Genomic DNA, 226,952 nt, shown 5'->3' with positions numbered 1-226,952 from the left:
GATGGTGGAGAGCGCCGAGCGGGACGGAATCCTGACAGCGGATTCCGTTCTCGTGGAGTCCTCCTCCGGAAACCTCGGCGTCGCGCTCAGCATGATCGCCGCAAGCAAGGGCTACCGGTTTCTGTGTGTGACGGACTCCCGGTGCAACCTGTCGACCAGACTCCTCATGGAGGCACTCGGCAGCGAGGTGCACATCGTGGCCGACCAGGACTCCAACGGTGGGTTCCTGGGCAAGCGGATCGACTACGTCCGCTCGCTGTGCGCCTCCGACGACCGATACGTCTGGCTCAGCCAGTACACCAACGCCGGCAACTGGCTGGCGCACTACCGTACGACGGCCCCGGAGATCGCCCGCCGGTTCCCGGAGCTGGATGTGCTGTTCGTCGGGGCCGGTACCACCGGAACCCTGATGGGCTGTGCGCGCTACTTCCGCGAGTTGCCCCGGCCGGTGCGGATCGTCGCCGTGGACGCGGCCGGCTCGGTGGCGTTCGGCGGTGAGCCGGGCCGCCGGATGATCCCGGGCCTCGGCATGAGCATGCGGCCGCCGCTGCTCGACGAGTCCCTCGTCGACGAGGTGATCCGGGTGGACGAGCCGGACACCATCCGGATGTGTCACCGCATGGCCAGAAACGGCTTCCTGTTCGGCGGGTCCACCGGCACCGTGGTGAGCGGCGCGACGGACTGGCTGTCCCGGCACGACGCCCGTGACCTCACCACGGTGGCCATCGCACCGGACCTGGGCGAGCGCTACCTCGACACCATCTACCAGACCAACTGGCTGCAGGACCTGTACGGCGATGCGGTGCTCGACACCGACGTCATCGACGTCACCGAAGCCGCTGACGTCACAGAAGTCACAGACGTCACCGATGACGCCGTACAGACGAACGCCCCACCCCGGGAACCCAAGCCCGCGTCACGTGCTCCGGCCCGCCGCCGCAGCACCTGACGCCGGGCACCCGGCAGGGCAGTCCCTCGGACGCCACCGCACCGGCAGCGTCCGAGGGCCCGCCGAGGCTCACGTCAGCAGCAGGCCGACGCCGATCAGCAGAGTCGCGCACGCCAGCGCGGCAACCAGCAGAATCGTGCGCCGGTTCGCGCCGCGTGCGGCGGTCCGTTGATGGACAGCCGACTCACCGCGCGGGGGAGTACGCGCGTGCCCGCAGGCGCTGACGGCGATCTGCGTCGACGACCGACCGGGCACCCGGCGGGGCGCGGCCGAACTCGCCATATCCCTAGGGCAGTCGGCGTATGAAGGGTCCACCCTCTGACCGGGCCCGGAGCCCAGGCGATACTTGTCCCGTGGAGTGGTTCGAGCAGGCCCGGGCAGCGGAGCAGGTCTGTGATTGGGAGACGGCCATCGCGCTGGTGAGCGTCCGCGCCGGGTGTCACTCCGCCGATCCGTCCGCTCACGACAACCATCTGTGGCATCTGGACCTGCTCGCCCGCGCGGAACGGCTCACCGAGCTCACGGAACTCGCCCGCACCGATGTCCACGCACGCCGGAGGCTCAACAGGTCGCTTCGCGAGCGAGGGATGGAGGCGGCGCTGCGTGACCGTGCCGAAGACGGCGACCGCGACGCCCTGTACGTCATGGTTCAGCTGCTGTGCGAGACGGGCCGGGTCCGAGAAGCCGATCGCGCTGTCAAGGACCTCGGCCCGGACGATCACCACGCGCAGCAGATCGTGGCCCGCTGCGCACCGCCACCGAGCGCTGCAAGGTGACTCCCCGGGAGGCTGTCGAGCCTCATCGGGCCTTTCGGTCTGCCGCGCGGCCGGCGATGCGGCGCGCGGCCGGGGGAGGTGGACCGCTTCTCCGCTGTCCCTCGGTGTGACGAGTCCTCCCCGCGACGGGAAGAAGTCGGGGCGCACGTGCCGACCTGTCGTCGAGGCTTCGTGTCAGGGGCGGGCGAGGACGCAGAACTCGTGGCCCTCCGGGTCGGCGAGGACCGTCCAGGGCACGTCGCCCTGGCCCACGTCGGCGGGCGTCGCGCCGGGCGCCCGCAGGCGTGCGACCAACTCCGCCTGATGGGCAGCACTTTTTCGCCCGCTCAGAGCCGCCCGGTCCGGGCGAGGGCGAGCAGGTCGTTCGCGGCTTCCTGGGAGCGGATGCGCAGGGCGGCCGGGTCGGGGACCGGTCCGCCGAGCAGAGCGGTGTCCACGATCTCCGCCTGGAGGAGGGCGGAGAAGACGTGCGCGGCCCGTGTCGGGTCGCTGACCTTGGTACGCAGTTCCTCCGGCCAGTGGGACAGATGCCGGGTGAACAGGGCTACGCGGTCTCCGAGAATCTCCTGCTGGTAGCGGCGGCCGAGTTCCGGGAATCGCTGCGCATCCCGGGCGACCACTCTGAACAGCGCCAACTGCTGCTCGGACAGGATGTGTTGGAGGAGTTCGCAGCCTGCTTCCGTCAGGCCTTCCAGCGGCGGCAGGTCCAGCCATTTCGGGTTCGCGGTCTGTGCGGAGGTGTCGCAGGCCTCCTGGATGACGGCGACGAAGAGATCGTCCTTGCTCTCGAAGTGCCGGTACAGGGTGGTGATGGACACGCCCGCGCTCGCGGCGATGCGGTTGACCGAGCTTCCGCCGTACCCCTCGTCGAGGAAGGCCGCGAGAGCCGCGTTGATGATCGCCTCGCGCTTGCGTGCCATCAGGCGCGCTTTGGGGTCGTTCGCTGCCCAGGTACGCACGGTCTTCCTCCGGTCTCGCGTCGACTTGACACAGCATACGACAGCAACCACTATCGAGTCTCACGAAAGTGATTGCTTTCGTATGAGTCAAGGGAGAGGCAGATGCAGCAGACGGACACCCCCCGGGTGCTGGTTCTCGGGGCCACCGGCCGTACCGGAGCGGCGGTCGTGAAGGCGTTGGAAGCGACGCCGGGCCAGGCGGTCCCGGTGCGCGCTTCACGCAGCAAGTCGACCGTCGAGCAGTGGATCAAGGAGGGGAAGGACGCGGTCCGTATCGATCTCGACGACCCCGACACCTTCTCCGACGCGCTGGCGGGCATCGACCGGGTCTTCCTGATGACCGGCTACACCTCGGCGATGAACCACCAGACCAAGACCCTGGTGGACGCCGCCGAGGACGCAGGCGTCAGTTTCCTGGTGCACCTGGGCGTGTTCAGCGACAAGCGCTCCACCGATGCGCACTTCGCCTGGCACGAGCTGGTGGAGCGCTACATCGCCGGCTCCGAGCTGGCCTGGGCGAATGTGCATCCGCACGTGTTCATGGAGAACCTGCTGGGCATCAACCGGCTGCGCGACGGCCGGCTGGTGTGGCCGATGGGCGACAAGCAGGTCGGCTGGATCGCCAACGACGACATCGCGGCGGTTGTGGCCAAGGTCCTCGCCGAAGGTCCTGACACGCATGCGGGCAAGGACTACTACCTGTCCACCGACGTCCTCAACGGCGCCGAGGTGGCCGAGGTCCTCTCCGCCGCTCTCGGGCAGGAGATCCCCGCGGTGGTCATCACCCCGGACGATCTGACGCGCATGATCGAGGGCGGGCTGGACACCGCACCCGACACCATGGACGACGCGTACGCGGCCAGCACGCTGGTGTGGGTGCGGCAGACCTACGAGGGCCGGCTGGACTACTCCCAGGTCACCACCGGCACGGTCCAGGACCTGCTCGGCCGCGAGCCCATCCACTTCGCCGCGTGGGCCACCGCACACCGTCAGGAACTGCTTGCCCAGCTCCCCTGACAGCTGCGGCCCGGGCCTCGTGCCGGTGCTCGCGGGCCGGTGGGCCACGCCCGAGGACCTCGCGCAGGCCATCGGGTACCTCGTCTCACCCCTGTCGGGTCAAATCACCGCCGCAGGGTGGGACGTCGGGGGACGTCGTGGGACGTCGACGGTGGTGCGCCGCGCCAGGTCTGATCCCACCACCGACGAGGAGCCGGCGGCCGGATCGCGCGCCACCGGCGCGGTCTCGGTGCGCGGGCTCAGGTGAGGGCGGCGGCCAGCAGGGCGAAGGCGGCGATGATGACGGCGACGCGGACGTAGTGGAAGCGGTCCCAGCGGTTCATCTGCTCTTTCCAGTCCTCGGGCCGGTTCTCGGGGGTCCACGTCTTGCCCCGGTTGTTGATCGGGACGAGCAGCAGGAGCGACATGATCACGCTCAGGATCAGCAGCGCGGCGGCGATGACGACGAGGACGGCGCCGTGGTGATGCCATCCGGCGATGGCCCAGACCGCGCTCAGGACGAGCGAGCCGATGTACCAGAACGGCATCAGGGCGCCGAGCATCCGGCCGCCGTGGGCACGGCCGAGTTGGCCGCTGTCCTCGGGGAGGGCGTCGAGGATCGGGTTGATGACGAAGGCGACCGAGAATTCCACCCCCACCATCAGGCCGACGACCACGGTGGTGAAGACCTCGAGTGCGTTGAGCATGGCGACCTTCCCGGAATCTAGTGTTGCTAGCCGATGAGGCAACGCTAGCCCTGCTGCCGCTTGCTTGTCTAGCAGTGCTAGGATCGAATCGTGTCGGTACAGGAACGCAAGCAGCGCGAACGGGCGGACCGCGAGCGCCTCATCGTGGCGACGGCCCGCGAACTCGCCGAGCAGCAGGGCTGGGACGCGGTCACCACCCGTCGGCTCGCCGAGCGCATCGAATACAGCCAGCCCGTCCTCTACAGCCATTTCCGAGGCAAGCGCGAGATCATCGGCGCCGTCGCTCTCGAGGGTGCCGCCGAGATGGCCGCGGCGCTGCGGGCCGCGACCCCCGCCGCGGACGGCCCTCGCAGCCGGGTCACCGCCCTCGCCCGCGCCTACCTCGACTTCGCCGAGCGCAACCCGGCGGTCTACGACGCCATGTTCCAGCTCGACGGCGGCCTGGTGTTCGCGAACGAGGACACCCCGGAGCCGCTGAAGGACGCCTTCGCCGCCCTGCTGGAGAGCCTCGGCGAGGTTGCCGGGGACGGCGTCCACCCGGGCCTGTTCACCGAGGTGTTCTGGGCGGCCCTGCACGGGCTGGCCACCCTGACCCGGGCGGGACGGCTGCCACCGGGGGACGCCGAGCGGAGGGTGGAGCTGCTGGTGGACCGACTCGCCATGATCTGACACGCCGTCCCGGCGGGCACGCGGCCGAGGCTGGGGCAGGGTGTGGATGAGGGCGCCGGTCCAGGGGCGTCGGGCGGGCAGGCGGAGCTTCCTGGGTTCCCGGCGGCGGGTGCCGCAGGGCAGGGCGAGGGAGACGATCTCCGGCCAGAACTGGTTCTGCGCGGTGTCATGCGGGGGCGGGTTGCGCGGGCCGGTGCCGCGGGTGTTTCGGATGCGGTCCTCGCAGCGCGCCCGTCGACGGTGACACAGTTCCAGGTCGGCGAGCCGGTCGCCTTTCGTGGCGCCGCGAAGCAGGTCCCTCGGTCTGCCGACTGCCGGTTGGCCGTGTGAGTCCGCGACCACCGCGTGTCTCGCCCCGTTCCGCTCGGCGGACCGGCGCATCGTCGGCCGGGTACGGGACCGGCTCCCTCCGCGCGTATCGGTGACGTGCTCGTGACGGACGGTTCGCCACGCTGCGCGGATGTCGCCCCCCTCGCAGACGAGGACGCACCGACTCGGGCGGTGGCCATGAGACCTGATCGTTCCCACGAGCCTGCGGCCACGACCCGGCCGTCACGCCGCAGAACCACCGGAGTCGGTACCGGCCCGGGCCCGGAGCCCAGGGCGAGGGCGGCTCCTGGCGGGTCCTCGTGAGGGACCGCGCGTCCACGGATGCCCCGAGCCGGACCGAAGGCGGGGGAGCCGTCACGATGTGGGACTCCCGCCACAGCGGCCGGTCCGTCGAGCCGGGCCGGCGCAGGCTGACGGCGTCTCCAGGGATGCACAACGCCGATGCACAACCCCCGCAAAACGACTGCCAGTTGACGGTGACGCGCTCGTGACGGCGCGGTCACGGGGGGCCTGCCATGGTCCGTGGGACGACAGAACGGAGGGACAACGCGGTGGCGAACTACCAGTCGATCGGATCGGTGGCCGAGGCCGTTGCCCGGCTGTTTCGGCAGGCGTGGCAGCCGGCGCTGCTCGGCGGGATCGAGCCGCAGTTCGACGTGTACCAGGGCAAGGACTTCTCCACCCCGATGGCCCAGGGCGTCTCGGTCTTCGTCTACCAGGTGACCGTCGACCAGGTACAGCGCACCCTGCCACCGGCGGCGTCCGACCACCGTCGCCCGCTGCCGGTGCGGATCTCGTTCCTCCTCACGGCCTGGGGGCAGGACGCGTCCACCGAGCACGACCTGCTCGGCTGGGCGATGCGCACGATCGCCGACAGCCCGGTGCTGTCCTCCGGCTTCCTCAACGCCGCCGTACCGGGGGTGTTCCGGCCCGAGGAGACCGTCGAGCTGGTGCCCATGGAAATGAGCGACAACGACGTCTTCCAGCTGTGGCAGGTACTCCCGGGCAGCCTCCAGCTGTCGGTGCCGTACATCGCCCGCGTCGTACGCGTCGAGTCCGACCTCACCGTGCCGCAGGGCGCGCCCGTCCAGGTGCGCGAACTGGCCGTGGGAACGGCGGCCGGCTGATGGGCGTCCCCGAAGAGCGCGAGCGGATCGGGTACCGGGCGCCACTGGCGGTGCGCTGCTTCGACGCGGCCGGTGCCGCGTTCGCCCGGGACGGCCTGAGCGCCGTCGCCTGGCCCGAGAAGGATCCGGCGACGACGGTCCGCGCGACCCCCTCACCGTTCTCGGACCTGCTGGGCTTCGGCAGCCTGCCGGGCCGACACGCCTACCAGCGGGCCCGTTCCACCGGCGGCGAGCCGCTGAACTGGCCGGTCCCGGCGGCTCCCGAGCCGTTCGTGGTCCGGGTGACCGACCGCGCTCGCCGGTATCTGCCGACGACGCTCCTGGCCGAGGTGCCGGTCAGTACGCCTGTCGCCGTACCGCTGTACCCGGCCCCCGGGCGGCAGGCGCCGTCCGGCTGGGCGGTCGTCCGGGGAGAGCTCCACGGCGCCCCGGACGGGAGACCCCTCGGGTGGGGGGTGGTCGAGGTGTCGACCGACGCCGGCCGCTACACCACCGTGAGCGACGCCGACGGCCGCTTCCTGCTCTGTCTTCCCTACCCCGAGGCCCTGCCGGAGCTGCCCGGCGTATCGGAGGCAGGCCCCGCACCCGGATTCGGGGGCCTCGCCTCCCTCACCTGGCCGGTCACCGTCGCGGTCCGCTGCGAGCCCGGTGCTCTGCGCCGACCGGTGGACTCGGCCGCGCAGGACCCGCCGTACCTGGACTCGATCCTCGGGCAGGCGCCCGCGCCGATCGACCTCGGCGGCGGACCCCGGCCGGCCGTCACCGAGACGCTCACCTTCGGTACCGCCCTGGTACTGCCGCTCACGGTGGTGCCCTCGTGAACCCCGGCTCACTTCCCGAGCCCCGGCCCAACCCAACGAAGCCCAGCCCCAGCCCAGTCGAACGAGCCGCGGAGGCGACCCGACGATGCCCCAATACCTAGCACCCGGTGTCTATGTCGAAGAGGTCGCTGGCCCCCGAACGATCCAGGGAGTCAGCACCAGCACGGCGGCCTTCATCGGGCCCACCCGTTCCGGCCCCACCAGCGGCCGACCCGAACTGCTCACCTCCTACGCCGACTTCACCCGTCTCTACGGCGATGCGGTCGATCTCGAATTCGACGACGCCGGCCGCTTCCCCAACTACCTCGCGCTCGGCGTCAAGGGCTTCTTCGACGAGGGCGGCAGCAGCCTGTACGTGATGCGCACGTTCGCCCGCACCGACGCGGACGCCCCCGAGGACGACCACGGTCTCGGTTCCGTGCCCCGCGACACCGACGCGGCCCGGCTGAGCCTGCGGGCACGCTTCCCCGGACAGGCCGGGAACCTGCGCGTCACCCTCACGCTCCGCGCGGGCACCAACGCGCTCACCGCCGCCGGGGACCTGACCCGGGTACGGGAGTTCGACACCGTCTGGGCGACCAGGACCGCCTCCGACGACAAGGGGGTGTTCACCGTGCGCCGGGACACCACCACCGGGGCCTGGACCCTCACCGGGGGCGCGTTCGGCCTGGCGCTGGACGAGGCCAGTGGCGTCTACCCCATCACCGCCCTGGTCGAGGTGCAGCACCCGACCGTCGACGCCCAGGGCCTGCCCGCCTTCGGCCCGCCCCAGGCGGTCGGCGAGTTCGGGTTCGACCCCCGGGCGGTCGGCACCGGCATCACCACCGTCCTCACCGCGAACCCGCCCACCCGCCGTGCCGCGCTCAGTGTTCCGATCGCGGTGGAGGGCGTGGACGGGCTGGGCCAGGCGTCGCCCGACGACCTGCCGCGGATGATCGCCGCCGCGCTCTTCGACGCCACCATCCTGGGGACCAGCCCCGTGGCGACAACCCCGTTGCAGCAGCGGCAGCGCGTCATCACCCTCAGCGGCGGCTCGGACGGCAACGCCCCGGACGTCACCGAGTACGAGGGCGACCCGACCGGCTTCGCCGACTACCAGAACAACCCCACCGCGCTGCCGTTCAACGGGCTGCCCGCCTTCGAGTCGGTCGACGACATCTCGATCGTCGCCGCGCCCGGCTCCTCCACCGGCTGGGACCGTACGACCGCCGCCCAGGGCAAGGCGCGGGCGATCGCCAACGCGGTGATCAACCACAGCGAGCGGATGGTCTACCGGGTGGCCGCGCTGGACACGCCGCCGGGCTTCCTGCCCGACGAGGCGCTGGACTACCGCAACCAGCGGTCCTCGACACACGCCGCGCTGTACTACCCGTGGATCACCGTCAGCAGCCCCCTCGACGGGACCCGGGTCGACGTCCCCCCCGCCGCCTACATGGCCGGGATCTGGGCGCGCAGCGACACCGCCCGCGGCGTGATCAAGGCACCGGCCAACGAGGTGGTCCGCTCCGCGCTCGACTTCGAGACCCGGCTGAACAAGTCCCAGCAGGAACTGCTCAACCCGCAGGGCGTCAACTGCCTGCGCTTCTTCCCCGGTCCCGGGTTCCTCGTGTGGGGCGCCCGCACGATCTCCGACGACCCGGAGTGGAAGTACCTCAGCATCCGCCGGTACTTCAACTTCCTGGAGAAGTCGATCGACCAGGGCACCCAGTGGGTCGTCTTCGAGGTCAACGGGCCCGCCCTGTGGGACGCCGTACGGCACACGGTCGAGGGGTTCCTGTTCAACCAGTGGAAGAGCGGTGCCCTGCTGGGCGCCAAGCCCGAGCAGGCGTACTTCGTGCGCTGCGACGCCTCCACGATGAACGCCGACGACCTCGACAACGGCCGGCTGATCTGCGTCGTCGGCGTCGCGGCGGCCAAGCCCGCCGAGTTCGTCGTCTTCCGGATCAGCCAGTGGACGGCCACGCAGACGGCCTGAGAGACGGCGACACCTACGGCTGACAGCGGCCAACCGATGAGGAGCGGCAATGGCAACCCAACGTGACAACCCCTACGGCGGTTTCAACTTCCTGGTCGACTTCGCGACCGGCGACGCGAGCACGGTGCGCGGCGGTTTCCAGGAGGTCAGCGGCATGAACATCGAGGTGACCTCGGCGGACTACCGCGCCGGGAACTCGCCGGTCAACCATCCGATCAAGGTGAACGGCGTCTACAAGATCGGCGACGTGACCTTCAAACGCGGCCTGATCGGCGCGCTGGACCTGTTCCAGTGGGTGGACGCGATCCGCACCGGCGACCAGTCCGCGCTGCGCACCGTGCACGTGTCGTTGCAGGACGAGGCGCACAACGGCCCCGTGATGACCTGGACCCTGCTGAACGCACGGCCGCTGCGCTACACCGCGCCGTCGCTCAACGCCAAGGCGGGATCCGAGGTCGCGATCGAGGAACTCGTCCTGTCCGTCGAAGACATGAGCGTGGAGTAGCCCCCATGACCGCCTCGACCCTCACGTTCTCGGGACGCCTGCCGGGCGTCGACGTCGCCGCCGCACCGCCCGCGGCCGACCCGCCGCTACGGCTGGACGTCGCGGCCTTCGTGGGATTCGCCCCGCTCGGCCCGCTCGACCTGCCGGTCGCGGTCGAGGACGTCAACCAGTTCGCCGCCGTCTTCGGGGGCGAACTGGTGCTGGCCACCGACGCCGGCGTGCCGGTGTACGCGCGCCTGGCCGGGGCGGTCAGGGCGTTCTTCGACAACGGCGGGCGGCGCTGCCACGTGGTGCGGGTGGCCGGTCCCGGCGCCCGCCCGGCCCGGTGGACGGTGCCGGGGCTGCGGATCTGGCAGCCGGACGGCACCGTGACCGGGGCCGTCGTCGAGGCGGCCTGGCCGGGTGCCTGGTCCACGGGCATCCAGCTCGCCACCCAGCTGCTGTCCCGGCCGCTGGCGCTCGCGGGCAGCTACCGGCGGTCCACGGCGACGGCTCCGGGACAGTTCCTGCCCGCGCGGGGCGCCCCGGTCCCGGTCCAGCCGGGCGACCTGCTGCGGTTCACCTTCGGACCGGACCGCCCCGCCCTGTACACCCGGGTGCGGGGCCTCCTGCCGGGCACCGCCGCCGTCGCCATGGACACCGAGATGCCGTACACCGCCGCGTCGGACACGGCGGCCGAGGACCGCCCCGACCCGGGCGCGCTCTCCGGTCTCCCCGCCGAACTCCCGGTGATCTCAGTTGAGTTGCTGCGGATGGATCTGGTGGTCCGGCAACTCGGGCCCGATGGTTCGCGGTTGCTCGACCGGCAGACGGACCTCGCCTTCAACGCCGCCGTGTCCCCGGCCGGTCCGGCGACGGCCCGGCCGGTCCCGACGGTCCGGCCGGTCTGGACGGAGGTCCTGCAACCCGCCGACGACCAGGTGCCCGACGGCGGCCGGTCGATGGTGCTGCGCGCGGACCCCGACTCCCTGTCGGCCGCGACGACCGGCCTAGTGGTGCCGGTCGGCATGAGCCCGCCCGGCGCCGTCACCGACGCCGCCGACCCCGACGTCACCGGCTCCGACGACCTCGACACCTTCCCCGTACGGTCCTTCACCGACCCGGCGCTGGCCACGGCGACCGTGTACACCCTGACCGAGGACGCGGCCCAACTGACCGGGCCGGCCCGGCTCACCGGGATCCACGCCCTGCTGGACGTCGACGAGGTCGCCCTGGTGGCCGTACCCGACGCCACTCACCTCGGCTGGTCCCCGGCGCCCGCGGCCCCGGACACGGCTCCCGGCCCGCCCGCCCTCGACGACCCGGCCGGCTACGACGAGGCCGCACTGATCGACGTGCAGAGCGCGCTGGTGACGATGTGCGCGGCCCGCGGCGACCTGGTGGCGCTGCTCGGCGTCCCGGCGCACTACAACACCGACCTGGTACTCGGCTGGCAGCAACGGCTCACCACCCGCGGGCCGTTGTCCGACGCCGGCACCTCCGGCACGTCGCCGCTGAGCTACGCCGCCTACTGGCACCCCTGGCTGCGCGTCCTGGAGAACGACCCCCGCTCCACGGCGCCGCTGCGCACCGTACCGCCCGACGGCATGGTGGCCGGCACGATCGCCGCCCGCGAACGGGCCCGCGGGGCCTGGATCGCCCCGGCGAACCTGCCGCTGCGCGGCCCCGTACAACTGGCCCCGGCACTGACCGACAGCGAGACCGCCAAGCTGTTCGACGCGCACGCCAACCTGCTGCGCCAACGGCCCGGCGCCATCACCGCACTCAGCGCACACACCCTGTCGGCCGATCCGGCGCTGCTGCAGCTCTCCGTACGGCGACTGCTGATCCTGCTGCGCAGGACCGCGTCGGCACAGGGCGCCCGCTACACCTTCGAGACCGACAACGACCGGTTCCGGCAGCTGGTGCGGGCACGGTTCGAGCGGGTCCTCGCCGCGCTGGCCGCCCAGGGCGCGTTCGCGGACTACCGGGTGACCACCGCCGAGGGGGACGACGGCACCGTGATCATCACGCTCCAGATCGCCCCGACCGGTCCGGTCGAGTTCATCACCATCAGCCTGGTCCGCTCCGGCGAGGGCCTGCTCGACGTACGGGAGGGCTGACGATGACGGCAAACGATCCACCCTTCACCGCTTTCCGGTTCGACGTGACCCTCGACCTGGACATCGCCACCCCCGGTTTCACCGGCCCGCTGTGCGACGCGGCCTTCGCCGAGTGCGAGGGCCTGGAGATGACGATGCAGCCCAGGACGGTCGAGGTCGGCGGCCTCAACGACGGCCAGGTCCACCTCGTCGGACCCGTCAGCCACGGACAGCTCACCCTGCGGCGCGGCATGACCGGCAACCTCCAGCTCTGGCAGTGGTTCACCCGGGGGACCCGGCCCGGCAGTGTCCGTACGGCGCACGGCACGATCACCCTGCGGGCGGCCGACGGCCCCCCCACGCTGCGGTTCACCCTGACCCGCTGTCTGCCGGTACGGATGCGCGCGCCGGCCCTCCACGCCCGCGACGGACTGATCGCCGTCGAGGAACTCGGGCTCGTCTACGAACACCTCGACATCGCCCTGCCCGACGACACCACGCCCTCCGCCGCACCCGGCGCCCCGGCCACGGCCTCACTGGGCGGAGGGTCCCGCTGATGGGCACGGCGACCATCACCGAATGGGACCTGGTCAAGCACGTCCCGGTCGACCCGGGCGTCCACCTCGTCGTCGACTTCGACCCGAAGAGCCTGCGGCTCGCCTACAGCCCTACGGGCGTCACCGGCGCCGACGCGGCCACCAAGTCGGGTGCCCTGAGCAAGTTCGCGTCCCAGCAGACCGGCCAGTCGACCACGCTGAGCATCGAACTGCTCTTCGACACCACGGCCGAGAACACCACCGTCCAGGCGAAGACCGAGAAGATCGTCCGGTTCACCGAGCCGGACACCTCCAACCCCAGCGCCCCGGCACGGCGCGGGATGCGGTTCGCCTGGGGCTCGTTCCTGTTCGACGGAGTGGTGCAGAGCCTCGGCCAGACAATCGACTTCTTCTCCGACACCGGGATCCCGCTGCGGGCCACCGTGGAGATGACACTCACCGGCGTGCAGCCGCCCGACCAGAGCGCGGCCCCGCCGCCGGCCGCCCCGCCCGTGAGCTTCGGCGCGGGAACCGGAGCGGTCACCGGCCCCGCCGCCCCGGTCGGGACCACACCGCTGACACTCAGCCAGTCCGGGGACACCGTGCAGTCGATCGCGGCACGGTCCGGCGCCGGGGTCTCGTGGAAGACCATCGCCGCCGCGAACGGCATCGACAACCCGAGGCTGCTGCCACCGGGCACCGTCCTCGACCCCAGTGCCCGTATCTCGTGACCCGGAAGGACTGAACCACCCGTGCGCATCGACATCAACGAGCTGGAGATCCTCGAACCGGACACCCCGGCGGGACCGGACGCGGACACCGCCGCGGACGGGAGCCGGCCGCGCCGGCCGGCCACGGACCTGGGCGAGCAACTGCGCCGCTGGGAGCGCGAGACCCGCGCCCGCGAACAGCGGCTGCTGGCGGACTGAGCCATGAGTCCCCTGCTCGCGGCCTACCTGTCCACCCCGGCCATCGCCCTGAACGGGACGGTCGACCGCGGCGCGGCCGGCGACCTGATGGCGCTGACGGTCGAGGAGACGACCGTCGGCCTGTCCTGGTGCGAGGCCACCTTCAGCAACTGGGGAGCCCGCGACGCGGTCCCCGGCTACCGCTACCTCAGCGGCGACCCGATCGACCTCGGCACCCGGCTGAGCGTGTCCTTCGCGCCCGACGGCACGGACAGGCCGGTCTTCGACGGAAAGATCAGCGCCCTCCAGGCCGACTACCCCGCCGACCGTCCGGCGCGGGCGCTGGTGTTCGCCGAGGACCGGCTCCAGGACCTCCGGCTCACCCGGCGGACCCGCACCTTCGACGACGCCACCACCGCCGACATCGCCGACCGGCTCGCCCGGGACCACGGCCTGACCGCGGACGTGAGCCTCGACGGCCCGGCCCGCAAGGTCACCGCCCAGCTCAACCAGAGCGACCTCGCCTTCCTGCGCGGCCTCGCCCGCGGCGACGACGGCGAGGTCCAGCTCGACGGCGACACCCTGCGCGTCCGGCGCCGCCCCGACCGGGACGGGGACACGCTGAGCCTGGACTACGGCGGCGACCTGCTGTCGTTCTCCGTCCGCGCGGACCTGGCGCACCAGGTCACGGAGCTCGCGGTGACCGGCTGGTCGGTCGCGGACAAGGCGGCCGTCCTGGAGACCGCGGACGCCGCCGACCTGGCCGCCGAGCTGGCACCCGGTCAGCGCGGCGGATCGTCGGTCCTGGCGGCCGCGTTCGCCGACCGCCGGGAACGGATCGTCCGGTCCACCCCGCTCTCCGGCGACGACGCGCGGGCCCTGGCCAGGGCCGCCTACCTGGAGCGGGCCCGCCGCTTCGTGTCCGGGACGGGCGTCACGGCGGGCAACCCCGCCCTGCGCGTCGGCATCCGGGTGCGCCTCACCGGCCTCGGCACCGTCTTCGACGGCGCGTACTACGTCTGCCGGGTCCGGCACAGCTACGACCTCGCACAGGGCTACCGCACCGAGTTCGACGTCGAGCGGCCCGGACTGGAGAGTGCCCGATGACCACGCCGCGCGCACAGTACTTCGGGATGTATCCCGCGGTGGTCTGCGACAACCAGGACCCCGAACGACAGGGCCGGGTCAAGGTACGGCTGCCCTGGTCGCCCGACTCCGGCGGCGACGAGTACGCCGTATGGGCCCGCCTGGCGACCACGATGGCCGGCGGCGGCCGGGGCACCTGGTTCGTGCCGGAGACCGGTGACGAGGTGCTGGTCGGCTTCGGCGGCGGAGACCCCAACTGGCCCTATGTGATCGGCGCGTTGTGGAACGGGCAGGACGAGCCGCCGGAGTCGATGGACGACGGCAACAACCTCAGGTCGATCGTCTCCCGGACCGGGATCCGCATCACCCTCGACGACACCGACGGCGCCGTCACGCTGTCGCTGCGCACCCCGGGCGGCCAGCAGCTGACCCTGGAGGACGGCGGCAGCACGATCCGGCTCGCCGACTCCGGCGGCAACTCGCTGGAGATGGCACCGGCCGGCATCACCCTCACCGCCGCGAGCACCCTCTCCATCAAGGCCCAGGCCCTCCAGATCGACGCGGGTTCGGCCAAGTCGAGCCCGGCGATGTGGGCCCACGACGGAGCGCTCCAGTGCGACACGCTCATCGCCAACAACGTGGTGGGCAAGATCTACACCGGCGGCCCCGGGAACCTCCAGTGAGCGCCGGACCCGAGCGGCTCCGGTGGACCGCCCCCGCACCGCTGTGGACCGCGGACACCGTCGGCACCGCGAGCCCGGCGTTCCTGCGCCCGCTGATCGCCGAACTGGACACCGACGCCTTCCTCGACGTGTTCCTGGCGATGGTCGGCGGCACCGGCGGCCGGGCGCCCACGGACCTCGCCGGCCTCCCGCCGGACCAGACCCCCGACGGCACATACCCGTTGTACTGGCCGACGGCCCACCGGTACTACCTCGTCGCGGCGAGCCTCGTCTGCCGCCGGCCGGGGATCCCCGACCACGCCGTACAACCAGCGCTCGGCGAACGGCCGTTCTTCGTCATCCGCCCGGCCGCGGCGGCCGGACCCGACGACGCGCTGCTGCCCGGCGAACGGCAACTGCCGCTGCACGCCACCCCGGTCGCCGCCTTCGCACCGCCCGGATCCACGGCCGCCACGCTCGGCATGGCGGCGGACAGCCGGTCGACCCGCACCCTCTTCTACGGGTTCGTCCCGGTGTCCGACGGCGACCCCGACGTCCGCGACCCCACCGCCCACGTCATCCGCACCGTCCTCGCCCGCGACCCCTGCCCGCCGGTGCTCGGCGCACCGAGCCACCCCTTCACCTTCGCCGGTCCGCTCCCGCCCCCCATCGGCCTGCGCACCGGCCTCCTCCCAACGGGCTCCCCGAAAGGACCGACACCATGACAACGCCGGCAGCGCTCTACGGGCAGGGCATCTCGTTCCCGCCCCGCGTCGGCCCCGACGGCGGCATCGTCCGGTCCGCGGGCGAGACCAACGTCCGCGAGTCCGTCGTCACGATCCTGCGCACCCGCCCCGGGGAACGGGTCGAACGCCCGGCCTTCGGCTGCGGCCTCGACCGGTACCTGTTCGAACCGAACACCGTGGCCACGCTCCGGCTGATCGTCGAGGACGTACAGCGCGCGGTGACCCGGTGGGAGCCGCGCATCAGGCTGGACGACGTCACCGCCGACGTCAACGCCACCGACCCGCGCGACGTGGACCTCACCCTCGTCTACACCCTGATCGCCACCGGGATCCGCGAACGACTGCGGATGACCCTCGGCGCGGAAGGCCAGGACCAGCCGTGACCCTGCCCATTCCGGTCCTCGACGACCGCTCCTTCGACCAGCTCGTCCAGGAGGCGCTGGCCCGCGTCCCGGTGCACACACCGGAGTGGTCCAACCTCAACGAGTCCGACCCCGGTGTCACCCTCCTCGAACTGTTCGCGTTCCTCACCGACAACCTGCTCTACCGCGGCAACCGGATCCCCGAGGCCAACCGGCTCAAGTTCCTCAGCATGCTGGGCATCGCCCTCCAGCCGCCGAGCCCCGGCACCGGCCTGGTCACGGTCGGCAACGACAAGGGGCCGCTCGCCCCACCGCTGCCACTTCCGGCCGGCACCGAACTGCGGGCCGGGCAGGTCCCGTTCACCACGAGCACCCCGCTGGCCGTACTGCCCGTGACGTCGGCGCTGTACTACAAGCAGCCGCAGACCGCCCTGGACGCCGCCACCCGCAGCCGCTACCAGCTCATCTACCAGACGTTCCTGGAGACCGACTCCGACGTCCTCACCTTCTACAAGCCGGTGGCACTCGACCCGCCGGCCACCGGCAAGCCGGATCCGGTCGTCGACCTCGGCGACCCGGTGAACGGCACCGTCGACCGCTCGCTCTGGGTCGCGCTGCTCGCGCCGAAGAACGCCGACCTCGACGCGGTACGGCGGGCGATCGCCGGCCAGAGCCTGTCGATCGGCGTCTACCCGGCGACCCGGGTCGCCGGCCAGGTGCTGCCGCCGCGGCAGACCGGCACTCAAGCCGTCGACCCAGGGCTGGTGTTCGAGATCGCCGCACCGGAACCCGACCCGTCCGGCCGGTCCGGCCCCGGCTTCGGGGTCGGCCCGGCCCGCTACACCCGGCTGCCGGTGACCTACGCCGAGCCGGTCCTCGACCGACCCGGCCTGGTCCAGGTCACCCTGCCGCCCTACGAAAACCTGCTGCTGTGGGACTTCGACCCCGAGGAGGAGGGCACCGGCGACTTCCCGCCCCGCGTCGATGACGCGGCGGTCACCGCCCGCCTGGTGACCTGGATCCGACTGCGGTACGAGCCCACGGCGGCCGGCACGGCCACCGGCACCGGCACGGGTACCGGCTCGGACTGCGGTTGCGGTTGCGGGAGTTCGGCCACCGGCTCCTCCACCACGACCTCTGCCACCACGACCTCTGCCACCACGACCTCAGCCACTACGACCTCGTCCACTACCACTTTGGCGGCACTGTCGGCCGCGACCGGCGGGCCCACCGGCCGGATCACCTGGGCCGGAGTCAACGCCACCCGCGCGGTGCAGTCCGTGACCGTCCCGGCCGAGCGCGTCGGAACCGGCACCGGCACCCCCTTCCAGGCCTTCACCCTGGCCCGCACCCCGGTCCTGGGCGACGATGCGCCGGGCGGCCTCACTGTCGAGGTCCAGGACACCGACGACACCTGGCACGCCTGGTCCGAGATCGACGACATCTACGCCGCGGGCCCCGACGACACCGTCTTCACCCTCGAACGCGCCACCGGCAAGCTCCTGTTCGGCAACGGCCTGTCCGGGCGCCGCCCCCCGCGCGGGGCCGCGATCCGCGCCTCGTACTCCTCCGGCGGCGGACTCCAGGGACAGGTCGCGATCGGCGGGATCAACCGCAGCGCCGCCCTGCCCGGCGGCTTCAGCCTCACCAACCCGGTGCCGACATGGGGCGCGGGCGACGGGGAGTCCACCGCCGACGGCGAGAGCGCCGTGACCCGCTGGCTGCGCCACCGCGACCGGCTCGTCACCGCCGACGACTTCCGCGACCTCACCCGGCGCACCCCGGGCGTCGACCTGGGCCGGGTCGAGGTGCTGCCCCTGTTCAACCCCGACCGGCCCGGCGAACCGCAGGACTGGGCCGGGATGGTGACCGTCCTGGTCGTTCCCCGCTCCGACCCGCTGCGCCCCACGGCCCCGCTGCCGGACCGGCAGTTCCTGGGCGCGGTCTGCGGCTGGCTGGACCCACGCCGGCTGATCACCACCGAACTGCACGTGCGCGGACCGGAGTACCAGCCGATCCGGGTCTCCGTCGGGATCGTCGCGCTGCCCGGCCAGGTGCCGTCGATCGTCGAACAGGCCGTCACCCGGGCCGTGGAGACGTACCTCTCCCCGCTGACCGGCGGACTCCCCGCCACCGCGGCCGACGACGACGGCCTGATCGGCGCCGCGGCCACCGGTACCGGCTGGCCCCTGGGCGTCGACGTCCGGCCCCAGGACATCGAGGCGATCGCCACCCGCGTCCCGGGGGTGCGCTACGTCGACTCCGTCCTGATCGCCATGACCGACGCCGACGGCAGCGTGGTCTCACCGGTGGACGCGGTACCGATCAGCGGCCTGCGCCTGCCGGCAGCGACCGTGACCGTCGTCTCCGGGCCCGCGCCCGACCCGGCCGCCCTGACCGGCGGCAGCCGGCCCGCACCGCCGACCCAGGTGCCGGTCCCGGTCGTACCCGACACCTGCTGACCGGCGACCGCCGCACCGGGGATCACCACGCCAAGGAGCTGTGAACGATGGATGTACAGGGTTCCCAGTACCACGTCGTCAACGGGATGGACGACTGGGGCCGTTGCACCGACGCGGCCTCGGGACGCGCCCTCTCCGACGCGTGGTCCGACACCGCACCCACGACCGACGGCACCGCCTGGGAGTACGACCCGGACCTCGGCCTGCTCCGGCTGCGCCGGGACACTCCGCTGTTCCGCCGGGCGGCCCGCACCCCGCCCCTCGCCCCGGACATCCGCCGCGGCTCCGGCCGCGACACCTACGGCAACTGGTACTGGATCGACGCCGACCGGCGCACCCTTCGCGGCCGTACCGGGTCCGCCCGGGCGGCGTCCACCTGGTGGTCCGTCGACGACCTGACGGACACCTGCGCCTGCCGGAGCGCCGAACCGGGCACGTTCACGCACACCGGGGCCTGTCCGCCGGTGGACATCCTGCTCCAGGGGCTCGCGGTCACCACCCACCAGTACCTGCTCGTCGGCTACCGCGGCCGGCAGACGCCGTGCGAGGCCGGGCTGCTCGTGTTCGACCTGCGTGGCGGCGGCGCGCCCCTGCGGCTGCCGTGGCCGGACGGCGACGCGTTCGACCCGTGGGACCTCGCCGACACCGCCGACGGCGGCGTTCTCGTCCTCGACGCCACGCACTCCGCGTACTGGCGGCTCGACGAGCACTTCCGGCTCCGCGGCCGACAGGCTCAACAGGCCGCTCGAGCCGCGCAGTTCGGGCCCGTCGACGGAACCCCGGCGCCGACGCCGACCGGTCCCGCCGTGCCCGAGCCCTGGCCGCTGGCCGACGCGGACGGCAACCCCCTGCACGCCGTCGCCATCGAACCGGGGCCCGACGGCAGCGTGCTGGTCCTGGACGCCGACCCCGGCCGCGGCCACTCCACGCTCTACCGCTTCGACGGGGGACAACTGCGCTGGACGACACCACTCCGGAACGTCGTCGAGGTCGTCGACCCCCGTGACCCGACGAACACCCCGACCCTGTACTCGCTGCTCGGCCACGACTTCTGCTACCTGGCGGGGCCGCCCGCGACGGGCCCGCTGGCACCACCGGTGTTGTACGTGGCCGACGCCGAGGGCGCCCAGGTGATCGCCTTCGACCTGGACCCCGACACCGGCGCGGTGCGGGCGCACGACGACTTCCTGCCGATGCGCCGGTGGGCCGGGCGGGCGCTGGTCCGCTCCGGAGCGGGCGTCTGGTACGACTTCGGGGAACGCTGGATCTCCCTTGAGGTGTTCAACGAGTGCCGGTTCGCCACCACGGCGACTCTCGTCACCGCCGTCGACACCGCCGGGACGGTCCCGGGCGACACCTTCGACAGCAGGCTGCCGGGATGCGTCTGGCACCGGCTCTTCCTGGACGCCCAGGTGCCGACCGGCACCGGCGTGACCGTCCGGGCGCGCGCCGACGACGACCCCGCCCTGCTGTCGCTGCGGCCATGGCTCGACCAGCCGGTCCCGTACCTGCGCTCCGGCGGCCCCGAACTGCCGTGGACCGACGTCTGGGCCGACCGCCGGCAGCCCGACGGCACCCTTCCCGACGCCACCGGCACCTGGGAGCTGCTGTTCCAGGGGGTCACCGGCCGCTACGTCCAACTGGAGATCACCCTCACCGGCACCGGCCGCTCCTCGCCGCTGCTGCGCTCGCTGCGCGCCTGGTACCCGCGGTTCTCCTACCCCGAGCACTACCTGCCCGAGGTCTACACGGGCACCCAGGGCCCCGACCGCTTCCTGGAGCGGTTCCTCGCCAACCCCGAGGGCCTCTACACCGCGATCGAGGAACGCATCGAGCACACGCACCTGCTGCTCGACGCCCGTACCGCGCCGACCGCCGATCTGCCGTGGCTGGCGGCCTGGTTCGGGCTCGCCCTCGACCCGCTGTGGGACACCGAACGGCGGCGCTTCCTGATCCGGCACGTCGACACGTTCTACCGCCGCAGGGGCACGGTCCCCGGTCTCGTCGCGACACTGCGGGTGTTCCTCGACCCGGTCGTGGACGAACGGATCTTCGACCCGGTGGGGGAGTGCGGCGGGGCGGCGGCCACGACGGGGATCCGGGTCGTGGAGCGGTTCCTGACCAGGGACGCCGCCGCCCCGGCGCCGGGCACCGCCGACGACGACCCGCGGACCCGGGTCCGCCGCTTCGCCCACCGGTTCGACGTGCTGGTCCCGGGTGACCTGTCGGCGGACGCCGCCGCCATGGTGACCCGCATCGTGGCCGCGGCGAAACCGGGCCACACCGCGTTCGAGGTCAGCCGCTTCCAGGACCTGTTCGTGATCGGCCGGGCCCGGCTCGGCATCGACACCCAGGTCGTGGCCGGCCCGTCGTTCACTCCGATCGTGACCGGCGGCGTGCTCGCCGCCGGCTATCTCGGCTACGCCCACCCCTTCGACATCACCGACCGCGTCGTGAGCGACCGCGACCGGCTCGGCGCCCTGCACGCCCTGTAGACCCCGCACGATGCCTTCTTGAGATCAGGAGAAGTCCGCGATGACCACCACGGAGCCCACCACCGGGCCCTGCGTCTCCCTGTCCACGGGAACGCTGAGCCCCGACCTGCGGGTCAACTATTCGTACGGGATGGTGCTCGGCCTCGACGAGTTCGTCCAGGAACAGCTGTACCACCAGGAGAAGACCTACCGGCACCGGCGCCTGCTGCACGGGTACGGCACCAGTTACGGCCTGCGGGTGTCCGTCGACCCGGCCCCCGACAGCAGCGGGGACTACGTCGTCGCCGTCGGCCGCGGATCGGGTATCGACCAGTGGGGGCGGGAGTTCACCGTCCCCGAGTCCCAGTGCCTCCGGCTCCAGGACTGGCTGACGGCCCAGGAACAGGCACATCCGGGCATCGTCGAGGAGCACACCGAGGGCTCCGGGGCCGCGACGATCTATGTCGTCGCGAGCTATGCCGAGTGCCTGGACGGCCTGGTGCCGCTGCCCGGCCGGCCGTGCGGCACCGGCGACCAGACCCAGGTGGCGTCCCGCGTCCGCGACTCCTGGACCGTCGAACTGCGCTGGGACCCACCGGAGATGCCGCGCTGGGACAGCGACCGACGGCTGGGACGGCTCCTCGCCTCGGTCGCGGTCGTCGAGCAGCCGCAGGGGACTTTCCCGGACGAGGACGCGCTGCTCGCCGCGGTCCGTGCCCTGGCCGACATCGCGCCGAACGGCCCCGGTGACATAGACGAGTTCGGCACGCCGCTCGTGGCCTACGAGATCGCCAGATGGCAGGCGGCACGCATCCGGGACGAGATCTTCGCCATCTGGGTCAGCGAGGTCAGGCCCCGGCTCGAACCGGACCTGATCACCCCGTCGCAGACCTCGGACCCCGCGATCCTCCTCGGGGCCCTCCAGATGTACGGGCTCAGCACAGACGTCAACAGCATCTACAACATGCATGTCGAAGTCGCCGGCCGGCCCAGCCTCCTGAACACCCAGCTGATCCAGGAACTGCCCCCGCCGGAGCGGATCGACAGAGAACCAGTCGAGCTGGTGACGCTGGTCCCCTCCCCGCCCACGGCCGGTGCCTTCACCATCGACGCCTGGTTTCATCTGGTGGACTACGCGGTCACCCTGCACGGTCCGATCCAGGTCACCACGGAGTCCGGCGCCACCTACGCGTTCACGGCGGCCGGCAAGCCGTCGGGCGGGTCGGAATCCCCGACCTACGCGAACGTATGGACGCTGACCCCACCGTCCGGGTTCAAGCCCACCGCCGGTCAGCAACTGAGCGCGCGGTTCGAGCCCGACGCGGTGGTCGTCGGGGGCGGCTGGACGCTGAACCAATGGCGCGACCAGCGGGGCGTCCGCTTCCTCAACACGGCCGCGAGCGGGGGAGCCGTCCTGGCCTACACGACGGCGAACGGGACCACGAGCACCCTGCTGCCCGAAGACGCGCAGAACGAGCAGACCGCGCAGGACCCGCCGACCGTCGCGGCCGAGGTCGCCCCGCCGGCCGCCGCCAACCCCACCCCCACTCCCTTCGTGACGATCACCGACACCGGTGCGACGGCGGAACAGCTGGACTTCGAGCTGTGGTTCCACCCCGAACCCCGGGGCACCCGGCACGACATGGTCGTCCAGACCCCGCAGGTCCGGGCGTACGACGAGACCACCGGCGATCCGCTGACGGTCACCGGCCCGACCCAGGACCCGCGGCACGGCAACGTCTGGCACGTCACGACGAACGCGCCTGCCGGCAAGAGCCCGTTCCCGGCCTACGTGCGCTTCGTCTTCCCCGCCGAGGACTTCACCCTCACCGGTGCCGACTCCGGCAGCACCGCGCTGGCGAGCTGGATCGACAGCGGTGCCGTCGCGTTCACCGGCTGGGACCGGCGCGAGGCGAGCATCGTGGTCTTCCACCGGGTCCCGGCGCCCGAGGCGGAGAAGCCGGATCCCGCCCCGGCCGGCCGCGGGACCAGCCGGGCCAGGACCGCCGCGCCGAAGACGACCGGCGGGCGGGGACAGAAGCGATGAGCAGCCAGACGATCGGGTCGGACTTCACCGGCGGCGCGCTGCTGCCGAACTACGTCAACGGGCGGCTGCTCGCCGCCGAGGACCTGGCGACCGGCCAGGCGAGCCTGCTCGCCCGGGACACCCGCATCGGCCGGGCGGCCGGTACCGGAGTCGTCCAGGGACTCTGGGTCACCTCGGGCGCCACCACCCTCACGGTGGCCGCGGGCACCGGCATCACCCCGTCCGGGCAGCCGGTCGTCGCCGCGCGGACGATCACGCTGCCGCTGGCCCTCTCGACCACCACCGCCGTCAACACCGCGGTCTTCTCGCGTTGCTCGGGCGGCGGCACCGGCTCCGGCGTCGCCGCGGGCGCGTACCTGCTCACGGCCCGCCCCGTCCAGCAACGACAGGGACAGGTGCCGCTGGCCACGTCGCCGGACAGCACCCTGTCACCGGGGTGCGCGGCCCGCTGGACCGCGGAAGGGGTGGAGATCCGGGCGATCGCCCTGCCCGCCCTCACCACGGTCTTCGGAGTCGGCACCACCACGGACAACCTGCGCAATCTGACGGCCCATTGGTGCTTCGGAGCCGAACAGCTGGTGAACCTGCCCGTCTACCCCTTCACCTTCGATCCGGCGTACTCGGGATTCGACCGGCTGGCCCCGGCGGACCTCACCGACCTGGACCTGCCCCTGGCGGTCTTCCGCTGGGACGGCCAGCGCGTGGTCGACCTCGACAACTGGTCGGCCCGGCGCCGGATCACCACCCCCGATCCGGTCCCCTCGGCCTGGTCGGCAACGGTGGCCGACCGGCGCGACGCCGACGGCCAGGCGCGGTTCCTGCAGTTCCAGGAGCAGATCGACCTGATCGCCGCCGGCGGGAACGCCCGCTACATGGAGGCCACGCAGCACTTCGGGCTGCTGCCCCCGGTGGGGTTCCTGCCCGCCGCCTTCCAGAACGGGACCATCGCCGCGAGCAAGGACGGCGCCTCGGCCGCGTCGGCGGGCCGGAAGCCGTCGGCCGCTTTCACGGGGTCCTTGTTCGACCCGTGGACCTTCTTCGGCGGTGCGGCGAACTTCGGCGGTGTCGTCGACTGGTCGGTGGCCGACTTCGCGCTGCGCCAGTCCTGGCAACTGCCGCCGGAACTCACCTCGTTCAACTCCGACGAGCGGGGAATCCGGCTGACGTTCTACTGGGTCCGGGAGAACCTCGACGCCCCCGAAACCATCCCGACCTACGTGGTGTTCATGACCGACCTGCCCTGGCAGCAGAGCTACGGCGGGACGGTCACCAAGGCCCCCGAGGCCGCGGACACGCCCAAGGACACCGCCGCGTGAGCGACACCGTACGCATCGCCAGGATGCGCCTGCACCGGCCCCGGCACGGCACGCCCGACGCGTACGCCGCCGTCCGCGCGCTCGGCCTCGCCCCGTCGGTGCCGGACCGGTCCGTGCTGGTGATCCGGCGGCTGAGCGTGCCCGCCGCACAGCCCCGCACGGTACGGGACCGGGTCGCCGCCCTGCGCGGGAGCGCGGCCCGGCCCGCGCTGGGCCCGACGGCGCCCGACTGCACGGCGGTGGTGTTCAGCGACGAGGTCGAGGCCATGACCTGCCTGACGGCCGATCTGGGCGCGGGCCGTGCCGCGGACCGCTGGTACTGGCCGGCGGAGATCCGCAGGGGGGTCCGCTCGGCGGGCACCGGCACCACACTGGCCCGGATCTGGCTGGACCGGCCGGCCTGGGTACCCGCGACGCTGGCCCAACTGGTGCGGTCCTCCCCGGGTTTCCCGGGAGGCGCCGAACGCGCGATAAGCCTGCTGTCGGACGCCCAGGCGCGGGCCGTGATCGACGCGGTCCTGACGGCATTTCACGCGCCGGAGACGCGAACCGGGGCTACAGGGGCGCGCATCGGAGCCACGGCGGAGTCGGCCGGCATCGAGGTCGGGGCGGGGCCGGTGTCGACCGGGGCGGGGGCGGTCTCGGCCGGAACTGTGAATGCGGCGGAGCGGCTGCTCGCCCCTGCACCGGAGCGGCTGTCCGCTCTCGCGCCGTACCGACCGCAGCCTGACGCCGCGCTCCGGCCCGCCGGACGGGCGCTGCTGGCCCTCGGACTGACCCTCGCGGACACGCCGTGGGCCGCCCGCGACGGCCGCCTCGCCAGGGAGGTCGACGACCTGCTGCGGCTTACGGACCCGGCGGCCCCGGACCCCGCCGGACCGTACGTGCACGCCGCGCCGGACCGGACCGGAGCCCCTGCGACGAGCCCCATCGCCCGTCAACGGGCGGACGCGCCGCCCGACTTCGGGCCCGCCGCGTCCGACCGGCCGCCGAGCGCCCGGTCGGCGGCCCGTGCCGTACCTCGTCCGGACCCGGCCGGACCGCGTCCCACAGCCGGCACGACCGGCAGCGCGCGGCGACCGGCGGAGGTGCCCGCCGATGACCGGCCGGACTCTTGTCCGGCCGGGACTCCCCGCCCACCCGATGCGATCGGAACGCCGACCCCCGCCCGGCGACGCGCTCAAGCCCGCACCAGCGGCGAGAGCCCGGCCGTCGGGAAGGCCGCCCGAGGGGGCACCGTCGTCGAGAGCCGCTTCGCCACCCTCTTCTACGCGGTCAACCTCATGACCTGGCTGGACCTGCCACGCGCCGATGCCCACGGGCCGGACTTCGGGCCCGCGTCCGGCTGGGCGACCCTCGAAGCGCTCGGCGCCTGGCTGCTGCCCGACGCGTTCGCCACCGGACCCCAGACCCGAGACAGAGAAGACCGGGACCCGATCTGGCGGATCCTTGCCGAACTCGACGGCCGGGACCCGCCCGCCCCCACACCGCTGCGGCTCGACGGGATCACCGGCCGGCTGCGGGACCTCCTGGACCGGCACCGGCTCACCCCGGAGGCGTTCGCGCGGCCCGGAACCCTCGTGATCGGCCGGACCCATGTCGACGTGGTCCTCGGCCTGCACCAGATCGACCTCGCCGCCCGGTCCAGCGGCCTGGACCAGGACCCGGGCTGGGTCCCGGCCCTCGGCCGGATCATCGCCTTCCACTACGAAGGTTTCGACCAGGCCTGTTTCGACCAGGCCTGTTTCGACCAGGCCTGTTTCGACCACGACGGCTTCGACCACGACGGCTTCGACGGCGGGAACTGAGATGCCGACCATCACTGCGACGACCGACCTTTCCGGCCGTGATCTGCTCGACCGGATCCTGCGCAGGCTGGCCGAGGCGCCGCACACGGCGTCCGACCCCCTGGCGAACCCGCCGTGGCTCGACGAGTACCGCGCCGCGGCACACTCCGACGCCTTCACGACGGCGCACGTACAGCCGCCGTCGCCGCACCGGCTCGACGCCCCCGACAGGCTGCTCCTCATGGCGGCCGGGCTGATCGAGGAAGACGTCCGGTTCGGCGCGCTCTTCGCTCATCTCCAGGCTCCCCTCCCGTCGCGCCGGCCCTGCGTCGGCCTGCTCGGCTGGCTGCTCGCCGACGCCTCCCTCACCGCGTACGGCCTCACCGGCCGGGTGCAGAGCCTCGTACGCCGCGGGTTGCTGGAGGTCGACAATCCGGCCGACCCGCGCTCGGAGTGGGTGGTGCGTGTGCCCGTGCCGGTGTGGGATCTGCTGCGGACCGGCCGGATCGGCCCCGACGCGCTGCCGGCCGGGCTGACCCACCGGCCGCGGGCGGAGTTTCCGCCGCCGGAAGCGGTCGTGCTCTGCGCCGACGCGGCCGCGGTGGTCCCGAGGCTGCCCGCGCTGCTGCGGGACGGGTCCGTCGCCGCCCTGGTCGTCCGCGGGATGGCAGGCTCCGGCCGCACCACCCTGCTCGGCTCGCTGGCCGCCGCGCTGGACCGGGATCTGCTGGTGTACGAGGGGCAGCCCGGCGACGACGCCTGGCGGCTGTTCGGCGCCCTCGCCTCGATCGGCGACGTGTTCCCCGTCGTCCGGTGCGCACTCGGGCCGGGCGAGACCCTGGCGCTGCCCCGCCCGCCCGGCGTCGACCAGCCGCTCGGCGTCGTGATCGGCCGCACCGGCGGGGTGACCGGCGAGGCCGTGGACCCGGCGCTGACCGTGACCCTCGGCGCGTGCGGCCCGGCGGACCGCCGCGGACTCTGGACCGCCCTCGGTGTGACGGGTGACGCGGCCGACCTCGACACCATCGTGAACCGGTTCCTGCTGACCCCCGGCAGCATCCACCGGGCGGCTCCGCTGGCCGTCGCGGGAGCACGTACGGCGGGTCGCACGGCGGTCACGCCGGCCGATGTCGCCGCCGCGACCCGGACGCTCGACCGGCAGAGCCTGGAGGTGCTGGCCCGCCCCCTGGACCCCTTGCCGGTCGGTGACCCGCCGGTGCTCACCCCCGCAGCCGCGGCGGAACTGCGCACCCTGGCCATGCGGTGCCGCCACCGGGAGCGCCTGACGACGGCCACCGGGGGCGGACGCGGTGGCCTCAACCGCGGCGTACGCGCCCTGTTCGGCGGGCCGAGCGGCACCGGCAAGACCCTGGCGGCGCGGCACCTCGCCGCGATGCTCGGTCTTGACGTGTTCCGGGTGGACCTCGCCGCGGTCGTCAACAAGTACATCGGGGAGACCGAACGCAACCTCGACCAACTCCTGAGCCGTGCTGAGGAGTTGGACGTCATGCTGCTGCTCGACGAGGGGGACGCGCTGATGACCCGGCGCACCGACGTCGCGAACGCCAACGACCGGTACGCGAACCTGGAGACCAACTTCCTGCTGCAACGGCTGGAGACCTTCGAGGGCATCGTCGTGGTCACCACGAACGCGGGCAACCGCATCGATCCCGCCTTCCTGCGCCGGATGGACGTGACCGTCGACTTCGTGCCGCCCGACGCCGGTCTGCGCCGCCGGCTGTGGTCCGCCCACCTCCCCGACGACCACCGGGTCAGCCCCGAGGTGCTGGCCGACACCGCCCGCCGGTGCGACCTGACCGGCGGCCAGATCCGTAACGCCGCGCTGCACGCGGTCCTCCGCGGCCTGGAGAGCGGAACACCCGTCGGCGACGAGGACCTCATCGCGGCGGTACGGCGGGAGTACCGCCGCACCGGGGCCTCCTGCCCGCTCCCGGACCGTACATGAGCACGCTCCCGAGCGTGCACACGCTTCCGCTCGTGACCTGCGTCATGCCGACGCGTGACCGGCGACGGTTCGTACCGCGTGCGATCGCCTACTTCCAGCGCCAGGACTATCCCCGCAAGGAACTGGTGATCGTCGACGACGGAACGGACCCCGTCGAGGACCTGGTGCCGGAGCTGCCCACCGTCCGCTACCACCGGCTCACCCGGCGCGTCACGGTGGGCGCCGCGCGCAATCTCGCCTGCGAGGCGGCCACGGGCAGCGTCATCGCGCACTGGGACGACGACGACTGGCAGGCCCCCGACCGGCTGAGCCGGCAGGTGCGGCAGCTGACATCGGGAGGGGCCGACCTGTGCGGCATGACAAGCCTGCTCTACTACGACCCCGCCGCCGACGCGGCCTGGCGCTTCACCTGGCCGTCCCGGCTGCCCCGCTGGCTCGCGGGCCAGAGCCTCTGCTTCCGCCGCGACCTCTGGGTCCGCTCCCCCTTCCCGGACCAGGCCGTGGCGGAGGACGCGGTGTTCGTCCGCCGCCTGATCAACCGGACCCCCACCCGGACCACACCCGGCGACGCCCTCGTGGCCCTGGTACACCCTGCCAACACGGTCGCGAAGTCGAGCCGCAACGTTTATGCCTCGCCCGCGACGATGACCGAGGTCCGGGCACTGCTCGGTCCGGACCTCGACTTCTACCGCGCCCCGCGGACCTGAGCGGCCGGGCCGTCCGTCCGGCACCCCGGACGGACGGCCCGGCCGTCACCGCTGTCCCGCTCCCCGCTTGGTGTACTTGGCGGTCAGCTCCTCGATCCTCCGGAGGATGTCGGCATACGTCTGCGCCTCGCGTGCCCGTATGGCGTCGACGTCGGCCACGCTGTACCCGAACTTCGCCGCCTTCGCGTACGGGATGTCCGCCCAGCTCTTGTTGGATTTGAGGCTGCTGCCGTTGGCGTCCGCCCGCATGCGTACGAGGTTGTCCGGCAGGTCGCCGAGAGCGGCCAGCTCGTTCCTGAGCAGCTCCTGCACCTCTGCGGGCGCCTGCGCGTAGAACGCCAGCAGTCGGCGGAGTTCCCGCAGTTCGGTGATGCGGTCCAGCGACACGAGGTGATCCGTGGCGAGCTTCGGCTTGGTGACCTGGGCGTTCCACGCGGCGAGGGACATCACCTGGTCGACCTGGATCCTGCCGGCGGCCTTGTAGTTCGGGCCGTTGCTCCGCATGAGCTCGTTCAGGCTCTTGCGCGCCTGGTTCAGGGCCTTCTGCGCCGCGTCCCGCTCCTGGGTCACGGCGGGCAACTGAACGTCCGTGACCGTCTTGGCCGCGCCTCCGGAGTCCTGGAAATCGTGCATCAGGGCGTAGTTGCGGCTCAGCCAGTCCAGGTACGCCTTCTCCGCGGCCGTCAGCCCGGCCTCCAGGCGCAGTTTCCGGACCGCCTCGACCTTGTCGTCGTAGGTCGGCAGCCCGTTGATCGGACCGAGGCGGGCCTTCAGCGAGGCGGGCTTCACCGGGCGCTCTCCCGCCTGCTTGAGCAGTCCGCCCTGGGCGCTCCGCTGGTCCGCCTCGTGCGACGGAACCGACACGTCGGCGGCGGCGACCGCCTGCTCCTTGCCCGCCAACTTCTCGGCGGCCCGCTGCCGGCCCGCGGCGTCGAAACCGGCTGCGGGCGCCTTCGGGGCCGTCGCCGACGTGGCCGGGGAGGCTTTGGCGGGGGCCTTGGGTGGCGGGGCGGTGCGCGTGGTCGTCTCGGGGGCGGGTCTCGTATCGGCAGTGGACGGTGCGACGGTGCTCTGCTGCGGTCGTACGGTCGCGGTCGGCCTTTCGGTGACCGCCGCCCGTCCGCCCGCCGGCGACGGGCTTTGCGCCACTGGCCGCGGCGGTTCGGTGACGGCGGCCCGCGGGGGACCCCCGGCCGCCGGTCCCTGGGTCACGGGCTCCGCCTCGGACAAGCCGATCATCCCGGCGGCCGTGACCTTCCGGAGGGCCCCGCGGAAACCCGTTCCGCCGGCAGGACGGGCCGGCGGAGGCGCCTCGACGGGCGCCCCGGGGATGTGGGGGGCCGATCCGCCTCGCAGGCGGGGTCCTTCCGCGAGGAAGAGCATGAAGAGGGGTAATACGAACATCTCGGACCAGTGTCGGCTGCGTGCCTCTGCCAGAGCCCGGGCATCCACCTCGTCCAAGGTCACGGTCGCCCGCTGCGTCTCCTTGCCCTCGAGCCAGTTGAGGATGTTCTCCGTCTCGGCCGTGATCGCTTGGCAGAACGCCAACTCGTCGGCGGCTGCCTCGTATTCGGGACCGAGCGCGGAGCGGAGGCCCTGCTCGAACTTGTTCGTGTCATCCGCGTACCCGACGGGGTCCTCGCGCCAGATCCGCTTCCTGACGGCACGCTCCCGATCGAGGGCTCTGCCGAGCCGCCGCTGCCAGTAACCCTTCCAGAGCTCGTACATCTCGCGGTCGGTGAGCGTGTTGTCCGGATTGTGTGGATCACGCGGATCCCCGTGCGTCGCACGGTTCTCCGCCCCGGCGACCTGCCGGTGGACGACGCCGGCCTCTCCCGTCGCCACGAGCGCGGCCCCGGGCGCGGCCCCCGCCGCGACGGCGTCGGCGGCCCGTTCGGCGGCGTCACCGGGGGAGCTGAGCCTGGTCGGCACCGTCGGTGTCCGCCCGCCCTGCTGGACGACATGGCTCACCTCGTGCCGGAGCAGCCGCAATCCCGTTTCGGTGTCCGGCGCGTACTGGCCCGGGGCGAAGGCCATGTGGTTCCCCACCGTCCACGCGTTCGCGTCGACGGACCGGGCGGACTGTGCCGCCTCGGCGCCCGTATGCACGCGTACGTCACCCAGATCCCGGTCGAAGACCGCCTCCAGCCGCGCCCGGACCACAGGGGCGAGCGGCTGCCCCGGCTGCCGGGCGACGACGTCCGCGACGGCCTGGACCGGGGCCGTACGAGTGCCCCGCGCCTCGCCGGTATCGCCCGCGCCGTCAGGCACGGCCCACAGTGGGATCGTCCGTCCCGTCCCGCCCGCCGGAGGTGCGGTGCGAAGCCCGCTCCCGGCGTCGCCGGCCCGGCCCCGGGCCTTCTCCGACCCAGGCTCAGGGGAATGCTCACTGCCCACGTCCGCCTCCGTCGAGTCGCGTCAAGCCGGTTCGCCCCAGGTGTCGTCGGTCCGGCTCAGCTTGCCCGACGGTCCGTCACCCCTCCGTCACGGAGAAAGCCGGGGGAAAGGGCGACGGTTGCGCATCCGAGGGTACCGATCAGGGCGAGCGTGCCGGCCGCGAGGATCTGGTGGACCGTGTCACGGTAGGCGAGGACGTATCCGTCGTCTCCGGTGGCGTAGCCGTGGCTCGGTGGGCAGGTCCGGCATGGGTAGCGGGGCATGGCGCCCGCGCTGCGGCGCGGTGAACCCGAGAGCGGCTACGCCGTCCTCGACGATGAAGCCGAGGCTGCCCCGACTCGGGCGTGGCGGACGACCGGCTGCCGCCGTGCGCAGGAACCGTCAGGACCGAAACCCCTACCTGATGAGGGAGGCCGGTTGGCCGGATGGGGCGGCGGACGGCAGGTGATAGGCGTCGTACCAGTCTCCGCCGATCACGTTGCCGTTCTCGGACGGTTGGTACAGGGCGCTGATCTCGACATGGTGGGCCCGAGCTGACCGGGAGCGAGCCCGGATCGTCCGCAGGGTGTCTACATCGGGTCCATGGTTCCGCTGCCCCTGCCGTTTTCCTGTTCGCTCTTTTCCCGAATATGTATGGCCTTGTTCGTCAGTCGCTGGCGTTCGGCGGGATCGGCGGCGTGCTGAGCCGCCTGCTCCAGCTCTTCGGCCTTGGCACGCATCTCCTGGGCCCGCTTGCTCGGCTGGTTCTCGATACTCATGATCAACCTCCGGTCGGGGAGTCCGGCGTCTTTCCAAGCCAATCAGCAGCAGGGTGCACGCGCCACCGAACGGAGCGCGGCCCCCGGCGGCCGCCGCCTCGCACCCCCAGCCGGCCTGGGTGAGATGCGAGGGCATTCGGGTGGGTCGATTCTTACCGAAGACGCACCTCGTCAGCGGATTCACGGCGCCTCGCGCAGGCCGTGAGGCGCACCGGCGCCGGACCAGCCGCCAAGCACTTCTCTTTCTGTTTGGTGCGACAGGTTCGTCGCGCGCCCCCTCTTCGGAGCGGTGCGCTTCCAGCCGCCCTCGGTCGGTTGGCGGACCGGGCGTCGTCCCAGGCCGCGGTCCGGGAACTGAATCGGTGCTGTGGTCGTGACTGCGCTGCCGTTGGCGGTGTCGGTGGGGGGCGCTGCCCGTCGGGGCGGCTTCAGGTGCGCAGCCGTGCTTCCACCCGGCCGTCGGTTACGCGGGTGTCGAAGGCGGGCTGGGGCGCGGTGGCCGGGCCGGTGACGTTCCAGCCGTCGGTCAGTCGGAAGGTGCTGCCGTGCCAGGGGCAGCGCAGGCAGCCGTCCTCCAGAGTGCCTTCCGACAGGGGGCCCGCCAGGTGGCTGCAGTGTTCGGCCAGCACGTGCACCCTGTCGTCCGGCCGGCGGACGGCGACCACGGCCACGCCGTCGAGGTCACGGCGCGTCGGCCGGCCTTGCGGAAGGTCGGACAGGTCGGCGACGTAGTGCCAGCCTGGCTCCACCAGCTGCGCGACGGCTTCGGCGTGGTTGGCGCCCGCTGCCAGACGGTAGGCGAGGTGGCCGCCGAGCGCGCCACCGATACCGACGACACCGAGCCCCGCCCAGCCGTACATCCTGCCGGAGATTTCGTGCCCGCGCAGACGAGCGGTCAGGGATGTGACATACAGGGCGACACCGGTGATGTTCGCTGCGGCATGGACGATGCCGACGCGCATCTGCCGACGGTTCAGTTCCGCCCAGTCCACCCAGCCTGACGCCGCGGCCGGGGCTGCGGCGAGCAGGCCGGTGGCGATCAAGAAGCGCGCCGCGCGGCGCTGGCCGGGCACTGCGTCGAGCACTGCAGCCGACAGCCAGCTGCCGAGGGGTATCTGGACCAGCAGCGGATGTACCGGGTGACCCAGCCACCGCCCGTGCAGACCGTCTCTGGCCCGGCCGAGTGGCACGGCCCGCACCATCCGCTGCATGAGCTCGAGCAACTTGTCGGCGCCGGAGAAGCGTTCCAAGCGGTCGGCCGCTTTCAGGACATGGCCAGGGCCTCCTGCATCGGGCAGGAGCCGTCTGGCCGTCGGGGGAAGGCGGTGGGGGAGGGTGCTGAGTCTCATGTGCTCCGAGTAGCCGCTTCACGGTGCCGCAATCAGCCGGCCTCTGCCGAGTCGAGAACGCGTCGTGATCTGGCCTTCGACGCGATGATCGAGCGGCTGGAGGAGGTCATCGCCGACCGTAGGAGGGGCCGGCCGGCCGCGCCGGGCAGGCACCCTGCCGTTTGGCCGCATGCGTGCGGGAAACGTGGGAGTAACCCAGCTGACTGCGAAAACGCCGACCACGAAAACCGAGACCGACGGGCCGCAGCCGATCGAGAATCGAGAGGAGCCCGTGCGATGACGACTTCTGAGCCGGGCCGAGCCCCGGGCCTCGCACCAGGCGGCGGGACGTCACCTGGTGAAACTCCGCCCGCCGAGGGGAGCATTTCCGGCATCTCGCATCCGGATCCGCCCGAGTCGCGGAAGGGATGGGCGGCCATACCGCTCGTTCTGATCATGGGGGTGGTGCTGCTGGTGGCGATCGGTCTCATCGCGATGGTGGTGGCTCTGATCGGATAGCCACCCTGAGTGACGAGAGCGCCGACGGGAGTGCCTGTGCGAGGAAGCGGGAACGCCGTGAGGGAGCGGCGCACGGAAGCCTGTCACCGGACGCACCCGGCGGGTGGCTCCGTGCGAGGATGCGCCTCACGGGAGAGCCTCGCAGGGCACACCCGGCCCATGCGTCACTGCTCCGAGCGCCCGGCGACACGGACCGCAGCCGCACACCGACAGGGCGCTGATCCCGACACATGGTCGAGCCGGGCGGGGATACCCCAATGGCATGCCACGGACACCAGGACCAGGACAGCACGGCGAGCCTCGCACGCCGGACAAGCCCAGCAAACTGCCGAAACGGGCCTGGTGGGCGGTGCTGAAGGGCACGGTCAGAGAATTCCAGAACGACGAACTCGCCGACCGGGCCGCGGCGTTGACGTACTACGGGGTCCTGTCGCTCTTCCCGGCGCTGCTGGTCCTGGTCTCGCTGCTCGGTATCGCCGGCAGGTCGGCGACACAACACGTCCTGGACAACGTCGAGAAGCTGGCGCCGAGTTCGGCCCGGGACATCATCAGCGACGCGGTAAGGCAGCTTCAGGCGTCCGGCGGAATCGGCTCGATCGTCGCCGTGGTCGGCATCGTGCTGGCGGTATGGTCGGCGTCCGGCTACATCGCGGCGTTCATACGCAGTGCCAACGTCGTGTACGACATGCCCGAGGGCCGCCCCGTGTGGAAGGTGCTGCCGATCCGGGTGGGCGTCACGGTGGTGCTGCTGGTCCTCACGCTGATCAGCGCCCTGATCGTGGTGTTCACCGGCGGCCTGGCCCGTGTGGTCGGTTCGGCACTCGGAATCGGGGACGCCGCGCTGAAGGCGTGGTCGATCGCGAAGTGGCCGGCCCTCGTCATCCTGGTCACAGTCATGGTCGCGATCCTGTATTGGGCGGCGCCGAACGTGAAGGGCCGCGGCTTTCGTTGGGTCACTCCGGGCACTGTGCTGGCCTTGCTGGTCTGGATGACCGCCTCGGCGGCCTTCGCGTTCTACGCGGCGCACTTCGCGTCGTACAACAAGACGTACGGCACGCTCGCCGGGGTGATCGTCTTCCTGATGTGGCTGTGGATCAGCAACATCGCGATCCTGCTCGGCCTGGAATTCGACGCGGAACTGGCCCGCCAGCGTGCCGTCGTCGGCGGACTGCCGAAGGGCGAAGAGCCGTATCTCCCGCCCCGTGACACCCGCGCCTGGAGCACGGAGGATCACCGCCGCATGGACTGACGCGATGGGCGACGGAGGAGCCGGCCCAGTACACGGGGAGACCGCGCCCAGTACACGTGGAGACCGCGCACGGCACACGTGGAGACCTCGCACGTTCAGCGGCTTCTCACACGAAACCCGTGGTCACCCCGAATGCGAATCCCACCGCCGACGCCTCTGGTCCTCGTTGCGCTTACCACTCGACCCGCCTCCGGACAGTTGGTGTGGGGTGAGCCGCTCGCGCTCGTCCTTCGCCTGCGGCATCTCCTCGGGCTCGCGCATCTCCTGAACCTCACGAGTCGGCCCGGTTTCCGGCAGCCGGGGCTGCTCTTCCGGGCGCGGCGACGCAGACTCCCGACGTCGGACCCTGATACCGAGCCGTACGGCCCAGATCAACGCGACGACAAGGACCAAGCCGGCGGCCAGTGGCAGGATCCCCAGTGCCGGCCCGCTCGACGCGGTCATTTCTGTACTCGGTGCAGTCATCCGCCCCGAGTGCCCCGGAGACGCAGGGGCAACCTCTACCGCCGCGGCATGCCCGCACCAGCTCAGACCAGCCCTCGACGGTGTTTCGGCGCCGCGCGTGCAGCCTACGGCGCGGCCGCAGGAGACGCACCGAGGCGTCACGGCTGGCAGGGCCCCCGGACGCCGGGACCGACCAGGCGCATGGCCCCGAAACCAAGCCTGTGGACGGTCTCTCCGGCGATCTCGATCGTCCCGGACGCATGGTTGAGGCGATGCCCCAGGGTCTGATCCTCGGCCATGTGCACTCCCCCCGAACTTGGAAGGGGTCGGGGACAGCCTCTGCACGCGGGCTCGCCGTGGCGTGATCGACTTGCCGCGCAACAACCTCACTCAACGGCTGACGGGACGCGTTGTCGGCGCAGGAGCAGCCCTGCGGGCCGCCACAGAGCGAAGGCCAGGCCGAGGCCGAGCGGGATCTGCAGGAACTGCTGGATCACCGGGGGCCCGGGCTTGTCCCCCCGCCTGAGCGGGGCCCGGCCCTGCGGATCGACGGTCACCGTGTAAGTGCCGCCTACCACCCACTTCCAGCCCATGAGCCCGTTCTCCTCGATCGGAGCCAGCGGTGGGCCGTCGAGGACGGTGACCGTGTAGAGGTGGGCGCTGTCACCCATGCCGTCGCCGGCGGACCACTGAATCTGTCGGACCCTGACGTGTTCGGTACGCCCGTGCTGGTGCAGTACCTGCTGATCCAGCTCCTTGTTCTGCAGGAACAGCAACCCGAAAAGGCATACCGCACCCAGCAGCCACCTGATGTCCAACCACCAGCACGTGCCCAGGAACACGCAGGCGAGGAGGATCACCAGCGCGCACAGCACGTCGATCCACCGGGCGTGCGCGAAGACGGCTGTGTGCACGATCGCCCACAGCGCCAACGCTGTGCCGGTGCTTGCGGCGCCCACCAGCACCCGCCAAGCCACGCCTGTCCGCCCTGTGCCTGCTTCCTCCGCGCTCACCCTCACCCCTGCTCTCGACGAAACCGCCGGCCTGATGGTGCACGCGTTCAACGTATGGATTGTTCAACGATCCTTCAATAGGATGGTTCAACATTGAGTCGTCTGCTTCGCGGACGCGGAACGGCAACCAACCGGAGGGCTGAAGGAAATGAGCCGGCATCAGTTCGAACAGGTCGACGACCTCGGGCGGATCCTGTTCTGCGACGACCCCGCGCTGCAGCTCGAGTGCGTGCTGGGAGGCCTGGAGACCGTGGAAGGCACAATCACCATCGATCCCGCACAGACACCCCGCATGCCCACTGCCCTCTTCGAGTTCAGGCATGCCGTGGGCGTGGGCCACTTCGGGTACGTCGTGCCGAAGGGAGCCTCGCTCGACGAGATACCCGAGGAACCGCAGCTCGAAGGCGCCATCCTGTTCGGCATGAGGCGCCTACCGCCCGACGTCTACTGCGACCTGCCCTGGATCCTCGGATGGGAGCTGCACGAGATACCCGATGAACAGCCAAAGCTGGCGCAGAGCTACGGATACACCTCCTCCCGGCTGGAACTGCGGACGCCCGACGGTGAGATCTACTCCCGGACCTGGGTCCCGCACGACCCCGAGTGGGCGGCCGCCGCCCGGCGTCACGGCTACGTCGTGTGCCTGTGCGGCGTGGAACTGGGGATCCGCGGGGTGTACGCGATGACCGACGCGCAGCACACCCCGGGCATGCGCCACGAGTCCTTCCGCCGCGGATGCGCGCTGGGCCTGAACATCGGCGGGCTCGTCTCCTACGTCGACCACCGCTGACTCGAAACACCGAGCCGGCACGCTTCGAGTACGAACTGGGCCGCGACGCGGCGTGCTAGCGGGCCCGGCGGACGATGTGAGGTCGACGTACCGAAATCCCGGCTGTGAGGCTGTGCGGGCTCGACTGCTACGAGTGCGTTCTGACGCATCGAGCAGGCCATCTCCTCAAGCACATCGCCTGCCCTCACTCCCGGCAAAGTGCGGTGCGCAGCACCCCCTTCGGTCAGCATCAACGAAAACTGACACGCCGTCATTCCCGGAGATCCACAAGCCGCCTTTTGTCAGGAGTCGTTAGTGATCGAGCGATGATCGGTCGTGGCGACGGGCCCGCGGGGGCGGTTTGCCGTCGGGGGGCTGAGTAGTGCCCCACGCTCTCGGCCGAGAATTGACAGTCAGTTACTCGCTACCACTGGGTTCTCCGGTACGTCTGGCCGAAACGGTCGAAACCTGCCAGGGCACACATGCCCCACGCCTCCGAATTCCGGACCGAGACGTATTTGCGTTAGAACGCACTCCAACTCCTACGTTCGGAGGCATGCGATACATCAAGCTCGGAACGACCGGACTGGAAGTCTCCGCCATCACCCTCGGCTGCATGAGCTTCGGCGAGCCGGACCGAGGCGGCGAGCCCTGGTCGCTGGGCGCGGACGCCAGCCGGGACATCATCAAGCAGGCCCTCGAGGGCGGCGTCAACTTCCTCGACACGGCCAATGGGTACAGCGCCGGAAGCAGCGAGGAGATCGTCGGCCAGGCGGTCAAGGACTTCACCCGGCGCGAGGAGGTCGTTCTCTCCACCAAGGTCTGGATGCGGATGCGCCCCGGCCCGAACGGCGCCGGGCTGTCCCGCAAGGCGATCTTCGCCGAGCTCGACGCCTCCCTGAAGCGACTGGGGACCGACTACATCGACCTGTACCAGATCCACCGCTGGGACTACGACACCCCGATCGAGGAAACCCTCGAGGCGCTGCACGACGCGGTCAGGTCCGGGAAGGTCCGCTACATCGGAGCCTCTTCCATGTACGCCTGGCAGTTCGCCAAGGCCCTGTACCTGGCTGACCTGAACGGCTGGACCCGGTTCGTGTCGATGCAGGACCACTACAACCTCATCCACCGGGAAGCAGAGCGGGAGATGATCCCGCTCTGCGCCGACCAGGGCATCGGCGTGATCCCGTGGAGCCCGCTGGCGCGGGGCAGGCTGACGCGGGCCAGGGACACCGCCACGGCGCGTGCCGAGACCGACGCGGGCGGCAAGATCCTCTACCGCGACGAGGACCAGGCAGTGGCCGAGCGCGTCCACGAGATCGCGGGCAAGCGGGGTCTGTCCCCGGCCCAGGTCGCCCTGGCCTGGGTCATGCGCAACCCGGCGGTGACCTCGCCCATCGTCGGGGTCACCAAGCCGGCCCAGCTGGCCGACGCGGTCGCCGCGGTGGACGTCGAACTCGACGAGGACGAGGCCGCCTACTTGGAGGAGCCCTACCAGCCGCACGAGGCCGCCTACCTGGAGGAGTCCTTCTACAAGCGGCAGCCTGTGGCGGGCTCCCGGTAGTCCGGGCTACCGCCGGGCCTTCGATGAGTCCTTGGCCTCGGCCTTCGCAACCCTGTGGTGGGCCCGGCGGTGCTTGCGGGCGGTCGCGCGCAACTGCGTGATCTGCGCGCTGCCCGCCAGTGCGGTGAGCAGGATGCCCGCCACCGCGGCCCGGCCGACAGCACCGTCGACGGGCAGATCACCAAAGCGCCCTGCGGTGGCGAGGTCGCCGGGAAATCACCGATTGACCGGGGAAAGCTCGGGATCAAGTGGTCGCGGATGACCGACGGGCGAACCGGCACGACTCCCCGTTCCTGCGCTCGACGCTGGGAGAAGCTCGGGCGTTTCGAGCTCGCGTTGCCTGAGCAGATCACGGCGCACCTTGACGCGGGCTACGATTCCACGGTCACCCGCAAACTGCTGACCGAGCTCGGCGGCGAGTGGCGGATCCAGCCCACGGCCGTCGTGACCCCGATCAACCACACTCGCCGCTGGGTCGTCGAGCGCACCAACTCCTGGTACAGCCGCGGCTTCAACTTCACCCTGTCCTGCACGGAACGTCGAGCGGTCGTCATCAACGCACTGTTCGCGTTGATGACCGCGATCATCGTGAGGCCGACGCCTCATCCGCGAAGCCTGGACCAGCCAACGCTGGGACACACGGCCAGCCCGGCGGCCATGACGCCTTGTCCTCTACCCGCGGAATCTCCAAGGCGTCTGCGGCTACGCGTCGAAAGGCGTGAGAACGAAGATGGGCATCTTCCTGGTGGTCTTTTTCTGATACTCGGCGTAGTCCGGCCAGGCCGCCACAGCCCGCTCGAACCATACGTCGTACTCCTCGCCGTCGACCTCCCTGGCCCGGTAGTCCTTCTTGACCGGGCCGTCCTGGAGCTCCACGTGCGGGTTCGTGGTCAGGTTGTAGTACCAGACGGGGTGCTTGGGCGCTCCGCCCAGCGACGCGACGACGGCGTACTCGCCGTCGTGCTCGACACGCATCAGCGGCGTCTTGCGCAATTTCCCGCTTTTCGCCCCCACCATCGTCAGCACGATGACCGGCTTGCCCCCCTGGTTGTCCGTGCCCTCGGTACCACCGGAGCGCTCGTACAGGTCGACTTGATCACGGGCGAAGTCGAACGCGCTCGGCTCGTATTCCCCGGTGAGCGGCATGTCTGCCCCATTCCAATCGACGATGGGCCGACGGCGGCAGCCAGTTGCCGCCGTCGGCCACGGATCATAAACGGACTATACCCCGGTTAGGTCGTTGGTAGGGTGAAGTCGTGACCGGATCCGTTGCCTGGGGGCCGCCGTCCGGCGAGCGCGCCGACGCGGTCCGCAACCGGCGCCACCTTCTGACTACGGCCCGCAGAATGCTCGCCGAGCAGGGCACGGACCGCCTCACTATGGACTCACTGGCGGAGCAGGCAGGTCTGGGCAAGGGCACTGTCTTCCGCCGGTTCGGCACCCGGGCCGGCATCTTCCAGTCCCTGCTGGACGACGACGAGCACGCCTTCCAGGTGCAGGTGCTCTCCGGCCCGCCTCCCCTGGGTCCCGGTGCTGCGCCGCTGGACCGACTGATCGCCTATGGACGCGCCCGAGCCGAATTTCTGGTCGCGCATCGCGACATTGCCCGTGCCGCCCTGGACGGCAGCAAACCCATACCGATCGGCTCACGGACGCCGATGTCCCGGGTTCATATCCGCATGCTGCTCGGACAGCTCGAACTCGACGGTGCCGACCTCGACATGCTCGCTGTCCAACTCACCGGCGCCCTGGACGGACCCATTCTGCTGTACCTCTCATCCGACGAACTCTCCGACGCCGTCGACGAGGTCGGGGCACGCATCGGACTCGCCTGGCAGAACCTCGTGGAACGCGTCTGCCGCCCATGACCTCCTACGGAACTCTCACGAATACCCGCATCCGGCCTGAACGGGCCGGATCCTTGGCACTCCAACCTGACGTCCTGAATTTCTCCTGGTCAATGGCTTGGAAGTGGGGCGTGTAGGGCGGTTTGCGCATGCACAGGACGGTCTTGGACAGGCCGTCCCGCCAACGGGTGCCCACGCCGCAGGCAATGACAGCGCCGAGCACGGGCCTGGAACCGGCGCCGCCACCGGGACCAGGTCACCGCATGGCCGCGGCGTGCTGGAGCGCGGCGAGGTTGAACCGTCAGCAGACGACGGATCTCGGCTGGTGTGAGGTCCACGAGGCCGGGCATGTCGGCCCGGTCACCCTTTTTTCGCCTTGCGTGCGGCTCGGCGCGGAGTCTGCGGACGGCTCCGGCGCCGTGCAGGCCCCGGCGGGCGCCGGTGATGTCGAGGCGGTCGGCGATCAGATGGCGTGCGGCGCCCTCGACGGTGCCGCCGGCGATCGGCCGGCCGACAGCGAGGGCTGTGTCGCCACATGGCCTACGTCCAGCTCGGCGACCGCCCGTCGGGCTCTCCGTATGAGACTGGCCGACCGGTGAAGGCGTCGAGGAGGATGCGGTCCCCGAGCGGTTTCCGCAGCTCTACTTTGACGTTCTGTTCGATCAGGTCGGCGCTGCAGGGACCGGTCTGTGCTCCCTTGACGGAGGCGTACAGCACGACGTTCTCGTCCGTTTCCAGTGCCTTGACGACGGGGCCGTCGTCGCACGCTCCGTGAGCGGCCTTCACCGTGACGGATCGCCCGTCCGTCGCTGTACCGGCAAGCCCGGGGACACTCCTGAGGCCGCCGGCAGACCCTTGCCGGGCTTGTGAGATCGGTTGCTGCGGAAGCTTTGACGGGGTGACGGCCACACGCTTGAGCGGGGTGTCGTAGCCCTCCAGTGTGAACAGCCACGCGGGAACAGTGGCTGTTCCCCGGCTCGTGACGATCGTCGTCTGACCGAGCTCCGCTCCCGTCACCGTCAGCCGGGGGCCCGCACTGCGGTTGAGGGCGAACGACTGGTACGCCTTCTCCGCCCCCACCAGCGGACGAGTCAGAGCTTTCCCATCGGTCCAGTCGATCTTCCCCCGCTCCGTGGTCGCGACCGGCAAACTCCCCTTCAGCGCGAAGTTCTGGGTCTCGTAGGCCCGCTTGTCCGCCTGACTGTGCCAACCGGACTCCGGAACCTGTACCGCGTCGGCCATGGGGTAGTACCCCCGGCGCCATGCGGCGGCAGACCCGGACCCCCGCCAGGCATCCGCCACTTGGCGGGCGCGCTCTTCCTGCTTCTGCGGCGACTGACCATGTGTGTGGCCGCCGTCGGCTCGCGAACCGCCGCCGCATCCTGCGAGGAGGCAGATACCCAGGAAGGGCACGAGAACCAGGCAGACAAGGCGCTTCGTTTGCTTGTTCATGTCGATCCCTCGGGAATGTGCCGTCGATGCATTCTGAGAGGGAACCGATCATGCCGCCGGTCTGCTCGTGCCGGAAGCGGTGCAGGCCCGTGAGTGTGCCGGGGCACGCTACGGAAAGGGCGCCGCGGAGTCCGTCACCGCGCGGATCGTGGACGTTCTGCGCACGCTGCCCAACGCGCATCCGCGGGGGACGGATGCCGGCAGGGCTGTCGCCGGAAGAGACCGATCAGACCTTTCGCCCGTCCCCGCACCGTGCCGTGGCTCGGAGAGCCCATGACTTCACAGAGAAGTCTCCTGACGGCCGCGCATGTCGAGGCTGCCGTACTGTCCCCCGTGCACCCTGTCGGGGGCGAAGATCGCTGCGAGTGCGGCGACGTCGTCCGCGCTGAGCGGCACCGCGGTCGCCTCGGCGTTCTCACGGACGTACTTCACGCGCTTCGTCCCGGGAATGGGGGCGATGTCGTGTGGCTGAGCGAGGAGCCACGCGAGCGCGACCTGTCCCGGCGTATGACCGCGCGCCGCGCTGAACTCGCGGAGCTCATCGACCAGACGCGCGTTGCCGGCGTAGTTCTCGCTCTGGAACTTCGGCAGCGTGGCGCGGAAGTCCTCGGCGCCGAAGGACGCGCCGGAGGTCAGACTGCCGGTCAGCGCCGCCCGGCCGAGCGGGCTGTAAGGGACGACCGTGATGCCGAGCCGGCGGCACGTCGGCAGGACATCGTCCTCGAGGGTTCGTTCCCACAGCGAGTACTCGCTCTGGAGAGCGGAGATGGGGGCGACGGCGCTGGCCCGGCGCAGGGTGTCGCTGTCGACCGCGCTGAGTCCGATGGCGCGGATCTTCCCCGCTGCGACCAGCTCCGCCATCGCGCCGACGGTCTCCTCGACCGGAACCGCAGGGTCGAGGCGGTGAATGTAGTAGAGATCGATGTGGTCGGTGCCGAGTCGTACGAGACTCGCCTCGCATGCCTCGGCCACGTACTCCGGACGACCGTCCATGACCACACCGCCCGTGTCGCCGAGGCGCGTTCCGAACTTCGTGGCGAGGACGACCTCGTCGCGTCGACCGCGCAGGGCGCGGCCGAGCAGTTCCTCGTTGTGCCCGAAGCCGTTCGTGGCCTGCCCGATGACGGCGCCGGCAGCGCCGTAGATGTCGCTGGTGTCGAAGAAGTCGATACCGACGTCGATCGCCGTGTGGATGGTGGCGATCGACTCGGCAGGGTCGGCGGGGCCGTAGAACTGGGACATCCCCATACAGCCGAGGCCGATCGGCCTGACGCTGATGCCGCTCCGGCCCAGTGGGACCCGTGCTTTGGTCATGGTGCACTCCTGCTTGGTTGCTGGATGGCCTCGGGAGCCCTGGGTGTCGCCGATACGGCCTGCACCTCAGTGCCCCCGAGGGGGACGGTCGGCTCTCCGGACGCGGAAGGGCTCACTCGGGTGGTGGGCCGCGGCCGGTCAGCCCTGCGCGACCTTGGAGACGTGCGCCCAGTCGGCCCACGTCTGAAGACGCTGGGCGTAGACGGGCTCGACGATCTCCATGGGCTCGGTACCGAAGAACACCCGCAGCGGCGGGTTCTCGGCGTCGACGATCTGGAGCAGCGCCGCGCCGGCGTTGGCGGGATCGCTGTAACGGGCGTCACCCATGCGCTCGCCCATGGCCACGCGAACCTGGTCGTAGGCGGGGTTCAGCTCGGCGTGCGCGGCGGAGGAACCGGCCCAGTCCGTGGTGAAGCCGCCCGGCTCGACGATGGTGACCTTGATCCCCATGCCGGCGACTTCCTGCGCCAAGGAGTCGCTGAAACCCTCCAGCGCCCACTTGGACCCGTGATACGCGCCCAGCGACGGGAACGCGGCGACCCCGCCGACGGACGAGACCTGCACGATGTGGCCACTGCCCTGCGCGCGCAGAATCGGCAGCACAGCCTGAGTGACCCAGAACGCGCCGAAGAAATTCGTCTCCATCTGGTCGCGGACCTGCTGCTCGGTGACTTCCTCGACCATGCCGAACAGCCCGTAGCCGGCGTTGTTGACCACAACGTCAAGACGTCCGAACTTCTCGTGCGCGGCGGCCACCGCGGCAGCGACGGCCGCCTTGTCGGTGACGTCCAGCGCGACGGGCAGCACCGCGTCGTCGCCGTACTCGGCGACCAGATCGTCGAGGGCGGCCACGTTCCTGGCGGTCGCGGCAACCTTGTCCCCGCGCTCCAGCGCGGACTCGGCGAACGCGCGGCCGATGCCGCGGGACGTGCCGGTGATGAACCAGACCTTGCTCATGGCTCCTCCTTGGGGGGTGGCCTCCCGGATCGGCCTCCCGGGGATGACTTCACTGTAACCACAGAAGTTAGACCAATCCAAAAATATACCCATCCAGGAATTGGGCCGTACGATGGGATCATGGGAGGAACCATGAACCTGCGGGAGCGCAAGAAGCTGGCAACCTGGCGCGCCATCCACTCCGCCGCTCTGCGGCTCTTCGCCGAGCAGGGCTACGAGGCCACGACGGTCGAGCAGATCGCGACGGCAGCGGATGTCTCCCGCGCCACCTTCTTCAATTACTTCGCCAGCAAGGACGCCGCGGTGCTGGACCAGGACCCCGAGGAGCGGCGCAACTGGCAGGCGCTGATGGAAGAGCGTCCCGCGGAGGAGCCGCTCTGGGACTCGCTCACCGCGATCATGACCGGGTTCTGCGAGAGTCTGCGGGACCGCATGCCGCTGCAGCGCCGTCTCAAGGCGCAGTCGCCCGCTTTCGCGCAGTCGGCCCAGAGCTTCGGGGAGCAGTTCTTCACCGATCTGAAGCGCTGGGTGGAGTCCCGCACCTCCGGCTCCGACGAGCTGACTCCCGCCCTGCAGTTGAACCTCGCGATAGCCGCCACGGTCACCGCCTACGAGACCTGGCCCGCGGAAGAATCGTTCGACGGGTATCTACGACGCCTGGACCGCTGTCTCCGCCAGACGGGCCCCGGCACCCCCGGCGCATGACTCGCCCACCGTGGCGCCGCGTCCATGACGACGCGTTCCGAGAGCGTGACGAAAGGCGCCCCCCGAGGAGGCTGAGCGGTGCGCCGGCGGCGCAGGACGGGCACGCGCGGGAGACGCCGGCCTCGGCGGCGACGTGGGCGGTCGGCCGGGTGGGGCAGCGCTCGACCATGTCTCCATCGGGTAGGTGCGCGCCACGGCCCACACTCGTTGTGACGCTCCTCCCACAGATGCCCGCACGTGGGAATCGACAGAGCCCCCGGAGCTGCCGTTTCGACGGCTCCAAGGGCTCTGGCCGTCAAAGGTCACCTTCAGGCGGAGGGTGGCCGCATGGTCATCGGCTCTCGGCGGGAGAGCCGGCGTATATGCGGGTCAGCGCGCTCGTCCGCGTGGTTTGAGTGGTGTCGGTGGCATCTCCGGCGCCGACAGCGGCGCCCCGTCATACCCCTTCACCTCGCCGAAACGGGTGCCCTTTGCCCAGTCCTCCCGGGCCTGCACGATCTCCTCTTGGGAACGGGCGACGAAGTTCCACCACATGATGAGCTCCTCCTCGAACGGCTCGCCGCCCAGGAGCATGATCGCCGCGTCCGACTCGGCGCGCAGCGGCAGCTCGGTGCGGCCGCAGCCGAGGTAGAGCATCGAGCCCGGGAGCACCGGTACGCCGTCGACACGCACCTCGCCGGACATCGCGAGCACGCCGTACTCGAAGTCCGTCTCCAGGGGCAGGCGCAGATCCGCCCCCCGCGTCAGCGCCAGGTCGGCCCCCACGATCGGGGTGAACGTCGTACCGGGCGAGGCCGCGCCGTCGAGGGAGCCGAGGATCACGGTGGCGGTGAGGCCGGGCGCGGTGACCTTCGGCAGGTCGCCATGGTGCTCGAACTTCGGTTCGACGTGCCGGTGGGAGTCCGGCAGTGCGACCCACAGCTGGGCGCCGTGCAGATACCGGGCGTGCGACTTGGGGCTCTCCTCGGAGTGGCTGATCGCCCGGCCCGAGGTCATCAGCCCGAGCTCGCGCGGGCGGATCGTCTGCAGGCTGCCGGTCGAGTCGCGGTGCAGTACCTCGCCCTGGTGCAGCCAGCTGACCGTCTGCAGCCCCATGTGCGGGTGCGGCGGGACCTGCATCCCGGGCTCGTCGGCGATGTCGTCGGGGCCGTAGTGGTCGACGAACGCCCAGGCACCGATCATGCGGCGGCCGAGGTTCGGCAGCAGCCGGCGCACCTCGGTCGACTCGCCGAGTTGCACGTGGCGGGGGCTCAGCAGCTCGCGGACGGGTTCGGCGACGACGAATCCGCGGCCACCGCAGACGCTCGGTACGGGCGCACGGTCAAGGTTGCTCATGCCGCCCAACCTAGCGGTCGAACGTTCCGGTTGCCGAGCGGTCAGCCGCTCGTGCGGAACCCGTCCCTCACGTTGTCGAAGACCGGGCGGTACGTCGCCCACTTGGCATCCGGCACGGAGAGGCAGATGTCGTTATCCCGGCCGCCCTCCCCGCCGGAGCCCAGGTCGACGGCGCGGAAGACGCGGACCCGGCCCCGGAAGGTGAACTCCCGGATCGCGGCGGGCCGCACGAGGAGGACTTTCACCGGGGCGGCCCGCTTGTCCGCGGCGGACGGCCGGTCGCCCCAACTCGCCGGTGCTCGAGCCGGGCTGAGCGGCCTTCATCTCCGTCGCACCGAACCCGGCTGTCCTTGCTTAAGTAAATCAAGTGACTTACATTCGGGAGGGTCGTGCAGACTCGAGTGGCCCTACGGAGGCTCGACCATGTCCTACGCACAGCCCCGGCCGATAGAGGCAGGGGAGTCCGCCGCGCCGCGGACCAACGCGGTCGTCGCGGTGCTGGCCTTCGGCGGGATCGTGGTCTCGCTGATGCAGACCCTCGTGATCCCCATCGTGCCCGAGCTGCCGAAGCTGCTCGACGCCTCGGCGTCCAACGCGGCCTGGGCCGTCACCGCCACCCTGCTCGCGGCCGCCGTCGCCACACCCGTCATGGGGCGGCTCGGCGACATGTACGGCAAGCGGCTGATGCTGCTGACCAGCCTGGTCATGCTGGTCGTCGGCTCGGTCACCGCCGCGCTGAGCGACACCCTCGTGCCGATGATCGTCGGCCGCGCGCTGCAAGGTCTGGCCGCGGGCGTGATCCCGCTCGGCATCAGCATCATGCGCGACGAACTCCCCGCCGAACGGCTCGGCTCCGCCACCGCCCTGATGAGCGCCTCCCTCGGCGTCGGTGGCGCGCTCGGCCTGCCCGCCGCCGCGCTGATCGCCGACCACTTCGACTGGCATGTGCTGTTCTGGACCTCGGCCGCGCTCGGCGTCGTCGCCGCCGTGCTGGTCATGCTGGTGGTGCCGGAGTCCAAGGTGCGCACCGGCGGCCGTTTCGACCTGCTCGGCGCCCTCGGGATGGCGGCCGGCCTGGTCTGTCTGCTGCTCGGTATCTCCAAGGGCGCCGACTGGGGCTGGGGCAGCGGCACCACGCTCGGTCTGTTCGGGGCGGCCGTGGTGGTCCTGCTCGCCTGGGGCTTCTACGAGCTGCGCACCCGGGAACCGCTGGTCGACCTGCGCACCACCGCCCGCCGTCAGGTCCTGGTGACGAACCTCGCCTCGATCGCGTTCGGGTTCTCCATGTTCGCGATGTCCCTGGTGCTTCCGCAGCTCCTGCAGTTGCCTGAGGCGACCGGCTACGGGCTGGGCAAGTCGCTGCTCGACGCGGGCCTGGTGATGGCCCCGACCGGCCTGGTGATGATGGCGATGGCGCCCGTGTCGGCGCTCGTCTCCAGGAACTTCGGCCCGAAGATCACCCTGATGTGCGGCGCGGTGATCGTGGCCGCCGGGTACGGGCTCAACATCGTGCTGATGGACGCCGTCTGGCAGCTCGTGCTGGTCTCCTGCATCGTCGGCGCCGGTATCGGCTTCGCCTACGGCGCGATGCCCGCGCTGATCATGGGTGCCGTCGACCCGCACGAGACGGCCGCCGCGAACAGCCTCAACACCCTGATGCGGTCCATCGGTACGTCGACCGCGAGCGCGGTCGCCGGGGTGATCCTGGCCCAGATGACGAACGTCTTCGGCGGTGTCACCGTGCCCTCCGAGAACGGCTTCAAGGTGGTCATGGCGGTCGGTTCCGGCGCGGCGCTCCTCGCACTGCTGGTGGCCGCGTTCATCCCGCGCCGGAAGCCGGTCGCGGCGGCCGGCGCCGCGCCTGAACCTGCGCCCGAATCACCGGTGGGCGTGCAAGGAGCCCCGGTGACCGTCTCCCTCACCGACGACGGCGTCCAGGTGCACGGACGGGTGCGCGGCGCCGACGGAACCGGTGTCGGCTGGGCGGCCGTCACCCTGATCTCCCTCGGCGGCCGCCAGCTCGGCCGCGCGGTCGCGGACGCCGAGGGCCGCTATGCCGTGGCGGCGCCCGGCGAGGGGACGTACGTCCTCATAGCCTCCGCCGACGGCTGCCGGCCGCAGGCCACCACCCTGGTCGTGAGCACCGGACCGGTCGCCTACGACGTGCTGCTCAGCGGCACCAGCGGCCTGGCCGGACTGGTGCGTGCCGCCGACAGCGGAGCGCCGGTCGCCGGGGCCGTGGTGGTCGTCACCGATGTGCGCGGGGACGTGCTCGCCACCCAGCAGACCGACGGGCTCGGCGAGTTCGCGGTCGGCGACCTGGTGCCGGGCACCGTCACCCTCGCCGTCAGCTCACCCAAGCACCGGCCGCTCGCCCTGCCCGTCGAGATCGCCGGAACCGGGATCTCCCGCGTCGAGGTCGAGCTGCGGCCGGGTGCCCATGTGCGCGGCACGGTCCGGGGCGTCGGGGGTCCGCTGGGCGACGCCCGGGTCACGCTGGTGGACGTGGCCGGCAACGTCGTCGCCACGACCACCACCGGGGAGGACGGCGGGTACGCCTTCTCCGACCTGGACACCGGCTCGTACACCGTCATCGCGACCGGCTACCCGCCGCACGCCGCCGGGGTGCTGGTCTCCGGCGCCGACATCCACGACCACGACATCGAACTCGCCCATCCCAGCGCGTAGTTCACCGTCCTGCCGAACCCGACGATCGGCCCCGCGCCCGAGGCCGGCGCCGTGCCGGAGTGGGCACGGAGCACGACGGAGGCGTCGCTACGTCAACCCGTGGCCAGTCCCTGGGCACCACGGCCGACAAGATGCTCGGCACCGCCTGTGCCGCCCTCTTCATGGTCAGCGCCCTGCATGTCCCACCACGCCCGGACGCCGCCTCGCACCTGCACCCCCGCTACGACAGCGCACTGATGTACCACCTCCGCATCGCCTGCTTCCTGCTCGATCTCGCCTACGCGTACGCGCTGTTCGCCGTCCGCCGCACCGAACGGGCGGCCGCCGCGCGGGGCGAGGCGGGGCCGGTCGCCGCCGTGCGGGCCCGACGGCGCCCGCTGCCGTGAACCGGCCCGGCGTCAGACCGGCAGCAGGCGCGCGATCAGGGCGCTCAGCTGGCGGGCCGTACGGCACTCGTGCATCTCGACCAGCTCCGCGTAGTCGGGTGCCGCGGAGTCGCCCGTGCCCCACAGGGAGCGCGCCTCGGGGTTCAACCAGTAGACGCGGCGCGCCTGTCCGGCGATCCGGCGGACGGCGGCGAGGTTGGGGTCGAGGTTGTTGGTGCGGGCGTCACCGAGCACGAACACCGTGCTGCGCGGGCCCACCGCCGCGCCGTACCGCTCCGCGAACTCGCCCAGCGACACCCCGTAGTCGCTGCTGCCGTGCCAGCCGGTGAGCGTCGCCTCGGCGCGGATCCGGGCGCCGAGCCCCTCCGGATCGGCCCGGCCGTGTTCGAGGAGGCCGGTCACCTCGTCGATCCGGTTGACGAAGGCGAACACCCGGACCTTGCTGAACTGGTCGTGCAGCGCCTGCACCAGCAGCATCGTGAAGTCCGAGAACCCCGACACCGAGCCCGACACATCGCACAGCAGCACCAGTTCGGGCCGGACCGGCCGGCGCCGGCGCAGCACCGGCCGCATCGGCACCCCGCCCGTGGACAGCGAACCGCGCAGCGTGCGGCGCAGGTCGATGGTGCCCCGCGCGGCCCGGCGGCGGCGCGCGGCCAGCCGGGTCGCCAGCTTGCGGGCCAGCGGCTGAACAGCCCTGCGCAGTTCGGTGAGTTGATCCCGCCCGGCGAACAGGAAGTCCACCCGGTCGGCGCTCGGCGGCACCGCCCGCCGGGCGATCTCGTCCCGTCCGCGCCGTTCGGCCACCCGGCGCCGGGCCTCCGCCGCGACCATGCCCCGGAACGTCTCGATCCGCCGCCGGATCTCGTCGTCCAGCAGCCGGTCCGCGAACCCCGGATCCGTGCCCCGCGCCCGGAGGTCCGCCCGCACCCGTGCCAGCAGCGTCTGCGGCCGCAGCCGGTCCAGTGTCTGGTACGACGACCAGCCGTCCGAGCCCGGCGAACTCCCGTACCCGCCCAGGCCGTCCACCGCCTGCGCCGCCAGTTGCCGCAGCAGCGCGGTGTCGTCGTCGGCCAGTGCGGCCGCGAGCCGCTCCCGCAACTCGTCCCGGTCGGCGGACTCGGCGCCGGGTCCGCCCACCCCGCGCGGGAAGTAGAGGTCGAAGACCTGGTCGAACACGGCCCGTTGGCCACTGCCGTGCAGCAGGGTCGCGGCCAGCCCCTCGCGCAGCAGCTCCCGGTCCGCCAGGCCCAGCGCCGCCACCGCCCGGCCCGCGTCCACGGTCTCCCCGGTCCCGACCCGCACCCCGTGCGCCCGCAGCGCCCCCACCAGGCCGGTGAGCCGGTCGGCGAGGTCGGCCGGAGCCTCGGCCGCTGCGCTCACAGCGCGTCCAGGTCCAGCTTGGCGGCCGCCTTCTGGATGTCGTCCTGGTGCTTGAGGATCACGCCCAGGGAGTCCCGTACGACCTGCTCGTCCAGGGTGTCGGCGCCCAGTGCCAGCAGGGTGCGGGCCCAGTCGATCGTCTCGGCCACCGACGGCACCTTGCGCAGGTCCATCGCCCGCAGTGCCCCGACCACCCGGACCACGGACTCGGTGAGCGCCTCGGTGAGCTCCGGCACCTTCAGCCGTACGATCCGGCGCTCCAGCTCCTCGTCCGGGAACCCGATGTGCAGGAACAGGCAGCGGCGGCGCAGCGCCTCGGACAGCTCGCGGCTCGCGTTCGAGGTGAGTACCACGAAGGGGCGGTGGGTCGCGGTGACCGTGCCCAGCTCGGGGACGGTCACCTGGAAGTCGCTGAGCACCTCCAGGAGCAGGCCCTCCACCTCGACGTCGGCCTTGTCGGTCTCGTCGATCAGCAGCACCTTGGGGTCGTCGCCCCGGATCGCGGTGAGCAGCGGGCGGGGGAGCAGGAACTCCTCGCTGAAGATGTCGGTGCGGGCCTCGTCCCAGGTCTCGTCCCGGCCGGCGCTGATGCGCAGCAGTTGCTTGGCGTGGTTCCACTCGTACAGGGCCCGGGACTCGTCCACGCCCTCGTAGCACTGGAGCCGTACCAGCCGGGCGCCCGCGACCTCGGCGACGGCCTTCGCCAGCTCGGTCTTGCCGACCCCGGCGGGGCCCTCGACGAGGAGGGGCTTGCCGAGCCGGTCGGCCAGGAAGACGGTGGTGGCGACGGCGGGGGAGGCGAGGTAGCCGGTCTCCGCGAGGCGGGCGGAGACGTCGTCGACGGAAGTGAACAACGGGGCCTCCGGCTGATCAGGGTCGTGGATCGGGGAAACCGCACGTGGAGCGGTTCCGGATTACTATCTAAGCGCTTGTTCACCTCTCCTGCCACCCTGTATACCGATCGGTTTCCGAATGGGCTGCCGAGAGGTAACCTCGGCCCTATGGCCACCACCGACAAGGCGTCTCCCCGCGACCGGCTGCTCGATGCCGCCGCCGACCTCTTCTACCGCGACGGCGTCTCCGTGGGCGTCGAGGCGCTGTGCAGGTCGGCCGGGGTGTCGAAGCGCTCGATGTACCAGCTCTTCGACAGCAAGGAGGAGATGCTGGCCGCCAGCCTGGAGCGCCGCAGGGCCTGGTACGAGGCCCAGCTCGCGCCCGCCGAGGAGGAGCCGGCCACGCCCCGCGAGCGGATCCGGTACGTCTTCGAGCGGCTGGAGAAGAGCTCCGGGAACCCCGGGTACCGCGGCTGCCCGTACCTCGCCGTCCTGGTCGAGCTCAAGGACCCCGAGCATCCGGCGAGCGTGGTGGCCCGCGACGCCAAGGACCGGATGGAGAGCTACTTCCGGGAACAGGCCGAACAGGGCGGCGCGACGGCCCCGGCCGTCCTCGCCCGGCAGCTGATGCTGGTCTTCGACGGCGCCAGCGCCCGCGCCGGCGCCCACATCGAACAGCTGGACGACGGTCTGGCCACGGGCACGGCGACGGCCCTGATGGATGCGCAGGGGATGGCGTAGCGCACCTGCCGGGGACGGCACGGCTGGGCCCGGCCGCCACCCGGCAAGGCCTGGTGCACCGGGCCCAGGTGGCCCCGGTCCGCCCCGCCGCCGACGACCCGGACGGGTCACCACAACGCGCCGAGAATGTCGGCCGCCCGATGCAATGGACGCGTGACCGCGCCCCCGAACGACTGCCTCGCGCGCAACGAGTGGATCTGCGGTGCCTATCTGAGCAGCCGTCGGCAGATCCTCCTCGACGCGGTCGGCCAGCACCTCCGGCTCACCGCGGTCTCCGTGCTCATCGGGCTCGTCATCGCCGTCCCGCTGGCCGTGCTGGCCCGCCGCTGGCGCTGGTCGGCCGGGCCCGTCCTCGGCGTCACGACGATCCTCTACACCATCCCCTCCCTGGCGATGTTCTCCCTGCTCCTGCCGGTCTACGGCCTCTCGGCCACCCTCGTCGTCGCCGGACTGGTGCTCTACTCGCTCACCCTGCTCGTCCGGAACATCCTCGCCGGCCTGCGCGCCGTCCCGGAGGAGACCCGGCAGGCCGCCCGCGGCATGGGCTACGGCCCGATCCGCCTGCTGCTCACCGTCGAGCTGCCGCTCGCGCTGCCCGCCGCGATGGCCGGACTGCGCATCGCCACCGTCTCGGCGGTCTCGCTGGTCACCGTCGGCGCGATCGTCGGCTTCGGCGGGCTCGGCAACCTGATCTACGCCGGCATGAACACCTACTTCAAGGCCCAGGTGCTCACCGCCTCCGTCCTGTGCGTGCTGATCGCCGTCGCCGCCGACCTGCTGCTGCTCGGTGCCCAGCGGCTGCTCACCCCGTGGACCCGGGCGGCCCGCGCATGACGACGCTCGCCGATGCCTGGGACTGGCTCACCGACTCCGCGCACTGGGCGGGCGACGACGGGATCGGGCACCGGCTGCTCCAGCACCTCGTCCTCACCGTCGTCTGCCTCGTCATCAGCTGTGCCCTCGCCCTGCCGGTCGCACTGGTCCTCGGCCACCTCGGCAAGGGCGGCGCACTCGCCGTGAACATCTCCAACGTCGGTCGCGCCGTCCCCACCTTCGCCGTCCTGGTCCTGCTGCTCCTCACCCCGATCGGCCGATGGGGCGAGGGCCCCACGGTGGTGGCCCTGGTGCTGTTCGCGGTACCGCCGCTGCTCACCAACGCCTACGTCGGGATGCGCGAGGTCGACCGGAGCATCGTGCAGGCGGCGCGCGGCATGGGGATGACCGGGCGACAGATGCTGTTTCACGTGGAACTGCCCCTTTCGCTCCCCTTGGTCCTCAACGGGGTGCGGATCGCCGCCGTCCAGCTCGTGGCCACGGCCACCATCGCCGCGCTGGCGGGCGGGGGAGGGCTGGGGCGGATCATCACCGCCGGATTCAATCTGGCCAGCACGCCCCAGGTGGTCGCCGGGGCGATCCTGGTCGCCGTCTTCGCGCTGCTCGTGGAGGGTGTCTTCGAGGTCGCCGAGCGGCTCGCCCCGGTCTGGGTGCGGGGCTCGCGGTGAGGTCCCGTACGGCGGTACCGGCCGCGCTGCTGCTCACCCTCACCGCCTGCACCACCGGCCCCGCCCTGGAGAACCGCGGCGAGGTCACCGCACCCCCGGGCGACAGCCGGCATCTGACCATCGGCTCCGCCGGATTCACCGAGAGCGACCTGCTCGCCCAGATGTACGCGCAGCTGCTGAACCAGGCCGGCTACCGGACCTCCCTCATCACGGTCGCCAACCGGGAGATCTACGAACCCGCCCTGGAGTCCGGGCAGATCGACGTCGTCCCCGAGTACGCGGCCACCTTCGCCGACTGGCTCAACGCCAAGGCCAACGGTCCCGACGCACCGCCCGTGGGCTCGCCCGACCTCGCCACCACGATGAAGGCGCTGCGCCGCCTCGCCGCACCGCGCGGCCTCACGGTCCTGGACCCGGGGCGGGCGGTGGACCAGAACGCCTTCGCGGTCACCGCCGCCTACGCCCGGCAGCACCACCTCAGGACGCTCGGCGACCTGGGCGCCTCGGGGCTGAAGGTGCGGCTCGCGGCAGGTGACGAGTGCGTGCAACGGCAGTACTGCGAACCGGGACTGAAGAAGGTCTACGGCATCGACATCACCGGCGTCGACCCCAAGGGTGTCGGCACCACCCAGGCCAAGCGGGCCGTGCAGAGCGGGCAGGACCAGATGGTGCTGACCACGACCACGGACGCGACCCTCGACCAGTTCGGCCTGGTCCTGCTCGCCGACGACAGGCATCTGCAGAACGCCGACTACGTCGTCCCGGTCGTCAACCGCGCACGGGCGGGCAGCGAGCGGGTCACCAAGGCGCTCGGCAAGCTCAACGAGGTCCTGACGACGGCCGACCTGGCCGCCATGAACCAGCAGGTCGACAGCTGGCGACGGCTGGCCCAGGACGTGGCCCGCACGTATCTGCGCGACAAGGGCCTGGTGAAGTGAGGGCCGGTGCCCGTTGTCAGTGCCGGGCGGTACGTTCCGGGGCATGGGGATCTATCTGGTGAGTGTCGCCGCGCAGGAGTGGTTCGGTGAGGACGAGGAGGAGGGCGGCAAGGGTGCCGTCGCCTCGGCCCTGAACGCGGAGTTGCGAAGGCGTGGGCTCGCGCCGTACGAGTCGGTGCCCGAGGCGGCCGGTCTGGTGCGCGGCTCGGGGCAGTCGTTCGAGGAGAAGCTGGTGCCCTCCATGGACGGGTTCGGCGCGCTGTGCCGACGACAACTGGCGCCGGGAGAAGCGGAGTCGCTGCTGGGCTGGTCGGTGCTGGTGCCGGTCTCCCTCGACCGGGAGATCCGGCTGCCCCTCGAATCCGCCTACACCGACGAGACGGTGATCGCCGGCGCCCCCGAGGTGCTCGCCCTCGCCGAGCGGCTGGCGGCGGCGATCCGGCTCCCCGTGGACGCGATACCGGAGGCCTGCGACAACCTCGATCTGACGATGTGGTTCCTGGAGGGTCCGGCGGAGGAAGCGGTCGCCGTCCGCCCCGGGCCGTGGGGCGCGGATCTGGACACCGCCTTCTATGTCGCGCTGTACCTGCGGGCCGCCCAGCACTCACTGCGCCGCGGCTGCCCGATGACGTACAGCTGACGAACGCCGGCGCCCCGCCGGTCAGGCGTCGGAGACCGAGTCGAACGGCACCTGGCCTCGGGAGACGCCGCGCGCGTCCGCGTCCACCGAGCGGCGCAGTGCCTCGTGCAGCTTGGCCGGGGTGAGCACGCCGAGGAAGCGCGAGCCGTCCAGGACCGCGACCCACCCGGCGTCGTACTGGAGCATCACCCCGAAAGCCTGCTTCAGCGGGGCGCCGACCGGTACCCACGCGGTCATCCGGTGCGCGAGGTCGCCGACGGTGCCGCCGGCCGCCAACTCGTCCCGGCCCACCCAGCCGTGCAGGTCGCCGTGCGGGTCCAGGACCACCGCCCAGCGGGCGCCCTCCGCCCGCAGCCGCGCGGCGGCGCTCTCGGCGGACTCGGCCGGGCGGGCGACCGGCGGCTGCTCCAGGTCGTCCGGCTCGATCTCGGTCACCGACAGCCGCTTCAGCCCGCGGTCGGCGCCCACGAACCCGGCGACGTACGGCGTGGCGGGCCTTCCCAGCACCGCGCCCGGCGTGTCGTACTGCTCGACGCGACCCTGTCCGTACACCGCGATCCGGTCGCCGAGCCGCACCGCCTCCTCGATGTCGTGGGTGACCAGCAGCACCGTCTTGCGCACGGCGGCCTGCATCCTGAGGAACTCGTCCTGCAACTGCTCCCGCACCACCGGGTCGACCGCGCCGAACGGTTCGTCCATCAGCAGCACGGGGGGATCGGCGGCGAGCGCGCGGGCCACGCCGACCCGCTGCCGCTGGCCGCCGGAAAGCTGGTCCGGGTAGCGCGGACCGAACGTGCCCGGGTCCAGGCCCACCAGGTCGAGCAGTTCGGCGGCGCGCTTGCGGGCCCTGGCCCGTTTCCAGCCGAGCAGGGCCGGGACGGTCGCGGTGTTGTCGAGGACCGTGCGGTGCGGGAACAGGCCCACCTGCTGGATGACATAGCCGATCCGGCGGCGCAGCTGAACGGGGTCGACCCGGGCGATGTCCTCGCCGTCGACGAGGATGCGGCCGGAGGTCGGTTCGATGAGCCGGTTGACCATCATCATCGTGGTGGTCTTGCCGCAGCCGGACGGGCCCACGAGCGTGACGAGTTCGCCCTCCGCCACCTCGAAGGAGAGGCCGTCCACGGCGGTCGTGCCGTCCGGATACCGCTTGCTGACCTGCTCGAACCGGATCATTCCCTCACGCTAGCCGCGCCCCCTGCGGCCCGCGCGCCGAAGGGGCGGCGGCACGCCTACGAGGTGACCTCGGTGCTCGGCCGACCGCCGCTGACCAGCACCACCTCCAGGGTGCGGGGACCGTGCACCCCCTCGACCCGGTCCAGTTCGATGTCGCTGGTCGCGGATGGTCCGGAGATCCAGGTCAACGGGCGCGCCGGGTCGAGGCGTTCGAGGGCCTGCGGCACGGAGGAGACGACCTGGTCCGGAACCCGCACCACACAGATGTGATGGTCCGGGACGAGCGTGATACGGCGGCGGCCCTGGTCCGGGCCGCCGTCCAGCACGATCGTCCCGGTCTCGGCGATCGCCACCGCACACCCGGTGACCACACTGCCGACCCCGTCGAGCTGGTGCGGTGTGCTCTCGGCGAGGTCCGGGAACACCTCGGCTTCGGCCGCCGAGAGCCACTCCGGGTCCAGACCCGCCGGCACGACCACCGTCCCGGCCCCGCGCTCGGCGACCAGCCGGCCGATCAGCGCGGCCAGTTCACCCTCCGTGCACCGGTGCACGAGCGCCCGGTAGTCCGCCAGGTTCTCGGCGAGCAGCTCCACCGTCTCCGCGACGCTCCGCTCCCCGTGCTCGCGCAGATACGCCCGCTCGACCGGCGCGTCCTCGCCCGGCACATCGGCCAGCGCGCGCCGCACCCGGCCCAGGATCCGTTCCCTGCTGCTCACTTCGCACCGCTCTTTCCGCCGTCGGTCCGCTGCCACCAGTCCCGGAACGGCTCCGCCGGTACGGACGGCAGATCCCGCGTCGCGCTCCATGCTCTGCCAGGGCCGGGCAGCGTACGGGGGTGGAGGCGGCGGCTGCGGGAGGCGAGCCGCTGGCCGGTGCGCAGGGCGGCCGGGTGGGAGAACGTCCAGCGGGCCGCACGCATCGCCGCCCGCTCGGCCGCATGCCCCTTGGCGGGCTTGAGCAGCACCTTGTTGCCGTTCCGGACCGCCTCGCCGCCCTCCACGACCCGCTCCCGCAGATGCACCAGCACCTCGGGGATGTCGATGGCGACCGGGCACACCTCGTAGCAGGCCCCGCACAGCGACGAGGCGTACGGCAGCGAGGCGTCGATCTCGCTCGCCGTCCCCCGCAGCTGCGGGCTGAGGATCGCCCCGATGGGGCCCGGGTACACCGAGCCGTAGGCGTGCCCGCCCGCCCGCTCGTACACCGGGCAGACGTTGAGGCAGGCCGAGCAGCGGATGCAGCGCAGCGCCTGGCGGCCGACCTCGTCGGCGAGGGTGTCGGTCCGGCCGTTGTCGAGGAGCACCAGGTGGAAGGTCCGGGGGCCGTCCCCGTCGGTGGTGCCGGTCCACGTCGAGGTGTACGGGTTCATCCGCTCGGCGGTGGAGGAGCGGGGGAGGGTCTGCAGGAAGACCTCCAGGTCCCGCCAGGTCGGCACGATCTTCTCGATGCCGACGACCGAGATCAGCGTCTCGGGCAGGGTGAGGCACATCCGGCCGTTGCCCTCGGACTCGACCACGACCAGGGTGCCGGTCTCGGCGACCATGAAGTTGGCGCCGGAGATGCCGACCTTGGCGCGCAGGAACTTCTCGCGGAGGTGGAGCCGGGCCGCCTCGGCGAGTTCGGCCGGGGTGTCGGTGAGGCCCTCGGGCGCGGGGCGTCCCCACTCGCCCATCTCGCGCCGGAAGATGTCCCGGATCTCCCCCCGGTTCCGGTGGATCGCCGGGACCAGGATGTGCGAGGGTCGGTCCTTGCCCAGTTGCACGATCAGCTCGGCGAGATCGGTCTCGTAGGCCCGGATGCCCTCGGCCTCCAGAGCCTCGTTCAGCCCGATCTCCTGGGTGGCCATCGACTTGACCTTCACGACCTCCGTCTCACCGGTCTCCTTGACCAGGTCGGCCACGATCCGGTTGGCCTCGTCGGCGTCGGTCGCCCAGTGGACCGTACCGCCGGCCGCCGTCACCGCCTCCTCCAACTGGACGAGATAGCGCTCGAGATGACGGAGTGTATGGTCCTTGATCTGTTTGCCGGCCTCCCGCAGCGTGTCCCAGTCGGACACCTCGGCGACCGCCTTGGCCCGCTTGGCGCGGATGGTGTGCGTGGCGTGGCGCAGGTTGCCGCGCAGGGTCGGGTTGTTGACGGCTTCGTGCGCGGCCTTCGGAAAGGCCGGCATCCCCAGATAGGTCCCGCTCACAGGGCCGGCTCCTCCTCCGTGCTCGCCAGGATCTCCGCGATGTGCACCGGCCGCATCCCGGTGCCGAGCCGGGTCATGGTGCCGCCGATGTGCATCAGGCAGGAGTTGTCGGCCGCGCACAGCACCTCCGCGCCCGTCGACTCGGCGTTGCGTACCTTGTCGGCCCCCATCGCCGCCGAGACGTCGGCGTTCTTCACCGCGAACGTCCCTCCGAACCCGCAGCACTCGTCCGCCCCCGGCAGCTCCGCCAGCTCCAGCCCCTTCACGGCCTGGAGCAGGCGGCGCGGCCGCTCGCCGAGCCCCAGACTCCGCAGCCCGTGACAGGTCGGGTGATAGGTCACCGTGTGCGGGTAGTAGGCCCCCACGTCCGTCACCCCGAGCACGTCCACCAGGAACTCGGTCAGCTCGTACGTCTTCGGCACCACCGGCGCCAGCGCGAGCGCGAGACCGCTCCCGCGCCCCTCCGCCCTGGCCCGCTCGCCCATCCTCGGATACAGCTCGCGCACCATCGCCCCGCACGACCCGGACGGCGTCACGATCGCCTCGTACTCCCCGAAGACATCGGAGAAATGCCGGGCCAGCGGCTCCGCCTCATGGCGGTACCCGGTGTTGTAGTGGGCCTGCCCGCAGCAGGTCTGTGCCATCGGGAAGTCGACCTCGACGCCCAGCCTGGTCAGGAGTTTCACCACGGCACGGCCCGTGTCCGGATACAGCGTGTCGTTGACACAGGTCAGGAACAGGGCGACACGCATCGCGGCTCCTAGAATCGATCATCCGATGAGTGCAGGGTAATGGGCCGGTGCGATCCGCGGGAGCCCCGGTTCACCCAGTGGCGAGTCGTGCCTCGGCTGCCGCCCAGCGGGCGGTGTCGCCGCGCGGCGCGTACCGGGTGAGCGGCTGGGTGCGGGTGACCAGCCGCCGGATGTCGGCGAGGTCGCCGCCGAGACCGTGCGCACGGGCCTGGACCAGCACGTTCCCGAGGGCCGCGGCCTCCGTCGGACCCGCCACCACCGGCAGCCCGCAGGCGTCGGCCGTGAGCTGGCAGAGCAGCGCGTTGCGGGTGCCACCGCCCACCACGTACACCGAGTCCACCGGGTGATCGGCGAGCCGCTGCGCGTCGGTGACCGCCCGCCGGTGGGCGAGCGCCAGGGAGTCGAGTACGCACCGGGTGATCTCGCCGGGAGTCCGGGGCACCGGCTGCCCGGACGCCCGGCACGCCTCGGCGATCCGCTCCGGCATCCGGCCGGGGGCCAGGAAGGCCGCGTCGCCCGCGTCCACCACCGAGCGCAACGCCGGCGCGCCGGCCGCCTCCCGCAGCAGCCCGCCCAGATCCGGGTCGCCCCAGGCCCGTACGGACTCCTGGAGCAGCCACAGCCCCATGATGTTGCGCAGGTACCGGACCGTGCCGTCCAGCCCCAGCTCGTTGGTGAAGTTGGCGGCCCGGCTCTCCTCGGTCAGTACGGGCGCGGCCAGTTCGAGCCCGGCCAGCGACCAGGTGCCGGTGCAGATGTAGGCGAACCGCTCGCCGGCCGCGGGTACGGCGGCCACCGCCGACGCGGTGTCGTGGGACCCGACGGCGGTCACCGGCACCGGCCCGGCCAGCCCGGTCTCCTCAAGGACCTCGGGCCGCAACATCCCGGCCGGGTCCCCGGGCCGCCGCAGCGGCGCGAACAACCCGAGGTCGATCCCCGCCCGGTCCGCCACCTCGTACGACCAGTCGCGCGTCCGGGGATCGATCAGCTGGGTGGTGGAGGCGTTGGTCAGCTCGGTGCCCTGTTCGCCGGTCAGCCAGTACGACAGCAGGTCCGGGATGAGCAACAGCCGCTCGGCGCGGGCGAACTGGGCGCTGGAACGTGCCGCCACCAGCTGGTAGAGGGTGTTGAAGGGCGCGTACTGGAGCCCGGTGCGGGCGTACAGCTCCGTCGCCGGCAGGGTCGCCCACACCTTCTCGGCGATGCCCTCCGTGCGGGTGTCCCGGTAGTGCACCGGGTTGCCGAGCAGTGCCCCGTCGGCGTCCAGCAGCCCGTAGTCCACGGCCCAGCTGTCGAGCCCGACGGAGTCCACCCGCCCGGCCGCCCTGAGCCCCTCCAACACCCCGGCGTACAGGGCGAGTACGTCCCAGCGCAGCCCCTCCGGCACCCGCACCGGCCGGTTCGCGAACCGGTGTGCCTCGGCCAGCTCCAGCGAGTCGGGCCCGACGCGGCCGACCATGACCCGCCCGCTGGACGCGCCGAGGTCCACCGCGGCATAGGACCTGGGGCCGGTCATCGCAGGAACGCGGCCGCCACACCCGCGTCCACGGGTACGTGCAGCCCGGTGGTATGGGTGAGCTCCCCGCCCGTCAGCGCGAACACGGCGTTCGCCACGTGCTCGGGCAGCACCTCGCGTTTGAGGATGGTCCGCTGCGCGTAGAACTCGCCCAGCTTCGCCTCCTCCACCCCGTACACGGCGGCCCGCTGCGCCCCCCACCCACCGGCGAAGATCCCCGACCCCCGCACCACGCCGTCCGGGTTCACCCCGTTGACCCGGATCCCGTGCTCGCCCAACTCGGCCGCCAGCAGCCGCACTTGGTGGGCCTGGTCCGCCTTGGTGGCCGAGTAGGCGATGTTGTTGGGCCCGGCGAACACGGCGTTCTTGGAGGCGACGTAGACGATGTCACCACCGAGTCCCTGGGCGATCATCACCCGGGCCGCCTCCCGCGACACCAGGAACGAACCGCGGGCCATGATGTCGTGCTGGAGGTCCCAGTCCTTCGCCGAAGTCTCCAGCAGGGGCTTGGAGATGGAGATCCCCGCGTTGTTGACGACGAGGTCGACCCCGCCGAAGGCCAGCACGGCGGCCCGGAAGGCGGCGGCGATCTGCTCCTCCTCCGTCACGTCGACGGTGACGGCGACGGCCCGGTCGGACCCGCCGAGCTCCTCCGCGACGGCGGCGGCACTCCCGGCGTCGAGATCGGCCACGACGACACAGGCCCCCTCGGCGGCGAGCCGGTGCGCGATCGCCTTGCCGATCCCGCTGCCGGCCCCCGTCACCAGCGCCACCCGGGTCGCCAGGGCCTTCGGCCTCGGCATCCGCCGGAGCTTGGCCTCCTCCAGCGCCCAGTACTCGATCCGGAACTTCTCCGACTCCTCGATCGGCGCGTAGGCCGACACGGCCTCGGCCCCGCGCATCACATGGATCGCGTTGACGTAGAACTCGCCCGCGACCCGGGCCGTCTGCTTGTCCTTCCCGAAACTGAACATGCCGACGCCGGGCACCAGCACGATCGCGGGGTCGGCGCCGCGCATGGCGGGGGAGTCGGGCAGGGCGTGCCGCCGGTAGTAAGCGGCGTACTCCTCGCGGTACGCGGAGTGCAACTCCCTGAGCCGGGCGACGGTCTCGTCGAGGGGCGCGGTCGGGGGCAGGTCGAGGACGAGCGGCCGTACCTTGGTCCGCAGGAAGTGGTCCGGGCACGACGTCCCCAGCGCCGCGAGCCGCGGATGCTCGGCCCGGGCCAGGAAGTCGAGGACCACGTCGGCGTCGGTGAAATGTCCGACCTGAGCCCGGTCCTGGGAGGCGACGGCACGGACGTACGGCGCGAGGGCGGCGGCCCGTTCCCGCCGTTCGGCCTCAGGCAGCGGACCGTACCCCTCGACGACGGGCCCGAAGGGCTCCGCCCTGCCGCGCTCGGCGAGGAAGGCCTCGGCGGTGCGGATGATGTGCAGCGAGTTCCGCTCGCACTCCTCGGAGGTGTCACCCCAGGCGGTGATCCCGTGCCCGCCGAGGACGCATCCGACGGCCTGCGGGTTGGCGGCCTTGACGGCCGCGATGTCCAGCCCGAGCTGGAACCCGGGCCGCCGCCACGGCACCCACACCACCGAGTCCCCGAAACACTCGGCGGTCAGCTTCTCCCCGTCGGCGGCACAGGCCAGCGCGATCCCGGAGTCCGGGTGCAGGTGATCGACATGCGGGGCGTCGACCAGCCCGTGCATGGCCGTGTCGATGGAGGGAGCGGCCCCGCCCTTGCCGTGCAGGCAGTAGTCGAAGGCACCGACCATCTCGTCCTCGCGCTCGACGCCCGGATAGACACCGGCGAGCGCCCGGAGCCGGTCGAGCCGCAGCACCGCGAGCCCGGATTCGGTGAGGGTGCCGAGGTCTCCACCGGACCCCTTCACCCACATCAGCTCGACATCACCACCGGTGACGGGATCGGCGGCAGTGCCCTTGGCGGAGGCGTTCCCGCCGGCGTAGTTGGTGTTACGGGGATCAGCGCCGAGCCGATGGGAACGGTCGAGGAGGGCGGCGGCTTCGGGGTGGGTGGTCATGAAGGTCCCTGACTTCGTGAACGTACGGGGATCGGTGCGCCCCTTCAGGGGCGCGGGGAACTGCGCGGCCAACCACATCCGGCCCGCAGTCCGCGACGAGACATGTCAAGCCAGACGCCTACGCGCCCCAGCCCGCCTGCTGCCCCCCAACCCGCTCGGCGACAACCTTCTCGGCCCAGCCGGACCGGCGGTACGCCGCGAGCGGCTCCGGATCCAGCCCCATCTCCACCCGCACCTCCCGCAGCAGCGGCCGCACATCCGTGTCATACGCATCCATCAGCACGGCATTCGCCCCGAGCACATCGCCCGCGGCCTGCGCCGCGGCCAACGCCCCCCGGTCCACCAGCAACGCCTTCGCCGTGGCCTCCTGCACGTTCATCACCGACCGGATGATCGCCGGGATCTTCGCCTCGATGTTGTGACACTGATCGAGCATGAAGGCCACCTCGGAGGCGAACCCGCCCCCGCCCACGACCTCGCACATGATCCGGAACAGCTGGAACGGATCCGCGGCCCCCACCATGAGGTCGTCGTCCGCGTAGAACCGCGAGTTGAAGTCGAAGCCCCCGAGCTTCCCCTCCCGCAGCAGCGTGGCGACGATGAACTCGATGTTGGTACCCGGCGCGTGATGCCCGGTGTCGACCACGACCTGCGCCCGCGGCCCCAGCTTCAGACAGTGGGCGTAGGCCGTACCCCAGTCCGGCACGTCGGTCGTGTAGAAGGACGGCTCGAACAGCTTGTACTCCAGCAGCATCCGCTGCCCCTCGCCCAGCCGCGCGTACACCTCGGCCAGCCCCTCCGCGAGCCGGTCCTGGCGTGCCCGGATGTCGTCCTGCCCGGGGTAGTTGGTGCCGTCCGCGAACCACAGCTTCAGGTCGCGTGACCCCGTCGCGTCCATGATGTCGACGCACTCCAGCAGATGGCCGACGGCCTTGCGGCGCACCGCCGCGTCCGGATGGCAGATGCTGCCCAGCCTGTAGTCGTCGTCCTGGAAGGTGTTGGAGTTGATCGCCCCCAGCTTCAGCCCGCGCTTCTCGGCGTACCCCGCCAGGTCCGCGTATCCGTCGGAGCCGTCCACCCTGTCCCAGGGGATGTGCAATGCCACCGTCGGCGCGACCCCGGTCACCGCGTGGACCTGCGCCGCGTCGTCCAGCTTCTCCTTCACCGAGCGCGGCACGCCCTGCTGGGCGAACACCTTGAAGCGGGTCCCCGAGTTTCCGTACGCCCACGACGGCGTCTCGACAGCCTGGGTCTTCAGCGCGGCCTTCACCGCGGCGAGGTCGGTCACTTCGGGGCTCCTGGGGGTATGAACTGTGAAACGATTCAGAACGGCAAAGTATGAGCCCTCCGAAGGAGTGTCAAGCACTCCGGCCAACCTGGTTTTCCGTGACTCTGCCGTGACCTTTGGCTATCGAAATTTTTTCGATACGGACCCATTGACGTGACATGCCCCTGGTGCCTACGGTCCCGGCAATCCAGTTGAAACCTTTCACGACGCCGTGGAGCCGGGGCCGACCGTCTCGCCGGTGTCGTCGAGGAGCCCCCATGACCCACCCGTCCGACACGGGACCGGCCCCGGTGCTGGCACTGAAGGGCGTCTCCAAGTCCTTCGGTGCCGTCCGCGCCCTGCGGGACGTCTCCCTGGAGCTGTTCCCCGGCGAGGTGCACGCCCTCGCCGGGGAGAACGGCGCGGGCAAGTCGACGCTGATCAAGACCCTCGCCGGGGTGCACCGACCGGACGCCGGTCAGGTGCTGCTCGACGGCGAGCCCGTCGTCTTCCACGGCCCCGGCGACGCCCGCGACGCCGGAATCGCCGTGATCTACCAGGAACCCACGCTCTTTCCCGACCTGTCGATCGCCGAGAACATCTTCATGGGCCGTCAGCCCCGGCGGGCGCTGGGCCGGATCGACCACAAGGCCACCCGCGCGGCCACGGCAGCCCTGATGAAACGGCTCGGCGTCGCCCTCGACCCCGACCGCCCCGCCCGCGGCCTGTCCATCGCGGACCAGCAGATCGTGGAGATCGCCAAGGCGCTCTCCTTCGACGCCCGGGTCCTGATCATGGACGAGCCGACGGCGGCCCTGACCGGCAGTGAGGTCGCCCGCCTCTTCGGTGTCGTCCGCACCCTGCGCGACCAGGGCGCCGCCGTGCTGTTCATCTCGCACCGCCTGGAGGAGATCTTCCGGATCTGCCGGCGGGTCACCACCCTCCGGGACGGAGCCTGGATCGCCAGCGAGCCCGTCGACGGCATGACCGAGGACGACCTGGTCCGCCGGATGGTCGGCCGCGACCTGGACGAGCTGTACCCCAAGCAGGAAATACCGGCGGGCGAAGTCGCCCTCTCCGTAAGGCGGTTGACCCGGGAGGGCGTCTTCACCGACATCTCCTTCGAGGTGCGCTCCGGTGAGATCGTCGGCCTCGCCGGACTGGTCGGCGCCGGCCGCACCGAGGTCGCGCGGGCCGTGTTCGGCGTCGACCGCTGGGACGCGGGGGAGGTGGAGGTGCGGGGCCGCAGGCTCACCAACGGCGCCCCCTCCACGGCGATGGCCGCCGGACTCGCCCTCGTCCCCGAGGACCGGCGCGCCCAGGGCCTGGTGATGGGCATGTCCATCGAGCGCAACATCGGCCTGACCGGACTGCGGACGACCGTCAGGGCCGGCCTGATGGACCGGGGCGCCGAGCGCAGCCGCTCGCTCGACTGGGCGGTGAAGCTCCAGGTGAAGTACGCCCGGATCGCCGACGCGGTCTCGACCCTGTCCGGCGGCAACCAGCAGAAGGTGGTCCTCGCCAAGTGGCTGGCGACCGGACCGAAGGTGCTGATCGTCGACGAGCCGACCCGGGGCATCGACGTCGGCACCAAGGCGGAAGTCCACCGCCTCCTCGGCGAGTTGGCCGCCGACGGGGTCGCCGTCCTGATGATCTCCTCCGACCTGCCCGAGATCCTCGGCATGGCCGACCGCGTGCTGGTGATGCACGAGGGCCGGATCACCGCCGAGATCCCGCGCTCCGACGCCACCGAGGAAACCGTGATGGCCGCAGCGACCGGGAGGGCCGCCGCATGACGACCACCGCCGTGGGGAGGGCCGCCGCATGACGGTGACCACCCCCGAACAGACCTCCGTCGCCGAGACGCCCGAGTCCAGCGGGACCCGGCTCGTCGACCGGGTCTTCAAGATGCGCGAACTCGCCATCCTGGTCGTCTTCCTGGTGATGATCGCCGTCACCCAGGCGGGCAACAGCGAGTTCCTCTCCGAGCAGGGCATCAAGGACCTGCTGCTCAACGCCACCATCCTGGTGCTGGTCGCCACCGGCCAGTCCCTGGTGGTGATCACGAGGAACGTCGACCTGTCCGTCGGCTCCACGCTCGGCATCACCGCCTTCGCCGCCGGCGACTATCTGCACGGCGGCGGCGACACGGTCGTCGCGATCGTGCTGGCCGTGCTGCTCGGCATCGGCTGCGGACTGCTCAACGGCCTTCTCGTCAGCCTCGGCCAGGTGCCCGCGCTGGTCGTCACCCTCGGCACGCTGTACATCATCCGGGGCGTCGACTCCATCTGGGTCGGCTCCCGGCAGATCACGGCAGCCGATCTCCCCGGCGGGTTCAACGACTTCGGCTCGGGCGGGCTGTCGGCCGTCCCCTGGCTCGCGCTCATCGCCCTCGCGGTCCTGGTCGCCACCGCCTACTACCTCAGACACTTCGGCAGCGGACGGGAGTTGTACGCCCTCGGCTCCAACCCGGAGGCCGCCCGGCTGGCCGGTATCCCGGTGCGCAAGCGGATCCTCACCGCGTACACCTTCTGCGGCGGACTCGCCGGGCTGGCCGGGGCGATGTACCTGGCCCGCTTCGGCAACGTCGACTCCGGCACCGGCACCGGCTTCGAACTCACCGTCGTGAGCGCCGTGGTGGTCGGCGGCGTGGTCTTCACGGGCGGCTCCGGGAGCGTGTACGGCGCCGCGCTCGGCGCGCTGCTGCTGACCTCCGTGAACAGCGTGCTGCCGGCTCTCGGGGTCAGCTCGGTGTGGGTCCTCGCCATCAACGGCTTCCTGCTGCTGCTCGCCATCGCCGTCGACCGGGTCGTGGCGCTGCGGGTGGCGGCCGCGCTGAAGAAGAAGTCGGCCCTCAAGAGGACCGCGACCAGCAAGGAGAGCACCAGCCATGCCTGAGTCCTTGACGCGTGCGATTCGCTGGGACACCGTCGTCGGCGCCCTGCTGGTCGTGCTGCTGCTGTTCTCCTTCGGCTTTGTGGACGGCTTCGGCAACTCGCTCAACCTGTCGTTCCTGATCGGCAACACCCTGCCGATCGCCCTGGTCGCGCTGCCGATGACACTGCTCGTCGTCGCCGGGGAGATCGACCTGTCGGTCGCCTCGACCGCCGGGCTCTCGGGCGCGGTCATGGGCAGGCTCTGGAACGAGGGCATGGCGATCGAGACGATCATCCCGCTCTGCCTGCTGCTGGGGGTCGCCTGCGGGCTGGTCAACGGACTGCTGGTGACCCGGCTGGGCCTGCCGTCGCTGGCCGTCACCATCGGCACGCTCGCGGCCTACCGGGGCATCGCGCAGATCGTGCTCGGCTCGGACGCGGTCACCGACTTCCCCACGCAGTACCTCGACTTCGCGGCCGGGCGGCTCGGCAACACGTTCCTGCCACAGGCCTTCCTGCCGTTCCTGGTGCTGCTCCTGATCGCCGTGGTGGTGCTGCACGCCACGCCGTTCGGGCGGTCGCTGTTCGCGGTCGGGGCGAGTGAGGAGGCGGCGCGGTTCGCGGGGATCCGGGTGAAGCGGAACAAGTTGATTCTGTTCGTGGCGACCGGGTTGATGGCGTCTCTGACGGGGATCTTCTGGGCCCTTCACTACGCGAGTGCGCGGTACGACAACGCGACGGGGCTCGAACTGAGCGTCGTCGCTGCCGTGTTGCTCGGGGGGATCGACTTCGACGGTGGGCGCGGGACGCTCGGCGGTGCCGTGGCCGGCGTGTTTCTCCTGGGGGCGTTGCAGAACGTGATGAGCCTGCTGAACGTCTCCGCGCAGTCGCAGATCGTCGTGACCGGTGTGTTGCTCGTCGTTTCGGTGCTGGGCCCGAGGGTTGCCAAGCAGATCGCTCTTGCGAGGCACAAGGCTGCCAAGGCCGTCTGAACACTGCGGGTTGTGTGTGGTTGATCGCGCAGTTCCCCGCGCCCCCACAAACCAGGGGCGTCTCCGCCACCCTTACTTTCTAAGGAACCGTCATGCGTAAGTCATCCCTTCGGCGTGCCTGTGTCGCGCTCGCCGCTGTCTCCGCCCTCTCTCTCGCAGCCACCGCCTGTGGCGGTACCACCAAGAACAACTCCGGCAGCGACGAGTCGTCGGCGGCCACCTCGACGGCGAAGGCCGACCCGAACGCCGCCCTCAAGAAGGGCCTCACCGTCGGCTTCCTGCCCAAGCAGGTCAACAACCCCTACTTCACCTCCGCCGACAAGGGCGGCGAGAAGGCGCTCACCGAGCTGGGCTCCAAGTACAAGGAGGTCGGGCCCTCCAGCGCCACCGACACCTCCGGGCAGGTCTCCTACGTCAACACCCTCACCCAGCAGCAGGTCGACGCCATGGCCGTGTCCGCCCAGGACCCCGGCGCCCTGTGCACCGCGCTCAAGCAGGCCATGAGCAACGGAATCAAGGTCGTCACCTACGACTCCGACACCAATGCCGGCTGCCGCAACGCCTTCGTCTCGCAGGCCAGCGCCGAGGACCTCGGCCGTACCGAGGTGCAGCTGCTCGCCGAACAGATCGGGTACAAGGGCGAGATCGCGATCCTGAGCGCCGCGCAGACCGCGACCAACCAGAACACCTGGATCGGGTTCATGCAGGAGGAGCTGAAGGACCCGAAGTACAAGAACGTCAAGCTGGTGAAGGTCGCCTACGGCAACGACGACGCCCAGCAGTCCTTCCAGCAGACCCAGGGCCTGCTCCAGCAGTACCCGAACCTCAAGGGGATCATCTCCCCGACCACCGTCGGCATCAAGGCGGCCGCCCAGTACCTGTCCGGCTCCAAGTACAAGGGCAAGGTCAAGCTGACCGGGCTCGGCACGCCCAACGACATGCGGCAGTACGTCAAGAACGGCACCGTCGACGCCTTCGAGCTGTGGGACCCGGCCAAGCTCGGCGACCTCGCCGCCCGCACCGCCGTCGCCCTGGCCTCCGGGCAGATCACCGGCAAGGAGGGCGAGACCTTCAAGGCCGGCTCCACCACGTACACCATCGGCAAGGACGGCGTGATCAGCCTCGGCAAGCCGACCGTGTTCGACGCGAAGAACATCGACCAGTTCAACTTCTAGGACATCAGGGGCGTTGATGCAGCGGGTCTGTTTCCTCCTCAAGGTCCGGCAGGACCGCGTTGCCGAGTACCGCGAACGCCATGCCGCCGTGTGGCCGGAGATGCGCGCGGCGCTCTCCGCCACCGGCTGGCACAACTACTCGCTCTTCCTGCGCGACGACGGCCTGCTGGTCGGCTATCTGGAGACCGAGGACTTCGAGGCCGCCCGGGCCGGCATGGCGGAAACCGAGGTCAACGCCCGCTGGCAGGCCGAGATGGGGCCGTTCTTCGAGTCGCCGGCCGGCACCCGGCCCGACGAGGCGATGAAGCCGCTCACCGAAGTGTTCCACCTCGCCTGACCCGTCCCCTCGCCCAGGAGCCGCTCATGAGACGCCGAACCGTGCTCACCACCGCCATACTGGCCGGCGTGGCAACGCCGGGCATCGCACGGGCCGCCGACCCCGGCCCCTCCGTCACCAAGATGAGCACCAGCCAACTCGACCCCCAGGCCGTCTACTTCGTCTCCTACGACGGCCTGGTCAACAACAACTCCTTCCAGAAGAACGGCCTGTTCACCTACCGGGGCCACCAGTACGCCGGCTGGTACACCTCGACCGGCGCTGCGGTGATCGGGCGCCGGGTGCTGGGCGGGTCGTCATGGGCGACCGTCACCCTCGCCCACCAGCTCAAGTCGAGCGACTCCCACAACGTCATCTCCATGGGCGTCTCCAAGGCCGACGGCCGCCTCCACATCAACATGGACTCCCACAGCGACGGCTTCTTCTACGTGAAGTCGGTCGCGGGGCTGCTGGACAACCCCGGTTCCACGGCCTGGACTCCGGCCGTCTTCGGGGCCGTACAGACATCGCTGGACGGGGTGTCGCCGACCGCGCAGTTCACCTACCCGCAGTTCATTTCCACGCCCGAGGGGAGGCTTCAGCTGAGCTATCGGGTGGGGATCTCCGGGAACGGCCGCAACGCGCTCGCCGAATACGACGGTTCGCGCTGGACCGTGCTGGGGGAGTGGTCCGGCGCCGGTGGGACGTACACGAGCGGGCACGGCTCGTCGACCGCCCGGAACATGTATCTGCACGGCATCGACTACGACGTGAACGGACGGCTGCACGCCTTCTTCACCTGGAGGGAGCAGAGCGGCACCGTGATGTGCAACGGCGGCGGCATCACCAACCACGACACCGGCTACGTCTACTCCACCGACCGAGGCCGCACCTGGCGCAACGACGCCGGTGCCCTGGTCGCCACCACCGGCACCTCGGACACGGTCACCGTCACCGACCCGGGTCTCGTCGTCGACCCGCTCGACCCGGACCACTCCCTGATGAACCAGGAGAGCCAGTGGACCGACTCCGCCGGCCTCCCGCACGCGATCATCAGCTACGTGCCGGGTCGCTTCGGCCAGTGCACCACGAACTATGTCGGCGACCGCACGGCGAACGGACGCGCCTTCCACGTCCGCAAGAACTCCGCCGGTACTTGGCAGAAGACCGAGATCCCGGTCGCCCTGAACTCCAGCCAGCGCACCAAGCTGGTCCTGGACAGGTACGACAACGCCTACGCGGTGTTCCCGTTCGGCCGGATCGCCGGTGCGTCCAGGGCCTCCGGGTACACCGACTGGAGACTGCTGTACGGCGGCAGTGAGTTGAACGCCTTCGGCGAGGTCGTGATCGACGAGACGCGGGTCGGGGCGGACCACGTGCTGTCCTTCATGTACCAGGAGAAGTCGAGCGGTACGACCCCGTCGGCACTCCATGTCGTCGACTTCGCCCTGCCCGCCTGACCCGGGCCGGTGTCCGAGGCATGTCGTAATGTGAAGCCCTTCCGGATGTGCCCTTCCGTGCTGTGAAGGCGCCGTCCACGGTTCCCTGGAGGTCTCGCCCGATGGCCCAGTCGGTGGGTATCAAGGACGTCGCCCGCGCCGCCGGAGTCTCGGTGGGCACGGTCTCCAACGTCATCAACCGCCCGGACACCGTCGCCGGCGAGACCCGGGCGCGGGTGCAGTCGGCGATCGACCGGCTCGGCTACGTCCGCAGCGAGTCCGCGCGTCAGCTGCGCGCCGGCCGCAGCCGGATCATGGGCCTGCTCGTCCTCGACATGGGCAACCCCTTCTTCGTGGACGTGGCCCGGGGTGCCGAGCGGGCGGCGCGGCGGGCCGGGGTCGGTGTGATGGTCTGCAACAGTGCCCAGAACGCCGGTGAGGAGGCCGACTACCTCGCGCTCTTCGCCGAACAGCGGGTGCGCGGCGTCCTGCTCACCCCGGCGGACGCCACCGGCCGCAACATCGAGACCTTCCGCCGGCACGGCATCCCCTTCGTGCTGGTCGACCGGGTCGCGGAGGGCACCACCGAGTGCTCGGTCAGCGTCGACGACGTGGCCGGCGGGGCCCTCGCGGTCCGCCATCTCGTCGACGCCGGGCACCGGTCCATCGCCTACGTCAGCGGACCACCCGGGCTCAACCAGGTCCGCGACCGGCGCACCGGCGCCCTGAACGCCCTCGCCGAGGCGGGCCTCGGACCCGACGCGCTGCGCGAGCTGCCCACGGAGCGTCTCGACGTCGCCGCCGGACGGGACGCGGGGGCCCGGCTGCTCGGCCTCGCCGACCGGCCCACCGCCGTGTTCTGCGCCAACGACCTGCTCGCCCTCGGTGTCCTCCAGGCCATGTACGCGGCCGGGGTGGTCGTCCCGGACGACCTGGCGATCGTCGGCTACGACGACATCGAGTTCGCCGCCGCGGCCGCCGTACCGCTGACCTCCGTCCGCCAGCCGGCCGTCACCATGGGCGCCATGGCCGCCGAACTGCTCCTGGACGAGACCGAGGAACGCGAGGGGCAGCCGGCGCACGAGCACCGCCGGGTGGTGCTCCAGCCGGAACTGGTGGTGCGCCGCTCCAGCCTCGCCGCCCGCTGATCGGTTATTCAGTAACGATTTCATGATCCCGGGGGCGAACAGGCCCCGGACGTGTGCTGAACTGGGTCGCGACCGTCCGTCCGTCCCGGGAGAAACGTTGAGCCTCAGCTACCGCCAGCCCGGCGTCGTCCTCACCGACCGCCACTTCACCGTCCCTCTGGACCACGCGGACCCGGACGGCGAGACCATCGAGCTGTACGCCCGGGAGGCGGTCGCGAGCGACAGGGCGGACGACGAGCTGCCCTGGCTGCTCTATCTGCAGGGCGGCCCGGGATTCGGGGCGAATCGTTTCGTCGGTCGGCAGGCCTGGCTCGACCGGGCCCTGCGGGAGTACCGCGTCCTGCTTCTCGACCAGCGCGGCACCGGCCGCTCCACCCCGGTCAACCGGCAGACGCTGCCGCTGCGCGGCGGCCCGGCCGCCCAGGCCGACCACCTGGCCCGCTTCCGCGCCGACTCGATCGTCCGGGACTGCGAGGCGATCCGCCCACAGCTCACCGGCGGCGCTCCCTGGACCACCCTCGGCCAGAGCTTCGGCGGCTTCTGCACGGTGACCTACCTGTCGTTCTTCCCGGAGGGTCTCAAGACCTCCCTCATCACCGGTGGCCTGCCGTCCCTGGACGCGCACGCCGACGACGTCTACCGGGCCGCCTATCCGCGCATGGAACGCAAGGTCGCCGCGCACTACGACCGCTACCCGATGGACATCGAGCGGGTCCGGCGGATCGCCGAGCACCTCCTCGACCACCACGTGGTCCTGCCGAACGGCTACCGGCTCACCGTCGAGGCCTTCCAGTCCCTCGGCCTGATGCTGGGCATGAGCGACGGCAGCCACCGCCTGCACTTCCTCCTGGAGGACGCCTTCGTCCGCACCCCGGCCGGCTCCGAGCTCTCCGACGCCTTCCAGGAACAGGTCCAGGCCCTCCTGTCGTACGCGGGCAACCCGCTGTACGCCCTTGTCCACGAGCCGGTCTACGGCCAGGGCACCCGCCCCACCGCCTGGGCGGCCGAGCGGGTGCGCGCCGAGTTCCCGCAGTTCGACGCGGCCAAGGCGCTCACCGAAGACGCCCCGGTGCTGTTCACCGGAGAGACGGTCCACCCCTGGGTGTTCGAGACCGACCCGTCCCTGCGCCCGCTGCGCGAGACCGCCGAACTGCTCGCCGCCCGCACCGACTGGCAGCCGCTGTACGACCCGGCCCGGCTCGCCGTCAACGAGGTCCCGGTCGCCGCCGCCGTCTACCACGACGACATGTACGTCGACGCCGGGCACTCGCTGCGGACCGCACGGGCCGTCCGGGGGCTGCGCACCTGGGTCACCGACGAGTTCGAGCACGACGGACTGCGCACCGGCGCCCCGCGGGTCCTGGACCGGCTCCTCGCGCTCGTCCGCGACGAGGTCTGACGCCCCGCGACGGAGATGGCGGACAGGAGGTGTCCGCACCTCCTGGTAAGACAGTGCGCGGGGAGGACGCCCGGCCTGCGCCGCGCGCCCCCGCCGACGAACGGGGAGAAGGATGAACGACACGGAACTGCTGGCCCGCCGCTTCGAGGAGCACCGCGACCGGCTGCGCGCGGTGGCCTACCGAATGCTCGGCTCGCTCGCCGAGGCCGAGGACGCGGTCCAGGAGGCCTGGCTCAAGCTCGGACGCACCGACGCGGACGAGATCCGCAACCTCGGCGGCTGGCTGACCACGGTGGTCGGCCGGGTCTGCCTGGACATGCTGCGCTCCCGCACGGCCCGGCGCGAGCAGCCGATGGACGAGACGTTCGTCCCGGACCCGGTGGTCAGGCCGCTGTCGGAGGTGGACCCCGAGAAGGAGGCGGTGGAGGCCGACTCCGTGGGGATCGCCCTGCTGATCGTCCTGGAGACGCTGGAGCCCGCCGAGCGGCTGGCGTTCGTGCTGCACGACATGTTCGCGGTGCCCTTCGACGACATCGCGCCGATCGTGGAACGCGGTGCGGCGGCGACCCGTCAGCTGGCCAGCCGGGCCCGCCGCCGGGTGCAGGGGGCCGCCCCGTCGGCCGACCCCGACCTCGGCCGGCAGCGCAAGGCACTGGAAGCCTTCCTCGCCGCCTCCCGGGGCGGTGACTTCGAGGCGCTGGTCGCGGTGCTCCACCCCGATGTGGTGCTGCGCGTGGACTCGGGCGCGCTGGTACGGGGCGCGGCCGCCTCCAAGGTGCTGCGCGGCGCCCGGTCGGTGGCCGAAGGGGCGTTCACCTTCCGGCAGTTCTCGGTCTGGTCGCGCCTCGTGCTCATCAACGGCACGGTCGGCGTGGTCACCATGCCCGAGGGACGCCCGCTGTCGGTCATGGCGGTCACCGTGGTGGACGGCCGCATCACCGAGATGTACATCCTCGCCGACCCCGACAGGCTCGAACTCCTGGACCTGCCCGCTCTCGAGATGTGATCCACGTCCCACCCGGCGGCGGGGATGTCACACTTGCCGCCGCCGGGCCCCTCCCAGATGGCAGAAGACCGCAGGAGAGGGGAAGACACGTGAATCTCGTCGTATTCGGGGCGAACGGACCGACCGGGCGGCAGGTCACCGCGCAGGCGATCGCCGAAGGCCACACGGTCACCGCCGTCACCCGCCACCCCGAGGAGTTCCCGCTCAGGGACCCGCGGCTGCGGGTGGCCGGCGCGGACGTGCTCGACCCCGGCGCGGTGGAACGCGCCGTGGCCGGGCAGGACGCGGTGATCTCGACGCTCGGGGTGCCCTACAGCCGCAAGCCCGTCACCCTGTATTCCGAGGGCATCACCCGCATCGCACAGGCCATGACGAAGCACGGCGTCCGGCGCCTGGTCTGTGTGAGTTCGACCGTGCTCTTCGGCGTGGCGGCCCCCGGTGAGACGTTCCTCTTCCGGAAGGTGCTCGAACCCACCATCGCGCGCACCGTCGGGCGCACCGTGTACGAGGACATGCGACGCATGGAGGAGATCGTGCGGGACGGCGATCACCGGTGGACCGTCGTCCGGCCCGCCGGTCTCTTCGACACGGACGCGGTCAGCCCCTACCGGGTCGCCACTTCACGGCTGCCCGGCCGGTTCACCTCGCGCGCGGATCTGGGAAACGCGCTGCTGCGTGAGGCGGTCGACGACCGTCATGTGCACGCCTTCGTCGACGTCCGCACCTCGGAAGGTGTTCCGGGCATCCTCGACGTCATCCGCAAAGAGGCGTTCGGGGGCAAGAAGTGAATCCGGATCCGACCGAGCCGACCGAGGAGGCCACGCCCATGTCCCAAGACCGTTTCGTCCTGCTGGAGCCGGGTGCCGTAAGGCCGGGGCGGATCCCGCTGCCGCCTGCGTTCGCCGTCAAAGCGACGACCGACGACACCGAGGGGCGCCTCTCGGTGCTGGAGGTGACCCTGGCCCAGGACATCCCGCGCCATGTCCACCGGCACGCGGACGAATGCGTGTACGTGCTGGACGGCGTCCTGGAGATCGAGTTCGACGACCGCCGGCACCAGGCGCCCAGGGGAACCTTCGCGCTGCTCCCGCGTGGTGTCCCGCATGCCCTCCGCCGCGCCTCCGACCCGCCGCCCCGGGTCCTGCAGATCTCCTCGCCCGGCGGCTGGGAAAGGTATCTGGAGGACCTGATCGAGGCGGGGCCCGCCGTCCTCACCGAGGGGCGGCTGGACCCCGTCAAGGTCAACCCCATCGCGGCCAAATACCACATCGGCTACGAGGAACAGAGCTGAGCGCGTCGGACAGGAGGCCGGGAAGACAGGAGGGCGACCCATGACAGCAGAATCCGGCGAGAGCCCGGCGACGGGCGGAGCGGGACCGACCCAGGACGTGCCGCCGAGCACGGGTGACCGGCGGGAGGTGCCGCCGGACGCCCCGACACGGCTCTTCGTCGACCACCGCGAGCTGCTGTTCTCCGTCGTCTACAACATGCTCGGCAGCGTCGCCGACACCGAGGACGTACTCCAGGAGACCTGGCTGTCCTGGTCCGGCAGGACCGGCCGGACGCCGCTGCGGGAGATCGGCAGTCCGCGCGCCTACCTGGTCCGGATCGCGGTGAACCACGCGCTCGCCCGGCGGGCGGCCATCGCCACCCGACGGGAGACCTACGTCGGTCCCTGGCTCCCCGAGCCCCTGGTCACCGACGCCACCGGCGGCGTCGCCCCGGACACCGCCGACCACACGGTCCGCTCCGACACGGTCTCCATGGCGTTGCTGGTGGTCCTGGAGACCCTCACCCCGCTGGAACGGGCGGTGTTCGTCCTCCACGAGGTGTTCGGCTATCCCCACACCGAGATCGCCGGCATGCTCGACCGCACCCCGGCCTCGGTACGTCAGCTCGCCCACCGGGCCCGCGCCCATGTCCACGCCCGCCGCCCCCGCTACCGCGCCCACCCCCGCGTCCGGCGGGAGGCGACCGAGCGGTTCGTCTCGGCCGCCCTCGGCGGCGACATCCACGCACTCATGGAGATCCTCGCCCCGGACGTGACGGTATGGATCGACGGCGGAGGCGTACGGCAGGCGGCCGGGCTGCGCCCGGTCCACGGCCGGGAGAAGGCCGCCCGCATGCTGGCCGGCTACGCCACCCGGCGCGCCGGGGACCTGGACGTGCACTACCGTCGGGTCAACGGCGACGACGCGGCGGTGCTGTTCACGGGAGACTCCCCGTACGCCGTGATGGTCATGGATCTCACCCCGGACGGCGACCAGGTCTCCGGCGTCTACGTCGTCACCAACCCGGCCAAGCTCACCCACGTACGACCGGACGAGGACCCGGTTCAGTAGGGCGCGGTGCTCTCCGGCAAGGCCGTCGATGTCGTGCGGGCCGGAGCGCGTCTGAGCGGTGATCCCGAGCTCAGTACGCTGGACGGATGCCAGAACAGATATCCGAACGGTCGCGACTGCGCGGGGACTGCACACGTTGCTTCGGCCTGTGCTGTGTCGCTCTGCCGTTCACCGCCTCGGCCGACTTCGCGGTCAGCAAGCCCGCCGGGAAGCCCTGCCGGAACCTCGGCGGCGACCACCGCTGCGGCATCCACACCGAGCTGCGGCAGCGGGGGTTCACCGGCTGCACGGTCTACGACTGCTTCGGCGCCGGTCAGCGGGTCTCGCAGGGCACCTTCGGCGGGCAGGACTGGCGGACCGGGACAGCGGAGGACGCCCGCCGGATGTTCGACGTGTTCCCGGTCGTACGGCAGCTGCACGAACTGCTCTGGTACCTCACCGAGGCGCTGGACCTGGCCGCCGCCCGCCCGGTCCACGGCGAGTTGAGGCAGCTGCTCGACGCCACCGGGGAACTCGCCGCCGGTACGCCCGGGGAACTCGCCGCCCTGGACGTGGCCGCCCACCGGCAGCGGGTCAACGTGCTGCTGCTGCGCACCAGCGAGCTGGCCCGCGCGGGAGTGCGGGGCCGGGCGAAGGACCGCCGGGGCGCCGACCTGATGGGTGCCCGGCTCAGGGGCGCCCGACTGCGCGGCGCGAGCCTGCGCGGGGCCTACCTGATCGCCGCCGACCTCACCGGCGCCGACCTGCGGGACACCGACCTGATCGGCGCCGACCTGCGCGACGCCGATCTTTCCGGCGCGGACCTCACGGGCGCGTTCTTCCTGACCCAGCCGCAGGTCCACGCGGCCCGGGGGAGTGCCGGTACCCGGCTGCCGGACTCAGTCACCCGCCCCGTGCACTGGACAGCCGCCGCCCTCTGAGGCGGACGCGTCGTCCGGCACGGTGACCGGCACCGGGGCGGGCCGGCGCCGCTCCAGCCGCAGCCGCAGCCCGTCCGGCATCAGTGTCAGCCGCTCGGTCACCCGCAGCCGGTAGCCGGGGTCGGCCTTCAGGTCGTAGCGCCGCAGCAGCAGACCGAGGACCAGGGTCGCCTCGTGCAGGGCGAACTGACGGCCGATGCAGGCCCGGGCACCCGTCCCGAACGGCTTGAAGGTGTGCGGGGCCCGGCCGCGCGCCGCCTTCGCCTCGAAGCGGTCCGGGTCGAAGCTCTCGGCGTCCGGGCCCCACACCTCGGGGTCCCGGTGCAGCATCGGGGTCAGCACCAGGGCCCAGGCGCCCCGGCGCATCGGATGGTCCCCGGCGAGCACGGTGTCCTTGCGGGCCTCGCGGGCGAAGGCGGGGGCCGTGGGCCACAGCCGCAGCGACTCGTCGAGGACCCGGCGGACGTAACGGAGCCTGGCGACCTGGTCGTAGGCCGGTGCGGGGGTGTCGCCCCAGACCCGGTCGACCTCGGCGGCCGCCCTGGCGGCGATCTCCGGGTGCAGGGCGAGGTAGTGCAGCGCGAAGGAGAGCGCGCCCGAGGTGGTCTCGTGCCCGGCCACCAGGAAGGTGATCACCTGCCGCCGTACGTTCTCGGCGGAGAGCCGCTCCCCGGTCTCCGGGTGGGCCGTCTCCAGCATCCGGTCAAGGAGGTCGCCGTCCCCGCGGCCGGTCTCGCGGCGCTCGGTGACCAGGTCGTCGACCGTGCGGTTGAGGTGGTCGATGTCGGCCGCGTTGCGCCGCGCGGCCTGCCGCAGCAGCAGCGGGGCCAGCGGCGAGGGCACGCTGTTGAGACGCTGGGCGTAGGTGAGGGTGCCGATCATCGCGGTCACGAAGGGGTGCGGCCGGTCCCGCTCGAACGAGCCGAAGTCGTGCCCGAACCCGGTGCGTGCGATCGTCTCCAGGGTCAGCTTGGTCATGTCCCCGGGGACGTCGACCCAGCGGCCGGCCGCCAGCTCCCGGTCCCAGTGGCCGGTCAGCCGGCCGGCCACCGACAGCATCATCGCGTGATAGCCCTCCATGGCCTCCCGGCTGAAACCCGGGGCCAGGACGTCGTGCGCCAGCTGCCAGTTCGGCTCGTGGTTGTACGCCGTGAACAGACCGTCCCCGGCGATCGGGCGCAGGTTGGCGACCCCCAGCCCCACATGCTTGGCGAACCGCGACTCGTCGGCCATGTCGGCGGCCAGTTCGGCGCCCCACACGAACACGAACTCGTTGCCGAACGCCCGGCGCCGGAAGATCGGGCCCAGCTGCCCGGCGAAGCGCATCGAGTCCTGGAGCGGCTTGCGCCGGTCGACGCCCAGGACGTCGCCGAGGAGGGGCACCCGGCGCGGCGGGTGCGGTATGCGGTGCAGTTCGGGCCAGCCCTGCTCGGCACCCCGGAACCCCTTGGGCAGTGGGCCGTCCGCCCCCGTCGCCGTCTGCGTGGCCGTCTCCGCCATGACGCGATCTCCCTCGATGCTGCGGCAGGTTGAGCTAGTTGTACGTGGGTTCAATAGGCGTTTCAGTCTCATCCCGCTGTTGAACCCACGTCAAGTAAAGTGCGGGCATGGTCGCGAACCAGGGTGAGCGCAGCCGCCGCAGACTCAGCACCGCGGAACGACGTGAGCAACTCCTCTCGGTCGGGGCCAGACTCTTCTCCGAGAGTCCGTACGGCGACGTGTGGATCGAGCAGGTCGCCGAGATCGCGGGCGTCTCCCGGGGGCTGCTGTACCACTATTTTCCGACCAAGCGTGATTTCTTCGCGGCGGTGGTGGAGCGGGAGAGTGAACGGATGCTGCGGATGACGGCGGCCGAGCCCGGCGTGCCGGCCCGGGAGCAGCTCACCGCGGGCCTCGACGTCTACCTCGACTACGTCCACACCCACGCACACGGCTTCCGTGCCTTCCATCGCGCCGAGGCCTCCGGCGACCAGGCCGTGCGCCGGGTCTACCGGCAGGCCCAGGCCGCCCAGGAGCGCCAGATCCTGGCCGCCCTCGCCGCCGATCCCGAGTTCGGCCCCGCCCTGGAGCTGCGCCCCGACACCCGGCTGGCGGTGCGCGGCTGGCTCGCCTTCACCACGCATGTCTGCCTGGAGTGGCTGCGTACCGAGGAGTTGACGCGGGAACAGGTGCGGGACCTGTGCGCGCGGGCGCTGCTGGGCGTCATCTCCTGAGCGTCGCGGCCCTTTCCGCGACCTGTTCCTCACGCTGCTCTTCACCCTGTTCTTTGCCCTGTTCTTCATGTACGCCACGCCCTCCGTGCTTGGCGTACTCCCCGATCTTCGCTAAGTTAGGTGAGGCTTACCTAAGGAGGTTTCGGGATGGGTGACGAACAGGAAGCCTGGGCGGCCGGCCCCGGCGCGGCCGAACAGGCCCGGTCACTGCTGGCCACGGCATGGTCGTGCACGGTGACCGCGGACGGCGGACGCGAGGAGTTCGTCGGCGCGCACGCCGTCGCCGACGACGGCCGGGTGCTGCTGCACGTGCCGGAGGACAGCGCCCTGCTCGCGGCCGCGATCTGCGCCCCGCGCGGCGAGCCGTCCGCGGTGCTGGAGTTCGCCGACGTCGCACCGGTCCCGGTGCGCAGCCGGATCCGGGCCCGCCTGTGGATGGCCGGCTGGTTCGTGCCCTCCGACGAGCACCTGGTCTTCCAGCCCACCCGTGTGGTGCTGCGCCGGCCCTCCGGTGCGGTCGTCGTCGACCTCGACGAGTTCGCCGCCGCGCACCCCGACCCGCTGGCCGGCGCCGAGGCCAAACTCCTCACCCACCTCGCCGACGCCCACCCGGACGCCGTCGAACGGCTCACCAGGCTCGTCGAGCCCGAGAGCCTGCACGCCGCGACCCGTGTCCAGCCTCTCGCCGTGGACCGGCACGGACTGACCCTGCGCATCGAACGCACCCGCGCCCACGGCGACGTACGGCTCGCCTTCCACGCGCCCGCCGACGACGTCGCCCAGCTCACCGAGCGCATGCACGTCCTGCTGGCCCAGGCCAGTGCCGCCGCCTCCTGCCCGCGGACGCTACAGCGGCAGCGCGCAGACGGCGACGGGTGACGCGAACGGCTTGCCAGCGAGCCGGAGTTCACCGCTTCGCGTATCGACGGTGAAGACACTCACGGTGCCAGACCGCTGGTCGGCCGCGAACAGCAGCCGGCCGTCCGGCGAGAACGCGATCTGCCGGGGGAAGTCCCCCTCCACCGGCACCGTGTCCAGGAGCCGCAGCCGGGCCCCGTCGGCCTCGACCGCGTACCGCGCGAGCGTGTTGTCGCCCCGGTTGGCCAGGTAGGCGTAGCCGCCGTCGGCGGTGACCAGGATCTGCGCCGGGTAGTTGGTGGTGCCCGCCTTGCTGCCGGTGGACTGGGGTGTGCCGATCGAGAGGCGGCCGGCGGCCGGGTCGTAGCCGCACACCGCGATCGTGTTGTCCACCTCGTTGGCCAGGTACGCGTACCGCCCGCCGGGATGGAAGGTCAGATGGCGCGGGCCGGCCCCCGGCCCGGTGTGTGCCTGGGAGACCTCGGTGAGCCTGCCCGTCGCGAGATCCAGGCGGTAGCTGTAGACCGTGTCGGTGCCCAGGTCGACGGCGAGGACATGGCCGCCGTCCGGGCTGGTGAGGAACTGGTGGGCGTGCGGGCCCTGTTGGCCGGGACCGGGCGCCGGACTGGAGTGCGTGACCAGGTCCGTGCGCTCGCCGAGGGCGCCCGTGGCGTCGATCGGATGGACGGCCACACTGCCCGAGGTGTAGTTGGCGCTCAGCAGCCAGTGGCCGCTCGGGTGCACCGAGAGATGGCAGGGCCCCGCCCCGCCGGTGCTCCGGTTGCCGAGGATCTTCCGGTCCGCCAGGCGGACGGCGGTCACCGAGCCGTCCGTGCGCTCGTTCACCGCGTACAGCGTCCGGCCGTCCGGATGGACGGCCAGATACGACGGGTCGGCGACGCCGGCGATCGTGCCGGTGCCGGTGATCCGGCCGGTGTCGGGGGCGTAGGTGGCGATGCCGATGCCGGTGCCACCGCCGTCCACGGAGGTGTAGGTGCCGAGGTAGAGCGGGCGCGGACCGGCGGGCGACGTCGTCGGCGACTCGGCCGCCGGGCGCGGTGCCGGGCGGGTCTCCTCGGGCGGTGCCGCCGGTGCCGGGACCGCCGCCACCGCCGCCGCGCCCGCCAGCGCACCGACGAACCGGCGCCTGCTCCAGCCGCCGCGCGTCGCTTCCGTACCACTGCCCATGCCCGCACCTCAGGTCGTCGGTCGCCTCGGTCGTCACAGCAACCTTGGCGCGGGCCCCTGGACAAAGGCAAGACGGGCAACGGTCATTGCGCACCTTGCAACAATGGCAGCGGCTGTCACCAGTCCCCGTCCACCACCGGCTTGCCGGGCGTGTCCTTCAGGGGGATCACCTGCCCCTGGGACGGCTGCTGCCAGGGCTCCAGGTCGTCGCCGAGCCAGTCGCCGACCGGCTTGACCGTCTCCAGGGCGTCCGTGGGGGCGAGATCCTGGGCGTCCTGGTCGTAGTAGTCGTACCAGGGCAGCCCGGCGCGGGTGTACGCCGCCCGGTCCACCGGCGACGGCGGGGGCGCCTCGCCCGTGATGCGGCGCCACTCCGGTGGCGTGACCAGGTGCACGAAGACCCGCCCGGCAGGGGTCTCGGCCCAGTCCCGCGGCGGCCGGTCGTCCTGGTAGACCTCCTGGCGCATCGAGCCGCCGACCCCGAGGCCCATCCCGGCCGAGCGGGAGCGCGGGGCGGCGGCGGGCGCGGCGGGTGCCGAGGCCATCATGGGCAGTGCCGCGCCGTAGCCGCCGAGCGGCCCCGGTGCGGGCGTCCGCTCCCGCCGCAGCCGCTCCTCGCGCCGCCACCGGGCGAGCGGTTCCTCCTTGAGCGCGAAGGACTGGAGCTGCACCCCGCCCCACACCTCCTCGCCGGTGACCTGCCCCTCCACCGTGGCGCCGAGACCGAGCGGCACCGCCACGAACTGGCGGACCGTGTCCTTCCCGGAATTGATGCCGTCCAGCCAGGGCTGCCGGGGCAGTACCAGGTAGTTCTGCGGATCCCGGGACAGCCGGTCGCTCCACGGCTCGCCCGAGACCGCGCACACCTTGCCGACGCCGACCTGGAGGGCGGCCGGCTCCACCGTGCCCGCGAAGCTCAGCCACATCGCCTCGCGCAGATACACCGGCAGCATCACCCCGCCACGCGCCCGCCACCCGGCCGGGACCGTGTCCGGATAGTCGCTCACCCGCCGCACCGGGAACTCGCCGAGCCCCGGCGGCAGCGGATGCGTCCCCGTCTCCGGCAGCCGCAGCGTCCGCACGAAGCGCACCGCCACCCCGCCCGGCAGCCGCAGCGTGTTCCCTTCGATCCGTACCGCCGTGTCCGTCACCGGGGTGCCCCCTTCTCCGCCCTGTTCTCCGTCCCGGACTGAGAACGCCCCGCACCACCCGCCCGGTTCCGCTGCAGGCGTTCAGGCACGCCGATCCGCTCCCGCAGCCAGGTCAGCCGGGGTCGCCGGGCGCGCTGCTCGCCGGAGACGCGGTCCAGCTCCTCCAGCAGCCGGCGGGTGCGGTGCTCGGTGTTCAACTCGTCGAGGAGCCGGTTGACCTCGGTCAGGACGGCACCCAGCAGCTGCCAGTTCCGGTCGTCGCCGCGGACCTCGTCCCGGAGCAGCTCGGCGAGCTTGTCGCGGGTGCCGGTCGCGGTGTGCAGCTCGGCGGAGAGCCGGGCCTCGGCCGACTCGGCGCTCTCGCTGATGCTGGTCGTCACCAGCACCGCGAAGCTCACCACGGCGTCGGCGATCTGGGACAGCAGCTGTTCCACGGCCGCCCCCGCGTCCGAGGCGAACAGCGGCTCGGGTTCGCGGGCCTTGGCCAGGTCGGTGAAGGTGCGGGCCAGCACCCGCAGCACGACCGTGCAGATCTCCAGGGTGTCCAGACCGGTGCGCAGCACCACCCGGTGCAGCAGGCCCTCCTTCACCCGCGGATTGAGCCGCAGGCTGTCCTCGGCCTGCCGCAGCGCCGCGTCCACCTCGACGATGGCGTGGTCGAGCCGGCGGGCCTCGTGCAGCCGCTCGGCCGCCTGCCGCCAGGGCGTCAGCCCCGACGCCTCCTCGCCCATGCGCAGCATCAACTGCCGCAGTCGGCGGGCCAGGCCCTCGATCGACTCCCCTGCCTCGTCCACCCACACCGGGGGAGGCAGCAGCAGGTTGCAGCCCATCCCGACGACCGCGCCGATCAGCGTCTCCACGATCCGCGCCCACGCCGTACTGCTGATGGTGGTGACCCCGAGCACCAGCATCGCGCTGATCGCCACCTCGGGGATGTACTCGTCGACCCGGACCAGGTGCCCCACCCCCAGCGAGGCCACGATCAGCAGCGCCAGGCTCCACCAGGTCAGCCCCACCAGCTGGCTGAAGGCGATGGCGACCAGCACGCCGGCCACCACCGCGTTGACCCGGCGGAAACCGTTGGTGAGGGTCGCGTACAGGGTCACCTGCACGACCAGGAGCGCGGTCAGCGGAGCGGTGAGCGGTGCCGGTTCCGGGCTCAGCCGGAGCGCGACGACGTAGGCGACCGTGGCCGCGGCGGCCGACCGCAGTGTCTGGACGACCACCGGGTCCCGATGGCGCCGCAGCAGCCGCGGCAGACCCCTGGCCCACTTCAGTACGTCTTGCATCCCTTGGCCTGTTCCCACTCAGGGGTCACGTCGAACGTGTTTTCCGCGGATCACTCGGGCGCCGGTGGCTGGATGACCAGGGTGGACTACGGAGAGTTTCCGACCGCCGCGCCCCGGACCCCGCAACCGAACACCAGGCCGACGCGTCTCCTGCTCCCGGGGTGTCGAACGGGTCGGCGGGACGGAAGGGTTGGGACGTTGGACTTCGGTGCGGTGCTGTGCACGGCGGTGGGCCTCGGGCTCCTCGGGTTCGCGGTGCGGGAGAGCGCGGTCGTCAGGCGGTTGCGCCGGCACGGACTGCGCACCTGGGGAGTCGTCGTGGACAACGTACGCACCCGTGACAGCGAGGGTGGCCCGAAGTGGATCCCCGTCATCGCCTTCACGGACCGTTCGGGCTACCGGGTGGAGTTCTCCCCACGCATGCACGGCTCCGGCATGGGCCTGGCCACAGGGCGCGAGGTGGAGGTGGTCTACCTGGCGGCCGACCCGCAGATCGCCCGCGTCCGTATGTGGCGCCACGTGGTGGGCCCCCTGGTGTTCCTGGTGTTCGGCGGGGTGGTCTTCCTCGGGGTCGGCGTCCTCATCGCCCTGACGGGCTGACGCCCGGCCCGACGAAACGACCGCGCCCGGGCGGGACGTGATCGGATAAGGTCGGCCGGCACCGAACGAGCGGGGACAGGCCGCGGGGGAGCCGATGGAACTCACCGACATCGGGACGGCGCGAGCCGCGGCGGCGCTGCGCCATGTGGCCGCGCTGTCCTCGGGCCCGGCCCTCGACCCCGGTCTGCCCATCACCCTGAACTTCCACCCCGACCGGGTGTCGGCCGGGCTGCCGATCCTGGAGGCGCTGGCCCGGGACGGTGCCTACCACTCACAGTTCGTCACCGGCACCAGCAACGGCGGGCTCACCGCGCACCCCGGAGGCGACCGCCGGCGCTGGGAGAGCCGGATCTTCGGCGGGACCTACGACGACGCGGCCCCGGCCGAACGACCGGTGTACGGGGCGCTGAACTTCCGCCGCCAAGTGGTCGGCGCGGCCCCCCGGTTCGGTTCCTCGCACCTGCGGCTGACCGGACCGGCACTGCACCGCGCGACCTTCTGCTACCCCGACAGCGCGGCCGAGCCGACGGACTTCGGCGTCGCCGCCGGAACACACCTGCTCGCCCTCGCCGAGGCCGACGAGCAGGACGCCCTCAACGACTACATCGAGACACAGGTGCACGGCGGTGTACGGCTCGACCGGGACGTGGCGGCCCTCGTCCTGGACGCCTGCTACCAGGGCACCCCCGTCGAAACGGCGGCCCGTCGGCTGCCCTTCCCGGTCGACTGGCACCCCGGCTACCGGCTCACCGTCCCCGACCTGCGCCGCCACGCCGACTACCGGGGCCCGCAGTACGCCGAACTCGGTGCCCTGATCGCCGAGAAAGGCGTCGTGGACCCCCGGATCATCGGGGAGGCGGCCCGCACCGGGCGGTACGCGATCCAGGACCTCAAGATGGTCTGGCACACCCTCGCCCGCTTCGGCGCCCCGGAAGGCGCGGGTACGGCCTACTCCGCCGGCTCGGGTGGCCAGGTACCGGGTGCAAGTACACCCAAGGCGTAGGCGCGGGCGACCAGTTCGGTGCGGTTGGCCGCGGACCAGCGGGCCGACAGGCGGCGCAGATGGTAGGTGACGCCGTCCTTGGTGAGGCCCAGGTCGCGGGCGGCCTGGGCGGTGCTGGCGCCCCCGGCCAGCAGGGCAAGCACCCGCCCCTCGACCGGGGTGACCTTGACCGGCTCCGCCGCGGGCGCCTCGCGCTCGCCGTCCATCCGCAACATCACCAGCAGCGACGGCGTCTCGCCCACGGCCTCGCTGACCGGGTCCGCCGTCAGCTCCCCGTACCGCTCACCCCCGCCGGGCGCCCGCCACCGTACCGACACCTGGTAGCGCGACCGGTGCCGCAGCCGCAGCGCCTCGGCGATCCGCTCCACCTGCGCCTCCTCCTGCGGGCGGAACAGCTCCAGCACCTCCCGGCCGCGCAGCCGTCCCGGGGTCGTACCGCACTCGGCGGCCATCGCCGGATTGGCCACCAACACCAGCCCGTACACGTCGCACACCGCGACCGGCACCGCCACCCGGTCGAAGAGCGTCAGGGCACGGTTGCGCCACACCACACCATCGAGTCGGCCCGCCTCCACGCCCACCTCCGTGCCTCCGTCCTCCATCCAAGGCGACCACGCAGGTCAGAGGCAACTTGGCGGCACGGCGCAAGAGCCGGCGCGCACTTTCGACTGCACGATCGTGTAGTGCGGGGGCGCCGTGCCGCACCCCCGGAGGACCACGCTTGATCGCAGGACTTCCTTACCGCGAAAGGCAGTTGTCGCGCCATGCCCCCCACCGCGCCGCACCCCCACCCCGCAGACACCCTGCACGGCGTCCCCGTCGTCGACATCACCGCCACCGGACCCGGCCGCACCCCGATCCAGCAGGTCATGAACCTGATGCGGGAACACGGCCCGGTCCTCGTACGACGGCTGCACGGACGGGACACCCTGTTCGTCGCCGACGCCGACCTGGTGGCCGACCTCGCCGACGAGCAGCGGTTCGCCAAGCACGTCGGGCCCGCCCTGGAGAACGTCCGGGCCTTCGCCGCCGACGGACTGTTCACCGCGTACAACGACGAGCCCAACTGGGCCAAGGCGCACGACATCCTCATGCCCGCCTTCGCCCTCGGCTCGATGCACACCTACCACCCGGTGATGCTCAAGGTCGCCCGCCGGCTCATCGAGGCCTGGGACCGGGCCGCACGGGACGGCAGGCCGGTCGACGTCCCGGACGACATGACCCGGATGACCCTCGACACCATCGGCCTGGCCGGCTTCGGCTACGACTTCGGCTCCTTCGAACGCACCGACCCCCACCCCTTCGTCGAGTCCATGGTCCGCTGCCTGGAGTGGAGCATGACCCGCCTGGCCCGCACGCCCGGTACCGACCACTCGGCGGCCGACGCGGCCTTCCGCGACGACGCCGACTACCTCGCCCAGGTCGTCGACGACGTCATCGCCTCCCGCACCGGCACCGACCAGAGCGGAGCCGAGGACCTGCTCGGCCTGATGCTCTCCGCCCGCACCCGGACGACGGCACCACCCTGGATGCGGCCAACATCCGCAACCAGGTCATCACCTTCCTGATCGCGGGCCACGAGACCACCTCCGGCGCGATGTCCTTCGCCCTGTACTACCTGGCCAAGCACCCCACCGCGCTCCGGCTGGCGCAGCGCGAGGCGGACGCCCTGTGGGGCGACACACCCGACCCGGAGCCGACGTACGACGAGGTCGGCCGCCTGACGTACACCCGGCAGGTGCTCAACGAGGCACTGCGGCTGTGGCCCACCGCGGCCGCGTTCAGCCGGCACGCCCTCGACGACACCCTGCTCGGCGGCCGGGTCCCGCTGCGGGCCGGCCAGTCCGTCACCGTGCTCGCCCCGATGCTGCACCGCCAGCCGGTCTGGGGCGACAACCCCGAGCTGTTCGACCCCTCCCGGTTCACCCCGCAGGCCGAGGCGGCCCGCCCGGTGCACGCCTTCAAGCCCTTCGGGACCGGCGAACGCGCCTGCATCGGACGGCAGTTCGCCCTTCACGAGGCGACCATGCTGCTGGCCATGCTGGTGCACCGCTACCGGCCGCACGACCACGCGGACTACCCGCTCACCGTCAAGGAGACCCTCACCCTCAAGCCCGAGGGCTTCACCCTGACCCTCACCCCGCGCACCCCCGCCGACCGCGTCCACCAGCCGCTCCCGGGGGCCGCGCCCGCGGTCGTCCACGACCCGCACGAGACGGCCGCTCTCCCGGCCCGGGTCCGCACCGGCACCGGCGCCCTCCTCCTGCACGGCAGCAACTACGGCACCTGCCGCGGCTTCGCCGCCCAGCTCGCCGACGAGGCGACCGGCCTCGGCTGCGACGCCGAGGTGGCCGCCCTGGACGCCTACGCCGGCGCACTGCCCACCGACCGGCCCGTCGTCATCACCGCCGCCTCCTACAACGGCCGCCCCACCGACGACGCCACCGCCTTCGCCGCCTGGCTCGACGGCGACCCCGACCTCACCGGGGTGACCTACGCCGTACTCGGCGTCGGCGACCGCAACTGGGCCGCCACCTACCAGCACTTCCCGACCCGGATCGACGCCCGCCTCACCGAACTCGGCGCCACCCGTCTCGCCGACCGGGCCGCCGCCGACGCCTCCGGCGACCTGACCGGCACCGTCCGCGCGTTCACCGCCCGGCTGCGCACCGCCCTCCTCCAGCACTACGGCGACCCGGACGCCACCCCGGCCGGACCGGAGCCCACCGCCGCCTACGAGGTCCGCGCCCTGACCGGCGGCCCCCTCGACGCCCTCGCCGAGCGCCACCGGCTCGTCCCCATGACGGTCACCGAGGCCCGTGACCTCACCGCCCCCGGTCACCCCCGCACCAAGCGCTTCCTGCGTGTCGCCCTGCCGGACGGCGTCACCTACCGCACCGCCGACCACCTGACCGTGCTCCCCGCCAACGCCCCGGAACTCGTCACCCGGGCGGCCACCGCCCTCGGCATCGACCTCGACACCGTCCTCGACATCCGCGCCACTCGCCCGCGCCGCGACGGCCTCGCGGTCGACCGACCGCTGACGGTGCGCCAACTCCTCACCCACCACGTCGAGTTGCAGGAACGCCCGACCACCCACCAACTGTCCCTCCTCTCCGACGCCAACCCCTGCCCGCCGGAGAAGGCCGCGCTCGCCGCGCTGGGCGACGACCCGCGCACCCTCGTCGAGATCGTCGAGGACCACCCGGCGCTGCGCGGCGCCCTCGACTGGCCCCGGCTGCTCGACCTCCTGACCCCGCTGAAGCCGCGCCACTACTCGATCTCCTCGTCGCCCGCCACCGACCCCCGCCACGCCGACCTGATGGTCTCCCTCCTGGAGGCCCCCGCCCGCTCTGGCAAGGGCACCTACCGAGGCACCGGCTCCGGCCACCTCGCGGCGCTGCGCCCCGGCGACACGCTGTACGCACGCGTCCAGCCCTGCCGGGAGGCCTTCCGGGTCGACGCCGACGCACCGGTCGTCATGATCGCCGCGGGCACGGGCCTGGCCCCCTTCCGGGGCGCCGTCGCCGACCGTACGGCCGCGCTCGCGGCGGGCGCCGAACTTCCGCCCGCCCTCTGCTACTTCGGCTGCGACGCCGCCGACGCCGACTTCCTGCACGCCGAGGAACTCCGGGGCGCCGAGACCGCCGGAGCCGTGTCGCTGCGCCCGGCCTTCAGCACGGCGGGCACCTTCGTCCAGCACCGCATCGCCGCCGAGGCCGACGAGATCTGGGCACTGCTGGCCGCGGGTGCCCGGGTGTACGTCTGCGGGGACGGCAGCAGGATGGCACCCGGCGTCCGGGAGGCGTTCCGCACCCTGTACCGGGAACGGACGACCGGCGGGAACGCCGAAGAATGGCTGGACTCCCTGGTGTCGGAAGGCCGTTATGTGGAGGATGTATACGCGGCCAACTGATCGACGCCCTCACCCGTGGCGCCCCGTGAGGGGCGCACTCGGTCCTCGCGGCTACTCGCGGTACCCTTCACTCACAGCGTGAACTAAGGGTTGGGAAAATATCGCTTCCCGCTGCCCGAAGGAGTATGTTGCAGGTCGGGCAGGGTTTGTGAAGGGAGCCACATGGCGGGGCGGAACGGGCGCACGGTACGCGACCTCAGGAGGGCCAACCGCACGGCCGTGCTCCAGCGGCTCTATTTCGACGGCCCCCTCAGCCGCTTCGAGCTGGGCCCGGCCACCGGCCTGAGCTCCGGCTCGGTGAGCAACGTGGTCGCCGACCTGGTCGCCGACGGCCTGGTCGAGGAGGCCGGCAGCGTCGACTCCGACGGCGGCCGCCCCCGCACCCTGCTGCGTGTCGCCCCGCACAGCGGTCACATGATCGGTGTCGACGTCGGCGAGACCCGGGTCCGGGTCGAGCTGTTCGACCTCACGCTCACCGAACTCGCCCGCGTCGAGCGTCCGCTGGAGCAGCAGGGCTACGACGTCGAAGTGATCGTCGGCCACATCCGGGACGGCATCGCGGAGGTCCTCGCGACCGACGGGGCCTCGCCCGAGCTGCTGCTCGGCGTCGGTGTCGGCGTCCCCGGCATCGTCGAGCACACCGCCGACCGCGGTGCCCTGGTGCACGGCCAGACCATCGGCTGGGACGCCGTCCCGCTGGAGGAGCTGCTCCGCACCGGCTGCCAACTCCCCGAATCCGTGCGGTACTTCATCGACAACGGCGCCAAGACCCTGGGTCAGGCCGAGATGTGGTTCGGCGCCGGGCGCGGCGCGGACAACGCGGTCGTGGTGCTGTTCGGCTCCGGCGTCGGCGCCTGCCTGGTCACCGCCGAGGTGGAGCACGGCCGGGCCGTCGAGTGGGGCCATCTGACGGTACGGGTGCGGGGCCGCCGCTGCCGCTGCGGTGCGCTCGGCTGCCTGGAGGCGTACGCCGGCGCCGAGTCGCTGCTGGCCCGCTGGCGGGAGGAGGGCGGCCGGCCGGCCGAGGGCACCGACGAGGAGACCGCGCTCACCGCGATGCTCGCCGCCGCCTACCCGCCCGAGGGCACCGAACCCGACCCGGTGGCGCTCGCCGTCCTGGAGGAGACCGCCGAGTACCTGGGCGCGGGCCTCTCCGACCTGATCAACCTCTTCCAGCCCGAGCGGATCCTGATCGGCGGCTGGGCCGGCCTCCAGCTCGGCGCCCGCTTCCTGCCCGCCGTACGCCGGTACGCGACCACGTACGCGCTGCGCCACCCCGCCGAGCAGGTCACCATCGACCTCGGTCGGCTGGGCCCGGACGCGGTCACCGTCGGGGCCGCGATCCTGCCCCTCGCCGACTTCTTCAGCCGCGGCGGACGCCGCGCGGAACCGGCGCCCGAGGACCGCCTGCCCGCCTGGCGCACGGCACTGGAGGAGCGGACCCCGCGCTGAGCCGCCCCCGGTTTCACGGCGCACGGGCGAGGTACCCGTGTAGTGCCCGGACCGATGTGACGTGTGAGGGGAGCAGCCGTGGGTGACCAGCAGGACAGTGGGCCCGTACCCCGGGACATGCCGGACCAGCAGGCCCGGACCGAAGGCCGTGACCCGTGGGACGCGGCCGAGGGCAGTGAGCCGGACGCCCACGACGACGCCGGCCTCCCCGACATCGACGAGGCCGGGACGGGACTCCGGGGCGCGCCGCGCCCGGGGGTGGTGAACCCCGAGGAGCCCCTGCCGGAGGAACCGTCGGCCTGAGCGCGGCACACGGCCCGGTCGAGTCCCGCGCGGGGCAGCTGACCGCATGTCCCGGAGTCCGTCGACGCCGGGAGCGTGGCGACGGGTGTCAGGCGAACGCGTTCACGCCCGTCAGCTCCGCCGACAGGTCCCACAGGCGGGCGGCCTGGTCCGGGTCGATCGCCCAGTCCTTGACGCCGGTCGGCTCGCCTTCCACGGCGGGCTCGGCGATGTCGCAGTCCTCCAGGTAGACCCCGCCCATCTCCGCGAGCTGCGGAGAGGTGGCCGCCCAGGTCTGGGTGGCCGCACCCTGCGCGGGCGTCTTGAAGCCCTGCGGGTTCAGCGGGGTGCCCTGCTCGTCGATCCAGCCGCGCTCGATCATCTCCTCGCGGGGGATGTGCCGCTGGAGCGGGGTCATGATGCCGCCGGGGTGCAGGGCGAAGGCGCGCACGCCGGAGTCCTGGCCGAGCCGGTCGAGGTGCACGGCGAACAGCACGTTGGCGGTTTTCGCCTGGCCGTACGCCTGCCACTTGTCGTAGCCGTGCCGCCACTGGACGTCGTCCCAGCGCATCCCGGCGAAGTGGTGGGCGCGCGAGGAGACCGACACGACCCGCGCGCCGCCCGGTTCGAGGGCCGGCCAGAGCCGGTTGACCAGCGCGAAGTGCCCGAGGTGGTTGGTGGCGAACTGGGCCTCCCAGCCAGGCCCGACCCGGGTCTCGGGACAGGCCATGATGCCCGCGTTGTCGATCACGAAGTCGACGGTCCGGCCGGAAGCCAGGAACCGTTCGGCGAAGCCGCGCACGCTGTCCAGATCGCCGAGGTCCAGCTCGTCCACCTCGACCGCGTCCAGGCCGGCCAGCGCCTCCCGGGCGGCCTCGGCGCGCCGCGCGGGGACCACGACGTGGGCGCCCGCCTTGGTCAGCGCCCTGGTGGTCTCCAGGCCGAGTCCGGAGTAGCCGCCGGTGACGATCGCGAGCCGGCCGTCGAGGTCGAGGCCCGCCAGGACGTCGTCGGCCGTGCTGTCCGCGCCGAATCCGGAACCGATCTTGTGCTGAGGAGTCGTAGTGCTCATGACTTGAACGCTACGAATTGGAGTGCGCTCGAAGTCAAGCCGGGATCCCGGGGCCGGTGAACAGCCCCCGAACAGCGGAAAGCCCCAGCCGCGACGGGGGATTCGCGGCCGGGGCGGCCAGGTGGTGGGCACGGATGGCGGTCGCCTCTCGGCGAAAGGCTCCACAGGGCTTCAGCCGAACGATCGTCCCTGTGGGCAAAAGGTGAGGCCCGGGGACACTGTCCCATCCGCACCCACGGTTGCTTCAACGGACAACCACCCCGGACTGTTCCGGTCCCGTGAGTGACACGCGTCACCCGCCTCCGGGCCAGGCCGGCAGCCTGCGGACGGCGGGACGACAGGCGATCGTCCCGGTCGCGCAGGTGAAGGCCGAAGAAGGCGCTCAGGCAGGCGCGTTCGGCGGCGACGGCGACGGCCCGGTCGGCGGTGACCGCTCCGCGCGACCGCTCCGGGGGCGGCCCGTGGGCCGCCGTGATCCGGGGCGAGTGGTCCGTGGGCGCCGCCTCCTCATGGCCGAGGGTGGTCGTGTTGCGGCCCGCCTTCTCGATCCGAGCCGCCTTCCGCGGCAGATTCGCCCGAATGTTCACCAAGCATGCGCAAATATCCGGGCAAATCTCCGAGGGGTGATTCCCGGACCTTCCCGGACCACCTGGCCGCCCTCGGGTCCGCGCCCCGCGGTGATGCGAGGGCGCCGGGCCCGGCCCGCTCGGCGGTCTCACCGGCGGGCGGGGCGGCCAGGGCCCGTGCGGCGCCGCGGCCGGCGCGCGCCCGGCAGGGGGGCGCCAGGGACCGTTCCGGCGCCTGGACGGGTTCCACGGCCGGCTCGACCGTCAGGGTGACTCGGGCAAGTCACTTCCGTCCGGGGAGATCTACCCTCGATTGCATGACCGAGATAGCGAGCCCGTTCATCTCCCAGCCGCGGATCCTGGTGCTCGGGGTCATGACCGGCAAGCCGGGCACCCCGCCCTTCCGCATCGTGGAGATCGACGGTGAGGTGGTCGGTGAGGCGAGGGACATCACCGAGGTGCTGGCGGTCGCCGCGACCCACGGGATCACGGTCCACGACCTGGACGACCCGGCCGTGGTCTGCTGGGTGGGCGGGGACAAGTTCACCTGGATACCCCGCCACTAGGGCCTGTCGTTCGGACCAGGTCGCAGACGCGGGGTCCGGCACGCGGGTCCGGCACGCGGGTCCGCGGCGTTGTCGTCACTCGCCGACGCATCGCGTCGACTCGCTCCTCCGCCGTGCAGCCGCACGCACCAGACCCCGCTCACCGGCGCTGATCAGCCTCGCCGCTGTCCCATACCTGATCCGAACGACAGGCCCTGGACAGCTGGCCAGCTCTCAGCCGACGGTCCACTTCTGGTTGGCGCCGCCCGAGCAGGTCCAGATCTGCAGCCGGGTGCCGTTGGCCGAGTTGTTGCCGGTGACGTCCAGGCACTTGTTCGCCTGCGGGTTCACGATGTCCTTCGCCGCGGAGACGGCCCACTTCTGGGCCGCGCTGCCGTTGCAGTCGTAGAGCTGGACGGTCGTGCCGTCCGCCGTGCCGCCGCTGGTGACGTCCAGGCACTTGCCGAGCGCGCGGATGGTGCCGTCGCTGCCCACCGTCCACTGCTGCGCGGCGCTGCCGTTGCAGTCGTAGAGCTGGACGGGGGTGCCGTTCGCGGAGTTCGCCCCCGCCACGTCCACGCACTTGCCGGCCAGGCCCTTGATCGCGACGCCGGCCGCGGTGTCACTCGTCGTCACCGACACCGAGTCCACGACCAGCTGCGCCGGGAACGCCGTGGAGCTGTTGGGGTCGCCCGGCCAGTAGCCGCCGACGGCCAGGTTCAGGATCAGGAAGAACGGCTTGTTGAACGCCCAGGTGTTGCCGCCCACGTCGGCGGGGGTGCGGGTCTGGTAGGCGATCCCGTCGACCGACCAGGTGATCGAGTTGGGCGCCCAGTCGACCGCGAAGGTGTGGAAGGCGTCCGCGAAGGCCTGGCCGTTCGGCAGTGTGTAGCCGGCGCCTATCCCGGCCGAGCCCGAGTAGCCGGGGCCGTGGATGGTGCCGTGTATGGTCGAAGGCTCGAAACCGACGTTCTCCATCACGTCGATCTCACCGGAGTTCGGCCAGCCGACCGACCCGATGTCGGTGCCGAGCATCCAGAACGCCGGCCACATGCCCTGCCCGCGCGGGATCTTCATCCGGGCCTCGACATGCCCGTACTGGGCGCTGAACTTGCCGGAGGTGTTCATCCGGGCCGAGGTGTACTGACAGGTGCCGTACCAGCACTGGTAGTTGGCGGGGTTCTCCTTCTTGGCCGTGATGACCAGGTGGCCCTGGCCGTCGAGAGCCGCGTTGTTGGTGCCGGAGGTGTAGTACTCCCGTTCGTGGTTGTTGACGTTGTCGCCGGTCTCCAGGGTCCACTTCGAGGAGTTGACCGCCGAACCGGCGGCTCCGTCGAAGGTGTCGGAGAAGGTCACGGCGGCGGCGCCGGCGTCGGCGGCTTCGGCCCGGTGCGCGGGACCGACCGCGACGGATCCGACCAGCGCGGCGGACAGGGCGGCGAACAGGCATCTGCGGATAAGGCGTGGGGAGGCCACGGCTCGTCCTTCCGTACGGCGGCCGGGTGCGGGAAGGCAGCCGGCCGGGGTGGGGGGTGAAGGCGTCGCCTCTTGATTTAAGAGATGAGATAAGTGGTGCGTCAATACTTTGGTACGGACCAGTGTCGGACGATCGGGGGACGACCCTCCCGGGCCCCTTCCCGGGCCCCTTCCCGGGCTCCCTCCCGGGCCCCTTCCCGGGCTCCCGCGCGGTGCGTTCCCGGGTGGGTCACGCCTGCGCCTTCTTCGGCTTGCGCGCGTGGACCGCCCGGCCGAGCCGCCGGCCCAGCAGAACCCAGCCGATCAGCGCGCCCGAGGTGTTGAGGATGACATCGTCCACGTCGAAGGCGCGTCCTTCGACCAGCAGGCCCTGAGCCGTCTCGACCATCAGCATCACGAACGCGGTGAGCAGCAGCACCCCGAAAAAGCCCCGGGCGCGCGGCACGAGGACCGGCACGATGATCCCGAACGGGATGCCGAGCGCGATGTTCCCGCCGATCTGCTTGACCGCGTCCCGCAGGGCGGGCTGGTCCAGATAGATCTTGAGGGAGCGGCCGGGATGCAGATTGGTGTGCGCGATCGACACGGACGCCGGGGACGGATCCAGCGTCAGCCGGGCCAGCACGACGGCGAACGCCACCATCACCGCGAACGCGAGCAGCATGGCCAGTATCCGCAACGGCAGCGGGAGCGGACGGCGTTCGGCGCCGGTGGCCCTGGCGGTGCGGCTCGTCCTGCCGGTACCGCCGGCCTTCCCCGCGCCGCTTGTCCCGCCGCTACGGCCCGCCTTGCCGACGCGGCCCTTCTTCCCGGTGCCGCCCGCCTTTCCGGTGCCGGCCTTCGTGGGGGCGTCCGGCTCGGTGCGGCGAACGCCGACGGCGCGGGCGACCTTGGTCAGTACCCCGGCCTGTTTTCCGGTGGCCTTGCCCGTGTTCGTCCCGTCGTTCTTCTCGGCCCTGGTCGTGCGCAGACGCGAGGCGGCACTGGCCATGAGGTCCTCCACTTGTCAACAGTCCGGCGTGCTGACCCAGTTACCCAGGAACCGCCCGGAGATGCCCGCGACGACGGCGGCGGCCGGAGCGCACCCGAGGTTTCCGTCCACGCTTCCCGGGCACTCCGGACCCGTTACCGCGTGCCGCCGCTCCCCATGACGGACGCGGTGCTTGGATGCCGGAGGCGGCGAAACGGGCATAGCGCCGCAAGGCGACCCAAGGAGGCGGCGTATGACCGGACGTACGGCGCTCGTCGCCGCGGCCGAGTTCCTGGCCTGGTGGGCCGGACTGGCCTTGCTCTGGCTGGTGTTCATCGGCACCGTCGACACCCTGGAGCGGATCGTCGGCGCGAGCGCGGCGGCGGTCGGCGCCCTCGCGGCCCGGGCCGGCCGACGGGCGGTGACCTGGCGGTGAACGGCTGGATCCTGGCCGCGACCGTGCTGCTGGCGGGGGGAGCGGGCACCGCCCTGTGGGCGGTCGCCACCGGACCGCTCGGCCGCCGCGTGGTCGGCCAGAACCTCGCCACCTCCGCGGTCTGCCCCAGCCTGCTGCTGCTCGCCCAGGGCTACGGCCGTACGTCCTACGTCGATCTCGCACTGCTCCTCGCGCTGCTGGGCCCGGTCGGCACCCTGGTCTTCGCCCGGCTGCTCGCCGACGACCTGGCGGACGAACGGCCCGCCGCCTGGGGCCTGACCTGGACGGCGGCCGCGGTCGGCGCGGTGGTCGTGCTGGTGCTCTGCGCGGTGACCGGACCGGGTCGGGCGACGGTGAAACTGCTGGTGACCGGGGCGCTGCTGATCGGCGGGAACGTGGTCGCCTCACGGGCGCTGTCCGGCGGGTTCCGGGGGGTGCGCGGTGGCTGACGCGGTGATCGTCGTCGCGCTGCTGCTGACGGCCGCCTCGGCGACCGCGGCCGTGGCGACCCGCGACCCGGCCCGTCAGGCCCTGGTGCTGTCCCTCCTCGGGCTGTTCCTCGGCGCCCTGTTCACGGTGCTCCAGGCCCCCGACGTCGGCCTCTCCCAGCTCGCCGTCGGCTCCGCGCTCACCCCGTTGCTGATCATGCTGGCGGTCCGCAAGGTGAAGCGGCGCGGAAAGGCGGACGACAGGTGACCCGGCGCCTGCGGCTGTGGCTGCTGGCCGTCGGCGGCGCGGGCCTCGCCGCCCTGCTGGTCGCCGCCTGCCTCGACCTGCCGTCCTTCGGTGGCCGCAGCCACCCGTACGGCGACCGGGCCGTCCGTGCCGCGCTGGCCCGGCGCACCGCCAACGTCATCTCGTCCGTCAACTTCGACCAGCGCGCCTACGACACCCTCGGCGAGATGAGCATCCTCTTCGCCGCCGTCCTCGGCTGTGTGGTGCTGCTGCGTCAGACCCGCGACGAGCACCGGGCCCGTCCACGGCCCGCCGAGGTCGCCCGGCCCGTCCGCCGGTACGCCCTGCTGGTGCTCCCCGTCGCCCTGGTCACCGGCCTGTACGTCATCGCGCACGGCCAGCTCAGCCCCGGCGGCGGCTTCCAGGGCGGGGTCGTCGCCGCGACGGCACTGCACCTGCTGTACCTCGGCGCCGACTACCACGCCCTGGAACGGGTGCGCCCGATCGGTGTCTTCGAGGTCGCCGACTCCCTGGCCGCCTGCGCCTACCTGGTGCTGGGCCTCTCCGGACTGCTGGCCGGCACCGCGTTCCTCGCCAACACACTGCTGCCGTACGGGACGTTCAACACGCTGTCCTCCGGCGGCCTGGTCCCCCTGCTGAACGCGGCCATCGGCATGGAGGTGGCGAGCGCGGTCGTCGTCCTGCTCGCCAGCTTCCTCGACCAGGCCGTGGAGATCGAGGACGAGAACGGGAGTTGAGCCGCCGATGATGCACGTATTCCCCTATCTGGTCGCCGTCTGGATCTTCCTGGCGGGCTGTTACGGCCTTGCCACCAGCCGGAACCTGATCCACGCGGTCGGCTGCCTGGCCGTCGTCCAGTCGTCGACGTACGTCCTGCTGCTCGCGGTCGGCTACCGCGACGGCGGCACCGCACCCGTCTTCTCCGATCTCAGGCCCGGCACCCGGCCGCTGGTCGACCCGGTGATGCAGGCCCTCGCCCTGACCGACGTGGTCGTCGGCGCGACCGTCACCGCGCTGCTGCTCGCGCTGGTCCTGCAGATCGCCAAGCGGCACGGCACGGTCGATCCGGACGAACTGACGGAGCTGCGCGGCTGATGCACCACCTGCTGCCGCTGCTCGTGGCCGTCCCGCTGCTCGGCGCCACCCTTCTGGTGGCCGGTGGCCGCCGGCTGCACCGGGTCATCGCCGAGAGCTTCGCCTGCGCGGTGTGCGCGGGCACCTGCGCCCTCGCGCTGATCCTGCTGCTCAACTCCTCGCCCCCGCTGGTCGAGTGGGTCGGCGGCTGGCGGCCGGTCGGCGGGGAGAGCGTCGGGATCGTGCTGACCGGGGACGGCCCCGCGCTCGGCATGGCCGCCCTCGCCTCGCTGCTGACCCTGGCCGCGCTGGTCTACTCCTGGCACTACTTCGCGGAGCCGCTGCGCCGGCACGCGGGCTCCTTCCCGGCGCTGATACTGGTCTTCCAGGCCGGGATGTGCGGCTTCGTGCTCGCGGGCGACCTGTTCAACGCGTTCGTCTTCTTCGAGCTGATGAGCGTCGTCGCCTACGCGCTGACCGGCTACCGCATCGACGAGGCGAAGGCGGTGCAGGGGGCCCTGACCTTCGGCGTGGTCAACTCCCTCGGCGCGTACGCCATGCTGACGGGTATCGCCCTGCTGTACGCCCGCACCGGCGAACTGGGCATGGCGAAGATCGGCCGCGGTCTGGACGCGCACGGCCGCCCCGACGCGCTGGTCCTGGCCGCCTTCGTGCTGGTGCTCACCGCACTGCTGGTCAAGGCGGCCGCCGTGCCCTTCCACTTCTGGCTCCCGGACGCCCACGCCGTCGCCCCCACACCGGTCTGCATGCTCCTCTCCGGAGTCATGGTCGAGCTCGGCGCCTACGGCGTATGGCGGGTGTACGGCACGGTCTTCGCCGGACCCGGCGGCATCCCGGCCGCCGACCTGGAACGGGCACTGGTCGTCCTCGGTACGCTCACGGCCGTGCTGGGCGCGTTCATGTGCTGGCACCAGCGGCACATCAAGCGGCTGCTGGCCAACTCCACGATCGCCCACACCGGGCTGTTCCTCGTCGGCCTCGGCGTCCTGACCCCGGCGGGCGACTCCGGGATCGCCCTGTACCTGCTCGGGCACGCCGGGGTGAAGGCCGCCCTCTTCGCCTGCGCGGGGATCCTCCTGGACCGCTACGGCAACGTCGACGAACGCGCGCTGCACGGCCGGGCCCGGGAACTGCGCACGGTCGGCGTCCTGTTCACCCTCGGGGCGCTGGCCCTCGCGGGGCTGCCGCCGTTCGGCACCGCGCTCGGCAAGTCGGTCGCCGAGGAGGCGGTGGGCATTCCGCTGACCGTGCTGTACGTCGTCGTGTCCGCGGTGACGGCGGGGGCGGTGCTGCGGGTCGCCGCCCGGGTCTTCCTCGGCCTCGGGGACCGGCCGCCCAGGGGCGACGCGTACGAGACCACCGGGGACGACGAGGAGCCCGAGACCGAGGGCCGGCTCGGGCGGATCCCGGGCACGATGACCGCCGTCCCGGCCGTACTGCTGGCCGGCGCCCTCGCCGTGGGCCTCGCCCCCCGTCTTCCGGAGGCGCTGGCCAGGGCCGTCGACAAAGGCAGGACCCCGGTCGCCGTCCACTGGACGGCGACCGGGGTCCTGCTGGGCTGCCTCTCCACCCTTCTGGCCGTCGGCCTGGCCGCTCTCGCGGTCACCCGCCCCGGCCTGCTGGTCACCCGGGGCTGGGCGCTGCCGCTGCGCCGCCTGCAGTCCGGGCACGTCGGGGACTACGTGGCCTGGCTGCTGGTCGGCGCCGCGGCGCTCGGGGCGCTGGCCCTGCCCGCTGTGCTGGGCGGCTGATCACACGGTCCCGATCGGACGGCGCCGATCGGACGGTGACGGTCACACGGTCCCGATCAGACCGTGCCGTAGGACACGTGCACCTCCGTGAAGCCGAGGGAGTGCAGCAGGCCCTCCAGCATGTCGGTGGTGTTGGTCTCGGCCCGGGTGGTCAGACCGCTGGTCTTCGCCGCGTCCGAGATGTGCTTCACGGCCAGCTTCTGCACCGCCTGCTCGCTGTTGGGGTTGTCCGAGAACAGGTCGCCCAGCCGGTCCAGCAGACCGCGCTGCTTGGAGACGGCGTAGGAGTGGTCGGCGTCCAGGGTGGCCTTGCCGAGCTGCGCGTGCGGCAGCCGGATGGTGGCCTCGGTGCGGTCGTCGTTGACCGTCACGTCCTTCTGGCCGATCTTCCCGAGGTCGACATAGGAATCGACGTTGCCCGCCCCGACGTACAGGGTGCGGGTGCCGCGGATCGCGCTCGGCAGGTACTTGGCGTCCTTCTCCAGGTCCACGACGACCTGGAAGTTGCCCGAGGCCGCGTCGTAACGGCTCATGTCCTGGATGGACTTGAGCAGCGCGGGGCCCGTGTTGTCACGGGTCTCCGTGCCGAACAGGTCCTTGATGCCCGGTAGCACCGCCAGCTTGATCCCGGCGAACAGCACCACGAGCACCAGCACGAACGCGGTGAGAAGCTTCGCCCAACCGGGCATGCGCCGGGGCCGGGCCTTGACCGGAGTCTCCTTCTCGGAGGTCTCCTTGCTCTCCTTGGTGGAACTCGCCATGTGACGGTCCTCCTTTCCAAGGAGACGAATGCCCGCCGAACGCCTTGCCAGACCGTGTTGTTGGCCGATTGAGACAGCTGACGCAGGACTGGTACACGCTTTAGCGTGGAGTGACCTCCCGTCGGCGTGCCAGGAGCCCCGGATGACCGCAGAAAGCACTTCCCGGCCCCTTTGTCCGATGCACCGTATGACGTATCCCGAGTCCGGACCGCCCCGGCTCACCACCCTGGCGACCGGCACCCCGGTATGGCTCGTGACCCGGTACCACGACGTTCGTCAGGTGCTCATGGACCAGCGCTTCGACCGCAGTTCCCTGCACGCCGACGACGCCCCGCCGCTGCTCGTCGTACCGAACCTGCTCAGCGACCCCGACGGGCTGGTGAACCAGGACGGCCCGGGCCATCAGCGGCTGCGCGGCACGGTGCAGCGGGCGTTCACCCCGCGATCCGTCGCCCGCTGGCGGCCCTGGGTGGCGTCGGTGGTCGAGTCCCTCCTCGACGAACTCGCCGCCACCCCACGCCCCGCCGACATCGTCGAGGGGTTCACCCGGCGGCTCCCCGTGTCGGTGATCTGCCGGCTGATGGGACTCGACCACATCGACCGCGAGCGCATCCGGCACTGGGCCGACCACGCCCTGTCCGGGGGTGCGCACAGCGCCGAGGAAGTCGCGGGCGCCATGCGGGAGTTCGCGGACTTCGGGGCCCAACTGGTGGCACGCCGGCGGGCCCGGCCCGGTGACGACCTGGTCAGCGGGCTGGTCGTGGCGGGAGACGCGCTCGGCATCGGGGAACGCCGGCTCGTCCGGCTGGTCTGCGGTCTGGTGGTCGCCGGACACGAGACCACGATGTCCGCGCTCGGCAACATCGTCGTCTACCTCCTCACCGACGGACATGCCGACTGGCCGTCTCTCGCGGTGGACGAGGAGGCCGCGGCGACGGCGGCCGAGCAGCTGCTGCGGACCGTGCCGCTCAGTGAGGGCCGGGTGCTGCCCGGGCTGCTGCGCAGGGCCGTCGAGGACGCCGTGGTCGGCGGCGTCCCCATCCCGGCGGGCAGTGTCGTCGCCGTCCAGACCAACGCGGCGGGCCGCGACCCGGACGTCCATCCGCCCGGTCCGCCCGACCTCACCGCACCCCTGCCCGTGCCGAGCGTCGTCTTCGGCGCCGGTCCCCACCACTGCCTGGGCGCCTGGCTGGCCCGCCTGGAGATCACCCTCGCGTTGCACCGGCTCGCCGTCCGCTTCCCGGGCCTGCGCGCCGAGTTCACCCCCACGACGATCGACTGGCGCGAGGGCCAGATGACCCGTAGCCCGAGGCGGCTGCCCGTCTCCTGGTGAGTCCCGAAAGCCAACGGACGGGAAAGCGACGGCTCACCGTCCGCCGGGCCGGACCAGGCCGTGGTCGAAGGCGAACACCACCGCGTGCACACGGTCCCGCAGCGCGACACTGTCGAGGGCCAGCTCCGCGACCTCCTCGCGGCGCAGGCCGGGCGTACGGCGCGGGACGGTGCCCGGCGCGAGCCCCACCGTCTGCGGGCGCGGTCCCGCCCGGCGCTCCCGCAGGAAGCGGGCCCCTTCCTGCCTCGCCATACCGCCGCCCCGGTCCGCCTGGTACAGGTGGTCCCTGGCAGGACGGACGCGGCTGGGGAACCGTGGCTGTCATGAACGATCGCACAGCACTCGTCACCGGTGCCAACAAGGGCATCGGCTTCCATGTCGCCCGGCTCCTCGTCGAGGCGGGCTTCAGCGTCCACGTGGGTTCCCGGGACATCGAGCACGGCGAGCGGGCCGCGGCGGAGATCGGCGGCGACGCGCGGCTCCTGGTCCTCGACGTCACCGATCCCGGCAGCATCGAACGCGCCGCCGCCCGCGTCGACCACCTGGACGTCCTGGTCAACAACGCAGGCGTCCAGCCCGTCACCGGCCCGCCCGCCGAGACCGGCGTCGATGACCTCCGGCGGACCTACGAGACGAACGTCTTCGGTGTCGTCGCGGTCACCAACGCCTTCCTGCCGGTCCTGCGCCGCTCCGCCCACCCGCGCGTCGTGAACGTCTCCAGCGGCACCGCGTCCCTCACCTGGAGCACTCACCCCAATCCGCAGTTCGCCCACGGCAGCCCCCGGTCCGCCGCCTACCGTTCCTCGAAGGCCGCGCTCAACGCGCTGACCGTGTTCTACGCCCAGGAGCTGGCCGAGGACGGCATCAAGGTGAACGCCCTCGCCCCGGGGCGCCGGGCCACCGACCTGGTCCCCGGGGCGGCCGCGGGGGGCGGCGATCCGGCCGAGGGGGCACGAGGGGCCGTACGGCTGGCGCTGCTGCCCGACGACGGGCCGACCGGAGGGTTCTTCTCCTGGGACGGCACACCCGTGCCCTGGTGAGAGCGCCACGGTCCGTAGCATGAGCGCGTAGCCCGTATTGATCATGCGAGGAGCGGATCGTGCGAGACATCGCGGTCTTCAGCGGCAGCGCCCATTCCGAGCTGGCCGAGGAGGTCTGCGCGCACCTCGGGGTGCCGCTCAGTCCGACGCGGGTCAGCCGGTTCGCCAACGACTGTCTGGAGGTACAGCTCCAGGCGAACTGCCGGGAGCGGGACGTCTTCCTGATCCAGCCCCTGGTCCGGCCGGTGCAGGAGCACCTGGTGGAGCTGCTTCTGATGTGCGACGCGGCCCGCGGTGCCTCCGCGGGCCGGATCACCGTCGTCATGCCGCACTACTCCTACGCCCGCTCCGACAAGAAGGACGCCCCGCGCATCTCGCTCGGCGGCCGCCTCGTCGCCGACCTGCTGGTGGCCGCCGGTGCGAGCCGGGTCCTCGCCATGACCTTGCACGCGCCGCAGGTGCACGGCTTCTTCTCGGTGCCGGTCGACCATCTGCACGCGCTGCGGGAGCTGGCCGCGCACTTCCGGCGGTACGACCTGACGGGCACCACCGTCGTCTCGCCCGACCTCGGCAACGCCAAGGAGGCCGCCGCCTTCGCCCGGCTGATCGGCGCCCAGGTGGCGGCCGGCGCCAAGCAGCGGTTCGCCGACGACCGGGTCGTCATCAGCTCCGTCATCGGCGATGTGGCCGACCGGGACGTCATCGTGCTCGACGACGAGATCGCCAAGGGCAGCACGGTGATCGAACTCCTTGAGCGGCTGCGGGAGTTGGGGCCGCCCCGCTCGATCCGGATCGCGTGCACGCACGGCCTGTTCGCGGCCGGGGCGCTCAAGCGGCTGAGCGAGCAGCCCGACGTGCTGGAGATCGTGTGCACCAACACCGTGCCGGTACCCGTCGAGGAGCACACCGACAAGCTGCGGATCCTGTCCATCGCCCCGGCACTGGCCGAGGCCGTACGCCGTATTCACAACGGTGAGTCCGTGAGCGCCCTGTTCGACGAGCCGCGCAACGTCTAGACAGGAAGGAGGAGTTGTAGCGCCGGCCCGCGCTCGGCTCCACCGAGGCGGACGGGAGGCCCCCTGTGGCGAAGGCCAGGTTCGAGCGGACGAAACCCCATGTGAACATCGGCACCATCGGGCACATCGACCACGGCAAGACGACACTCACCGCGGCCATCACCAAGGTGCTGCACGACAAGTTCCCCCAGCTCAACCCGTTCACCCCGTTCGACCAGATCGACAAGGCGCCCGAGGAGCGGCAGCGCGGCATCACCATCTCCATCGCGCATGTCGAGTACCAGACCGAGCGCCGGCACTACGCGCACGTCGACTGCCCGGGCCACGCCGACTACATCAAGAACATGATCACCGGGGCGGCCCAGATGGACGGGGCGATCCTGGTGGTCGCGGCCACCGACGGGCCGATGCCGCAGACCAAGGAACACGTCCTGCTGGCCCGGCAGGTGGGCGTGCCCTACATCGTCGTCGCGCTCAACAAGACCGACATGGTCGACGACGAGGAGATCCTGGAACTGGTGGAGCTGGAGGTGCGCGAGCTGCTCACCGAGTACGAGTTCCCCGGCGACGACGTCCCGGTCGTCCGGGTCTCCGCGCTCAGGGCCCTGGCGGGCGACCCCGAATGGACCGCGGCCCTGCTCGAACTCCTCGACGCTGTCGACGAGTTCGTGCCCGAGCCGGTGCGGGACGTGGACCGGCCGTTCCTGATGCCGATCGAGGACGTCTTCACCATCACCGGCCGGGGCACGGTCGTCACCGGCCGGATCGAGCGCGGCGTGCTGCGGGTCAACAGCGAGGTCGAGATCATCGGCATCCACCCGCAGAAGACGAGGTCCACCGTCACCGGCGTCGAGATGTTCCGCAAGCTGCTCGACGAGGGCCGGGCCGGCGAGAACGTCGGCCTGCTGCTGCGCGGGGTGAAACGCGACGACGTCGAGCGCGGCCAGGTCGTCATCAGGCCCGGATCGGTCACCCCGCACACGGAGTTCGAGGCCCGGGCGTACATCCTCTCCAAGGACGAGGGCGGCCGGCACACCCCGTTCTTCCAGAACTACCGGCCCCAGTTCTACTTCCGTACCACCGACGTGACCGGGGTCGTCACCCTGCCGCCGGGCACCGAGATGGTGATGCCGGGCGACAACACCACCGTGCACGTCCAGCTGATCCAGCCGATCGCGATGGAGGAGGGACTGAAGTTCGCGATCCGCGAGGGCGGCCGGACGGTCGGCGCCGGGCAGGTGACCAGAATCCTCAAGTAGCCGCCACGGCACCCTGTCTGATGTGCCGTCATAACGACCCGGACGTGGCCTCCGGCTGGCCGAGGGCCGCGTCCAGTGTCGCCAGCGGCGGCAGCAGCTGCGACAGGCCCGTCACCTTCAGCACGCGCACGGTCAGCGGGTGTGTGCACACCAGCTGGAGCTGTCCGCCGCGCTCCAGCACCCGGCCGCGCGCCCGGTACAGCAGCCGCAGCCCGGAGCAGTCGAAGAAGTCGACGTGCAGCAGGTCGATCACCACCCGGGCGCTCTCCCGCGCGGTCACCCGGTCCAGATAGGGCGCGATCTCGGTCGCCGCCGCGATGTCGATCTCGCCCCGGAACTCCAGCACCGTGCAACCGCGTTCCTGGTGGATGCGCAGGTGCCGGGTGAGCGGCGCGGGGTCCTGTCGGGGTTCCTGGCGCACGACGGCATCACCTCCCACCCCAGCCGGTCCAATTCCGTTCCCCGCCTTGCAAGTTACCCTCGATGGAGGGAATTTGAGCATGTTCGATTGACATATGTCTGCTGCTTGGGTGCGCCATTTTCTGTGGCGTGCGCGACAGTCGGGAAATGGGCACGTCGGAGCGTTGCCGCTCGCTACGAAAGCGCGTGCCAGGTCTTGCCCAGCGCCTGGCGGAACTGCTCCTCCTGGATCCCGGTGAGCTCGCGGACCATCCGCTCCTCCAGCTCCCGCACCGGCCCGGCGACCCCGGCGAGCAGCTCGCGCCCGGCGTCCGTGAGGAGGATCAGCAGCTCGCGCCGGTTGCGCGGATTGCGCTCCCGCCGGATCAGCCCACGGCTCTCCAGCGACCGTACGAGGTCGGCCATCGACTGGGCGGTGACGAACGAGTCGCGCGCCAACTGGGCGGCCGAGAGCCCGTCATGGCGCTCCAGGACGGTCAGGGCCGTGTACTGCAGCGCGGTGATCCCGGCGGGCCTGACCAGCTCGTCGAGGTGTGAGCGCACCGCGAGCTCCAGCTGCTTGACCATGTACAGCAGCGAGGGGCGTGTCTGTGTACCGACCATGCGTGCACCCTAGACCATTGACAGGAATCCTGTCTGTAATCAGACTGCGGACCAGATGCTGAACCAACAGGAATCCTGTTTGTTGAAATCTTGGCGATCAAGACGGTCGACGCGGGCCGCGCCATCGACGCTGGGGAGTGGGCAATGACGACCACCTTCGAGACCGGACCGGGGCAGCTGTTCATCGGCGGACGGTGGCGGGAAGCCGCCGACGGCGCCCGCACGGAGGTGAACGACCCGGCCACCGGCCAGGTGATCACCACCGTCGCGGAGGCGGGCGCCGATGACGTCGACGCCGCCGTGCGCGCCGCCCGGGAGGCCTTCGACGCGGGGGAGTGGTCGGGGCTCAGTGGTCGGGAGCGCGGCCGGGTGCTGCACCGGATCGCCGAGCTGATCCGGGAGAACGCCGAGGACATCGCCGCCCTGGAGAGCCTGGACGTCGGCAAGCCGATCACGCTGGCCGGGGCCGTCGACGTCACCAACGCGGCCAACGACTACGAGCACTTCGCGGCCCTCGCCCACTCCCTGGACGGCGCCGTCCGCGACACCCCGTTGCACGCCCTCGCCTACACCCGGCGCGAGGCGATCGGCGTCGTCGCCGCCATCACCCCGTTCAACTTCCCCCTCATCCTGGCCGGTTCGAAGATCGGCCCGGCCCTCGCGGCCGGCAACACGGTCGTCCACAAGCCGGCCGACGAGACCCCGCTCAGCGCCCTCTACATGGCCCGGCTGTTCCGGCAGGCGGGCGTCCCCGACGGCGTCGTCAACGTCGTCACCGGCGCCGGACCGGTCGCGGGCGAGGCCCTGCTGCGCCACCCGGGCGTCGACAAGGTCGCCTTCACCGGTTCCACGGCCATCGGCCGGCACGTGGCGAGCACGGCCGGGGCGGCGCTCAAGCCGGTCACCATGGAACTCGGCGGCAACGCGGCCCACCTGGTCTTCGAGGACGCCGACCTGGAGAAGGCCGTCGGCGCGGTCATCAAGGCCTTCGTCTTCAACACCGGCCAGTTCTGCATGGGCGGCCCCCGGCTCCTGGTCGCCCGCCCGGTCTACGCCACCCTGCTCGGCATCCTCGCCGAGGCCGTCCCCGGCGTCCCGGTCGGCGACCCGCGCGACCCGGCCACCGTGGTGGGCCCGATGGCGGCCGAGAAGCACCTGCGCAAGGTCGAGGAGTACGTCGAACTCGCCCGCAAGGAGGGCGGCCGCATCGTCTGCGGTGGTGAACGCCTCGACCTGAACGGCGGCTTCTACTACAAGCCGACCGTCATAGCCGACCTGCCGAACGACTCCCGGGTGATCCAGGACGAGATCTTCGGCCCCGTCCTCACCGTGCAGCCCTTCGACTCCGAGGACGAGGCCGTCGCCCTCGCCAACTCCACGCCGTACGGCCTGGCTTCGGGCATCCAGACCGGCAACCTCACCCGCGCCCACCGGGTCGCCGCCCGCCTCCGGGCCGGGATCGTCTGGATCAACGACTGGGCGATGCTCGACCCCGCCGTCCCCTTCGGCGGTGTCAAGGCCTCCGGCTTCGGCCGCGAGTACGGCCCCGAGTCCCTCGCCGCCTACACCCAGGTCAAGTCCGTCGTCGTCTCGCTCGACTGAGCCCCGCCCACCAGGAGTCCCTACGATGCCCATCACCACCCGAGCCGCCGTGGTCGAGTCCGGCGGTGCGCCCTTCACCCTCAGCGACGTCGAACTCGACGAGCCGGGGCCGTACGAGGCGGTCGTCCGTATGGTGGCCACCGGCCTGTGTCACACCGACCTCAGCGTGGCGAGCGGCGCCCTTCCGTTCCCGCTGCCCGGGGTCCTGGGCCACGAGGGCGCCGGGGTCGTCGAGGCAGTCGGCTCCGCCGTCACCGCCGTGGCCCCCGGCGACCATGTCGTGCTGTCCTTCACCTCCTGCGGCAACTGCCGCAACTGCCACGGCGGCCACCCCGCCTACTGCGCCACCTGGCTGCCGCTGAACCTGCTCGGCGGTCGCCGTGCCGACGGCACCGGCACCCTCGTCCGCGACGGCGAGCCGCTCGGCGGCCACTTCTTCGGCCAGTCCTCCTTCGCCGAACGGGCGCTGGTGGACGAGCGCAGCCTGGTCAAGGTCGACCCCGAGGTCCCGCTGGAGACGATCGCCCCGCTCGGCTGCGGGGTGCAGACCGGGGCCGGCGCCGTGTGGAACGTACTGGAGCCGGCCACCGGCAGCACGATCGTCGTCCTCGGCGCCGGCGCGGTGGGGCTGTCGGCGGTCATGGCGGCCGCGCTCACCCCGGCCACCACGGTCATAGCCGTCGACCGGATCGCCGAACGCCTCGAACTGGCACGGGAGGTGGGCGCCACCCACACCGTCGACGCGACCCGGGAGAGCGTGCCGGAAGCCGTCCGGCGCCTCTCCGGGGGCCACGGCGCCGACGGCATCGTGGAGACGACCGGCAGCGTCGCCGTGCTCCGCCAGGGCGTCGACGCGCTGGCCGCCCGGGGCACCCTGGTCGTCGTCGGCGCCCCGCCCTTCGGCACCGAAGTCCCGCTGGACGTCAACGGGTTGCTGGCGGGCAAGCGGATCGTCGGCCTGACCCTCGGCGACAGCGAGACCCAGGCCTTCATCCCGGCCCTGGTCCGGCTGGTCAGGGAAGGGCGCCTCCCGCTGCACCGGCTGATCAGCACCTACCCGTTCGCCGAGATCGACCGGGCGGTGCGGGACATGAGCACGGGCAAGGCGATCAAGCCCGTGCTCACCTTCTGACCTCCGGGACCTCCGCCTCTGCGGCTCCTGGGGTCAGTCCACCACCAGGACCAGCTTTCCCGTGGTCCGGCCGGTGCCGCCCAGCTCATGCGCCTTGGCGGCATCGGCCAGCGGGAAAGTCCCCGCGACGGTGGCGCGCAGCTTCCCCGCTGTCACCAGGTCGGAGACCGCCCGCATCCCGGCCCGGTCGGCGTCCACCAGCATCCGCACCGCCCGCACCCCGAGCCGCTCGGCCTCCTCGTACAGCTCCGCGGAGCCCACCGGCAGGATCGACACCAGGATTCCGCCCGGCCGCAGCACCCGCAGCGAATCGACGGAGGTGTCACCACCGATCGTGTCGAGTACGACGTCGACGTCCCGTACCGCCTGCGTGACATCCACGGACCGGTAGTCCACCGGCTCGTCCACGCCGATCTCGCGCAGGAAGTCGTGCTTGGCGGCGCTCGCCGTGCCGATCACGTAGGCGCCGTGCGCCTTGGCGATCTGCACCGCCACATGCCCGACCCCGCCGGCCGCCGCGTGCACCAGCACCCGCTGCCCCGGCCGGACGTCGGCGTTCTCCACCAGCGCCTGCCAGGCCGTCAGGGACACCAGCGGCAGTGCGCCCGCCTGGACGTGGTCGACCCCGGCCGGCTTCGGCACCAGCGCGCGGGCGGGGACGATCGCGTACTCGGCGTGCGTGCCGTGGCCGTACGGGTAGGACACCATGCCGAAGACCTCGTCGCCGGGCTTGAAGGCGGCGACACCGATTCCGGTCTCCTCGACCGTGCCGGAGACGTCCCAGCCGAGGACGAAGGGCGGCTTGCCCAGAAAGCCACCGGTCTCCCGGTGCTTCCAGTCGGTCGGGTTGAGCCCGGCGGCCCGCACCCGGACCAGTACCTCGTTGGCGCGCGGCTGCGGCCGTGCCACCTCGATCACCTTGAGTACCTCGGGGCCGCCGAGGACGTCCTGACTGACCACACGCATCGTGTTCACATTGCTCATGGTCACCCAGCCTGCCGGGATGCGCCCGCTCGGGAAATGGCAGGATGGCCAACCTTCGATGGAATCGTGCCAGTGCTCGCTCCCGGCGAGCGTGAACGTTCCGACCCGCTCCGCCGTCCAAGGACGGCAACGGTGACGAGCAGCGGGGGCGGGCATGCGCAGAGGGCTGGCGGCGACGGTACTGGTGGCGGCCGCGGCGGTGGGCTGCGACGGCGCGGGCGGGCCGGCCCTCGTGGTCGAGGGGACGCCGCCTGCGACGCCGTACCGCGGGCCGCTGGACATCCCCACGAAGGAGGTCGACGAGAGCACCCCGCAGGCCATGCGCACCGCCTCCGGCGCGGCCGGCCGCGCGCTGGAGTGCGACGGGGAGATCTACTGGGGGACCGGGCCCGACGGCTGGAGCGAGGGCGACGGCGGCGACTCGCCCGAGGCGGGTCTGCGGCTCTTCTTCGACATGTTCGAACCGGAGGTGCCGCGCAGCGGCTACCGTGTGGAGCGCCGGGAAGCGGACCGGGTGCTCTACTCCTACGACGTCGGCGGGCGCACGAAAGTGGCCGTCGTCGTCGCCAAGGACCAGAAGGGCAGGCCCGGCTGGGGGCCGGAGACCAACGCCACCTGCGATCCCTCCGAGCTCCCGGCGAGCGTGACGTCGGGACCGGGATGGCCCGAGATCTGGACCGACTCCGGCGGCCGCCGGGCACCGGTCTCGAAGATCACCAGCTCCTCCGGCCCCGAGCACTGCGGCTGGCAGTCGGCACACTTCCTGACGCTCGGCGGCACGACCTACGTCCGCGATCCGCACGGCGTTTTCACCGAGGGCTCCGAACTCGCCGGACGCTACGACGGGGACACCACGATGCCCGCCGACGCGCACGACACCGGGTACCGCCTCCGTGACTGGCGCCTGTGGCTGACGGACGACGGCGACACGGCGTACGTCCGCACCTCGCACGGCGTGGAGGCCTGGCCCAAGGAGCGGCGCGGCTTCGCCTGCGACTGACCGCTCAGCGGCTCATGTGCAGGGCGACCAGCAGTTGCCAGACCTGGTCGGCCACTTCCTCGGGGCCGGCGTCCAGCAGGCCGTGCAGCCAGTCCGCCAGGACCCCGGCGAAGGTGGCGGCCACCGCCGAGGCCACCAGAGGGGCGTCCGCCGCGCCGGCCAGTTCGCGCTCGGCCAGGCTGCGGGCCCGCAGGTCCCGGTGCAGCACCCGGCCCAGCGGGCCCCCGCCGCCCGGCGTGAGCAGCTCCCGGTACAGGGCCGTGTGCGGAACCAGCCCCGCGAAGAACTCCAGCAGCGCCGGCGGCGCGTGCACCGGATCGGGCCGGCCCCGCCAGGCGTGCAGCGCGTCCACGGCGTCCCGTACGACGTCCGCGCAGGTGTCGACCGCCAGTGCCTCCAGGCCGTCGTAGTGGACGTAGAACGTGGCCCGGCCCACCCCGGCGCGGCGGACCAGCGCGGCCACCCCCACCTCCGCCAGCGGCCGCTCCGCGCACTCCGCCAGCAGGGCCGCCCGCAGCCGCGCCCGGGTGCGGGCGGCACGCGGGTCCTCGGCCGCGGGGCGGGGCACCGGGCCGGTCACCGGGCGGCGAGGACGGCGGCCAGGGCGAGGGCGCCGGGCAGCGCCTGCGCGAACAGGATCCGCCGGTTGGCGGTGACCGCGCCGTACACACCCGCGACCACCACGCACGACAGGAAGAACACCTGGGCCCGGAAACCCGTCGGGTCGGCCGCCACCAGCCCCCATACCAGGCCGGCCGCCAGGAAACCGTTGTACAGACCCTGGTTGGCGGCCAACGGCGCCGTCCGCCGGGCCAGCTCCGCGTCGAAGCCGTGGAAGCGCATGCCCGGCCCCTTCCGCCACAGGAACATCTCCAGCACCAGGATGTACACGTGCAGCGCGGCTATCAGGCCGACCAGCACGTTCGCCAGGATTTCCATGATCGACGGACCCTCCCACTCACTTGGACAGGTGTCCACTATAGCTGGACAGGTGTCCAGGAGGGGATCCGGCCGCCCAGGACTCGGCCTAGGGGGAACATGTCGGCAAGTCGCAGCCAGGGATGGGTATTTGTTGATTTGCTACCAACTGGCGGAGCGTGACGGAACCCTCACTTCGTCTGCTCGCCGAGGTTGATCCTTTCGGGTTCAAACCCGATAAGCTCCCTTCCGTCACGGCGAGTTGACGCACCCCGCAGTGGGTCCGTCCCGCCGTGTGCACTCATGAGTGCGGCCTTCGCGCACTGCCCCTGTTCACTGCTGTTCGATTGTGTTGCTTTTAAGGATGCAGATGGAACTCGCCACTCCGCCGCCGGCGGCGCGGGCCCCTGTCGCCTGGTACAGCTGGTGGCTGATGCCGCTGGCCTTAGGGGGAGGGACTGTCGCCGCCACGTTCATGAGCTCCGAGCGAATAACCGCGGCCGTCGCAGGTGCCGCGGCCACCGTGGCGAGCACCGTGTGCGTGCGGCTGCTGATCCGCTCGCAGCGCCAACTGCGCAGCGCCGAGGGATCGTTCCGCACCTCGCAGGCCGAGCACTCCCAGCACTGGCAGCAGCATGTCTCGGGCCTGGAGCGCAAGTTCTCCGCCGAGCGCGCCACGCTGGAGGGCCGGCTCAACGAGCAGTCGGCCGCGTTCGACGCTCAGCTCGGTGAGCAGACCTCCGCCTTCGAGGCCCGCCTCGCCGACCGGACCGCCCACTACGACGCCCAACTGGCCGAGCAGGCAAGGGCGTACGAGGAGCGGCTCGCCGACCAGCTGAAGTCCTCCGAGGCACAGCTCGCCGACCAGGCCGAGGTCTGGCAGGAGCAGCTCACGCACCAGCGGGCCGCGATCTCCCGGCTCGCCGACGAGCAGCTGCCCGACGCGCTGAAGCGGCTGCGCGAGGGCGATGCCATCGACGACCTGCTGCCCGTCACCGAGCAGTGCGCCAAGGTCGACAAGGACGTCCGGGCCGACCTGCGCCGCATCCTGCGCACCTCGCTGATCGGTGTGGAGGAGGAGTTCAACCGCTCCACCTCCGCCGAGCAGGCCGTGATCAGCATCGGCAACCGCATCCACGTCCTGACCAGCAAGCTGCGCGGCCGACTGCACGAGATGCAGGGCGAGCACGGCCGGCTCCCCGCCGTGGCCCGCGGTCTCATGGAGCTCGACCAGGAGCTCGGCCCCGCCGACTCGCTCGCCGGCAGCATCGGCGTGCTGGGCGGCTCGGACCGCCCCGGCCGCCAGTGGCAGGAGCCGCAGCGCCTGCTCAGCGTGGTGCGCGGCGGCATCGGCCGGATCAAGGACTTCCACCGCGTCGAGGTCCGGCACCTGCCCGAACTCGGCGTCGACGGCGGTCTCGTGGACCACCTCACACTGATCTTCGCCCACCTGCTGGACAACGCGGCCCGCTACTCGCCGCCCACCGAGCCGGTCGTCGTCTCGGGCAAGGAGGTACCGAACGGCGTCGGCATCGAGATCCAGGACTCCGGCAAGGGCCTGAGCGAGGAGAAGAAGCGCGAGGCCGAGCACTCCCTGGCGGGCACCGAGGCCGGACCCGGTATCGGGGGCATCTCCGAGGACGCCAACATCGGCCTGCGGGTCGTCGGCATCCTCGCCCGCCGCTACGGGATCCGGGTCACCTTCGCGGACTCGCCCTGGCTCGGCACCTCGGTGGTCGTCGTGGTCCCGCACAAGTTCTTCAGCCCGCTGCCCGCGGCCCCCGCCGCTCCGGCCCCCGTGACGGCCGCCCCCGCCGCCGCGTCCCCGGTGCAGGCGCACGGCGCGGTCGCCGTCGAAACCGTCACTCAGCCGGAGTCCGGTGAGGCCCCGGACACCACCCCGGGCGGACTGCCCCGGCGGCGCAGCCGGCGCCGCGAGGAGGAGCAGCCCGAGGAGCGCACCGCCCGCAGAGAGGGCGCCGCGTTCCCCGCGGTCCCGCCCGAGGAGTCCTTCGCGGGCCTGGCCGCCTTCGCCACCGCGGGCCGCGCGCCCGTGGCCGACGAAGCCGCGGACAGCGAGGCCGAGTTGACCGGAGACGTAGACGACGCGGCACCCGCGACCCCGGCCGGCGCCGATGACGCCGCCGGACGCGAGTCCGCCGAGCACCGCACTGAAGAGAGCGACTAGTCCACATGACGCAACAGGGAACCGACGTGAGCTGGGCGCTCCGTGATCTGGTGGAGAGTATCCCGGAGATCCGTTTCGCCCTCGTGGCCTCCAGTGACGGCAAGGCCATCACCTCCTTTGGCGCCGAGGACCCCGACGACGTGGACCGCTTCGCGGCCGTGGTGGCGGGGCTGCAGGCCCTGGCCCAGCCGGTCGCCGAGCAGTTCCCCAAGTACGCGGGGCAGCTGCGGCTGGCGATGATCGAGGTCGACGGCGGTCACCTCTTCGTCGTACGGGCCGGTGTGGAGACGTATCTCGGGGTCCTCGCCCGCGAAGGACTCGACCAAGGGCTGCTCGGGCACCAGATGAGGGACCTGTCGCGGCGGATGGGCGAGTTGCTCGGCACCTCTCCGCGTCTGGAGGAGCACTCTGGATGAGTGCTCCCCGTCGGCCAACAGACCCGTCCGGTCTAGAGCGTTATTACGTCCTCACCGGGGGGCGCAGCGGACCGGGCGGGTCGGCGTCGAGCCTCGACGTGGCGACCCTCGTCGTCTCCCGCACCGCCCCGGTCCCGGGGATGCAGCACGAGTACGAGGAGATAGTCCGGCGTTGCCGCGATCCGCTGTCGGTGGCCGAACTCACCGCCCATCTCGGATTGCCCTTCAACATTCTCGCGGTGCTGTTGGCGGATCTGCTGGACGCAGGCCGTATTGAAGCCCGTGATCCCATTCCGGCGCACCACGCCGGACGCGGGCCCGACCTCGCGCTCCTCCAGGAGGTACTCAGTGGACTTGAAAGGCTTTGACCATCCCGGCGACCCCGGTGCCGGGGGGACCCGCTCGGTCAAGGTGATGATCGCCGGGGGGTTCGGCACCGGGAAGACCACCATGGTCCGCTCCGTCAGTGACATCAAGCCGCTCACCACCGAGGAGACCCTGACCCAGGCGACCGTCGGCGTCGACAACCTCATCGGCGTCGCGGACAAGGCCGAGACCACGGTCAGCCTCGACTTCGGCAAGATCAGCCTCAACGAGGGCCTGATGCTGTACCTGTTCGGCACCCCCGGACAGGAACGGTTCTGGTTCCTGTGGAACGGCCTGTTCAAGGGCGCGCTCGGGGCGATCGTCCTGGTGGACACGCGCCGGCTGGCCTCCAGCTTCCGGGCGATCGAGGAGATGGAGCGGCAGAACGTGCCCTTCGTCATCGCCCTGAACGTCTTCCCGGACTGCAAGGAGCACCCCATCGAGGAGATCCGGGACGCCCTCGACATCTCCCCGCACACCCCGATCGTGGCCTGTGACGCCCGCGACCGGGCCTCCAGCCGTGACGTGCTGATCGCCCTGATACGTCATTTGAAGGAACGCTCCGCCGTCGCACTGGAGCCCCGATGAACGATCAGAGCCTCGACAGCCCCGACGCCCCCCGCGGCTGCCCGGTGGCGCACGGTTCGCCAGAGCTGGCCCGGCTGTACGGGCCTGAGGCGGCGACCGACCCGCACGGCATCTACGAGCGGCTGCGCAAGGAGCACGGCTCCGTCGCGCCGGTGCTGCTGGAGGGCGACATCAACGCCTGGCTGGTGCTGGGCTACCGGGACAGCCGGCGGGTGCTCGACAATCCCAGCCAGTTCCCCCGGGACGCGCGGACCTGGCGGGACTGGCAGGAAGGACGGATCGCGGAGACCTCGGCGCTGATTCCGATGCTCGGCTGGCGTCCTGACTGCGTGTCCCAGGACGGCGAGCCGCACCGCAGGCTGCGCGGCGCCGTCAACGACGTGCTGCAGGCCGCTGTCGGCCGAGGTATCCGGCGCCACGCCACACACTTCGCCAACAAGCTGATCGACGGGTTCGCGGACAACGGCCGCGCCGATCTGGTGGCGGACTACGCCGACTATCTGCCGATGCTCGTGATGTCCCGCGTTCTGGGGCTTGCCGAGGCGGAGGGGCGCCGGCTGGTCGAGTCCTGCGCCCAGGTGCTCAAGGGCGGCGAGGACGCCGTGCTGCACGACGGCAGGATCAGGGAGATCTTCGGTGCACTCGTCGAGCGCCGGCGGTCCGAACCCGGCTCCGACCTCACCACCGACCTGCTGGCGCATCACGCGGCTCTCGACCACGACGAGGTCGTCCACCACCTGCGCGTGGTGCTGATCGCCGCGGCCGTCACGACCAACCTGCTGGCCCGGGTGCTGCGGCTGGTCCTGACCGACGCCTCCCGGCTCTCCGGGCTGATCAGCGGTCAGCTGAACATCTCGGCGGTGGTGGAGGAGGCCATGTGGAACTCTCCGCCGCTGACCGTCCTGCCGGGGCGCTTCGCCGCCAGCGACGTCGAACTGGGCGGGCACCTCATCGAGGCGGGCGACCTGCTCGTTCTCGGTCTCGCCCCGGGCAACCTCGACCCCGAGGTCCGGCCCGACCCGGGCGTCTCGGTGGAGGGCAACCACGCACACCTCGCGTTCGGCGCGGGCCCTCACGAGTGCCCCGGGCAGAGCATCGGGCAGTCCATGATCGAGATCGCGGTGGACGTCCTGCTGCACCGGCTGCCGGGCCTGCGGCTGGCCGTGCCGGCGGACGAGCTCACCTCGACCGCCTCCACCTGGGAGTCCCGGCTGGACAGGCTGCCGGTCGAGTTCCCGGTGTGAGCACGCTGCTGCCCGGCCGGAAACCCGGCCGGGCAGCAGCGTTGTCTCACACGGCCGGCCGGTCGTCCGTCGAACTCCGGCCGGCCTCACCGCCATCCACCGGGATTCCGGAACAGGATCGGTGCGTCAGCCGTCGAGCCAGTCGCCCGTGACGCCCGTGGGACGGTATCCCGTGGCGTTCCAGATGAAATGCGGGTGGGCGCAGCCGAACATGTAGGCGATCAGCGCGGTGTCCTCCCTCCCGGTCTGAGGGTCGTACATGGTGTAGAAGTACTCGGATCCGACTGCGCCGGCGTCTTGTTGGACCTGACGAGCACGGTCCGGGGACGGTGCGGCCATGGATGCCTCCACGGCGGCGATGTAGGTGCGGCGCAGGACCTCCCATGTCCTGTCGGTGTGGCCGTGCCAGGGGCCGTGCAGAGCTTCGAAGGCGTGGAGTTCGGCGTCGAAGAGGGGCCATGTCCGGGGGTACTGGGCTCGGCAGCGTGCGGACAGCTCGGCGGCCTGGGTGCTCAGTGCCGGTGCGGTGGGCCGCGGGCTGATGGTGAGGGTGGTGCCGTGGGTGAGGATGCCGGCACACGCGTTGGGCTGCAGGTCGCAGAGCGGGCACTCCTCGGCCGGGGGGAGGCCCTGGGTGATGCCGTCGAACCACAGGGCATGGCGGCCCGTGAGTCCCATCCAGACGATGGTGCTGGGCATCAGCCAGGTGTTCCACATCGAGGAGTGCGCTTCGGGCGTGCAGCCGTACTTGATGAGGGCGATGGTGCAGGCGGCGTAGAGGGCCTTGGTGTGGGTGGGTATGTCGGCGAGCCAGAAGTTGCTGATCTCGCCGGTCAGGGCGTCGACCCGTACGTCGGCCATGTCGTCGATGACGCGGCACAGCAGCAGGGAGGCGAGGTGTTCTTCCTGCCAGAGTTCGGTGTCGGGTGAGACGTGCCAGAACAGGCAGTCCAGCATCTGCAGGGCTGAGTAGGAGCTCTGGTCGAGCGGGTTGGTCTGGGGGAGCGTGACGCTGCCCGCGTGGTGCTGCTGGAGCCAGTACTCGTCGGCGGATCGCTTGTGGGCCGCGTAGAGTCCGCAGACCAGGGCCCGCGCGCTGTTGGTGCTGAAACTCTCGGCCAGGCGGCCTTCGACGAGTTGGGTGACGCGTGTGGTGTCGATGGTCTCGATCACGCGTTTGTACTCGTGGAAGACGAGGATGTCGTCCTCGAAGCGGTGGCGGAGGCCGAGGTCTCGTTCGAGGTCGTTCATCTGCCGGACCACGGACCATCCACCGGTCAGGACGCTGTCGAACTCCTCGCGGTACGGCCAGGTCTTGACCGTGAGGGGACGACCGGCGCTCTGCCGCCAACCGTAGTCACCCAGCGCGCGTGCGGGGGGCGTGGGCAGCCGGCGGCACAGCGGGCAGGTGCAGGCGGTTGCCGGCTCCTCCTCGCGCGGCGGGGCGAGTGCCCGGGTCCGCCAGGCCCCCTCCAGCATCGCGCAGGTCAGCCGGCAGACCTCTATGTCGGTGCTGACCTGGGGGAAGGCCGCTTCGATCATGCGCAGGCTGGTGTCGAGTCGTTTCAGCCTGGCGTAGCCCTCCTCGTCGGGCGGGAGGAACGCGCGTGGCGCCAGTTGGAGGGCTCCCTCCACATGCAGCGTGGTGTCGGCGTGGTGGGGGGATCCGAGTGCGTCCAGCCGCTGCTGAGCGGCGTCCTGGGTCCTTCGGTGCTGCTCCGTGCTCCCCTTGATGCGTTTCACGAAGAGGCCGGCCAGGGTGCTCCCCGCCTCCGCGGGCTGGAACCGGGCGCTTGGCTGCGCCGGGATCAGGCTGTCGGCGGACGCCTTCTGAACAGCACCTACGCCTTGAGATGTCACACCGGTCTCCTTCAACTGGGGTTGCTGGCAACGGAATCGACCGACCGTGGTCGTCGGCCGGTCGTGTCCGGGAATCTTCTGTTTCTTCCGCGACGGCTTCGCCGGACAGCCGGACTCACGCGACCGGCTCCGGCTCGGGCTCCTGCTGCGAACGACCGCGAGGGGCACGACTGCTGCGTTGACGGCCCAGGAAGTGGAGCGGGTCGCCTGCCTGCCCTTCGAGGACGGGCCGCTCCGTGCCCGCCCGGGTTCTCCAACGCGGCGAGCCGCCCGGCCATGGCGGATTCACCCTCGACACCGCGGGCCTTCCATGAGCGGCCCGCCCCTGTCGAAGCGCTCTTGCTACAGGACGAGCACCTGCATCGCCGCTTCAGCTGTGTCGACCAGGAAGCGCTCGCGGCCCATCAGGGGGCACCCGCGGCCTGCGGCAGGTCCCACGACGTGTACTCCTCGAACCCGGCTCTGCCGTTCACCGGGTCCATGTCCCGGATCCGGCACGGACGTTGGGCGCGCGCGAACTCCGGATGCTCACTGACGGGGGTCTCGAAGGGCAGGTCGAAGGTGACGTCCTGAGGCATGTGTTTCCTTTCGGGCGACAGTGCGCAGAGTCCCCCCGTCCCTGCGAACGGGTGGCCTGTCGGCCACCCGTGCACTCGAACTGGCCTTCGTGGCTCGAAAGTTGAGCCGTGAGGCGCTACGAGGCTGCCCAGAGCGTAAATGATCTACGCGTGACCTGACCGTGACGTGTGTTACTGCTCACGCCTCCTGAGCTGAGTACACTCGCGCGCCCCCCACGTAGGTGTGCGCGACGCGTGTGTCCGCGATGCGCTCGGGGTCCCCGGCGAACGGATCGCGGTCCAGGACCACCAGATCCGCGAGCGCCCCGACCGCCACCCGCCCGGTGTCGTCGAGGTGGTTCACGTAGGCCGATCCGGCCGTGTACGCCGTGATCGCCGCGCCGAGCCCCAGCCGTTCGTCGGGCAGGAACACCGGCGCGTCGCCGCCCGGTTCGACCCGGTTCACCGCGACATGGATGCCCTGGAGCGGGTCGGGGCTGCTCACCGGCCAGTCGCTGCCGGCCGCGAGCCGCGCCCCGGAGCGCAGCAGCGCCCCGAACGGGTACTGCTGTCCGGCCCGTTCGGGCCCCAGGAAGGGGATGGTCAGCTCGTCCATCTGCGGCTCGTGCGCGGCCCACAGCGCCTGGATGTTGGCGGTGGCGCCGAGCCGGGCGAAACGCGGTACGTCGGCGGGGTGCACGACCTGGAGATGCGCCAGGTGGGGCCGCGTGTCGCTGGGGCCGTTGGCGGCCCGCGCCGCCTCGACGGCGTCCAGCGCGTCCCGTACGGCCCGGTCGCCCAGCGCGTGGAAGTGGCACTGGAAGCCGAGCGCGTCCAACTCCGTGACATACCTGGGCAGATGTGCCGGGTCGATGAAGCTCTTGCCCCGGTTGGCCGTGGCACAGCCGCACTTGTCGAGGTACGGGTCGAGGAGCGCGGCCGTGCCGTTCTCGGCGACCCCGTCCAGCATCAGCTTCACCGTGCCCGCCCGGAACCTGCCATGGCTCGACACGGCCCGCCTCTCGACGAGTTCCGGGATCTGCTCGGCGCCGCGTTCCCGGTCCCACCACAGCGCGCCCACCACCCGCGCGGTCAGCGAACCGTCCCGGGCCGCCGCCAGGTACGCCTGCGACGGGTCGTCCATGCCGAGGAAGTCCCCGACCAGCGCGTCCTGCCAGGCCGTGATGCCCAGCGTGTGCAGATACCGCTGGGCGTGCAGCAGCGCCGCGAGCCGGTCCGCCGGGGTGGCCGGCGGCGCGAGCCGGCCGACGAGTTGCATCGCCCCCTCCTGGAGCGTGCCGCTCGGCACGCCGGACGCGTCGCGTTCGATCCGCCCGTCGGCCGGGTCGGGCGTGTCGCGGTCGATGCCGGCCAGTTCCAGGGCCCGGCTGTTGACCCAGGCCCCGTGATGGTCCCGGTTGGGCAGATACACCGGCCGGTCCGGTACGACGGAGTCCAGCAGCTCCCGCGTCGGCGTACCGCCCTCGAACGCCTCCATGGACCAGCCGCCGCCCAGGATCCACTCCCGTTCCGGATGCGCCTCGGCATAGGCGCGTACGGCGGCCACGGACTCCGCGGCGGTCCGCAGTCCTGTCAGGTCGCACTGGCTCAGCTCGAGCCCGGCCGGCACCGGATGGACGTGCGCGTCCTGGAAACCGGGCAGCAGCAGCCGTCCGGCGAGGTCGACCACCTCGGTGTGCGGCCCGGCCAGCTCCCGCAGCTCCTCCGCGGAGCCGACGGCGGTGATGCGCTCACCGGTGACCGTGACGGCGGCGGCCGTCGGGCCCTCGGGGGTGAGGACGGGGCCACCGGTGAAGAGCAGATCTGCGTGCATCGTTCCTGTTCCTTAGTTGGGGGTCGTGAGCAGCTGGGGTGCGTCGGCGTCCGTGCCCTCTCCGGTGCGGAAGTACGGCGAGCGGCGCACGTACTTCGCCCATCCGGCCGCGACGAACCCGGACGCGATCATCACCAGCGGGGTGGTCAGCAGGAACCAGCCGTTGGCCGCGCTGACCTCGAAGTGGTCGGCCGAGGTGTAGAAGGACCAGCCGAGGTAGCCGCCCAGCCCGAGCAGCGCGCAGGCGCTGAGCGCCGGGAGCACCACCGCCCGGACGCCCTGCCGCCGGTCCTCGCGCAGCAGCGCCCGGAAGCGCACGGCGGCGGCCAGCGCGGTGAGCGCGTACGACAGGGCGACGACGATGCCGACCGCGTTCACCGTCGCCATGATCATGTCGGCCAGCCTCGGGATCACCAGGGCGAGCGCGGCGACCGCCGTGGCCAGCGCCCCGATCAGCAGCGTCCCGGCCGCCGGGGTGCCGTACCGGGGACTGACCCGGGCCCACACCGGCCCGAGGGTACGGTCCCGGCTCATCGCGAACATGCCCCGCGCGGTCGGGATCACCCCCGCCTGGAGCGAGGCCATCGCCGAGAACATGAGCGCCACCAGGGGAAGCGCGGCCCACGGCTGGGCGGCGAGCCGGTCGCCGAAGAACGCCAGTCCCTCGGCCCCGTGCCCGGCCAGCTCCGGCTCCGACAGCACGCGTTGGAAGGCCACCGAGCCCAGCAGGAACAGCCCCAGCATGGTCACCAGCGTGATCAGCCCGGCCCGGGAGGCGTCCCGGGGGTCGCGGACCTCCTCATTGACACTGAACGCGGCCTCGAAACCCCAGTAGCAGAACACCGAGAGCAGCATGCCCTGCGCGAGCGCCGTCGCGGACGGGATCGCGAACGGGTCGAACCAGCTCAGGCTGAAGGGGTGCGGGCCGGTGACGATGCCGTAGCCGCAGAACCCGAGCAGCACCACGTACTCGAAGACGAGCAGCCCGGTCTGGAGCCGGGCGGCGGTGCGGATGCCGGTCACCGCGGTGAGGGTGACGGCGACCAGGACGACGATGCCGACGGCGGTGGTCTGCGCCGTCGAACCCGGGTCCAGGGCGAGCCCGCCGACGTGGTGCACCCCGGCCTCGCCCGCCAGTTGCAGCATCGCCGACCCGGTGACCGCTGTGGTGTACGCGAGAAAGGCGACCGTCGCCACGATGTTCACCCAGCCGACCAGGAAGCCGAGCCAGGGATTGAGCGAACGGCCCACCCAGACATAGCCGTTGCCCGCGTTCGGCTCCACCCGGTTCAGCCGGGAGTAGGCGCCCGCGATGCCGAGCACCGGCAGGAACGCCAGCAGCATGATGGCCGGCAGATGCAGCCCGACCACCCCGGCCGTCACCCCCAGACCGATGCCGATGCTGGTGGTCGCGGCCGTACTGGAGGCGGCGACCGCGACGCCGTCGAGGACGCCGAGGGACCTGCGCAACTCAGGGGGGTCGACTGGGTAGGGCTTGTCGGTCATGGCCAGCGCTCCGCTCGCACCTGGGGGCCGGACCTGGTCGGCCCGGTGACCGCACATGAAACTGCCGGTGCGCTTCACAGGTCAACGGTGTTGTCATAAGGTGCGCCACCAGGAAGGGAGGCACGATGAGCGAACGAGTCGTCCCGGCCGCCGACCGGCGGCGCAGACGCCCCACCAGACAGGGCGTGGTCCTCTCCGAGGAGCTGATCGTCGAGACCGCGCTGCGGCTGATCGAGGAGCACGGCGCCGAGGCCCTCTCGGTGCGCCGCCTCGGCCGCGCCCTGGGCGCCGACCCCAGCTCCCTCTACCGCTACTTCCGGCACACCGACGACCTGATGCTGGCCGTCGCCGACGAGCTGATCGGCCGCACCCTGCGCGTCTGGCGGCCCACCGGCGACTGGCGCGCCGACCTGCGCGACCTGGGCCTGCGCATGCACGCGGGCGCCCTCGCCCATCCCCGGGCGGCGGTGCTCAGCGCCCACCGGGTGACCGGGCGGACGTACGAGATCCAGGCCGTCGAGACCATCCTCGGGGTGCTGCGGAGCGCCGGTTTCCCGGACCCGGAGGCGGTCCGCGTCTATCACGCCTTCGTCGACCAGGCCCTCGCCTACAGCGCCCTCGACTCCGCCAACACCGCCCTGCCCAGGCCCGCCCGCGACGCCGAGGCGGACGTGTGGCAGGCGACCTACGCCCGGCTGCCCGCCGCCACCCACCCGAACATCGCGGCCACCGCACGCCACCTCGTGGCCTCGATGCGGGGCAGCTCCTACCCGGCCGCCCTCGACCTGCTGCTCACGGCGGCCGAGGCCCGCCTCGCGCGGATCCGCGCCGCCGAGGACGTACGGCCCTGACGCGAGCGGGAAGCGGCCGGCCCGACTGAATCCGGTGAGGGGGGACAGACGGACGGCAAGAACCTTCCTGGGAGGAAGCATGGCACTGGTGACCGCGGCCGTCGTGATGCTCGACTGCGCCGAACCCGAGAAACTCGCCTATTTCTACCGACAGTTGCTGGAGGGCGAGGAGAGCGAGGTATCCGCCGACCTCGTCGAGGTGCGCGCCGCCGACGGCGGCCGGATCGCCTTCAGGCGTGACGTCAACGCCACCCCGCCCAGCTGGCCGCGCCCCGAGAACTCGCTCCAGGCCCATCTCGTCTTCCTCGTCGAGGACCTGGACGAGACCGAGCGCCGGGTGATCGGGCTCGGCGGCCGGGCGATCGAGGCACGGGATGTGGCCGGGCCCTTCGAGGAACGTGGGTACGCGGACCCGGCCGGACACTCCTTCACCCTTCGCCTGGCGCCGCCCGTGGCCCCCAAGCTGGGCTGAGACCGCTCAGTCCCGGCCGCCCTTGCGGGTCGCCGGCCATGTCCCGGTGGAGCGCTCGATGGCGGTGGCCCCGGTGCGGTCCACGGCACTGCGCACCACCGCGAAGACGGCGCCCTGGAGGGCCGCGGCCAGCAGCACCTCGCCCCAGCCGCGGTCCCGGTCCAGGGCGTCCGGCGCGTCCTCCTCGCCACGCAGGGCCATCCAGGTCCGGCGGAAGGCCAGCGCGCCCAACGCCCCGCCGGCCCAGCTCAGCAGAAAGCCGAGCGGTGCGTAGACGAGAGGGAGCTTCTGTTTCTTCCTGCGCTTGGCCATGCCTGCCTCCGCGTTGTTTTTCAGGGTCGCCCCGCGACCGGGACCTTCTCGGCCGCCGGCACCGGGCCGGGCGGTGTCCCGTCCCCGAAGGGCCGGCCGCCCAGCTGCTCCCGGTGATGGGGCGTCAGCCACCCGGCGAGATCCGGGCCGAGGGGAACGATACGGGTGGGGTTGATGCCGGTGTGCACCTGGTAGTAGTGCCGCTTGATGTGGTCGAAGTCGACGGTGTCACCGAATCCCGGCGTCTGGTAGAGGTCCCTGACGTACGCCCACAGCACCGGGTTCTCCGTCAGCTTCCAACGGTTGCACTTGAAGTGGCCGTGGTAGACGGCATCGAACCGCACCAGCGTGGTGAACAGCCTGATGTCGGCCTCCGTGATCGTGTCCCCGACCAGATAGCGCTGCCCGGCCAGCCGCTCGGCGAGCAGGCCGAGCCGCCGGAACACCGCCGCGCACGCCTCCTCGTACACCGTCTGCTCGTGCGCGAACCCGGCCCGGTAGACACCGTTGTTGACGTCCTCGTACACCTCGGCCATCACCGTGTCGATCTCGTCCCGGTGCTCGGCCGGGTACAGGTCCGGCGCCCCGTCCCGGTGCAGTGCCGTCCACTCGGTGGCCAGGTCCAGGGTCAGCTGCCGGTAGTCGTTGGTGACCAGCCGCCCGCTCGGTACGTCCACGATCGCGGGCACGCTCACCCCGCCCGGGTAGCCGGTCTCCCGGCGGTCGTAGGCCTCGCTGAGGAACCGGATGCCGAGCACCGGGTCACGGCCGTCGGGGTCGAGGGTGAAACGCCAACTGCGGTCGTCCTGGATCGGGTCGGTGACGGCCAGCGACAGGGCGTCCTCCAGACCGAGCAGCCGCCGTGACACCAGCGCCCGGCTCGCCCACGGGCAGGCACGGCTGACCACCAGACGGTAACGCCCGGCCGCCACCGGCCAGCCGTCCCGCCCGTCCGCCGTGATCCGGTCCGCGAAGTGACTGGCGGACCGTGAGAACGCCTTGTGCCCGAGCGAGGTGTTGCCGCTGTCACTGCTCATGGTGCCTCCTTGCCGATACGCGCCCGATGGACCGTGTTCCCCGATGCTGCCCGATTCGCTCCTCCCTCACGGTGTGATCAGCCCGTGCCGGGGCAGTCGGCCGTCGTGAGTGGGACTTCGTCGCAAGAACAGTCGCAAGAACAGCCGAAACAACAGCCGAAACAACAGCTGGGAGAACAGCCGGAAGGGCGATCGGAAGCGAAGCCGGACGAGCAGCCGGAGGGGCAGCCGCAAGGGCATGCGAAGCGGTCGGACGCCGATCGCAGGACCCGGCTGACCGTGTTCGTGGCGCTCGCCGCCAATCTGGTGATCGCCGTGGCCAAGGCCGTCGGCGGTGTCGTCGCCGGCTCGCCCGCGCTGCTGTCCGAGGCCGCGCACTCCGTCGCCGACAGCCTCAACGAGGTGTTCCTGCTGGCCGCCCTGCGCCGCAGCCGCCGCCCGCCCGACGAACGGCATCCCTTCGGCTACGGCAAGGAGCGTTTCTTCTGGTCGCTGCTCGCGGCCGTCGGGATCTTCGTCATGGGCGGCTGCTTCTCCGTCTTCCAGGGCGTCGAGGCGCTGCGCAACGGCGCGGAGGAGAAGCTCAGCGGCTATGTGGCGGGTCTGATCGTGCTGGGTGTCGCCCTGCTCGCGGAGGGTGCCTCGCTGGTCCGGGCGCTGCACCAGGCCCGCCGGGAGGACCGGGGCCTTCGGGACCCGGCGCTGCGCACGGTCGTCGCCGAGGACGGCACAGCGGTGCTCGGGGTATTGCTCGCGATGACCGGCATGGTCCTGCACATGGTCACCGGGCAGGTCGCGTGGGAGGCCTCCGCCTCGCTGGCCATCGGCGTCCTGCTGGTGTTCGTGGCCTACCGGCTGGGCGCCGACGCCCGCGCCCAGCTGATCGGGGAGGCGGCCGACCCCGAGCTGAGCCGCACGATCCGGGAGCGGCTGGCGGAGGAGCCCGAGATCGACACCGTGGAAGCGCTGTTCACGATGAAGCTGGGCCTCGACTCGACCCTGGTCGCGGCCCGGGTCGACCTGATGCCAGGCCTGGACAGCGAAGAGGTCGAGGAGGTCCTGGTGCGCATCAAGCGGTCCTTGGACCAGGAGTTCGGCGAGACCGATCAGATCTTCCTGGACGTGACCGACCGCTCGGCGCGGGAGGCGACAGAAAGCCCCGCCGCGACGGGGGAACGCGGCGGGGCCTGACATTCGGCTGCCCGGCCAGATGCCGGTTCATGCCTCCGGGAAACAGATTTTTCTAAATTCCGACGTTCCCCGGCCGGAAAGGATTCCCGGAATCGTCAGTTCCCCTGTTGCGGTTCCAGCACGAACACCGGGATCTCCCGGCTGGTCTTCTTCTGGTAGTCGGCGTACGGGGGATAGGCGGCGACCGCCCGCTCCCACCACTCGGCCTTCTCCGCGCCGGTGATCTCCCGGGCGGTCATGTCCTGCTTGACCGCCCCGTCCTGGAGCTCGACATGCGGCTGCGACTTGATGTTGAAGTACCAGACGGGATGCTTGGGCGCACCGCCCTGCGAAGCGACCACGGCGTACTTCCCGTCGTGCTCCACCCGCATCAGCGGCGTCTTGCGGATCTTCCCGCTCTTCACCCCCAGGGTGGTCAGCAGGATGACGGGCATCCCGGTGTCCATCAGGGTGGTGCCCTTCGTCCCGCCGGAGCTCTCGTACAGCTCGACCTGCTCGCGCACCCAGGCTGTCGGGCTGGGCTCGTACTCGCCCTCAAGAGGCATGTGAGGTCCGTCCCCTCATCGCTTCCAAGACTGACGCCACGATTCAACACCGGGAGCGTCCCGGATCATCCACACGACACCGGCCCCTCCTTACCTCACGGGTAATCGCACGTACCGCACGCCGCGGGCACAGTCGTGCACACACCCCGTCCGGCCGACACCCGAGGCAGGTCACCCCATGTCCCACACCCACGCACTCGTCGAGGAGTTCCTCCGCCGGATCGGCGCCGGCGACCCCGAGCGGATCGCCGAGCTGTACGCCGAGGACGCCGACTGGCGGCTGAACTGGCCGCAGGACGAGCACGACCGCCCGGACACCCCGTGGATCACGCACCGCACCGGCCACGCCGGAGCCGCCGCGCACTACCGGGACCTCGCCGCGCACCATGTCCCCGACCGGGCGGACACCCGGATCGAACGGGTGCTCGTCGACGGGGACCACGCGGTGGTGCTCGGCGAGATCAGGCAGACGGCGAAGCCCACGGGACGCTCGTATCACGCCAGGTTCGCCCTGCACCTCACCGTCCGGGACGGTCTGGTCGTTCGGCACCACGTCTACGAGGACAGCCTCGCCGTCGCCCGTGCCTTCGCGCCCTGACCGCGGGCCGAGACCTCAGCCCGGCGACAGGACCATCCGGGCCGCCAGCCCCAGCATCACGCAGCTCGACAGCAACGCCGTGACCAGGCGTCCCCGGTGGCCGGTCAGGCCCCGGCCGAGCAGCGCGCCGCCGCCCGCCAGCAGCAGCTGCCAGCTCGCGGAGGCGGCGAAGGCCGCCAGGACGAAGACGCCCTGCTCCAGCGGCCGTACCGGCTCGGCGGAGCGCGTGCCGACCACCAGGGCCGCGAAGTAGATCACCGTCGTGGGGTTGAGCAGCGTGATCCCGAGCAGGCCGAGATACGCCCGTCCGGGACCGGGTACCGGCCGCTCGGCCCGGGTGGAAAGGCGCCGCTCCCGGTACTGGCGCAGCGCCACCGCCGCTCCGCGAACCGCGAGGCCCACCAGGACCAGGGCCGAGAGCAGGCGCAGCGGCCCGAGGACCGGCACCAGCGCGGTCGCCAGCGCGGCGCCGCCGACCGCGGCGAGCAGGGCGTAGAGGCCGTCGGCGCTCGCGACGCCGAGCGCGGCACAGGCGCCGGTCCGCAGTGACGTACGTGCCGTGAGGGACACTAGATATGTGCCGACCGCGCCGACCGGGACGGCGATCCCGTACCCGGCGAGCAGGCCGGCGACGAGCGCGGCCGTCACGGGCGTGCGGGCTCGGGCCTCCAGGGGCGCCTCGGCTGCTGCTGGACCCGTCCCCGACCGGCGGTCGCGAAGGTCAGCGGCACCACGGCGTCAGGAGTGTTCATGCGCAGATCCTGGGGTCCGCCTCGTCGCCCCGGCAAGCGAATTTCGGCGCGGAATCGTCCCCCGACCGCGTGGGGTTCGGCCAGATCGCCGGATTCACCGATCTGGCTGAACTTGCGGTCGCCCCATAGGTGCCCCGGGCATCTAATGAAGATCGGCACGACGTACGACATTCGTCTGCGAGGTCTTCCATGAACGAACTGACGGACCTGACGGAACCCACTACTCCTGTCCACCAGGCCGACCCTGTGGCCTGGCCGCAGGACCGCACGTGCCCCTACCACCCGCCCACCGGCTACGACCCGTTGCGTGACGGTGCCCCGCTGTCCCGTGTCACCCTCTACGACGGCCGCACGGCCTGGGCGGTCACGGGCCACGGCACGGCCCGGGCGCTGCTCTCCGACCCCCGGCTCTCCAGCGACCGCCGACGGGACGACTTCCCGATGCCGAACGCCCGGTTCGCGGCGGCCCGGGAGCGCCGCCAGGTCGCCCTGCTGGGCCTCGACGACCCCGAGCACCAGACCCAGCGCCGGATGCTGATCCCGGACTTCACCCTCAAACGGGCGACCGGGATGCGGCCGGCCATCCAACGGATCGTCGACGAGCTGCTCGACCGGATGATCGCCCAGGGGCCGCCGGCCGACCTGGTGAGCGCCTTCGCCCTGCCCGTGCCGTCCATGGTCATCTGCGACCTGCTCGGTGTGCCGTACGCCGACCACGAGTTCTTCGAGGCGCAGTCCCGGCGGCTGCTGCGCGGTCCGGCGGCCGCCGACTCCCTGGACGCGCGCGACCGACTGGAGGCCTATCTGGGCGACCTGGCCGACCGCAAGAGCCGGGACGAGGTACCCGGCGACGGCGTCCTCGACGACCTCGTCCACGAGCGGCTGCGCGAGGGTGCCCTGGACCGCGCCGAGGTCGTCGCACTCGCCCTCATCCTGCTGGTCGCCGGGCACGAGACCACCGCCAACATGATCTCGCTCGGCACCTTCACCCTGCTCCAGCAGCCCGAGCGGCTGGCCGAACTGCGCGCCGACCCCGCGCTGGTGCCCGCCGCCGTCGAGGAACTGATGCGGATGCTGTCCATCGCCGACGGGCTGCTGCGCGTCGCCCTGGAGGACATCGAGGTGGCCGGCACCCTCATCCGCAAGGGTGACGGCGTGCTCTTCGCGACCTCGGTCATCAACCGCGACGAGTCCGTGTACGACGACCCCGACACCATCGACTGGCACCGCCCGGCCCGCCACCACGTGGCCTTCGGCTTCGGCATCCACCAGTGCCTGGGCCAGAACCTGGCCCGCACCGAGCTGGAGATCGCCCTGCGCACCCTGTGGGAGCGGCTCCCGGACCTGCGGCTGGCCGCGCCGCCGGAGAAGATTCCCTTCAAACCCGGCGACACGATCCAGGGGATGCTGGAACTCCCCGTGACCTGGTAAGAGGCTCCTGCCATGCACATCGAGATCGACCAGGACATCTGCATCGGCGCCGGCCAGTGCGCCCTCACGGCCCCGAACGTCTTCACCCAGGACGACGACGGCTTCAGCACCCTGCTCCCCGGCAAGGAGGACGGCGGTGGCGACCCGCTGGTCCGGGAGGCGGCCCGGGCCTGCCCGGTGCACGCCATCACCGTCAAGGAACCGACCGGCTAGCGACCGCCGGCGGTGCCGCCGGCACCGCCGGTACCAGCCCGCGCCCGGGTCACCGCCCCGGGCGGCGGCCGCCGGCTCGGTCGCGCAGGCCGGGTCCGGGCTCCCGGTGCTCGCCGCGGCCCGGCCTCACCGCGCGCGCAGCAGCGCCCGGGCCGCCTCGCGCGCCTCGGCCGCGGGCTCCGTGCTCCCGGTGATGCCCGCGGTCACCATCGCCCCCTCGGCCAGCAGGAACAGCGGCCCGGTGAGCGCGGCGTCCAGCCCGGCGCCCGCCACCAGGCCCGCGAGATAGTCCCGGAAGGCCTGCTTGTGGCCCCGCACCTGGGCCACCACCCGCTCGGAGGTGGCACCCAGCTCGCCGTACGCGTTGATCCACGCGCACCCCCGGAAGTCCTCCTCGCCGAACCATCCCGCCAGCCAGTCGAAGACGGCGAGCAGCCGCTCCCGGGGGTCCGGCTGCCGCTCGACATGCTCGGCCAGCCGCTGCCGCCAGCGCACGTCCCGGCGCTCCAGATAGGCCAGCACGAGCTGTTCCTTGGCGGGGAAGAGCTGGTAGAGCCGTTTGAGGGAGACCCCGGAGGCGCCGCGTATGTCGTCCATGCCGACGGACTGCACCCCCCGCCCGTAGAACAGCCGCTCGGCGGCGTCCAGGGCCTGCTCCCGTGCGACCGCGCTGTCCATGACCACTCCCGATGGCTCCTTGACGAGAGAACGTGCGTTCTCCTACGTTAGCAGCGACCTGGAGAACGTGCGTTCTCCGCTTGAGGAGGAGACCATGGCCGACCGTCCGCCCCTGCCGCCCTTCACCCGCGACACCGCCGCACAGAAGGTCCAGGCCGCCGAGGACGCCTGGAACACCCGCGACCCGCAGCGCGTGGCGCTCGCCTACTCCGAGGACTCGGTGTGGCGCAACCGCGACACCTTCGTCACCGGCCGCGCCGGGATCGTCGCGTTCCTGACCGCCAAATGGGACCGGGAACTCGACTACGCGCTCCGCAAGGACCTGTGGGCCTTCGACGGCAACCGCATCGCGGTCCGCTTCCAGTACGAGTGCCACGACGCGGCCGGCCAGTGGTGGCGGTCGTTCGGCAACGAACTCTGGGAGTTCGACGAGCACGGTCTGATGACCCGGCGCGAGGCCAGCATCAACGACGTTTCGATCGAGGAACACGAACGCCGTCTGCACGGGCCGCGCCCGGAGTCCGAGCGGGGCCTGTCGTTCCCGCTCCGGTAGCACCCGCATAGGGTTCCCGGATGACCGACGCGCCCTCGAAGCCCTTTCTCTATCTCGTCGTCTGCGGGGCCGGCATCGCCGCGGGCGTCGGCAGTCTGATCAGCGCGGCCCAGGAACGCGGCTGGGAGGTCGGGGTCATCGCCACACCGGTCGCCATGAACGGCTTCTTCGACACCGCCGAGGTCGAGGCACGCACCGGCCGCCCCGTCCGGTCGGCCTGGCGCCGCCCCTCCGACCCGCGCCCCTTTCCGGCACCGGACGCGGTGGTCGTCGCCCCCGCCACCTTCAACACGGTCAACAAATGGGCCGCCGGGCTCGCCGACACCCTCGCCGTCGGCACCCTCTGCGAGGCCCTGGGCCTGGGCGTCCCGATTGCCGTCCTGCCCTGCGTCGCCGACGCGCTGGCGGCCCACCCCGCCTACCAGGAGAGCCTGACCCGGCTGGGCGGGCTGGGCGTCCGCTTCGGCGACCCGCACACCGGCGGAGCCGAAGCGGACGGCCGGCGCCGCGAGTTCGCCTGGGAACGGGCGCTGGATCTGCTGGAGCAGGGCTGACGCGTCCGATTACCGCCGTCGTCACGCGAGAGCGGACGGCGAGCCGACGTACGCTCGGCTCTGTACGACGTGATCTCGAATGTGGGAGACAACGATGGAGTACGTGAAGCTCGGCCGTACCGGTCTGGACGTGTCCCGGATCTGCCTCGGCTGCATGACCTACGGCCTGCCCGACCGCGGCACCCACGAGTGGACCCTCGACGAGGAGGCGTCCCGCCCGCTGATCCGGCAGGCGCTGGAGGCGGGCATCAACTTCTTCGACACCGCCAACGTCTACTCGGACGGCACGAGCGAGGAGATCGTCGGCAAGGCGCTGCGCGACTTCGCCCAGCGCGACGAGATCGTCCTCGCCACCAAGGTGCACGGCCGGATGCGCCCCGGCCCCAACGGTGGCGGACTGTCCCGCAAGGCGATCCTCACGGAGATCGACCACAGCCTCAGCCGCCTCGGCACCGACTACGTCGACCTCTACCAGATCCACCGTTTCGACCACGAGACGCCGATCGAGGAGACGATGGAGGCGCTGCACGACGTCGTCAAGGCGGGCAAGGCGCGCTACATCGGGGCCAGTTCGATGTACGCCTGGGAATTCTCCAAGGCCCAGTACACGGCCGAGCGGAACGGCTGGACGAAGTTCGTCTCCATGCAGAACCACTACAACCTCCTCTACCGCGAGGAGGAGCGCGAGATGCTGCCGCTCTGCGCCGACCAGGGCGTGGGCGTGCTGCCGTGGAGCCCGCTGGCCCGGGGCCGCCTCACCCGCGACTGGGGCACGGTCACCGAGCGCAGCACCACCGACAACTTCGGCAACCGCCTCTACCAGGACGGCGACCGCGCGATCGTCGAGGCGGTCACCCGCATCGCCGGCGACCGGGGCGTCCCCCGAGCCCGGGTGGCCCTGTCCTGGCTCCTCCACCAGAACACGGTGACGGCCCCGATCATCGGCGCGTCCAAGCCCCAGCACATCGAGGACGCGGTGGCGGCCGTGGAGTTGGAACTCAGCGACAAGGAACTCGAAGAGCTGGAGCAGCCCTACGTTCCCCATTCGATTTCGGGTCACTGAGGCGCGCCCCTTCAGGGGCGCGGGGCTGCGTCAATGTGCGGCTCCGCCGCGTGGGCGCGAGCAACCACATCGCACCCGCACCCGCATCACAACCGCTCGGTCCCGCAAGGACCGCCCCCCTCACTCTCCAGCAAAGGAACCCTGTCCCCACCCATGCTCAACGTCCGGTAGTACTCCCCGATCCGCACCGCCGACCGCCCCACATAGTGCCCGATGAACGACCGCCGGAACCGGTCCCCCGACCGGTTCGGCTGTGACCCGTGCACCAGACTCCCGTTGAAGAACAGCACGTCCCCCGGCCCCATATCGACCGGCACCGCCACCAGCCCCTCCGGCGGTGCCACGTACTCCCGCGCGAACGACAGCTCCGCATCGGACTCCTCCGGGCAGAACAGCCCCATCCGATGCGTCCCCGGCACCACCTCCAGGCCGCCGTTCTCCCGGTCGATCTCCTCGCAGGCGACCCACGCGGCGACGCACGTCCCCGGCTCCACCCGCAGATAGAAGTTGTCCTGGTGCAGTGCCTGCCCCCGGCCCCCCGGCGGCTTGAAGTAGAACATGCTCTGTGCGGCCAGCACCTCCTCCCCGAACAGGCCCTCCAGGATCACCCGCAGCCGCGCGTCCAGCAGGAACCGCCGGGCGAGCGCGCTGATCTCGTGCGGCTGCATCACGCGGGGGTACCGGTGCAGCGGATCCGCCGTCGGCCCCGGCTGGAAGTGGCCCGGCACGGTCCGCCCCGCCGCGTGCAGCGCCGCGAACTCGGCGCACAACCGGTCGATCTCGTCGGACCCGAACAACCCGCGTACGACGGTGAACCCGTCCTCCTCGAACTGCCGCACCATGGTGGTGCCGATGCCTGTGACGGTCATACCCGCGCTCCTCGGTCCGGTGCCCTGGGCCTGTCACGCTAGGCCGACGTGTTCACGGAGAGGATGCCCATGACCGCTGAGGGATTGCCCGGGACCGCTGTCCCGGCACCGCCGCCGGGCATGGTCGTCACCGGCCGCTACGACCAGGGTCCCGGCTACCGGATCAACCGCCCCGAGGGGTCGAGCAGTTGGCTGTTCACCTGGACCACGGACGGCCGCGGCCTGCTTCGGCAGGGCACCGCACGGGCCCGGGCGCGCCCCGGCGAGCTGGTCGTCCTCGCCCCCGGTGTCCCGCACCACTACACGGTGGCGCCCGGCGCGAGCCGCTGGCGCTTCTGGTGGACCCACTGCCAAGCCCGCCCCGGCTGGGCGCAGTGGCTGGGCCCGTGCGCCGTGGGCGACGGCATGTACGCCGTCGGCGCGCCGGACGACACACACGCCCGGATCGAGGCCGCTTTCCATCGGCTGCTGGCCGACTCCCGCTGGACCGGCAGCGGCGCGCCGCCCGCGGCCGTATCCGGCGCAACGCCCGTCGCCGTCGCGTACGGCAGCGCGGCACGCGAACTCGCCCTGTGCGCCCTGGAGGAGGTGGTCCTGCTCGCGACGGCCGGCGCGCACCGGGCGCCACCCGGTCCGGACGCCTTGGACGGGCGTGTGCGCCGCGCCGAGGAACTGATCGCCGCCGACCCGGGTGCCCCGCACACCGTCGACTCGCTCGCCGCGCGTGTTGCGCTGTCGCCCTCCCGGTTCGCCCACCTCTTCACCCGGGGGACCGGCGTGCCTCCGATGCGCGCGTTGCGCGAGGCGCGGCTGCGACACGCCGCCCGGCTGCTGGAGAGCACCGACCTGACCGTCGAGCGGGTCGCCGCCGCGTCCGGATTTCCCAGCCCGTTCCATTTCAACCGGGTTTTCCGTGAAAGATACGGTGTCCCGCCCGGCGCCTACCGTTCCGGTGAACGTCCGTAATGCCCGCGGTCATTGGTTCGCGGACGCCGTCGGCCGGACGGCATGCGCAGGTCGGGCCGTGGTTCAATGGTTGGTGCGGATGCCGGGGCGGTCGACCCCGAATCCTCGCGCCAATTACGATGTCGATACAACGACAAAGCGCGAACGTACTCATTGACGATTCGTCAAATTAGCGCAGGCTCCGGGCAATGCGGAAAACCCTGGGATCCCTTGTTCTGCCCTGCTGGCCTGTGCAAAAGTGTGCCGTGTCGGCATGCGGACAATTATTTTCACCCCCGCATGCGCGAGGCCGCTCCCGTACGCCCCCCACGCTTCAAAAGAGCTGCCGACGGTGGACGTTCGAGCGCCGAACCCCCAACGGGCCCATCCGACCATGGCGTCGGCCGGGTCGCATACCGGTCACATACCCGACGGTATGGACTAAATTCCGCGTTGCGTCTGGAAGGAATGCCGCCGTGAATGACGCAGGCCTGGGGAATTCCCCTACCCCCGCCCGGCCGTTCGACGTCACCGACGAGCAGCTCAGCGCCGAGCTCAAGCAATGGACGGGCGCCGCGCCCGCGCTGCACCCCGTCGGTGAACTCCTCGACCGGCACTGGGAAGCGGCCTTCGCCTACGCCCGACTGTGCACCGACGGGTCTCGCGGCGCGGGAATGCTCACCACCGCCGCATTCACCCGGCTTTTCGGTGAATCCCTCCGCCAGACCGGCCCTACTGCTGCTTGGCGCCCCCAACTCCTTGTCACCGTCCGCCGTATCGCGGCCGAATGGGACAACGACGGCCGCAGCGAACTCCTGCACCCCGACCTGCGCGTCGGCGAGGGGGAGCGGGCCGCCTCCCGGCTGCTCCCGCCCACGAACCGCCGGCTGCTCTCCCGTGCCTTCCAGCGCCTGACCCAGTCCTCGCGGGCCGTGCTGTGGCACACCGAGGTCGAGTCGGAACCGCTGTCGACCCCCGCCGGACTGCTGGGCCTCGACGAGCAGGACACGCGCGTCGAACTGCGCCGGGCCCGCGAGCGGCTGCGTGAGGAGTGCCTCCAGGTGCACCGCGAACTCGCCCACGAGGACGAGTGCCAGCGGTACGTCCGGATGATCGACGTGACCTTCCGGCGCGGCGGCGTCGACATCGACCGGGACCTCCAGCAGCACCTCAACGGCTGCAGCCACTGCCGGTACACCGCCGACCAGCTCCAGCAGTTCAACGGCGGCCGCAGCCTCGGCCTCGCCCTGGCCGAGGCCGTCCTCGGCTGGGGCGCCCGCGGCTATCTGGAGTCGCGGGCCGGCCTCGCCGCGGAGCCCGCCGGGCAGGAGGCCGCGCCCGGCGGCCGCCCCGCCGTCGGAGAGGACTTCGCCCCGGCGGCCGGGCCGGGCAAGGACCTGGTGGTGCACCCCGCCCTCTCCCGCCGCGCCAAGCAGCGGGCCGCCCGCCGGGTGCGCCGCCGCAACCTCGCCGTGGCCGTGGGCACGGTGAGCGGTCTGGTCGTGCTGCCGCTGGTGCTGTGGGCGGTGCTCGGCTCCGGCGACGACGCCGGCCCGACGGCCGCGGGCAAGCCCTCCGCCACGCCCGGCAAGGGCACCGCCAGCTCGGGCCCGTCCTGGATCGGCACCAGCCAGACCACCCAGGGCACCCTGCGCGGACGCCTGCACAACATCGCCTCCGGCCTGTGCATCGGCGTGGTCGGCAAGAAGCCCGCCAAGGGCGCCGAGACCGAGCTCGCCGAATGCTCCTCGGTCGCCAGCCAGCAGTGGACGTACGAGAACGACGGGCTGCTGCGCAACGGCGCCGACCCCGGCCTGTGCCTCGACTCGCACCTCGGCTACTCCGTCCAGCTCGCCCCGTGCTCGACCGCCGCCGGCACCGGTGGCCGGAGCATCCGCTACGACTTCACCCTCCAGGGCGCCCTGGTGCCCCGCTGGGACCAGGACCTGGCGCTCGCCCCGGCCGCCACCGACGGCGGCGGCTCCCTGGTGGTCAAGACCCGGGCGAACGTCGCCGCCCAGCGCTGGGTGATGGACACCTCCCAGCCCGACCTGCAGATGCAGATCGTCAACTGGGACGCCGAGACCACTCCGACGCCGACTCCCACCCCGTCGGCCACCCCCGTGCCCAAGGCCGCGAAGACCGCCACGCCGACGCCCACCCCGTCGGCGTCGCGGACGACGGCACAGCCCACGCCGTCGAGCAGCACCCCCAGCTACAACCCGTGCGAGGAGTACCCGGGTTACTGCTACGGCGGCGGCCAGTACGGCGACGGCGGCGGCTACGGCGGTGGTGGTGGCTACGGCGGCGGTGGCGGTCACCACGGCCACTGAACCGGCACGGGCTCAGGAGTGGTGCGGCGGCGGGGGTGGCATCGTCGTCAGGTCCGGGGCTCCCTCCGGCCACACCAGCAGCACCGGGCAGGGCGCGTGGTCGACGGCGAACCGCACCGCCTTGCCCAGGCTGTGCGGCCCCAGCCGGGACCGGTCGCCGTCCCGGGCCACGATCAGCAGACCGGCGTCCTCGGCGGCGGCCACCACCTCCCGCTCGACGCGCCCGGTCCGCTCCAGCCGGGTGCACGGCCGTCCCAGCCGTGCCTCTGCCGCGTCCAGCAGGTCCGCCGCCGACGTGCCACCGAGCTCCACCAGCCGCTGCTCCGGGTCCGGTTCCGAACCCGCCCGGCCCAGCAGCCCCGCGAACGCGCCGTGCGCCAGGCCGGCCACCCCCGGCTCGGTCACGTGCAGCAGCACCACCTCGGACGCGTCCCGCGCGTAGTCCCGCGCCGCGTCCACACAGGCGGGCCAGGTCCCCTCCACCAGCCAGACGATCACCCGCATGTCCATGGCCTCCCGTCTAGATCCCGACCACCTGGAGCGCCCCCCACAGTGCCACCACCGCACCGGCCAGCGCGGTCGGCACGGCGAGCAGCCCCAGCCGGGTGAACTCCCCGAGATCCACCCCGTGGTCATGCTGGTGCACGATCCTGCGCCACAGCAGCGTGGCGAGCGAACCGGCGTAGGTGAGGTTCGGGCCGATGTTCACCCCGAGCAGCACCGCCAGCACCGCGCCCGGTCCGGTCTGCGCGGCCAGCGGCAGCAGCACCAGCACCGCCGGCAGGTTGTTGACGACATTGGCCAGTACGGCGGCCAGCGCGGCGATGCCGAGCAGGGCCGGCAACCCCGTCCCGCCGGGCAGGACATGCCCGAGCGCGTCGGACAGCCCGTTGTCGACGACCGCCCGCACCACGATCCCGAGCGCCAGCACGAACGCCAGGAACGCCGGAGCGGCCGCCTTCACGACCGACAGCGGAGTCGCCTGCCGCCGTACCAGCGCCCGCCCGGCGAGCACCAGCGCGCCGGCGAACGCGGCCCACGCGGGGTCGATCCCGAGCGCGGAGGTGACCACGAACCCGGCGAGCGTGCAGGCCACCGTCACCACCGCGAACAGCGGCAGCCGGGGCGGCTCGCCGGTGTCCTTCGCACCCGGGGCCGCCGTGGACAGGTCCCGGGCGAAGAACCGCCGGAACACCAGGAACTCGGCGCCGATCGCCACCAGCCAGGGCAGCACCATCAGCGCCGCGAACCGGGTGAAGCTCAGCCCGCTCGCCGCGAACGCCAGCAGGTTCGTCAGATTGGACACCGGCAGCAGCAGCGAGGCGGTGTTCGACAGGTGCGTGCACGCGTAGACGTGCGGCTTGGCCCGCACCCCGGACCGGGCCGCCGTCGCGAACACCACCGGCGTCAGCAGCACCACCGTCGCGTCCAGGCTCAGTACCGCGGTGATCACCGAGGCCAGCGCGAACACCGCGGTCAGCAGCCGCACCGGCCGCCCGTCCGACCAGCGGGCCATCCACGCCCCGCAGGCCTGGAACAGCCCCTCCACATCGCAGAAGTGGGCGAGCACCAGGACAGCGGCGAGGAAACCGACGACGGGCCCGAGCCGTTCGGCCTCCTCCCGGGCGTGCTCCAGCGAGATCGCCCCGGTGGCGATCACCAGCCCCGCCGCCGGCACGGCGAGCACCGCCTCCGGCCAGCCGCGCGGCCGGATCACGGCCCAGGCGAGGACGGCGGCGAGCAGCAGCACGGACAGGGTCTCGGCGAGCGGGGTGTTCAGAGCGCGTTCCTCGGGGCGTGATCAAGTGCGGCCCGCCCATGAAAGCAGACGGACCTGGTTACGAGGACGGGGTACCCGCCGCGCCGAGAAACTCCCCCCAGCCGCCCGTCGGCTCCTGCCCCGGGTTCAGTGTGCGCAGGGTGCGCAGCACCGCCGGGTCCTGCGCCTCCAGCCAGGCCACGAGTTGCTTGAAGGAGACGAAGCGCACGTCGTCGTACTCGGCCATCTTGCCGATCGCCTCCTCGACGGCGTCCATGTAGATGCCGCCGTTCCAGCGCTCGAAGTGGTTGCCGATGAAGAACGGCGCCCGGTTGGTGGAGTACGCCCGCTCGAAGCCCGCCAGATAGGTGTCCCGGGCCTGGGTGCGCCAGGCGTCGTACTGGGACTTGTCGCCGAGCGGGTTGCCTGCCGACTGGTTGAACATCATGTTGTAGTCCATCGACAGGACCTGGAAGGAGTGCCCGGAGAACGGTATGGACTGCAGCGGGAAGTCCCAGATGCGGTTGCCCTGCACCTTGCCCGGCCAGATCTGCAGGCCGCCGGGGGAGCTGGCGTCGTACTTCCAGCCGAGCGCGGCCGCCGTGGGCAGCAGGTTGGTCTGGCCCTCCAGACACGGGGTACGGCCGCCGATCAGCTCCTTGCGGTAGTCGAAGGGCAGCGGGTCCAGGTCGGTGAAGCCCGTGTTGGTCTTCCACTTGGTGACGAAGCCGATCGCCTGGTCGATCTCACTGCGCCACTCGGCCGGGGACCAGTTGCGCACGCCGTCGCTGCCGCAGAAGTGCCCGTTGAAGTGGGTGCCGATCTCGTGGCCCTCCAGCCAGGCGGCGCGCACCTGCTGGAGCGTGTTGTGGATGTGCCGGTCGGAGAGGTAGCCGATCGCGGAGGCGCCCACCTCGTGCTGCGGCGGCCGGTAGAGGTCCTTCTTGGACTCCGGCAGCGTGTAGATGCCGGACAGGAAGAACGTCATCTTCGCGCCGTGGTCCGCGGCGACCCTGCGGAAGCGGGAGAACAGCTGGTTGCTGAGCTCGCCGGCACCGTCCCAGGAGAACACCACGAACTGCGGCGGCTTGGCACCGGCCGCCAGGCGCGTGGCCTTCGGCTGGTGCGGCTGGGCGCCGGTGTCGGCGGTGGAACCGTCCCCGATGAGCTTCAGCGGCCTGGTCGGTACGCCGCTGCTCTTGCCGTCGCCGGCGGAACCGCCGCCGCCCACCGTCCACTCGCCGTTCGAGCACCCCGACACCGCGCCCAGTGCACCCAAGGCGCCCGCCGTCGCGCCCGCCGTCAGGATCCGCCTGCGGGAGATGCCGCTCATGTCCGTCCCCGATTCCGTCGTCCCGGCCCCTCGCGGGGCCTTCTTCCTGTGTGGTCGACGGGTTCGATGGCGGGCCAGGCGAAAAAGATCGGAGCCGGGTCCGCGTGTTGCACGCCTGTGACAGTCGTGGCCCGGACATGACGAACCCCGCTGCCCGGGGGGAGGGGCAGCGGGGTCCGGGTGTGGGGTGATCAGGCCCCGAGCGGCCGGTGTTTCGGCCGGTCAGACGCCGGTGCCGGCGCTGAGCACGGTCAGCCGTACCGAGGAGGAGTTCCCGGACACCGGGACCGTGCCGCCCTTCCAGGTGACCTTCAGCGAGTCACGCTCGTCCGGCGGGGTGACCTCCAGCGCGGCTGGCGTCGCCGTCTTGGCGCCGCTGATCTCCGGGTTGGAGAAGGTCAGCCCCGCCCAGGCGCTCTGGCCGGGCTTGAGGGTGACCGTCGCGGGGGTACTGGCGGAGGTCTCCCGCTTCGGGTCGGGGCCGAGCTGGGTGCCGGCGGCGTTCACGAAGGCGGCGCCCGGGAACCCGCGGACGGTGCAGGTGCGGCCCGACTTGTTGGTGAACACGATCGGGAAGTTCTCCTGACCGGCCCCCGGGTCGTTGCCGCCCACCGAGGCGGTCAGCTCCGAGGTGTGACAGCGGCTGCTGGACGCGGTGCCGGCGGTCGTCGTGCCGCCGCCGGTCGAGGAGGCGTCACCCGTCGACGAGCCGCTGCTCCGGGACGCCGACGAGGACGCCGTGCCGGACGGCGCGGAACCGGAGTCCGACGCGCTCGAACCCGCCGAGTCGCCGGTCGCGGGCGCGGCCGTGCCCGACACCGACTCCGGCGACTTGCCCGGGCTGTCGTTGCCGCAGGCGGTCAGGAGGCCCAGAGCGGCGACCGTGCTCGCGAGCAGGGCCGCCCCGCGCCGCAAGGACTGGGACGTGTGCGCCATGTCTCTCCACACTCCTGGATGTTCGCGGCACGCTGCGAGACGTGCCCGAGGCGCTCCGTGCGCCGTCACTCCCATCCGATGCGAGAAACGGCGGAAAAGTTCGAGGGCACGCCGTGATTCATCGGGTCAGGTGACCCGGATCGACCGGAGTATGCCCTCCGTGGCGGTGTCGTCGGCCGCTCCCTTCTGCCGTACCTGTACGTACACCTGGGGCTGGTCGTCCCCGTCGGCCGGGGCGAGGGCCACCTCCTGGACCGAGCCGCCGGCCCCCGAACAGTCGCTCCAGGTCCGGACCCGGCCCTTCCAGGTGCTGCTCGTGAAGGCGCGGCTGCCGTCGTAGTGGCACTGCGCGTGGGACAGGGCGTTCACCTTCGCGGCGACGTCGCCGTGCTCGCTCAGGCCGATGAACACGCCGTTCACCGCGGTCGTCAGGTCCTGCCACTCCGAGACGTCGTCGGCGACCTCAAGCCCCGGCTCGTGCCCCGAGGCCAGCCCGAGCGCCTTGGGATTCCAGCCGGAGTTCCGCAGCTCGTCCGCCCACCCGGACGGTACCTGTGCCACCACCCGCCCGGTGGAGTCGGTGACCTTCGTCTCGTCGCCCGCCGAGCCGCCCCGGTCGACCAGCGTGACCGCGAGGGCGGTGCCCCCGGCCGCGAGGACCGCGGCGACGGTCAGCGTGATGGCGTTGAGCCGTCTGCGGACGCCGTCCAGGCGCCGCGGCCGACGCGCGGCCGCGGCCGCCGCCAGCCGGTCCAGCTCGTCCGCGAAGGCATGGGCGGACGGCCAGCGCCGCTGCCGGTCCGGCTCCAGGGCCCGCATCAGCGCCCGCTGGACGTCGTCCCCGAGGTCCGGCCGCAACCGCTCCGGCCGGACGACCTGCCCGGGCGCCGCCGGCACCGTGCCGGTGACCAGCTCGTAGCCCACCGCACCCAGCGCGTACACGTCGGCACGTGCGTCGATGCCCTCCCCGGGCTGGGCCTGCTCCGGCGGCTGATAACCCGCCGAACCGGCCGCCAGGGTCAGCCCCGACGCCTGCGCCAGGCTCTTCGCCAGCCCCAGGTCGGCCAGCAGCACCCGCCGGGTGCCGTCCTGCGCGGTGCGCAGCAGCACATTGGTCGGCTTGATGTCCCGGTGCACGATCCCGGCCCCGTGCAGGTCCGCCGCGCCGCGTGCCGCCAGCGCGGTCAGCAGCAGCGCGTCGGGGACCGGCAGCGGGCCCGCCCCGAGCAGGTCGGCGAGAGTGCCCGCGTCGGCGTACTCCATCACGAAGTACGGCCGCCCGTCCGGGAGTTCACCGATGTCGTAGACCTGCACCACCCGCTTCGAGTCGGCCCGGCGCAGCAGCCGTGCCTCGGACAGGAAGCGGTCGTGGATGTCGAGACGGTGGGACCAGTTGTCGGCGAGCACCTTCACCGCGACCGAGGCGTCCAGCTGGTCGTCGTGGGCGAGCCAGACCGTCCCGAAGGCACCAGTGCCCAGGCGCCGTTCGAGGCGATAGCGGCCGATCCGCTCCAGGGGTTGCATACGACTATCATGCCTGGCCTGAGATCGACTTCGAGGGGGACCTCCCGTGCCGGACGCCGCGCTGACCGAAGACCTCGCCCGGCGGGCCGCCGCCGGCGACCAGCTGGCGCTGAACCAGCTGCTGACCGAGGTCTGGCCCGACGTCGTACGACGCTGCGGACGGTTCCTGCCGTGCCGGGAGGACGCGGAGGAGGCGGCCCAGGACGTGCTGCTCCAGATCTCCCGGAAGATCTCCACCTTCGAGGGCCGCAGCCGCTTCAGCACCTGGCTGTACACGGTCGTCGCCAACTGCTCGCGGCAGAAGTACCGGGACCTGAAGCGGCGGGCGGCGGAGCAGCCGGCGGACATCGAACCGGCCGAGCACGTGGACCCGCGCACCACCAGCGTGATCGCCGGTTCCCGGATCGATCTCCTGGAGGCGCTGGACCGGCTGGAGCGAGAGCATCCGCAGCTGGTCGCGCCGCTGGTCTACCGGGACATCTGCCAGCTGGACTACGCCGAGGTCGCCGAACGGGTGGGGATCCCGCTGGGGACGCTGAAGTCGCGGCTGCACGAGGCGCGCAAGCAGGTCCGGCCCTGGCTGAGCGCGCCGTGACGGGAGCAGCAGGCGCGCCGCGAGCACGAACGGCGGACGCGCCGTGACGGCGACGGCGAAAAATCAGGGCAAAAAAATAGGGCAAGGAGTTCATCCGCTCCTCGCCACTCTCAACTTATAGCGCACAGGGGGGCTTGCGGCAAGGCCCCCTTCGTCCCGCAAAATCGCAGGCCGAAGCCAGAGCCGGCGGTATTTGGGGGGATTCACCACGTGCGTGTGTTGTTGATGGGATACGGGTCGCGCGGGGACGTCGAACCGATGGCGGGACTCGGGCTGGCGCTGCGGGAACTCGGCGCCGAGGTGCGGGTGTGCGCCCCGCCGGACCAGGAGTTCGCGGAGCTGCTGGCCCGCGCGGGCGTGGCGCATGTGCCGTTCGGGCCGTCGGTGCGCTCGGTGGTGACCAGGCCGAATCCGCAGCCGTCGGACGCGTTCCGGCTCGCCGCCGACCTGGTCGCCGCGCACTTCGACGCGGTCGCCGCGGCGGCCGAGGGGTGCGACGTGGTGGTGGCGACCGGCCTGATGCCGGCCGGCGTGCGGTCCGTGACCGAGAAGCTGGGCATCCGGTACGTGTTCGCGTGCCCCCACCCGTTCGGGATGCCGTCCTCGCACTTCCCGCCGTCGGGGCGCCCGGGGCGCCCGGCACCGCCGGACGCCGACCTGCGGACGCTGTGGAAGGTGGACGCCGAGCGGGTGGACGCGCTGTACGGCGAGGCCCTGAACACCCATCGGGCGGCGATCGGACTGCCACCGGTGGACGACGTCCGCGCCCACGTCCTCACCGGCCGGCCGTGGCTGGCGGCGGACCCGGTCCTGGGACCGTGGCAGGACCTGACGGACCTCGACCTGGTGCAGACCGGGGCCTGGCTGCTGCCGGACCGACGCCCGCTTCCGGACGGGCTGGCGGCCTTCCTGGCGGCCGGTGAGCCGCCGGTGTACGTCGGCTTCGGCAGCATGGCGATGCGCGGCGCGCCGGACGCCGCCCGGGCGGCCGTCGAGGCGGTGCGTGCCCAGGGCCGCCGGGTGCTCGTCGGACACGGCTGGGCCGACCTTGCCCCGATCGACGACCGGGCCGACTGCCTCGCGATCGGCGAGGTCAACCACCAGGCTCTGTTCCGGCGGGTGGCAGCCGTCGTGCACCACGGCGGCGCGGGCACCACGACGACCGCCGCCCTGGCCGGCGTGCCCCAGGTGATCGTCCCGCAGATCGTGGACCAGCCGCACTGGGCCGCCCGGGTGGCCGAGCTGGGCATCGGCGCGGCCCACGACGGCCCGACCCCGACCACCGACTCCCTCTCCGCCGCGCTCACGACCGTCCTCGCCCCCGGGACCCGGGCCCGGGCGACCGCCGTGGCCGCCGACATCCGCACCGACGGCGCGACGACGGCCGCGAAGCTCCTGCTCGAAGAGGCCGACCAGGAGACGCCGCCCGTCTCCGCGTGAACCGTGCGGAAGCAGAGCCGCTCGCACCCGCGCCCGCCACCACCGGACGAGACCGGCCGGAAGCACCGCCAGTCTCCGCACGGACAACAAGGAAACCAGAGCCGCCCCACCTGCCGCCGAGCCCGGCACCTCGCAGGGAAGCGGTGCCGCCCGCATCAGCGGGTGTGCCCCGATCCGTCAAAGAACCAGAGCCCCCACCGTCGCCGAGCCCGGCATCCCGCAGGGAAGCGGAGTCAGCCGTATCCGCCGCGTGGCCGGCACCTCAACGGAGCTGATGCAGTGAACCCCCTGACCACCCGTGTCTTCGATCTCCCCGAGCAGTTGTCCGGCAAGGCCGACCCGGCCCTGATCGCCGACGACGAGCGGCACTTCGCGGCCATCGCGCGCTGCCTCGACGAGACGATCGCCGAACTGTCCGACCGCCTCGACACCGCACTCAAGGCCCCGGGCGGCACCGGCCGGGCCGCCATGGACCGGGACACCGAGGTCCACCGGCTGACCGGACGGCTGCGCACCCTGCGCCGCTTCGGCCTGGACCTGTGCCTGGGGCGCATGGTCGCCGCGGACGACCCCGAGCCCATGTACATCGGCCGGCTCGGCCTCACCGACAACGAGGGCCGCCGGCTGCTGCTCGACTGGCGGTCACCCGCGGCCGAGCCGTTCTTCGCGGCGACCCACGCCGACCCGACGGGGCTGCACAGTCGTCGCCGATACCGCTGGACGGACGGCCGGATCAGCGACTACTGGGACGAGGTGTTCACCGCCGACGGACTCGAAGGGCACGCCGCGCTCGACGACCAGTCCGCCTTCATCGCGAGCCTCGGCGCCGACCGGTCGGAGCGGATGCGGGACGTGCTCGCCACCATCCAGGCCGACCAGGACGCCATCATCCGCGCGGGATCCCGGGGCGCCCTCGTCGTCGACGGTGGTCCGGGCACCGGCAAGACGGTCGTCGCCCTGCACCGCACCGCGCACCTGCTCTACTCCGACCCGCGCCTCGGCCACCGGCGGGGCGGTGTGCTGTTCGTGGGCCCGCACCGGCCCTACCTGAACTATGTCTCCGACGTACTGCCCAGCCTCGGCGAGGAGGGCGTGCAGACCTGTGTGCCGGCCGACCTCGTGGACGAGGGAGCCGCGGCGACGCCCGAGGCCGATCCGGAGGTGGCCCGCCTGAAGTCGTCCGCGGACATGGTGCGGGCGATCGAGACGGCCGTCCGCTTCTACGAGGAGCCGCCCGCCGCGGGCATGACGGTCGCCACCGACTGGGGCGACCTGTGGCTGAGCGCCGACGACTGGGCCGACGCGTTCCGGGCACCGGGGCCGGGTACACCGCACAACGAGGGCCGTGCGCAGATCTGGGAGGAACTCGCGACCATCCTGCTGGACAAGCACACCGGCGACGACGTCCCGCCCGAGCGGTTCCGCAGGTCGCTCCAGCAGGACCGGGAGCTGGTCGACACCCTGAACGGCGCCTGGCCGTTGCTGGAGGCCACCGACCTGGTCGGCGACCTGTGGTCGGTGCCGGCCTATCTGCGGATGTGCACCCCCTGGCTCGACCGCGACGACGTACGGCTGCTCCAGCGCGCCGACGCCCAGGCCTGGACGGTGTCCGACCTGCCGCTCCTGGACGCGGCCAGGCAGCGGCTGGGCGACCCGGAGGCGGCCCGGCGCGGGCAGCGGCAGGAGGCCGCGCTCGCCGCCCAGCGCGAGCGTATGGCCCAGGTCGTCGACAACCTGATCGGGGCCGCCGTCGACTCCGGCGCCGACGGGGACGACGGCGAGGGCCTGGTGCGGATGCTGCGCGGCGAGGACGCCAAGGTCAGCCTCGTCGACGAGTCCGAACTGCCCACCCTGCCCCCGGACCTGCTGGCCGGCCCGTTCGCACACATCGTCGTCGACGAGGCCCAGGAACTGACCGACGCCGAATGGCAGATGCTGCTGCTGCGCTGCCCGTCCCGGAGCTTCACCATCGTCGGGGACCGCGCCCAGGCCAGGCACGGGTTCGCGGAGTCCTGGCGGGAGCGCCTGGAGCGGGTCGGATTCGACCGGATCACCCTGGCCTCGCTCGGCATCAACTACCGCACACCGGAGGAGATCATGGCGGAGGCCGAGCCGGTCATCCGGGCCGCGCTCCCGGACGCCAACGTGCCGACCTCGATCCGCGGCAGCGGCCTGCCCGTCGTCCACGGATCCGTCGACCGGCTGGCCCCGATCCTCGACGACTGGCTCGCCGCCCACGCCGAGGGCGTCGCCTGCGTGATCGGCGACCCCGCCTTCACCGCCACGCCCCGGGTCCGCTCGCTGACCCCGCAGCTGTCGAAGGGCCTCGAATTCGACCTGGTCGTCCTCGTCGACCCGGAGGACTTCGGCACCGGCGTCGAGGGCGCCGTCGACCGCTATGTCGCGATGACCCGGGCGACCCGGCAACTGGTCGTCCTGACCAGCACCCCCTAGGGAAGATCCTCCGGGAACAGGGACAGCTCGGCCCAGATCGTCTTGCCCTCGGCGGTGTGCCGGGTGCCCCAGCGCTGGGTCAGCTGCGCCACCAGCAGCAGGCCCCGGCCGCCCTCGTCCCAGGTCTTGGCCCGGCGCAGGTGCGGGGCGGTGTGACTGGTGTCGGAGACCTCGCAGATCAGCCTGGTCGTGTCGTGGATCAGGCGGAGCCGGATGGGATGGGAGCCGTAGCGGATGGCGTTGGTGACCAGTTCGCTGACCACCAGCTCCGCCGTGAAGGCGGCCATGGTCAGGTCCCACACGTCCAGCTGCTGCACGACCTGCTTGCGGATCGGCGCGACCAGGGCGGGGTCGGCGGGGATGTCCCAGGTCGCCACCCGGGACGGCGGCAGGCCCTGGGTGCGGGCCAGCAGCAGGGCGACGTCGTCGGCCGCACCGCCCGGCGGCAGCAGGGCGTGCAGGATCCGGTCGCAGGTCTCGTCCAGCGAGTCGCTGTACGACGCCAGCGCCTCGTGGAGGAGTCGGCGACCGGTCTCCGGGTCCCGGTGCCGGGATGTGACCAGCCCGTCCGTGAACATGGCCAGCACGGTGCCCTCGGGCAGCTCGATCTCGGTGGACTCGAACGGCAGCCCGCCCAGGCCCAACGGGGGACCGGCGGGCAGGTCCACCTCGTGGAGGCGGTGGCCCGGGCGCAGCACGACGGGGAGCGGATGACCGGCGCGGGCCAGCGTGCAGTGCCGGGACACCGGGTCGTAGACGGCGTACAGGCAGGTGGCGCCGACCTCGCCGGGGCTGACCTCGCCGCCCTGCTCCTCCGAGAGCCGGACCACCAGGTCGTCGAGGTGGGTGAGCAGCTCGTCCGGAGCCAGGTCGATGTCGGCCAGGGTGCGTACGGCGGTGCGCAGCCGGCCCATGGTCGCCGAGGCCTGCACACCGTGGCCGACGACGTCCCCGACGACCATGGCGACCCGCAGCCCGGACAGCGGGATCACGTCGAACCAGTCGCCGCCCACCCCGGCCCGGGCGGCCGGCAGATAGCGGGAGGCGGCCTGCAGGGCGGCGGTGTGCGGCAGTGTCCGGGGCAGCAGACTGCGCTGCAGGGCCAGAGCGGTCTCGCGCTCCCGGGAGTAGCGGCGGGCGTTGTCGATGCAGACGGCGGCCCGGGCCGTGATCTCCTCGGCCAGCAGCACGTCGTCCGGGCCGAACGGACCGGGCCGCCGGTGCCGGGTCAGCACCGCGACCCCCAGGGTCGTCCCGCGCGCCTGGATCGGCACGGCCATCGAGGTGTGGACGCCGAACTCGCGCACCCGCTCCCCGCGCAGCTTGTGCCAGGTCAGCCACTGCGTCATCTCGCCGGACGACACCTGGGCCACGATGCTGTGCCCCGCGGTCAGCGAGTCGGCCTGCGGCGAGGAAGCCGGGTAGGACTCGCTGTGGCCGGGCTTGAGCACCGCCTCGGGGACGCCGGGCACCACGGACTGGTACGCGCTGCGACGCAGCGTGACCGGCGCCGTCAGCCGGGTCGGGAGGTCGCCGCCGTTCTCCGGCGGGTCCAGCAGGTCGACGGTGACGAAGTCGGCGAGCGCCGGCACGAAGACGTCCGCCAGCTCCTGGGCCGTACGGGTGACGTCCAGGGTGGTGCCGATGCGTACGCTCGCCTCGTTGACCAGCTGGAGCCGCTCCCTGGCGAGGTGGCTCTCGGTGATGTCGTGCGCGGCCAGGCTCACCCCCAGCACCCGTCCCGCGGGGTCGGTGACCGGCGCCATCCGGGCCAGCCAGGCACGCGCCCGGTCCTCGCCGCCGGAACGCATGAAGGTCTCGACGTCCAGCTGGCGGCCGGTGGCCAGCACCCGGAGCATGTTCTGTTCCAGCTCCTCGCCCTGCGGCGTGCCGTCGATCTCGGTGATCCTCAGCCCCTGGATCCGCTCCGCGGGCAGCCCGATGAGCTCGGCCATCGTGCCGTTGGCCCGGTGCAGCCTCAGCTGTTCGTCGTAGACCGCGATCGCGCACGGCGACTGGATCAGCGCGGCCGTGGCCAGCGGATCGTACGGGGCGGTCGGTGCGCCGTCCGGCACCGGGGAGAAGACGAGCCAGCGTCCGGCACCCTCGTCGTGTGCCGTGTGGTGGTGGGCGACCAGCCAGACCGGGATCGTACGGCCGTCCCGGTGGCGGAGGTCGAGGGTGCCGTTCCAGCGGGCGCCGACGGGCACGGGCGGTGTGGCCCCGGCGAGCAGCAGCGCCGCGGGCCGGCCCACGATCTCTTCGGCCGGGTGGCCGAGGAGCCGCCGTGCGCCCTCGTTCCACTCGGCCAGTGTGCCGTTCTCGTCGATGACGGCCCGGGCCGTCGCCGCATCGTCGAACGGATAGACCCGGCTCATCTCGCCACTCCCAAGCGCACACTCACAGTCAACAGGTGCACCACAGGTGTTCAGCCTAGTCCGTCGGACCCGCCCGTGACCGCCAGGCACCGGCGGCCGCTCGGCCGGGACCGCTCCCCGTCCGGTTTCCCGGACGGGGACCGGCCCGTGGGACGAAAGCCATGACCGACCGCCTCCGGACCCTTGACGACCACAAGTGGCACAGCGTCAGAATCTGTTTGTTCACGATCAGTTGTGAGTAGTTCTGGGTCCTGATGAGGGAGAGCCGCACCATGACGGTCACACGCAGATCGGTTCTCGCGGTCGCCACGACAGCCCCGGCGGCCGGCGCCCTGCTGGGCGCCCCGGGCGTCTGGGCGGCCCCGGAGGCGGATACGGCCACGCAGGTCACCGGGCGCCGCACGGTCGCCCTGCGCGACGGCTGGCGGTTCGCGCTGGTCGACCCCGGCGGGATCACCGACCCGACCGGCGCCTACGCGGGCGCCGCCGACCCCGGGTACGACGACTCGGCCTGGCGTCAGGTGGCCGTGCCGCACGACTGGAGCATCGAGCAGACCCCCACCACCGACGACGGCACCACCAGCGGCACCGGCTTCTTCCCGGGCGGCCTCGGCTGGTACCGGCTCGCCTTCACCCTGCCGCCGGGCTACGCCGGAAAACGGATCTCGGTGGAGTTCGACGGCGTCTACATGGACTCGTACGTGTACTGCAACGGCACCGAGGCCGGCCGCCACCCCTACGGGTACACCGGGTTCGCCCTCGACCTCACCGGGCTGCTGCACACCGACGGCAGCACCGAGAACGTCCTGGCGGTCAAAGTGCAGAACCAGCTGCCCAGCAGCCGCTGGTACTCGGGCAGCGGCATCTACCGCGAGGCCCGCCTGGTGGTGACCGACCCCGTGCACGTGGCGCGCTGGGGGACCTACGTCACCACACCGGACATCACCGCCGAGCGGGCCGTGGTACGGGTGCGGACGGCGGTCGTCGACGAGTCCGGGGAGGGCGCGGACGTCACGGTGGTCTCCCGGATCGTCGGCCACGACGGCCGTACGGTCGCCCGTACGTCCTCCACGGTCACCGTCACCGCATCCGGCCCCGGACCCGGCTCCGGTGAGGCCGCCGAGACCCATGAACTGACCGTCAGAAGGCCGAAGTTGTGGTCCATCGAGGCCCCGCACCGCTACACCCTGCTCACCGAACTCCGGGTCGGCGGCACGACCACCGACACCTACCGCACGGTCTTCGGCATCCGCGGCTACCGCTTCGACCCCGACGAGGGCTTCTCCCTCAACGGCGTGCACACCAAGATCAAGGGCGTCGACCTCCACCACGACCAGGGCGCCCTCGGCGCGGCGATCAGCGCCGACGCGGTGCGCCGGCAGATGACCATCATGAAGTCGATGGGCGTCAACGCCTTCCGCACCTCGCACAACCCGCCCTCGCCGCAGATGATCGAGGTCTGCGAGGAACTGGGCATCGTGATGATGGTGGAGGCCTTCGACTGCTGGCGGACCGGCAAGACCAAGTACGACTACGGCCGGTTCTTCGACGAGTGGTGCGAGAGCGACGCCACCGAGATGGTCCTCGCGGCCCGCAACTCGCCCGCCGTCGTCCTGTGGTCCATCGGCAACGAGATCCCCGACTCCACCTCCACCGCCGGCCTCGCCATGGCCGACCGGATCATCGCCGCCGTCAAGGCCGCCGACGACACTCGCCCTCTGGTCATCGGCTCCGACAAGTACCGCGGTGTGCCGAAGCCGGGCTCCGCCGCCGACCTGATGCTCGCCAAGCTCGACGGACTCGGCCTGAACTACAACACCGCCAAGTCCGTGGACGCGCTGCACGCGGCCTACCCGCACCTCTTCCTCTTCGAGTCCGAGTCCTCCTCGGAGACCTCGACCCGAGGCGCGTACCAGGAGCCGGAACACCTCAACACGGGGGAGAATTACACGCCCGGCCGCCGTGCGACCTCGTCGTACGACAACAACCTGGCCTCCTGGACGATGAGCGGCGAGTACGGCCACAAGAAGGACCGGGACCGGAAGTGGTTCGCCGGCCAGTTCCTGTGGTCGGGCATCGACTACATCGGCGAGCCGACGCCGTACAACGTGTTCCCGGTCAAGGCGTCCTTCTTCGGCGCGGTCGACACGGCCGGCTTCCCGAAGGACATGTACCACCTCTTCCGCAGCCAGTGGGTGAGCGAGCCCATGGTGCACCTGGTGCCGATGAGCTGGAACCACGAGGCGGGGGACACGGTCGAGGTGTGGGCGTACGCCAACGTGCCCTCCGTCGAGCTGTTCCTGAACGGAAAGTCCCTGGGGGTGCGGGAGTTCGACACCAAGACGACGACGGACGGCCGTACCTACCTGGAGACCACCGAGGCCACCGGCGACGACAAGACCTTCACCACCGGCACCTATCCCGGCAGTTACACCAGTCCGAACGGCAGCGCGGGCAAGCTGCACCTGACCTGGAAAGTGCCGTACCGGCCGGGTGAGTTGAAAGCCGTGGCCCGGCGCGGCGGCAAGGTGGTCGCGACCGACGTCCTGCGCACCGCCGGCGCCCCGCACGCCGTGCGTCTCACCGCCGACCGCGGCTCCCAGGCCGCCGACGGGCGTTCCCTGGTCTTCGTGACCGCCGAGATCGTCGACGCGCACGGCGTGGTGGTGCCCGACGCCGAGCACCTCGTCTCCTTCGCCGCTTCCGGCGGCTCGCTCGCCGGGCTCGACAACGGCCGGCAGGAGAGCGCCGAGCGCTACCAGGCGAGCACCCGAACCGCCTTCCACGGCAAGGCGCTCGCCATCGTCCGCGCCGGCACGCGTCCGGGCTCCCTCAAGGTGACCGCGCGGGTGGACGGACTGCGCACGGGCACCGTCACCGTACGGACCACCCCGTCGGCGTCGGTGGCCCGCACCCCCGCCCCCGACTTCGGGCCCGACCATCCGGCCCCGCCGAACTACCCCTACGCGGACGCCAGTTACTCGGGCCGTCCGGACACCCTCCCGGCCGCCATGCTCGACGGCGACGCGGCCACCGGCTGGTCCAACGCCTTCGCCAAAGCGGCCACCGCCCTGCTGCCCGCGTTCAGCGGTGCCCGGACCGAGGACTGGGTGTCGGTCGACGTCGGACGCACCCGCACGTTCGACCGGGTGGACGTCTCCTTCACCGTGGACGCGACCCACGCGCTGCCCGCGTCGGCCGAGGTGGCGGTCTGGGACGGCAGGGCGTACCGGGCGGTGGAGGGTACGACGGTGGACTGGGCGGCCGCCTCGGACACCCCGACCGTCATCAAATTCACCCCGGTACGCGGCTCCCGGCTCCGGCTGACCCTGACCAGCGCCCACCCGGGGGAGACCTCGGGGGCGGTGCGGATCAGCAGGCTCGAGATCTGACCCCGACGGGCGCGGTTCGGACGCCCGGCCGCCGAGCCGCGCCCGCAGGTACCGCTGGATTCTGCTCTGACCAGCGGGTATTTACGGGTGAGTACCCGCGCGGTACCGTGAAGGGCATGCCAGCTCTCAACGTGGAGTTCAGCGACCGCGAGCTTGAGGACCTGAGGCAGATGGCCAAGGAGCGCGGTACGTCCATGAAGGCCCTCGTCCGTGAGGCGGCCGCCGCCGACATCGCCCGGCACCGGGCGTTGCAGGAGGGGGCGGAGGAGTTCCGCCGGTTCTTCGCCGCGCACGCCGCCGAGTTCGCGGCCGCGTTCCCCGACGACGAGCCGCCCGCGAAGGGCGAGGCCGCCTGAGCATGCCGCCGGTCATCCATGTCGACGTGCCCTGGCTCCTGCAGCGCCATGAGGAAGTGCTGCCCGACCAGCCCACCGTCGACGATTTCTCCGCACTGGTCGCCGCCGTCGCCCGGCACCGGGTCGACCCGCCCCGGCTCGGTACGGACTCCGACCCGGCCTGGCGGGCCGCCGCCCTGCTGCACACCCTTGCCCTGCTCAAGCCGCTGCCCGCGGCCAACGCCCGGTTCGCCTGCGCGACCGCCGTGGCCTACATGTCCGTCAGCGGTGTGGGCGTCGACCCGCCCCACGGCGCCCTCGTCGACCTCGCCGGCGACCTGATGGACGGCAAGACCGACGTCTACGGCGCGGCGGACCGGCTCCGTTCCTGGCAGCTCTGACCCGCCCGGACCTGCGGGCAAAGCCGCCCCGGCGCCTCGGGGGCCGCCGGCCACGGGCGGGAGGAACGGGGCCGGCGACCTGTTTCGCGCAGAAGAGCCGCCGTTCTGCGCGGGGCCGTACGAGGAGGGCCGGTCACCAGTGGACTACCCGCACGGGTGGGCCGGGAGCGTGCGCGCGGGACCGGAGTGGGCGCACCGTTCACACGGGGTGTGCGTAAAGGTGAATACGGCCGTGACAGGACAATGGCCGCGGCCGTCTTTCTGACATTCTGTCAATGCTGTCGATGTTGTACAGGTGCCTTGTTGCTTGTGTGAGACTTGTGCGAGGGTGAATCATCCCCGCGGGGGGTAATGGCCAGGAACTATTCCGCAGTTGGGGAACGCGACCGACGCCATGCCGGCCAATTCCCGCTCCCCGCCACGCGCACCGAAGAGGTACGCACCACCGCACCAAAGGAATCCGCTCAGTGCCCACCCCCCACCCGCCTCGACCTCCCTATCCGCCGCCGGGCGGTGGTTCAGGGGAGTCCGACGAGTCCCTCGCCGCCCCGCTGCGCGCCGGATCCGACATCGAGGCCTCCCGGTCCGCCGCGCTGCTCATGGCCCGGCACTGGCGTCCGGTACAGGAATACGCGGTCATCTGCCTGGCCGCCTCCGGGCCCGTCGCCCACATGGTCGCGGCCGCCGCCTTCCACCAGGTCCTCGACCGGGTGGCTCTGGGGGAGACTGCCGACGCCCTCCGGCCCCGGCTGCTGGTCTCCGTCCGCGACACGGTCGCCAACTGGGCGACCGAGGACCGAATAGCCGAGGTTCTTCCGGACCTCGGGAAACCGGCCGGTGGTCGCGGTATGCGCGCCACGAAGTCCATGACACCGGAAAACCGCACCCTCGCGGAGCGTTCATTCCTGGGTCTTCCGGTGCTCGCCCAGAGTCTGCTGTGGCACATCGAGGTCGAGGCGGAACCCATAACCGTACCGGCCGGTCTGTTGGGCATGGACACGGCAACCGCGGGTGCCGCTCTCGAAGACGCCCGGGAGAAATTCCGGGAGGGGTGTGTCCGGGCCCACCGGGAACTCGCGCCGTCCCAGGAGTGCCGCTACTACAACCGGCTGCTGGACGTCCCGCTGCGCAGGGGCGGCGCTCTGCTGCCGGATGTCCAGGAACATCTCGCACAGTGCCCGTACTGCCGGGCCGCCGCCGAACAACTCGGCCAGGTCGAGGGCGGCCTGGGGGCGCTCCTCGTCGAAGCCGTGCTCGGCTGGGGAGCCCGCCGCTATCTCGACTCGCGCCCGGGACGCAGGGGCGGCGAGGGAGAGCCCCGTACCCGTTCCGCCTCCCGGCGTTCCGGAGGCGGCCGTCGCCGCGCGACGGCGCGGAACCGGATCCTGGCCCGCATCACCGTGCCGGTGCGCCGGCCGCCGGGGTCCTGGTCGTCGAAGACACTGCTGACCAGCGTCGGCGTCGCCGGGGCGGGCCTGCTGGCCTCCGTCCTCGCGGTCAGCGCGCTGTCGGGCGGCGGCGACGGCGGCGACGCCGTGGCCTCCGCGGGCCTGGTGCCCGGCGATTCCGACCCCGAGGCGACGCCCACCTCCGGTACGGCCGCCGGGCTGCCCGCCGCCGACCACGAGACCCGGCTGCGCAACGTCGCCGCCCAGCTGTGTCTGGACATCAACGGTGAGCCCAAGGCCGGGGCGGGCGTCGTCCTGGCGGTCTGCTCCTCGTCCTCGACCCAGGAGTGGACGTACGAGAGCGACGGCGAGCTGCGCAGCGTGGCCGAGCGCGGGCTGTGCCTGGACTCGCACGCGGACGGCGGGGTGGTCATCCTCGGCACCTGCGCGGACGCCGGTACCGAGCGGGGTGACGACGTGCGCTACGACCTCACCGTCCAGGGCGAGTTGCTGCCCCGCTGGGACCAGACCCTTGCCCTCGCCACGGCCGGCGTGGACTCGGGCGCCGACGTCGTCGTGAAGGTCCGCGACCGCTCCAGCAGCCAGCACTGGCTGACCGACCCGCCGGCCCCGTCCCAGAGCTCCAGCTCCCTCTCCATCGCCGGAACCGGCGGTCCTTCGGCCCAGCCGGCGGAGCTGTCCGGCAACTGAGCGCTCCGCTGGAAGTGCCGTGCTCGGCCGTCGCCCGACCGCGGCACCGTCGTAGCCGGTCGCGCCGTTCCTCCCCCCAGCCGAAGGCCGGGGGTACCCCCGGCGCCCCTTCGGGGTACGGCCGAACCGCAGCGGACTTCACCAGCCCTGCTCAGGCGCTTCGCTCAAGGCGCCGGGCCGGGCCGGTGGTCGCGCCGGGCGGCCGGCACGGCCGCCCGCCCGGCCATGGACCCGGCGCCGGCGCGGCCTGCGCACCCGTGCGCCGGCTGCCGTCGCGGGCCCTCGTGGACCGGGCCTCCCGGCCGCGTCCCGGCGCTGGCGGAGCGTCGCGAGCGCACGCGGCCACGGCGCGCCGTGCCTCCCCCGGCCGTCGGGAAGCCCGCCGTGACCGGTCGGACCTACGGGGCAGAGCCGCACATCGGTACCGCGCCGCGTCCCGGTGGGGCGCGGGCGGGGAGGCCGTGTCAGCTCGCGGCGGTCGCCGTGGGCCGGGCGGTGTCCGGTTCGGTGCCGGGGCCGGTGATCGGGGGCACCGGGACCTCGACGGCGGGGACCAGCCGGGGTCCCTGGGGGCCGTAGACCGCGCGTGGCTCGGGGAACAGCCGGAGCAGGGTCAGGAACAGTACGGCGGCCACCGCGAGGGACAGCGGCAGGCTGATGTCGACCCCGCCTGCGAGGTCTCCCAGCGGGCCGACGAACTGTCCCGGGATGTCGGTGAACAGCACGCCGATCACCGCCGAGACCCACCAGGCCGTCATCCCGCGCCAGTTCCAGCCGTGCGAGAACCAGTAACGGCCACCGCGCTGGCGGCGGTTGAAGACCTGCAGGGCGTCCGGGTCGTACCAGCCGCGCCGGGTCCAGAAGCCCAGCATCATCACCACCATCCATGGCGTGGTGCAGGTGATGATCATCGTGGCGAAGGTCGAGATCGACTGCACCAGGTCCAGGCCGAACCGGCCGATGAAGATGAACGCGATGGACAACACGCCGACGAGCACGGTCGCCTGGACGCGCGACAGCCTCGGGAACACCGAGGAGAAGTCCAGGCCGGTGCCGTACAGCGAGGTCGTGCCCGTCGACATGCCGCCGATCAGGGCGAGCAGACACACGGGCAGGAAGAACCAGCCGGGGGAGATGGCGAGCAGACCGCCGACGAAGTCCGGGGCCGCCGGGTCGACGTACTTCGGCGCCTTCGTGGCGATGATGCTCGCGGTGGCCAGGCCGAAGACGAACGGCAGCAGCGTCGCGATCTGGGAGAGGAACGCGGCCCCGACCACCCGGCGACGCGGCGCGTCGGCCGGGATGTAGCGCGACCAGTCGCCGAGGAACGCCCCGAACGACACCGGGTTGGACAGCACGATCAGCGCCGCGCCGATGAACGACGGCCAGAACATCCCCTTCGTCGCCGCGTCCGCCGTGTCCGTGAACACACCGGCGTAGGACGGGTCGAAGTCCCCGGCGAACGCGATGGCGCCGAGCACGAAGAGCAGGCTCGCCGAGGCCACCGCGACCTTGTTGACGAACAGCATGAACCGGAAGCCGTACACGCACACCGCGAGGACCAGGACCGCGAAGAGCGCGTACGCGACGACGTACGAGAGCGTGGAGCGTTCCAGGCCGAACAGCCGGTGTGCGCCGCCGACCAGGGCGTCGCCGGAACTCCACACCGAGATGGAGAAGAACGCGATCGCCGTCAGGAGGGACAGGAACGAGCCGACCACGCGGCCGTGCACGCCCAGGTGCGCGGAGGACGAGACGGCGTTGTTGGTGCCGTTGACCGGGCCGAACACCGCCATCGGGCACAGGATCAGCGCGCCCGCGACCACCCCGAGCAGGGTGGCGGCGAGGCCCTGCCAGAAGGACAGGCCGAACAGGATCGGGAACGCGCCGAGCACACAGGTCGAGAAGGTGTTGGCACCGCCGAAGGCGAGCCGGAACAGGTCGAGCGGGCTCGCTGTCCGGTCCGCGTCGGGGATCCGCTCGACACCGTGGGCCTCGACTTCGGTGAGGGACGGTGTGGGGGCGGGGGCAGGCTGCGGGTGCTGCGGGTGCTGCGAGGACAAGGGGGCTCCAGCGGGGGACGGCGGTGGAGCGCGGGGTGGCGCGGCGACGGGGCGGACGGCCGTCGGTGTCGCGGGGTGTGCGACGGACCGGTGGCCGTCCCCGAGGGGGTTCTGCCGACGCTAGAGCCCGGGTCACGCCGGTGGCCAGAGGACTGTTCATCCACCTTTCGCAGCGGCAGTGGATGATTCGGCCATCGCCGGACGGTCTCAGTCCTGCCCGGCGTCCGGCCCCTGGGCCCGGACCCGCTCGACATGCTCCAGCGAGTCGCGGAGCTCGGACAGCCAGTCGTCGGTGTGTTTCTGGACCAGTCGCACGCACCAGGCCAGCGCCTCGCTGCGGCTGCGTGCCACGCCTCCGGCGATCAGCGTGTCCAGCACCTGGCGCTCGGGCTGACGCAGCCGGGTCATCACCGGCGCGGCCACATGCGTGAACAGCGCCCGCTCCCCGGCGCACTCCACACCCCAGGCCACCTTGCGCCGGAACTGGTGCTCCGCCTCCCGTGCCACCCCGACCCGGGTCTCCCGGGTGCGCTCCCGGAACTCCTGGATCCGGCCCTCCACGGCGGCCTCCCGCTCGGCGTCCGAGACGCCCTCCGCCAGCTTGGGCCCGGGGATGCGCCCGACGACGGTGATCTCCTCGCGGTCCACCGTCACCTCGACCAGTTCCTCGAACAGGTCGTCGGGCAGCCGGCCGGCGAACCAGCCGCGCAGCTTCTCTCGTTGCTCTTGAGTAATCATGTAATGACGATTACTCCGTTGCAGCCGAAAGGCAAGGGCTTGCGGCGAAGTCCGCCGACAGCGGAAGCGGAATGTTTCAGGACGATTAACGAGGCGATGAGAACCAGCCATCCGACCGTTTCGGGCGATCAAGAACCGCTCTGTTGTGCGGTCGATGCGCGTGAATTCCGTGACTTCACGCCACTGATTCAATACGCAAGGTTACTGAAACCTGTGGGTTCGATGTGTGTTTCGACGGCGGACTCGGCAGAGTGGCGCCCGCCGCCCCGGCACCCACCGGGCCGTGGGTGGCACCCGTCGAATCAAGCGGAAGGATGCACACAATGCGAACCACCGCGCGCTGGGCAGCGACCCTCGGCCTCACGGCCGCCGCCGTCTGCGGACCCCTGACCGGGGCAGCCGTCGCCGCCCCGAGCTCGCTCTACGCGCCCTCGGCCCTGGTGCTCACCACGGGCCACGGCACCGACGCGGCCAGCGCCACGCCCGAGCGCGCCGTCACCCTGAACTGCGCCCCGGCCGCGTCCGGCACCCACCCGGCGGCCGCCCAGGCCTGTGCCGAACTCAGCGGCGCCGGCGGCGACTTCGACGCCCTGGCGCCCAGAACCGACGTGTGGTGCACCAAGCTCTACGACCCCGTCGTGGTCACGGTCGCAGGCGTCTGGCAGGGCAAGCGCGTCTCCTACGAGCGCACCTTCGGCAACCAGTGCATGAGGGACGCCTACGGGGTCAGCGTCTTCTCCTTCTGAGCCCGGGATCGCACGGTCCTCGTGACTGCCGGAACAGGTCCGCAACTGGGGAGTGCGGCCCCTGGAACGGGGAACCTGCGATCTCGCCCCGAGGGTCGGCGGGCGGTGTGGGGCTGCCCGCCGACCCTCGGCATCACCGCCGCTCCCCGGCGCTCCCGTCCCGGGGAAAGCCGGGGAGCGGCGGAAACCGCCCCAGCAGACCCGAGGCCCTGAGCAGCCGCGGAACGCGGGGCCCCTCGCACACCAGCCGCAGCCGCCCGCCCCGCTCCCTGGCCCGCGCCTCGGCCCGGCACAGCACCCGCAGCCCCGAGCAGTCGAGAAAGTCCAGCCGCCGCAGATCGACGAGCACATCTGGCTCGGCCCCGGCGGTGACCGCGAGCAGATGCTCGGCGACCAGCTCCTCGGTGGCGATGTCCACCTCGCCGAAGACCTCGACGACGAGATACGTCCCGCACCGGCGGGTCCGCGCGCAGGAGTTGGCGGCGGGCAGCCCGGGTTCGTCCGCTTCCGGCGTCATCTCTGCTCCCCCCGGCACAGGGCGCGTACGGGACCGGTTGGTACCCGCCGGGAGCGCCTGCCATCCCTGATGCGGGCGGCGCAAGATCAGGTTCACTCGACCCGGTGAATTTCTCTCAAGTGGCTTGACTTGAAGCGCTTCGTGAAAAGCGAAGGGCCGCCGTCTCCCTGCTGACGGCGACCCCTCGGTCTTCGGCGGCTCTCCGAAGCTCACGTCACATGTGAACGACCGGCGCCGCGTCCGCGTCCTGCTGCGGAACTCCCTTGCGGAACAGCAGGAAGGCGATCACCGCACCCGCCGCGAACATACCGGCCGACCACCAGAACGCGGTCGTGTAGCTCTCGATCGTCGCCTGGGCCTGCACCAGCTTGCTGGTCGCGTCCCGCCCGGTCAGGTAGTCCGTCGCCGCGCTCGCCGCCAGCGTGTTGAGCAGCGCCGTGCCGATCGAACCGCCCACCTGCTGCATGGCGTTGACCGTCGCGGAGGCGACACCCGCCTCGTCGGCCGTCACCCCGCCCGTGGCGAGCTGCATGGACGCCGGCATGACCAGGCCGAGGCCGAGGCCGGTGATGACCAGCTGCGGGAGCACCGCGCTGACATAGCTGGAGCCGACGCCGATGCCGGTCAGCCAGGCCATGCCGACCGCGGAGACCGCGAAGCCCAGCGGGACGACCGCCTTCGGGCCGATCCGCGGCACCAGGACCTGGGTGCCGACCTGCGCGGTCACCATCAGGGCGCCGATCATCGGCAGGAACGCCAGACCGGTCTTGGTCGGGCTGAAGCCGAGGTTGAGCTGGAGGTAGTAGGTGAGGAAGAGGAACACGCCGAACATGCCGCCCGCGGAGATCAGCACGGCGAGGAACGAGGCCGCCCGGTTGCGCTCCAGCAGGATGCCCAGCGGCAGCAGCGGGTACTTGGCCTTGGTCTGCCACCAGGCGAAGGCCGCCAGGAGTACGACGCCGGCGAGCAGGAAGCCCCAGGTCAGCGGCGAGCCCCAGTCGTGCGTCTCGGCGTTGGAGAAGCCGTAGACCAGCGAGAACAGACCGGCTGCGACCAGGACGGTGCCCGGCACGTCCAGCTTCGCGTTCCCCGCGTCGCGGTGGTTGTGCAGCAGCGCCATGCCGCCCGCGAAGGCGACGACGGCGATCGCGACGTTCACGTACAGCGTCGAGCGCCAGTCGAACGTGTCGGTCAGGACACCGCCGAGCAGCAGACCCACCGCACCGCCGGCGCCGGCGATGGCGCCGTAGACGCTGAACGCCCGGGCCCGCTCACGGGCGTCGGTGAACGTGGTGTTGAGCAGCGAGAGCGCGGTCGGGGCGAGCAGCGCGCCGAAGGCACCCTGCAGGGCGCGCGCGGTCACCAGCATCCCGAAGCCGTTCGCGGCACCGCCCAGCGCCGACACGGCGGCGAAGCCGACGACACCTATGAGGAAGGCGGTCTTGCGGCCGAACAGGTCGGCGATCCGTCCGCCGAGCAGCAGCAGGGAGGCGAAGGAGAGGGCGTACGCCGTCACGATCCACTGCCGGTTGCCGTCGGAGAATCCGAGGTCGGCCTGGGCGGACGGCAGGGCGATGTTCACGATGGTGGCGTCGAGCACCACCATCAGCTGGGCGACGGCGATGACCGCGAGGATCCACCACCGCTTCGAGGAGTCGGCGGCCGGCGGTGCCTCCGTGGCACCGACGCGGACGTCGTCGGTCAGGGTCTTCTCAGACATGGGGGAACTACTCCAGGGAAGTCGCTCGGGATCTGCCGAGAAACCGCTTCGGTACGACGGCCTTGCCCGGCCGCGAACGAAACGGTTTCGTACACATCGAGACTAGACCACTTCCAGCGAAACGGCAACGTTTCGCAGAGGGGCGGAGGCCGATCATGGACAACGGCAGGCTCGCGGTGGACGGCGCGGAGCTCTACCACGAGGTACGGGGCGCCGGTCCGGCGCTGCTGATGATCAGCGGCGCGGGAACCGGTCCGCTCCCGGCGGCCACCGCCGACTCAGGTGGGCTCCGGCCTCACCGGTGCGCGAGTACGCGGAACTCGTTGCCGTCGGGGTCGGCCAGCAGCACCGCGCCGTCCTGGCCGTGGGCGGAGTCGAGGCGCTTCGCCCCGAGGGAGAGCAGGCGCTCCACCTCCGCCTGCTGATCGCCGTCCGCCGCGAGGTCGAAGTGCAGGTCCTTGCCGGGGTTCTGCATCAGCGGCGGACCGCCCCACGTGAACTTCGTACCGCCGTTCGGCGACTGGATGGCGGTCTCCTCGTCCTGGTCCCAGACCAGCGGCCAGCCCAGCGCAGCGCTCCAGAAGTAGCCCACGGCCTGCGAACCGTCGCAGGCGAGCGCTCCGACGAAGCCCGCGCCGGCGAGGAAGTTGTTGCCCGGCTCGATGACACAGAACTCGTTGCCCTCGGGGTCGGCGAGCACCACGTGGGACGCGTCCGGTCCCTGGCCGACGTCGGCGTGCCGCGCGCCGAGGTCGAGCGCCCTGGCCACGGTCTCCTGCTGGTCCTCCAGGGAGGAACTGGTCAGGTCGAAGTGCAGCCGGTTCTGGGCGACTTTCTGCGCCTGGGTGGGACGGAAGCCGACGCGGTAACCGGCGGCGTTCCCGGATGCCACGGAGACGCCGTCGTAGGAGTCGTCCACCTTCTCCGACCTCAGGACCCCGGACCAGAAACGCGCCAGGCGCTCCGGCTGGTGTGCGTCGAAGGAGATTGCGATGAGCTGGCTGGTCATTGCGCCACGCTTCCTCGGTCGGTCGAGCGCCAACGGTCGACAGGGCCATGTCTGCACCTCGGAGGAGGATAGGTGCAACCCCTCTGCTCGGATCCACTGAATTTCCGGTCCGCGGTACGGAGGCCGGCGCCGATCGCTTCGGGCGTATCGCACGGCAGGTCGTCCGTCGTCGGCCGGGCGGGAGTGGAAGAGTCTGAGCGGGAACACGGAAGCGACCGCACATTCTCCGGAGGACCGATCCCCATGCCCGCCGAACTCACCGGTACCTTTCTCACCCTCGACGACGGCCGCCCCGCCGTCCGGTTCACCCGTACCTACGACCAACCCGCCGAGCGCGTCTGGCAGTTCGTGACCGATCCGGACGCGTCGGCCCACTGGTTCCCGTCGCGCCTCGACATCGAGCCGCGCGACGGCGGCACCGTCCGGTTCAGCGGCGACCCCCGCCAGGCGAACGCCACGGGCACGGTGCTCGCCGTCGACGAACCGCGGCACCTGTCCTTCACCTGGGGCGGCGACGAACTGGACTTCGGCCTCGAAGCACTGGACGCGAAGCGCACCCGGTTCACCCTGACCCAGGCGCTGGCCGAGGAGAACGCGGCCGCCCGCAACGCCGCCGGCTGGGAGGTCTGCCTGCTCGCCCTCGACGCCCTGGCCCGTGGCGAGGGACACGCGGGCCCGCACTCCGAGGACGCCGCCGACTGGCGGGAGTTCTACGACGCCTGTCTGGCCGCCGGGTTCCCCTCCGGCGCCCCCATCCCCGGCCTGGACGCCTGACCGGTCACGCCAGCTGCCGTCGCACCAGCTCGTGCAGGCGCCCGCCGGTGTCGGCGAGCAGCTGGGCCGGCGGGCCCTGCTGGGCGACCTTGCCGTCCTCCATCACGACGACCCGGTCGGCGTCCATGACCGTCGACAGCCGGTGGGCGATGACGATCCGGGTGGCGTTCAGCTTGCGGGTGCTCTCGATGACCGTGCGCTGGGTGTCGTTGTCCAGGGCGCTGGTGGCCTCGTCGAAGAACAGGATGCGGGGCCGCCGGATCAGCGCCTGGGCGATCATCAGCCGCTGCCGCTGGCCGCCCGAGATCGCACCGCTCCCGGCGACGATCGTGTGCAGCCCCATCGGCATCCGCTTGATGTCCTCGGCGAGGCCCGCCATCTCGGCCGCCGTCATCGCCTCCTCGGGCGTGTACGGCTCGGTGCCGCAGATGACGTCCAGGATCGAGCCGGTGAACGGCTGCGCGTGCTGGAGCACCACCCCGCACTGCCGGCGCACCGCGGACTGGTCGAGCGCGCCCAGGTCCTGGCCGTCGTACAGCACGCTCCCCGAGACCGGTTTGTCGAAGCCGATCAGCAGCCGCAGCAGGGTCGACTTGCCGCAGCCGCTGGGGCCGACGATCGCCACGAACTCGCCCGGCCGTACCTCGAAGGAGACGTCGTCGAGGACGAGGGGACCGTCGTCCGCGTACCGGAAGGAGAGGCGGCGGGCCTCGATGCCGCCGGTCAGCGGACCGGGGCGGGTGCTGGCGGTACGGACCTCCGGGGCGGCCTCCAGGACCGGCTTGATCTCCTCGAACAGCGGCAGCGCGGCCACCGCCGACACGAAGGAACCGGTCAGCTGGGTGACCGAGGTGAGCAGCATCGTCACCGACGTGTTGAAGGTGAGGAAGGCCGCCGCGTCCATGGCGCCCCTCGCCGGGCCCGCCAGCAGCATGAACATCAGCAGGGTGCAGACCGGGAGATAGACCGACCCCAGCACCGAGGTGAGGTTCTTGATCCGGCCCACCTTCTGCTGGAGTTCCCGGCTGCGCGCGAACTCGCCCGCCCAGGCCGCGTACGCGTAGTTCTCGGCCGCCGCCACCCGCAGCTTGGGCAGCCCCCGCAGGGTCTGGAAGGCCTGGTTGTTCAGCTTGTTGCCGAGCACCACGAGCTTGCGCTGCCAGCGCACCTGCCACAGCCCGAGCCCCAGGAACAGTGCGCCGATGACGACGAGCATGGCAAGGGCCGCCAGCGCCATCGGGACGCTGTACCAGAACAGCAGGCCCAGGTTCATCGCGCCGACCGTCACCGACTGGGCGACCACCGGGCCGACGCCCGCCAGCAGCCGGCGGATCGCGCTGATGCCCATCGCCGCGCTGGCCAGCTCACCGGTGGAGCGCTGGGTGAAGAACTTCGTGGGCAGCCGCAGCAGCCGGTCCCAGACGGCCGGCTGGAGGGTCGCCTCGATCCGGCCCTCCAGACGGAGGATGGTGAGGTTCTCCAGGAGCGTGAACGCCGCCGACACCACCGCGCTGATCATCACCGCCAGACAGACCTGCACGATCAGGTTCGTCTGGGCCTTCGGCACGTACTCGCCGAGCACCTTGCCGGTCGCGATCGGCACCAGTGAGCCGATCGCCACGGTCACCAGCCCGGCGAGAAGCAGACCGCCCAGGTCGCCGCGGGTGCCGTGCAGACTGAACCGGAGCAGGCCGAGCGGGGTGAGCGCCTTGTCGGGCAGCGGGCGGTAGAACATCACCGCGCGCGGCTCGAACTCCGCCGCGTTCGCCTTCTCGATCGGCGTCTCCCGGCCGGTCGCCGGATGGACGGCGACATAGCCGCCGCGCCGCCACAGCAGCGCGACCGGAGCGCCGGACAGGGCCCGGTGACCGACGAGCGGTCCCACGTTGTCCCGCCACCAGCGGCCGTCCAGCCGTACCGCCCGGATCCGCACCCGGGACGCCAGGGCCACCCGTTCGACCGGGTCGATGCGGTCGCTCTCGGTGCCGCTCTGCGCGGGTTCGGCGAGGGTGATACCGGCTGCCTGGGCGACGAGCTTGCAGGCCGCGTAGGAGGCGTCGGCATCGGCGGCGGTCGTACGCTTGGCCGCCTTGCCGATGGAGGCCAGCAGTGTCCGGTCGGCCTGGGCGCGGACCGCCTCACCGGCCTTGATACCGGCCGCGGTGCGGGTCTCGTGGGTGTGCTCCAGCTGCTCGATCCACCGGTCAAGGGTGGTGAGCAGCCGGTACTGCTGGTCGACCACGCTCTGCCACAGGGCGGGGTCCATCAGCAGGTCGGCGGCCGCCTCCGCGCCGTACAGCGAGCCGTACTGCACACTGCCTGGCGGCACCTGCATCCAGAAGACGTCGTCGTCGGTGGGGGCAGCGGCCCGCTCACTGGCGGCCATGGGGGCCTGGAAGAGGATCGACAGGCCACGGCCGACGCCGAGTGCGAGCGCGTACTCCAGGGGGCTGGTGGTCGGCGGCACGTACTGGGGGTTGCCGTACTCGTCGTAGGACCAGGTCTGGGTGGCGGCGGGCTGGTAGAGCTCGCGCAGGCCGATGCGGTGGACCACGCAGTCCCGCAACGGGCGGGCCACCAGGGTGTGCTGGGGTCCGGCGACCGGGCCGAGCAGGAGCGCACCCGCCTCCAGCCGGCCCAGATGGTGCCAGTGACCCTGCTGTTCGGCGTCCACCGCGAACAGGTCCAGGGCGCCGGACACCACCAGCCACAGCACCTGCGGCCCTTCGAGGTCCAGCCGGTTGAAACCGGTGCAGTCGATCCGGGCACCCAGTGAGCCGAGCGCGCCGAGCACGAGGTCGCCGTCGTCCGCGGTCGTCATCTCATCGCTCCCTGACCAGCGCGGCGTACGCCCCGCCGTGTGCCACCAGCGCGTCGTGCCGCCCGCGCTCCACGATCGTGCCGTGCTGGAGCACGACGATCTCGTCGCTGTCGCGGACCGTGCTCAGCCGGTGCGCGATCACCACGCAGGCACAGCCGCGCCGGCGCAGGTTGTCCATGACGGTCTGCTCGGTCTCGGCGTCCAGCGCGCTGGTCACCTCGTCGAGCACGAGGATGCTCGGCCTGCGTACCAGCGCCCGCGCGATCTCCAGGCGTTGCCGCTGGCCGCCGGAGAAGTTACGGCCGTCCTGCTCGACCCTGCTGTGGATGCCGCCGGGCCGGCGCGTCACCACGTCGTACAGGGCCGCGTCCCGCAGCGCCTCCACCACCGCCTCGTCCGGGATCGACGGGTCCCACAGCGCCACGTTGTCGCGCACCGACCCCTCGAAGAGGAAGACGTCCTGGTCGACGAAGGAGACCGAGGCGGCCAGCGCGCCGCGCGGGATGTCCTCCAGGCGCTGCCCGTCGATGCGGATCACTCCCTCCCAGGGGGCGTACAGGCCCGAGATCAGCCGGGAGACGGTGGACTTGCCGCTGCCCGAGCCGCCCACCAGGGCCACCTGGCGGCCGGGGCCGACGGTCAGGTCGAAGCCGGTGAGCAGGGGCTTGTCGAGCGGGCTGTAGCCGAAGGTGATGTTCTCCAGCTCGACATGGCCGTGCAGCCGCCGGGTGGAGTCGCCGGCGCCGGGGCGGGCGTAGATCGGGTCGGCCTGGAAGTTCTCCACGTCCTTCAGACGGGCCACGTCGGCCGCGAAGTCCTGGATCCGGCCCGCGACGCCGTTCAGTCGGGTCAGTGGCGCGGTGAAGCGGGTGACCAGGGACTGGAAGGCGACCAGGAGGCCGACCGAGATACCGCCCTCGACCGCGCGCATCCCGCCGATCCACAGGATCAGCGCGCTGTTGAGGGTGGCGAGCGTCGGTGCCACCACCCCGAGCCAGGCGCTGGGCACCCCGAGCCGCTGCTGTTCCTCCAGCGTGCTCGCGTGCTGCCCGGCCCACTTGCGGAAGTAGCCGTCCTCGCCGCCGGTCGCCTTCATCGTCTCGATCAGCTGGAGGCCGGTGTAGGAGGTGTTGGTGAGCCGGGCGGTGTCCGCGCGCAGCTTGGCGGTCCGGGTCGCGCGCAGCCGTACGACGAACCGCATCGCCACGATGTTCAGCAGCGCCACGCCGATGCCGAGGAAGGTGAGCTGTTTGTCGTAGGTGTAGAGGAGTACCGCGTAGAGGACCACGACCACCGCGTCCACGCCGGCCGCCGCGAGGTCGCGGGCCAGGGTCTCGGCGACCTGGTCGTTGGACTGCAGGCGCTGGACCAGGTCGGCGGGGCTGCGCTGGGAGAAGAAGGTCACCGGCAGTCGCAGCAGATGGCGCAGGAAGCGGGCGCTGGACAGGGTGGAGGAGACGATCCGGCCGTGCAGCAGGTTCGCCTGTTGCAGCCAGGTCAGGGCGAGGGTGAGCAGCACGCAGGTGCCCATCGCGGCGAACAGCACGGTGAGCAGCGAGGTCTGGCCGCCGATGAGGAACATGTCGATGTACTGGCGGCTGAGCGCGGGTACCGCCGCGCCCACGGCCACCAGCAGCAGGCTGGCCAGCACCGCCGCCGGCATGGTGCCCGCGGTGCCGCGCAGCCGGGCCGGCATCGCGCCGAGGACACCGGGTTTGCGGCCGCCCCTCTCGAAGCCGTCGCCCGGCTCCAGGACCAGCACGACGCCGGTGAAACTGCTGTCGAACTCCTCCATGGGCACGAACCGGCGGCCCTTGGCGGGGTCGTTGACGAAGACGCCGCGGCGGCCGAAGCGGCGGCCCATGCCGTCGAAGACGACGTAGTGGTTGAACTCCCAGAACAGGATCGCCGGGGCCTGCACGTCGGCGAGGGCCGCCAGGTCCATCTGCATGCCCTTGGCGGTGAGGCCGTAACTGCGGGCCGCCTTCAGCAGGTTGCTGGCGCGCGAGCCGTCGCGGGAGACACCGCAGGCGATCCGCAGCTCCTCCAGCGGGACATGGCGGCCGTAGTGGCCGAGGACCATGGCGAGGGAGGCGGCGCCGCACTCGACGGCCTCCATCTGGAGCACGCTGGGGGTGCGGACCGTGCCGCCGCGGCCCTTGGGCACCGGTCGCTTGGGCGGGGCGGCGCGCCGGCGGCCACGGGTCTCCTGGGTCTCCTGGGCGGTGGTCACGGGAGCAGCCAATCGACGGGGTGCTGGTCGGCCAGCCGGATCGAACCCGAGGCCATGGTCATGGAGTCGAGCCCGAACGGCGGTCCGTCCGCCGAGGACCACTTATAGCCGCTCTTCGTCTTCCTCGACGGGTCCAGCCGGACCAGGACCGCCACCGGGCGGCCCTTCCTGGTGAACTGGTCGCCGAGCTGGCTGTCCCCGAGGAACGCGGAGATCGACTGGGCCGACTGGGCGGCGCGGTCCACCGACTTCACATGGCCGCGCAGCACTCCGTACTCCTGTGTCGACACCGAGGACACGGTCAGGTCGACCGGGGCGTTCGCGGGGATCGCGGAGGCGTTCTCGGCGGGGACGTAGACGGTGGCGTAGAGCGGGTCCGAGGCGTGGGCGATCTTCTCCACGGCGGCGACGTTCGCACCGGTCTGGATGATCTGCCCGATGGTGGCGGCGAGCGCGCTGATCCGGCCCGCGGCGACCGTGCGGACGATCGAGTCGCCCTGGCTGGTGTGGACCTTGAGGACGGGGGCGTTGGCCGGCAGCCGTTCGCCCTGCTCGGCGAGGACGGCCGTGACCTGCCCCGCGACCGGGCTCTGCAGGATGTAACTGCCCTGTCCGTGGGTGAGGACGGCCTGCGCGCTCACCGTGGAGGCGACCGAACCGGTCACCGCCCACACCGAGGCCGCCGCCATCACGACGACCGAGACGGACAGCGCGAGCCAGCCCTGAGGGCGGGCGAACCGCACCGGAAGATCGAGCTCCTCCGGCGACTGGAGCTTGGCGAGGGCCTGTTGGCGGAACTGCACGGAACTTCCCTCACCTGTGGGAGAGACGCTGGTGAAAGGGGTGCTGCACAGGGGTGTTCCAAAACACCCGAGAGCCCCGGGGCCGGGGTACGGCTCCGGGACTCAGCGGCAACGAGGTGCGGTCAGAGACCGGCGACCAGGTTGGTGACCGGCTGGGTGTTCAGGCCGGTGACACCCTCGACGGTGCCGACAACCGTGTTGACCAGGCCGGAAACCGGGGCCACGCCGTCCACCAGGCCGGTGACGGTGCCGAGGGCGTTCAGGGCCAGACCGCCGGAGACGTTGTCGAGCTCGGCGTCGGAGATCTCGACGGTCTCAACCTGGGGGGTGGAGTTCATGATGGAACTTCCCTTCATATGGATATTCACAAGGGGGAGAGCGGCCCCCCAACGGCCCTATGGGGACAGTACGGATGGCCGCGACCGCAGGCGCCGGGCGCCCGTCTCCGGGAGCCGTTGGCGACCCCGCGGTGCGATGGATCAAAGCACGCCCGCGGTCCGCGCATCCAATCAACCATGCGTCTCACCTGGGCACTTGAGCCCCAGAAGGGCTTATCCGTGCAGGCGTGGGCACGTCTTGTCGGCGACTCCTTCACACACCGCACGACTTCGACCCAGCCGCACGGCTTGCCCCTCCGAGGGCGAATCCGGCACTCCGCGCCAAAGCCGCGGCTCGGGGCGCGCGGTTGTGCAGATCTGCCGCTCCCCGTGACCCGCTTGAGTATTGGATGTGCAGATTCCCTGAAGCAAGGATTCCGGTACGTGATCGCGACGGACCGTCAATGACCGATTGCTGGCCGTGTCCGTCCGGGGTTGCGGATCCTTATCCCAGGAGTGCGTAGACCGTGCGCCGGGCCGCGAACGCCCGTCGCTCATCGTGATGTCTGCGAACGCCGTACGGCGGCCGACTCTGCTCGGCACCGCTCCGATCAGGACATCCCAACCGCTCACCGCACGCATGGACGACGTCGACCACCGCACCGTCGTCATCGGCACGAAGCCGCCCCGGGCCGCCGGGACCGCGAACACGGTCGCCGTGTCGGCCGCCGCCGTCCGCGCCGGCCCCGACAGCCCGCCGCCCTCCCTGGACAACCGGTTTGACCAGGGCGGACGCGGCAACGCCCGGTCCTCGCCCATCGCCTCGCCGGACAGCCCCGGATCGAGCACGCAGGGGGCGAAGCCGACGGAGCGGACCTGTCCCCTTCGGTGGCGGTCATCGGCATATGGGGGATTGTTCCCGGGTCCGCGGCACGGCGTGCACCACCGCCGCGAGACCCGCGCGGCGTGGCCGATTCGCCCTCGGTCAAAGGAAGTCAAGAACCGGAACTGAACGCACCACGTGACCCGCCCGTACCTATGGCCATCCAGGCGCCGCTCACGAACGACTGCCCGAACACGGCAGACACTCCGTCCCTTGGAGGTCGAGAAGTTTGAGTCACAAGCGAATTCCGAAGCGCAAGGCCGCTATCGCGGTGGGCGGTGTCGCCGCGCTCGGAGCTGCGGCGTTTCTGCTGCCGATGGCCAACGCGTCTCAGGACAACGCCTCCGGCGCCACTGCCACCGCTCCCAAGACGCTCAAGTCGGCGACCGACGCCTCGGATCTGGCCGCGCAGCTTCAGGACGTGCTCGGCCAGGCCTTCGCCGGGTCGTACTACGACAGCGGCAAGCAGCAGCTCGTCGTCAACGTCATCAACGGCGACGACAACATAGTCGTCCAGGCGGAGAAGGCCGGCGCGGTCGTCCGCCAGGTGCAGAACAGCAACTCCGAACTGGCGGCGGTCGCCAGCACCTTGAAGACCAAGGCGACCATCCCGGGCACCGCCTGGGCCGTCGACCCGAAGACCAACAAGGTCGTGGTCACCGCCGACAGCACCGTCACCGGCACCAAGTGGGACACGCTGGAGTCGACGGTGCAGGGCCTCGGCTCCGACATGGCGACCCTCAAGAAGTCGTCGGGCACCTTCAAGCCCCTGGTCTCCGGCGGCGACGCGATCTTCTCCCAGGTCGCCGACGGCACCGTCCGCTGCTCCCTCGGCTTCAACGTCACCGCCTCGGACGGCAGCCCCGCCTTCCTGACGGCCGGGCACTGCGGGGTCGCCGCCAAGGACTGGTCCGACTCCGAGACCGGCGAGCCGATCGCCACCGTGGACCAGGCCACCTTCCCGGGTGAGGGCGACTTCTCGCTCGTCAAGTACAACGACCCCGCCACCCAGGCGCCGAGCGAGGTCAACGTCGGCAACGGCCAGACCGTCGCCATCAACCAGGCCGTCGACGCCACCGTCGGTGAGACCGTGTTCCGGATGGGCTCCACCACCGGACTGCACGACGGTCAGGTCACCGGCCTCGACGCCACCGTCAACTTCCAGAGCGAGACCGACCCCAACGGTGTCGACACCGTCACCGGCCTCATCCAGACCAACGTCTGCGCCGAGGCCGGCGACAGCGGCGGCTCGCTGTTCACCCAGGACGGCGGCGCGGTCGGTATGACCTCCGGCGGCAGCGGCGACTGCACCTCCGGCGGTGAGACCTTCTTCCAGCCGGTGACCGCCGCCCTCCAGGCGACCGGCGCCACCCTCGGCGACGCGGGTGCGGGTGCGGGCGCCGGCGACGCCGGTGCCACGGCCGACCCGTCCGCCACGGCCGGCGACGAGAACGGCGCCGGGGACCAGGCCGGTGGCGACCAGATCGGCGGCGCCGCCGACCCGTCCGCGACGGCCGGCGACCAGAGCGGTGTCGGGGACGAGACCGGCACGGGCGACGAGACGGGCACCGGCGCCGAGACCGGCACCGGTGACCAGTCCGGGACCGGTGTGAACGACGGCTCGTCGGTCAACGACGGCTCGTCGTCCCACTGACCCACCGCCCGCCCTGCCAGCGGTTCCGGCCGGTGGTGGACGGTCCGGCCCTCCGGCGGGAGGGCCGGACCGCATCGCACCGCGGCCGTCAGCCGTCGGAACACGCTCTGAGCAAGAGCACCGCGACATCGTCGACTCGCTCCTGCGCCGCCGCACTGTGCCGCACGAGCGTGTCGGCGAGCTTGTCCAGCGGCTGGTCGCCGCTCTCCGCGAGCAGTTCGCCCAGATCGACCAGCGCGTCCTCGATGTCCACACCGGGTGACTCGACCAGCCCGTCGGTGTAGAGGGCGAGCACCGAGCCCGGCGCCAGCGACACCTCGGTGGTCGGGTACGTCGCCTCCGCGTCGATGCCGAGCAGCGGGCCGCCGGCCAGGTCGAGCACCCGTACCCGCCCGTCCGGGCGTCTCAGCAGCGGCGGCGGATGCCCGGCCCGGGCCATCACCGCCCGCCCCCGCTCCGGATCCAGCCGCAGATACAGGCAGCTCGCGAACAGATCCGCCCCGAAGTCGATGAGGAGCCGGTTGGTGCTCCGCATCACCTCCTCCGGTGCCTGCCCGACGGTGGTGAAGGCCCGTACCCCGGTGCGGATCTGGCCCATCAGCCCGGCCGCCGTCACGTTGTGCCCCTGGACGTCCCCGATCACCGCCGCCGCCAGCGGCCGGGTCGGCACCAGGTCGTAGAAGTCGCCGCCGATCTCCATGCCGTGCATGGCCGGCAGATAGCGCGCGGCCGCCTCGATGCCGGGCGGCGGGGTCAGCGAGTGCGGCAGCAGAGCCGCCTGGAGACCGTGCGCCAGCTGGTTCTTCGCGTCGTAGAGCAGGGCCCGCTCCAGCGCCTGCGCGACCAGCCCGCCGAGACTGGTCAGCACGGCGCGCTCGTCCGCGGGGAAGGCATGCGGCTCGGCGTAGGCGAGGACACAGGTGCCCACCGGCCGGCCCGACGCGATCAGCGGCAGATACGCCCAGGCGGCGAACCCGTCCGGGGCCTTGTTCCGGCCCGGATACAACCGTTCCAGCTGCTGCTTCGACTCGAAGAACGCGGGCACGCCGGTGTTCAGGACATGGGTGCCGGGCGTCCGTTCGGCCAGCGGCAGGCCGTCGAAGCGCTCCACGGTCCGCGGATCGTCGTACCCGCGCTGCCCGAGGACGTGCAGCCGTCCGCCCCGGGAACCGAGGATCACCAGCGCCTGGCTGCCGACGGCCGGGGCCACCTCGTCGGCGACCAGCTGCACCACGTCCTGCACACCGACGGCCTCCGTCAGCGCCCCGGCCAGGCTCAGCACCTGCGAGATGGTGACCAGCCGGGAACCGGGCGCCGCGTCGGCGCGCGGCAGCGCGCCCACCATCTCGGCGACCGCCCGCGCCCGGCTGATCCGGGTGGTCAGCCCGCTCGTGCTCGGATACATCCGGAACGACAGCCAGTCGCCCGGCGGCTTCAGCGCCACGAACGACGTCACATGCTGGCTGATCAGCGCCGCCCGGTAGCGGTCCTCGTACATCGGGTCGTTCAGCCAGGGCACCGACACCCACGGCTGGGTGCCGAGCAGGTCACCGACCTGGACGTCGAGCAGTTCGGCCGCCGCCTCGTTGGCGAAGGCGACCCGCCCGTGCAGGTCGAGCGAGAGCAGCCCGTACGGCAGCCGTGCCACCATCCGCGCCGCCTCCACCGTGCCCAGCGTGCCCGCCACCCCGGACGCCGGCGCCGCCAGCAGATCCGGCTCGGCCCGCAGCGTACGGTGCGCCCGGCCGGCCCGCTCCAGCCGCTTCGCCAGCCGGTCGGCCGCCGAGGTCAGTTCCGCCCGTTCCCGGTCGGACAGCACCGTCGGATGCGAACCGGGCCAGGTCACGTACAGCGCCCCGTACACGGTGTCCGCCGTCGCCACGGGCACCGCGGCGAGCGCGAACGGATAGGGCAGCACCACCGCGATCCGCGGATACCGGCGCGCCATGTCCTCCTCGCCGCCCACCCACACCAGGCGCCGCTCGCGCACCGCCTCCGCCACCGGGATCGGCGTGCTCAGCCCGATCCGCTCCCAGGGCGCCACGAAGGCCCGGGGCAGCCCCGCCGTCACCGCCATCTCCAGGACCGGTTCGTCGGCGGCGAGCAGATAGATCGCGCCGGAGTGCGCCTGGACCTCCTCCATCAACGAGGCCAGCGCGAACGAGAGCAGCGGCGGCCGGCCGGACCGGGTCGCGTCGGCCGCTGTCTCCTCCAGGCCCGGCACAGCCGGCGCGGGAGGGGCCCCCATCCTGTCGGACACGCCCGACCACCTCCTCGTCCGGCCGCGCGTCGCGTCCTCGGGGTCCAGACTCCCTCGTGGCGGCGACGGGCGCACGGCGAGAGCGGCAGCGGTCCCCGCACCGAGCCGCCTCCGCGTACCCCGTTCGCCCCGGCACATTCCCCCGCAGCCGAAGCGCGCGGCGGTGTACGGGCGCCGGGCGTGCGCCCCCGCGCACCCTGATGGCCGGATCTTCGCGCCCATGAACGGTCGCGGACGCCAAGAATGGGGCACGCGTTCAACACCATGAACCGAAGAGCCGAAGTTCGGCTGAGGGGGCGGCGGTGATCCGGGTACTTCTGGTCCACGACGCGTGTCTGGTGAGGTCGGTCCTGGCGGAGTGGTTACGCCGGGAACCGGGGCTCCGCGTGGACGACACGCAGTGGCACAGCGCACGGGGGCGGGTCCGGGCGGTACGGCCGGACGTGTGCGCGGCGGACCTCGACAGCTCCGGCACCCACGGCGTGCCACCGTTGGGCGACCTGCGCCCGGTAGAGCCCGGTACCACCCGGCCGCGGCTGGTGGTGCTTGCCGGTGCGAACAGACCCGGATTGCTGAAACGGGCCGCCGAAGCGGGGGCGCTCGGTTACGTCGACAAGGAGGGCGCGCCGGAACGACTGGTGGAGGCGATCCGGCGCGCCGCCGAGGGGGAACGTTTCGTCGATGACTCGCTGGGCTTCGGATTCCTCAGGGCCGCCGAGATCCCGCTCACCAGACGCGAGTTGAGCGTGCTGGAGCTGGCGGCCGGCGGGGCGTCCATCGCGGAGATAGCCGGGAGCCTGCACCTGTCCCACGGGACGGTCCGCAACTACATGGCGGCGATCACCCGCAAGACCGGCGCCCGCAACCGCGTCGACGCGATCCGGATCTCCCAGGGCGAAGGATGGCTGTGACCCTGTCTCACCGGGCCGGCCGCGGCCGGCCCGGTGCCACCAGGTCCTGGTAGAGGGCGCAGGTACGCAGCAGCTCCTCGTGGGTGCCGTACGCCGTGCGCGGGCCGTCCATCACCAGGATCCGCTCGGCACGGCCGGCCGAGGCGATCCGGTGCGCGACCACCACCAGGGTGCCGCCGGGCCGCGCGGCGAAGGCACGCTCCGCACGGGCCTCCGCCTCCGGGTCGAGATGGCAGGTGGCCTCGTCGAGAAGGGCGAGGGGCGCGGGGGAGAGGTAGGCACGGGTGAGCGCGATGAGCTGCCGCTCGCCGGCCGACAGCTCCGCCGGGTGCACCGGCGCGTCCGGGCCGCCGCACCGCTCCAGGAACGGGGTGAGCCCGACGGCCTCGGCGGCGGCCAGCAGCTCCGGTTCCGGGACGGGGTCCGGGCGCAGCAGCCCGAGGTTCTCGGCGAGGGTGCCCGTGTGGACGTACGCCTCCTGCGGGATCAGCACCCGCAGCTCGGCGGCCCGGGCCCCCGGCACGGGGTGCCCGCACACCCGGATCTCGCCGTGGGCCGGGGTCAGCAACCCGGCGGCCACCGCGGTGAGCGTCGACTTGCCGATCCCGCTCGGCCCCACGACGGCGAGGTGACCACCGCGCGGGACACACAGACCGAGCCCGTCGAGGACGGGGGTGCTCGCCGGACCGTAGGCGAAGGTCACGGCGGCGAGCGAGAGGGCGGGGCTGAGGGCTGGGGGGGCGGGGGGGTCGGGGTTCGGGGCGCCGGGGATCCGGGCGGCGGCGTCGGTGGTCCGAGCGGGCGTACCGGCGTCCGGGGTGCCGAGAGCCTCCACGGGCCTGGTGGGTGTGCCCGGGGCCGGGGTGCCGGGTGTTTCGGCGGACGCGACGTCGGGTTCCGGGGGCGCGTGGAGTCTGCGCAGCACCACCGTCAGGCGGGATCCGCTGGTGCCCAGGCCGTGCACGAGGTTCTGCAGGGCGGGCAGCAGGGACTGGGTGACATAGGCGAGCGCGCCGACCAGGGCACCCGCGGTCACGCCGTGGGCGAGCAGCCAGGGTGCGGTGGCAAGCAGCAGCACCAGGGGCAGCTGGCCGCCGACCGCCAGGGCCGCCACCCGTACGACACTCCAGCGGGCCAGCGCCCGGGCGGCCCGGAACTCGCCGTCGACGCGCTTCCCGACGCGCTCGGCCACGTACTCCTCGGCGCCGGCGGCCGTGACGTCCCGCAGTCCCGGGCAGACCTCGCCCAGTTCTCCCGCGAGGGCCTCGTCGGCGACCAGGAAGGCCTCCTGCCGGCGGGCCAGCGGACGCAGGGTCGCGGCGAAGAGTCCCAGGCCGGCGAGGAGCGGGGGCACCACGACCAGCAGCAGCGGCGGTGCGAGGGCGCACAGTCCGGCGAGGGCGCCGACGAGCGTGAACACGAACGAACGGGACACCATCACCAGCCCGGCGAGGGTGTCACGGGCGATCTCCACCTGCTGGGTCAGCCCCGACAGCGCCCCCCGGTCCCCCTCCCGCACCCCGCGCGCCACCACCCCCGCCACCAGCCGGTCCCGCACCGGTTCCACCAGGTCGGCGACCACCCCGTACACCCGGCGCGTCCCGAGCGCCCCGACACCGACGCCGAGCGCGGCCGCCGCGAGCCACCGCAGCCCGGTCCGGGCGTCCCCGGCCAGGAACCCGGCGTCCAGCGCGCGGGCCAGGGCGTACCCGAGCAGAAAGGTCTGCCCGGCCTCCAGCACCGACCAGAACACGAGGCGCACCAGCACGGGCCGACGCACCCGCACCACCCGGCCGATCACCGTGCCGCCTCCTCGGCCACCAGCGTCCCGAACAGCGCCCGGTACTCCGGGTCCCGCCACAGCTCCGCATGCGTTCCCAGCGCCCGCACTCGCCCTCCGTCCAGCCAGGCCACCGTGTCCGCGCGGGACGCCGTCGCCGCGCGGTGGGCGACGATCAGCCGGGTCGGTCCGGGGCCCGGGGCCAGCAGGGACTCGGTGATGTGGTGTTCGGTGACCGTGTCCAGGCTGGAGAGGGCGTCGTCGAGGATCAGCAGCCGCCCGGGGTGCGCGAAGGCCCGGGCGAGGCCCAGGCGCTGGGCCTCGCCGCCGGAGCGCGGGGAGTCGGTGAGCCGGGTCGCACCGCCGTCGGGCAGCCGGCGGATGTAGGCGTCGGCCCGGGCCCGACGGGCGGCGGAACGGACCTCGGCGGGGGAGGGGGTGGTGAGGCCGAACGCGATGGTGTCCTCGACGGTCGTGCCGAGCAGGGCCGGGCGGGCGAAGGCGTAGGTGACGGCCCGGCGCAGCTCGTCGTGGGGGAGAGCCGGCAGTGGAACGCCGTCGAGCAGGACCTCTCCGGCGTCCGGATCGGCGAGGCGGCCCGTGAGAGCGGCCAGCAGGGACTTGCCGGTGCCCGAGCGGCCGACGAGCGCGAGGACGGTGCCGCCCGGGACGGTCAGGTCGACGCCGTCGAGGACGGCGCGACCACCCCGGTGGGCGGTGACCCCGCGCAGTTCCAGGCGGCCGGGACCCGGCGGGAGCGGACGGGTGCCGTGTGCGGGGGCGGGGTACGCGGTCACCTCGGCGAGGCGCCGCGCCGACGTGCGGGCCCGGGTGAGGGCGGCGAGCTGTCCGACCAGTACGCCGACACCGGTCGCGAGGACCGCGTAGCGGGAGGCGGCGAGGACCTCGCCCACCGAGATCCGGTGCCGGGAGAGCAGGAAGCCCGCCACCGCCACGACGGCGAGCTGGAGCAGCGGGCCCACGGTGACCGCCTGGGCGGCCGCCCGGCCCTGCACCCGCCACATCCGGTGCCCCGCGCGGCCGAGTGCGGGCAGCGGGCGCAGGACACGGGCCGTCTCCCGGTCCTGGAGGCCGGCCGCCGCGATGGTCCGCCGGCCGTCGACCGCCTCCGCCAGCGCGCTCGCGATCCGGCCCTGCTCCCGCTGGTACTCGGCCACGCACGCCGAGGTGTCCCGGGTGAACGCCCGCAGCAGCACGGCGAGTACGGGGGCGCCGGCCAGGAACACGGCCGCCAGCCACGGGTCGACGACGCCGAGCGCGACCACGCCCCCGACCGGACCGGCGCACGCGGCCAGCAGCGCGGCGAAGGCGGCGGGCCCGGTACCGGCCTGCGCGGCGTTCCCGACCAGCCGGGCCACCAGGTCCCCGGCGCCGAACCGGGTCATCGCGCGCGGCCCGAGGGCCAGCACATGTGCGGTCACCCGACCGCGCAGCCAGGCCGTGGCCCGTGCGTCGACGGTTCCGGCGAGCACGCTCGCACCGGCGTCCAGCAGGGCGAGCAGCAGCACCAGAGCGGCGGCCCGGGCCACCCAGCCGGCCGCCGGGGCGCCTGCCAGCAGCAGGTCCAGGGTGCGGCCCAGCACGGCGGGCAGCAGCAGCCCCGCCGCCGTGCCGGTCGTACTCAGCACGCACAGGACGGCGCAGCGCACCCCGGCGTGGCGCAGGGCGGTGCGCGAGAGGTCGGGAGCGTGATCTGTCATCGGCCGCGGGCCTCGTCTCGGTGGACGGCTTCCGGCGAAGGCCCCGGACGGGCCCCCTCCCGCAGGAGAGGGCCGCCCGGAGCCGGGTTCGCGGTGCGGGTCAGAGACAGAGCAGAACACTCGCCGCCGAAACACACGACAGGAGGCTCACCGTGCTGGCGCCGCCGCCGTCGTGACGCTCTTCGGACTCCAGGGTCTGCAGGTCGAGAAGGGCCATAGCGTGTCCTTTCCGGGGACCGAGCGGTCCCCCCGGTGTTGTCGGGGACGGGGTTGTGCCACGGCTCCGTCAGTGTGCGGAGCCGCGTGCGGGGGCCGCCGGTGGCGGCGGGAGGAACGGCAGGTGGGCGGCGCGGTCGCCGTCGAGGGCGGCCGTCAGCGCCAGCAGACACCCGGCGGTTCCGGTGCCCAGGTCCATGGAGAGCCGCATCATCTGGTGCCCGGGGAAGGCGAGTTGGCCCTGGTAGGCCATCGCGAACCAGCCGAGCCCGTCGACCTGGGCGGCGAGCCGCTGCGGGTCGGCGCCGGTGCGGGCGAGGTGCAGGATCATCCCGGCGCGGCCCTGGAAGAGGCCGGGCTGCGCGTACAAGCGTGCGGTGGCGGCGGTCAGGACGGCCGCGCGGGCCCGCTCGAAGACGCCGGTCGCGTCGGTGCCGTGGGCGAGCCAGTCGTCGAGGACCAGGCCGATCCCCGCGCTGCCGTCGCCGAGATAGGGGAGCGTGCGCCAGCCCTCGTCGACCTCCAGGCCGCCGCCCTTCTGCACCACACAGCGGTCCAGGTCCCGGCGCAGCGCCTCACCGGCCGCGGCCAACAGGCGCGGCTCGCCGGTCCGTTCGTACCGCCGCAGCAGGAACAGCGCGGGCCCGGTCGCGCCCCGCAGCAGCCCGGCGCGCCGCCCCGGCGTGTCCGGCAGCGGTTCGGCGAGCCGTCGCAGAAGGATCTCGGCGGCCTCCGCGGCCCGCTCGCGCAGCTCCGGTTCCCCGGCCGAGTCGGCGAGGGCGTCAAGCACCAGGCCCAGACCGGCCAGGCCGCCGTGCAGGTCGGAGGAGAGGTTGCGCCAGTTCTCCCGGAGGATGCCTGCCACCAGGTCCAGGGCGCGCTGCCGGTGGCCGAGCCCGTCCAGGACATGGGCGACGCCCGCGAGACCGTCGTACAGGCCGAGCGGGGTGCCGGGCGGCGGCGGTGCGGTGTGGTCGAGCAGCCAGCGCTCGCCCTGGTCGTAGCGTTCGGCGCCGGCCCGGTCCAGGGCGTACAGCACACCGGCCGCGCCGTGCGCGAGGCCCAGTCCGCCGCCGTCGCCGAACTGGGCTATGTCACCCGGGAAGAGCCGGTCGTCGCGCTCGGGGGTGGCCGAGGCGAGGATCGCCTTCACCATCGAGTCGCGGCTGTGCGGCCAGTCCGCCGGTACGACGGGACGCGCGGCCGGGGTTCCCCGGGTGATCTCCGCGACCGCCTCGTCCAGAAAGGCCCGCGGCACGTCCGGGAACTGCCCGGCGATCACGTCCGCGAGATGGGCCGCCTTGCCCCGGTCGACGACGAACAGGGTGGTGACCGGCAGGAACAGGGCGAGCCGCAGACAGGCGAGCGCGTACCGGTCGACCTCGACGCCCCTGCGGTCCGGCGGAGCGAAGAAGCCGGGGTGGGCCACGACCTGACGGCCGTTCTCCTCGACGGGCGCGGCCGCCTCGAAGTCGATGAGGAACACCGTCTCCTCGTCGGGCCCGACCATGATGTTGAAGACATGCAGATCGTTGAAGACGATCCCGCGCGCGTGCACCGCCTCGACGGCCGCCGTCACCTTCCGGTGGATGCGCAGCGCCCACTCCGTGTAGGCGCGCACGGCCGCCGGATCCGGGTCCGGGGTGAGCAGCGGATGCCGTTCGGCGAAGACGGCGTTGAGCGGACGGCCCGCCAGGAAGTCCATCACCAGGAACCGGTGGTCGCCCAGCGTGAACCAGTCCCGCACCCCGGGCACCACCCCGGTGCCGGCCGCCGCCTCCAGCGCGGCCTTCTCCCTGCCCAGCCTGGCGACGGCGTCCGCGCCGTCGGCCGCGAGCCCCGCGTGCGGCCGCCCCTCCTTGAGCACCACCCGCCGCCCGTCCCGCGTGTCGGTCCCGGCGTACACCCCGCCGCCGTTGGAGAAGTGCAGCGCCTTCTCGATCCGGTACGGCAGCTCGCCGACCGTGGTGGCGTCCCGGGCCGCCAGCTGCGGCCGCAGGAACTCCGGCAGCGTCACCCACTGAGGCACCTGGAAGGAGGGCGCCCGCCGGTCCGGCACCAGCCTGCCCGCGCCGTCCCGCACCGCCGTGACCAGCGAACCGCGCTCGTCGACGACGTAGGTGCGCGCGAACGCGCCGTAGCGGACGTACAGCGGCCCCTCGTGCCAGCGCAGGTCGGTGAGGATGTACGGGCCCTCGAAACCCTCCAGGAGCGCGCCCAGTTCGCGCAGCACCTCCCGCAGCCGGTCCTCGTCGGCCGGGTAGACCGTCACGAACTTGCCGCTGGTGTCGCGGCCCGCGTACTTGGCGTTGCGCAGATGCAGCAGATGCGGTCCCGGAACGAACTTGAACGGGATGCGGCGCGGCACGCAGTAGTCCCACACGATCGCGGCGATCCGCTCCGCGTTCGCCCGGGTCGCCGAGGAGTGGATCTTCCAGCCCTGGGCCGGCGACGGCAGCGGCGCACCGTCCGGACCCACCGGCGTCATGGTCAGCCAGTCTCCGGAGCGCGCCGCGTGCCAGCCCTCCGGCACCGCGCGCCGCGCCGTCGCGAACAGCGGCTCCGTCCGCGGCCCGCCCGCTCCGAGCCGGTCGGGCGTGTCGTAGAAATGCCCGTCGGCGAGCGCGTACACCTCGTACCGCCTGTCCATCCGCCTCCCCCTCCGTGGCCCGGCTCCGACACTCGCAGGCGCCGCACGGTCGCGGACAGTCACGTCTGTCACGAGCTCACCGTGCGGAACGCACGGGTCACGACATGTTCGGTGCCTTTCGAGCGCAACGGACCCCCGGCCTCCACGGAACGGTCACAGGGGCTGCGCGGACGCCTCATAAGCGCTGTAATGGCGGCGTGGTCAGTGAGGGCGCCGCGGTACGCGGAATCAGAACGGAGCGCGCCGAAATAGCCCTCGAAACGCTCACGGGCGATCCCGGCGCACCCGACCGGCTCCGGCGTGTCCTCGAACAGGCGCTGGTGTTCGCCGGAGCGGCGTTCGCCGGGGTGTACACGCCCGGCGACGACGGAACCGTGCTGCGGCTGGCCGAGTCGGCCGGACTGCCCCGCACCGTCTTCGGGCTGCGTGACGCCTACCCGGCCGTGGGGCGGTCCCCGGCCGCCGAGGCCCACGTCACCGGACGGCCCGTCTGGCTGGGACCCGGGGAACTGGCCGACTGCCCCGAGGCGCGGCGGACCCCGTCCCAGGAGTTCTCGCTGGCGGTCCTGCCGGTGCCCGGCCGCGCCGGACTCCTGGTCGTGGTCGGCGAACGGGACGGCGGGTTCGGCCCCGAGGACCGCGCCTGCCTGGAACTGATCGCCGACGCGATCGCCCTGCCCGCCCCGCTCCCCACCGTCTCCGACACCGGCGAACTGCCCGCCGACGCGTTCAGCCTCGCCATGGACACCGGCCGGATCAAGGTCGGCGACGGCATCCTCGCCCTCTTCGACATGAGCCCGGACGACTTCGACGGCAAGGTCGAGACCCTGCTGGGCCGTACCCTCCCCGAGGACGTGCCCGCCCTGATGTCCGTGGTCGAGGCCGACCACATGTCCATCGGCGACCGCGAGCTGGAGTTCCGGATCCTGGATCCCTCCGGCTCGCCCAAGTGGCTGCGGCTGCGCGGCCGCATGGTGCCGGCCGCCGAGGGGCACCCCGCCCGGCTGGCCGGCACCGTCGCCGACGCCTCCACGCTCCGCTCCGACGTCACCGACGTGGCCCGGGTGCAGCGGCTCGCCGCCGCGCTGGCCACCGCCGGCACGGTCAAGGACGTCAGTCAGGCCGTCGTCACCGCCCTGCGCGGACCGCTCAAGGCCGACCGCATCGCCCTGGCCGAACTGGAGAACGAGCGCCTGGTCGTCACCGTCCTGGACCCGCCCGACGCCGAGTCCTGGCCCGAGCTGTGGCGCACCGAATGGCGCACCGAATGGCCGGACGCGCCGGTGCGCTCCATGCCTACTCTGGCCGCCGCCCTGCGCGTGGGCCGCCCCCGGATCTGGCCCGTCACGACCGCCCTGGAACCCGCCCTCGCCGAGGTCGGCCCCGGCGGCCTCGCCGTCCTCCCGCTGCCCGCCGGCGGCCGGATGGCCGGGATCTGTCTGATCGGCTGGGACAGCCCGCACGACTTCGGCTCCGACGAACGCGCCCTGCTCACCGCCGCCGCCGGCCTTGCCGGGCAGGCCCTGATGCGCGCCCACGCCTTCGACGCCGAGCACGAGCTGGTCGGCATGCTCCAGCGCGCCCTGCTGCCCCGTCGGCTGCCCCGGCTGCCCGGCGCGCTGGCCGTCGCCCGCTATCTGCCCCCCGCCGAGGGCCTGGAGGTGGGCGGCGACTGGTACGACGTGATCCCGCTGACCGACAACCACGTCGCCCTCGTCATCGGCGATGTCCAGGGCCACAGCGCCGCGGCCGCCACCCTGATGGGCCAGATGCGCACCGCGCTGCGCGCCTACGCGGCCGAGGGGCACAGCCCCGACGTGGTCGTCTCGCATACCAACCGGCTCCTCATGGACATGGAGAGCGACCTCTTCGCCACCTGCTGCTACGTCGACGTCGACATGGAGGCCGGCACCGCCTGGTGCGTACGCGCCGGGCATCTGCAGCCGGTCCTGCGTCACCCGGACGGCACCGCCGAGATCGCCGGGACCGAGGGCGGACCGCCGCTCGGCGTGGTGGCCCAGGCCGACTTCCCCATGACCCAGCTCAGCCTGAGCCCCGGCACCCTGCTCGCGCTCACCACCGACGGTCTGGTCGAGTCCCCCGACGCCGACATCGACGACGGCATGGAGCGGTTCGCCCGTGACCTCGGCGCCTCCGACCCCAGCCACCTCGGGCTGGTCGCCGACGCCCTGCTCGGCAACGCCCGGCGCATCGACGACGTCGCCCTGCTGCTGATGCGCTACGACGGCATGGCCGTGCTCCCGCTGCGGGAGAGCTGGACGGTGTGGCGGGTCCCGGAGGCGGCCCGGCACGCCCGCCGCTTCAGCCGCCGCACGCTGCGCTCCTGGGGCATCACCGACGACGCCATGGACACGGGCCTGCTGGTGGTCTCCGAACTCGTCACCAACGCCCTGATCCACACCGACGGCCCGGTCCGGCTCGACCTGACCATGGTCGACCACCGGCTGCGGATCGCCGTCGTCGACGCCTCGCCGCGCAGTCCGGTGAAGCCCGCGAGCATCGGCTGGGAGGCCACCGGCGGGCGCGGGATCCTGCTCGTCGAGGCGGTGTCGGCCGCCTGGGGGACCGTGCCGGTCAGCGGCGGCAAACAGGTGTGGGCGGATCTCGTCCTGGAGAGCTGAGGGTCACGCGGGTGGGCACCCGGCCGTCTCGGGAGGCGGGGTGCGGCGACCGTCCTTAATGTCCTTGATGTGGCACACACCTTCGACGAACTCGTGGCGAAGCACCGCGCGGCCGACGCGGCCCACGACAAGGTCCTGGAACTGCGGGACACCTACGGGCCGCCGGCCCTGCAACAGCCGGGCGGCGCCCAGTCCGAGACCTACGAGACCGCCCTGCGCGCCTGGCGCGACCTCGCCCGCGACGAACTCACCGCGGTGAGCGAGTACGCCCGCGACGAGGGCCGGCCGAGGTCCGAGGTGGAGGCGGAGGTGGAGCGGGCGGCGGGCTGGCCGGAGGACTCCTGAGCCGCGCCGGAACGTGCGCCCAAATTATGGCAAAAAACCGATGAGATACAGCTTCGAGGCACCTCGTAGTCACATGGCATCCGCACCAGGGCCATACTGTCGTAACCCATCAGGAAAACAGAAGAACGTCTCAATCAGATGTTCACCTATAAGGTGTAGTGAATGAAGGCTTTGGTGCTCTCCGGCGGTGCCGGTACACGGCTGCGGCCGATCACCCACACATCGGCGAAACAGCTCGTGCCGGTGGCGAACAAACCCGTGCTGTTCTACGGACTGGAATCCCTTGCCGCCGCGGGCGTCACCCAGGTCGGGATGATCGTCGGCGACACCGCCGCCGAGATCGAGGAAGCGGTCGGCGACGGGTCGAAGTTCGGCCTCGACGTCACCTACATCCCCCAGGAGCGCCCGCTGGGTCTGGCCCACGCCGTACTGATCGCGCGGGACTTCCTCGGCGACGACGACTTCGTCATGTACCTCGGCGACAACTTCATCGTCGGCGGCATCAGCGGACTGGTCGACGAGTTCCGCGAGATCCGTCCCGACGCGCAGATCCTCCTCACCCATGTGCCCAACCCGCGGGCCTTCGGTGTCGCCGAGCTGGACGCCGACGGCCAGGTGATCGGCCTGGAGGAGAAGCCGCAGGAGCCCAAGAGCGACCTCGCCCTGGTCGGTGTCTACCTGTTCACGCCGGCCATCCACGACGCCGTGCGCGCCATCAAGCCGTCCTGGCGCGGCGAGCTGGAGATCACCCACGCCATCCAGCACCTCATCGACGAGCGAGCCGACGTGCGCTCCACGGTGATCAAGGGCTACTGGAAGGACACCGGCAACGTCGTCGACATGCTGGAGGTCAACCGGACCGTCCTGGAGGCCATGGAGCCGCGGATCGACGGCGAGGTCGACGAGGCCAGCCAGATCGTCGGCCGGGTGGTCGTCGAGGCGGGCGCCCGCGTCACCAACTCGCGGATCGTCGGCCCGGTCGTGATCGGCGCCGGGACCGTCGTCGGCGACTCCTACGTGGGCCCCTTCACGTCGGTCGCCGAGAACTGCCGGATCACGGAGAGCGAGCTGGAGTTCTCCATAGTGCTGCGGGACTCCTCCATCGACGGGGTGGGCCGGATCGAGTCCTCGCTGATCGGCCGGCATGTCGAGGTCACCCCGGCACCCGGCACCCCCAGCGCCCACCGCCTCGTTCTCGGAGACCACAGCAAGGTGCAGATCCGTTCATGAACCTCCTCGTCACCGGCGCCGCCGGATTCATCGGCTCCACGTACGTCCGCGGCCTGCTCGCCGACAGCGCCCCCGACGCGCCGCACATCACCGTGCTGGACAAGCTCACTTACGCGGGCACCCTGACGAACCTGCCCGAGTCACACCCCCGCCTGACCTTCGTGCAGGGCGACATCTGCGACGCCGACCTGGTCGACAAGCTCATGGCCGAGGCCGACCAGGTGGTGCACTTCGCGGCCGAGTCGCACGTCGACCGCTCCATCGACGGGGCCGGCGCGTTCGTCCTCACCAACGTGGTCGGCACCCAGACCCTCCTCGACGCGGCCCTGCGGCACGGCGTCGGCCCGTTCGTGCACGTCTCCACCGACGAGGTCTACGGCTCCATCGAGACCGGCTCCTGGCCCGAGACCCACCCGCTCCAGCCGAACTCGCCGTACTCCGCCTCCAAGGCCTCCTCGGACCTGCTCGCACTGGCCTTCCACCGCACCCACGGCCTGGACGTCCGCGTCACCCGCTGCTCCAACAACTACGGGCCGCACCAGTTCCCCGAGAAGGTCATCCCGCTCTTCGTGAGCAACCTCCTCGACGGCAAGAACGTGCCCCTCTACGGCGACGGCAGCAACGTCCGCGACTGGCTGCACGTCGAGGACCACTGCCAGGGCATCGACCTGGTCCGCACCGGCGGCCGGCCCGGCGAGGTCTACAACATCGGCGGCGGCACCGAGCTCAGCAACAAGGAACTCACCGGCCTGCTCCTGGAAGCCTGCGGCGCCGACTGGGACCGCGTCGACCGCGTCGCCGACCGCAAGGGCCACGACCAGCGCTACTCCGTCGACTGGAGCAAGATCCACGACGAGCTGGGCTACACCCCCAAGCACGACTTCACCTCCGGCCTCGCCGCCACCGTCGCCTGGTACCGCGACAACCGGGACTGGTGGGAGCCGCTCAAGGAGCGAGCCGCCCTGGAGTCCCACAAGGAGCAGGAGAAGCACTGATGAAGTGGCTCGTCGCCGGCGCGGGCGGGATGCTCGGCCACGACATGGTCGAGGAACTCACCCGCCGGGGCGCGGAGGTGGTGGCCCTGGGCCACGCCGACCTCGACGTCACCAGCGCCGACTCGGTGGACTCGGCGGTCGCCGGGCACCGGCCCGACCTGGTGGTGAACTGCGCCGCGTACACGGCCGTCGACGACGCCGAGACCGACGAGGAGCGGGCCCTGCTGATCAACGGCGAGGGCCCGCGCCTGCTGGCCCGCGCCGCCGCCCGGCACGGCGCCCGTCTCGTCCATGTCTCCACGGACTACGTCTTCGACGGCGACGCCCGCACCACCCCGTACCCGGAGGACCACCCCACCGACCCGCGCACCGCCTACGGCCGCACCAAGCTCGCGGGTGAGCGGGCCGTCCTGGCGGAGCTCCCGGGCACGAGCGCGGTGGTCCGTACGGCCTGGCTGTACGGCACGCACGGGAAGAACTTCGTGCGCACGATGATCGAACTGGAGTCCCGCCGGGACACCCTCGACGTCGTCGACGACCAGCGCGGACAGCCCACCTGGAGCGCCGACCTGGCCGCCCGGATCGCCGACCTCGGCCCCCGTCTCGGGCGGGACGACCGCGCGCACGGCGTCTTCCACGGCACCAACTCCGGCACGGCCACCTGGTGCGAACTGGCCCGTGAGGTGTTCCGCCTCCTCGACGCCGACCCGGAACGGGTACGCCCCACTACCAGTGCGGCGTTCGTCCGCCCGGCACCCCGCCCCGCGTTCAGCGCCCTCGGGCACGACCGGTGGGCCGAGGTCGCTCTGGAACCGCCGCGGGACTGGCGTCAGGCCTTGGCGGAAGGGCTGCCGCACATCCGCAAGGAGATGTCCGCATAAGGCACTTCCCACCTACCCGCCGCAGGGCGGCCGACGGCTCACCGAGCTTGCCGGCCGCCCTGCGGTGCAGGGAAATCCCGGAGCCCGCCGGGCCTTTTTCACAGGCCGTCGTGTTAGCCCCTTGTGGATGGCCCCGGTTCACTACGATGATGCTTTGAATGTCTTGTGGGTCGGGTAGGGAAAGGATTTGTCCCGCGATGTCGATGCGAGCGACCGTAAAGTCCGTACTGGGTGAGAAGAATGTGCGGGTCCTGCGACGACTGAAGCGGCGCTTGTCCGCCCAGCCGGCCAAACCGGCCAAGCCGACAGGGCTGGACGCGATCTCCGGGGATCTGAACAAACTCGCCCAGCACTTCAAGACGGACAAGTGGGGAATACACCGCTACACCCAGCACTACCAGCGCCATCTCGGGCACCTGAAGAACGAGTCGTTCAACCTGCTGGAAATCGGCATCGGCGGCTACAACAGGCCAGGTCAGGGCGGCGCCTCCCTGCGCATGTGGAAGCAGTTCTTCCCGAAGGCGCGGATTTTCGGAATGGACATCCAGGACAAGTCATTTGTCGACGAGGACCGCATCACGACGTTCATCGGAGACCAGTCCGATCCGTCGTCCCTGAACTCGATCGCCGACAAGATCGGTGACCTGGACGTCATCATCGACGACGGCAGTCACCGTAGTCCGCATGTACTCACGACGTTCGCCACGCTCTTCCCCCGGCTCAAGGACGGTGGCATCTACATCGTCGAGGACACGCAGTCGTCGTACTGGCCCGAATGGCAGGGCAGCGAGGATCTCGACGCCGCGCACACCAGTATGGGGATGCTCAAGCGGCTGGTGGACGGACTGAATTACGAGGAATTCGTGACCGAGAACTATCAGCCGACGTACACGGACCTCAATGTCGTCGGCGTGCACTTCTACCACAACCTGGTGATCATCGAAAAAGGCAGGAATGCCGAGGGCAGCAACAAGCGCAGCGCGCTGAAGCAGCGCTACGCCAAGTCCTGACACCGCTCACCCGCGAGGGGGGCCGAGCCACGGCTCGGCCCCCCTCGCGGTGTGTTCAGGCCCGCAGCCGCTCGTAGTACGCCAGGCAGTCCGCGTACGTCGGCAGCAGCCCGGACGCCTCCGCCTCCGCCAGGGACGGCGCCTTGGCGTCCTTCTCCGACAGCACCGGCTCGAAGCCCTCCGGCCACTCGATGCCCAGCTCGGGGTCGAGCGCGTTGATGCCGTGCTCGCGGCCCGGCGCGTACCCGGCCGAGCACAGGTACACCACGGTGGCGTCGTCGGTCAGCGCCATGAACGCGTGCCCGAGGCCCTCCGAGAGGAACACCGCGTGCTGGTTCTCCTCGTCCAGCCGGACCGCCTCCCAGCGGCCGAACGTCGGGGAGCCGACCCGGATGTCCACGACGACGTCCAGCACGGCCCCGCGTACGCACTTGATGTACTTGGACTGGCTCGGCGGCACGTCGGCGAAGTGGACGCCGCGCAGCACGCCCCGCCGGGAGACCGAGCAGTTGGCCTGGGCGAGGTCGAGGTCGTAGCCGAGGGCCTCACGGAACTCCTCGGCCCTGAACCACTCGTGGAAGCTGCCCCGGTCGTCGGGGAAGACCTTGGGCTCCTGGACCCAGGCGCCTTCGATGTCCAGCGGTCGCACGGTTGTCACTTGCCTTCCTGGCGTGCGGGCTTGCCCCTGCCCAGGGCCCTGACCAGTGCGCGGCGCACCGGCAGTGGGAGCTTGCGGGCGAGGCGGCGGGCCGCGCTCGGCCTGGGCTTGGGCTTGGCGGCGGCCTTGGGCGCGGCCGCCCCGGGCTTCTTCGGGGCCGACTTGGCCACCTTCAGGCCCTCGGGGGAGTTGCGGACGACGAGCGGCAGCGTGAAGAAGCGCGGCTCGGGTGCGTCCGCGACCAGGCACAGGGCCAGCCGCCAGCTGCCCTCCTGGAGCGACCGCACCGGCAGCGGGGCGTCCAGCACCGTGCCGCCGCCCTCGGCGGGTGACAGCGTGGCCGGCACCTCCAGTACCTCGGAGGCGGGCTTCGGGCCGGTCAGCCGGACCGACGCCTTGACCTCACCGGCGGCATGGAAGGGCAGCACCGCGCGCAGCCGGTCGCCCGCGACGGTGAAGTCCTCGGGCTCGAACGCGCCGAAGCCCAGCCGCTTGCCCGCCAGGTCGACGTCGAGCGCGAAGTTGTCCTTGACCGTCCAGTAGGGCAGCACCCGGCGACCGCCGACCACGCCCGGTGACGGCATCGCGGGGAACGGCTCCCGGGACGCCGGGAACAGCCGGTGCTCCCGGGTCCAGCCGCCGATGGTCAGCCGGACGAACGCGTCCCACAGGCCGGCCGGCAGCGGGGTGCCGCTGGCGGCGGTGGCCGGGTCCACGGTGGCCGTGGCCCTGACCAGGAGCCGGACACGGCCGGGCTCGCCCTCGACGGGCAGCGTCTCGCGGGTGATCTCGACCGGCTGGAAGAACTGCGCGTGGGTCTCACGGTCCCGCATCATCAGGTCGACGCCGGCCTTCGCGAAGCGGGCGGCGGTGCCACGCTCCAGCCGCGCGACGGCGTCGGCGACGGTCTCCGGCGGGCCGTCGAGCGGGACGGCGGCGGTGTCGGCCGGGTAGGTCTTCGGCGCGCCGTCCGCGCTGTACTCGGCAGTGAAGTCGATCTTCAGTGCGCCGCCGTCCCAGGAGATGCTCTCCAGGGCCGTCGAGGGGCCGATGGACGCCTCCCACTCGGCGAGCGCGAGCACGTCCTCGTAGCGTCCGGCGCCGGCCAGCTCGGTGACCACCCGTTGGGCCGGCTCCAGCAGGGCGAACACGGAGGGGCCCATGCGCTCGGCGATCACCTTGTGGATCTCGTCGAAGAGCTCCCGGCGGTAGTCGTCCGGCAGGTTGAGGAACCGCTTCCCGCGCAGCCGCTCGCCCATCTCGTTGCGCAGCCAGCGGCGGAGCATCCGGTCGCGGGTCGGGCCGGGCTCGGTGTAGCGCTCGACGACGTCGAGGGCCTCACGCAGGTTGGCGAAGTAGCCGACCGGGTCGAAGCGCTGGAAGCCGGCGTTGGAGGCGTCCTCGCGCTTGAGGTGGTAGTAGCAGACGTAGTCGCTGAGCACGGAGATGTTCGACGCGCGCAGGTACGCCTCGGCCACGAAGACATGGTCCTCAAGGCGCCGGCGGCCCTCGGGGAAACGCAGCCCGATGCGGTCCAGGAAGGACCGGCGCAGCATCTTGTGCGGGGTGAGGCTGTCCATCAGCGGGGAGTTGTCGACGGTGGCCCGCGGACGGTTGTGGCGGAACAGCTCCACCGGCACCGGGCGGCCCTTGCCGGCCATCTTGCCGATGATCAGGTCGGCCTCGTTCGCGACGCCGTAGTCGTACATCCGCTCCAGGGCTTCGTCGCCGAGGAAGTCGTCGTTGTCGACGAACATCACGAACTCGCCCTGGGAGGCCTCGATGCCGACGTTGCGCGGCTTGCCGGACCAGCCGGAGGGCTCCTGGTGGATGACGTGGATGTGCGGGTGCTCGGCCGCGAGGGCGTCGAGCCGGGCCGGGGTCCCGTCGCTGGAGCCGTCGTTCACGAAGATCACTTCGTACTCGTCGCGCGGCAGCGACTGCCGCAGCACCGAGGCGATGCAGTCCTCGATATAGGGCCCCGGATTGTAGACGGGGACGACAACGCTGACTTTGACCGGCATCCGGCTTCCTGGCCCCCTGGAATAAGCCGTCCATTTGCCTGGACGGCATCTACATGTGGGCGAATGCTAACCCGGTCCCGTCCTAGGGCAGGACCCGCCTCTAGGTCAAGACCGGGTTGTGACGCGTCATCCGTGCATCAAAAGACCTGCTCAGCGGCGGTCTCAGCCGTGGTCCGGGCCGTGGCCGCGGCACCGCGCGTTCAGGTTGCGGTCAGGTTGCGGTCGGGGTCGTGGTGCCGGCCTTGGTCTCAGCCGTGGGTCTTGGCGAGCAGCTCCAGGACCTCGGCCGTGCTGCCGGACTCGCCGAGCCGCGGGAAGATCCGCTCCACGCTGCCGCGGTGCGCCTCCGGGTCGGCGTCGGCCATGGCGTCCGTGGCGAGCGTCACGTGGTAGCCGTGGGCGTAGGCGTCGCGGGCGGTGGACTCCACGCCGATGCTGGTGGCGATGCCGGTCAGGACGATCTGGGTGACGCCCCGGCGGCGCAGCTGGACGTCCAGGGCGGTGCCGTGGAAGGCGCTCCAGTTGTGCTTGGTGATGTGGATGTCGCCGTCGTGGCCGGAGAGCTCGTCGACGACGATGTCCCAGCCCTCCGGGAAGGCGAGACCGCGCGGCCGGCCCTCGGTGCGGCCCGGGACGGCGTCGGCGCCGTCGGCGGCGAAGGACACCCGGACCAGCACCACGGGCAGGTTCTGGGCGCGGAAGGCGTCGGCGAGCTCGACGCTGCGGGCGACGACCTCGGCACCGGAGTACGGCTGGGTGGGCATGCCCACGATGCCCTGCTGGAGGTCGATGACGACAAGGGCGGTACGCGGGTCGAGCGTGCTCAAAGACATGGGGTGGATCAGGCCTTTCGGGGGGCTTGACTGGGTCGGGGGGTGAGCCGGGCCAGGGAACGGTCCGGCAGGGTGATCGCCAGCAGCAGTACGGAGCCGGCGAGCATGAACAGGGCCAGGCCGTGCAGCCCGCCCGTGTCGGCGCGGTGCGGGAAGAACGCCGCGGTGGCGGCGGAGGCACCCAGCGCGCCGAGGTACATGAAGGTGCGCAGCAGCCCGGCGGCGGAGCCGAGCCGCTCCGCGTCGGCCTGCCGGTACAGCGCGTTCTGCGCGGCGAGGCCGAGCAGGCCCTGAGGTACGCCCAGCAGCACTCCGGTGGCGAGCAGCACCCAGACCGGGCTGCGGGCGTCGAACAGCAGCAGCGTCGCGCAGCCCGCGATCTGCAGCACGGAGCCGGCCAGCAGCTTGGCGCGGATCGCCTCGCGGCGGCCGGTGAGCGTGGCGACGACCAGCGCGGCGCCCGACAGCGGCAGCAGCACGAGCCCCGCGGTGGAGGCGCTGAGCCCGCGGCCCTCCTCCAGCCACTGCGTGTAGCCGTACAGGAAGGCGTAGGAGGTGATGTTGGCGAGGAACTGGCGTACGTAGGTGGCGATGAGCGGGCCGTTGCCGCCGAGGACGCGCAGGTCGACGAACGGGTCCGGGACGCGCAGTTCCCGGGCCGCGAAGGCGGCGGTCGCGAGGAGGGTCAGGGCGGGCAGGTACCAGCGGTCCGGCCGCGGGTCCATCAGGAAGAGCATCAGGGAGACCAGCAGGACGGCGAAGAGGCCCATACCGGGGAGGTCCATGGGCCGGCGCCGTTCGGCGGGTTCGGCCTTCGGCAGCCACAGCACGCCCAGGACCAGACAGGCCGCCGAGAGTGGCACGTTCACGGTGAACACCAGGTGCCAGCCGCCGGCGCCGATCAGCAGCCCGCCCAGCGTCGGGCCGATCACGGCCACGGTCTGCGCGGACACGGCGAGCGCGGTGAGCACTCCGGCCGGGCTGTCCTGCCCGGTGCGTTCGGCCTCGCTCCGGGTCAGCCGCATCGCCGCCGGGAACGCCGCCGACGTGCCGAAGCCGAGCAGCACCCGGGAAGCGATCAGTACGCCCAGCGAGGGTGCCAGCGCGCCCATCAGTCCGGCGACGCCCACCAGGGCCGTGGCGGCGAGGTAGAGCCGGCGCGGCCCGTACATGTCCACCAGCCGCCCGATCACCGGCTGGCCCACGGCCGTCGCCAGGTAGAGCGCGGAGACCAGCCACACCGTCTCGGCGGGCGGGGCCCCGAAGGCGATGCCGATCGGCACCAGGGCCACGGCGATCATCGAGGAGTTGATCGGGTTCAGTACGGAACCCAGGATCATCGGCGCGATGAGCCGCCGGTCGAAGCCTTCGGGGGCGGGGCGGGTGTCCTGCGGGGTGCGTCCGGTGAGCCTCGGTATCACGGCCGCGAGAGCCGTTCCAGCAGTTCGAACGCGGTGAGCATGGTCTGGCGTTCCTCCTCGGTGTACCGCTCCTCGAAGGCGCGGGCCAGCCACTCGTCGCGCACCTGCCGGTTGCCCTCGACACGGGCCTGCCCGGCCTCGGTAAGGGTGACCAGCTGGCGGCGCCCGTCGGTGGGGTCGGGGCTGCGGCGGATCAGCCCCTGCTGGTCGAGGGCGGCCAGGGTGGTCGCCATCGACTGCGGCCGCACCCCCTCGGCGGAGGCCAGCGCGCTGGCCGTGGCGGCGCCGTGCTTGGAGACCAGGGTGAGCGCCGACTCCTGGGACGGGGTGAGATCCGCGTCCTGGGCGACCTCCCGGATACGGCGGCGCAGTCTGCTGAACACCACGCGCAGATCGCGCGCCGTGCGGGTCGCGGAGTCCGAGATCTGAACCATGCGGGCCACCCTAGGACTGTCACCAGAAACTGTCCAGTTGGAACTGTTAAGTTCAAGCTGAAGATCCCGGGCGGTCGCTAGGCTGGCATCGTGCGCCTGCTCCTCACCTCCGACACGCACCTCCAGGTGCGCGCCAAGCGGCTGCCGGACCGGCTCCTCGCCGAACTCCCGCGCGCGGACGTCGTCCTCCACGCCGGCGACTGGGTCGACGAGGCCACCCTCGACCTGCTGGAGAGCCACAGCCGCCGGCTGATCGCGGTGTACGGCAACAACGACGGCCCCGGTCTGCGCGCCCGGCTTCCCGAGGTCGCCTACGCCGACCTGGGCGGCCTGCGCTTCGGCGTGATCCACGAGACCGGTCCCGCCCAGGGGCGCGAGGCCCGCTGCGCCGCCCGCTTCCCGGACCTGGACGTCCTGGTCTTCGGGCACAGCCACATCCCCTGGGACACCACGGCTCCGGCCGGCCTGCGCCTCCTCAACCCCGGCTCGCCCACCGACCGCCGCCGCCAGCCGCACTGCACGTACCTCACCGCGACCGTCGCCGACGGCGCGTTGACGGAGGTGACACTCCACCGGCTGCCGCAGCGCCGGCCGGCGCCGTGACAGGGCGCGCGGAGGATCTCCCGGGACCCGTCAGGGTGCGATCCCCACTCCGTCGATCCTGCTCCAGCGCTTCTCCTGCGCCGCCGTCATGGCCGGCCAGCGCAGCCCGCCCGGCCGCGGGCGGACCCGGGAGGCGTAGGAGGCGGGGTGGAAGTCCGGGTCGTAGAAGCAGCCGGTGGCGTAGGTCCGGTCGAACGCGGCGCACGCGCCCGCGATCGTCCTGGGCGTCGGCTTCCGGCCCGTGCGCACCCAACCGTCCAGTGCCGCGATCGAGTTGGCGTACTCCGCGTCGCTCAGCGCACTGTGCTCGGACTCGTGGGTGAACGTCTGCACGAGGTACCGGTCCCGGTGCGCGCCGCGCAGGGTGGCCCGGTAGGCCGCCTCGTGCTCCACGAACGCCGTCGGATCGTCGATCGCGTGCATCGTGAGCACCGGGATCGACACCTTGCCGGTGAGATCGCTGTCGTAGGACAGGTCGCGTACCGCCGTCGGATCGGCGGTGAACCGCTCGACACCGGCGTTGAGCGCCTCGTCGTCGTGCGACCCCGAGTACCGGACGCCCGTGTCGGAGAACGGATTGCGGCCGCCGAGCCGGTCGCGCACGATGTCCCGGAACGTGAAGACCGCGAACCGCAGATGCGACTCCAGGGTGCGCTCGGGAACGCCGGTGACGGCGAGGATGTCGTCGAGGTTGCGCTGCTGGAGGGCGGTGCGTTCCTGCGGGGCCGAGGCGTAGCCCGTGCACTCCTGGAGTCGGGCGCGCAGTCCGGCCGTCGTCAGCGTCGAGTCCGCGCGCAGCCCCTGCCACAGCGGGTACTGGGGTTCGGTCGGCCGGGGCATGTTCTGGCAGTAGTACTGGTAGACGACCCGGAGGTCGACGCGGTAGTCGTACCCCCGGGACCCGCCGCCGAGGACACCGCTGGTGAGCAGCGCCCCGTCGTACGGTCCGCCCCGCCCGCCGTACACCTCGACGACCTTGGCGGCGACGTCTCCGCCCCAGGACTGGCCGTGCACATACGTCCGCCGCGGCTTACCGAAGTTCTCGACGAACAGCCGGCGCACGTTCTCGGTGTCCTCGGCGGCCATGCGGGTGCCGTAGCCGCCCCTGCGGTAGGACGAACCCGCCCAGGCGTACCCCTCCTTCACCATCACCGACCAGCGGGCCAGGTCGTCGACGCTGCGCGCCGGGTCCGAGCCGGTGCCGAGGTCGGGGCCGCCATGGGCGTGCACGACCAGGGAGCCGTTCCAGTGCTCGGGGACGGCGATGGCGTAGTAGGCGCCGCTGGTGTCCTGGCCGGTGTAACAGGTGGCCTTGCCGTCGAGTTCCGCAGGGCACGAGACGGCGGCCGGCGGTGGTGTCTGCGCCTGTGCGGGAGGGGCGCCGGCGAAGGCGGCGGTGAGGGCCGCCGCCAGTGAGGCGAGCAGTCCGGTACGCCGGAGGCTCGTCCGGCGGATCCGTGCGGGGGTTCTCGACCTGTCCAAGGCGCGGCTCCCTGTCCTAGGCGGCGCTCCTTCGCGCCGTCCGCGGCGATGCTAGGGAGCGGGCCGGGACCGGAACCATGGCTCGGGCGTTGTGTTCATAGTGTTCGACGGACGGAACGCGTCATCGGTCTCCGAGCTCCATGGCCGGGTTCCGGAGGCGGCGAACGTCGCGGCGGGGCTTTCGTTGAACGTTAATCCGTTGCCGTCGGGTGAGGCGCCCTGCTGCACTTCCCCCTGACCTGATGACCCGACAGCTCACCGAGAGGACCACCGATGCGCACTGCGTGCATGTCCACCCAGGAAGGAATCCCACCCATGCCGAAGGACATCACACTCAGTGCGTCTGCTCAATCTCGGAATTCTCGCGCATGTCGACGCAGGTAAGACCAGTCTGACCGAACGGCTGCTGCACGCGGCCGGGGTCATCGACGAGATCGGCAGTGTCGACGACGGCAGCACCCGGACCGACACCCTCGCCCTGGAGCGGCAGCGCGGTATCACCATCAAGTCCGCGGTCGTGTCGTTCCCCCTCGACGGGGTGACCGTCAACCTCATCGACACCCCGGGCCATCCGGACTTCATCGCCGAGGTGGAACGGGTCCTCGGGGTGCTGGACGGCGCGGTCCTGGTCGTCTCGGCCGTGGAGGGCGTCCAGGCCCAGACCCGCGTGCTGATGCGGACCCTGCGGCGGCTGCGCATCCCCACCCTGATCTTCGTCAACAAGATCGACCGGCGCGGCGCCCGGCACGAGGCCGTACTCGCCCAGCTCGCCCGCAGGCTCGCCGTCCCGCTCGTCCCGATGGGCCGACCGGTCGCGCTCGGCACCCGCGCCGCCCGCTTCGAGCCCGGCCTCGCCCCCGGGGCGGTGGATGCGCTCGCCGACCACGACGACGCGTTGCTCGCCGCCTGCCTGGACGGCGAGGTCCCCGACGGCCGGCTGCGCGCCGCGCTCGCCGACCAGACCCGCCGGACCCTGGTCCATCCGGTCTACTTCGGCTCCGCCGTCACGGGCGCCGGGGTCCCCGACCTGATCACGGGCGTCGAACGGCTGCTCCCCGCCGCCGACGGCGACCCGGCCGGACCGCTGTCGGCCACGGTCTTCAAGGTCGAACGCGGCCCGGCGGGCGAGAAGATCGCATACGCGCGCATCTTCACCGGCGTCCTCCGGGTCCGCGACCGGATCCCTTTCGGGGACGGCGACCGGGAGACGCCGGAGGACGGAGCGGCGGACGTCCGCGAGGAGGGCGGATCGGTCGGCGCGCGTGTGCAGGGCCGGGTTGTGGGCGTCCGGGAGGAGGGCCGGGGCGGCGGTGCCCGGGAGGGGGACCGGGCGGGCGGTGACGGGGCACGGGCCGGGCGGCCGGAGGGGCGGGTCACCGCGCTGAGTGTTGCCGAACAGGGTGCGGAGCTGCGGCAGGACAGTGCCGGTGCCGGGCGGATCGTCAAGGTGTGGGGGCTCGGCGGCATCCGCATCGGCGATGCGCTCGGCGCGCCGGGACGGGCCCCCGGCCACCACTTCGCGCCTCCGACCCTGGAGACCGTCGTCGTCCCCGGACCGGCCACCGACCGCCGCGCCCTGCACATCGCGCTGACCCAGCTCGCCGAGCAGGATCCGCTGATCGACGTCCGGCACGACGAGGTACGGCAGGAGACCTCCGTCTCCCTCTACGGCGAAGTGCAGAAGGAGGTCGTCCAGGCGACCCTCGCCGACGAGTACGGCCTCGACGTCACCTTTCGGGAGACGACCACCATCTGCGTCGAACGCCTCACCGGCACGGGGGCCGCCGTCGAGTTCAACAAGAAGGACGGCAACCCCTTCCTGGCGACGGTCGGCCTGCGAGTGGAGCCGGCCCCGCCCGGCACCGGCGTCGGCTTCCGACTGGAGGTGGAGCTGGGGGCGATGCCCTACGCCTTCTTCAAGGCCGTCGAGGACACCGTGCGCGAGACCCTCGGGCAGGGGCTGCACGGCTGGCGGATCCCCGACTGCACGGTGACCATGACCCACTCCGGTTACTCGCCCCGGCAGAGCCATGCCCACCAGGGCTTCGACAAGAGCATGTCGAGCACCGGCGCCGACTTCCGCGGACTGACCCCGCTGGTGCTGACCGAGGCGCTGCGGCGGGCCGGTACCCGGGTGCACGAGCCGATGCACCGGTTCCGGCTGGAGGCCCCGGCGGACACGCTGGGCGCGCTGCTGCCGGTGCTCACCCGGCTCGGCGCGCTGCCCCAGCAGACCGGGACGGAGGGGTCGCTCTGCCTTCTGGAGGGCGCGGTCCCGGCCGGCCGGGTGCACCGGCTGGAGCAGCTGCTGCCGGGGCTGACCCGGGGCGAGGGCGAGCTGGAGAGCGCGTTCGACCACTACGCGCCCGTCTCGCACGGAACGGTCCCCGAACGCGCACGGACCGATCACAATCCGCTCAGCCGGAAGGAGTACCTGTTGAACGTGACGGGCCGAGTGAGCGGCTGAGCCACAAGTGCCGGGCAGGTATTCAACTTACTCATGAGTCAGAAGTATTGACGGTGTCCGGAAATCACCAGACTGTAGTGGACATGACTACTATCCGGGCGCGTCTGATCGTTGTCCTGGTTGTCCTCTGTGGATTCCTCGCGGTGGCGGGCGCTCCGTCCGCCACCGCTGCCACCCCGTCCGACTCCCTGTGGTTCGACGGCACCTCGCTCACCGTGCAGAACGGCCGTTTCGTCGACGGCCAGGGCCGTGAGGTGGTGCTGCGCGGCTACAACGTCTCCGGCGAGACCAAGCTGGAGGAGAACAGCGGCCTGCCGTTCGCCTCCGTCGCCGACGCGAAGAAGTCCGCCACCGCACTGCGTGCCCTCGGCGGCGGCAACGCCGTGCGCTTCCTGCTCTCCTGGGCGCACGCCGAACCCGCCAAGGGCCAGGTGGACACCGCCTACCTGGCCGCCGTCACCGCGCAGATGCAGGCGTTCCTCGACGCCGGCATCCGCGTCTTCCCCGACTTCCACCAGGACCTGTACTCCCGCTACCTGTTCAACTCGGGCAGCTGGTACACGGGCGACGGCGCCCCCGAGTGGGCCGTGGCGCTGGGGGACTACCCGGCCGAATCCTGCGGCATCTGCCTGTTCTGGGGCCAGAACATCACCCAGAACTCGGCCGTCCAGGAGGGCCAGTACGACTTCTGGCACAACAACTACGGCCTCCAGGACGCCTTCCTGGCCACCGCCCAGACCACCATGGCCTACCTGGCCCAGCATCTGACGTCCGAGCAGTTCGCCGGCGTCGTCGGCTTCGACCCCTACAACGAGCCGTACGCCGGCTCCTACGACTCCGGCCAGACCTCCCGCACCTGGGAGCAGAACCTGCTGTGGCCCTTCTACCAGAAGTTCCGGGCCCGGATGGACGCGGCCGGCTGGAGCGCCAAGCCCGCCCTGGTCGAGCCCAACCTCTTCTGGAACGCCAACATCGACACCCAGAAGCAGGAGGGCGGGCTGCTGGACGCGGGCACGCTCGGCTCCCGCTACGTCTTCAACACCCACTTCTACGACCAGAAGGCGATCTCCGGCATCCTGATGTGGGGCAACGCCTCCGACGGGCAGTACAAGACCGACTTCGGCACCGTCCGCGAGCGCGCCTCGGCCGCCGGAACCACGGCGATCGTCAGCGAGTTCGGGCATCCGCTGTCGGGTACGACCGCCGGCAAGGCGCCGACCGTCGACAAGGCCATGTACCAGGCCCTCGACTCCCGCCTCCCCGGGTCCACCTGGTGGTCCACCCCGGCGTCCTCCGGCCCGGTGCTCTCCGGCACCCAGTGGCAGTGGGACATCTACAACGGCCGCCACCACGAGCTGATGAACGACAACCCCGACAAGGTCCTCACCTCCGGTGACGCCTGGAACGACGAGGACCTCTCGGCCGTCGCCATGAACGACTCCGGCACGGTCACCCTCCGCCAGGACGCCAGGCTCCTCGACCGGGTCTACCCGGGCGCCACCTCCGGCTCCACCCTCGCCTACACCTACGAGGACCGCTCCCGGGACGGCTCCACGACCCTGACCTGGAACCCGGTGCCCAGCTCGCTGCCGAACGTGGCCGCGCTGGTGGGATCCGGCCAGTACGCCGTCCAGGTCTGGCGCTCCGGCAGCGCCACCGCGCCCACCGAACTCCACCTCCCCGCGTCCTTCCCGACCGCGTCCACCACGGTCGTCTCGGACCTGGGAACCGTCTACGCACCCCCGTCCTACACGTCCTCGACCCCGGTCGGCGTGGCGGTCGAACCGGGTGGCACGGGCAGCCGCCGACTGCTGCTCAGCGACTCGGACTCCGGCGTGCTGCACTTCGCGCTGGTGACCAACGGGGCGACCTCGCCCGGCTCCACCCTGCTGAACGCGGCCAAGGCCGAGCTGGCCGCCTGGGTGGCGGCGAAGTTCTGACAACGCGCTTCGGCCTCCGGGAGGCCGTGTGACCCCGGAGGCCGAAAGTGCCTGACAGCCCGTCAATTCGAGGACGGCCCCGTCCAGCCGGCCTGCACATGGCCGAGCCGGACGCGCTGCGGGTGGTCGCCGACCGCGACCGAGGTCACCTTCTCGCCGGTGGCGAAGTCGATGGCCGTGACCTGGTCGGCGCCGCTCTCGGAGATGACGCAGTCCTTGCCGTCACCGCTCACCGTGGCCCAGTACGGGGTCGACGCGGTCACGAGCGGACCCTCCTGCAGGGTGGCCCGGTCGACGACGGTCGCGTAGTTGTCCATCGTCCCGGCGACGCACAACTTGGTCCCGTCGGGGCTCATCGAGATGCCGTGATGGCGCGAGTCCAGCAGCCAGGTGGTGCGGTCGGTGCTGGTCGCCGGGTTCTCCGGCAGCGTCTTCACCCGGGTGATCTTGTCGGTGGCGACGTCGTACTCCAGGAAGCCGTTGAAGAATGACACCTGGAAGTACAGTTTCGACCAGTCCGGGGTGAACGCGGCGGGCCGCACCGCGTCGGAGAAGTTCGTCAGACCGATCGCGTCCAGCCGCTGGCGCATGTCGATCGTCCGGACCGTCTTGTAGGTGGTGGCGTCGACGACGGTGATGTGCCGGTCGCCCTTCGTCCAGTCCCATATCGGGTCGTCGAGCGAGGTCGTGACCTCGCCGATCGACATGTTCCAGATGTACTTGCCGCCGTTCGTGAAGACGTTCTCGTGCGGCTTGTCACCGGTGGCGAACTCGCCCAGTTCCTTACCGGTGTTGATGTCCAGCACCTGCACCTTGTTCGCGGTGGACGCCGAGACCGCGACCTTGGTGCCGTCGGGGGAGACAGCCATGTGGTCGGCGCGGTAACCGGCCACCGGGAAACGCCAGTTGATCGTGTCGGTGGCGAGGTCGATGGAGACGACGTCGGCGAAGCTCGGACGGGAGACGACCACGGACCTGCCGTCCGGCGTGGAGTACATGTCGTCGGCGTACTGGTCGTGTCCCTGGCCGACCTCGTTGCGGATGGAGGTGTAGTAGATCCACTTGATCGGGTCGGCGTTGATCTCGGCGATCCGCTGGTCCTTGTCGGGAATGACGTTGATCTGGCCGACCTTGGCGAAGTCTCCGGACGAGTTCAGGACGGTCGCGGTGCCGTCCCAGTTGTTGCCGACGAACAGCACCTCGTGCAGGGAGGCGTCGGCGGCGGTGGCGGCTGTCGCGGGTGCGGCGACGGTCAGGACGAGGGCGGCGGCTACGGAGCAAAGGTGCCTGGGTCTGAAAGCAGGCATGACTGCTCTCTCCTCTGAGGGGGGTGTGGGGGCGCGCGTGCAGGCCAGGGGTCTTGAAAACTGAACACGGGTGCGTTCAAAGTGAACTTACTGAAAAGTAAGGAGAGGGCGGCTTACTCCACAAGAGGCGTACACGACAAAATTGGTCATCGGGCGGATGACGGAGGGGGCAATCTTGCCGGGCAGGCTCAAGGCACCGACGGGACGCTACGGCGGCCGGTCCGCCGAGGAACGCAAGGCCGAGCGGCGTCGGCGCTTCCTGGACGCGGCGCTCCAGCTCTTCGGCGACACACCGGGATACCGCGTCACGACCGTCGCCGCGCTCAGCCAGGCGGCCGGCCTGTCGACCCGGCAGTTCTACGAGGAGTTCCACACACTGGAGGACGTGCTCGCCGCGCTGCACCTGGAGGTCAACGGGTGGGCCGAGGAAGCGGTGCGGGACGCGTTCCCGGAGGCCAAGCCGCTGCCGCTGGTGGAGCGGGTGACGGTGCTCTTCCGGGCGTACGCCAGGGACGTCACCTCGGATCCGCGACGTATCCGGGTCGCCTTCGTCGAGATCATCGGCGTCAGCCCGCGGCTGGAGGAACAGCGCCTCGCGCGGCGGGCGCGGTGGGTGGAGCTGATATGCGGCGAGGCGAACGCGGCGGTGGCGCGCGGTGACGCGGCGCCGCGGGACTACCGGCTGGCGGCGACGGCCTTCATCGGCAGCGTGAACGGGTTGCTGCACGACTGGAGTGCCGGGTGGGTGGACGCGACGCTGGACGACGTCGTGGAGGAACTGGTGCGGTTGCTGGTGGGGATGCTGCGGCCGGAGGACTGGACGTCGGGCGGCGCCCACTAGCCGGGTGAGCGCGGCTGCGCGCGCGGTCGGCATGGGGCCAACGGCCCGTGGAGCGTGGCGAGTTCACCCCTGCCACATCCGTTGACTTCACCCTCCGCCGGCTCTACGGTCGGCGCGACATGTTCGGAAGGCCGATCTCTGTTCGGAATGCCGAACGTGACGGAGCCGTAGACCCCCGTGCACCCCCGTGGAGGAGCCGCATGTATCCCCCGCCCAGGCCCAGATCGACCGGCAGCGGTCTCGTACGTCACCTGTGGGCCACCGCCGTACGCGCCCTCGCCCTCGCCCTGACGGCCGCCGCCGCGCTCCTCTTCGCCACCCCCGGACCGGCCCAGGCGGCGACGACGCGGCAGATCTCCGTGCCGACCGCCCCGATGGGCTGGGCCTCCTGGAACAGCTTCGCCGCGAAGATCGACTACGACGTCATCAAGCAGCAGGTCGACGCGTTCGTCGCGGCCGGGCTGCCGGCCGCCGGATACAAGTACATCAACATCGACGAGGGCTGGTGGCAGGGCACCCGGGACAGCGCCGGGAACATCACCGTCGACACCGGTGAGTGGCCCGGCGGGATGAGCGCCATCGCCGACTACATCCACAGCAAGGGCCTGAAGGCCGGCATCTACACCGACGCGGGCTACAACGGCTGCGGCTACTACTACCCGACCGGCCGCCCCGCCGCCGCGAACACCGGCAGCGAGGGCCACTACGACCAGGACATGCTCCAGTTCTCGCAGTGGGGCTTCGACTTCGTGAAGGTCGACTGGTGCGGCGGCGACGCCGAGGGCCTGGACGCGGCGACCGCCTACAAGTCGCTGAGCTCGGCGGTCACCAAGGCCACCGCCGCCACCGGCCGCCCGCTCACCCTGTCCATCTGCAACTGGGGCTACCAGAACCCGTGGAACTGGGCACCGGGCCTCGCCCCCATGTGGCGGACCAGCACCGACATCTACTACTACGGCGGTACGGCGTCGCAGGCGAGCGTGCTGTCCAACTTCGACCAGACGCTGCACCCGGCCGCCCAGCACACCGGTTACTACAACGATCCCGACATGCTGACGGTCGGCATGACCGGCCTCACGGCGGCCCAGAACCGTACCCACATGGCCCTCTGGGCGATCTCCGGCGCCCCGCTGCTGGCCGGCAACGACCTCACCACGATGACCAGTGAGACGGCCGCCATCCTCAAGAACTCCGACGTCGTCGCCGTCGACCAGGACCCGCGCGGCCTGCAGGGTGTCAAGGTCGCCGAGGACACCACCGGCCTCCAGGTCTACGGCAAGGTCCTCTCCGGCACCGGCAACCGCGCGGTCGTGCTGCTCAACCGCACCTCCACCGCGCAGAACATCACCGTCCGCTGGTCCGACCTCGGCCTGACCGGCGCCTCCGCGACGGTCCGCGACCTGTGGGCGCAGTCGAACCTCGGCTCGTACGCCACGAGTTACACCGCCTCCGTCCCGGCCGGCGGCTCGGTGCTGCTGAAGGTGAGCGGCGGCACGGAGGCGTCGAGCACCGGCTACAGCGCGTCCTCCACCGGCAAGTACACCGGCGTCAGCGCCGCGAGCACCGGCCTGAACGTGGTCGACGTCGCCTACACCAACACCGGCTCCACCGCCGTCACCGGCACGCTCCAGGTCAACGGCCAGACCTCGACCACGGTCTCCTTCCCGCCGACCGGGTCCTCGCAGGGGACCGTGTCGGTGCAGGTCGACCTGAGCAAGGGCTCCGGCAACTCGCTCACCTTCACGGGGAGTTCGCTGCCGACGCTCGGCTCCGTCGCGGTGAGTCCGGTGCCGGGCACCAACGGGACGCTGCTCGTCGGCAAGCAGTCCGGCCGGTGCGCCGACGTCTACAACAACACCATCACCAACGGCACCCAGGCGGAGATCTGGGACTGCGGCGGCGGCCAGAACCAGGCCTGGACGTACACCGCGCGCAAGGAGCTGGTGGTGTACGGCAACAAGTGCCTGGATGCGTACAACCTGGGCACCACCAACGGCACCAAGGTCGTGATCTGGGACTGCAACGGGCAGAACAACCAGAAGTGGAACGTCAACTCGGACGGGACGATCACGAACGTCAACGCCGGGTTGTGCCTGGACGTGTACGGCGCGGCCACCGGCAACGGGGCTTCGCTGGTGCTGTGGGCCTGCAACGGCGGGACCAATCAGCAGTGGAGCCAGAGTTGAGTAGGTAGGTCGTTCGTCGGGCGCGGGTGGGCTGTGGCTGGTCGTGTACACGCGGCGGTAGCCGCATATCAGACACAGCCCCGCGCCCCTTGGGGGCGCGTCTACGCTCAGGTCGACAGTGAGATCAGGGTCGCTGCCGCCCACAGGGCGCAGGCGAGCAGGAAGCCGGCCATGAGTCGTTGGCGCAAGATCCGGTACCTCTGCTCGTACTCACGCCGCAACTCCTCGCCGCGTTCCGCCGTGCGGCGCCATGACGTGCGGCTCAGCGCCAGGTACTCGGTCCCGAACTGGCGCTCCAGATCCTCCCGTTGTGTGTCCGTGAGCCACCCCATTCGATCCGCCACCCGGGCCGCCGCCCTCCGGCCCTCCTCGCGGGCCGCCGCCAGCAGCAGGTGTCCCTCGATCTGCGTGACCAGGGCCTGTTCCTCCTCCCTTGCCGTCATCGCGCGCTCAGCTCCCGCTCCACGGTGTGGTGCAGATCGAACGCCGGTGACTCGCTCCGTATCTGGGGGAGTGACACGAAGTTGTGGCGCGGGGGCGGGCACGATGTCGCCCACTCCAGGGAACGCCCGTACCCCCACGGGTCGTCCACCTCGACCTTCTCGCCGTACTTCGCCGTCTTCCACACGTTGTAGAAGAACGGGAGCAGCGACGATCCCAGCAGGAACGAGAAGATCGTCGAGACCGTGTTGAGCGTGGCGAGGCCCTCCGCCGCCAGGTAGTCGGGGATCCGGCGCTGCATGCCCTCCGCCCCCAGCCAGTGCTGGACCAGGAACGTGCCGTGGAAGCCGATGAACAGGGTCCAGAAGGTGATCTTGCCGAGCCGTTCGTCGAGCATCTTGCCGGTGAACTTGGGCCACCAGAAGTGGAAGCCGGCGAACATCGCGAAGACGACCGTGCCGAAGACCACGTAGTGGAAGTGGGCCACCACGAAGTACGAGTCGGAGACGCTGAAGTCGATCGGGGGTGACGCGAGCATCACGCCGGTCAGGCCGCCGAAGACGAACGTCACCAGGAAGCCCAGGGTCCACAGCATGGGCGTCTCGAAGGACAGCGAGCCCTGCCACATCGTGCCGATCCAGTTGAAGAACTTCACTCCCGTCGGGACCGCGATCAGGAAGGTCATGAAGGAGAAGAAGGGGAGGAGCACGCCTCCCGTGACGTACATGTGGTGGGCCCATACGGTCACCGAGAGACCGGCGATGGCGATGGTCGCCCCGACCAGGCCCATGTACCCGAACATCGGCTTGCGGGCGAAGACCGGGATGACCTCGCTGATGATGCCGAAGAACGGCAGCGCGATGATGTAGACCTCGGGGTGGCCGAAGAACCAGAAGAGGTGCTGCCAGAGCAGCGCGCCGCCGTTGGCCGCGTCGAAGACGTGCGCACCGAACTTGCGGTCCGCCTCCAGCGCGAACAGGGCCGCCGCGAGGACCGGGAAGGCCAGCAGGACCAGGACGGCGGTCAGCAGCACGTTCCAGACGAAGATCGGCATCCGGAACATGGTCATGCCCGGCGCGCGCATGCAGATGATCGTGGTGATGAAGTTGACCGCGCCGAGGATGGTGCCGAAGCCGGAGAAGGCCAGACCCATGATCCACATGTCGGCGCCGACCCCCGGGGTCCGCACCGCGTCCGAGAGCGGGGCGTAGGCGAACCAGCCGAAGTCGGCCGCGCCCTGCGGGGTGAGGAAACCGCCCACCGCGATGGTCGAGCCGAGCAGGTAGAGCCAGTAGGCCAGCATGTTCAGGCGCGGGAAGGCGACATCGGGTGCGCCGATCTGGAGCGGCATGATCCAGTTCGCGAAGCCCGCGAACAACGGGGTCGCGAACATCAGCAGCATGATCGTGCCGTGCATCGTGAACGCCTGGTTGAACTGCTCGTTCGACATGATCTGCAGGCCCGGCCGGGCCAGTTCGGCGCGCATGAACAGGGCCATCACGCCACCGAGGCAGAAGAACGAGAACGCTGTGACCAGGTACAGCGTGCCGATCGTCTTGTGATCCGTGGTCGTGAGCCACTTGAGGTTCCTCATGCCCCGCCTGTGTCCGGGCGGTGCGTGCCGGTCACACTCGACGGATGCGACGAGCGTCACGGAAAGGGGTGTGACGATCGGGAAGGTGCCGGACAGGAACCGAACATGAGCAACGACGAGATCTTCGCCGCTGCCTATCGCGAGCACTACTGGGCGGTCAGCCGTTATGTCGCGCGGCGACTGGACGGGCGGACCGGCGAGGTGGAGGAAGTGGTGGCAGAGGTGTTCACGGTGGCCTGGCGCCGGCGCGCCGACCTGCCGGCCACCCCGCTGCCCTGGCTGTACGGCGTGGCACGCAACTGCCTCGCCAACGCGGTACGCGGATACGGGCGCCGGCGCCGGCTGGTGGACCGGCTGGGCAACGACGAGAGCGCCCACGGGCGGCAGACCGTGGCCGGCCCGGACACCGAACGCCCCGGCTCCTGGGTGCACGAGGCGCTGGGCCGGCTCTCCCCGGCCGACCAGGAGGTGCTGCGGCTGACGGCGTGGGAGGAGCTCGGCGTCGACGAGGTCGCGGTCGCCCTGGGCTGCGGCAGCCGGGCGGCGGCGATGCGGCTGCACCGCGCCCGCCGCCGGCTCAGAGCCGAGATCGACCGACTGCGCCCCCCTGCCGCCGAGGCTCTCCCCGAGGAACACCGCCATGGCTGACGAACTCGACCTGCTGCGCGCCGCCGACCCGGCACCCGCCGACGGCCCCCACTTCGGCGACGGCCCCCTGGACCACACCGCCGAACGGCACCTCGCCCGGTTGCTGCACGACAATCCGACCCCCCGGCGCCGGACCCGGCCGCGACTGGTGTGGTCGCTCGCCGCGGCCCTCGTCGCCGTGGCCACCGTCCTGACCGTGCTGCTCGGCGGTTCCGCCGGCACTCCCGCGGTCGCCGCACCCCGGCCGCTGGCCGTCCGCGTCCACTCCATCCCCGTACCGCTCGCCGAGGTCGCGAAACTGGCCGCCGTGGCGGCCCAGGACGGGTCCCCGGCGCTGCTTCAGGGCACCCATGTGCAGTCCTGGAGCCTCGGCATGAGCGACGGCAGGCCGCCGGTCACGCTGCCCGAGGAGCGGGTGGTGCGCTGGGCCGCGGACGGCAGCCACACCGAGGTGGTCGTGGCGACCGACCCGGCCCACCCGGGCCGCCCGGTCCTGACCGACGACGGTGACCGGTCGCGGCTGGTCGAGGACGGCCATGTGCTCAGCCGGCGCACCTTCCCCCCGATGTGGGGGGACGCCCCGCCGCTCGCCACACCCCCGCACGACCCGGCGAAACTGCGCACCTACCTGACCGAGCTGATCTACAGCCACACCCTCACCACGTCGGAACTCCTGGACGCCACCCGCGAGTTGCTCGACAACTGGACGCTCGGCGCGCGGGAGTCGGCCGCCCTGGCCGAACTCCTCGCCGACGCCGAGGGGCTGCGCCCGGCCGGCCAGGTCACCGATCGGCTCGGCCGCACCGGGCAGGCGTACGTCCACGACGAGGCCTCGGGCGCCCGGCGGATGCTGATCCTGGACCCGGCCACCGGTGCCGTACTCGGCCTGGAGACCACGTTCACCCGGGACGACCCCGAGTACGGGGTGCGGGCCGGTGACGTCATGGACTACAGCGCCTGGATGCGCTGATCACACCCCGAGCTGCCGGGCCGCCGCGGTCACCGTCTGCTCCAGCAGCACGGCGATGGTCATCGGACCGACCCCGCCCGGCACCGGCGTGATCAGCGAGGCCCGTTCGATCGCGGTGTCGAAGTCGACGTCACCGACGTTCCCCTCGTTGTAGCCCGCGTCGAGCACGACCGCCCCCGGCTTGACGTCCTGGCCCCGGATCAGCCGGGGGCGTCCGACGGCGGCGACCACGATGTCGGCCTCGCGGACGGCCGCGGAGAGGTCGGCGGTGCGGGAGTGGCAGTAGGTGACGGTGGCGTCACGGGCGAGCAGCAGCATGCCGGCCGGCTTGCCCAGGATCGCGCTGCGGCCGACGACCACCGCCCGCTTCCCGGCCGGGTCCACGTCGTACGCGTCGAGCAGGCGCAGGATGCCGCCGGGCGTGCAGGAGACGAAGCCCGGCAGGCCGAAGCTCATCGTCGCGAACGACGCGAAGGTCACGCCGTCCACGTCCTTCTCGGGTGCGATCGCCTCGAACGCGGCCCGCTCGTCGATGTGTTCGCCGACCGGATGCTGGAGCAGGATGCCGTGCACCGCCGGGTCGGCGGACAACTCCCGCAGGGTGGTGACGAGTTCCCCGGTGGTCGTGGTGGCGGGCAGCGCCACGTGCCGGGAGGCGATACCGGCCTTGCGGCTGCGGTTCTGCTTCATCCGGACGTAGGTGACGGAGGCCGGGTCCTCGCCGACCAGCACCGTCGCCAGGCACGGCGTGGTGCCGGTGCGGGCGGTGAACTCGGCGGCCCGCTGTGCGGTCTGCTCGACGATCCGGCGGGCGACGGCGGTTCCGTCCATGAGACGGGCAGGGGTCATGCGGCACGCTCCTGAGCTGGTTCGACCTTGATCGCCCAGGCGCACGGCATCGACAGTGCGGACCGCTCCCCGGTGGTGCTCCACCTCAGCGCCAGTCACGGCCCGCGCCCAGCGTAACCGAGACCTTCAGCGTCTCCCACGGCGGTGCGCCGCTCGCAGGGCCGTCCGCAGCAGCATGACGGACGTACGCGGACGCGTGCGGCGGCGCTGCCCGAGTCCCGCTCGCGCCGAGAAGGTCCAGGTCAGCCGGGCGCTGACCTGGACCCTCGCGGTCCTTCCGGCTACTCGTCCCATGCCTGGATCATGATCTGTTCGGCGATCTTGCCGTCGCGCAGCGTGATCATCGACTCGGCGAGCACCCGGACGCCGTCCGCGTACTCGCAGGATTCGCTGTAGGCGGCCCGGTCGCCCTGCACGATGCACTGGTCCACCTTGTGCGTCATGTCCCGGCTGTAGACGTCGTCCAGCATCGCGGCAATGTCCCTGCGGCCGTGCAGGACCTTGGGGTGGCTGGGCTGGGTGGTGCGGTCGACGATGCGGATCTCCGCGTCGTCCGTGTAGAGCGCCAGCAGGGTGTTCCCCGTGTTCCCCTCCACGGCCCGGCGCAGTGTCTCGGTATCGAACGTGGAGCCTGTCGCGGTGCCCATGATGACCTCCTGCGGGAGCCCGCGACCCGATACGGAGCGGGCCGCGACAGCCCCACCTTCGAGCCTCCTCCGCCCCGCCGCGCTCGGCAAGCGCAGGCCGGGCGCTCCGCCTGACGGGTGAGGGGGACCGGCTGCCCGTGTCCGGCCGGGCGCCGCGCCCGTTGCTGGAGACATGATCTCAACACGACGTATCGTCGCCGCCGTCGGCCTCGCGGTCGGGGTCACCGGCCTCGCCGCGCCGCTGGCGAACGCGGCCGACGCGGACGCGCAGCACCCCGGGAAGCTCAGCCCGATCGGCGTGCTCGACTCGCTGGCCCGCAGTGACATCCCGGCGGAGTACAAGGACGAGGTCCCCAAGGTCTCGGAGCAGCTGCAGGGACTGAACGGACTCCACAAGCTGGGTGAACTGCACCAGCTCACCGACCTGGCCGCGCCCGCCATGGGGCTGGTGCCGGGCATCGGGTCCTGACCCCCGGCCACACCCCGAGGGCCGTCCCGGTAAGGGGCGGCCCTTCGCCGTAGCCGGTGGGTGGGCGGCCGGGTACCGGGCGCTCAGTGCTCGGCGGCCAGGAACTGCGTCGCCGCCAGCTCCGCGTACAGCGGATCCGCCGCCACCAGCTCCCGGTGCGTGCCCACCGCGCGGACCTGGCCCGCGTCCATCACCACGATCCGGTCGGCCGTCGTCACCGTCGACAACCGGTGCGCGACCACCAGCACCGTCGTCGACCGCGCCACATCGGCGACCGTGTCCCTGAGGGCCGCCTCGTTCACCGCGTCCAGCTGCGAGGTCGCCTCGTCCAGGAGCAGCAGCCGGGGTCGGCGCAGCAACGCCCGCGCGATCGCGACCCGTTGCCGTTCGCCGCCGGACAGCTTGGTCCCGCGGTGCCCGACCAGCGTCTCCAGGCCCTGCGGCAGCCGCGCCACCAGACCGTCCAGCCGCGTCGTCTTCAGCACCCGCGTCACCGTGTCCTCGTCCGCCTCCGGATTGCCGAGGAGCAGGTTGTCCCTGAGCGACCCCGACAGCACGGGCGCGTCCTGCTCGACGTATCCGATGGCCGAGCGCAGCAGGGGCAGGTCCCAGTCGGCGAGCGGACGGCCGTCGAGGGTGATCGTGCCGGACTCCGGGTCGTAGAACCGCTCGATCAGCGAGAAGACGGTGGTCTTGCCCGCGCCGGACGGGCCGACGAACGCCGTCATGCCCCGGGCGGGTATCGCGAAGCTCACTCCGTGGTGGACGTACGGCAGGTCGTCGGCGTAGCGGAAGCGTACGTCGGTGAAGGTGACGGCGGCCGGTTCGGCGCCGGGGGACGGCAACTCGGCGGGCGCGGAGGGGGGTTCGGCGGGCAGCCGGAGCGCCTCCTGGATCCGGGCGAGCGCGCCGGCACCGGTCTGGTACTGCGTGACCGCGCCGACGACCTGCTGGATCGGCGACATCAGATAGAAGACGTACAGGAGGAAGGCCACCAGGGTGCCGATGCCGATCGCGCCGGTCGCCACCCTCGCCCCGCCCACCGCGAGGACCGTGATGAACGCCAGCTGCATCGCGAGCCCCGCCGTGTTGCCCGCCGCGGCCGACCACTTGGCGGCCCGCACGCTCTGCCGCCAGGACTCCTCGGCGGCCTCGTGCAGCGCCCGCTCCTCACGGTGCTCGGCGCCCGACGCCTTCACGGTGCGCAGCGCGCCCAGTACCCGCTCCAGCGAGGCCCCCATCACCCCGACCGCGTCCTGCGCCCGTCGGCTCGCCCGGTTGATGCGCGGCACGATCGTGCCCAGCACCAGGCCCGCCCCGGCGATCACCGCGAGCGTGACGCCCAGCAGCACGGGGTCGACCACCCCCATCATCACCACGGTGGCGACCAGGGTGAGCCCGCCGGTGCCGAGCGCGACCAGCGAGTCCGTGGTGACCTCGCGCAGCAGGGTGGTGTCCGAGGTGATCCGCGCCATCAGGTCACCGGGTTCGGTGCGGTCCACGGCGGTGATCCGCAGCCGCAGCAGGTACGACGACAGGGTGCGCCGCGCCCCGAGCACCACCGACTCGGCGGTGCGCCGCAGCACATACGAACCCAGGGCGCCCACGACGGTGTTGGTGACCACCAGACCCGCCATCGCGAGCAACTTCCCGCTGATGGAACGGTCGTGGGACAGGTCCTCGATCAACCCGCGCGCCACCAGCGGCAGCAGCAGCCCGGTCGCCCCGTTCAGCAGCGAGAGCACCGCACCCGCCAGCAGGGCCCAGCGGTGCGGCCGTACATAGGAGAGGAGCAGCCGGAACGCGGACGGACCGGTCCGGTCTCCCGTCCGTCGCGGCGAAACTGCGTCTGCGGTGGTCACGGTGCTCCTCGTCCGGGCGGTGGGCGGCGCACCAAGGCTACGTCGGGCCGACCCGGCCCCGGAGTCCGGTCGCCTACGGGTGGAACCGCTCTTCGTCAGGCCGCGTCCAGGGCCGCCGTGCCGGCCCGCGGTGAAGCGGACCCGGCGTTCCGGATGCGTCGGCCGTACGGCGGCACACTCCTTTCCCCGGCCCCGGTCGCCTTACCCCTCGGGGGTATCTGCTCTGGAAAGATCCGCGACGATCGACGTGCTCCGTGCCGTTACCGATCGGTCGCGCGTAGGGTCGGAAGACAGGCACGTCAGCAGAGCGACGAAAGGGTCAGGTCCATGGCGCAGGAAGTACGCGGCGTGATCGCACCGGGCAAGGACGAGCCGGTGCGGGTCGAGACGATCGTGGTGCCGGACCCCGGGCCGGGCGAAGCCGTCGTACAGGTACAGGCCTGCGGGGTCTGTCACACCGACCTGCACTACAAGCAGGGCGGAATCAACGACGAGTTCCCGTTCCTGCTCGGTCACGAGGCCGCCGGAGTGGTGGAGTCGGTCGGCGAGGGTGTCACGGACGTGGCGCCCGGTGACTTCGTGATCCTCAACTGGCGTGCCGTGTGCGGGAACTGCCGGGCCTGTCTGCGCGGCCGCCCCTGGTACTGCTTCAACACCCACAACGCCAAGCAGAGGATGACCCTCGCCTCGACCGGACAGGAGCTGTCCCCGGCGCTGGGCATCGGCGCTTTCGCCGACAAGACGCTGGTCGCCGCCGGACAGTGCACCAAGGTCGACCCGGCCGTCTCCCCGGCGGTCGCCGGACTGCTCGGCTGCGGGGTGATGGCCGGCATCGGCGCCGCGATCAACACGGGCAACGTCGGCCGGGGCGACTCGGTCGCCGTGATCGGCTGCGGTGGGGTCGGCGACGCGGCGATCGCCGGGTCCCGGCTGGCGGGCGCCGCGAAGATCATCGCCGTCGACATCGACGACCGGAAGCTGGAGACGGCGCGCACCCTGGGCGCCACCCACACGGTCAACTCGCGCGCGGGCGACCCGGTCGAGGCGATCCGCGAGCTGACCGGCGGCTTCGGCGCCGACGTCGTCATCGAGGCGGTCGGCCGCCCCGAGACCTACCGGCAGGCCTTCTACGCCCGCGACCTCGCCGGGACGGTCGTCCTCGTCGGCGTACCGACCCCGGAGATGAAGCTCGAACTGCCGCTGCTCGACGTCTTCGGCCGCGGCGGCGCGCTCAAGTCCAGCTGGTACGGCGACTGCCTGCCCTCCCGGGACTTCCCCATGCTGATCGACCTGCACCTGCAGGGCCGGCTGCCGCTGGACGCCTTCGTGACCGAGACCATCCAGCTCGACGAGGTGGAGAAGGCGTTCGACCGGATGCACCAGGGCGACGTGCTGCGTTCGGTGGTGGTGCTCTGATGACCACCCGCATCGAACGCCTCGTCACCTCCGGACAGTTCACCCTCGACGGCGGCACCTGGGACGTCGAGAACAACGTATGGATCATCGGCGACGAACGCGAAGTGATCGTCATCGACGCCGCCCACGACGCCGAGGCCATCGCCGAGGCGGTCGACGACCGTGTGCTGAAGGCGATCGTCTGCACCCACGCCCACAACGATCACATCGACGCCGCGCCCGCCCTCGCGGACCTCACCGGCGCCAAGATCTGGCTGCACCCCGACGACCTGCCGCTGTGGAAGCTCACCCACCCCGACCGCGAGCCCGACAACCATCTGACCGACGGGCTCGTCATCGAGGCGGCCGGCGCCGACCTGACCGTGCTGCACACACCCGGCCACGCGCCCGGCGCCGTCTGCCTCCACGAGCCCGGACTGGGCGTCGTCTTCACCGGTGACACCCTCTTCCAGGGCGGCCCCGGCGCGACCGGACGGTCGTACTCCCACTTCCCGACGATCATCGACTCCATCCGGGACAGGCTGCTCACCCTCCCTGCGGAGACGAAGGTCCTGACGGGCCACGGCGACCCGACCACCATCGGTGCCGAAGCCCCCCATCTGGAGGAGTGGATCACCCGCGGCCACTGACGCCGGGAGAAGGCGACTGAGGAAGTCAGGCTTCCGGGCGGCCCTCGACGGAGACCGTGAGGGAGCACGTGCCGGAGGCCTGACCTGCCGGACCGCCCGACGGACCGGCAGGTCAGGCCTCCGCCAGCGGCAGGCGTCCCGGGTGGCCGGGCGGCAGCGCCAGGTCCTCGCGGACGGCCGCGTAGAAGTCGTCGCGGCCGTCGCGCTGCCGCTCCAGCAGGATCCGCCATGCCTCGGGATCCCGCCGTTCCTCCCGCAGGAACCGCTCCATCGCCATGACCGCCAGCACCCACTCCTGGCCCTTCGCGACCACCGCCGGGCTGCCCAGCATGATGAGTTTCTCGCCGTACGGATCACGGGCCAACTGGGCCGCGGCCAGCAGGGGTTCGGCCTCCTGCGGGGAGAGCGGGTGGGGATGCGGGTCGTTGCCCAGATGGGCGGCCACCCGGTAGTCGACGGAGACGGTCTTCTTCAGCGCCTGCGCCCACTCCGCGTACACGGTCAGCCGGCGCTCGTCCCAGCGCGCCTCCTGTTCCCGCCGGAACCGCACCCGGTCACCCCGCACCACGGCGAGATACGAACCGAGCGCGCCGATCACGACGCCCATGAGGGCGGGGAGTTGCTGCAAGAACGCGGACATGCCCGCACGCTATCTGTCCTGTTGATCCTTCCGCCCGTACGGTCGTGCCATGACCGGACTCAATCGCTTTGCGGGACACGGGGTTCTCGTCACGGGCGCGGCCCGCGGCATCGGCGCGGCCGTCGCCCGGCGGCTGGCCGAGGAGGGCGCACGGGTGCTGGCGACCGACCGGGACCTGTCCGAGGCCGAGCGGACCGCGGCCGCGCTGCGTGAACAGGGCCTGCCGGTCGAGGCGTTCGGCTGTGACGTGGCCGACCGCGACTCCGTGACGGCCGCCGTCGACCGTGCTGTCGCCGCCTTCGGCGGACTCGACGTGCTGGTGAACTGCGCCGCGCACTGCACCCCGGACGTCCCGCTCTTCGAGGACCAGCCGGAGGACGGCTGGGATCTCGACCTCGACATCACCCTCACCGGCGTGTACCGCTGCTGCCGGGCCGCCCTGCCGCACCTGGCCGCCTCCGGCCGGGGCGCCGTCGTCACCATCGGCTCGGTCAACGCCGAGGCCGACTTCGGCAACCACGCGTACAGCGCCGCCAAGGCCGGCCTCGGCTCGCTGACCCGCACCCTCGCCGGGCACGCGGCCGCGCGCGGGATCCGGGTGAACCTGGTGGAGCCGGGCACGGTCCGCACCTCGGCGTGGGCGGAACGGGAGGACGAACTCGACGCCCTCGGGCCGCTCTACCCGCTCGGCCGGGTCGGCGAGCCGGCGGACATCGCCGCGGCCGTCGCCTTCCTCGCCTCCGGGGACGCTGCCTGGATCACCGGCACCACGCTCCGCGTCGACGGCGGCCTCACCGCCGTCCACAGCGGCTTCCACGCGGCGCTGCGGCCGCACCGGGAGGCCCGGCATGCGCCGTCACAGGGCCGTTGACGCGGCCGCGACCGCGGCCAGCACCCGCCGGGTGTCGTCCTCGGTGGTCCGCCAGTTGCTGAACGCCGCCCGCAGCGCCGGCACCCCGCCGTACACCGTCGGGGTGAGGAACGTCTCCCCGGACGCGGCGAGCGCCCGGGCCAGGGCGTCCACCCGCTCCTGCGTGGGGTTCTCGGCGAGGGTGAAACAGACCACGTTGAGCCGGACCGGGGCCAGCAGGCACAGGTCCGGGAGGGCGTCGATGCCAGAGCCGAGACGCCGGGCCTCGGCGACGTTGCGTTCGACGATCTCGCGGTACCCGGCACGGCCGTACGCCGTCAGGGAGAACCAGGCCGGCAGCGCCCGCAGCCGGCGGGAGGTCTCCGGGGTCAGGTGCAGGAAGTCCGGGTCGCCGGTGGGCGGGCCCAGATAGGGGGACTCGTTGTGGAAGACGGCCACTTGGAGGTCGCGGCGGCGGGTGAACTGCACGGCCGCGTCGTAGGGGACGTTGAGCCACTTGTGCAGGTCCACACAGACCGAGTCGGCCGCGTCCAGACCGGCGACGAGCGGGGCGTGGGCGGGGGAGAGGGCGGCGAAGGCGCCGAACGCGGCGTCGACGTGCAGCCAGAAGTCGTACCGCTCCTTGAGCGCGGCGATCGCCCGCAGGTCGTCGAAGTCGACGGTGTTCACCGTGCCGGCGTTGGCGACGACGATCGCCGGCCGCCCGCCCAGCGCGGCCAGCGCCGAGTCGAGCGCGGTCACGTCCACCGCCTCCCGGTTGCCGGGCAGCAGCGGCACCGGCCGCAGCCGGTCCCGCCCGATGCCGAGCACCGACAGCGCCTTGCCGACGCTGGAGTGCGGGCTGCCGGAGAGCACCTCGACCGGGCCCAGCGCGGCGGCGCCCGCCCGGGAGACGTCCACCCCGAGCCGCTCGCCGAGCCATTCCCGGGCGATCGCCAGACCGACCGTGTTGGACATCGTCGCCCCGGTCACGAACGCCCCGCTGTGCGCCTCACCGAGCCCGAACAGTTCGGCCAGCCAGGCCACCGTCTCGCGCTCCAGGGCGGTACCCCAGGAGCCGGCGGCCCCGGCCGCGTTCTGGTCGTAGGCCGAGGTCAGCCAGTCGCCGGTCAGGGAGGCGGGCGTCACACCGCCGGTGACGAAACCGAGGTAGCGTGGGCCGGCCGAGGCGGACAGACCCGGCGCCCACCGCTCGGCGAACCGGGCCAGCGCGCCCTCCCCGCCCTCCCCCCGCTCGGGCAGCGCCGCCCGCGCGGGTACCGGGCCGAGCGCGGCCACCGGCCGTTCGTCCAGCCCGGCCAGCGCACGCGCGGCCATCTCACGGGCCGACCGCAGAAGCTCGGGGAACCGGGCGAGATCGTCGGCAAGCATGCGGTGCATGGACGGCAGCCTAGGCCGCCCGCGCCCACGACGCCGAAGTTAACCGTTTCGTCACAGCCTGGCCGGTGCTACAACCAATGCCCTCGATCGGCCGGTCTAGGACCACGAGATCGCAGGACACAGGAAGGAGACAGACTTCACATGGGGGACATACGCAGACGAGGTGCCGTCGTACTCGGCGTCACCGGGCTCGTGGCACCGCTCACGCTCGCCCTCACCTCCGCCCCGGCCCAGGCCGCGAGCTGCACCACGCAGGCCGGGCCGTACCAGAAGCAGGTGGAGAAGTTCCTCGGCCGGCCGGTGGACGGCAAGCAGTCCGCCGCCGACTGCAAGGCGATCAAGGCCTTCCAGGACAAGCACGGCATCACGCCCGACATCGGCTACGCCGGCCCCGTCACCTGGGGCGTGATGGACCTGATGAACAAGCAGAAGGCCGTCGGCGACAAGCCGAACAAGGACGGCAAGTGCCCCACCAACAAGGGGCGCATCGCCTGCGTGAACCTCACGCTCCAGCTGAGCTGGGTCCAGGACGGCAACAAGCTGGTCTACGGCCCGGTGCCGGTCCGTACCGGCCGCAACGGCTACGAGACCCGGACCGGTCTGAAGAAGATCTACTGGCGTGACATCGACCACGTCTCGTCGGTGTACAACGTCCCGATGCCCTACAGCCAGTTCTTCGACGGCGGCCAGGCCTTCCACTCGGTGGGTCTCAGCATGTGGAACCCGCCGGGCTCGCACGGCTGCGTCAACATGACCACCAAGGACGCCAAGAAGTACTGGTCCCTGCTGAAGAACGGCGACGACGTCTACGTGTACGGCCGCAAGCCGGGCACCTGACGGTACCCGGCCCCGCCCGGCGCCCCGGCTCAGCTCTCCGGGGCGTCCCCGAAGTCCGGGATCTCCAGCCTGGCCCCGCCCTGCCGCGCGGACTCGTGCGCGATGATGCCCGGCAGGGTGTAGCGGGCGGCGACCCACGCGTTGACCGTCGGCAGGGCGCGCGTGTTGACGGCCGTCACGAAGTCGTCGACCAGGAAGTGGTGGCTGCCCTCGTGCCCGTTGTGCAGCGTGTCGAACTCCCGCGGCAGCCGCGCCCGGTCGTGCACCGGCGCCGACCCCGAGGTGAAGGCCGCGCGCAGCTCCGGCGCGATGTGCTGGAGCGAGGGGTCGTCGGACGACATGGTGGGCTTGGGCTCCAGGAGCTCGCTGATGTCCTTCACGCCCTTCTTGTCCTGCCACAGCGCCACCGTCGCCAGCTGCTCCATGCTGGCCTCGGTCCCGAAGAACCGGAAGCGCGATTCGCGGATGTGCGACGGATAGCCCACCCGCCGGAACTCGTTCGTACGGAACGACCCGCCGCCCGCGACCTCGAACAGCGCGGTGGCGTTGGACACGTCGTTGCCGAACTGGCTGACGTCCTTGTCGAAGACGCCGTCGCCGCGGTCGTCCACCACCCCGATCGCCGACACGCTCACCGCGTGCGTCTGCCAGGCGCCGAGCACCCCGCCCACCGCGTGCGTCGGGTAGAGCAGCGGGGGATAGCTGGCGGTCGCCTTCCAGTTCTCGCCGCCGCTGTAGCGGTACGCGTCGTAGAAGCCCAGGTCCATGTCGTGGACGTAGTCGCCCTCGGCGTAGAACAGCCGCCCGAAGGCGCCCTCGGCGATCTGGTTGCGGGCGTGCACGGTCGCCGGGTTGTACTGGCTGGTCTCGCCCATCATGTACGTCAGGCCGGTCGCCTTGACCGCGTCGATGATCGCAGCGATCTCCTCGGCGGTGATCGCCATGGGGACCGCCGAGTACACGTGCTTGCCGGCGTTCAGGCCCGCCAGGACCAGCGGGCCGTGCGTCCAGCGCTGGGTGAAGATCGCGACCGCGTCGACGTCCGCCGACTCCAGCATCGCCTCGTACGACGGGAAGGTCCCCGCCAGGCTCTGGGCGGCGGCGAGCCGCTCCGCCCGCTCGGGCAGCAGGTCGGTGACGTACACGTCGCCGACGCCGGGATGGGCCTGGAACAGGGTGGCGAACTGGCCGGAGAACTGGCCGGCGCCGACGATGCCGAGTGAGAAAGTCATGGTGGTTACTTTTGCTTCGGAAGAATCTCGCCGTCAAGGGGCGGAAGGAAGTAGGAAGGACGGCAGAAGGGCGCTTCTGCGGCGCACCCGGCGCACAGTAGGGTGGCCGGGTTACTTCAGTTCCGGAAGGAAAGGGATGCCGTGACCGACTGGCTGCCGCTGAGCCCCGCGGAGCGCTCCGTGGCGATCGAGGTGCTCGTGCACGGCCCGCTGTCGCGCACCGGGCTGGCCCGCCGGCTGAACCTCTCCCAGGGCAGCCTCACCCGCCTCACCAAGCCGCTCATCGAGTCCGGGCTGCTCGTCGAGGCCCCCTGGGCGGGCGCCCCCGCGGAAGCGCGCCAGGGCCGCCCCTCGCAGCCGCTGGACGTGGTCGCCGAGTCCCGCTTCTTCCTCGGCTTCAAGGTCACCGACGAGACCGTGTACGGCGTCGTCACCACCCTGCGCAGCGACATCGTCGCCCGCCTCGAGTGGCCGCTCACCAGCCACGACCCCGAGGAAGTCGCCGACCTCCTGGCCAGGATGGCCGCGGAGCTGGCCGTCCGGCACCCCGCCGTCGCGGGCATCGGCATCGGCGTCGGCGGGTTCGTGCGCGAGCACGCGGTGGTCGGCGAGTCGCCGTACCTGCGCTGGCGTGACGTCCCGCTGGCCGAGCTGGTGCGGCGGCGCACCGGGCTGCCGGTCGTGGTGGAGAACGACGTGGCCGCCCTGGTCGAGGCCGAGACCTGGTTCGGCGCCGGCCGGGGGGTCGACCGGTTCGTCGTCCTGACCATCGGCGCCGGTATCGGCTACGGGCTGGTGCTCGGCGGCCGGCGGGTGCCGTACGCCGAGGAGGACCGGGGCTTCGGCCGGCACTGGATCATCGACCCGCAGGGCCCGCTGACCCCGCAAGGTGAGCGCGGCAGTGCCGTGTCGCTGCTCACCATCCCCAGCATCCGCTACCAGATCAGGGCCGCCACCGGCCACGACGCGTCCTACGAGGAGATCCTCGCGCGCGCCGCGGAGGGCGAGCCGATGGCCGCGCGGGTGATCGGCGAGGCCGGCCGGGCGCTGGGCACCCTGCTCGCGCACATCGCCAACTTCGCCATGCCGCAGAAGATCCTGCTCGCCGGAGAAGGGGTCGGCCTGATGGAGGTGGCCGGGGACACGGTGCGGGACACCGTCCGCGCCCACCGGCATCCGCTCGCGGCGCCGATCGGCCTGGAGACCAAGGTCTCCGACTTCCACGACTGGGCGCGCGGAGCAGCCGTCCTGGCGATCCAGGTGCTGGTGCTCGGCGGGGACGAGGGCTGAACTGCCGTTTCCGCCCGGACGTCCGCCGTCGTCCGGTATCTAACTCCCTTTTCCCCTCGACTCATTGACGTGATGATTAACACGGTCCGATATGTCCATATCGGTCGTACTTACTCACGGCGCCTTCACGTCGATCGGCATATGCTTCACACCATGTCCACCACTGTTGAAGCCGTCACCGAGCGATCGGCCGACGAGGTCAACGAGGAGATCCGGGCCCTGTGGCTCCGGTCGGGCGGGACACTGAGCACCGAGCAGCGCGAGGAATACCGCCGGCTCGTCCTCGAATGGGCGGCCGCGTCCCCGCACCAGCCGGACCAGGCGGTCTGACCGCCCGTCCCGGGCACCCGTCGGGACGGGTGCCCTTCTCGTAGACCCGTGGGCCCTTCCACAGCACCGGGCCCCAGGCCCCCGGTCCCAGCCGTCAGCCCCAAGTAGCCGAGTAGTAGCGCTGGTACGCCTTGCGGTCCTGCTCCGCGCGGAAGTAGCGGGTCGCGACCAGGGCGACCAGGCTGCCCCCGATCACCAGCAGACCCGGACCGACATTACGGGTGTCCGTGAGCCGGGCGACCAGACCGGTGTCGCCCGAGGCGACCGGTGCCGACGAACCCGGCGAGGCCGCGCTCGGCGCGATCGCACTGTGGGTCGCTGCCGCCGACGGCGCCGGCGAGGCAGCCTGGCCCCCGGCCGCGTTCTGCGCCGACCCGACCAACCGCACGTTCAGCGCCGCCATCGCCCGGGTCACCGGCTGGAAGAACGTCACCCCGCCCGTGGTGCAGTCACCGCTGCCGCCCGAGGTCACGCCCAGCGCGATGCCCTCCGAGAACAACGGACCGCCGCTGTCGCCCGGTTCGGCGCACACGTTCGTCTGGATGAGCCCGGTGACCGTTCCCTCCGGATAGTTGACGGTGGCGTTGAGGGCGGTCACCGTGCCGTCGTGCAGCCCGCTGGTGGAGCCGCTGCGGAACACCTTCTGCCCGACCGTCGGATCGGCCGCCCCCGTGATCCGCACGCCCTGGCCATTGCCGATGGCGACCACGTCGGAGTTGTCACCGGCCTTCCCGCCGGCGTACTGGATCAGCGAGAAGTCATTGCCCGGGAACTGCGTGTTGATCGTGGTGCCCACCTGCTGGTTGTTGCCCTCGCCCTCGTCGAACCAGATGGTGTTGGCCGGTCCGCAGTGACCGGCGGTGAGAATGAAGTCGGTCGTTCCGTTGGTGACGTTGAACCCCGCCGAACAGCGGCCGCCCGTCGACAGGATCGGCTGCGCCCCGTTGAGCCGGGGGGTGAACGTGCCCTGAGAGCGCTGCATCTGCACAAAGGTGCCGATGCCCGCGGCGACCCGGCTCAGGTCCGACCAGTCGGAGGCGGAGACCGTGCTGTCGGCCTCCACCATCACCCGGTTGGTCCGGTAGTCCACCGCCCACGCGGTGCCGGCCACCCGCGGCGCCCCACGGAGCGTGGCGGTGGCCGCCTTCAGCTCGTTCATGCTGTGCGACACCATCTTGGGCTCGGCGCCCGCCTGCTTCACCATCGCCGCGGCCCGCTCGTCGGTCACCGCGACCACCGGCTTGCCGTCGGCGCCGATCCAACTGCCCGCCGTACGGGCCGTACCGAGCTTGGCCACCAGTGCGGCGCCGGTGTCACCGGCCTGCGTCGCGGAACTGAACGGGACGGCGGACGTACCGGGAGTCTCGCTCGCCATGGCCGTGGTGACCATCGCGCCTCCCAGAAGGAGTCCGCCGACCGCCGCCAGCTGTGTCCCCCGCCGGACGACTCGTCGTCGTGCGTGCCTCATCCATGGCTCCCGAAACCCCGAACGCGCGGTGCGGACACCGCGGGGCCCTCCGGTCGTCGAGCGCCCTGCTCTTCATACGGGGCCGGGCGCGGGGGTGTTCACCACGACGGTGATCTTTGCGATCCCGTGGCGGTACGACTTGGCCGTCCGGGCGCGTTCCCGGACACTCCGGGGCCGCCTATCTTGACCCCATGACCAGCATCCAGCAGGAGAACCCGGACGAACCGAACCCGCTGCGCGCTCTCACCCTCGACCGGCTGCGACGCCGTACCAGCATGAAATGGCGCACCTATCCGCAGGACGTGCTCCCGGTGTGGGTGGCGGAGATGGACGTGCCGCTCGCCGTGCCGGTCGTCCGCGCGGTCACGGACGCGATGGAACTCGGGGACACCGGCTACCCGGCGGGCACCGGCTACGCCGAGGCGCTCGCCGCGTTCGCCGCCAAACGCTGGGGCTGGCACGGGCTGGACGTGGCCCGCACCGCGATCGTCCCCGACGTGATGCTCGGGGTGGTCGAGATGCTGAGACTGGTCACCGGGCCCGGCGATCCGGTGGTCGTCAACTCGCCGGTGTATCCGCCGTTCTACCAGTTCATCGCGCACATGGACCGGCGGGTGGTGGAGGCCCCGCTCGGCGCCGACGGACGTATCGACCTCGACGTCCTGGCGGAAGCGTTCCGCGGGCTCGGCGGCCGGCGGGCCGCCCATCTGCTGTGCAGCCCGCACAACCCGACCGGCACCGTCCACACCGCCGAGGAACTCACCGCCGTGACCGAACTCGCCGAGCGGTACGGCGTCCGGGTCGTCGCCGACGAGATCCACGCCCCGCTCACCGCGCCCGGCGTCGACTTCGTGCCGTATCTGAGCGTGCCGGGCGCCGAGCGCGGCCTGTCCTTGATGTCGGCCTCGAAGGCCTGGAACCTGGCGGGCCTCAAGGCCGCGCTCGCCGTCGCCGGACCCGGGGCCGCCGCCGACCTCGCCCGGATGCCGGAGGAGGTGAGCCACGGCCCCAGTCATGTCGGCGTCATCGCGCACACGGCCGCCCTCGCCGACGGCACCGCCTGGCTGGACGCCCTGCTCGTCGGCCTGGACGAGAACCGGCGGCTGCTGGCCGGCCTCCTCGACCACCACCTGCCCGCCGTCGGGTACCGGCCCGCCGAGGCCACCTACCTCGCCTGGCTCGACTGCCGCGCCCTCGGACTCGGCGACGACCCGGCCGAGGTCTTCCTGGCGCGCGGCCGGGTCGCCGTCAACTCCGGGATCCCCTTCGGCACGGGCGGCGCCGGGCACGTACGGCTCAACCTGGCCACCTCGCCCGAGGTGATCACGGAAGCGGTACGGCGGATGGCTACGGCCCTGGTCTGAGGCGCGGCGCGGCGGGGGCGACCCCTACACTTCCCGCATGGACGACACCACCGGGACCGACCTCGACCGGCTCGGCGCCGGCAAGTACCTGCTCGTCACCAGCTATCGCAAGGACGGCAGCCCTGTCCCCACCCCGGTCTGGGTGGTGCGGGACGGAGACACACTCGGCGTCTGGACGGCCGCCGACACCTGGAAGGTCAAGCGGATCCGCCGCCGCGCCGATGTCCGGGTCGGCCCCTGCGACCTGCGCGGACGCCCGACCGGCGACCCGGTCCCGGCCACCGCCGAGATCGCCGACGAGGCCACCACCGCCCGCTACCGCGACCTCATCGCCCGCAAGTACGGCATCACCGGCCGGCTCACCCTGCTCGGCAGCAGGCTGCGGCGCGGCCGCGAGGGCAGCGTCGGTATCCGGGTGACCCTCGCGCCCTGAGGAGGCCGTATCTCCCCAGGGCGCGAGGAGCGCGAGACGCGTCCGGCCGCGCGGAGGAGCGCTACGAGGCGTCCAGCACCGTGCCGTTCAGCGCCAGACCGCCCGGCAGCGGTTCGCCGTCGTCGCCGGTCTGCCGGAAGCTGACCGACTCGGCCGGCTCACCGGCCCGGTCCTCGACGGTGGGCACGGTCACGTCGAGGCTGGTCTGCCCGGCCGGTACGTCCAGCCACAGATAGAGACCGTCCACCGTGGACAGCGGCCGCTCCGGGTCCGGTTCGGCGCCGGAGGCGTCGGCCAGCCAGTGCGGATCGACGTCCTTGGTGGACAGCTCGGGAGCGCCGCCATCGGGCCGGACCGGGACGAACAGCGCACCGATGTCCGTGTCCGCGGCCTCCGACAGCGAGATCCGCCACTTCAGCGCAGAGCCCTCCGTCACCTTGTCCGCGAGCGGGGTCACGGTGACCGCGGGCGCCGGATCGTCGTCGTGCACGGTCAGCCCGCCCCGGTAGGAGCCGACGACCGCCCCGTGGACGGCCTTGACCAGCACGTCGTACGAGAGGTCGGCGCCGTAGCGGGTGTTGCCCCGCACCTCGACCGGCACGTCGACCGCGTGGCCGCCGGGCCGCACGGTGACCAGGCGGTCCTGCGCGGTACCGGTCGCCGGGTCCACGACGTACATGCGGATCTGGCCGCTGCCCTGCCCGGACACCCGCACCGGAACGTGGTAGGCGCGGACACCCGAGTCGCCCTCGTCGACCGTGAGACGGCCGACGTCGACGCGCGGCAGCGCCGCCGCCCGTACCACCGGGGTGCCCGGCCGCCAGCCCCAGGCGTCCATCAGCCAGGCCTGGCCCGAGGCCGAACGCGAGGTCAGTTCAAGGGACTTGACCGAGCGCAGGTCGACCCCGGCCCGGCGGGCGGCGGTCAGCGGTACGCGCAGTTCACGCGCCCAGTAGGACGCGGTGCGCTCGCTGCCGGGCAGCCCGTCGACCCGGACCCGGCCCAGTGTCGCCGTACGTCCGTGGGTGTCGATGACGGCCACGTCGAGTCGGGTGCCCTCGGTGTTCGGGGGCACGAAGACCCGGAGCGCGAGCGCGTCGGCGCCCTGGAGGGAGACCGGCCGCGCCACCTGGACGCGGGTCGCCGCTCCCGCGGACGTCCAGCGCAGCGCGACCGCGTTCCGCCCTGTCTCCCGTGCCGTCTCCCACTGCGCGAAGTGCGGCGAGCCGCCGACGGTGCCCTCGCCCAGACAGGCCACCGCCGGGTCGGGATCGGCCGCGGCGCACAGCCGGCCACCGGTCACGGTCACCTTGCCGTCCGGCAGGAACCCGGCGCCACGGTTCGCGCCGACCGCGTGGCTGAGCACACGCGCCGGATCCGCCGACGGCGCCCGCCGCCCCGAACCGTCCAGCAGCGGCCGGACCTTGTCGTCACCCGCGACGAACAGCCGGGCCGCCGCGGCGATGTACGTCGAGCCCGCCCGGTGCTGCTGGTCGGCGGTCAGCCGGGTCGCGGTCCTCGTGGAGCAGACCGGGTCCCGCTGGTCCGCGTCGTCGTAGAAGTCGTCCTCCGCGGGGGCCTGCGCCTGCCCCGGCGTCCACTCGGTGTTGAAGAAGTTGTGGTTGGCGCCGATCACGTAGACCGCGCTGTGCAGGGCTTTGCCGGCGCCGACCGCGCGGGTGCCGTCGACGTACACCTCTCCCTGGAGGTCGGAGACATCGCCGTCACAGCCCGGCAGGACGGTCAGCGAGGGCACGTCCGGCACCGGGTTCTGGCCGAAGACGGTGGGGCCGATCAGCACGGTGCCGCTGATGTGCCAGCGCACCTTGCCGTGGTAGCCGTCCTGGTCGGCCGGCGGCGGGTAGAGGCTGTCCAGCGCGGCCCGGTTCACGCCCTCGCCGCCCCGCGAGTGGCCGATCAGCAGCACCCGGGACAGGTCGGCGCGTGGTGCCTCACGCACGATCCGGG

Annotated in this window: 205 protein-coding genes, 5 pseudogenes and 1 riboswitch (2 of these 211 cut by a window edge); of the genes and pseudogenes, 121 read left to right on the top strand and 89 right to left on the bottom strand. The window is 71.8% G+C overall.

Going from position 1 to position 226,952, the window contains the following annotated elements; translation table 11 throughout:
* Window positions 1-949, top strand: partial view of a 2,3-diaminopropionate biosynthesis protein SbnA gene (gene sbnA / locus ACZ5K7_RS19330; RefSeq protein WP_468914782.1) — the 3' portion only. The gene continues 140 nt to the left of window position 1, outside the view; 949 of the gene's 1,089 nt are visible here — the last part of the coding sequence; its start codon lies off the left edge, out of view; its stop codon occupies window positions 947-949.
* Between the two features lie 69 nt (window positions 950-1,018).
* Here sbnA and ACZ5K7_RS19325 read toward each other — a convergent pair whose 3' ends face one another.
* Window positions 1,019-1,231, bottom strand: coding sequence for a hypothetical protein (locus tag ACZ5K7_RS19325; RefSeq protein ID WP_351704110.1), 213 nt, complete (start codon window positions 1,229-1,231; stop codon window positions 1,019-1,021).
* Window positions 1,232-1,302: 71 nt separating this feature from the next.
* Between ACZ5K7_RS19325 and ACZ5K7_RS19320 the strand changes: the two genes are divergently transcribed.
* Window positions 1,303-1,725 (top strand): hypothetical protein, encoded by a 423-nt coding sequence (locus ACZ5K7_RS19320; protein WP_468914779.1) that lies wholly within the window; start codon window positions 1,303-1,305, stop codon window positions 1,723-1,725.
* 186 nt (window positions 1,726-1,911) lie between these two features.
* Here ACZ5K7_RS19320 and ACZ5K7_RS19315 read toward each other — a convergent pair.
* Together ACZ5K7_RS19315 and ACZ5K7_RS19310 are read right to left on the bottom strand one after the other, a co-directional pair.
* Window positions 1,912-2,040 (bottom strand): annotated as a pseudogene (locus tag ACZ5K7_RS19315) (VOC family protein); the annotation flags it as partial.
* 11 nt (window positions 2,041-2,051) lie between these two features.
* Window positions 2,052-2,684, bottom strand: coding sequence for a TetR/AcrR family transcriptional regulator (locus ACZ5K7_RS19310; protein WP_468914778.1), 633 nt, complete (start codon window positions 2,682-2,684; stop codon window positions 2,052-2,054).
* 102 nt (window positions 2,685-2,786) lie between these two features.
* Here ACZ5K7_RS19310 and ACZ5K7_RS19305 point away from each other — a divergent pair, with 102 nt between their 5' ends.
* Window positions 2,787-3,701 (top strand): NmrA family NAD(P)-binding protein, encoded by a 915-nt coding sequence (locus tag ACZ5K7_RS19305; RefSeq protein ID WP_450972960.1) that lies wholly within the window; start codon window positions 2,787-2,789, stop codon window positions 3,699-3,701.
* The gene (locus ACZ5K7_RS19300; protein WP_468914777.1) at window positions 3,685-3,948 is read left to right on the top strand and encodes a hypothetical protein; all 264 of its coding nucleotides are present in this window, start codon (window positions 3,685-3,687) and stop codon (window positions 3,946-3,948) included. Before ACZ5K7_RS19305 ends, ACZ5K7_RS19300 begins: the two co-directional genes overlap by 17 nt.
* Here ACZ5K7_RS19300 and ACZ5K7_RS19295 read toward each other — a convergent pair.
* A complete protein-coding gene (locus tag ACZ5K7_RS19295) occupies window positions 3,941-4,387 on the bottom strand; it encodes a DUF1772 domain-containing protein (protein WP_351704554.1) in 447 nt (148 codons plus the stop codon). The genes ACZ5K7_RS19300 and ACZ5K7_RS19295 overlap by 8 nt on opposite strands.
* A gap of 90 nt (window positions 4,388-4,477) precedes the next feature.
* On the opposite strand from ACZ5K7_RS19295, the gene ACZ5K7_RS19290 reads away from it, so the two are divergent.
* Complete coding sequence (locus ACZ5K7_RS19290; protein WP_351704095.1) at window positions 4,478-5,056, top strand: TetR/AcrR family transcriptional regulator; 579 nt, start codon at window positions 4,478-4,480, stop codon at window positions 5,054-5,056.
* Between the two features lie 81 nt (window positions 5,057-5,137).
* On the opposite strand, the pseudogene ACZ5K7_RS19285 reads toward ACZ5K7_RS19290, so the two are convergent.
* Window positions 5,138-5,335 (bottom strand): annotated as a pseudogene (locus tag ACZ5K7_RS19285) (IS1380 family transposase); the annotation flags it as partial.
* A gap of 602 nt (window positions 5,336-5,937) precedes the next feature.
* On the opposite strand from ACZ5K7_RS19285, the gene ACZ5K7_RS19280 reads away from it, so the two are divergent.
* From ACZ5K7_RS19280 to ACZ5K7_RS19190, 19 genes are all read left to right on the top strand, one after another.
* Window positions 5,938-6,513: a Pvc16 family protein gene (locus tag ACZ5K7_RS19280; RefSeq protein ID WP_468914775.1), complete on the top strand. Its 576-nt coding sequence runs from the start codon at window positions 5,938-5,940 to the stop codon at window positions 6,511-6,513.
* On the top strand, window positions 6,513-7,334 hold the full coding sequence (locus ACZ5K7_RS19275; RefSeq protein WP_468914773.1) for a hypothetical protein: 822 nt from the start codon (window positions 6,513-6,515) through the stop codon (window positions 7,332-7,334). Before ACZ5K7_RS19280 ends, ACZ5K7_RS19275 begins: the two co-directional genes overlap by 1 nt.
* A gap of 85 nt (window positions 7,335-7,419) precedes the next feature.
* Window positions 7,420-9,309 (top strand): phage tail sheath subtilisin-like domain-containing protein, encoded by a 1,890-nt coding sequence (locus ACZ5K7_RS19270; protein ID WP_468914771.1) that lies wholly within the window; start codon window positions 7,420-7,422, stop codon window positions 9,307-9,309.
* A 49-nt stretch (window positions 9,310-9,358) separates the two neighbouring features.
* Complete coding sequence (locus ACZ5K7_RS19265; RefSeq protein WP_351704083.1) at window positions 9,359-9,814, top strand: phage tail protein; 456 nt, start codon at window positions 9,359-9,361, stop codon at window positions 9,812-9,814.
* 5 nt (window positions 9,815-9,819) lie between these two features.
* A complete protein-coding gene (locus ACZ5K7_RS19260) occupies window positions 9,820-11,916 on the top strand; it encodes a hypothetical protein (protein WP_468914769.1) in 2,097 nt (698 codons plus the stop codon).
* A gap of 2 nt (window positions 11,917-11,918) precedes the next feature.
* Entirely contained in the window at window positions 11,919-12,452 is a 534-nt protein-coding gene (locus ACZ5K7_RS19255; RefSeq protein WP_468914767.1) for a phage tail protein, read from the top strand.
* Window positions 12,452-13,162 (top strand): CIS tube protein, encoded by a 711-nt coding sequence (locus tag ACZ5K7_RS19250; protein WP_468914765.1) that lies wholly within the window; start codon window positions 12,452-12,454, stop codon window positions 13,160-13,162. The genes ACZ5K7_RS19255 and ACZ5K7_RS19250 overlap by 1 nt, the downstream gene beginning before the upstream one ends.
* A gap of 21 nt (window positions 13,163-13,183) precedes the next feature.
* Window positions 13,184-13,360, top strand: coding sequence for a hypothetical protein (locus ACZ5K7_RS19245; protein WP_351704071.1), 177 nt, complete (start codon window positions 13,184-13,186; stop codon window positions 13,358-13,360).
* A 3-nt stretch (window positions 13,361-13,363) separates the two neighbouring features.
* Entirely contained in the window at window positions 13,364-14,446 is a 1,083-nt protein-coding gene (locus ACZ5K7_RS19240; protein ID WP_351704068.1) for a phage late control D family protein, read from the top strand.
* The gene (locus tag ACZ5K7_RS19235) at window positions 14,443-15,108 is read left to right on the top strand and encodes a phage baseplate assembly protein V (RefSeq protein ID WP_468914763.1); all 666 of its coding nucleotides are present in this window, start codon (window positions 14,443-14,445) and stop codon (window positions 15,106-15,108) included. Before ACZ5K7_RS19240 ends, ACZ5K7_RS19235 begins: the two co-directional genes overlap by 4 nt.
* Window positions 15,105-15,812, top strand: coding sequence for a hypothetical protein (locus ACZ5K7_RS19230; RefSeq protein WP_468914761.1), 708 nt, complete (start codon window positions 15,105-15,107; stop codon window positions 15,810-15,812). Before ACZ5K7_RS19235 ends, ACZ5K7_RS19230 begins: the two co-directional genes overlap by 4 nt.
* Complete coding sequence (locus tag ACZ5K7_RS19225) at window positions 15,809-16,216, top strand: GPW/gp25 family protein (protein WP_351704059.1); 408 nt, start codon at window positions 15,809-15,811, stop codon at window positions 16,214-16,216. The genes ACZ5K7_RS19230 and ACZ5K7_RS19225 overlap by 4 nt, the downstream gene beginning before the upstream one ends.
* Complete coding sequence (locus tag ACZ5K7_RS19220) at window positions 16,213-18,657, top strand: putative baseplate assembly protein (RefSeq protein WP_468914759.1); 2,445 nt, start codon at window positions 16,213-16,215, stop codon at window positions 18,655-18,657. The genes ACZ5K7_RS19225 and ACZ5K7_RS19220 overlap by 4 nt, the downstream gene beginning before the upstream one ends.
* Before the next feature lie 47 nt (window positions 18,658-18,704).
* A complete protein-coding gene (locus ACZ5K7_RS19215) occupies window positions 18,705-21,152 on the top strand; it encodes a phage tail protein (protein ID WP_468914758.1) in 2,448 nt (815 codons plus the stop codon).
* Window positions 21,153-21,192: 40 nt separating this feature from the next.
* Window positions 21,193-23,178, top strand: a complete 1,986-nt coding sequence (locus ACZ5K7_RS19210) for a hypothetical protein (protein WP_468914756.1) — start codon at window positions 21,193-21,195, stop codon at window positions 23,176-23,178.
* Window positions 23,175-24,494 (top strand): hypothetical protein, encoded by a 1,320-nt coding sequence (locus tag ACZ5K7_RS19205; protein WP_468914755.1) that lies wholly within the window; start codon window positions 23,175-23,177, stop codon window positions 24,492-24,494. Before ACZ5K7_RS19210 ends, ACZ5K7_RS19205 begins: the two co-directional genes overlap by 4 nt.
* The gene (locus ACZ5K7_RS19200) at window positions 24,491-26,302 is read left to right on the top strand and encodes a hypothetical protein (RefSeq protein WP_468914754.1); all 1,812 of its coding nucleotides are present in this window, start codon (window positions 24,491-24,493) and stop codon (window positions 26,300-26,302) included. The genes ACZ5K7_RS19205 and ACZ5K7_RS19200 overlap by 4 nt, the downstream gene beginning before the upstream one ends.
* A gap of 1 nt (window position 26,303) precedes the next feature.
* On the top strand, window positions 26,304-28,247 hold the full coding sequence (locus ACZ5K7_RS19195) for an ATP-binding protein (protein WP_468914753.1): 1,944 nt from the start codon (window positions 26,304-26,306) through the stop codon (window positions 28,245-28,247).
* Entirely contained in the window at window positions 28,244-28,954 is a 711-nt protein-coding gene (locus ACZ5K7_RS19190; protein ID WP_468914752.1) for a glycosyltransferase family 2 protein, read from the top strand. The genes ACZ5K7_RS19195 and ACZ5K7_RS19190 overlap by 4 nt, the downstream gene beginning before the upstream one ends.
* A gap of 45 nt (window positions 28,955-28,999) precedes the next feature.
* On the opposite strand, the gene ACZ5K7_RS19185 is transcribed toward ACZ5K7_RS19190, so the two are convergent.
* From ACZ5K7_RS19185 to ACZ5K7_RS19170, 4 genes are all read right to left on the bottom strand, one after another.
* Complete coding sequence (locus ACZ5K7_RS19185) at window positions 29,000-31,225, bottom strand: eCIS core domain-containing protein (protein ID WP_468914750.1); 2,226 nt, start codon at window positions 31,223-31,225, stop codon at window positions 29,000-29,002.
* Between the two features lie 182 nt (window positions 31,226-31,407).
* On the bottom strand, window positions 31,408-31,614 hold the full coding sequence (locus tag ACZ5K7_RS19180; protein ID WP_468914748.1) for a hypothetical protein: 207 nt from the start codon (window positions 31,612-31,614) through the stop codon (window positions 31,408-31,410).
* A gap of 306 nt (window positions 31,615-31,920) precedes the next feature.
* Window positions 31,921-32,109, bottom strand: coding sequence for a DUF6381 family protein (locus ACZ5K7_RS19175; protein ID WP_351704033.1), 189 nt, complete (start codon window positions 32,107-32,109; stop codon window positions 31,921-31,923).
* 428 nt (window positions 32,110-32,537) lie between these two features.
* The gene (locus ACZ5K7_RS19170) at window positions 32,538-33,458 is read right to left on the bottom strand and encodes a Rieske (2Fe-2S) protein (protein ID WP_468914746.1); all 921 of its coding nucleotides are present in this window, start codon (window positions 33,456-33,458) and stop codon (window positions 32,538-32,540) included.
* A 276-nt stretch (window positions 33,459-33,734) separates the two neighbouring features.
* Between ACZ5K7_RS19170 and ACZ5K7_RS19165 the strand changes: the two genes are divergently transcribed.
* Entirely contained in the window at window positions 33,735-33,956 is a 222-nt protein-coding gene (locus ACZ5K7_RS19165) for a DUF6480 family protein (RefSeq protein WP_351704027.1), read from the top strand.
* 262 nt (window positions 33,957-34,218) lie between these two features.
* Complete coding sequence (locus tag ACZ5K7_RS19160; RefSeq protein WP_351704024.1) at window positions 34,219-35,205, top strand: YihY/virulence factor BrkB family protein; 987 nt, start codon at window positions 34,219-34,221, stop codon at window positions 35,203-35,205.
* A 123-nt stretch (window positions 35,206-35,328) separates the two neighbouring features.
* Here the strand turns inward: ACZ5K7_RS19160 and ACZ5K7_RS19155 are convergent, their stop codons facing one another.
* The 3 genes from ACZ5K7_RS19155 to ACZ5K7_RS19145 form a co-directional block, all read right to left on the bottom strand.
* Window positions 35,329-35,649 (bottom strand): DUF6479 family protein, encoded by a 321-nt coding sequence (locus ACZ5K7_RS19155; RefSeq protein WP_468914744.1) that lies wholly within the window; start codon window positions 35,647-35,649, stop codon window positions 35,329-35,331.
* A 158-nt stretch (window positions 35,650-35,807) separates the two neighbouring features.
* Window positions 35,808-35,948 (bottom strand): hypothetical protein, encoded by a 141-nt coding sequence (locus tag ACZ5K7_RS19150; protein ID WP_468914742.1) that lies wholly within the window; start codon window positions 35,946-35,948, stop codon window positions 35,808-35,810.
* 87 nt (window positions 35,949-36,035) lie between these two features.
* Window positions 36,036-36,626, bottom strand: coding sequence for a hypothetical protein (locus tag ACZ5K7_RS19145; RefSeq protein WP_468914740.1), 591 nt, complete (start codon window positions 36,624-36,626; stop codon window positions 36,036-36,038).
* A 184-nt stretch (window positions 36,627-36,810) separates the two neighbouring features.
* On the opposite strand from ACZ5K7_RS19145, the gene ACZ5K7_RS19140 reads away from it, so the two are divergent.
* From ACZ5K7_RS19140 to ACZ5K7_RS19130, 3 genes and pseudogenes are all read left to right on the top strand, one after another.
* The gene (locus ACZ5K7_RS19140) at window positions 36,811-37,452 is read left to right on the top strand and encodes a hypothetical protein (protein ID WP_468914739.1); all 642 of its coding nucleotides are present in this window, start codon (window positions 36,811-36,813) and stop codon (window positions 37,450-37,452) included.
* A 535-nt stretch (window positions 37,453-37,987) separates the two neighbouring features.
* Window positions 37,988-38,998, top strand: a complete 1,011-nt coding sequence (locus tag ACZ5K7_RS19135; protein WP_468914737.1) for an aldo/keto reductase — start codon at window positions 37,988-37,990, stop codon at window positions 38,996-38,998.
* Window positions 38,999-39,160: 162 nt separating this feature from the next.
* A pseudogene (locus ACZ5K7_RS19130) lies at window positions 39,161-39,659 on the top strand (transposase); the annotation flags it as partial.
* 41 nt (window positions 39,660-39,700) lie between these two features.
* Here the strand turns inward: ACZ5K7_RS19130 and ACZ5K7_RS19125 are convergent.
* Complete coding sequence (locus ACZ5K7_RS19125; protein ID WP_351704551.1) at window positions 39,701-40,144, bottom strand: nitroreductase family deazaflavin-dependent oxidoreductase; 444 nt, start codon at window positions 40,142-40,144, stop codon at window positions 39,701-39,703.
* A gap of 110 nt (window positions 40,145-40,254) precedes the next feature.
* Between ACZ5K7_RS19125 and ACZ5K7_RS19120 the strand changes: the two genes are divergently transcribed.
* A complete protein-coding gene (locus tag ACZ5K7_RS19120) occupies window positions 40,255-40,866 on the top strand; it encodes a TetR/AcrR family transcriptional regulator (RefSeq protein WP_468914735.1) in 612 nt (203 codons plus the stop codon).
* A gap of 519 nt (window positions 40,867-41,385) precedes the next feature.
* Here the strand turns inward: ACZ5K7_RS19120 and ACZ5K7_RS19115 are convergent.
* From ACZ5K7_RS19115 to ACZ5K7_RS19105, 3 genes are all read right to left on the bottom strand, one after another.
* On the bottom strand, window positions 41,386-42,297 hold the full coding sequence (locus tag ACZ5K7_RS19115) for a hypothetical protein (RefSeq protein ID WP_468914733.1): 912 nt from the start codon (window positions 42,295-42,297) through the stop codon (window positions 41,386-41,388).
* A gap of 279 nt (window positions 42,298-42,576) precedes the next feature.
* Window positions 42,577-43,611 carry an aldo/keto reductase gene (locus tag ACZ5K7_RS19110; RefSeq protein ID WP_468914731.1) on the bottom strand — a complete coding sequence of 345 codons (1,035 nt, stop codon included), beginning with the start codon at window positions 43,609-43,611 and terminating at the stop codon, window positions 42,577-42,579.
* 138 nt (window positions 43,612-43,749) lie between these two features.
* Entirely contained in the window at window positions 43,750-44,568 is an 819-nt protein-coding gene (locus ACZ5K7_RS19105) for an SDR family NAD(P)-dependent oxidoreductase (RefSeq protein WP_351703993.1), read from the bottom strand.
* 120 nt (window positions 44,569-44,688) lie between these two features.
* Here ACZ5K7_RS19105 and ACZ5K7_RS19100 point away from each other — a divergent pair, with 120 nt between their 5' ends.
* Window positions 44,689-45,273: a TetR/AcrR family transcriptional regulator gene (locus ACZ5K7_RS19100; RefSeq protein WP_351703990.1), complete on the top strand. Its 585-nt coding sequence runs from the start codon at window positions 44,689-44,691 to the stop codon at window positions 45,271-45,273.
* Between the two features lie 369 nt (window positions 45,274-45,642).
* Here the strand turns inward: ACZ5K7_RS19100 and ACZ5K7_RS19095 are convergent, their stop codons facing one another.
* Window positions 45,643-46,608: a pirin family protein gene (locus ACZ5K7_RS19095; RefSeq protein ID WP_351703987.1), complete on the bottom strand. Its 966-nt coding sequence runs from the start codon at window positions 46,606-46,608 to the stop codon at window positions 45,643-45,645.
* A 41-nt stretch (window positions 46,609-46,649) separates the two neighbouring features.
* Window positions 46,650-46,838, bottom strand: coding sequence for a hypothetical protein (locus ACZ5K7_RS19090; RefSeq protein WP_468914729.1), 189 nt, complete (start codon window positions 46,836-46,838; stop codon window positions 46,650-46,652).
* A gap of 193 nt (window positions 46,839-47,031) precedes the next feature.
* Here ACZ5K7_RS19090 and ACZ5K7_RS19085 point away from each other — a divergent pair, with 193 nt between their 5' ends.
* Both ACZ5K7_RS19085 and ACZ5K7_RS19080 read left to right on the top strand, forming a co-directional pair.
* Window positions 47,032-49,296 (top strand): MFS transporter, encoded by a 2,265-nt coding sequence (locus tag ACZ5K7_RS19085; protein ID WP_468914727.1) that lies wholly within the window; start codon window positions 47,032-47,034, stop codon window positions 49,294-49,296.
* 59 nt (window positions 49,297-49,355) lie between these two features.
* Window positions 49,356-49,682: a hypothetical protein gene (locus ACZ5K7_RS19080; RefSeq protein WP_468914725.1), complete on the top strand. Its 327-nt coding sequence runs from the start codon at window positions 49,356-49,358 to the stop codon at window positions 49,680-49,682.
* Window positions 49,683-49,694: 12 nt separating this feature from the next.
* Here the strand turns inward: ACZ5K7_RS19080 and ACZ5K7_RS19075 are convergent, their stop codons facing one another.
* On the bottom strand, window positions 49,695-51,065 hold the full coding sequence (locus ACZ5K7_RS19075; protein ID WP_351703978.1) for a VWA domain-containing protein: 1,371 nt from the start codon (window positions 51,063-51,065) through the stop codon (window positions 49,695-49,697).
* Window positions 51,062-51,919, bottom strand: coding sequence for an AAA family ATPase (locus tag ACZ5K7_RS19070; protein ID WP_468914724.1), 858 nt, complete (start codon window positions 51,917-51,919; stop codon window positions 51,062-51,064). The genes ACZ5K7_RS19075 and ACZ5K7_RS19070 overlap by 4 nt, the downstream gene beginning before the upstream one ends.
* Before the next feature lie 147 nt (window positions 51,920-52,066).
* Here ACZ5K7_RS19070 and ACZ5K7_RS19065 point away from each other — a divergent pair, with 147 nt between their 5' ends.
* The 5 genes from ACZ5K7_RS19065 (at window position 52,067) to ACZ5K7_RS19045 (ending at window position 55,719) form a co-directional block, all read left to right on the top strand.
* On the top strand, window positions 52,067-52,639 hold the full coding sequence (locus tag ACZ5K7_RS19065) for a TetR/AcrR family transcriptional regulator (RefSeq protein ID WP_468914723.1): 573 nt from the start codon (window positions 52,067-52,069) through the stop codon (window positions 52,637-52,639).
* Between the two features lie 153 nt (window positions 52,640-52,792).
* Entirely contained in the window at window positions 52,793-53,473 is a 681-nt protein-coding gene (locus ACZ5K7_RS19060) for an ABC transporter permease (RefSeq protein ID WP_362571595.1), read from the top strand.
* A complete protein-coding gene (locus ACZ5K7_RS19055; RefSeq protein WP_468914721.1) occupies window positions 53,470-54,141 on the top strand; it encodes an ABC transporter permease in 672 nt (223 codons plus the stop codon). The genes ACZ5K7_RS19060 and ACZ5K7_RS19055 overlap by 4 nt, the downstream gene beginning before the upstream one ends.
* The gene (locus ACZ5K7_RS19050) at window positions 54,138-55,079 is read left to right on the top strand and encodes an ABC transporter substrate-binding protein (RefSeq protein WP_468914719.1); all 942 of its coding nucleotides are present in this window, start codon (window positions 54,138-54,140) and stop codon (window positions 55,077-55,079) included. The genes ACZ5K7_RS19055 and ACZ5K7_RS19050 overlap by 4 nt, the downstream gene beginning before the upstream one ends.
* 43 nt (window positions 55,080-55,122) lie before the next feature.
* Window positions 55,123-55,719, top strand: a complete 597-nt coding sequence (locus ACZ5K7_RS19045) for a hypothetical protein (RefSeq protein WP_468914717.1) — start codon at window positions 55,123-55,125, stop codon at window positions 55,717-55,719.
* Between the two features lie 21 nt (window positions 55,720-55,740).
* On the opposite strand, the gene ACZ5K7_RS19040 is transcribed toward ACZ5K7_RS19045, so the two are convergent.
* The 7 genes from ACZ5K7_RS19040 to rhaI all read right to left on the bottom strand — a co-directional run bounded on the left by ACZ5K7_RS19040 (window position 55,741) and on the right by rhaI (window position 64,678).
* Entirely contained in the window at window positions 55,741-56,895 is a 1,155-nt protein-coding gene (locus ACZ5K7_RS19040; protein ID WP_351703957.1) for an ABC transporter ATP-binding protein, read from the bottom strand.
* Window positions 56,896-56,951: 56 nt separating this feature from the next.
* On the bottom strand, window positions 56,952-57,611 hold the full coding sequence (locus tag ACZ5K7_RS19035) for a LutC/YkgG family protein (RefSeq protein WP_351703954.1): 660 nt from the start codon (window positions 57,609-57,611) through the stop codon (window positions 56,952-56,954).
* On the bottom strand, window positions 57,608-59,086 hold the full coding sequence (locus tag ACZ5K7_RS19030) for a LutB/LldF family L-lactate oxidation iron-sulfur protein (RefSeq protein ID WP_468914714.1): 1,479 nt from the start codon (window positions 59,084-59,086) through the stop codon (window positions 57,608-57,610). Before ACZ5K7_RS19030 ends, ACZ5K7_RS19035 begins: the two co-directional genes overlap by 4 nt.
* On the bottom strand, window positions 59,083-59,838 hold the full coding sequence (locus tag ACZ5K7_RS19025; protein ID WP_450971888.1) for a (Fe-S)-binding protein: 756 nt from the start codon (window positions 59,836-59,838) through the stop codon (window positions 59,083-59,085). The genes ACZ5K7_RS19030 and ACZ5K7_RS19025 overlap by 4 nt, the downstream gene beginning before the upstream one ends.
* A gap of 70 nt (window positions 59,839-59,908) precedes the next feature.
* A complete protein-coding gene (locus tag ACZ5K7_RS19020; RefSeq protein WP_468914713.1) occupies window positions 59,909-61,354 on the bottom strand; it encodes a rhamnulokinase in 1,446 nt (481 codons plus the stop codon).
* Window positions 61,351-63,390, bottom strand: coding sequence for a bifunctional aldolase/short-chain dehydrogenase (locus ACZ5K7_RS19015; protein WP_468914711.1), 2,040 nt, complete (start codon window positions 63,388-63,390; stop codon window positions 61,351-61,353). The genes ACZ5K7_RS19020 and ACZ5K7_RS19015 overlap by 4 nt, the downstream gene beginning before the upstream one ends.
* 118 nt (window positions 63,391-63,508) lie before the next feature.
* Window positions 63,509-64,678 (bottom strand): L-rhamnose isomerase, encoded by a 1,170-nt coding sequence (gene rhaI / locus ACZ5K7_RS19010; RefSeq protein ID WP_351703940.1) that lies wholly within the window; start codon window positions 64,676-64,678, stop codon window positions 63,509-63,511.
* A 257-nt stretch (window positions 64,679-64,935) separates the two neighbouring features.
* On the opposite strand from rhaI, the gene ACZ5K7_RS19005 reads away from it, so the two are divergent.
* From ACZ5K7_RS19005 to ACZ5K7_RS18945, 13 genes are all read left to right on the top strand, one after another.
* A complete protein-coding gene (locus tag ACZ5K7_RS19005) occupies window positions 64,936-66,453 on the top strand; it encodes a sugar ABC transporter ATP-binding protein (protein ID WP_468914709.1) in 1,518 nt (505 codons plus the stop codon).
* Window positions 66,454-66,481: 28 nt separating this feature from the next.
* Window positions 66,482-67,555, top strand: coding sequence for an ABC transporter permease (locus ACZ5K7_RS19000; RefSeq protein WP_351703935.1), 1,074 nt, complete (start codon window positions 66,482-66,484; stop codon window positions 67,553-67,555).
* Window positions 67,548-68,525, top strand: a complete 978-nt coding sequence (locus ACZ5K7_RS18995; RefSeq protein WP_351703932.1) for an ABC transporter permease — start codon at window positions 67,548-67,550, stop codon at window positions 68,523-68,525. Before ACZ5K7_RS19000 ends, ACZ5K7_RS18995 begins: the two co-directional genes overlap by 8 nt.
* A 92-nt stretch (window positions 68,526-68,617) precedes the next feature.
* Entirely contained in the window at window positions 68,618-69,700 is a 1,083-nt protein-coding gene (rhaS, locus tag ACZ5K7_RS18990; RefSeq protein WP_351703929.1) for a rhamnose ABC transporter substrate-binding protein, read from the top strand.
* Window positions 69,701-69,716: 16 nt separating this feature from the next.
* A complete protein-coding gene (locus ACZ5K7_RS18985; protein WP_351703926.1) occupies window positions 69,717-70,037 on the top strand; it encodes an L-rhamnose mutarotase in 321 nt (106 codons plus the stop codon).
* Between the two features lie 26 nt (window positions 70,038-70,063).
* Window positions 70,064-71,476 (top strand): BNR repeat-containing protein, encoded by a 1,413-nt coding sequence (locus ACZ5K7_RS18980; protein ID WP_468914706.1) that lies wholly within the window; start codon window positions 70,064-70,066, stop codon window positions 71,474-71,476.
* 101 nt (window positions 71,477-71,577) lie between these two features.
* On the top strand, window positions 71,578-72,603 hold the full coding sequence (locus tag ACZ5K7_RS18975; protein WP_468914704.1) for a LacI family DNA-binding transcriptional regulator: 1,026 nt from the start codon (window positions 71,578-71,580) through the stop codon (window positions 72,601-72,603).
* A 97-nt stretch (window positions 72,604-72,700) separates the two neighbouring features.
* The gene (locus ACZ5K7_RS18970) at window positions 72,701-74,002 is read left to right on the top strand and encodes an alpha/beta fold hydrolase (RefSeq protein WP_468914702.1); all 1,302 of its coding nucleotides are present in this window, start codon (window positions 72,701-72,703) and stop codon (window positions 74,000-74,002) included.
* A 112-nt stretch (window positions 74,003-74,114) separates the two neighbouring features.
* A complete protein-coding gene (gene sigJ / locus ACZ5K7_RS18965) occupies window positions 74,115-75,008 on the top strand; it encodes an RNA polymerase sigma factor SigJ (protein ID WP_468914700.1) in 894 nt (297 codons plus the stop codon).
* Between the two features lie 89 nt (window positions 75,009-75,097).
* Window positions 75,098-75,796 (top strand): NAD(P)-dependent oxidoreductase, encoded by a 699-nt coding sequence (locus ACZ5K7_RS18960; protein WP_351703911.1) that lies wholly within the window; start codon window positions 75,098-75,100, stop codon window positions 75,794-75,796.
* Window positions 75,797-75,834: 38 nt separating this feature from the next.
* Window positions 75,835-76,299 carry a cupin domain-containing protein gene (locus tag ACZ5K7_RS18955; protein WP_468914698.1) on the top strand — a complete coding sequence of 155 codons (465 nt, stop codon included), beginning with the start codon at window positions 75,835-75,837 and terminating at the stop codon, window positions 76,297-76,299.
* A 40-nt stretch (window positions 76,300-76,339) separates the two neighbouring features.
* Window positions 76,340-77,350 (top strand): RNA polymerase sigma factor SigJ, encoded by a 1,011-nt coding sequence (gene sigJ / locus ACZ5K7_RS18950; RefSeq protein ID WP_468914696.1) that lies wholly within the window; start codon window positions 76,340-76,342, stop codon window positions 77,348-77,350.
* An 86-nt stretch (window positions 77,351-77,436) separates the two neighbouring features.
* Window positions 77,437-78,270: a pentapeptide repeat-containing protein gene (locus ACZ5K7_RS18945; RefSeq protein WP_468914695.1), complete on the top strand. Its 834-nt coding sequence runs from the start codon at window positions 77,437-77,439 to the stop codon at window positions 78,268-78,270.
* Here ACZ5K7_RS18945 and ACZ5K7_RS18940 read toward each other — a convergent pair.
* Entirely contained in the window at window positions 78,229-79,770 is a 1,542-nt protein-coding gene (locus ACZ5K7_RS18940; RefSeq protein WP_351703899.1) for a cytochrome P450, read from the bottom strand. The genes ACZ5K7_RS18945 and ACZ5K7_RS18940 overlap by 42 nt on opposite strands.
* A 107-nt stretch (window positions 79,771-79,877) precedes the next feature.
* Here ACZ5K7_RS18940 and ACZ5K7_RS18935 point away from each other — a divergent pair, with 107 nt between their 5' ends.
* Window positions 79,878-80,483 carry a TetR/AcrR family transcriptional regulator gene (locus tag ACZ5K7_RS18935; protein ID WP_351703896.1) on the top strand — a complete coding sequence of 202 codons (606 nt, stop codon included), beginning with the start codon at window positions 79,878-79,880 and terminating at the stop codon, window positions 80,481-80,483.
* A 147-nt stretch (window positions 80,484-80,630) separates the two neighbouring features.
* Entirely contained in the window at window positions 80,631-81,362 is a 732-nt protein-coding gene (locus ACZ5K7_RS18930; RefSeq protein WP_468914692.1) for a DUF2470 domain-containing protein, read from the top strand.
* On the opposite strand, the gene ACZ5K7_RS18925 is transcribed toward ACZ5K7_RS18930, so the two are convergent.
* The 3 genes from ACZ5K7_RS18925 to ACZ5K7_RS18915 form a co-directional block, all read right to left on the bottom strand.
* Window positions 81,330-82,529, bottom strand: coding sequence for a lactonase family protein (locus tag ACZ5K7_RS18925; protein WP_468914688.1), 1,200 nt, complete (start codon window positions 82,527-82,529; stop codon window positions 81,330-81,332). The two genes, ACZ5K7_RS18930 and ACZ5K7_RS18925, sit on opposite strands and share 33 nt — an antisense overlap.
* A 116-nt stretch (window positions 82,530-82,645) precedes the next feature.
* Window positions 82,646-83,680, bottom strand: coding sequence for a hypothetical protein (locus tag ACZ5K7_RS18920; protein ID WP_468914685.1), 1,035 nt, complete (start codon window positions 83,678-83,680; stop codon window positions 82,646-82,648).
* Window positions 83,677-84,969, bottom strand: a complete 1,293-nt coding sequence (locus ACZ5K7_RS18915; RefSeq protein ID WP_468914683.1) for an FUSC family protein — start codon at window positions 84,967-84,969, stop codon at window positions 83,677-83,679. Before ACZ5K7_RS18915 ends, ACZ5K7_RS18920 begins: the two co-directional genes overlap by 4 nt.
* 198 nt (window positions 84,970-85,167) lie before the next feature.
* Between ACZ5K7_RS18915 and ACZ5K7_RS18910 the strand changes: the two genes are divergently transcribed.
* Both ACZ5K7_RS18910 and ACZ5K7_RS18905 read left to right on the top strand, forming a co-directional pair.
* Complete coding sequence (locus ACZ5K7_RS18910) at window positions 85,168-85,569, top strand: DUF3592 domain-containing protein (protein ID WP_468914681.1); 402 nt, start codon at window positions 85,168-85,170, stop codon at window positions 85,567-85,569.
* 94 nt (window positions 85,570-85,663) lie between these two features.
* Window positions 85,664-86,572: a DUF3626 domain-containing protein gene (locus ACZ5K7_RS18905; RefSeq protein ID WP_468914679.1), complete on the top strand. Its 909-nt coding sequence runs from the start codon at window positions 85,664-85,666 to the stop codon at window positions 86,570-86,572.
* Here ACZ5K7_RS18905 and ACZ5K7_RS18900 read toward each other — a convergent pair.
* Complete coding sequence (locus tag ACZ5K7_RS18900) at window positions 86,518-87,174, bottom strand: helix-turn-helix transcriptional regulator (protein WP_468914678.1); 657 nt, start codon at window positions 87,172-87,174, stop codon at window positions 86,518-86,520. The two genes, ACZ5K7_RS18905 and ACZ5K7_RS18900, sit on opposite strands and share 55 nt — an antisense overlap.
* A 162-nt stretch (window positions 87,175-87,336) precedes the next feature.
* Between ACZ5K7_RS18900 and ACZ5K7_RS18895 the strand changes: the two are divergent.
* The 3 genes and pseudogenes from ACZ5K7_RS18895 (at window position 87,337) to ACZ5K7_RS18885 (ending at window position 92,243) form a co-directional block, all read left to right on the top strand.
* Window positions 87,337-90,488 (top strand): annotated as a pseudogene (locus ACZ5K7_RS18895) (cytochrome P450).
* Between the two features lie 162 nt (window positions 90,489-90,650).
* Window positions 90,651-91,940 carry an ROK family protein gene (locus ACZ5K7_RS18890; RefSeq protein WP_468914676.1) on the top strand — a complete coding sequence of 430 codons (1,290 nt, stop codon included), beginning with the start codon at window positions 90,651-90,653 and terminating at the stop codon, window positions 91,938-91,940.
* A 78-nt stretch (window positions 91,941-92,018) separates the two neighbouring features.
* Window positions 92,019-92,243 carry a hypothetical protein gene (locus tag ACZ5K7_RS18885; RefSeq protein WP_468914674.1) on the top strand — a complete coding sequence of 75 codons (225 nt, stop codon included), beginning with the start codon at window positions 92,019-92,021 and terminating at the stop codon, window positions 92,241-92,243.
* Between the two features lie 88 nt (window positions 92,244-92,331).
* Here ACZ5K7_RS18885 and ACZ5K7_RS18880 read toward each other — a convergent pair whose 3' ends face one another.
* Window positions 92,332-93,294, bottom strand: a complete 963-nt coding sequence (locus tag ACZ5K7_RS18880; protein ID WP_468914673.1) for an SDR family NAD(P)-dependent oxidoreductase — start codon at window positions 93,292-93,294, stop codon at window positions 92,332-92,334.
* 883 nt (window positions 93,295-94,177) lie between these two features.
* Here ACZ5K7_RS18880 and ACZ5K7_RS18875 point away from each other — a divergent pair.
* Complete coding sequence (locus ACZ5K7_RS18875) at window positions 94,178-94,426, top strand: hypothetical protein (RefSeq protein ID WP_351703860.1); 249 nt, start codon at window positions 94,178-94,180, stop codon at window positions 94,424-94,426.
* A gap of 213 nt (window positions 94,427-94,639) precedes the next feature.
* On the opposite strand, the gene ACZ5K7_RS18870 is transcribed toward ACZ5K7_RS18875, so the two are convergent.
* A complete protein-coding gene (locus ACZ5K7_RS18870) occupies window positions 94,640-95,881 on the bottom strand; it encodes a ricin-type beta-trefoil lectin domain protein (protein WP_351713958.1) in 1,242 nt (413 codons plus the stop codon).
* 229 nt (window positions 95,882-96,110) lie between these two features.
* Window positions 96,111-96,779 carry a VanZ family protein gene (locus ACZ5K7_RS18865; protein ID WP_468914939.1) on the bottom strand — a complete coding sequence of 223 codons (669 nt, stop codon included), beginning with the start codon at window positions 96,777-96,779 and terminating at the stop codon, window positions 96,111-96,113.
* A 325-nt stretch (window positions 96,780-97,104) separates the two neighbouring features.
* Between ACZ5K7_RS18865 and ACZ5K7_RS18860 the strand changes: the two genes are divergently transcribed.
* The 6 genes from ACZ5K7_RS18860 to ACZ5K7_RS18835 are packed head-to-tail and all read left to right on the top strand — an operon-like array spanning window position 97,105 to window position 100,829.
* Window positions 97,105-97,287, top strand: a complete 183-nt coding sequence (locus ACZ5K7_RS18860; protein ID WP_351713960.1) for a hypothetical protein — start codon at window positions 97,105-97,107, stop codon at window positions 97,285-97,287.
* A complete protein-coding gene (locus ACZ5K7_RS18855; protein WP_468914670.1) occupies window positions 97,284-97,736 on the top strand; it encodes an MrpF/PhaF family protein in 453 nt (150 codons plus the stop codon). Before ACZ5K7_RS18860 ends, ACZ5K7_RS18855 begins: the two co-directional genes overlap by 4 nt.
* Window positions 97,729-97,983, top strand: coding sequence for a Na(+)/H(+) antiporter subunit B (locus ACZ5K7_RS18850; protein ID WP_351713964.1), 255 nt, complete (start codon window positions 97,729-97,731; stop codon window positions 97,981-97,983). The genes ACZ5K7_RS18855 and ACZ5K7_RS18850 overlap by 8 nt, the downstream gene beginning before the upstream one ends.
* A complete protein-coding gene (gene mbhE, locus ACZ5K7_RS18845; RefSeq protein ID WP_468914668.1) occupies window positions 97,980-98,720 on the top strand; it encodes a hydrogen gas-evolving membrane-bound hydrogenase subunit E in 741 nt (246 codons plus the stop codon). The genes ACZ5K7_RS18850 and mbhE overlap by 4 nt, the downstream gene beginning before the upstream one ends.
* 7 nt (window positions 98,721-98,727) lie before the next feature.
* Window positions 98,728-99,078 carry a sodium:proton antiporter gene (locus ACZ5K7_RS18840; protein ID WP_351713968.1) on the top strand — a complete coding sequence of 117 codons (351 nt, stop codon included), beginning with the start codon at window positions 98,728-98,730 and terminating at the stop codon, window positions 99,076-99,078.
* A complete protein-coding gene (locus tag ACZ5K7_RS18835) occupies window positions 99,078-100,829 on the top strand; it encodes a complex I subunit 5 family protein (protein ID WP_468914666.1) in 1,752 nt (583 codons plus the stop codon). The genes ACZ5K7_RS18840 and ACZ5K7_RS18835 overlap by 1 nt, the downstream gene beginning before the upstream one ends.
* Before the next feature lie 56 nt (window positions 100,830-100,885).
* Here the strand turns inward: ACZ5K7_RS18835 and ACZ5K7_RS18830 are convergent, their stop codons facing one another.
* Window positions 100,886-101,518 carry a DUF4230 domain-containing protein gene (locus ACZ5K7_RS18830; protein WP_351697272.1) on the bottom strand — a complete coding sequence of 211 codons (633 nt, stop codon included), beginning with the start codon at window positions 101,516-101,518 and terminating at the stop codon, window positions 100,886-100,888.
* A gap of 214 nt (window positions 101,519-101,732) precedes the next feature.
* On the opposite strand from ACZ5K7_RS18830, the gene ACZ5K7_RS18825 reads away from it, so the two are divergent.
* On the top strand, window positions 101,733-102,923 hold the full coding sequence (locus ACZ5K7_RS18825) for a cytochrome P450 (RefSeq protein ID WP_351697210.1): 1,191 nt from the start codon (window positions 101,733-101,735) through the stop codon (window positions 102,921-102,923).
* Window positions 102,924-103,028: 105 nt separating this feature from the next.
* Here ACZ5K7_RS18825 and ACZ5K7_RS18820 read toward each other — a convergent pair.
* Window positions 103,029-103,175 (bottom strand): annotated as a pseudogene (locus ACZ5K7_RS18820) (transcriptional regulator); the annotation flags it as partial.
* A gap of 71 nt (window positions 103,176-103,246) precedes the next feature.
* Here ACZ5K7_RS18820 and ACZ5K7_RS18815 point away from each other — a divergent pair.
* The 3 genes from ACZ5K7_RS18815 to tuf all read left to right on the top strand — a co-directional run bounded on the left by ACZ5K7_RS18815 (window position 103,247) and on the right by tuf (window position 106,238).
* Entirely contained in the window at window positions 103,247-103,963 is a 717-nt protein-coding gene (locus ACZ5K7_RS18815; RefSeq protein ID WP_468914664.1) for an SDR family oxidoreductase, read from the top strand.
* A gap of 59 nt (window positions 103,964-104,022) precedes the next feature.
* Entirely contained in the window at window positions 104,023-104,979 is a 957-nt protein-coding gene (locus tag ACZ5K7_RS18810) for a ribose-phosphate diphosphokinase (RefSeq protein ID WP_468914662.1), read from the top strand.
* Between the two features lie 65 nt (window positions 104,980-105,044).
* Window positions 105,045-106,238, top strand: coding sequence for an elongation factor Tu (tuf, locus tag ACZ5K7_RS18805; RefSeq protein WP_468914660.1), 1,194 nt, complete (start codon window positions 105,045-105,047; stop codon window positions 106,236-106,238).
* Window positions 106,239-106,266: 28 nt separating this feature from the next.
* On the opposite strand, the gene ACZ5K7_RS18800 is transcribed toward tuf, so the two are convergent.
* A complete protein-coding gene (locus ACZ5K7_RS18800) occupies window positions 106,267-106,659 on the bottom strand; it encodes an anti-sigma factor antagonist (protein WP_468914658.1) in 393 nt (130 codons plus the stop codon).
* Window positions 106,660-106,832: 173 nt separating this feature from the next.
* Complete coding sequence (locus ACZ5K7_RS18795) at window positions 106,833-107,261, bottom strand: MarR family winged helix-turn-helix transcriptional regulator (protein WP_468914656.1); 429 nt, start codon at window positions 107,259-107,261, stop codon at window positions 106,833-106,835.
* 144 nt (window positions 107,262-107,405) lie between these two features.
* Between ACZ5K7_RS18795 and ACZ5K7_RS18790 the strand changes: the two genes are divergently transcribed.
* Both ACZ5K7_RS18790 and ACZ5K7_RS18785 read left to right on the top strand, forming a co-directional pair.
* Window positions 107,406-108,863 carry an aldehyde dehydrogenase family protein gene (locus ACZ5K7_RS18790; RefSeq protein ID WP_468914655.1) on the top strand — a complete coding sequence of 486 codons (1,458 nt, stop codon included), beginning with the start codon at window positions 107,406-107,408 and terminating at the stop codon, window positions 108,861-108,863.
* A 25-nt stretch (window positions 108,864-108,888) separates the two neighbouring features.
* Entirely contained in the window at window positions 108,889-109,995 is a 1,107-nt protein-coding gene (locus tag ACZ5K7_RS18785; RefSeq protein WP_468914653.1) for an NAD(P)-dependent alcohol dehydrogenase, read from the top strand.
* Between the two features lie 33 nt (window positions 109,996-110,028).
* Here the strand turns inward: ACZ5K7_RS18785 and ACZ5K7_RS18780 are convergent, their stop codons facing one another.
* Window positions 110,029-110,979, bottom strand: coding sequence for an NADP-dependent oxidoreductase (locus tag ACZ5K7_RS18780; protein ID WP_468914652.1), 951 nt, complete (start codon window positions 110,977-110,979; stop codon window positions 110,029-110,031).
* Between the two features lie 154 nt (window positions 110,980-111,133).
* On the opposite strand from ACZ5K7_RS18780, the gene ACZ5K7_RS18775 reads away from it, so the two are divergent.
* Entirely contained in the window at window positions 111,134-111,979 is an 846-nt protein-coding gene (locus ACZ5K7_RS18775; protein ID WP_468914651.1) for a hypothetical protein, read from the top strand.
* A 4-nt stretch (window positions 111,980-111,983) separates the two neighbouring features.
* Here the strand turns inward: ACZ5K7_RS18775 and ACZ5K7_RS18770 are convergent, their stop codons facing one another.
* Together ACZ5K7_RS18770 and ACZ5K7_RS18765 are read right to left on the bottom strand one after the other, a co-directional pair.
* The gene (locus tag ACZ5K7_RS18770; protein ID WP_351697105.1) at window positions 111,984-112,547 is read right to left on the bottom strand and encodes a TetR/AcrR family transcriptional regulator; all 564 of its coding nucleotides are present in this window, start codon (window positions 112,545-112,547) and stop codon (window positions 111,984-111,986) included.
* Between the two features lie 8 nt (window positions 112,548-112,555).
* Window positions 112,556-112,918: a DUF1304 domain-containing protein gene (locus ACZ5K7_RS18765; RefSeq protein WP_351697102.1), complete on the bottom strand. Its 363-nt coding sequence runs from the start codon at window positions 112,916-112,918 to the stop codon at window positions 112,556-112,558.
* 349 nt (window positions 112,919-113,267) lie between these two features.
* Between ACZ5K7_RS18765 and ACZ5K7_RS18760 the strand changes: the two genes are divergently transcribed.
* From ACZ5K7_RS18760 to ACZ5K7_RS18740, 5 genes are read left to right on the top strand one after another with little or no spacing between them, the layout of a single operon-like run.
* The gene (locus ACZ5K7_RS18760; protein WP_468914648.1) at window positions 113,268-115,085 is read left to right on the top strand and encodes a sensor histidine kinase; all 1,818 of its coding nucleotides are present in this window, start codon (window positions 113,268-113,270) and stop codon (window positions 115,083-115,085) included.
* Window positions 115,086-115,090: 5 nt separating this feature from the next.
* Window positions 115,091-115,501, top strand: coding sequence for a roadblock/LC7 domain-containing protein (locus ACZ5K7_RS18755; protein WP_046733906.1), 411 nt, complete (start codon window positions 115,091-115,093; stop codon window positions 115,499-115,501).
* On the top strand, window positions 115,498-115,869 hold the full coding sequence (locus ACZ5K7_RS18750) for a DUF742 domain-containing protein (protein ID WP_234537899.1): 372 nt from the start codon (window positions 115,498-115,500) through the stop codon (window positions 115,867-115,869). The genes ACZ5K7_RS18755 and ACZ5K7_RS18750 overlap by 4 nt, the downstream gene beginning before the upstream one ends.
* Window positions 115,850-116,455: a GTP-binding protein gene (locus ACZ5K7_RS18745; RefSeq protein ID WP_351697096.1), complete on the top strand. Its 606-nt coding sequence runs from the start codon at window positions 115,850-115,852 to the stop codon at window positions 116,453-116,455. Before ACZ5K7_RS18750 ends, ACZ5K7_RS18745 begins: the two co-directional genes overlap by 20 nt.
* Window positions 116,452-117,699, top strand: a complete 1,248-nt coding sequence (locus tag ACZ5K7_RS18740) for a cytochrome P450 (protein WP_351697093.1) — start codon at window positions 116,452-116,454, stop codon at window positions 117,697-117,699. The genes ACZ5K7_RS18745 and ACZ5K7_RS18740 overlap by 4 nt, the downstream gene beginning before the upstream one ends.
* A 126-nt stretch (window positions 117,700-117,825) precedes the next feature.
* On the opposite strand, the gene ACZ5K7_RS18735 is transcribed toward ACZ5K7_RS18740, so the two are convergent.
* The 4 genes from ACZ5K7_RS18735 to ACZ5K7_RS18720 form a co-directional block, all read right to left on the bottom strand.
* Window positions 117,826-119,559 carry a hypothetical protein gene (locus ACZ5K7_RS18735; protein ID WP_468914645.1) on the bottom strand — a complete coding sequence of 578 codons (1,734 nt, stop codon included), beginning with the start codon at window positions 119,557-119,559 and terminating at the stop codon, window positions 117,826-117,828.
* Window positions 119,560-119,963: 404 nt separating this feature from the next.
* On the bottom strand, window positions 119,964-120,137 hold the full coding sequence (locus ACZ5K7_RS18730) for a hypothetical protein (RefSeq protein WP_351697087.1): 174 nt from the start codon (window positions 120,135-120,137) through the stop codon (window positions 119,964-119,966).
* A 178-nt stretch (window positions 120,138-120,315) separates the two neighbouring features.
* Complete coding sequence (locus ACZ5K7_RS18725) at window positions 120,316-121,950, bottom strand: amidohydrolase (RefSeq protein WP_468914643.1); 1,635 nt, start codon at window positions 121,948-121,950, stop codon at window positions 120,316-120,318.
* Window positions 121,951-121,962: 12 nt separating this feature from the next.
* Window positions 121,963-123,456: an APC family permease gene (locus tag ACZ5K7_RS18720; protein ID WP_468914642.1), complete on the bottom strand. Its 1,494-nt coding sequence runs from the start codon at window positions 123,454-123,456 to the stop codon at window positions 121,963-121,965.
* Window positions 123,457-123,581: 125 nt separating this feature from the next.
* Between ACZ5K7_RS18720 and ACZ5K7_RS18715 the strand changes: the two genes are divergently transcribed.
* Both ACZ5K7_RS18715 and ACZ5K7_RS18710 read left to right on the top strand, forming a co-directional pair.
* A complete protein-coding gene (locus ACZ5K7_RS18715) occupies window positions 123,582-124,307 on the top strand; it encodes a TetR/AcrR family transcriptional regulator (RefSeq protein ID WP_468914641.1) in 726 nt (241 codons plus the stop codon).
* Between the two features lie 79 nt (window positions 124,308-124,386).
* The gene (locus ACZ5K7_RS18710) at window positions 124,387-124,779 is read left to right on the top strand and encodes a VOC family protein (RefSeq protein ID WP_468914639.1); all 393 of its coding nucleotides are present in this window, start codon (window positions 124,387-124,389) and stop codon (window positions 124,777-124,779) included.
* A 6-nt stretch (window positions 124,780-124,785) separates the two neighbouring features.
* Here ACZ5K7_RS18710 and ACZ5K7_RS18705 read toward each other — a convergent pair whose 3' ends face one another.
* Together ACZ5K7_RS18705 and ACZ5K7_RS18700 are read right to left on the bottom strand one after the other, a co-directional pair.
* Complete coding sequence (locus ACZ5K7_RS18705) at window positions 124,786-125,091, bottom strand: DUF4235 domain-containing protein (RefSeq protein ID WP_351697073.1); 306 nt, start codon at window positions 125,089-125,091, stop codon at window positions 124,786-124,788.
* Window positions 125,092-125,111: 20 nt separating this feature from the next.
* Entirely contained in the window at window positions 125,112-126,128 is a 1,017-nt protein-coding gene (locus ACZ5K7_RS18700) for a glutathione S-transferase family protein (protein ID WP_468914637.1), read from the bottom strand.
* Window positions 126,129-126,401: 273 nt separating this feature from the next.
* Here ACZ5K7_RS18700 and ACZ5K7_RS18695 point away from each other — a divergent pair, with 273 nt between their 5' ends.
* Window positions 126,402-127,319 (top strand): cation diffusion facilitator family transporter, encoded by a 918-nt coding sequence (locus ACZ5K7_RS18695; RefSeq protein WP_468914937.1) that lies wholly within the window; start codon window positions 126,402-126,404, stop codon window positions 127,317-127,319.
* A 95-nt stretch (window positions 127,320-127,414) separates the two neighbouring features.
* On the opposite strand, the gene ACZ5K7_RS18690 is transcribed toward ACZ5K7_RS18695, so the two are convergent.
* On the bottom strand, window positions 127,415-127,864 hold the full coding sequence (locus tag ACZ5K7_RS18690; protein ID WP_351697068.1) for a nitroreductase family deazaflavin-dependent oxidoreductase: 450 nt from the start codon (window positions 127,862-127,864) through the stop codon (window positions 127,415-127,417).
* A 178-nt stretch (window positions 127,865-128,042) separates the two neighbouring features.
* On the opposite strand from ACZ5K7_RS18690, the gene ACZ5K7_RS18685 reads away from it, so the two are divergent.
* Complete coding sequence (locus ACZ5K7_RS18685; RefSeq protein ID WP_468914636.1) at window positions 128,043-128,462, top strand: nuclear transport factor 2 family protein; 420 nt, start codon at window positions 128,043-128,045, stop codon at window positions 128,460-128,462.
* 15 nt (window positions 128,463-128,477) lie between these two features.
* Here ACZ5K7_RS18685 and ACZ5K7_RS18680 read toward each other — a convergent pair whose 3' ends face one another.
* Complete coding sequence (locus tag ACZ5K7_RS18680) at window positions 128,478-129,110, bottom strand: LysE family transporter (RefSeq protein ID WP_351697062.1); 633 nt, start codon at window positions 129,108-129,110, stop codon at window positions 128,478-128,480.
* A 293-nt stretch (window positions 129,111-129,403) separates the two neighbouring features.
* Between ACZ5K7_RS18680 and ACZ5K7_RS18675 the strand changes: the two genes are divergently transcribed.
* The gene (locus ACZ5K7_RS18675) at window positions 129,404-130,645 is read left to right on the top strand and encodes a cytochrome P450 (protein WP_351697059.1); all 1,242 of its coding nucleotides are present in this window, start codon (window positions 129,404-129,406) and stop codon (window positions 130,643-130,645) included.
* Window positions 130,646-130,657: 12 nt separating this feature from the next.
* A complete protein-coding gene (locus tag ACZ5K7_RS18670; RefSeq protein WP_351697057.1) occupies window positions 130,658-130,858 on the top strand; it encodes a ferredoxin in 201 nt (66 codons plus the stop codon).
* A gap of 126 nt (window positions 130,859-130,984) precedes the next feature.
* Here ACZ5K7_RS18670 and ACZ5K7_RS18665 read toward each other — a convergent pair whose 3' ends face one another.
* Window positions 130,985-131,536: a TetR/AcrR family transcriptional regulator gene (locus ACZ5K7_RS18665; RefSeq protein WP_468914634.1), complete on the bottom strand. Its 552-nt coding sequence runs from the start codon at window positions 131,534-131,536 to the stop codon at window positions 130,985-130,987.
* Between the two features lie 94 nt (window positions 131,537-131,630).
* On the opposite strand from ACZ5K7_RS18665, the gene ACZ5K7_RS18660 reads away from it, so the two are divergent.
* The 3 genes from ACZ5K7_RS18660 (at window position 131,631) to ACZ5K7_RS18650 (ending at window position 133,706) form a co-directional block, all read left to right on the top strand.
* A complete protein-coding gene (locus ACZ5K7_RS18660; RefSeq protein ID WP_468914632.1) occupies window positions 131,631-132,089 on the top strand; it encodes a nuclear transport factor 2 family protein in 459 nt (152 codons plus the stop codon).
* Window positions 132,090-132,109: 20 nt separating this feature from the next.
* Window positions 132,110-132,643 carry a flavoprotein gene (locus ACZ5K7_RS18655; RefSeq protein WP_468914630.1) on the top strand — a complete coding sequence of 178 codons (534 nt, stop codon included), beginning with the start codon at window positions 132,110-132,112 and terminating at the stop codon, window positions 132,641-132,643.
* Window positions 132,644-132,737: 94 nt separating this feature from the next.
* Window positions 132,738-133,706, top strand: coding sequence for an aldo/keto reductase (locus ACZ5K7_RS18650; RefSeq protein WP_351697046.1), 969 nt, complete (start codon window positions 132,738-132,740; stop codon window positions 133,704-133,706).
* An 86-nt stretch (window positions 133,707-133,792) separates the two neighbouring features.
* Here the strand turns inward: ACZ5K7_RS18650 and ACZ5K7_RS18645 are convergent, their stop codons facing one another.
* Window positions 133,793-134,575 carry a phytanoyl-CoA dioxygenase family protein gene (locus ACZ5K7_RS18645; RefSeq protein WP_351697043.1) on the bottom strand — a complete coding sequence of 261 codons (783 nt, stop codon included), beginning with the start codon at window positions 134,573-134,575 and terminating at the stop codon, window positions 133,793-133,795.
* Window positions 134,576-134,644: 69 nt separating this feature from the next.
* On the opposite strand from ACZ5K7_RS18645, the gene ACZ5K7_RS18640 reads away from it, so the two are divergent.
* Both ACZ5K7_RS18640 and ACZ5K7_RS18635 read left to right on the top strand, forming a co-directional pair.
* Complete coding sequence (locus tag ACZ5K7_RS18640) at window positions 134,645-135,541, top strand: helix-turn-helix domain-containing protein (protein ID WP_351697040.1); 897 nt, start codon at window positions 134,645-134,647, stop codon at window positions 135,539-135,541.
* A gap of 455 nt (window positions 135,542-135,996) precedes the next feature.
* A complete protein-coding gene (locus ACZ5K7_RS18635) occupies window positions 135,997-137,853 on the top strand; it encodes an RICIN domain-containing protein (protein WP_468914628.1) in 1,857 nt (618 codons plus the stop codon).
* 12 nt (window positions 137,854-137,865) lie between these two features.
* On the opposite strand, the gene ACZ5K7_RS18630 is transcribed toward ACZ5K7_RS18635, so the two are convergent.
* From ACZ5K7_RS18630 to ACZ5K7_RS18610, 5 genes are all read right to left on the bottom strand, one after another.
* Window positions 137,866-138,357 carry a universal stress protein gene (locus tag ACZ5K7_RS18630; RefSeq protein ID WP_468914935.1) on the bottom strand — a complete coding sequence of 164 codons (492 nt, stop codon included), beginning with the start codon at window positions 138,355-138,357 and terminating at the stop codon, window positions 137,866-137,868.
* Window positions 138,358-138,373: 16 nt separating this feature from the next.
* Window positions 138,374-139,633, bottom strand: coding sequence for an arsenic transporter (locus ACZ5K7_RS18625; RefSeq protein WP_450971973.1), 1,260 nt, complete (start codon window positions 139,631-139,633; stop codon window positions 138,374-138,376).
* Window positions 139,634-139,691: 58 nt separating this feature from the next.
* On the bottom strand, window positions 139,692-140,945 hold the full coding sequence (locus ACZ5K7_RS18620; RefSeq protein WP_468914626.1) for a polysaccharide deacetylase family protein: 1,254 nt from the start codon (window positions 140,943-140,945) through the stop codon (window positions 139,692-139,694).
* A gap of 222 nt (window positions 140,946-141,167) precedes the next feature.
* A complete protein-coding gene (locus tag ACZ5K7_RS18615; RefSeq protein WP_468914625.1) occupies window positions 141,168-141,881 on the bottom strand; it encodes a DUF4232 domain-containing protein in 714 nt (237 codons plus the stop codon).
* A 126-nt stretch (window positions 141,882-142,007) separates the two neighbouring features.
* Window positions 142,008-143,405: a serine/threonine-protein kinase gene (locus tag ACZ5K7_RS18610; protein WP_468914624.1), complete on the bottom strand. Its 1,398-nt coding sequence runs from the start codon at window positions 143,403-143,405 to the stop codon at window positions 142,008-142,010.
* 46 nt (window positions 143,406-143,451) lie between these two features.
* Between ACZ5K7_RS18610 and ACZ5K7_RS18605 the strand changes: the two genes are divergently transcribed.
* From ACZ5K7_RS18605 to helR, 3 genes are all read left to right on the top strand, one after another.
* Window positions 143,452-144,000 carry an RNA polymerase sigma factor gene (locus tag ACZ5K7_RS18605; protein ID WP_351697026.1) on the top strand — a complete coding sequence of 183 codons (549 nt, stop codon included), beginning with the start codon at window positions 143,452-143,454 and terminating at the stop codon, window positions 143,998-144,000.
* A gap of 210 nt (window positions 144,001-144,210) precedes the next feature.
* Entirely contained in the window at window positions 144,211-145,440 is a 1,230-nt protein-coding gene (locus ACZ5K7_RS18600; RefSeq protein WP_468914622.1) for a glycosyltransferase, read from the top strand.
* Window positions 145,441-145,719: 279 nt separating this feature from the next.
* Window positions 145,720-147,894: an RNA polymerase recycling motor ATPase HelR gene (gene helR / locus ACZ5K7_RS18595; protein ID WP_468914621.1), complete on the top strand. Its 2,175-nt coding sequence runs from the start codon at window positions 145,720-145,722 to the stop codon at window positions 147,892-147,894.
* Here the strand turns inward: helR and ACZ5K7_RS18590 are convergent.
* The gene (locus ACZ5K7_RS18590) at window positions 147,891-150,272 is read right to left on the bottom strand and encodes a SpoIIE family protein phosphatase (RefSeq protein ID WP_468914619.1); all 2,382 of its coding nucleotides are present in this window, start codon (window positions 150,270-150,272) and stop codon (window positions 147,891-147,893) included. The two genes, helR and ACZ5K7_RS18590, sit on opposite strands and share 4 nt — an antisense overlap.
* Window positions 150,273-150,544: 272 nt before the next feature.
* On the opposite strand from ACZ5K7_RS18590, the gene ACZ5K7_RS18585 reads away from it, so the two are divergent.
* The 4 genes from ACZ5K7_RS18585 (at window position 150,545) to ACZ5K7_RS18570 (ending at window position 156,499) form a co-directional block, all read left to right on the top strand.
* Window positions 150,545-153,664, top strand: a complete 3,120-nt coding sequence (locus ACZ5K7_RS18585; RefSeq protein ID WP_468914617.1) for a glycoside hydrolase family 2 TIM barrel-domain containing protein — start codon at window positions 150,545-150,547, stop codon at window positions 153,662-153,664.
* 116 nt (window positions 153,665-153,780) lie between these two features.
* A complete protein-coding gene (locus tag ACZ5K7_RS18580) occupies window positions 153,781-154,020 on the top strand; it encodes a hypothetical protein (protein ID WP_351697013.1) in 240 nt (79 codons plus the stop codon).
* A gap of 2 nt (window positions 154,021-154,022) precedes the next feature.
* Complete coding sequence (locus ACZ5K7_RS18575; protein ID WP_468914616.1) at window positions 154,023-154,400, top strand: toxin Doc; 378 nt, start codon at window positions 154,023-154,025, stop codon at window positions 154,398-154,400.
* Window positions 154,401-154,867: 467 nt separating this feature from the next.
* The gene (locus ACZ5K7_RS18570; protein WP_468914614.1) at window positions 154,868-156,499 is read left to right on the top strand and encodes an RICIN domain-containing protein; all 1,632 of its coding nucleotides are present in this window, start codon (window positions 154,868-154,870) and stop codon (window positions 156,497-156,499) included.
* A gap of 464 nt (window positions 156,500-156,963) precedes the next feature.
* Here ACZ5K7_RS18570 and ACZ5K7_RS18565 read toward each other — a convergent pair whose 3' ends face one another.
* Window positions 156,964-158,562 (bottom strand): purine-cytosine permease family protein, encoded by a 1,599-nt coding sequence (locus tag ACZ5K7_RS18565; RefSeq protein ID WP_468914613.1) that lies wholly within the window; start codon window positions 158,560-158,562, stop codon window positions 156,964-156,966.
* A 207-nt stretch (window positions 158,563-158,769) separates the two neighbouring features.
* Complete coding sequence (locus tag ACZ5K7_RS18560) at window positions 158,770-159,300, bottom strand: hypothetical protein (protein WP_351697003.1); 531 nt, start codon at window positions 159,298-159,300, stop codon at window positions 158,770-158,772.
* Between the two features lie 323 nt (window positions 159,301-159,623).
* Between ACZ5K7_RS18560 and ACZ5K7_RS18555 the strand changes: the two genes are divergently transcribed.
* On the top strand, window positions 159,624-160,046 hold the full coding sequence (locus ACZ5K7_RS18555; protein WP_351697000.1) for a subtilase-type protease inhibitor: 423 nt from the start codon (window positions 159,624-159,626) through the stop codon (window positions 160,044-160,046).
* Window positions 160,047-160,179: 133 nt separating this feature from the next.
* Here the strand turns inward: ACZ5K7_RS18555 and ACZ5K7_RS18550 are convergent, their stop codons facing one another.
* The 3 genes from ACZ5K7_RS18550 to ACZ5K7_RS18540 form a co-directional block, all read right to left on the bottom strand.
* Window positions 160,180-160,563, bottom strand: a complete 384-nt coding sequence (locus ACZ5K7_RS18550; RefSeq protein ID WP_351696998.1) for an STAS domain-containing protein — start codon at window positions 160,561-160,563, stop codon at window positions 160,180-160,182.
* Window positions 160,564-160,777: 214 nt separating this feature from the next.
* Complete coding sequence (locus tag ACZ5K7_RS18545; RefSeq protein WP_351696995.1) at window positions 160,778-162,283, bottom strand: MFS transporter; 1,506 nt, start codon at window positions 162,281-162,283, stop codon at window positions 160,778-160,780.
* Window positions 162,284-162,578: 295 nt separating this feature from the next.
* The gene (locus ACZ5K7_RS18540; protein WP_468914610.1) at window positions 162,579-163,292 is read right to left on the bottom strand and encodes a VOC family protein; all 714 of its coding nucleotides are present in this window, start codon (window positions 163,290-163,292) and stop codon (window positions 162,579-162,581) included.
* 243 nt (window positions 163,293-163,535) lie between these two features.
* On the opposite strand from ACZ5K7_RS18540, the gene ACZ5K7_RS18535 reads away from it, so the two are divergent.
* On the top strand, window positions 163,536-164,066 hold the full coding sequence (locus ACZ5K7_RS18535; protein ID WP_351696990.1) for an SRPBCC family protein: 531 nt from the start codon (window positions 163,536-163,538) through the stop codon (window positions 164,064-164,066).
* 4 nt (window positions 164,067-164,070) lie between these two features.
* Here ACZ5K7_RS18535 and ACZ5K7_RS18530 read toward each other — a convergent pair whose 3' ends face one another.
* The 4 genes from ACZ5K7_RS18530 to ACZ5K7_RS18515 form a co-directional block, all read right to left on the bottom strand.
* On the bottom strand, window positions 164,071-166,887 hold the full coding sequence (locus ACZ5K7_RS18530) for an NHLP bacteriocin export ABC transporter permease/ATPase subunit (RefSeq protein ID WP_468914608.1): 2,817 nt from the start codon (window positions 166,885-166,887) through the stop codon (window positions 164,071-164,073).
* Window position 166,888: 1 nt separating this feature from the next.
* Window positions 166,889-169,054 (bottom strand): NHLP family bacteriocin export ABC transporter peptidase/permease/ATPase subunit, encoded by a 2,166-nt coding sequence (locus ACZ5K7_RS18525; protein ID WP_351697263.1) that lies wholly within the window; start codon window positions 169,052-169,054, stop codon window positions 166,889-166,891.
* 62 nt (window positions 169,055-169,116) lie between these two features.
* Entirely contained in the window at window positions 169,117-169,923 is an 807-nt protein-coding gene (locus ACZ5K7_RS18520; protein ID WP_351696985.1) for an HlyD family efflux transporter periplasmic adaptor subunit, read from the bottom strand.
* A gap of 122 nt (window positions 169,924-170,045) precedes the next feature.
* Window positions 170,046-170,261 carry a type A2 lantipeptide gene (locus tag ACZ5K7_RS18515; RefSeq protein ID WP_351696982.1) on the bottom strand — a complete coding sequence of 72 codons (216 nt, stop codon included), beginning with the start codon at window positions 170,259-170,261 and terminating at the stop codon, window positions 170,046-170,048.
* Between the two features lie 1,091 nt (window positions 170,262-171,352).
* Here ACZ5K7_RS18515 and ACZ5K7_RS18510 point away from each other — a divergent pair.
* Complete coding sequence (locus tag ACZ5K7_RS18510; protein WP_351696979.1) at window positions 171,353-172,777, top strand: S1 family peptidase; 1,425 nt, start codon at window positions 171,353-171,355, stop codon at window positions 172,775-172,777.
* Between the two features lie 88 nt (window positions 172,778-172,865).
* Here ACZ5K7_RS18510 and ACZ5K7_RS18505 read toward each other — a convergent pair whose 3' ends face one another.
* Entirely contained in the window at window positions 172,866-175,025 is a 2,160-nt protein-coding gene (locus tag ACZ5K7_RS18505; RefSeq protein WP_468914933.1) for a SpoIIE family protein phosphatase, read from the bottom strand.
* A 314-nt stretch (window positions 175,026-175,339) separates the two neighbouring features.
* Between ACZ5K7_RS18505 and ACZ5K7_RS18500 the strand changes: the two genes are divergently transcribed.
* A complete protein-coding gene (locus ACZ5K7_RS18500) occupies window positions 175,340-175,948 on the top strand; it encodes a response regulator transcription factor (protein ID WP_351696977.1) in 609 nt (202 codons plus the stop codon).
* 7 nt (window positions 175,949-175,955) lie between these two features.
* Here ACZ5K7_RS18500 and ACZ5K7_RS18495 read toward each other — a convergent pair whose 3' ends face one another.
* The 4 genes from ACZ5K7_RS18495 to lanKC all read right to left on the bottom strand — a co-directional run bounded on the left by ACZ5K7_RS18495 (window position 175,956) and on the right by lanKC (window position 182,315).
* Window positions 175,956-177,749 (bottom strand): ATP-binding cassette domain-containing protein, encoded by a 1,794-nt coding sequence (locus ACZ5K7_RS18495; protein ID WP_468914605.1) that lies wholly within the window; start codon window positions 177,747-177,749, stop codon window positions 175,956-175,958.
* Window positions 177,746-179,449: an ABC transporter ATP-binding protein gene (locus ACZ5K7_RS18490; protein WP_468914603.1), complete on the bottom strand. Its 1,704-nt coding sequence runs from the start codon at window positions 179,447-179,449 to the stop codon at window positions 177,746-177,748. The genes ACZ5K7_RS18495 and ACZ5K7_RS18490 overlap by 4 nt, the downstream gene beginning before the upstream one ends.
* A 100-nt stretch (window positions 179,450-179,549) precedes the next feature.
* A complete protein-coding gene (locus tag ACZ5K7_RS18485) occupies window positions 179,550-179,666 on the bottom strand; it encodes a SapB/AmfS family lanthipeptide (protein ID WP_351696969.1) in 117 nt (38 codons plus the stop codon).
* Between the two features lie 69 nt (window positions 179,667-179,735).
* Window positions 179,736-182,315: a class III lanthionine synthetase LanKC gene (gene lanKC / locus ACZ5K7_RS18480; protein WP_468914601.1), complete on the bottom strand. Its 2,580-nt coding sequence runs from the start codon at window positions 182,313-182,315 to the stop codon at window positions 179,736-179,738.
* 197 nt (window positions 182,316-182,512) lie between these two features.
* On the opposite strand from lanKC, the gene ACZ5K7_RS18475 reads away from it, so the two are divergent.
* The 6 genes from ACZ5K7_RS18475 to ACZ5K7_RS18450 all read left to right on the top strand — a co-directional run bounded on the left by ACZ5K7_RS18475 (window position 182,513) and on the right by ACZ5K7_RS18450 (window position 189,418).
* Window positions 182,513-184,957, top strand: a complete 2,445-nt coding sequence (locus ACZ5K7_RS18475) for a SpoIIE family protein phosphatase (RefSeq protein ID WP_351696964.1) — start codon at window positions 182,513-182,515, stop codon at window positions 184,955-184,957.
* A 69-nt stretch (window positions 184,958-185,026) separates the two neighbouring features.
* The gene (locus ACZ5K7_RS18470) at window positions 185,027-185,302 is read left to right on the top strand and encodes a hypothetical protein (protein ID WP_351696961.1); all 276 of its coding nucleotides are present in this window, start codon (window positions 185,027-185,029) and stop codon (window positions 185,300-185,302) included.
* 162 nt (window positions 185,303-185,464) lie between these two features.
* Window positions 185,465-186,532: a glucose-1-phosphate thymidylyltransferase gene (locus ACZ5K7_RS18465; protein ID WP_351696958.1), complete on the top strand. Its 1,068-nt coding sequence runs from the start codon at window positions 185,465-185,467 to the stop codon at window positions 186,530-186,532.
* Complete coding sequence (rfbB, locus tag ACZ5K7_RS18460; RefSeq protein ID WP_468914600.1) at window positions 186,529-187,527, top strand: dTDP-glucose 4,6-dehydratase; 999 nt, start codon at window positions 186,529-186,531, stop codon at window positions 187,525-187,527. The genes ACZ5K7_RS18465 and rfbB overlap by 4 nt, the downstream gene beginning before the upstream one ends.
* Complete coding sequence (gene rfbD, locus ACZ5K7_RS18455; RefSeq protein ID WP_468914598.1) at window positions 187,527-188,408, top strand: dTDP-4-dehydrorhamnose reductase; 882 nt, start codon at window positions 187,527-187,529, stop codon at window positions 188,406-188,408. Before rfbB ends, rfbD begins: the two co-directional genes overlap by 1 nt.
* Before the next feature lie 197 nt (window positions 188,409-188,605).
* A complete protein-coding gene (locus ACZ5K7_RS18450) occupies window positions 188,606-189,418 on the top strand; it encodes a class I SAM-dependent methyltransferase (RefSeq protein ID WP_351696950.1) in 813 nt (270 codons plus the stop codon).
* 55 nt (window positions 189,419-189,473) lie between these two features.
* Here ACZ5K7_RS18450 and rfbC read toward each other — a convergent pair whose 3' ends face one another.
* The 5 genes from rfbC to ACZ5K7_RS18425 all read right to left on the bottom strand — a co-directional run bounded on the left by rfbC (window position 189,474) and on the right by ACZ5K7_RS18425 (window position 194,788).
* On the bottom strand, window positions 189,474-190,067 hold the full coding sequence (gene rfbC, locus ACZ5K7_RS18445; protein WP_351697258.1) for a dTDP-4-dehydrorhamnose 3,5-epimerase: 594 nt from the start codon (window positions 190,065-190,067) through the stop codon (window positions 189,474-189,476).
* Between the two features lie 5 nt (window positions 190,068-190,072).
* Window positions 190,073-192,100 (bottom strand): glycosyltransferase family 2 protein, encoded by a 2,028-nt coding sequence (locus ACZ5K7_RS18440; RefSeq protein ID WP_468914597.1) that lies wholly within the window; start codon window positions 192,098-192,100, stop codon window positions 190,073-190,075.
* Window positions 192,101-192,348: 248 nt separating this feature from the next.
* Window positions 192,349-192,933: a hydrolase gene (locus tag ACZ5K7_RS18435; protein WP_468914595.1), complete on the bottom strand. Its 585-nt coding sequence runs from the start codon at window positions 192,931-192,933 to the stop codon at window positions 192,349-192,351.
* Between the two features lie 8 nt (window positions 192,934-192,941).
* Window positions 192,942-194,354 (bottom strand): MFS transporter, encoded by a 1,413-nt coding sequence (locus ACZ5K7_RS18430; RefSeq protein ID WP_468914594.1) that lies wholly within the window; start codon window positions 194,352-194,354, stop codon window positions 192,942-192,944.
* Window positions 194,351-194,788, bottom strand: coding sequence for a MarR family winged helix-turn-helix transcriptional regulator (locus ACZ5K7_RS18425; protein WP_351696941.1), 438 nt, complete (start codon window positions 194,786-194,788; stop codon window positions 194,351-194,353). The genes ACZ5K7_RS18430 and ACZ5K7_RS18425 overlap by 4 nt, the downstream gene beginning before the upstream one ends.
* A 90-nt stretch (window positions 194,789-194,878) precedes the next feature.
* Here ACZ5K7_RS18425 and ACZ5K7_RS18420 point away from each other — a divergent pair, with 90 nt between their 5' ends.
* On the top strand, window positions 194,879-195,391 hold the full coding sequence (locus ACZ5K7_RS18420) for a metallophosphoesterase family protein (RefSeq protein WP_468914593.1): 513 nt from the start codon (window positions 194,879-194,881) through the stop codon (window positions 195,389-195,391).
* A gap of 30 nt (window positions 195,392-195,421) precedes the next feature.
* Here the strand turns inward: ACZ5K7_RS18420 and ACZ5K7_RS18415 are convergent, their stop codons facing one another.
* On the bottom strand, window positions 195,422-196,816 hold the full coding sequence (locus ACZ5K7_RS18415) for a hypothetical protein (protein WP_468914931.1): 1,395 nt from the start codon (window positions 196,814-196,816) through the stop codon (window positions 195,422-195,424).
* Window positions 196,817-197,210: 394 nt separating this feature from the next.
* On the opposite strand from ACZ5K7_RS18415, the gene ACZ5K7_RS18410 reads away from it, so the two are divergent.
* Both ACZ5K7_RS18410 and ACZ5K7_RS18405 read left to right on the top strand, forming a co-directional pair.
* A complete protein-coding gene (locus tag ACZ5K7_RS18410) occupies window positions 197,211-199,340 on the top strand; it encodes a GTP-binding protein (protein WP_468914591.1) in 2,130 nt (709 codons plus the stop codon).
* Between the two features lie 83 nt (window positions 199,341-199,423).
* Complete coding sequence (locus ACZ5K7_RS18405) at window positions 199,424-201,280, top strand: cellulase family glycosylhydrolase (RefSeq protein ID WP_468914589.1); 1,857 nt, start codon at window positions 199,424-199,426, stop codon at window positions 201,278-201,280.
* Between the two features lie 62 nt (window positions 201,281-201,342).
* On the opposite strand, the gene ACZ5K7_RS18400 is transcribed toward ACZ5K7_RS18405, so the two are convergent.
* The gene (locus ACZ5K7_RS18400; RefSeq protein WP_468914587.1) at window positions 201,343-202,587 is read right to left on the bottom strand and encodes a YncE family protein; all 1,245 of its coding nucleotides are present in this window, start codon (window positions 202,585-202,587) and stop codon (window positions 201,343-201,345) included.
* A gap of 175 nt (window positions 202,588-202,762) precedes the next feature.
* On the opposite strand from ACZ5K7_RS18400, the gene ACZ5K7_RS18395 reads away from it, so the two are divergent.
* Together ACZ5K7_RS18395 and ACZ5K7_RS18390 are read left to right on the top strand one after the other, a co-directional pair.
* Entirely contained in the window at window positions 202,763-203,428 is a 666-nt protein-coding gene (locus ACZ5K7_RS18395) for a TetR/AcrR family transcriptional regulator (RefSeq protein ID WP_468914586.1), read from the top strand.
* A 200-nt stretch (window positions 203,429-203,628) separates the two neighbouring features.
* Complete coding sequence (locus ACZ5K7_RS18390) at window positions 203,629-205,614, top strand: ricin-type beta-trefoil lectin domain protein (RefSeq protein ID WP_468914585.1); 1,986 nt, start codon at window positions 203,629-203,631, stop codon at window positions 205,612-205,614.
* A gap of 107 nt (window positions 205,615-205,721) precedes the next feature.
* On the opposite strand, the gene ACZ5K7_RS18385 is transcribed toward ACZ5K7_RS18390, so the two are convergent.
* Both ACZ5K7_RS18385 and ctaD read right to left on the bottom strand, forming a co-directional pair.
* On the bottom strand, window positions 205,722-206,057 hold the full coding sequence (locus ACZ5K7_RS18385) for a hypothetical protein (RefSeq protein ID WP_351696925.1): 336 nt from the start codon (window positions 206,055-206,057) through the stop codon (window positions 205,722-205,724).
* Window positions 206,054-207,649 carry an aa3-type cytochrome oxidase subunit I gene (gene ctaD, locus ACZ5K7_RS18380; RefSeq protein ID WP_468914584.1) on the bottom strand — a complete coding sequence of 532 codons (1,596 nt, stop codon included), beginning with the start codon at window positions 207,647-207,649 and terminating at the stop codon, window positions 206,054-206,056. Before ctaD ends, ACZ5K7_RS18385 begins: the two co-directional genes overlap by 4 nt.
* A gap of 105 nt (window positions 207,650-207,754) precedes the next feature.
* Between ctaD and ACZ5K7_RS18375 the strand changes: the two genes are divergently transcribed.
* Both ACZ5K7_RS18375 and ACZ5K7_RS18370 read left to right on the top strand, forming a co-directional pair.
* Window positions 207,755-208,297, top strand: coding sequence for an RNA polymerase sigma factor (locus ACZ5K7_RS18375; protein WP_351696919.1), 543 nt, complete (start codon window positions 207,755-207,757; stop codon window positions 208,295-208,297).
* Entirely contained in the window at window positions 208,290-209,267 is a 978-nt protein-coding gene (locus ACZ5K7_RS18370) for a CU044_5270 family protein (protein WP_351696917.1), read from the top strand. Before ACZ5K7_RS18375 ends, ACZ5K7_RS18370 begins: the two co-directional genes overlap by 8 nt.
* Here the strand turns inward: ACZ5K7_RS18370 and ACZ5K7_RS18365 are convergent, their stop codons facing one another.
* Complete coding sequence (locus ACZ5K7_RS18365; RefSeq protein ID WP_351696915.1) at window positions 209,268-210,116, bottom strand: bifunctional 5,10-methylenetetrahydrofolate dehydrogenase/5,10-methenyltetrahydrofolate cyclohydrolase; 849 nt, start codon at window positions 210,114-210,116, stop codon at window positions 209,268-209,270. It abuts the gene before it with no gap.
* Window positions 210,117-210,142: 26 nt separating this feature from the next.
* A riboswitch (ZMP/ZTP riboswitch) is annotated at window positions 210,143-210,225 on the bottom strand.
* A gap of 172 nt (window positions 210,226-210,397) precedes the next feature.
* Window positions 210,398-210,763 carry a nuclear transport factor 2 family protein gene (locus ACZ5K7_RS18360; RefSeq protein ID WP_351696912.1) on the bottom strand — a complete coding sequence of 122 codons (366 nt, stop codon included), beginning with the start codon at window positions 210,761-210,763 and terminating at the stop codon, window positions 210,398-210,400.
* A gap of 172 nt (window positions 210,764-210,935) precedes the next feature.
* On the opposite strand from ACZ5K7_RS18360, the gene ACZ5K7_RS18355 reads away from it, so the two are divergent.
* Complete coding sequence (locus tag ACZ5K7_RS18355) at window positions 210,936-211,232, top strand: hypothetical protein (protein WP_351696910.1); 297 nt, start codon at window positions 210,936-210,938, stop codon at window positions 211,230-211,232.
* A gap of 83 nt (window positions 211,233-211,315) precedes the next feature.
* Here ACZ5K7_RS18355 and ACZ5K7_RS18350 read toward each other — a convergent pair whose 3' ends face one another.
* A complete protein-coding gene (locus tag ACZ5K7_RS18350) occupies window positions 211,316-213,094 on the bottom strand; it encodes an ABC transporter ATP-binding protein (protein ID WP_468914581.1) in 1,779 nt (592 codons plus the stop codon).
* Between the two features lie 327 nt (window positions 213,095-213,421).
* Between ACZ5K7_RS18350 and ACZ5K7_RS18345 the strand changes: the two genes are divergently transcribed.
* On the top strand, window positions 213,422-214,510 hold the full coding sequence (locus ACZ5K7_RS18345) for an S-(hydroxymethyl)mycothiol dehydrogenase (protein ID WP_351696904.1): 1,089 nt from the start codon (window positions 213,422-213,424) through the stop codon (window positions 214,508-214,510).
* Window positions 214,510-215,139: an MBL fold metallo-hydrolase gene (locus ACZ5K7_RS18340; RefSeq protein ID WP_351696902.1), complete on the top strand. Its 630-nt coding sequence runs from the start codon at window positions 214,510-214,512 to the stop codon at window positions 215,137-215,139. The genes ACZ5K7_RS18345 and ACZ5K7_RS18340 overlap by 1 nt, the downstream gene beginning before the upstream one ends.
* 112 nt (window positions 215,140-215,251) lie before the next feature.
* Here the strand turns inward: ACZ5K7_RS18340 and ACZ5K7_RS18335 are convergent, their stop codons facing one another.
* Complete coding sequence (locus ACZ5K7_RS18335; RefSeq protein ID WP_351696900.1) at window positions 215,252-215,779, bottom strand: hypothetical protein; 528 nt, start codon at window positions 215,777-215,779, stop codon at window positions 215,252-215,254.
* A gap of 49 nt (window positions 215,780-215,828) precedes the next feature.
* On the opposite strand from ACZ5K7_RS18335, the gene ACZ5K7_RS18330 reads away from it, so the two are divergent.
* Window positions 215,829-216,650: an SDR family NAD(P)-dependent oxidoreductase gene (locus ACZ5K7_RS18330; RefSeq protein WP_351696897.1), complete on the top strand. Its 822-nt coding sequence runs from the start codon at window positions 215,829-215,831 to the stop codon at window positions 216,648-216,650.
* Here ACZ5K7_RS18330 and ACZ5K7_RS18325 read toward each other — a convergent pair.
* On the bottom strand, window positions 216,636-218,030 hold the full coding sequence (locus tag ACZ5K7_RS18325) for a pyridoxal phosphate-dependent decarboxylase family protein (protein WP_468914578.1): 1,395 nt from the start codon (window positions 218,028-218,030) through the stop codon (window positions 216,636-216,638). The two genes, ACZ5K7_RS18330 and ACZ5K7_RS18325, sit on opposite strands and share 15 nt — an antisense overlap.
* A 141-nt stretch (window positions 218,031-218,171) precedes the next feature.
* On the opposite strand from ACZ5K7_RS18325, the gene ACZ5K7_RS18320 reads away from it, so the two are divergent.
* Window positions 218,172-218,867, top strand: a complete 696-nt coding sequence (locus ACZ5K7_RS18320; protein WP_351696891.1) for a L,D-transpeptidase family protein — start codon at window positions 218,172-218,174, stop codon at window positions 218,865-218,867.
* Window positions 218,868-218,896: 29 nt separating this feature from the next.
* Here the strand turns inward: ACZ5K7_RS18320 and ACZ5K7_RS18315 are convergent, their stop codons facing one another.
* Window positions 218,897-220,099: a Gfo/Idh/MocA family protein gene (locus tag ACZ5K7_RS18315; RefSeq protein ID WP_351696889.1), complete on the bottom strand. Its 1,203-nt coding sequence runs from the start codon at window positions 220,097-220,099 to the stop codon at window positions 218,897-218,899.
* 141 nt (window positions 220,100-220,240) lie between these two features.
* On the opposite strand from ACZ5K7_RS18315, the gene ACZ5K7_RS18310 reads away from it, so the two are divergent.
* Together ACZ5K7_RS18310 and ACZ5K7_RS18305 are read left to right on the top strand one after the other, a co-directional pair.
* Entirely contained in the window at window positions 220,241-221,389 is a 1,149-nt protein-coding gene (locus ACZ5K7_RS18310; protein ID WP_351696887.1) for an ROK family transcriptional regulator, read from the top strand.
* Between the two features lie 141 nt (window positions 221,390-221,530).
* Window positions 221,531-221,719, top strand: coding sequence for a hypothetical protein (locus ACZ5K7_RS18305; RefSeq protein ID WP_351696884.1), 189 nt, complete (start codon window positions 221,531-221,533; stop codon window positions 221,717-221,719).
* Window positions 221,720-221,813: 94 nt separating this feature from the next.
* Here ACZ5K7_RS18305 and ACZ5K7_RS18300 read toward each other — a convergent pair whose 3' ends face one another.
* On the bottom strand, window positions 221,814-223,187 hold the full coding sequence (locus tag ACZ5K7_RS18300) for a S1 family peptidase (protein ID WP_351696882.1): 1,374 nt from the start codon (window positions 223,185-223,187) through the stop codon (window positions 221,814-221,816).
* A gap of 191 nt (window positions 223,188-223,378) precedes the next feature.
* Here ACZ5K7_RS18300 and ACZ5K7_RS18295 point away from each other — a divergent pair, with 191 nt between their 5' ends.
* Window positions 223,379-224,551: a MalY/PatB family protein gene (locus ACZ5K7_RS18295; protein WP_450971916.1), complete on the top strand. Its 1,173-nt coding sequence runs from the start codon at window positions 223,379-223,381 to the stop codon at window positions 224,549-224,551.
* 37 nt (window positions 224,552-224,588) lie between these two features.
* Window positions 224,589-224,984 carry a PPOX class F420-dependent oxidoreductase gene (locus ACZ5K7_RS18290; RefSeq protein ID WP_468914574.1) on the top strand — a complete coding sequence of 132 codons (396 nt, stop codon included), beginning with the start codon at window positions 224,589-224,591 and terminating at the stop codon, window positions 224,982-224,984.
* Window positions 224,985-225,045: 61 nt separating this feature from the next.
* On the opposite strand, the gene ACZ5K7_RS18285 is transcribed toward ACZ5K7_RS18290, so the two are convergent.
* On the bottom strand, window positions 225,046-226,952 hold the 3' portion of the coding sequence (locus ACZ5K7_RS18285) for an alpha/beta hydrolase (RefSeq protein WP_468914572.1). 859 nt of this gene lie beyond the right edge of the window; only the last 1,907 of its 2,766 coding nucleotides appear in the window; its start codon lies off the right edge, out of view; it ends in the stop codon at window positions 225,046-225,048.

This window comes from Streptomyces sp. NPDC031497, assembly GCF_055580905.1.
The sequence above is the reverse complement of the archived record's forward strand: the minus strand, read 5'-3'. Positions and strand labels throughout refer to the sequence as shown.

Bases quoted from the DNA above. Each gene is read 5' to 3' on its own strand.
- ACZ5K7_RS18675 (WP_351697059.1), top strand. From the start codon at position 129,404: ATGAACGAACTGACGGACCTGACGGAACCCACTACTCCTGTCCACCAG.
- ACZ5K7_RS18315 (WP_351696889.1), bottom strand. From the start codon at position 220,099: ATGACTTTCTCACTCGGCATCGTCGGCGCCGGCCAGTTCTCCGGCCAG.
- ACZ5K7_RS19085 (WP_468914727.1), top strand. From the start codon at position 47,032: ATGTCCTACGCACAGCCCCGGCCGATAGAGGCAGGGGAGTCCGCCGCG.
- ACZ5K7_RS18840 (WP_351713968.1), top strand. From the start codon at position 98,728: ATGATGCACGTATTCCCCTATCTGGTCGCCGTCTGGATCTTCCTGGCG.
- ACZ5K7_RS19020 (WP_468914713.1), bottom strand. From the start codon at position 61,354: ATGACCGGCCCCAGGTCCTATGCCGCGGTGGACCTCGGCGCGTCCAGC.
- ACZ5K7_RS19160 (WP_351704024.1), top strand. From the start codon at position 34,219: ATGCCACGGACACCAGGACCAGGACAGCACGGCGAGCCTCGCACGCCG.
- ACZ5K7_RS18545 (WP_351696995.1), bottom strand. From the start codon at position 162,283: ATGTCTGAGAAGACCCTGACCGACGACGTCCGCGTCGGTGCCACGGAG.
- ACZ5K7_RS19165 (WP_351704027.1), top strand. From the start codon at position 33,735: ATGACGACTTCTGAGCCGGGCCGAGCCCCGGGCCTCGCACCAGGCGGC.
- ACZ5K7_RS19110 (WP_468914731.1), bottom strand. From the start codon at position 43,611: ATGACCAAAGCACGGGTCCCACTGGGCCGGAGCGGCATCAGCGTCAGG.
- ACZ5K7_RS18945 (WP_468914695.1), top strand. From the start codon at position 77,437: ATGCCAGAACAGATATCCGAACGGTCGCGACTGCGCGGGGACTGCACA.
- ACZ5K7_RS19140 (WP_468914739.1), top strand. From the start codon at position 36,811: ATGAGCCGGCATCAGTTCGAACAGGTCGACGACCTCGGGCGGATCCTG.
- ACZ5K7_RS18995 (WP_351703932.1), top strand. From the start codon at position 67,548: ATGCCTGAGTCCTTGACGCGTGCGATTCGCTGGGACACCGTCGTCGGC.
- rfbD (WP_468914598.1), top strand. From the start codon at position 187,527: ATGAAGTGGCTCGTCGCCGGCGCGGGCGGGATGCTCGGCCACGACATG.
- ACZ5K7_RS18880 (WP_468914673.1), bottom strand. From the start codon at position 93,294: ATGAGCACTACGACTCCTCAGCACAAGATCGGTTCCGGATTCGGCGCG.
- ACZ5K7_RS19150 (WP_468914742.1), bottom strand. From the start codon at position 35,948: ATGGCCGAGGATCAGACCCTGGGGCATCGCCTCAACCATGCGTCCGGG.
- ACZ5K7_RS18620 (WP_468914626.1), bottom strand. From the start codon at position 140,945: ATGAGCGGCATCTCCCGCAGGCGGATCCTGACGGCGGGCGCGACGGCG.
- ACZ5K7_RS18750 (WP_234537899.1), top strand. From the start codon at position 115,498: ATGAGTGCTCCCCGTCGGCCAACAGACCCGTCCGGTCTAGAGCGTTAT.
- ACZ5K7_RS18575 (WP_468914616.1), top strand. From the start codon at position 154,023: ATGCCGCCGGTCATCCATGTCGACGTGCCCTGGCTCCTGCAGCGCCAT.
- ACZ5K7_RS18325 (WP_468914578.1), bottom strand. From the start codon at position 218,030: ATGCACCGCATGCTTGCCGACGATCTCGCCCGGTTCCCCGAGCTTCTG.
- ACZ5K7_RS19240 (WP_351704068.1), top strand. From the start codon at position 13,364: ATGAGTCCCCTGCTCGCGGCCTACCTGTCCACCCCGGCCATCGCCCTG.
- ACZ5K7_RS18790 (WP_468914655.1), top strand. From the start codon at position 107,406: ATGACGACCACCTTCGAGACCGGACCGGGGCAGCTGTTCATCGGCGGA.
- ACZ5K7_RS18700 (WP_468914637.1), bottom strand. From the start codon at position 126,128: ATGAGCAGTGACAGCGGCAACACCTCGCTCGGGCACAAGGCGTTCTCA.
- ACZ5K7_RS18795 (WP_468914656.1), bottom strand. From the start codon at position 107,261: ATGGTCGGTACACAGACACGCCCCTCGCTGCTGTACATGGTCAAGCAG.
- ACZ5K7_RS18300 (WP_351696882.1), bottom strand. From the start codon at position 223,187: ATGAGGCACGCACGACGACGAGTCGTCCGGCGGGGGACACAGCTGGCG.
- ACZ5K7_RS18830 (WP_351697272.1), bottom strand. From the start codon at position 101,518: ATGCCCGGTTGGGCGAAGCTTCTCACCGCGTTCGTGCTGGTGCTCGTG.
- ACZ5K7_RS18975 (WP_468914704.1), top strand. From the start codon at position 71,578: ATGGCCCAGTCGGTGGGTATCAAGGACGTCGCCCGCGCCGCCGGAGTC.
- ACZ5K7_RS19040 (WP_351703957.1), bottom strand. From the start codon at position 56,895: ATGATCCGGTTCGAGCAGGTCAGCAAGCGGTATCCGGACGGCACGACC.
- ACZ5K7_RS18390 (WP_468914585.1), top strand. From the start codon at position 203,629: ATGTATCCCCCGCCCAGGCCCAGATCGACCGGCAGCGGTCTCGTACGT.
- ACZ5K7_RS19100 (WP_351703990.1), top strand. From the start codon at position 44,689: ATGGGAGGAACCATGAACCTGCGGGAGCGCAAGAAGCTGGCAACCTGG.
- ACZ5K7_RS19000 (WP_351703935.1), top strand. From the start codon at position 66,482: ATGACGGTGACCACCCCCGAACAGACCTCCGTCGCCGAGACGCCCGAG.
- ACZ5K7_RS18585 (WP_468914617.1), top strand. From the start codon at position 150,545: ATGACGGTCACACGCAGATCGGTTCTCGCGGTCGCCACGACAGCCCCG.
- ACZ5K7_RS18400 (WP_468914587.1), bottom strand. From the start codon at position 202,587: ATGCCTGCTTTCAGACCCAGGCACCTTTGCTCCGTAGCCGCCGCCCTC.
- ACZ5K7_RS19270 (WP_468914771.1), top strand. From the start codon at position 7,420: ATGCCCCAATACCTAGCACCCGGTGTCTATGTCGAAGAGGTCGCTGGC.
- ACZ5K7_RS18640 (WP_351697040.1), top strand. From the start codon at position 134,645: ATGACCGCTGAGGGATTGCCCGGGACCGCTGTCCCGGCACCGCCGCCG.
- ACZ5K7_RS18665 (WP_468914634.1), bottom strand. From the start codon at position 131,536: ATGGACAGCGCGGTCGCACGGGAGCAGGCCCTGGACGCCGCCGAGCGG.
- ACZ5K7_RS18385 (WP_351696925.1), bottom strand. From the start codon at position 206,057: ATGACGGCAAGGGAGGAGGAACAGGCCCTGGTCACGCAGATCGAGGGA.
- ACZ5K7_RS19260 (WP_468914769.1), top strand. From the start codon at position 9,820: ATGACCGCCTCGACCCTCACGTTCTCGGGACGCCTGCCGGGCGTCGAC.
- ACZ5K7_RS18755 (WP_046733906.1), top strand. From the start codon at position 115,091: ATGACGCAACAGGGAACCGACGTGAGCTGGGCGCTCCGTGATCTGGTG.
- ACZ5K7_RS19005 (WP_468914709.1), top strand. From the start codon at position 64,936: ATGACCCACCCGTCCGACACGGGACCGGCCCCGGTGCTGGCACTGAAG.
- ACZ5K7_RS18670 (WP_351697057.1), top strand. From the start codon at position 130,658: ATGCACATCGAGATCGACCAGGACATCTGCATCGGCGCCGGCCAGTGC.
- ACZ5K7_RS18615 (WP_468914625.1), bottom strand. From the start codon at position 141,881: ATGGCGCACACGTCCCAGTCCTTGCGGCGCGGGGCGGCCCTGCTCGCG.
- ACZ5K7_RS18590 (WP_468914619.1), bottom strand. From the start codon at position 150,272: ATGAGCCGGGTCTATCCGTTCGACGATGCGGCGACGGCCCGGGCCGTC.
- sigJ (WP_468914700.1), top strand. From the start codon at position 74,115: ATGAACGACACGGAACTGCTGGCCCGCCGCTTCGAGGAGCACCGCGAC.
- rfbB (WP_468914600.1), top strand. From the start codon at position 186,529: ATGAACCTCCTCGTCACCGGCGCCGCCGGATTCATCGGCTCCACGTAC.
- lanKC (WP_468914601.1), bottom strand. From the start codon at position 182,315: ATGGACAGGCGGTACGAGGTGTACGCGCTCGCCGACGGGCATTTCTAC.
- ACZ5K7_RS18365 (WP_351696915.1), bottom strand. From the start codon at position 210,116: ATGACCCCTGCCCGTCTCATGGACGGAACCGCCGTCGCCCGCCGGATC.
- ACZ5K7_RS18465 (WP_351696958.1), top strand. From the start codon at position 185,465: ATGAAGGCTTTGGTGCTCTCCGGCGGTGCCGGTACACGGCTGCGGCCG.
- ACZ5K7_RS19115 (WP_468914733.1), bottom strand. From the start codon at position 42,297: ATGAACAAGCAAACGAAGCGCCTTGTCTGCCTGGTTCTCGTGCCCTTC.
- ACZ5K7_RS18530 (WP_468914608.1), bottom strand. From the start codon at position 166,887: ATGACGACCGCGGACGACGGCGACCTCGTGCTCGGCGCGCTCGGCTCA.
- ACZ5K7_RS18290 (WP_468914574.1), top strand. From the start codon at position 224,589: ATGGACGACACCACCGGGACCGACCTCGACCGGCTCGGCGCCGGCAAG.
- ACZ5K7_RS18985 (WP_351703926.1), top strand. From the start codon at position 69,717: ATGCAGCGGGTCTGTTTCCTCCTCAAGGTCCGGCAGGACCGCGTTGCC.
- ACZ5K7_RS18335 (WP_351696900.1), bottom strand. From the start codon at position 215,779: ATGTCCGCGTTCTTGCAGCAACTCCCCGCCCTCATGGGCGTCGTGATC.
- ACZ5K7_RS19255 (WP_468914767.1), top strand. From the start codon at position 11,919: ATGACGGCAAACGATCCACCCTTCACCGCTTTCCGGTTCGACGTGACC.
- ACZ5K7_RS18540 (WP_468914610.1), bottom strand. From the start codon at position 163,292: ATGACCAGCCAGCTCATCGCAATCTCCTTCGACGCACACCAGCCGGAG.
- ACZ5K7_RS18295 (WP_450971916.1), top strand. From the start codon at position 223,379: ATGACCAGCATCCAGCAGGAGAACCCGGACGAACCGAACCCGCTGCGC.
- ACZ5K7_RS19175 (WP_351704033.1), bottom strand. From the start codon at position 32,109: ATGAGTATCGAGAACCAGCCGAGCAAGCGGGCCCAGGAGATGCGTGCC.
- ACZ5K7_RS18835 (WP_468914666.1), top strand. From the start codon at position 99,078: ATGCACCACCTGCTGCCGCTGCTCGTGGCCGTCCCGCTGCTCGGCGCC.
- ACZ5K7_RS19065 (WP_468914723.1), top strand. From the start codon at position 52,067: ATGGCCACCACCGACAAGGCGTCTCCCCGCGACCGGCTGCTCGATGCC.
- ACZ5K7_RS19195 (WP_468914753.1), top strand. From the start codon at position 26,304: ATGCCGACCATCACTGCGACGACCGACCTTTCCGGCCGTGATCTGCTC.
- ACZ5K7_RS18330 (WP_351696897.1), top strand. From the start codon at position 215,829: ATGACCGGACTCAATCGCTTTGCGGGACACGGGGTTCTCGTCACGGGC.
- ACZ5K7_RS18715 (WP_468914641.1), top strand. From the start codon at position 123,582: ATGAGCGAACGAGTCGTCCCGGCCGCCGACCGGCGGCGCAGACGCCCC.
- ACZ5K7_RS18825 (WP_351697210.1), top strand. From the start codon at position 101,733: ATGACCGCAGAAAGCACTTCCCGGCCCCTTTGTCCGATGCACCGTATG.
- ACZ5K7_RS18560 (WP_351697003.1), bottom strand. From the start codon at position 159,300: ATGATTACTCAAGAGCAACGAGAGAAGCTGCGCGGCTGGTTCGCCGGC.
- ACZ5K7_RS18690 (WP_351697068.1), bottom strand. From the start codon at position 127,864: ATGCCTCTTGAGGGCGAGTACGAGCCCAGCCCGACAGCCTGGGTGCGC.
- ACZ5K7_RS19105 (WP_351703993.1), bottom strand. From the start codon at position 44,568: ATGAGCAAGGTCTGGTTCATCACCGGCACGTCCCGCGGCATCGGCCGC.
- ACZ5K7_RS18685 (WP_468914636.1), top strand. From the start codon at position 128,043: ATGTCCCACACCCACGCACTCGTCGAGGAGTTCCTCCGCCGGATCGGC.
- ACZ5K7_RS18905 (WP_468914679.1), top strand. From the start codon at position 85,664: ATGGAACTCACCGACATCGGGACGGCGCGAGCCGCGGCGGCGCTGCGC.
- ACZ5K7_RS18550 (WP_351696998.1), bottom strand. From the start codon at position 160,563: ATGACGCCGGAAGCGGACGAACCCGGGCTGCCCGCCGCCAACTCCTGC.
- ACZ5K7_RS18710 (WP_468914639.1), top strand. From the start codon at position 124,387: ATGGCACTGGTGACCGCGGCCGTCGTGATGCTCGACTGCGCCGAACCC.
- ACZ5K7_RS18900 (WP_468914678.1), bottom strand. From the start codon at position 87,174: ATGGAGGACGGAGGCACGGAGGTGGGCGTGGAGGCGGGCCGACTCGAT.
- ACZ5K7_RS18375 (WP_351696919.1), top strand. From the start codon at position 207,755: ATGAGCAACGACGAGATCTTCGCCGCTGCCTATCGCGAGCACTACTGG.
- sigJ (WP_468914696.1), top strand. From the start codon at position 76,340: ATGACAGCAGAATCCGGCGAGAGCCCGGCGACGGGCGGAGCGGGACCG.
- ACZ5K7_RS18505 (WP_468914933.1), bottom strand. From the start codon at position 175,025: ATGGGGGCCCCTCCCGCGCCGGCTGTGCCGGGCCTGGAGGAGACAGCG.
- ACZ5K7_RS19215 (WP_468914758.1), top strand. From the start codon at position 18,705: ATGGATGTACAGGGTTCCCAGTACCACGTCGTCAACGGGATGGACGAC.
- ACZ5K7_RS18535 (WP_351696990.1), top strand. From the start codon at position 163,536: ATGCCCGCCGAACTCACCGGTACCTTTCTCACCCTCGACGACGGCCGC.
- ACZ5K7_RS18890 (WP_468914676.1), top strand. From the start codon at position 90,651: ATGGCGGGGCGGAACGGGCGCACGGTACGCGACCTCAGGAGGGCCAAC.
- ACZ5K7_RS18405 (WP_468914589.1), top strand. From the start codon at position 199,424: ATGACTACTATCCGGGCGCGTCTGATCGTTGTCCTGGTTGTCCTCTGT.
- ACZ5K7_RS18740 (WP_351697093.1), top strand. From the start codon at position 116,452: ATGAACGATCAGAGCCTCGACAGCCCCGACGCCCCCCGCGGCTGCCCG.
- ACZ5K7_RS18630 (WP_468914935.1), bottom strand. From the start codon at position 138,357: ATGCGGGTGATCGTCTGGCTGGTGGAGGGGACCTGGCCCGCCTGTGTG.
- ACZ5K7_RS19125 (WP_351704551.1), bottom strand. From the start codon at position 40,144: ATGCCGCTCACCGGGGAATACGAGCCGAGCGCGTTCGACTTCGCCCGT.
- ACZ5K7_RS19210 (WP_468914756.1), top strand. From the start codon at position 21,193: ATGACCACCACGGAGCCCACCACCGGGCCCTGCGTCTCCCTGTCCACG.
- ACZ5K7_RS18555 (WP_351697000.1), top strand. From the start codon at position 159,624: ATGCGAACCACCGCGCGCTGGGCAGCGACCCTCGGCCTCACGGCCGCC.
- ACZ5K7_RS18705 (WP_351697073.1), bottom strand. From the start codon at position 125,091: ATGGCCAAGCGCAGGAAGAAACAGAAGCTCCCTCTCGTCTACGCACCG.
- rhaS (WP_351703929.1), top strand. From the start codon at position 68,618: ATGCGTAAGTCATCCCTTCGGCGTGCCTGTGTCGCGCTCGCCGCTGTC.
- ACZ5K7_RS18915 (WP_468914683.1), bottom strand. From the start codon at position 84,969: ATGCAAGACGTACTGAAGTGGGCCAGGGGTCTGCCGCGGCTGCTGCGG.
- ACZ5K7_RS18370 (WP_351696917.1), top strand. From the start codon at position 208,290: ATGGCTGACGAACTCGACCTGCTGCGCGCCGCCGACCCGGCACCCGCC.
- ACZ5K7_RS18580 (WP_351697013.1), top strand. From the start codon at position 153,781: ATGCCAGCTCTCAACGTGGAGTTCAGCGACCGCGAGCTTGAGGACCTG.
- ACZ5K7_RS18355 (WP_351696910.1), top strand. From the start codon at position 210,936: ATGATCTCAACACGACGTATCGTCGCCGCCGTCGGCCTCGCGGTCGGG.
- ACZ5K7_RS19180 (WP_468914748.1), bottom strand. From the start codon at position 31,614: ATGCCCCGCTACCCATGCCGGACCTGCCCACCGAGCCACGGCTACGCC.
- ACZ5K7_RS18440 (WP_468914597.1), bottom strand. From the start codon at position 192,100: ATGCCGGTCAAAGTCAGCGTTGTCGTCCCCGTCTACAATCCGGGGCCC.
- ACZ5K7_RS18815 (WP_468914664.1), top strand. From the start codon at position 103,247: ATGAACGATCGCACAGCACTCGTCACCGGTGCCAACAAGGGCATCGGC.
- ACZ5K7_RS18340 (WP_351696902.1), top strand. From the start codon at position 214,510: ATGACCACCCGCATCGAACGCCTCGTCACCTCCGGACAGTTCACCCTC.
- ACZ5K7_RS18485 (WP_351696969.1), bottom strand. From the start codon at position 179,666: ATGGCCCTTCTCGACCTGCAGACCCTGGAGTCCGAAGAGCGTCACGAC.
- ACZ5K7_RS18765 (WP_351697102.1), bottom strand. From the start codon at position 112,918: ATGGAAATCCTGGCGAACGTGCTGGTCGGCCTGATAGCCGCGCTGCAC.
- ACZ5K7_RS19205 (WP_468914755.1), top strand. From the start codon at position 23,175: ATGAGCAGCCAGACGATCGGGTCGGACTTCACCGGCGGCGCGCTGCTG.
- ACZ5K7_RS18760 (WP_468914648.1), top strand. From the start codon at position 113,268: ATGGAACTCGCCACTCCGCCGCCGGCGGCGCGGGCCCCTGTCGCCTGG.
- ACZ5K7_RS18435 (WP_468914595.1), bottom strand. From the start codon at position 192,933: ATGTCTTTGAGCACGCTCGACCCGCGTACCGCCCTTGTCGTCATCGAC.
- ACZ5K7_RS18650 (WP_351697046.1), top strand. From the start codon at position 132,738: ATGGAGTACGTGAAGCTCGGCCGTACCGGTCTGGACGTGTCCCGGATC.
- ACZ5K7_RS18935 (WP_351703896.1), top strand. From the start codon at position 79,878: ATGGTCGCGAACCAGGGTGAGCGCAGCCGCCGCAGACTCAGCACCGCG.
- ACZ5K7_RS18655 (WP_468914630.1), top strand. From the start codon at position 132,110: ATGACCGACGCGCCCTCGAAGCCCTTTCTCTATCTCGTCGTCTGCGGG.
- ACZ5K7_RS19250 (WP_468914765.1), top strand. From the start codon at position 12,452: ATGGGCACGGCGACCATCACCGAATGGGACCTGGTCAAGCACGTCCCG.
- ACZ5K7_RS18775 (WP_468914651.1), top strand. From the start codon at position 111,134: ATGCGCAGAGGGCTGGCGGCGACGGTACTGGTGGCGGCCGCGGCGGTG.
- ACZ5K7_RS19055 (WP_468914721.1), top strand. From the start codon at position 53,470: ATGACGACGCTCGCCGATGCCTGGGACTGGCTCACCGACTCCGCGCAC.
- ACZ5K7_RS19095 (WP_351703987.1), bottom strand. From the start codon at position 46,608: ATGAGCAACCTTGACCGTGCGCCCGTACCGAGCGTCTGCGGTGGCCGC.
- ACZ5K7_RS18875 (WP_351703860.1), top strand. From the start codon at position 94,178: ATGACCGAGATAGCGAGCCCGTTCATCTCCCAGCCGCGGATCCTGGTG.
- ACZ5K7_RS18450 (WP_351696950.1), top strand. From the start codon at position 188,606: ATGTCGATGCGAGCGACCGTAAAGTCCGTACTGGGTGAGAAGAATGTG.
- ACZ5K7_RS18345 (WP_351696904.1), top strand. From the start codon at position 213,422: ATGGCGCAGGAAGTACGCGGCGTGATCGCACCGGGCAAGGACGAGCCG.
- ACZ5K7_RS18730 (WP_351697087.1), bottom strand. From the start codon at position 120,137: ATGCCTCAGGACGTCACCTTCGACCTGCCCTTCGAGACCCCCGTCAGT.
- ACZ5K7_RS18780 (WP_468914652.1), bottom strand. From the start codon at position 110,979: ATGAGCAATGTGAACACGATGCGTGTGGTCAGTCAGGACGTCCTCGGC.
- ACZ5K7_RS18610 (WP_468914624.1), bottom strand. From the start codon at position 143,405: ATGCAACCCCTGGAGCGGATCGGCCGCTATCGCCTCGAACGGCGCCTG.
- ACZ5K7_RS19235 (WP_468914763.1), top strand. From the start codon at position 14,443: ATGACCACGCCGCGCGCACAGTACTTCGGGATGTATCCCGCGGTGGTC.
- ACZ5K7_RS19265 (WP_351704083.1), top strand. From the start codon at position 9,359: ATGGCAACCCAACGTGACAACCCCTACGGCGGTTTCAACTTCCTGGTC.
- ACZ5K7_RS18660 (WP_468914632.1), top strand. From the start codon at position 131,631: ATGGCCGACCGTCCGCCCCTGCCGCCCTTCACCCGCGACACCGCCGCA.
- ACZ5K7_RS18860 (WP_351713960.1), top strand. From the start codon at position 97,105: ATGACCGGACGTACGGCGCTCGTCGCCGCGGCCGAGTTCCTGGCCTGG.
- ACZ5K7_RS18725 (WP_468914643.1), bottom strand. From the start codon at position 121,950: ATGCACGCAGATCTGCTCTTCACCGGTGGCCCCGTCCTCACCCCCGAG.
- ACZ5K7_RS18645 (WP_351697043.1), bottom strand. From the start codon at position 134,575: ATGACCGTCACAGGCATCGGCACCACCATGGTGCGGCAGTTCGAGGAG.
- ACZ5K7_RS18515 (WP_351696982.1), bottom strand. From the start codon at position 170,261: ATGAACTCCACCCCCCAGGTTGAGACCGTCGAGATCTCCGACGCCGAG.
- ACZ5K7_RS18305 (WP_351696884.1), top strand. From the start codon at position 221,531: ATGCTTCACACCATGTCCACCACTGTTGAAGCCGTCACCGAGCGATCG.
- ACZ5K7_RS19295 (WP_351704554.1), bottom strand. From the start codon at position 4,387: ATGCTCAACGCACTCGAGGTCTTCACCACCGTGGTCGTCGGCCTGATG.
- ACZ5K7_RS19170 (WP_468914746.1), bottom strand. From the start codon at position 33,458: ATGAGACTCAGCACCCTCCCCCACCGCCTTCCCCCGACGGCCAGACGG.
- ACZ5K7_RS18925 (WP_468914688.1), bottom strand. From the start codon at position 82,529: ATGGGCAGTGGTACGGAAGCGACGCGCGGCGGCTGGAGCAGGCGCCGG.
- ACZ5K7_RS18980 (WP_468914706.1), top strand. From the start codon at position 70,064: ATGAGACGCCGAACCGTGCTCACCACCGCCATACTGGCCGGCGTGGCA.
- ACZ5K7_RS19025 (WP_450971888.1), bottom strand. From the start codon at position 59,838: ATGCGTGTCGCCCTGTTCCTGACCTGTGTCAACGACACGCTGTATCCG.
- ACZ5K7_RS19155 (WP_468914744.1), bottom strand. From the start codon at position 35,649: ATGACCGCGTCGAGCGGGCCGGCACTGGGGATCCTGCCACTGGCCGCC.
- ACZ5K7_RS18320 (WP_351696891.1), top strand. From the start codon at position 218,172: ATGGGGGACATACGCAGACGAGGTGCCGTCGTACTCGGCGTCACCGGG.
- ACZ5K7_RS18785 (WP_468914653.1), top strand. From the start codon at position 108,889: ATGCCCATCACCACCCGAGCCGCCGTGGTCGAGTCCGGCGGTGCGCCC.
- ACZ5K7_RS19275 (WP_468914773.1), top strand. From the start codon at position 6,513: ATGGGCGTCCCCGAAGAGCGCGAGCGGATCGGGTACCGGGCGCCACTG.
- ACZ5K7_RS19190 (WP_468914752.1), top strand. From the start codon at position 28,244: ATGAGCACGCTCCCGAGCGTGCACACGCTTCCGCTCGTGACCTGCGTC.
- ACZ5K7_RS19045 (WP_468914717.1), top strand. From the start codon at position 55,123: ATGGGGATCTATCTGGTGAGTGTCGCCGCGCAGGAGTGGTTCGGTGAG.
- ACZ5K7_RS18360 (WP_351696912.1), bottom strand. From the start codon at position 210,763: ATGGGCACCGCGACAGGCTCCACGTTCGATACCGAGACACTGCGCCGG.
- ctaD (WP_468914584.1), bottom strand. From the start codon at position 207,649: ATGAGGAACCTCAAGTGGCTCACGACCACGGATCACAAGACGATCGGC.
- ACZ5K7_RS18720 (WP_468914642.1), bottom strand. From the start codon at position 123,456: ATGACCGACAAGCCCTACCCAGTCGACCCCCCTGAGTTGCGCAGGTCC.
- ACZ5K7_RS19015 (WP_468914711.1), bottom strand. From the start codon at position 63,390: ATGACCACCCACCCCGAAGCCGCCGCCCTCCTCGACCGTTCCCATCGG.
- ACZ5K7_RS18490 (WP_468914603.1), bottom strand. From the start codon at position 179,449: ATGACAGATCACGCTCCCGACCTCTCGCGCACCGCCCTGCGCCACGCC.
- ACZ5K7_RS18955 (WP_468914698.1), top strand. From the start codon at position 75,835: ATGTCCCAAGACCGTTTCGTCCTGCTGGAGCCGGGTGCCGTAAGGCCG.
- ACZ5K7_RS19135 (WP_468914737.1), top strand. From the start codon at position 37,988: ATGCGATACATCAAGCTCGGAACGACCGGACTGGAAGTCTCCGCCATC.
- ACZ5K7_RS19305 (WP_450972960.1), top strand. From the start codon at position 2,787: ATGCAGCAGACGGACACCCCCCGGGTGCTGGTTCTCGGGGCCACCGGC.
- ACZ5K7_RS18930 (WP_468914692.1), top strand. From the start codon at position 80,631: ATGGGTGACGAACAGGAAGCCTGGGCGGCCGGCCCCGGCGCGGCCGAA.
- ACZ5K7_RS18940 (WP_351703899.1), bottom strand. From the start codon at position 79,770: ATGGCGGAGACGGCCACGCAGACGGCGACGGGGGCGGACGGCCCACTG.
- ACZ5K7_RS19325 (WP_351704110.1), bottom strand. From the start codon at position 1,231: ATGGCGAGTTCGGCCGCGCCCCGCCGGGTGCCCGGTCGGTCGTCGACG.
- ACZ5K7_RS18425 (WP_351696941.1), bottom strand. From the start codon at position 194,788: ATGGTTCAGATCTCGGACTCCGCGACCCGCACGGCGCGCGATCTGCGC.
- ACZ5K7_RS19225 (WP_351704059.1), top strand. From the start codon at position 15,809: ATGACAACGCCGGCAGCGCTCTACGGGCAGGGCATCTCGTTCCCGCCC.